Genomic DNA, 230,686 nt, shown 5'->3' on the forward strand with positions numbered 1-230,686 from the left:
AAATGCATATCCATCCATAGCAGACTGACGAAACGGGGGCATATCTATTGGCGAAATTACTTTCTTTGCCAAAACATACCCTAAGGACTTACTTACCGAAATTACCTTTGTGGGCATTTTTTTGCTATTCGCCTCAATAATTGCTATTGCATCTTCTACTTTAATCATTCTTGTTATTTTTACAAGCAAGAAATACTTATTACAAATATAAGTATTTTTACTTAGTTAAATCAATTAAGTATTTATTTTTTTTTAAAATATAAATTTAGCTTAATTCTTTTAAATACAAGGAGAAAAAATCAAATAGCTTTTTAAGGTTGAAGAGTTTGATTTACTTTCTTTTAAAATTTCCTTTTGGAAGATAATACAACCATGCAAAACCAATAAAAAATAGTATTGCAGAAGCTATAAAGGCGGGAATTAATATTTCTTTATTATTATCTAAAGCATTATTTAATGAGGCATACAAAAGCCAGATTTGAATACTTACATTTAAAATTAAAATAAAAATAAGTGTCGAAAGTATATTATTCAGCTTGTTAGGATTAGCGCGATTCTGGCTTCGTCTAAAAGTACTCATATCTATAAATTTAAATTATACAATCTAGCTGTCTTTTTTTTCGATTAATGCTTTAACAAAAACAGCATTTTCTTTAAACACAACCTCTAACTGCGGTAAAGCTCTTGGCGGAGGGCCAGCAAGTACATCGCCTGTCATGGCATCAAATGAACCTTCGTGGCAAGGACAATGTATGATTCCGGTTCCGGGTTTGTAAAATACGGAACAGGAAAGATGCGTGCATTTTTGTTCGTAAGCTCTAAACTCGCCACTTTCTAAGTGAATTAAAATATAAGGAATTGTACTTCCTTCTAAAACAAAACCTCTAGTTCCTCCCACAGGAACATCTTCTTTATTGCAGATAAAATGTTCACCTTGCACATCTTCTTTTGGTAATAAAAAGGCTTTTGCGGTTACAAATCCGCTTCCTACCATTAATCCGCCGGAAACAAAAGTCAGGAATTTAGCAAAATCGCGTCGGCTGACCTGAGTTGATTCCTGTTTTTTTATGGGGAAATCTTTTTTCCAGTTTTTATTTAAATTATCTTCTTTTGACATGGATTTAGATTTAATATATTCTTAATTCATTACTTCCTTTTGGCATCATAATATTGACCTTTGTTTTTACTTTTTCTTTGCCAAAGATGAAATTATTAATTGGCGTACTATTTGGTCTTATTTCTTCAATTTGTTCTCTTGTGCCATAAAATAAAGCGCCACTAGGGCAAACTGTTGCGCACATTGGTTTTTTGCCAACGCTCGTCCTATCGTAACACATGGTGCATTTCATCATGAGATCGTATTCTTCTACTTTTTTTGGTACGCCAAAAGGACAAGCCATCACGCAGTTTGAACACCCTATGCATCTTTCTGTGCTTGCGGTATGTACAACACCAAATTCATCTTGCGAAATTGCATCTGCTGGACATACATTTGCGCATACAGGATCTTCGCAATGCATACAAACCTGAACAGTAGTTTGTATTGTCGATGAACGGTCTACATAATTTACGCTTATTAAAGTTTGCTGTCCATTGGTTTCACATTCAGCGCAGGCCATTTCACAAGCTTTACAGCCAATGCAGCGTTGCATATCTACAAAAAACTCTTCATTTGCATTAAAATTAGTCAAATTCATAACTTCACTTTTTTATAGATTAAATACTTGCATAAGCGTCAGATTCTTTAGCAGGTGGCGCTATTTTTCCCTGCGGTTCTAATAAACAAGCACAAACTTTAAACTCTGGTATTTTAGAAATTGGATCTAAAGTTCCAGGTGTCAATTGATTGGCAGATTTCTTTCCCGGCCAGTGATAAGGAATAAAAACAGTATCTTTTCGAATCGTTTCTACAATATTGGCAGGAAAAATTCCTTCTCCTCTTCTTGTTGCTACTCGAACTAATTCTCTTTGTTTGATTCCGTATTTCGAAGCTAATTCCGGATGAATTTCTACCATTGGTTCCGGAAACTGATCTACCAGTTTTCCAATTCTACGGGTTTGCGTTCCGCTTAAATATTGCGAAACCACACGGCCTGTTGTTAATGTTATTGGATATTCTTCATCGGTAACTTCACCCGGAAGTTTATAGGGCGCGGGATTAAAATGCGCTTTTCCGTCTGGGGTTTTAAACTTTTTATCTTCCCAAAGTCTTGGCGTTCCCGGGTGATCTTCTGTTGGACAAGGCCAGAAAACCCCCATATTATCTTCTACTTTTTTATACGTAATTCCGAAATAATCTGCTGTTCCGCCTTTTGAAGCGACGCGCAATTCGTTGAAGATTTCTTCGCTATTATCGTAAGTGAATTTATCTTCTTCACCTAGTCTTTTCGCAATTTCTAATAAAATTGAAGTATCTGTTCTGGCTTCTCCCGGAGGCGTAACCGCTTGTCTGATTCTAATTACTCTTCCTTCTGCAGATGTTGTTGTTCCTTCTTCTTCTTCCTGTAAAGATCCTGCCAAAACAATATCGGCATGACGGGCCGTTTCATTCAAGAAGAAATCGATACAAACGTAAAATTCTAATTTTTCTAATGCCGAACGTACATAATTATTATTTGGAAGCGAAACCAGCGGATTGAAACAAATCGAAATCAATCCTTTGATCTCTCCGCTATGAATGGCTTCTATAATTTCATAAGCAGTAAGTCCTTTTCCAGGTAAATCTTTTTCGTCGATTCCCCAAACTTCTGATATGTATTTTCTGTGTTCTGGATTTTCAATATCTCTGTTTCCCGGCAATTGATCGCATTTATGACCGTGCTCCCTTCCACCCTGACCATTTCCTTGTCCAGTAATGGTTCCGTAACCGCAATAAGGTTTTCCAATTCTTCCTGTTGCTAAAACAAGATTAATACATCCTACTACATTATCAACACCTTTTGAATGATGTTCAATTCCTCTGGCGTGCAATAAAAAGCTTGTTTTCGCTTTTCCCCACAACTCGGCAGCCGCTTTTATTTTTTCTTTGTCAATTCCTGTAATTTCTTCTGCCCATTCTAAAGTATAATCTTTAACGGCATCAATTGTTTCCTGAAATCCTGATGTATAATTATCGATAAAATCATGATCAAGCATATCATGATCTACCAGATATTTGAGCATTGCACCGTATAAAGCAGAATCTGTTCCGGGTTTTACATCGAGATGAATATCGGCAGTTCTAGCCAGCGGAATCATTCTTGGATCAATAACAATCAATTTTGCACCACGGTCTCTAGCTTTCCAAATCCAATGTGTCAGGGTTGGAAATGTTTCACTGATGTTGGCTCCTGTTACGATAATAACTTCAGCATATTCTAAATCAGAATAATTGTTTGAAGCACGATCTAAACCAAATGCCTTTTTATTTCCAGCTCCGGCGCTAACCATACAAAGTCTTCCGTTGTAATCGAGGTTTCTTGTTTTTAAAGCAACACGGGCAAATTTTCCAACTAAATAACTTTTTTCATTGGTTAAAGAAACTCCAGATAACATCGAAAAAGCATGCTTCCCGTACTTTTCCTGAATTCTTTTTATTTCAGAAATGGTTTTATCCATCGCATCATCCCATGAAACTTTTTCAAAACCTTTTCCTTCCACTCTTTGAATCGGATGCAAAAGTCGGTCTGGATGATTATTCTGCAAATATCTTTGAACTCCTTTTGGGCACAAACGACCTTCGTTAAACGGAAATTCCATCCAAGGTTCAAAACCTACGACTTTATTTTCTTTCACTAATAACTGAATCCCGCATTGCATTCCGCAAAAACAGCAATGTGTTTTTACAACGTTATCTGGTTCGTCTCGTCCAGCATAACCATCTAACGGCGCGTAATTTAAATGCGGTCCAAAATCATCTATTATTTTCTCTATTGCTACTGGTAGTTTTGCCATGCTTTTGTGTTTTTTTGTTTCAGGTTTTAAGTTTCAAGTTCTGTGCGGAACTTGAAAACTCAAATTTGAAACTTTTATAAATTTTGTCTTCAGGTTTTACGTTCAGTCTGGAACTTGAAACTTTAAACCTGAAACTTTTTAAATTATCCAAATAAATTTCCGCCTTCCAATCTGGCTTTTAAATGTGCTTGCGCTAAACGTGATCTTTTACCTTCTGGACTTAAATCTAAGTGAGAAGTTCCGTCTTCGTGAGTAAAATCAAAACCCAACTCTTTGGTTACGATTTTTAAATCGTTGATATGAAGCTTAGTTGCAAATTCTTCTCCTGTGTGCGGACAGACTGCCATTCCTTGCTTGATGCCTTCTTTTTTATAAATATGCGCCCCAATTTGCGCCGGACGCTGAATAATATGAAAGAATTTTCCAAATGGAATCCAAATCAAAAACATGATTACAGTTACGGCGTGAATTACGGCCAAGAAATCATATGCAAAACCTTTCATGAATTGATAGGAATAGGTCAAACATAATCCTGTTACAGAAATTGCGATTAATAAAATCAAAGGCAATAAATCACCTTCAAAAGTCTGCGTAGCAATTAACCCAGGATTGGTTAATCTTCTTCTCAAATAATAAACCGATCCAATAATTACAAGCCATGAAGACCAGTTTAAGGCATGAAATATTAAGAATGCAAGAAACGATCCTATTTCAAAATCCATCATTTTAAATCCGAAAAAATGTGCTTCGTAAATCGAAATAGAATTAGGAGCCAATGTAAAATGTATCCATCCAAATGTAAGCGGAATTGTTATGGCAAAAGCTGATATACATCCTAGGGCAATACAAAAATGGGCAAACCAGCGCCATTTACTTCTAGGATAAATAAACTTCTGAACGACAATATTCTGTACTGATTCTTTTCCCAGAAACCACAAATGAGAAATTATTTTTCCTGTAAAAAGAAATTTTAAACTTCTTTTAAAGTACATCCAAGTTGGCGGTCTTTGCAGCCAAATGGTATAACGATACACTATTCCAAAAAAGGCAAAAACGGTTCCGAATAAATAAGTAACCAATGCAGCGTCAAAGTTTTGTAATTGCCTTGAACCATAAAACACAAGTATAATTGTAAGTATAGATACTAGTGTTGCAACAAGTAAGGCTTTGCTATTATACGTTTTATTTTTCATTCTTCATTTTTAATTTAATAATAACTCCTTTAACTCGGTTTTTCGCAATTCTTACGATTGTAGAACCACCAATTAATACCTGTAGCGATTATAGTAAAGACAGTAAGACCAATAAAAAAATTATTTACAGTGCCATTAGCCGAAATATTGTTACCTATTAATTTTGAAAAGATAAATGGTCCAAATGCAGCAATTGCAGCGGTCCACCCAATTACACCAGCTGCCTGACGCTGATTTTCGGCAAAAATAATTGGGTATTGTCGAAATGTACCTGCGTTTCCAATTCCTGTAAAAAAGAACATCCCTAGAATTACGGCAACAAAAAGAGGAAATTGATCTAAGCTTGTTGGTGCCACTAATCCCTGCGTCACTAAAATTACCGAACCAGCTAAAATTCCTAAACCTGTTATGGTTGTTAGTATTGCTCCTCCAACTTTATCTGCCACAAAACCAAAAGCAACCCTACTGGCTGAACCAATTAAAGGTCCGTAAAAAGCATAAACCAAAGGATCTGGCGCATTTGGAAAATCTCCGTATAAAAACTTAATCATTAAAGGAAAAGTAGCAGATAATCCTGCAAAAGTTCCAAAAGTCATTAGATATGTAATAGTGCAATACCATGTATGTTTATTCGAAAATATATCCATCTGCTCTTTTATTGATGCTTTCATTGGTATGCTTCGCAAATAAAACCAACTTATAATAGCTAAAAGAATCAAAAAAGGAGCAAACCAAAATGCAGCAGACTGTAAGTAGATTGGTGTATTTTTAACCGCTGTATTTTCTGGACTAATTTTATTCAGTATTTTTTCTGCCAGTTTTGGATTTGCATTGGCAATTGCTTTTGCTTTTGCTTTTACGGGCAGCGAAACAAAAACTATTGTTTTATCTGTAGATTTAACTGCTGTACTTACAGAATCAACTACGTTTTGTTTTACGTTAGAAAGTATTTTTTTTTGTATTTCTCCATCAAGTGATGCAAAAACTTCTTTTTGTTTTTCTATGGCAACGTTTTGAAAAACTGTTACGGCTTCTTTAGAATCAATACTTGTAAATACTGCGGCCGTACCATAAATTCCGACACTTATAATAAGCGGCGTTACAAACTGTGCTATTGAAACTCCAAAATTTCCTATTCCGGCCTGAATTCCAAGTGCGGTTCCTTTTAATCTTTTTGGAAAAAACAGGTTTGTGCTTGGCATGTAAGATGAAAAATCGCCTCCTCCAAAACCTGTTGCAAATGCAAGTAAAGCAAAAACCCAAAAAGGTGTATTTACATTCATAATAGCAAAACCAATTCCAATTACGGGAATTAATTTAATTGCGGTTGCCACTGAAATCACATGACGTGTTCCATATATTGGTAATATAAAAGTATGTACGATTCTTAAAATACCAGCAGCCAAACCCGGAATTGCTGTTAGCCAAAAAAGCTGATCTTTAGAGAAACTAAATCCTAATCCTAGCAATTTAACCGCTATAACGCTCATCATAAACCAAGAGGCAAATGATAAGATCAATGTTAATGTTGTTATTATTAATGTTCTCCATGCTATTTTACTTCCGCCAGAGTTCCAAAACACTTCATCTTCCGGTTCCCATTTGTCTAACCAAGTTTTCATAATTTATTTTATTTAATTTATTTCTTCTATTTCTCTTGTAAAGTCAGGTGATTTGCTTCGCATTGCGCTTATTATTGTTCTGTGCATCCAAAGAAGGCATAACACCGAAACTATAAAAATGAAGATCCAAGAACTTGTCCACAACCCCGTATAATCGAGTAGGTAACCAAAAATGATCGGTCCGAAGAATCCTCCCAAACCACCAATTAAACCAACCATTCCACCCACAACTCCAACTTCATTTGGGAAGTATTCAGGAATATGTTTATAAACTGCGGCTTTTCCAATTCCCCATGAAATCCCTATCAGAATTACTAAAACCAAATAAACCCAGATATTGGCGCTAAATTTTATTTGTGTAACTCCCTGCGCCAGCAATTCTTTCTTTTTAACTTCCTGATTTTGTTTTACAATAATTTCCTGCCATGAATTTTTTTCTGGAAAAATAGAATTGTCATGATCCTGTATTATTTCTTTCTTATGGACAAGATGAGTTTTTCCATTTATCACAATTTTATCAGCCGAAACCTCTGTTACAATACCATTATTGTTTGCCATTACGCCAGGACCAGCTGTGAAAATTTCCATTTTTGGAAACATTAATAAAAAGCTTATTACTATTGAAGATCCTAAAACCCAATACATAACTTTACGGGCTCCAAATTTATCCGAGAGATAGCCACCAAAAGCTCTGATTACACCAGATGGCAGACTAAACATAGTTGCAAACATTCCGCCCATGACTAATGTTGTGCTGTAAACATTCATAAAATTGGGAAGCAGCCATTGTGAGTACGCCACAAAAAAACCGAAGACTAAAAAGTAGTAAGCACCAAAACGCCAAACTCTTACATTTTTAAGCGGAGACATTAATTCTGGAATTGTTTTTGAAACTCCGGGGTTGGTTTTATTTTTTGCAAAAACAATAAAAAGGATTCCTATTATTACCAACGTAAAGGCATAAATTACAGGAAGCATTTTCCAGCCATTTACTGGATCTTTTGCAGATAAAGCATTTAATAAAGTTGGCGCGAGAAAAGTGGTAATGGCTGCACCAGCGTTTCCCATTCCGAAAATCCCTAAAGCTCTTCCCTGCCATTCTTTTGGATACCAAATTGAGGTATATCCAATTCCAACAGCAAAACTGGTTCCGACTAAGCCAAAGAGAAAACTTAAAACTGCAAAACTCCAAAATGAATTTGCAAAAGGCAGTAAAAAAAGCGGAACTGAACATAATAAAAGCAAGGCTGAAAAAATAATTTTACCACCGTATTTATCTGTCAAAATTCCAATTGGCAATCTGAATATTGAACCTGAAAGAATTGGAATTCCTAAAAGCCAGCCCGTTTCGATAACTGTAAAATTAAAAATCCCTTTATCTACTAAAAAAGTCACCAAAACTCCGTTTAATGTCCAACAGGCAAAACACATTGTAAAAGCAAGTGTATTAAGGAATAAAATTTTGTGAGATTGGGATAAATTACTCATAAACCTTTTTATTGATTACTAATTAAGCATAGAGACCTTTAATCTATTATTATGAGCAAAATTACCTCCTCCTTTTCTCAGTAAAAATGATATATATCATATTAAAGACATTTTTATCTTATTTAAAAAAAGCATCCTAAATAGCAATATTTGAAGCTTTATGAGTGAAGAAGTTTGGGGCTACTTGTACATGCCAATTACAGCACAAGCACACCTACATTTTTAAAAAATGCGGCTCATTTTTACATTTTCAATTATGCAATAAATTGACCTTCAAAAAGCTTATCATTTTTACAATAAAATTTTAAACGAAATCTAAAAACAGCTGTTTTTGATATATCTTCTATCACAATTCTAATTAGTTAAGAATTTAAAAAGCAAAAAACATAAGTATAAATACTACAATTTCAGCGTTTTCATGAAATTTATTTTAACATTTTCACGAATGTTAAATATCTGGGAAATCCCATTAAAATAAGGCACTAACAAAAAATTATTATCTCCTAAAGCTCTTCTTGAAGGATATTTTTCAAAAAAAACTCCACAAACTTTTGGTTTTTATTATATAAAATTTAACTTTGTCTATAGGATTAGTAGAGTTTAAAATAATATTTCAAACCTTAAAAACTATTATTGTGAAAACAACAGAGAGCATATCGCGTTACAATCTTCGTAAAAATTACACTTATAGCACTATTTGTTATATGTGTATCTGTTGTTAATTACCTACTTATTTTGTTTGCCTTTAGATTTCATATCGAAGCAAATCTTTTAAAATCACCACCAAAAATATTTACTGAATTTAACCAAAGATCTCTTCCGATGCATTATTTGCATTGGGGTCAGATTCTTGAAACTGTTTCTATTATTCAAATAATTAAATAAATAACTAACAATTAAAAAACTAAAATGAAAACAATGCAAAGCTGTTGCTGTAAATAAAAAAAGCCATTTCTGCGGCAACAGAAATGGCACGGCTTAAAGAACATTTATCACTAAATCAAGAACACTTTTTAGAGTGCTGTATTAACAGTGCTCAGGGCGTCTTGTTAATTACTTAAAACCAACACAAAGAAATGAAAAAAAAGTTAAACATACACATACTGCTGTTTCTACTCTTCATAACGGCAGGAATACAAGCCCAGAATACCACCCCGCTCATTCAATCTAAACTAGACGGAACCGTTGTAGATGATATTACAAATCAGCCCATTATAGGTGCTTCTGTAACCATTAAAGGAACAACTCATGGTGTTGTTACGGATGCAGAAGGAAAATTTTACTTTCAAACGGGGCAGAAATTTCCCTACACATTGATCGTAAGTTACATTGGATATAAAAAACTGGAAATCATTGTTGAGAAAAATCCAGTTATTATTAATCTTAAAGAAGAGCGCCAAGAACTAGACGAATTGGTAGTTGTGGGTTATGGAACTCAAAAGAGAAAAGATATTACAGGATCTGTAGCTTCGGTTCCAAAAGCCAATTTATCTCAAGTAACTTCTTCGGCAGATAATCTTTTAAGAGGCGCTGTAGCGGGAGTTGTAGTTACACAAAGTTCAGGTCGTCCGGGTGCTTCTTCAAGTGTTCGCATTCGTGGAGGAAACTCTATTACTGCTGGTAACGAACCGCTTTATGTTGTTGACGGAATTTTAATTTACAACGATAATAGCAATAGTGGCGCTGGAGTAACTTATGCTGGGGCAACCGTAAACGTTCTTTCAACCATTAATCCTGCTGATATAGAATCTATTGAAGTTCTAAAAGATGCTTCGGCAACAGCGATTTATGGCTCTCGAGGTGCAAATGGGGTTGTAATTATTACGACTAAAAAAGGAACAAAAGGTCAAGATAATATCTCGTACCAAGGTTATTTTGGATTCCAGAATATTTCAAAGAAATTGAGATTAATGAATGCCAGCGAATGGGCAAGTTTAAGAAATGATGTTCAGGCAAGTATTGGCCAAGCTCCTTCTTTCTCTCCTGAACAAATTGAAGCTTTAAAAACTTCTGGAAATTATGATTGGCAATCGGCAGCATTTGTAACTGCAGCACCTGTTCAAAACCATAATTTATCTTTTTCAGGCGGTGACGAAAAATCAAGATATGCAGTTTCTGCAGGATATTTTGACCAAGATGGTATTGTTTTAGGATCTGATTTTAAACGTATTTCTCTTCGAGCCAACTATGAAAGAAACTATTCTCAGAAATTCAAATTTGGGGTAAATGCCAATTATACCAACTCGATTGCAAATGGTGTGGGCACAAATGGCGGCGCGGGAGCTGGAAGGAACCCAAATCCATTGGTTAGCGTTGTTTTAACTGCTCCAGTTGTTCCAATCAAAAATGCAGATGGCAGTTACAATGTAACAAATAATCCATATGCAACTTCTGTAAATGGTTATGTTCCGAATCCCATTAACGATTTGGATAACACAACCAACGAAACCAAATTAAATAGAATTCTAACTAGTTTATTTGGCGAGTATAAATTCAATAAAGAATTGACCGCAAAAGTAGCTGTAAGCGGTGATGTTTTAAATACAAAACAAAATTATTACGCGCCTTCAAACACTACTACAGGTGCGGGAACAAAAGGTTTGGCTTCTATTGGAGAAAGATTGGTAAGTTCTGTTCTGAATGAAAATACGCTGAATTATAATACTCATTTTGGCGAAGATCATAAGTTTTCTGCTTTAGGAGGTTACACCCTTCAATATACAAAAGGCGAAGTTGTAAATGCTGGAGCGCAGACTTTTGTTAATGATGCCAATACGTACAATGCCATTCAAGATGGTGTTCCTGTAAAACCATATAGTGACGCTTATGAAAGTGTTCTGAAATCTTGGCTTGCGAGAATAAATTATTCTTATAAAGGAAAATACAACTTTACACTTTCTGGACGTGCAGACGGTTCTTCAAGATTTGGTTCAGAATCGCTTTGGGGTTATTTTCCTTCTGCAGGATTTTCTTGGAATATTACTGATGAAGAATTCGCAAATAATATTAAAGGTGTGACAGAAGCTAAACTGAGAATTACAGCAGGAACCACAGGAAATCAAGAAATTGGGAATTATCTTCCGTTAGCTTCAATGGGATCTGTAAACTATTCTTTTGGAGGAACATTATACACAGGTTTAGCTCCTACCCGATTGGCAAATCCAGATTTGAAATGGGAAAAAACAAATCAGTATAACGTAGGATTGGATTTATCATTATTAGACCGAAAAATCAATTTTGTTTTTGATGTTTATTACAAAAAGACCAAAGATTTATTAATCAACGTTCCTGTACCATTGAGCTCGGGTTATGCAACAGTTCTTCAAAACATTGGTGGAGTTGAAAATAAAGGTTTTGAAGTTGGTTTAACAACTGAAAACATAAAAACAAAAAACTTTGCATGGAATTCGAACATCGTATTTTCTTTAAACAGAAATAAAGTTACCGAAATCGGAAATGGTGTAAACGAGTTTTTTCCTGTAGTGCCAAACGGATCTTTACTACAGCAACAACCCGTAATTGTAAAAGTAGGATTGCCTTTAGGGACTTTTTGGGGATATAGAACCAACGGAATTTTCCAAACTCAGGAAGAAGTTAATACTCAGCCAAAAATTAACAGTTTGGCCAACACAAAAGTTGGAGACAGAAAATATGTCGACACAAACGGAGATGGCGTAATTACAGCTCTTGACAAAGGAAATCTAGGCACTTCTCAGCCAAAATTTGTTGGAAGTTTCAGTAACACGATTTCATACAATGATTTTGATTTGAATTTCTCTTTTCAAGGAGCATACGGCGGAAAAATCTTTAATGCTTTAAACCAGCAGTTAGAAATTTCTACACTTGGAACCAATGCGGCTGCAACTTTAAATGACCGCTGGACACCGACAAATCCGAGTAACGAAATTCCGAGAGCTTCTAGTTCACCACTAGGAATTGTTTCTGAACGCTATGTAGAAGATGCTTCTTTCCTCAGATTAAAATTAATCACATTAGGATACACTTTACCTAAAAGCGTTTCTAAAAAACTGGGAACAAAAAGCGTAAAAGTCTATATCTCAGCAGAAAACTTAATTACATGGACAAAATACACTGGCTACGATCCAGAGGTAAGTTCATACGAACAAAACAACTTATATCCGGGAATTGATTTTGGCTCTTATCCAAACTCCAAAACATTCATCTCGGGCTTGAACGTAACTTTCTAAGTAAAAAAATATCAAAATGAAAAAGATCATTATAACATTCCTTTTAAGTGCCGGCCTATTGGCATCGTGCGCTGATCTAGAGGTAACACCTACCTCTTTTGTAACCGAAGACAATTATTTTGTCACTCAAGATGATGCTACTGCAAGTGTAACTGCTGTTTATGCTTCCTTAAGTCTTGATCCAGGCGAGCAGAGTTTGTTTGGAAGAAACCTTTATTTCTTAACCGATATGGCTTCAGATTATGCGGCGGCAGGAGTTTCGGCAACCAATCCGCAAGTTAGAGCTTTGAGCAGTTTAACGCATGATGCTACGTCAGATCGTGTTCAAGTGGCTTGGAGACAAATCTATAACGGAATCAATAGAGCCAATGTTTCTATTGATAATATTCCGAAAGTATCAGGTTCAGATATTATTAAAACTAGACTAATTAATGAAGCTAAATTTATTAGAGGCTTATTATACTTTCAGGCAGTTCGTCTTTGGGGCGGAGTTCCGATTGTTTTGCACGAAGCGACTTCAATCAATTTGGGAGATTTAAAAACAAATCGTTCTACAGTTGACGAAGTTTACAATCAAATCATAAAAGATTTGACAGATGCTGAAGCCCTTCCTAAAACATATACAGCAACTGATGCTGGACGCGCTACATCGGGAGCTGCAAAAGCGATTTTAGCAAAAGTATATCTAACTAGAAAAGACTGGCCAAATGCTATCGCAAAATCGAGAGAAGTAATTAATGGCGGTTACGGATATGCTTTGTTTGAAGATTTTCAAGATATTTTCACTAAAACAAAAAAGAACGGAAAAGAGCATATTTTCTCGGTTCAATTTGAACCAAATCAAGCAGGAAACGGTTCTAGCGGAAGTACTTTTCAAGCCACTTCTTTTACTGGATTCACCGCAACAGAACCAGCAGATATTATCTCAGACGTTGCTTTGTTTTACGATATCTATGCTGCAGGAGATAAAAGAAGAGATGTTAGTTATGCCAAACAATTGCTTAATCCAGCAACAGGAACTCTATATACTTTTCCGAAACCAATTTTCAAAAAATATCTGGATTTATCCAATTTGGCTACTCCTGGAAACGTAGCGATCAACTTTCCTGTAATTCGTTATGCGGACATTCTTTTGTCTTTAGCGGAAGCGATAAATGAACAAGGCGGTCCAACTCCCGAAGCATACGAATTGATTAATCAAGTGAGAAGAAGAGCTTTTGGAAAAGCGATTACAACTCCAGACGCAACGGTTGATTTAGTCGGATTAAATCAGACCTCTTTTAGAGCGGCAATTCAGGAAGAGCGTAAAAAAGAATTTGTTCAGGAAGGGCAAAGATGGTTTGACTTAGTAAGATGGGGAACATTGGTTACCGAAGTGAAAAAAGTAACGGCTAAAAACTCGGTTTCAGAACGAAATAATCTTTATCCGATTCCGCAAAGCGAAAGAAATATCAATCCTGATGGTTTGCCGCAAAATCCTGGGTATTAATACCGACTGATATTTAAACACATAGAAACATAGATTTTAAATTATTAATAAAGAATGCAAAAGAGAAACTCCTTTCTCTACACATAGTTGCTATGTGAATTGAAATAAGTGAAACGCCTCTTATCGGCTCTAAAAGCTATGATTCTATGTGTTGAAAAAATAGATCATTAAAGAACCTTTTAACTAAAAAAACTATAAAACAATGAAAAATTTTAAAAATAGCATCGCTGTCAAAAGTCCAAAGAAAGGACTTTTGATTACAGCTTTCCTAATTGCACAATTGGGAATAGCACAGGAAAAAACTGAATTTAAAGGAGTAATCGGAAAAACTTTGGCTGATTCTAAAGAATATTGGCCAGATCCTGTAACTGCACCAAAAGGCGCTCCAAATATTGTTTGGATTCTTTTAGATGACGTTGGATTTGGGGCTACTAGTACTTTTGGAGGTTTAATCAATACGCCAACTTTTGATAATCTAGCCAATAACGGTTTACGTTATACCAACTTCCATACAACAGCAATTTGTGCTCCTACTCGCGCCGCTTTATTGACTGGAAGAAATTCAGGAAGAGTTCACGTAAGCGGATTTTCGCACACTATTTTATCTGCTGGTTTTCCGGGTTGGGACGGAAGAATTCCTTCTGATAAAGGAACAATTGCAGAGATTTTACGTGACAATGGCTACAACACTTTTGCAGTTGGAAAATATGGTGTTACACCAGATGAAGAAGCCTCAGATGCTGGTCCATTTGACAGATGGCCAACTGGAAAAGGTTTCGATCATTTCTACGGATTCTTAGGTTCGCAAACCGATCAATACAATCCTGATTTGGTAGAAGATCAAGTTCACATTAAACCTGACGGACGCCATTTGAATGAATTGATTACAGATAAAGCGATCGGTTATATTCAGAAACAGCAAAAAGCAGCACCTGGAAAACCATTCTTCTTGTACTATGCACCAGGCGCGGTTCATGCACCTCATCAAGTGGCTGAAAAATGGGTTGAACCATACAAAGGGAAATTTGATGAAGGTTGGGATGTTTACCGTGAAAAAGTATTGGCTAACCAAAAGAAATTAGGAATCTTTCCTCAAAATGCTGGACTACCAGATCGTAACGCTTTAATTACGGAATGGAAAAAATTAACTCCAGACCAAAAGAAAGTATACGCTAGATTCATGGAAGTTTACGCAGGATTCCTAACATATACCGATTACGAAATTGGAAGAGTTGTTGATTATTTAAAACAAAGCGGACAATTGGATAATACTTTAATCTTTGTTGCAATTGGTGACAACGGAGCCAGTAAAGAAGGAACACTGCAAGGAACAATCAATCAAAGTTTATTTGCTCAAGGAAAAACAGACGAAGAAAATTTCCAAAGCAATTTGAATAATATTGGTGAAATCGGAACGGCAAAAGGTTTAAATACCAATTATCCTTTAGGATGGGCACAAGCAACCAATGCACCTTTCAAAAATTGGAAACAAGACGCACAATCTGAAGGCGGAACTCGCAATCCGTTGATTGTTTTTTATCCAAACGGAATTAAAGATAAAGGCGGCATCAGAAACCAATACAGCCACGTAACTGATTTGCTTCCTACAACTTTGGCTATTGCAGGAATTAAAGCTCCAGAATACATCAAAGGAATAAAACAAGATATTATTCAAGGTTCTTCGTTCCAAGCTTCTCTAGATAATCCGAAAGCAGAATCATTGCACAAAGTGCAGTATTACTACATCTTCGGGAACAGAGCAATCTATAAAGACGGATGGAAAGCTTCTGCAGCGCATTTGCCAGATTCTTTCGCTGTGAAAAAATCTTTAGGAAGCAACGAAAAACCAGCTCCAAGCAATTTTGATACAGATGTTTGGGAGTTATACAATCTAAACGAAGATTTTAACGAACGTAATAATCTGGCGAAAAAATATCCTGAAAAACTAGCTGAACTTCAAAAATTATTTGACGAACAGGCCAAAGAAAACAATCTATATCCGTTGATTGACTGGCAGGATGTTTACAACAGAAGAATCCATAATACAGGTGCTGACAAAGGAAAAACAGTTTCCGACTTGATTAAACAGGCAACTAAACCTGGAGGAACCAACAATTAATATTACAGAACCTGCAAGGTTTTGAAAACCTTGTAGGTTTCTACTAAAAAACAAATACCTACAAGGTTTTCAAAACCTTGCAGGACATAAAACGAATAATTATGAAACGAGTAGATTATGAAATTATAGGAAAAAAGATTGTCGTGGGGATAATCTTGTTTTTAGTTCCGCTGGCGATTCTGGCTGGCGGATTAGCAGTAGTAAATCAATTTTTAAAATAAGAAATCATGGCAATAGTTCAAAAAGAAAAATTAACGAGAGACTTAACAATAAGTTTCTTCATTTATTCATTGCCGGTAGTGGCAATTTATCTGTATTTTAAACTAACCGGAGGAGCTATAAGTGAATCGCATATTACACTGCCTTCATTTTTAGAGTTTGCACAACCCGTTTTTGCTAATATCAGAACTTGGGGATTAACGGTATTTATGATCGTTTTAGGAATTATAGAATTTGCAGCAGGACTGTATGATGACGAATGGACAGGCGAAGAACGCAAAATTGACATTGTTTGTTTCTTAGCTCCAAAATTGCTTTTACCTCCTGTAATTGCTTTTTTTAGTTTAACAGCGTTGCCTTATTTATTGCCAAATCTGGCCAATTCATTATCATGGGTTCCGTTTTGGGGAGGATTTTTCTTAATCGCCATTGCCGACGATTTAACGCAGTATTGGTATCACAGACTGCATCATCAAGTTCCATTTTTATGGCGTTTTCATAGAACACATCATTCAGCTCCGTATATGGGAATGGCGATGGCTTCTAGACAAAACTTTATTTATACGGTTTTCTTCTCTCAGATTTATTTGACAGCGACTTTAACGTATTTAGGTTTAGGACTTCCTGCTTTGTTCGTTTTAGTAATCAAAAGTTTCATCACTTTGGGAGCACATTCAAGTATTCCGTGGGACAAACCTTTTTACAAATACAGAGTATTGCATCCAATAGCGTGGGTTTTAGAAAGACTGATTTCTACTCCTGCAACACATCAAGCGCATCATGCAGATACAAGTGGAGACGGTGTTGGACATTTTAAAGGAAACTTTGGAAATATGTTTTTTATCTGGGATATCATTTTCGGAACCGGATTAATAACACGTAAATATCCTAAAACATTCGGAACAAAATCATACAAACAAGAAGAATGGTACGCCCAGTTTCTTTGGCCAATTTTTAAATCTAAAAAAGAAGGGAGTTCTCTTGCTGAAGGAGTATTATCGCTTCCGTCAAAACCTAAGGCAGCTTTAGAAGAAACTCCGACTCCAGTTTTAGAACAAGTTTAATACTTCTTAAGATGAAAAATCAAATCTTAAAAACCAGTATAACAGCAATTGCCTTCTTTTGGGCAGTTGCTGCTTTTTCGCAAAATGAAAACCACAGTTCTTTATCCTTAGATTCATTTTATTCGAAAATAAAAAGTCAAAAGAATCCACAGATCGTTGATGCTAGAACTTCAGAAGAATTTGCTCTAAATCATATTGAAGGCGCTGTAAACTTTAATCTTCAATCTGAAAACTATATCCAATCTGTCGCTAAATTGGATAAGTCCAAACCTGTTTTTATCTATTCGATCGGAGCTGGAAGAAGTGTTGCTTTAGAAAAAGAGTTATTAAAAAATGGCTTTTCAGAAGCCTATAGTTTAGAAGGCGGAATTGCAAATTGGATTGGAAACGGAAAACCTTTTTATTCTAATCTAAAAAGCAAATTATCATTAGCCGAATTCAATAAAACTATTGCTGAAAATAAAACAGTTTTGGTTGATATCGGCTCAAAATACTGTGCCCCTTGCAAAAAGGTTAAACCGATTCTGGAAACCATCAGATCTGAATACGGTTCTAATTTAAAAATCATAGAAATTGAGCTAGAAGACAGTCCGCAGGTTATTGCCGATTTAAAAACAGTAAAAGTTTTTCCGACTTTAATCTTGTATGAAAACGGGAAAATTATTTTTAAAAAAGAAGGCATAACCGATTTGAAAAATGAAGTAGATGTTGCTTTAGCTAAATAATCAATAAACCCCAAAAATCATGGCAAACTTCAAATTCAATAAAAAGTTTTTAATTCCTATTCTCCTGATTTTTCTGATTGCAGCTTTTTTATTCTGGCCAATTAATACCTATGGAACCTTAATCAAAGAAGATCCAAAATTGACAGAAGGAAAAAAAGAATTTTTAGCTTCAAAACCTAAAGATTCTATTTCTGGTAAAAAGACCAATATCATTATACTTCTGGCAGATGATTTAGGAAAATATGACATTTCGCTTTACGGCGGAAAATCGATTCCAACTCCACAGATCGATTCGTTGGCAGCATCAGGTGCAACATTTACAGATGGTTACGCTTCGGCATCAATTTGTTCGCCATCAAGAGCGGGATTAATTACGGGAAGATATCAGGAACGTTTTGGGCATGAATACCAGCCAGGCGATCGGTATCCTAAAAACAATTTAGAATATTATGCTTTTAATTATCTAATTGAAACGGACAATTGGAAATTGAACGACAAAATCGATTATCCAACTGATGCTTCTATTGCAACGCAAGGACTTCCAAAATCGGAAATCACTTTTGCAGATTTGGCAAAAAGACAAGGCTACAGCACAGGAATAATTGGAAAATGGCATTTGGGCCACAACAAAGGCTTTTTTCCTTTAGATCGCGGTTTCGATTATCATTACGGATTTTATCAGGCTTTCTCGCTTTATGCTCCAGAAGATGATAATCCAGATATTATTAATCATCATCATAAAGATTTTACCGACAAAACCATTTGGGGTAAAGGTCGAGTTGGAATTGGACAGATTCGTCGAGATACCACAATTATTGATGAAAAAGCCTATCTAACCGAAAAATTTGCTGATGAAGCGAAGGCTTTTATTGATAAAAATAAAAACAAACCTTTTTTGCTTTATATTCCGTTCAATGCGCCCCACACGCCGTTTCAGGTTCGTAAAAAATACTACGATCGTTTCCCTAATGTAAAAGATGAAAACAAACGTGTTTATTTTGCTATGATTAGCGCTTTGGATGATGCCATTGGAAGAATTCGCGAAAAAGTCAAAAAAGAAGGATTAGAAGACAATACTTTAATCATTTTTGCAAGTGACAATGGCGGTGCCGATTATACTTTTGCTACAACAAATGCTCCACTTAAAGGCGGAAAATTTTCTCATTTCGAAGGTGGAATTAATGTTCCTTTTGCACTTTCATGGAAAGGAAAAATTAAGCCTCATACAGTTTATAAACAGCCTGTAAGCACTTTAGATTTTTTCACAACCATTGCTGCGGCGATCGGTTCAGATTTACCAAAAGATAGAATTTATGATGGTGTTGATTTGGTTAAAACAGTAAATGAAAATAAAGTAGCACACAAAGATTTATACTGGCGTTCTGGCGATGCAAAAGCTGTTCGAAGCGGCGATTGGAAATTAATCATTAGCGGAAAAACGCATGAAAAATGGCTTTATAATCTTGCAAAAGATAAATCGGAAACTAAAGACCTCTCACAACTAAATCCTGAAAAAGTAAAAGAATTAGAAACAGCTTTACAAACTTGGGAAAAAGGCTTAATCAAACCGCTTTGGCCTAATTTAACCTATTATGAATTCGACTTTGGAAAACAAAAGTACTTTGTTGATTTGTAATATCTAAATACAAATACTCAACTCCTGCAAGGTTTCCAAAACCTTGTAGGTTTGTTTTAACTACTCGAATAATTACTTAATACCTACAAGGTTTTGGAAACCTTGCAGGAAAACAAACATACAATGTCAACCTCAGCAAAATTTACTATTCACGAAGATTGGACCGTAGTAATTCTAGGCTTTCTTATTATTGGAATTTCGCTTTTTATATTTCTCCCAGAAATACCCGTTTTCAATTGGTCAAATACTTCCGATTTATTCAAAAATATATTTGATTTCACAAACCTAAAAGTCCTTTTTATACAATTTTTATATCTAATTGCTATTGGGGCTTTTGGTGTTTTTTTAATTGGAAAATCAGTCAAATCTTTTTTATTTACGTTTCCAATTGTTTATTTTTTAACATTGATTGCACTTATTCTGGCAGGAAATTCGGCAATAAAATCCATCAATTTAGAAGCTGTGATTTTCAGTTTGATAATTGGTTTAGCAATTGGCAATTTCTTCAAACTTCCAGAATGGTTTCGTGCTGCTTTATCAACCGAACTTTTTGTCAAAATCGGATTGGTTTTATTGGGAACGAGTGTTATTTTTTCTGATATTTTAAAAGCAGGTTCACTAGGTTTAATTCAGGCTTTAATAGTGGTTTTGTCGGTTTGGTATTTTGCCTTCTGGCTTTGCAAGAAATTAAAAGTCGATGACGAATTAACCATGATGATTTCAAGTGCTGTTTCTATCTGTGGCGTTTCGGCTGCGATTGCAACTTCTGGTGCGATCAAAGGGGACTCAAAAAAATTATCCTATGTAATTTCGATCGTTTTGGTGACTGCAATTCCAATGATGATTTTCATGCCTATTATTGCTAAATATTTTAATTTTCCTGAAGAAGTAACTGGTGCTTGGCTCGGAGGAAGCATTGATACTTCTGGTGCAGTTGTAGCTTCAGTAACTTTGGTTGGAGAAACAGCGTTAAAAATTAGTACAATTGTAAAATTTTCGCAAAATGTACTATTAGGATTAGCCGCTTTTGTTATTTCAATTTATTGGACGTACACCCATAACAATTCCTCTGAAGCGATATCTAAACCGACTTTAAAAGTCATTTGGGAACGTTTCCCTAAATTTGTTATCGGTTTTATCTTAGCCTCTATCCTATTTTCTTTTTTTATAAGCCCAGAAGTTCGAGATACTGTCAAGGACAATCTGAAAAACCTACAAGGAGTTTGGTTTGCATTGGCTTTTACAAGTATAGGCTTAGAAACCAATTTTAAAGATTTACTTCAAAACAATAGCAGGAAACCTTTATTTGCCTTCTTAATTGCACAATTATTCAACATTATTATTACCCTTTTCATTGCTTTTTTACTTTTCAATAAATAAAAAACCAATGAAAATTAACAACAAAACAATACCATGAATACCAAACTAAAAAACATTTTACTGTCTTTTCTTGCGTCTGGAACGGTTGTTTTTTACCAATCGAATGCACAGAATAATTCATCAAAACCAAATATTATTTTAATTATGGTAGATGATATGGGATATTCAGATTTAGGAAATTACGGTTCCGAAATTAGCACTCCAAATCTAGATCGATTGGCAAAAGAAGGAACACGCCTTCGCGAATTTTACAATAATTCCATCTGTGCGCCCACAAGAGCTTCTTTATTAACTGGACAATATCAGCATAAAGCTGGTGTTGGCTTTTTTGATGTCAATCTGGGTTTGCCAGCTTATCAAGGTTATTTAAACAAAGAATCTCTGACTTTAGGTGAAGTTTTTCGTTCGGGCGGCTATAGCACACTTTTATCAGGAAAATGGCATGTTGGTTCTGAAGATCAAGCACAATGGCCTAACCAAAGAGGTTTTGATAAATTTTATGGTATCTTAAAAGGAGCTTCTAATTACTTTGACACCAAACCTTTGCCTTTTGGAAAAACGCCTTATCCAGTAAAATTAATTCGCAATAATGAAGAGCTCCACCCAAAAGATGATTCTTATTATTTTACAGATGAAATTGGCAATAATGCGGTCACTTTCTTAGACGAACAAAACAAAGAAAATAAACCTTTCTTTTTATATCTAGCTTTTACAGCTCCACATTGGCCATTACAGGCAAAACCAGTTGATATTGCAAAATATAGAGGCAAATTTGATCAAGGTTGGGATGTTTTAAGAGAAAAACGAATTGAGAAATTAAAAGCTAATGGCATCCTGCCCGCAAATCAAACTGTTTCGCCAAGAGATCCTGAAGTTCCAGAATGGAGCAAACTGACTTATGACGAAAAACAATTCTGGAAAGCCAAAATGGAAGTCTATGCTGCAATGGTTGACAATATGGATCAGAACGTAGGCAAAGTTTTGAATAAGCTAAAAGAACTGAAAAAAGACAAAAACACACTAATTATTTTTATTTCTGATAATGGTGCTCAAGGCGGATTTAATACTTACAATCCGCTAGGGAGAGGTTTAGTTCGAAATGACGGACCTGTAGGTTCTTCTGGTTCTTTTGATTATCAGGAACAAAACTGGGCCTATTTATCAAATACTCCGTTACAGAATTATAAAAACAATATGCACGAAGGTGGTTTCAGCTCGCCATTTATCGCTTGGTTTCCATCCAAAATTAAAGCGGGAAGAATCGATAAAGGAACTGGGCATATTATAGACCTTGCTCCTACTTTTTACGAATTGGCCGGAATTGAATATCCTAAAACTTTAAATGGTGTAAATTCTAATCCGCTTGCTGGTAAAAGTTTGTTGCCCGTATTATTCGACAATGCTTCCGAAGTAAACCGTGGGGTGCCTTTATTTTGGGAAAGAGCTGGAAACAGAGCCGTTCGTGAAGGAAAATGGAAGCTGGTTTCTATTTATCCTTCTTATGAATGGGAACTTTACAATCTTGAAATAGACCGAGGGGAAACTACAAATGTGGCAGCTCAAAATCCTGGAATTGTAAATGAGCTTTCTGCGAAATATTTTGATTGGGCAGATAAAACAGGGGTTGTCGAATATAGCAAATTCAAACAAAAAGGAGAATTGATTCCGGGCGCTGCTGCTAAGAAATAATTTAAGCTTTTAAGAAATTCAACTTTTTTCGAATTAGGGAAAGCACTAAAAGACCTAAAAAGTAAGCCTAACATCTTTTTGTTACTTATTTATTAGGTCTTTTTATTTCAAAACAAATCTAAAATGCCATAATTCTAACTTTTATTTGCAACTTAACAGAAAGATATTTCTCTGTATATGAGCTGTTTGAATTAAATTTATGAATAACTTTAAGGAATCAAAAAATATTTTATAAACCTATTAAAACTAAAAAAATGGCCGAAACAAAACCACAACAGACCGCATTAGGCGATGTTGCAGCAAGACAGCTCGCAATAGCAACTCGTACCGTTCCGCAAATTGGAACCGTAACACCAAGATGGCTAACCCATTTATTGCATTGGACTCCAGTAGAATCGGGCGTATTTCGTTTAAACAAAGTTAAAAATGCCAATCATATCGAAGTAGATTGCTCTGCTCGTGACGAAAGAGTTTTACCCAACACTTTTGTTGATTATATTGATAATCCGAGAGAATACAATCTTGCTGCCGTACAAACCATTGTCGATGTCCATACCCGTGTTTCTGACTTATACAGCAAACCATACAACCAAATTTCAGAGCAATTACGTCTGGCTATCGAAACGATTAAAGAACGCCAAGAAAGCGAATTAATAAACAATAAAGATTATGGATTATTAAGCAATGTGGTGCCTTCTCAAATTATTAAAACAAGAACTGGAGCGCCAACTCCCGATGATTTGGATGAATTGCTTACTAAAGTCTGGAAAGAACCTGGATTCTTTTTACTTCATCCGCTAGCCATTGCAGCTTTTGGCCGTGAATGTACTCGTCGTGGGGTTCCTCCTCCTACTACCTCTTTATTTGGATCTCAATTTTTAACTTGGCGAGGAATTCCGCTTATTCCTTCAGACAAACTGCCAATTAAAAACGGAAAATCTAAAATCATTTTACTGCGTACAGGCGAAAGCCGTCAAGGCGTAATCGGGTTAATTCAGCCGGGGTTGCAAGGCGAACAATCTCCTGGATTATCGGTTCGTTTTATGGGAATCAACGAAAAAGCAATTGCTTCTTATCTAGTTTCACTTTACTGCTCTTTGGCTATTTTGGTTGACGATGCCATAGCTGTATTAGAAGATGTAGAAATAGGAAAGTATCATGAGTACAAATATTAACAACAACGGTTTACCAAACATCGACGATTTGCAGCATTTGGCAAATGAGCTGTTCAAAGCCCTACCCAATGAGTTTCCAAAAGAAATTTCGTTGAGTCCAGACAAAGCTGAACATCCTCGTGCAACAAAGGTTGCTGAAACAATCTTGCAAACAGGAAATATTGCTTCATTAGATCAAATTCCTTTGGCAGTTCCGTCGAATGTGCAACCTACTCAGCATTCCTTTAGTGGGTTTGGCGCTTCTCCTTCCGCATCCACTTACCAAAACACAGGAGCTTTCGCTTTACCGCCAAATGCTGGGGCAGGATTTGACCCAAAAGGCGAAAAGAGTTCTTCAGGCGTTCAGGAAAACCACGATTTAAATATGGATGATCCACATACCGGTTTTCATGATATTAATTTGAATAATGGAAATCCGCAGCTGAATGAAGAATCTGCTTTTTCGCCATTGTCTCTCAACAATCAATACCTGCCTTTTCAAACAGAAAATTCTTCATTTGAAATTGAATTGCAGGCTGCATTAGCTTTTGTTGATACGCAATTTAAAAAACGAGAAGATTTTCCGTTCAACGAAAATGAAACGGCAACATCGTATTATTTTTTAGAGCAGAATCCTTTTGCATTTGATAGAAAAAGTAACAATGTCATCGTCGGAAATTCTTTTCATCCTAAAGAAACTAACCTTTTCAAAGGACATCATTTTAATGCCGAATTAGTAAAAAAGGATTTTCCGATTCTGAGAGAAACTGTAAACGGAAAGCCCCTAGTTTGGTTTGATAATGCGGCGACAACGCAGAAACCGCAATCAGTTATTGACAGAATTGCGTATTTCTACGAACACGAAAATTCGAATATTCATCGTGCCGCACACGAATTAGCAGCTCGCGCGTCTGATGCGTATGAAGCCGCCCGTGAAAAAGTAAAAACCTTTTTGAATGCCAGTTCGGCAAACGAAATTGTTTTTGTACGTGGCGCCACAGAAGGAATTAATCTGGTTGCTTCAACTTGGGGAGATCAGAATTTAAATTCTGGTGATGAAATCATTGTGAGCAATTTAGAGCACCACGCGAATATTGTTCCGTGGAAACGTCTGGCTGACAGAAAAGGATTGAAACTAAGAGTTATTCCTGTTGATGATGACGGTCAGATTTTATTGGATGAATATGCAAAACTACTAAATCCGAGAACTCGATTAGTTGCTTTTACTCAAGTTTCGAATGCACTAGGAACTGTAACTCCTGCCAAAAAAATAGTTGAAATGGCACACGCTGCCGGAGCAAAAGTTTTGATTGATGGTGCACAGTCTGTTTCGCATATGAAAGTAGATGTTCAGCATTTAAATCCAGATTGGCTGGTTTTCTCTGGACACAAATTATTTGGTCCAACAGGAATCGGCGCTTTATACGGAAAAGAGGATTTACTAAACGAAATGCAGCCGTATCAATCTGGCGGAAACATGATTCAGGATGTAACTTTTGAGGAAATTAAATACCACAAAGCTCCGAATCGTTTTGAAGCTGGAACAGGAAATATTGCCGATGCCATTGGTCTTGGTGCCGCTATTGATTATGTAACAAAACTGGGAATTGAAGCAATCGGTCAGTACGAGCATTATTTATTGGAATATGCTACAAACCTTTTAAAACAAATTCCAGGTGTTAGATTAATAGGAACTGCCAAAGATAAAGCCAGCGTTTTGTCCTTTAACCTTCAAGGCTACTCAAACGATCAGGTCGGACAGGCCTTGAACAAAGAAGGAGTTGCAGTAAGAACTGGACATCATTGTGCACAGCCTATTTTACGCAGAATGGGAGTCGAAACTACGGTTCGACCTTCATTGGCATTTTACAACACAACTCAGGATGTAGATACTTTTATTAAAACCTTATGGGAATTGAAAAAAGTTAAATTCTAAAAAAAATGAGTCAATGCTATTAAAACACTGACTCATAAGAAATAGTTACTTTTTTTGATATTTTAAGTAATTATAACCAAAAGGCGATTGTTTAAAAACAATCGCCTTTTTTTAAGTTACAAAAAAATCTTCTACAAATAAAGGTCGCTCTATAAATTGCAGATAGACTATTTTTATGTTTTTTATATTTAAAAGTTACCGCTCCAGCAGAGCGACATAATCTATACTCTATAAACATTTTTTATATTTCGCCTCACCGAGGCTCTTGTTTTGAAGGTAATAACATTTAATCTATAAATATTTCGTCCCTTCCGGGACTTACCCTCTCAAAAAAACAACTTCTTAATTTTTAAACTCATTCAAAGATTTCTCGATAATCTCAAGACATTCTTTAATCTGCTCTTCGGTCATTACCAAAGGCGGAGCCAGCCTGATTTTATTTCCGTGGGTTGGTTTAGCCAATAATCCGTTGTCTCTAAATTTCAAGCAGATTTCCCAAGCCAGATCAGATTCTTCATCAGTGTTGATTACAATTGCGTTCAAAAGTCCTTTTCCTCGAACCAGCGTAATTAAATTATTCTTTTCAGCAATTTTATTTAATCCTTCTCTTAAAATAACCCCTAAACGTTCTGCATTCTCAGCCAGTTTTTCGTCTTTAATAACCTCAAGAGCCGCAATAGCAACAGCTGCTGCAACAGGATTTCCTCCAAAAGTAGATCCGTGTTGTCCCGGTTTAATCACATTCATGATTTCGTCATTACACAAAACAGCCGAAACTGGATAAACGCCACCAGAAATTGCTTTTCCTAAAATCAAAACATCTGGCTGCACATTTTCATGATGAACGGCTAATAGTTTTCCCGTACGCGCAATTCCCGTCTGAACCTCATCGGCAATAAAAAGTACGTTGTGTTTTTCGCAAAGTGCTTTTGCTTTCGCTAAATAACCTTCAGAAGGAACATAAACTCCTGCTTCACCTTGAATTGGCTCAACTAAGAATCCTGCAATATTTTTAGATGAATTTAAAGCATTTTCAAGAGCTTCTAAATTATCATATTCGATTTTGATGAAACCATCAGTAAAAGGTCCGAAATTTTTGCGTGCTGTTTCATCATTAGAAAATGAAATGATAGTTGTAGTTCTTCCGTGAAAGTTATTTTCGCACACAATAATCTGTGCCTGATTTTCTGGAATTCCTTTTACTTCATACGCCCATTTTCTTGAAATTTTCAAGGCTGTTTCAACTGCTTCGGCACCCGTATTCATTGGAAGAACTTTATCGAAACCAAAATAGTTCGTTACATATTCTTCGTAGTTTCCTAATTTATCATTGTAAAAAGCACGCGAAGTCAAAGTCAGTTTTTGCGCCTGCTCAACCATTGCGTTCACAATTTTAGGATGGCAATGGCCTTGATTTACCGCAGAATAAGCAGATAAAAAATCATAATACTTCTTCCCGTCAACATCCCATACATATACGCCTTCTCCACGCTCTAAAACTACAGGAAGCGGGTGATAATTATGAGCTCCATATTTGTTTTCTTTTTCGATCAAAACTTCTGATTTTGACGAAAGTGTTTTTTCTGTACTTATCATAATATGCTTTTTATTTCCGCAAAAATATTAAAATTAAACAAATAACAATTCGAAAAACAAAGTTTTGACTTAAATATAACAAAATAAAAGTCAAAACTTAAAAATTACCATCTATAAAAAGGCATATTTATTTTTTCGAGAAGTTTGATTAGATGACAGTTTATTAAAAAAAAGAATTACTTTTATGAATCGCAAAAGACTCAATTTAAAAACGATTTTTACTGAATGGAATTATTAGACGAATTTGATATTAGTATCCTAAAAGAATTAGAAAAAGACGGAAGAATGGCCTTTTCTGCTATCGCTACTAATCTTAAAATATCAAATACAATGGTGCATCAGCGTATTAACAGAATGATTGAACAAGGTGTAATTGGTGGCATCAAACCCATTATTCAAGAAAAGAAGATAGGCTACGACTGGGCTTCTTTTACTGGGCTTACACTAAACAAAGATTCTGATTCTGAAAGAATTATTGAAGCCCTGAAAGAAATTCCTGAAATTACCGAATGTTATTATGTAACAGGTTCTTTTACGCTCTACATAAAAATCATAGCAAAAAATCATGAACATATGCGCCGCATTCTTTATGAAAAAATCGACGGAATACCTGGTATTGACAAGACCGATTCTATTGTAGAATTGGGCTGTGCTTTTAAACGAAACATATCATTATAAGAGAAAAATATTCTTTTAAAATATAGGCTACAAACCTCACAAGAATTTACTTGTGAGGTTTTTTTGTAACATAATATTTCTGATATTTGTTAAAAATTGAAGAAATCATGAAAAACTCCATAATCATTTTATTCAGTGCAATCTTATTTTCTAATCTTATGAATGCGCAATTAAAACCAGTAAAATACACAGAAGGAAGCCAGCAGCTAAATGGCTTATTTATAAAATCTGCTAAAAAAAGCAGTAACAATCCAGGAATCTTACTTTTACCAGCATGGCTAGGAATTGATAATGCTTCTAAAGGAATCGCAGAAGAATTATCTAAACTGGGCTATCACGTTTTTATCGCTGATATTTATGGCGAAGGAAATTATCCTAAAAATACTGGGGAAGCAGGAAAACAGGCTGGTTTTTATAAAACTAATTTCGAAGCTTATCAAAAACGTATTGACGCTGCTTTGAAAGAATTAGTCAAATCTGGTGCAAATGCTGACAATATTGTTGCTATTGGATATTGCTTTGGCGGAAGCGGTGTTCTTGAAGCTGCTCGCGGACATTTGAATGTAAAAGGCATTGCTTCGTTTCACGGTGGTTTAGGAAAAGATGCGAGTAGAAAAAATGAACCAATTTCTACAAAAGTTCTTATTTGCCATGGAGCTGATGATCCGTTTGTTTCAAAAGACGAAATCGCAGCTTTTCAGCAGGAAATGCGTGATGGAAAAGCAGACTGGGAAATGATTTATTATGCAAATGCGGTTCACTCTTTTACAAACCCGGAAGCCGGAAATGATAATTCTAAAGGCGCAGCATATAATGCTGTTGCAGCAAAAAGATCTTTTGACCATTTACAGCTTTTCTTAAACGAAGTCCTGAAAAAATAATTAAAAAACTACCAGAACAAATCAATTAACATAAACCAATGTCACATAATAAAATTAGAGAAGACAAAACTTGTCTAAACTGCAGGCATGTTGTTGAACAAAAATACTGCCCAAACTGCGGACAAGAAAACAGCGATAGCCGAAAAACTTTTCATCATTTATTTGTTCATTTCTTTGAAGATTTGACGCACTACGAAAATGCTTTTTGGAAAACAATAAAAAATCTGCTGTTCAAACCGTCTACACTTACAAAAGAATATCTTTCAGGAAAACGTTTGTCTTATCTTGCACCGGTTCGGCTTTACATTTTTATAAGTTTTATTACATTTTTGTTAATTGCAATGTTTCCAAACAATGTAGGTGAAAAAATTGATAAAAGTGAAGAAGCGCTTAACAAAGAACTCTCTAAGGCTACTGACAGTCTAAATATAAGCAGAAAGGACGACAAAAGATATTTCCATTTTAAAACGATGAAAGAACTTGATTCGATTCAGAAATATGGAAAAGAAAGCGAGAAGCTAAATGCTTCCTCTTATTGGTTTTCTGAAAAAGCAATACACGTAACGGAAAAATATACTAAAAAAGAGATTTATGAAAAATTCGTTGAATCGTTCTTTCATAATCTTCCTAAAATCCTCTTTATAATAATGCCGTTTTTTGCTTTTTTCTTGTGGCTTTTCCATAATAAAAAAAGATGGTATTATTTTGATCATGGAATTTTCACACTCCACTATTTTTCTTTCCTATTACTAATTTTTCTCATCATGTTTATCATCGATAGAGTAATTGGTCTTTTTGGAGAAGATAGTCCGCTGTCTTTTATATCATCAATTACAACATTTGCAGGAACCGTTTGGATGTGCTATTATTTTTACCCTGCACACCACCGTTTTTATGGCGAGTCGAGAATAGTGTCTTTTATAAAAAGCTTTTTATTGTTTATAATAAATTCTCTTTTTATCCTATTTTTACTCACTTTATACGTTCTTTATACCTTTATTAATTTACACTAACTATAAGAAATGAAAAAATTACTCATTTTATTTTTAATTGTTACTGCGTATTCTTGCAAAACGACGCAGTCGACAGCATCCAAAGACAATTCGGATCCATCAAAATATATTAAGGCGATTAGCGAAAAAGATCTTAAAACAATGCTTTATACCATTGCTTCAGATGAAATGGAAGGACGCGAAACTGGTTCTAAAGGACAGAAAAAAGCAGGTCTTTATATGATCGAGCAATACAAAAAAAGCGGGATCTCTTTTCCAAAAGGAGCTAAAGATTTCTACCAGCCTGTTCCTGCAACATTTATGAATGCAAGACGCAATCAAAACCTTCCTGATTCAGAAAATATCTGGGCTTATATTGAAGGTTCGGAAAAACCAAATGAAGTTTTGGTAATTTCTGCGCATTATGATCACGTTGGCATTAAAGATGGCGAAGTTTACAACGGAGCTGATGATGACGGTTCTGGAACTGTAGCAGTTATAGAAATGGCGAAAGCTTTTGCTAAAGCTAAAAAACAAGGTCACGGTCCAAAACGTTCTATCTTATTTCTGCATGTAACTGGCGAAGAACATGGCTTACACGGATCACGTTATTATTCTGAAAATCCATTATTCCCAATCGAAAATACAATTGCCGATATCAACATCGATATGATCGGACGCCGTGATGTTGAGCATTCAAATACAAACAACTACGTTTATGTAATTGGTGCTGACAGATTATCATCTGATTTACACAATGCTGTTGTCTCTGAAAATAATAAATACATCAAAATGGACTTAGATTTTAAATTTAATGATCCAAAAGACCCAAACCATTTCTATGAGCGTTCTGACCATTACAACTTTGCAAAACACGGTATTCCAGCTGTTTTCTTCTTCAATGGTGTTCATGAAGATTACCACGGAAAAGGTGACGAGCCTCAAAAAATTGAATATGACGCTTTAACCAAAAGAACAAAACTAGCTTTTGTCGTAGCTTGGGATTTGGCTAATAGAGAAAATAGACCGGTAGTTGATAAAAAATAGGCACAAAGGTTCAGAGGTTCAGAGGTTCAGAGGATTATTTGACAAGAACCTACTTTAAAAATTTAAAAAAAAAGGATGAATTTTAAAATTCATCCCTTTTTTTTATTTATAGATTCCAAAAGAAAACCTCAGAACCTTTGTAACTTTGAACCTTTGCCTCTTAAATTAGTCATTCATCGAAATCAAAAACTCCTCATTATTTTTCGTTTTCTTGAAACGGTCGTTTACAAAATCCATAGATTCTACAGGATTCATATCTGAAAGATATTTACGCATAATCCACATTCTTTGCAATGTTTTTTCGTCTAATAATAAGTCATCGCGACGTGTACTAGATGATGTAAGGTCAATTGCTGGGAAAATACGTTTATTGGCTATCTTACGATCTAACTGAAGCTCCATATTACCTGTTCCTTTAAACTCTTCGAAGATAACTTCATCCATTTTAGAACCAGTTTCTGTTAATGCAGTTGCGATGATACTTAAAGATCCTCCGTTTTCTACATTTCTTGCCGCTCCAAAGAAACGTTTTGGTTTTTGTAATGCGTTGGCATCAACACCCCCGCTTAATACTTTTCCAGATGCTGGCTGTACTGTATTATAAGCTCTTGCCAAACGTGTAATCGAATCTAATAAAATCACAACATCGTGACCGCATTCTACTAAACGTTTTGCTTTTTCAAGAACGATATTTGCGATTTTAACGTGCTCTTGCGGTTCTCTATCAAAAGTTGAAGCAATAACCTCACCACGAACACTTCTCTGCATATCTGTAACCTCCTCTGGACGCTCATCAATAAGAAGAACAATCAAATAAACTTCAGGATGGTTGGCAGCAATTGCGTTTGCAATATCTTTAAGAAGCATTGTTTTACCGGTTTTAGGCTGTGCAACGATCATACCACGCTGACCTTTACCTATTGGTGAAAACAAATCTATAATTCTAGTTGAAATAGAACTGCCTTTTTCGGCTAGTTTGAATTTTTCTGAAGGGAAAACTGGTGTTAAGTGCTCGAAAGAAACTCTATCGCGAACAACTTGCGGATCGTGCCCGTTAATTTTTAATACACGAACCAAAGGAAAAAACTTCTCTCCTTCTTTTGGAGGACGAACCACTCCTTTTACAGTATCTCCAGTTTTTAAACCAAACAATCTGATTTGTGAAGTTGATAAATAAATATCGTCTGGAGAAGCTAAATAATTATAATCTGATGAACGTAAAAATCCGTAACCGTCTGGCATCATTTCTAAAACACCTTCACTTTCAATAATCCCGTCAAATTCAAAGTCTGAATCTCTAAAGTTATTATTGTTCTTTTTATTCTTGTGATTTGGGTTTTGGTTGTTGTGATTTCCGTTTCCATTGCCATTCCCGCTCTGATTTTGATTCTGATTCGGGTTTTGATTTTGGTTCTGGTTTTTATTCTGATTCGGATTGATCTTTTTTGCAGGAGCAGTTTGTGGGCTTTTTTCAGCTGTTTCGGCTGTTGGCTCAGAAATAATTGTTTCAGATGGAGCTGATTCTATAGTCTCCTCAGTAGCAACTACTTCTTTTACTGCTTCTTTTTCTTTTTTTAACGCTACTTTTTTCTCGTATGCCTGTTTGTTGAATTTTCCACCTTTAGGCTCCTTTTTTATTGCTGGTGTTTTATTTTCCTCAACTACTTCAGCTGCCATTTCTGCAATTGGCTGAACTGTTTCAGCAGTATCGTTTTTTTGAACAGTTTCCTCTACTTTATCAAATTCTAAAACGGGAGCATTTTTGGTATTTGCTGCTTTTGTTTTTACTGGCGTAATTCTAGCGCGTTTTGGTTTTTCTTCCTTAGCTTCAGCAACAACCTTTGTTTGAGGAGCTTCAGCAGACTCAAGAGTATTTTCCTGATGTGCTAAAATCTGACTAATTAAAGTCTCTTTTTTGACACCGGTAATCTTTATTGTTTTAGCTAACTTAGCTATTTCTTGAAGCTCAGAAAGCTTCATTTCTTTTAATGCAGAAATATCAAACATGAATGTTCTATGAATTTAATTATTTTAAGGAATACTGTAAAAAGAATAGGTAGATAATTAATTTGAATTGACCGCAGTATGAAGTGCTTACGGTATTATGATGCAATAATACGAATAAAATTTTATCATACAATAGTATTTTAAAAAAAGAAAATATATTTTTGTAAAACATTTTTTAGACCATGATACAAAGAATTCAGACTGTATATTTATTTCTAGCTTTTGCTGCAACTGGCATTTTAATGCTTTTTGTTCCGCTTTGGACAACTAGTGCAGGAAAGCCATTCTTTTTTATGCAGGACCAGCTTTATACTGTTTTATTAGGCTTAACTACTATGCTTAGTATTATCAGTATCATTTCATTCAAAAAAAGACAAAATCAGTTTGTGTTAAACAGACTTAATATAATATTAAATTTAATTTTATTAGGATTATTTGTATATCGATCACTAAATTTATCTGGAGGGACTGAGGTCTCTGAGAAAGGTATTGGGATGTTCATGCCGATTGTCGCTATCGTGTTATTAGTTTTAGCTAATAAGGCCATCAAAAAGGACGAAGATCTTGTAAAATCTGTTGATCGTTTGAGGTAAACCTATAAACTTAGTTTATTTTGTGCGAAGAAGAACCCGAATTTTTATTCGGGTTTTTTTTACCCTATTATATTATAAATCAAGCCTGAAGAGCACATTAAGAATGTAATTTACGTGATAAATTTGTATTTTCAATTCAAATAATCATGACGCCAAAAATAAGGATTCATCTTGCAGATGATCATCAGGTCTTAATTGATGGACTATCCAACTTACTTCAAACCGTTTCAAACTTTGAAGTAGCAGGAACTTCACTAGATGGCACCACTGTCTATAATGATGTTGTGAGAGACGAAGCCGATGTTTTAATTTTAGATATCAGCATGCCAAAAAAAGACGGCATTGAAACACTGAAAGAATTTAATGAAAAACAACTACCGTGCAAAGTCATTATTTTATCCAGCTATGATGATCTAAAAATCATTAAAGAAGTAATGAAATTAGGTGCAAAAGGTTATTTGACAAAAAACTGCGCTGGCGAAAATATTATCGAAGCTGTTGAAGCCGTGTATCAAGGACAAGAATACTTTAGTGACGGCGTGAGAGAAAAAATCTTCAATACTTTTAGAGACAACCCAAAACTAAATTCAACTATAGTCATAGAAAATCCGGTTCTAAGTCGGCGAGAGATTGAAATTATTATTTTAATTGCTTTAGAATATAGCGGAAAAGAAATCAGTGAAAAGCTTTTTATCAGCTCGCATACTGTCGAAACGCATCGCAAAAATATCATGAAAAAGCTTAATGTAAAAAGCACAATAGGTTTAGTGAAATATGCACTTAAAAACAATTTGATTAATCCTTAAAATTGCTTTTATGTTTAGTTTTCGTCTTTTTTTCTCTTTAGTTTTATTTTTGGCTGTTCACGGAACTAGTATTGCGATACCAAAAGATACCACAAACGTAAAGGCGCCGCAAACTCAAGTTGATAATAAAACCGCACTTAAACCTAATAGCAAATCAGAACAGTTACGAAACAAAAAAATCGTCAGCTTATCCATTATACTTACTATTATCATTTTTCTTTTATTTTACTTTTTATACCAGAATAATAAGCTAAAACAAAAGATAAAACGAAAAGATACCAAACAGAAAATCCTTCTTGATATTATTAATTCTGGCATTGATTCTCAAGAAATAGAACGCAAAAAAATTGCTTCTTTTCTGCACGATAACATCAATTCTCTTTTGTCTTCTGTAGGATTACATTTAAATACTTTTACAGCGCAACACAATATTAAATCAGATGAAATACAAAAAGCAAAGACTATTCTCTCAGAAGCACATGAACTCTTACGAGATATGTCTTACGATCTTGTCCCCTCGCTTTTGGTTCGTTTTGGATTAATTTATGCTTTAGAAGATTTATGCGAAAAGAATTCCAATTCTGCTATTGAATTTGAATTTTCAAGCTCCATTCCGACAAGCAGAAGATATGTCGAGAAATTTGAAATGAAGATTTATTTTATTGTTACCGAACTATTCAGCAATATTACCAAACATAGCGATGCCCAAAAGGCAAAACTTTCTTTGAACGAAAAAGAAAATCAATTAATCCTTCGTATTCACGATGACGGAATTGGATTTAAAACCCAAAAGCTAAAAGATGCTGAAGGTTTTGGTTTAAACAGAATTAGAGCTCGAATTAAAAAATACAAAGGTTCTTTGTCTATTGTTTCAAAAGAAAATAAGGGAACTAAAATAAAAATCGAGATTCCGCTGCCGCATTAATTACTTCGCTCCTATTTCGACAATTTCCAAATCTTTGATTTTATCATCGTCAATTACAAATCGAAGCATGGTTCTTACTTTATGAAAACCGCTTTTTCCAGCCGCGCCAGGATTCATGTGCAGTAAATTGTTCTTTTTATCAAACATAACTTTCAAAATATGCGAATGCCCGCAGATAAATAATTTCGGCGGATTCAAAGCCAATTCTTCCCTGACATTTTGATTATACTTCCCAGGATATCCTCCAATATGCGTAATCCAAACCGAAACATTTTCGCATGAAAAACGGTTATTTAGCGGAAACTCTAATCTTGCCTTTGCATCATCAATATTTCCATAAACCGCTCTCAATGGCTTTAGTTTTTTAATAGCATCTGTAACGCTTAAATCTCCAATATCTCCTGCGTGCCATACTTCGTCTGCCTGAGCAACATATTTTAAAATAGTTTCATCTATGTGGCTGTGGGTATCTGAGAGAAGTAGGATTTTGGTCATTTCTTTAAGGCGCTAAGGTTCTGAGGTGCTAAGATACTAAGGTTTTTTCTTTTTTAGACGTTAAGGTTCTAAGATGCTAAGGTTCTAAATTTATTTGACGTGATTACTCTGTAGAGATGCATTGCAGTGCGTCTCTACAGACATACGCAAAGAAAAAAACTTAGAACCTTAGCATCTTAGCATCTTAGCATCTTTTTTTCATACCTTTGCCACTCAGAACCTCTGTCCCTTAAAATGAGATATTTTATTCAATTCGCTTATAACGGAACACATTATCATGGCTGGCAGATACAGCCAAATGCTTCTTCAGTTCAGGAAACTTTAAATAAGGCTTTTTCGGTTTTATTAAATGAAACTATCAGCATTATGGGTGCTGGAAGAACGGATACTGGTGTGCACGCGAGTGAAATGTATGGTCATTTTGATACAGAAAAAACTTTGGATATTCCGGTTTTGGTTTATAAATTAAATTCATATTTGCCAAAAGACATTGCGATTTTTGATATTAAATTAGTTCACGACGATGCACATTGCCGATTTGATGCAACAAAACGAACTTACGAATATCATATCAATACGGTTAAAAACCCGTTTTTACAGGAGTTGAGCTGGTATGTGACGCAAAAGCTAGATTTGGATTTGATGAATGAAGCGGCGCAATTATTATTGAAACATACCGATTTTCAGTGTTTTTCAAAAGTTAATACTGATGTAAACACATTTGATTGCACGATTTTTGAGGCGTTCTGGAAACAAGAAAACGGAAAATTGATTTTTACCATTTCGGCAAATCGGTTTTTAAGAAATATGGTTCGCTCAATTGTAGGAACTTTAATTAATATAGGATTGCACAAAATCACACTGGAAGATTTTGAAAATATTATTGCCAGCAAAAACAGAGAAAAAGCGGGGTTTTCTGTCCCAGCACATGGTTTGTATTTAACCAATATTTATTACGATTATTTATAAGCTTTAGGCTTTAGGCAATAAGCTTTAAGCTTATTTCTAACTGCTTACAGCTAATAGCTTACGGCCTAAAGCCTAAAGCTTAAAGCATCAAAAAAATAAATGAAAGCAAAAGCATTCGACACAGGATTATTCAAACGAATTTTAAAATATACCCGCCCTTATAAATGGCGTTACTACGGCGTTATTATATTCGCCATTTCGCTGTCTATTTTTGCCGCACTTCGCCCTTACCTACTTAAAGAAACAGTAGACGGTTACATCAAAACTCATGATAAAATGGGATTGCTGATGTACATCATTTTGATGGGAGTGGTTTTGCTTATGGAGGTTTTTTCTCAATTTTACTTTGTGTATTGGGCCAACTGGCTTGGTCAGGACATTGTAAAAGACATTCGAACCAAACTTTTTCAGCATATTCTGAGTTTTAGAATGAAGTATTTTGATTTGGTTCCAGTTGGACAGCTTGTTACACGTGCCGTTTCAGATATTGAATCTATTGCTCGTATTTTCAGTCAAGGTTTGTTTATGATTATAAGTGACTTGATGAAAATGGTTGTGGTTTTGATTTTTATGTTTTACATGAACTGGAAACTGACTTGGATTGTGGTAATTGCTATGCCAATTTTGGTTTATGTGACGAGAATTTTCCAACGCAAAATGCAGGTGGCTTTTGAAGAAGTAAGAACTCAGATTGCCAACATGAACTCATTTGTTCAGGAGCGTGTAACGGGGATGAAAATCGTACAACTTTTTAACCGTGAAAAAATCGAAGCTGAAAATTTTAAAGAAATCAACAACAAACATAGAGTGGCTTGGATTAAGACAATTCTGTACAACTCGATCTTCTTCCCTATTGCCGATATTATTTCGTCTATTACTTTAGGTTTAGTTGTGGTTTATGGTGGTTTTAGAATTTTGAACGGAGATCATTTTACGACTTTTGGAGATTTATTCTCTTATACCATGTTTATAGGAATGCTTTTTAATCCGTTGAGGCAAATTGCAGATAAATTTAACGAGATGCAATTAGGAATGATTGCTGCCAATCGTGTTTTTGACATTATCGACACACAAGATCACATTCAAGATACGGGAACAATTGAAGCGCCAGTTTTTAATGGAAGAATTGACTTTAAAGATGTTCGTTTCAGTTATATTCCAGAAGAAGAAGTTATAAAAGGAATTGATTTATCGGTTACGGCTGGACAGACTGTTGCTATTGTAGGTTCTACGGGCGCAGGAAAATCTACTATCATTAATTTATTGAATCGTTTTTACGAAATCAACAGCGGAACGATCTGCATTGACGGAGAAAACATCGAAAACTATACTTTGGCTTCTCTTAGAAAACAAATTGCAGTAGTTTTGCAGGATGTCTTTTTGTTTGCCGATACGATTTACAACAATATTACTTTGCACAATCCGGCAATTACTAGAGATAAAGTAATTGATGCCGCAAAGAAAATTGGTGTTCATGATTTTATTATGAACCTTCCAGATAATTATGATTTTGATGTAAAAGAGCGAGGCGTTATGCTTTCTTCTGGACAGCGTCAGCTTATTGCTTTTTTACGTTCTTATGTGAGTAATCCGAGTATTTTGATTTTGGATGAAGCCACTTCTTCGATCGATACCTATTCTGAAGAAATGATTCAGCGTGCAACAGAAACGATTACAAAAGGAAGAACTTCTATTATTATTGCACATAGATTAGCAACAATTGTAAATGCAGATAAGATTGTGGTGATGGATAAGGGATTGATTGTTGAACAAGGTACGCATCAGGAATTATTGCAAAAAACTGATGGGTATTATAAAAATTTATATGACTCGCAATTCGCAGTAGCGAACTAAGTCATACTGTTACTTTTTGAAATTTAGATTAAAAAATATTACTTCTAGGCGTGCTTTTTTAATATACGTTATTGTTTCGATTCTTATTACGGTTTCGGCAGTTTACATTCTGAGTAATCTGATTACCGATTTGACTGAAAAATCGAATGATGATATAGCGACGCGCAATTTTTTCAAAAAGCAGGAATTCATGTCCGAAGAGCTTTCGAAGTTTTTGGAGCAGGAAAAAAAAATTGAACATGTTTTAAAAATTAGCAGTCCGCAAAACCTAGACAACAACCTCCAGCTTTTATCTTCACTTCAAACGTACAATAAACTGATTGTAAACAATTGGTTTCAGATTAATGAAAATGCCATTCAATATGGGAATCCTTCTATTTCAAGCGAAATTAAAAATGACGTAAAAACATTTCTTCTTCAAAATAAAAACAGCGATCATCTCAGCGTAATTCTTCCACAAGGAAACGAATGGGTTTGGCGCATTTATTTTAAATTAGTTTCAGAAAACAAAACCGTAGTAAAATATGGTTATGACATCAATCTGAGATTGCTTCATAGTTACATTTCTAAAATAGACAAAACAAAAACAGCTACTAACTACGCTTTTGTTTTTGATAAAAACGGAACCTGCATTTACCATCCAGAAATTGCTTTTCTTGGAAAGAATATTTTTAAAATTTCTTCTTTCAAACCCTCTGACACTATTTATAGTAAAAAACAAGATTTTGCCAAAAGCACAACATTGTCAGAATACTTGCAATTGGATGTCATTCGTTTTACCAAAAAACTGGACATTAAAAACTCTAACTGGTTTGTCTGTGTTAACGTTCCGAAAATGGTCGCTGACGAAAATGTAGCTTTGGTTAAAAAGTATTCAACTTCGATTTATTCGATCACAACAGTAATGCTGCTTTTGATTTTTTATCTTTTCTCTTATGCCAACAGACGTGCTTACAGAGAAAAGGGAATTGTCATAAAAGAGAAAAATAAACTCTTGGTTGAGAATGAAAAAATCATCAAAGAAAAAGCTTTGATTCAGCTGCAGCAATTAAAAGAGCAGATTAATCCGCACTTTTTGTTTAATTCACTCAATTCGCTTTATATGCTGATTGGAAGTGATATTAAAGTTGCGCAGAAATTTACTTTAAACCTATCCCGTATTTATCGTTATTTAATTGATCCGCCAGAAAAGAACATTGTTTCTTTAAAGGACGAATTATTATTTATCGAAAAATATATCTTTTTGCAGCAAACCCGTTTCAAGGAAGAATTATTCTTTTCTATCGAAATTGAAAACCAAGCTGCCTTAAACAAACACATCCCCTATCTTGCTTTTCAGATTGTGGTCGAAAATGCTATTAAGCATAATAGAGCCACACAGGAAAGTCCACTTACTACAAAAATCCTGATAAAAGAAAATCAGGTAATTATCAGCAACAATCTTCAAAAGAAATTGACTGCAGAACCGAGTACTAAATTTGGGTTAAATTACCTAAAGAGTATTTACAATTATTATTCAAAAACAGAATTTAAGACATCAGAAAAAGATGGCTATTTTGTTTGTATTCTTCCATTAATATCCATTCACTCCTAAAAAAAAGCCACTCACTCCTTTTTGTTTTTTTTCCGAACTAAAATAAAATAGTTTCGGATCGAAAATTAACCTAAACTTAACATCTGATGAAGGAAAAATCATTCCTGCATAATTTGATAATATTTTGCATATCCTTATTACTATTATCGTCACTTACTGTTCATTCTCAAAAGAAGAAAAAAGACAAAAAAGAGGACAAAACTGAAATTAAAAAAGATTCTACCGATTCTAAAAAAGGTAAAAAATACGACGACCTTGTAAAAAAGGGTTCTATCAAAAAAGGACTCTTCAATGTCATTCAGGTAAAAACTGATGTTTATTTTGAAATTCAAGACAGTTTATTCCAAAGAGAGTTTTTAGTTGTAAACAAATTATCTCAAGTTCCTTTTCAGGTAAATGAGGCCGGCTTAAACAAAGGAATGAATTATGAAAACAAAGTCATTAGTTTTTATAAAGATACAATTGCAAAGAAGGTTTGGGTAAAATCGTATGTTCCTAAGGTTTCTTCACCAAAAGAAGATGCGATTACACAATCGGTTCAAAATAATTTTGCCGAATCTATTATTGAAGTTTTTGATATTGAAACCAAAAACAACGATTCGACTTCTGTTGTTATTAAAGTAAATAAGATTTTTGACGGAAAACAAAAAAGCTTCAATGATGTTTTGAGCAACACTGGCATTGGAGGTTCTGTAAAATCTGATTTATCATATATAGAAGGTTTAAAAACTTTCCCAAAAAATATTGTAGTAAAATCGCAGCTGACAACTTCATACAGCGATGGCGCATCGTCATTACCAATTACGCTTGGTGTGACAAGTAATATTATTTTATTGGACAAAACGCCAATGAAACCACGTTTTTCTGACAAACGAATTGGTTTCTTTTCTGAAAAACATTGGTATTTTACCGATGCACAGCAAGCAATGGTTGAAAAAGAGCTTATTACACGCTGGAGATTAGAACCTAAAAAGGAAGACGAAGAAAAATATTTGAAAGGTGAATTAGTAGAGCCGAAAAAACCAATCGTTTATTACATCGATCCATCGACTCCAAAACAATGGAGAAAATACATTATTGATGGAGTACACGATTGGCAGGCAGCTTTTGAAAAGGCGGGTTTCAAAAACGCCATTATAGCAAAAGAACCTACTGATAAAGATTTGGATTTTGATATTGATGACGTACGCTATTCTGTAATTACGTATGCTGCATCTCCAAAATCAAATGCAATGGGACCATCTGTGGTTGACCCAAGAAGCGGTGAAATTATCGAAGCCGATATTATCTGGTGGCATAATGTAATGACTTCGCTTCAAAGCTGGATGCGCATCCAAACAGGACCAATTGATCCAAAAGCTAGAGGAAATAAATTTAGCGATGAACATATGGGAGAGGCAATTCGTTTTGTTTCGTCTCATGAAGTGGGTCATACTTTTGGTCTAAAACATAATATGGGTTCTTCTTTTGCTTACGATGTAGAATCATTACGTTCTAAAGAATTTACAGCAAAAATGGGAGGAACAGCTCCATCAATTATGGATTATGCGCGTTACAACTATGTAGCTCAGCCAGAAGACAATGTTACAGTAATTACTCCAAAAATTGGAGAATATGATAAATATGCTATTGAATGGGGTTACAGATGGTACTCGCCTAACGACAACGAAACAACAAAACTAAACGCCTTAATTGCAAAACATCAAGATGACCCCATTTATTTTTATGGCGAGCAGCAGGGAAATGTAATTGATCCACGTTCTCAGTCTGAAGACTTAGGGAATGATGCTATGAAAGCAAGCGAATACGGTTTGAAAAACTTAAAGCGTGTTGTAGATAATATTTTAAGCTGGACATACGATAAAGATCAGTCGTACTACGAAACAGGCAAACTGTATATTGGAGCTATTGGCCAATGGCAAACATACACTGACCATGTATTGGCTAATATTGGTGGTGTTTATTTAAATACAACGGTTCACGGCGATAACAAACAAAGTTATGTTCCGGTTCCAGCTGCAATGCAGAAAAGAGCAGCTGATTATTTGGTAAAAAATGTACTTACAATTCCGCAGTGGTTGTTTTTCAATGATATTTTAGAAAAAACAAATCCGCTAAAAGATTCTCCTTTTGGACCTTATGAGTACACACCATATACAATGGCACGAGGATTACAATACGACGCTATGTATAGCTTATTCAAAGATGATCGTTTACTTCGAATGACAGAAAATGAATTATATCAGCGAAATAAAACTAAAGATCCTGTTTTTACTGTAAATGATTTGTTTAAAAAAATGCATCAAAACGTTTTTGCTGGAACAATTGCGAATAAATCGCTATCAATTCTAGAGCGCATGACTCAAAAGAATTATGTAGATGTTTTAATTATTTCAACAAATAAATTATTTGAAAAAACAGAAGCGAAGAAATCAATCGAAATTCAGCAGACTTTAAGCATGCCGCATTTATGCAATTATTTAGATGATGCACATACGGCAAGAAATATTAATAATGCTTTTTTAAGTAGAGTTGCAGAAGTAACCTCAGATAAAAAGGGAGAATTAATAAAAGTCCTTCAATTATTAAAAACTAAAAAAAATACAGGAGACCAATCTACCCAAAACCATTACCGCGATTTGATCCAACGAATCGAAAAAGCATTGAATAATACAACCTTTTAATACAACCCAAAAACATGACAAAAATTTTACAAACCTTACTCTTGTTCCTGGCAATCGCAGGATACTCGCAGGAAACCCGAACCATCACGGGGATCATTCAAGATGCAGCAGATTCATCGCCAATTCCTGGCGCATCGATCTTCGTTGAGAATAATTCGATATCAAACAAAACCGCTATGGCAGGTATTATCCATAGTGAAGCAATTGGAACTACCTCAGATTTTGACGGTAAATTCAGCTTGAAAATCGCAAAAAACGTTACTACTTTGAGAGTTACTTTCATGGGATATAAATCGTATACTCTTGAATTATCTGCTCAAAAAGATTATACTATTGCCTTAAACTCTGAAACAGCAAAACTTCAAGAGGTTCTTATAACAGGTTATCAGAAAATTGAAAAAAGAAAGCTGACATCTGCTATTACAAAAGTAGATATGACTTCAATTCAGCAGACGGGTGTTGCAAGCATTGACCAATTATTAATTGGACAAGTTGCCGGAGTTGCTGTTACTACTCCATCAGGAGCGCCAGGAGCTGCAGCCAAAATCAGAATTAGAGGTACTGCTTCTTTAAATGGAACACAAGATCCTTTATGGGTTTTAGACGGACTTCCGTTGGAAAACAATGATGTTCCAAAAAATTACGATAAAGAGAATATCGATTTATTAAGCAACTACTCTATTGCTGGTTTAAATCCAGATGACATTAAAGATATTACCATTTTAAAAGATGCTGCGGCTACAGCTATTTATGGTGCACGCGCTGCAAACGGAGTAATCGTTGTTACGACTAAAAAAGGGAGAAGCGGTAAAATGACCGTTAGCTTCAACACCAATACTTTTATTACTCAAAGACCAGAATTTTCAAAATTAAACTTAATGAACTCTAATCAGAAAGTTGATCTTGAACTTAATATGGCGAGCCGTGCAGATTTGACTTACAGAGACACCGGTGGTGATGTTGCTCGTATCCTAAATGGAGCGAATGAATTAGATGCATACAGAGCCGGTGGATTCTCTTCTTTGAGTCCGCAAACACAACAGTCAATCAATAACCTAAGAGGCATCAATACAAATTGGGGTAATTTATTATACCAAAATGCAATCAACACACAACACGGATTAAGTTTGTCTGGAGGTGGTGAAAGATCTGACTACTATTTCTCTTTAGGATATTATGACGAAAAAGGAACAACAATTGGAACAGGTCTTAAACGTTACAATTTAACTTTAAAAAACAGCTATGATATTACTGATAAATTTAAAGTGGGTGTAGGTATTTTTGGTTCAGACACTAAAACTACTTCTTACGTAACAGATACTGATGGTTTTACAAATCCTGCAAACTATTCAAGAAACGTAAACCCATATCTTACTCCTTACAATGAAGATGGAAGTTATAAATACGATCCAGACATTGCTTCTTATTCTGATATTAAATTGCCTTTTAATTTCTTAGAAGAAAGAAACAATACTTCTTATGATTTAAAAACAAGAGCTATAAAAGCATTGCTTGACGCTGAGTATAAAATCACAAAAGATTTGAAAGTATCAAGTCAATTAGGTTTGCAGCTGGATAATTCTTCTAGCGAAAAATTTGCTGGCAAGGAAACTTTTTACACTAGAAAACAAAAAGAAAAAACAAGTTATTATTCTGGAGGAGTTCAAAAGTATTTCCTTCCTGAAGGTGGTATTATCCAAAATACAAACACAGACTTTTTTCAGTACAACTTAAAAACAATGGTGAACTATTCTAAAACTTTAGGAGAGAAACACGAAATTGAAATAATGGTTGGTAATGAATTAAGAAGAAATAAAAACACTACTATCTTGACAAGAGGTTTTGGTTATGACGAAAAGAATTTGACAACACAGCAAATTATTTTTCCTAACTCGAATTCTGTTAATGACGCTATTTACAAAACATTCATAAAAACAGAAAAAGAAAATGCTTTTGCATCATTCTTTGCAACAGCGGCATACACTTATAATAGAAAATATAGCTTCTACGGAAGTGTGCGTTATGATGGTTCTGACTTATTTGGTGTAGACCCAAAATACAAATACTTGCCACTTTGGTCAACATCTGGATCTTGGTTGGTATCTCAAGAAAATTTCTTAAAAGACAGCAAAACAATTTCTAACTTAAGACTTCGTGCTTCTTACGGTTTACAAGGTAATATTGATAAAAACACTTCACCTTATGTAGTTGGAGAAAATAAAACTACTACTATTTTACCAGGACAGACAGAACCTATAATTGAAGTAATGACTCCTCCAAACAGCAAATTGCGTTGGGAAAAAACAGAAAATACCAACTTAGGTTTTGATCTTGGTGTATTTAATAATCGTATTACCATTGTAACTGATTTCTACGGAAGAAAAAGCACTGATTTAATTGGTATGAAAGCACTTCCTTTAGAAAATGGTTTTGAATTTACCAATATGAACTGGGCGCAAGTAAGTAATAAAGGTTATGAAATTGCCTTGGCAACAAAAAACATCGACCGTCCTAATTTTAAATGGAATACTACAATTAATTTTGCTCATAACAAAAGTAACATTGACCGTTTAGAAATAAGAGACAACAGTTATTTGCCAAACCAAGAAGGTCATGCTGTAAACGCTGTTTTTGGATTTAAAACAAACGGAATCGACGAAAACGGTTATCCATTATTTGTAAACAAAAAAGGAGAAACTGTAAATGCACAGACTTTCTTTGGTCTATTTGACCCTTATGCTGAATTCTTGCCTGGAGAAATTACTCAGTCAAGTTTAACGCCAGCAGAATTTAGAGATCTATTTGTTTACCTAGGAGACAAAGATCCTAAATTTACAGGAGGTCTTACAAACACATTTAAGGTTCGTAATTTTGATCTTACGATTGCAGCGTCATTCAATATCAAACAAACAGTTACTAAAACGCCTCCTTACAACGGAACAATAGTAGACAGAGGACAGAATTATACAACTGATATTTTAAACGCTTGGTCACCAACCAATACTTCATCTAATTTACCAGGTATTACGAGTAAAGATTCTGGTACAGGCGATTCATGGATGGCGTACAGCTGGTTTTCTGGTGCAAATCAAATCAATACTTATAACTACTTAGATACTTGGGTTAGCGAAATGAGTTATATGAGATTAAGCAGTGTTCGTTTTGGTTATACATTCCCAAAAACATTCACAGATTACATCAATATTCAAAGTATTCGTTTAAATCTTGAAGCAAGAAACTTATTTGTGATAAGCTCAGATTACAAAGGTTATTTTGATCCTGAAACTTACGGAAACATTTATGCGCAGCCAGTTCCTAGATCATTTACTTTAGGACTTAATGTTACTTTCTAAAAACTAAAAAGATGAAAAAATTCTCAAAATATATAACACTATTCGTTGCTGCTATTGCCCTTAGCAGCTGCGATGACTATCTGGACATTACTCCAGTAGGAAAAGTAATTCCAGAATCGCTAGAAGAATTTCGTGCAGTTCTAACCAAAGGCTATGCTTCATATCCAGAACACAAATCATTATCAACAGTTCGTACAGACGAATTAATAATGAATGAAGACAACAGTGAAGTTTCTATTTATAAAGATATTTATTTATGGAAAGATGCAAATCCTGATAAAAGCACATTAGAATTTCACTATCAAGATTTATACAATGTCATTTTTTACACCAATGTAGTTATAAATGAAGCTTCAAAAAAAGTAGAAGCATCTGAGGAAAAAGATCAACTGTTAGGCGAAGCTTATGCTTTGAGAGCAATGGCAAACTTTGATTTGGTTAACCTTTTCGGAAAGCCTTATAATGCTACAACTGCAGGCACAGACAAAGGAGTTCCATTAGCTCTAGAAATAGATTTGGAACAAGTTTTTGTGCCTCAGAGTGTAGAAGCTATTTACAATCAAATTATTTCTGACACGAAAGAAGCAGAGAAATTAATCAACATAAGCAAGCAGACAACAGGATTAAACTATCGTTTCTCAAAAGTAGCTTTATACAGTTTAGAAAGCCGTGTGTATTTGTATCAGCAGCAATGGCAAAAATCATTAGATGCTGCCAACAAAGCTTTAGAAATCAACAATACTTTAATTGATTTAAAAGCAACTCCTGTTCTGGCTACAAAATTTGACGGAAAAGAATCGATTTTAGCCCTTGAAGATGGATATATAGTAGGTATTCAAAGAGCTTCATTTGCTTCTGCCGATTTAATTGCTGCGTATAACAAAACAACAGATTTACGTTTCCCGCTTTATTTTTCAGCTAGCGGAAGCCGTTTCAAAATCCTAAAAGGAGGAAATGACAATCAAAAATCATCTTTCAGGACTTCAGAGTTATATTTAACAAAAGCTGAAACTTTATTGAAATTAGATAATATTAATGATGCAAAAGCAACAGTTTTAAATTTCATTAAAAACAGATATTCAGCTACTGGATACACACAGCTAGAAGGTGAAGTTAATGCTATGAATGCAGTAGATTTAACAAACTTCATTTACGAAGAAAGACATAGAGAATTTGCTGTCGAAGGTCACCGTTGGTTTGACTTAAGAAGAACAACTCAAAAACAAATCGTTCATAAATTCTTGAGCACCGAAAGCACTTTAATACAAAATGATCCGCGTTATACTATTATCTATCCAGCAAACGCGAGATTAAACAATCCCAATCTATAATTTTACCTAATTGTTTTTTTTTAAAGAGGTCTAGTTTTTACAACTAGGCCTTTTTTTATAAAATCAATGCAACAAAATGCGCTCTTTATTGCGTATAAGAATTCCTGAATTTATCTTTGCATTATAAATATCTGCAAAATGAAAATTGCTATTGTCGAAGACGAACATCTTGCTTCCAGCTATCTAAAATCTATTTTAGAGCAGCAGGACATTTTATCGATTGATGCAATCAGCGTTTTAAAATCGGTAAAAGAAGCTGTAGCATTTTTTAGCGAAAACAAAGTAGACCTCGCTTTTATGGACATTCATTTGGGCGACGGAAAAAGTCTCGAAATCTTCGAAAAAGCAGATATCTCCTGCCCCGTTATTTTTGTAACCGCTTACGATTCTTATGCCATTTCGGTTTTCAAACATTTTACAATAGATTATCTTTTAAAACCATTTGAAGAAGAAGAATTATTGGAAGCACTTCAGAAATTCAAAAAAATAAAAGACCGTTTTAACAGCAATTCTACGCTTCAATCTTTAGTCGCAATAGAAAATCCCGAAAGCAATAAAATACAGCGCCATTTCTTAGTAAATCACGGTTATAAAATGATTTCTATTAATGAAAACGAAATCACCTATTTTTCTGCCACCGGAAAGCATCTTTTTATTCATATAAAATCTGGAAACAGCTATTTGTACAATAATACTTTGACAGAAATTATAAACAGTCTTGATCCGTTTCGTTTTTTCAAAATAAACAGAAAATATATCGTTAGCCGAGACAGCATTAAAGAAGTTATAAAACATTCCAATCAGAAAGTTGAATTGGTTTTGACGGTTCCTGCAGCTGAATCTGACGCTATTTTCATTAGTAAAAAGGAAATCAACAACTTCAAAAACTGGCTAGATCAATAATTTAATAATTATTTAGCTATAAAATCACATTAATTTAAAAAATAGAAAAACTGCATTTTTGATAAATTGTGATTTAAAATCCGACTAAAAACTATCAAAAACGTTTTAAAACGTTAAATTAGCGTTATAGAAATCATAAAATTGCCCTTTCACAATCAGTAAGATAGCTGAAATTTTTGGTTTATTATTTATCTTTGAGAATATAGAAATCAAATGTAAAAGACAATGCCACAAAATAGATTTTATCCTGATGAAAAATTCAAAGAAATAGAAATAAATGCCTCATTACAATTAAGATACGCCATTTCGAATAGAGGTCGATTAATAAGCTTTACCGATGAAATTGAAAATGGCCGCATTCTTAAAGGAGGTTTAAGCGACGGATATCCAACTTTTCGCTTTAAGGTTAAAAAAGACGATAAAATCGTAAATAAATATCTCTTCTTATACAAACTAGTTGCCCAATATTTCATTCCAAAGGAATCGGAAGAGCAAACCTATGTGCTGCACTTAGATTACAACAGGGCTAATGATGATGAACGCAATCTTCGCTGGGCAACCAAACAGGAAATGATGGCGCACAGCCGTAAAAGTCCACGCGTTATTCAGGCAAAAAAGAACTTAATTGAACACAATCTAAAAGCAGACGGACGAAAATTAACCACAACAAAAGTGATGTTAATCAAGAAAATCCTAGCAAGACCTGAACAAAAAACACGTCTTAAAATGATTGCCAAACAATTTGGCGTAAGCGAAATGCAAATCAGAAGAATTGCCAGCGGAGAAAACTGGGGACACGTTAAGATTTAATGGTGAATGGTGAATTGTGAATGGTAAATTATTAATTCAAAATTCATAACTCATAACTCATAATTATATAAGCCACAGATTATACAGATTAACACAGATTTGAAAAAATCCTTTTAATCCTATATAATCTGTGGCTTATTTTATTCCAAAAGATTCAGCGACTGTCAGGCTGAGCGAAGTCGAAGCCCATACACAAAGCTCTTCGACTTCGCTCAGAGTGGCACTCAATAATCACCTAAATTTTTCAGATTTATCGTTAAAACCACAAAAATCAATTCATAATTCATAATTTACAATTCACAATTACTTTGGTTTCTGTGAAAAGACCAAAATCTGTGTCTTTAAAAACAAAATTTCAGGTGTTCGTATAAAATAAATCCTTAAATTCGCAATCACAAATAACAAAAGAAGAAATCGAAAGATGAGTTTCGGAAATATAAACTTCATTTTCGATAGTTAATACTAAAAGCAAAAAAAATGAAATACGACGTTATTGTTTTAGGAAGTGGTCCTGGAGGATATGTAACAGCGATTAGAGCTTCACAATTAGGCTTTAAAACTGCTGTAGTAGAAAAAGAAAATCTAGGTGGAGTTTGCCTTAACTGGGGATGTATCCCAACAAAAGCGCTTTTAAAATCTGCTCAGGTTTTTGATTACCTTAAACACGCTTCTGACTACGGATTGAAAGTTTCTGAATTTGATAAAGATTTCCCTGCAGTTATTCAACGCAGCCGTGGTGTTGCTGAAGGAATGAGCAAAGGTGTTCAATTCTTAATGAAAAAAAACAAAATTGACGTTATTGAAGGTTTTGGAAAACTAAAACCAGGAAAAAAACTTGACGTTACTGATAAAGACAATAAAGTTACAGAATATAGCGCTGATCACATTATCATCGCAACTGGAGCTCGTTCTCGCGAGTTGCCAAACTTACCTCAAGATGGTGTAAAAGTAATTGGATACCGTCAAGCAATGACATTGCCAACGCAACCAAAATCTATGATCATTGTTGGTTCTGGAGCAATCGGAGTTGAGTTCGCTCACTTCTACAACTCAATGGGAACAGATGTTACTATCGTAGAATTTATGCCAAACGTAGTTCCTGTAGAAGACGAAGATATCTCAAAACAATTTGAGCGTTCTTTGAAAAAATCAGGAATTAAAGTAATGACTAACTCTTCTGTTGAGCGTATTGACACTACAGGAGCTGGAGTTAAAGCTTTCGTTAAAACTGCAAAAGGAGAAGAAGCTCTTGAAGCTGACATCGTACTTTCGGCAGTTGGAATCAAAACAAACATTGAAAATATCGGATTAGAAGAAGTTGGAATCGCGGTTGACAGAGATAAAATCTTAGTAAACGCTTACAACGAAACTAACATTCCAGGATACTACGCAATTGGAGACGTTACTCCAGGTCAAGCTTTAGCTCACGTTGCTTCAGCTGAAGGAATTAACTGTGTGGAGAAAATCAAAGGTTTACACGTAGACCCAATCGATTACGGAAACGTTCCTGGCTGTACTTACGCAACTCCAGAAATCGCTTCTGTAGGTTTAACAGAAAAACAAGCAAAAGAAAAAGGTTACGAATTAAAAATTGGTAAATTCCCATTCTCAGCTTCTGGAAAAGCAAAAGCTGCTGGAAACGCTGACGGATTCGTAAAAGTAATCTTCGATGCTAAATACGGAGAATGGTTAGGATGCCACATGATTGGTGCTGGTGTTACAGATATGATTGCTGAGGCAGTTGTTGCTCGTAAACTAGAAACTACAGGTCACGAAATCCTTAAATCTATCCACCCTCACCCAACAATGAGCGAGGCTGTTATGGAAGCTGTAGCTGATGCTTACGGCGAAGTAATTCACTTGTAAAAATATACCGTTTTACGGTTATATATAATTTTTCAATTTATAAAATCCGATTTGTGAAAGCAAGTCGGATTTTTTTGTGCCTATAGTTTTGTCATTTCGACTGAAAGGAGAAATCACAAAACTTTATCTGATACAACCTTGCTTTTAAAATTAATAATTCTAAAAAACAACTAAATATCATTTCTTTCAAAGTACTAAAAAGCTTACTTTTATAAATCAATATAAATAAGCATTGTTATGGAAGAAACAAAAATATTCTACGCCGACGGAGAAAATCCAAAAATGATTGAGGCTTACAAAAAAGCTCAAGAAACCTTTAAATATTTCTGGAGAGAATTATCTTGGGAATACAGACGAATAGTTCCAGGATTGGATGTTGCTTGCGTAAAACTGGCTTTTACTCAAGAAATAGACGGAGAAACCATCGTAGAATATATGTGGATTAACGATGTAAACTTTGATGGTGAAACTATATACGGGGTTTTAGTAAACGATCCTAACGAGCTTACCAATGTAAATAACGGAGACGAAATTGCAATTCCCATAAATCAGATTAGTGACTGGCTGTTTGCTATTAATGGTCAAACTTATGGCGCATTTACAATTCAAGCGATGCGTTCTGAAATGAGCGAAGACGAAAGAGAATCGCATGATGAAGCATGGGGATTAGATTTTGGAGATTTCAATGATATTTTGGTTGTAAATGAACAAAAAGAAAAACCCGAAAATCTAATTGAGCATCCAATGAGTAAAAACATGAAGGAAAGTCTTATTGATTTTGTAAAAAACAATCCAGATGAATTAACGCATCAAGATGAATTGGGATACACATTTTTACATCGTGAAACCATTGCTGGAAATCAGACTTCCGTTGAAGTTTTATTGGAATCTGGCGCAGATAGAAACACAAAAACTGAAAACGGCAAAACGGCATTAGATTTTGCCAAAGAATTAAAATGGAATCATTTATTGCCTTTATTACAATAGAAAACTTTAAAATCCGATTTGTGAAAAACAGATCGGATTTTTATTTTTATAAAACTCTCATTTTTTTCAAATCCAAATCAAAACTATTCTATTTTTCATCTGTTTAAAATTAAAGAATATGCTACTTTTGCTGCACCAAATCTAATATGCCACAGAATGAAAAAATTATTCTTTACGCTAGCACTGTTAACCTCAGTTCTTTTATCTGCCCAAACAAAAAACGACACCGATTTTTCTGCTCAACTAAAAAGCTCTTTTTCAGGATCAACAGACTGTGTCAACGACTTCGAAAAAATATTAACACCAGTCGAGCTTAAATCTTTGAATACCACATTAAACGGTTTCGAAAAAAAATACCTTTATAAAATTGTTGTCATCACAACTCCTTCTTATTCTCCATTCAACTCATTGGAAGAATATACATTGGAACTCGATAAATTTCTATCAAAAGACCCGCGATTAGACCCTACTCTTTTAATAATCGTAAGTAAAAAATTAAGACAAATTCAGGTTATAAGTGTCGATTTTATAAGATACAAATTAAGTACTGAAGACACACAAAACATAATTGCCACTTATTCTGTTCCAGAACTTAAAAAAGGAAATTATTATAAAGCATTAGAACTGGCTTCAAACGAGTTCATGAAAAAATTGCAACAATAAAATCAATAAATGTAGCAAAATCCGATTTGTAGTAGCAGATCGGATTTTTTATTTATCTTGTCAACTTCATAACAGGATTTATAATGATCAATTACAACAACAAAATTTTCAAGCCTATCTCCAACAGCGAAAACGGAGAAACTTCTAATGAAACCGCTTTTCTTTATAAACAAGAAGAAAATATTTTAAGCGCAGAATATTCAGGTGGAAAAATCATAAAAGGTCATTTAATTGGCTTGGTAGATAACAACGGAAATATTGATATGAGATATCATCAGGTAAATGAAAAAGGCGAATTAATGACTGGAATTTGCCATTCTAAACCTGAAATTTTAGAAAATGGAAAAATCAGACTTCATGAAACTTGGCAGTGGACATCTGGTGACCAATCAAAAGGAAATTCTGTAATTGAAGAACAATAAAAATAATCCTGAGATCTTTTATAACTTTATCAAAAATCAGTACCTAATTAAAAATCAATTATTATGAAATCGGAAATTCAGACTTATAATAATTCACAGATAGCTGAAGATAAAGAAATCTGCGATCTTCTTTGTAACATAATAGACAAGAACTTAACTGAAGCCGAAAATAAAATCTGGCATGCGCATCCTGTTTGGTTTCTAGACGGAAATCCGATTGTAGGCTACAGTAAACTAAAAGGTTCTGTTAGATTGCTTTTCTGGAGCGGACAATCTTTTGAAGAAGAAAAACTACAAAATGAAGGTTCGTTTAAAGCAGCCGAAATGCGTTATACAAATGCAAATCAAATTAACGCAGAAGACTTGAAACGCTGGCTCCAAAAAAGCATAGAAATTCAATGGGATTATAAAAACATTGTCAAACGAAAAGGAGTTCTTCTTCGACTAAAATAACCAATTAACCAAAAAGCAATAAAACCAAAAATGAAATTTTTTCCCTTAATCGCCTTTATTTTTTTTACCTCTACAACCTTTTCACAAACAAAAATGAAACCAGTAAACGAACTTATCGATCAGACAGATTCTGGATGGAAATTAGTAAAAGAATGGACAAATACAGCCAAAAACAAAGTAGAAATTCTTCCGGCAGATCCTCAAAAAGCCAAAGACGCTTTGTATCACACCCAAGTTACTACCAGTTCGCCAATGGGCGCCATTGTATATAAAACCGGCGGAATTTTAATAGACAACGGATGGATCAGAATTCTAGGTTCTGGAAGTGCCAAACTTAACCGAAGTCTTCCTGATTGGAACAAAGGAAAATCTTTTAAAGAGTTTGGAGAAACTCCTTCCTTCTTTTTAATTGCCGACGATGCTTTGGGCGGTTTTTACATTTTGAATGGTGGAGCATTTGGATCCGATCTTGGAAAAGTATATTATTTTGCGCCAGATAATCTAGAATACGAACAGCTTGATATTACCTATTCTGAGTTTTTAGAATTTTGTTTTAATAACGATTTAGATAAATATTATTCTGGAAGCCGTTGGGAAAACTGGAAAAAAGACCTTACTGCCTTACATGGCGATCAGGTTTTCAATTTTTATCCGTTTCTATGGACTGAAGAAGGAAACGATATCAACAAAGTTCAACGAAAAATGATTTCTGCCGAAGAACAATACAGCCTTAATTTAGATTTAAGAAAACAGCTTGGACATTAATCCAATCACATAATATTTTAAATTCCAGATTTTTAGTTTTAATTTTATTACTGACAAACTGTTGTCACAAACTCCTTTTACTTTTATAAAATAAAACTAAAAAGATGGAAACTAAAGACGGAAAATTAGCCGTTTATGCCCAAACAAGACAAGATTGGCGCAATTGGCTGCATGAAAATAGTCAGACCGAAAAATCGGTTTGGCTTATTTTATATCATAAAAAAAGTAAAACACAAAGCGTTAATTTAGTCGAAGCAACTGAAGAAGCGCTTTGTTTTGGCTGGATCGACAGTCTCTGCAAAAAGCGCGATGCAGAAAGCTATTACCTTACCTTCTCACATCGAAACCCGAAAACCAGCAAATGGAGCAAACCTAATATTGAAAGGGCCGAACGCATGATCCAGCAAAATTTAATGACAGAACACGGTCAGAAATTAATTGATATTGCAAAAGAAAAAGGAAAATGGATTATTGAATAATCTGCAAAGTAAGGTTTAATTTATATTGCTTGTCCCTCCGGATCAGGCTGTCTGCTGTATCTTTTATGGTGAACCCATTATAAAAAGATGCCGCTCCCATTCTTCACGCATCTATATTTATAAGAAGATTTTGTGTTAAAATAATTTGTATTTTTAGTTAGACCAAAAAATCAACCTAAAACCTTACCAATCATGCTAAAACAACTAATCTTTCTGCTCCTCTTTTGTTTCGGAATCCAATCACATTCGCAAGAAACTGGTTTTACAACTCCAGATTATAAAGCCATCGAAAAAGAAATCAACGATAAAAATTCGAAATTCTTTTATCCAAAATTAATGGAAAGACTGGTAAAAAATGATACTCTTTTAACGCATGATGAATACCGTCACTTGTATTTAGGCTATGTTTTTCAACCCAAATACAATGCATTTTGGACTTCGTCAGAAGATGAAAAACTTCGCACGTATTATGCAAAAGAAAAACTCGAAGCTTCCGATTATGACGAAATTATAAAACTAGCCAGTAATTCTTTAAATGAATTCCCTTTTGACCTACGACAGCTCAACTATCTTGCTTATGTTTACCATTTAAAAGGAGATGAAACTGCAGCAAAAATTACTTCTTTTAGATTTCATAGCATTATGAATGTCATTCTCTCTTCGGGTGACGGAAAAAAGTGCGAAACTGGTTTTCATGTCTTAATGGTTGATCACGAATACATACTGCTCAATCTTTTTGAAATTGAATCGAAAGGACAATCACTTGTTGATAATTGTGATTATCTAAGTTTCGAAAAAGGCGTTTACAATGTAGACGGCATTTATTTTAATATTGAAAAAATGCTCGAAAACGAAAAGAAAGTACTTCGATAACACGATTTATAACATAAAAAAAATGCTTCAACAATTAAATGTTGAAGCATTTTTTTTGATTAAACCTATTTATTTATTGTTTATCAATAAATTTTTATTATTTTAGCAGCACAACTTCTAATCTTTTATAGTATGGAAATCAAAATTGGAACACCGCAGATTCTAAAAATCCTAAATATTGTATCATGGATTATTTTTATTGGATTATGTGTAGAAGCTGGCATGTATCTTTTTAACGGAATTTATACAATGACTATAAATTCATACAATGCACGTTTTCTTAATCTGTTAGATTTATACAATTACAGTACTAGTTTTTACATTCAAGAAATATGTTTTATAAGCATTGTGGCAATCTTAAAAGCAATCATGTTTTATCTGATTGTAAAAATGCTGCACGAAAAAAAATTAAATATAGAACAGCCTTTTACTGCAGAAATGGGACGTTTTATATCCTATCTTTCGTATTTAGCGTTCGGAATCGGATTGTTTTCTTTTTGGGCATTCAAATTCAATAATTGGTTGGCATCAAATGGCGTAAAACTCCCAACTTTAGAATCTCTGAATCTTGAAGGTCATAGCATCTGGATTTTTATGGCAATTGTGATGTTTGTAATAGGACAGATTTTTAAAAGAGGAATCGAAATTCAATCTGAAATTGACTTAACCATTTAAACGAAAAATTATGCCCATTATAGTAAATTTGGATGTCATGATGGCAAAGAGAAAAATGTCATTAAATGAACTTTCAGAAAAAGTAGATTTAACTTTATCAAATCTTTCCATTCTAAAAACAGGAAAAGCAAAAGCCATTCGTTTCAGCACGCTTGAAGCAATCTGCAAAGTTTTGGATTGCCAGCCTGGTGATATTTTAGAATTTTCAGAAGAATAATTTCATCTCGATTTAATTTGTATTTTCGTACAAAAATAATTTAAACTTTGAAACGATTATAAATCTAAAAAGTCTAAAAATGAACATTTTAATTGTTTACTCTCATCCCAGCAAAAAATCGTACACTTTTCAGGTTTTGGAAAGATTAAAATCTGTTTTGGCTAAGGAAAATTGGAATATCGAAATCTCAGATCTATACGCTTCCAATTTCGAAAGTGATCTTTCTGAAGCAGAATATGAACGTGAAGGTTTTGCAAAAACTCAGCTTCCGATTCCGCAAGATGTTTTAAACGAACAAGAAAAAATAGAAAAAGCAGACTGTATTATTTTCCTTTATCCCGTTTGGTGGAGCGATTGTCCTGCAAAACTAAAAGGCTGGTTCGATCGTGTTTATTCGGTTGGATATGCTTACGGACAAAATGAGACTTCGAGAAAAATGAAAACCATTCCGTATGGTCTTGTAATTTGTACAGCTGGTCATCCAAATGATTTTCTTAACGAAATTGAAATTGCCCAAAGCATGGAAAAAATAATGCTCGAAGACCGACTTGGAAAACGTTTTACCAAAAAAGAAATGATTATTCTGGGCGGAACTTTAGAACTCGAAAATGTAATGGCAAAACATTTTGAACTAATTAGTCAAATTCCTGAAAAAATTAAGGTCATAAAATAATCCCTAAAAATAAACTAACCTCAAATGATACAAGACGATACAATAGAAAAATCGGTTTTTGAAGAAATTCCAACAGAAAAAATATATTCAGAAAAAGCTATAAGAATAGGAACATTTTTTGCCGGTCCTTTGGTTGCGGGTTATTGCATTGCAGAAAATTTTAAAGCGTTTAATGACTTTGAAAAAGCAAAAAATACATGGATTATTACAACTCTATCAATGATTGCAATTATTGGGCTTATTTTTATCATTCCCGATAACTTTCCGAGTATTATCTTCCCAGTGCTTTATTCGGTTGTGGCCTCTTATTTCTTGAAAAAATTTCAAGAACAGAACATTCAAAATCATATTCAAAATGGCGGTCAAACTTTCGGCGGATGGAGAGTTACATTAATAGGTCTACTAAGCATTACTGTTTTTTTCGGAATCATAATAAGTATTGTTTTATTAACCGAAAATGTCTAAAATTTTTTCTGTCCGAAATACCCCTTAAATTTGTCTCTAGAACACCTTAATCAATTGATTTTTAGATTGTAACTTTACTTTACTAATTTAAAAATCAATTCATTATGAACACTCACGATTTTACCACAACAATAATTGTCAACCAATCACCAGAAGAAGTTTTTAAAGCCATACAAAATGTTCGCGGCTGGTGGTCTGAAGAAATTGAAGGAAAAACAGCAAACGAAGGTGACGAATTTAAATACCATTATGAAGACGTTCACCGCTGCAAAATAAAATTGATTGAAGTCATTCCGAATCAGAAAATTGTCTGGCTGATTGAAGAAAATTATTTCAGTTTTACCAAAGACGATACGGAATGGACTAATACAACAGCAATTTTTGATATTTCGAAAGAAGATAATAAAACCAAACTCATTTTTACGCACGTTGGTTTGGTGCCAGAATACGAATGTTTTGACGTTTGCAAAGCTGGCTGGAGCAATTATATCGAGAACAGTTTGAAAAAACTAATCGAAACTGGAAAAGGGCAGCCTAATGCAACTGGAAAACCTCAAATAGAAACAGAAAGAGCATTATCATCAAAAGAATAATTTTCTTACTTTCGTTATAGTAATAAAAAACGAAAGCTATGAATCCATTTTTAAGAAATACTTTGGCCGTAATTGCAGGTCTTGTTATCGGAAGCATTGTCAATATGAGTATCATTTTAATTAGTGGCTCTATAATTCCGGCACCAAATGGTGCAGACGTTACTACTACTGAAGGCTTAAAAGCAACAATGCATTTATTTGAGCCAAAGCATTTTCTTTTTCCATTTTTAGCCCACGCTTTAGGAACTTTTGCTGGCGCATTGACTACAGCTCTAACTGCAATTCATCATAAAACAAAATTGGCTTTTGGAATTGGAGCTTTCTTTTTATTTGGCGGTATTGTAACCATGTTTACACTTCCTTCGCCAATTTGGTTTGGTTTCGTCGATTTAATTTTCGCTTACATTCCGATGGCTTATTTGGCTTCTAGAATTGCCATAAAAAAGGAAACAAATGAACGATAAAGCCACAATAAAACCAGCCAAAAAATGCTATGCGCATATTGGAGGTAAATTGGGTGAACTTCTTCTTGAAACTTTTGCCGACAAAAAATGGATTGCCAAAAATAATCCCGCAGAAAAGCATTTTTATATTACTGAATTAGGCGAAAAAGAGTTTACCAAACTTGGCGTAGATATTAGCAAAATAAAATCGGAAGCCATTTAATTTTATAAAATTGCAATCCTTTTCTGCAAAATTTGTAGCACTTAATTTCATAACTTAGTTTGTTTTTAAATCTTGAATCATGACTAAGAAAGAAATCGCTAAAAACTTCTTGAAATTGGCAGCAAAAGGGCATCCTCACGAAGGTTTTCGATTGTATGTCGGAAAAAATTTCAAACATCACAATGCTTATTTCAAAGGTGATGCAGACACTTTAATGCTTGCCATGGAAGAATCTGCCAGAACAAATCCGAATAAAGCTTTTAAAATACATCATGCTTTAGAAGACGGAAACTTGGTTGCTGTACATTCTCATCTTAAACAAACGCCTTCGGACATTGGTTTTGCAGTAGTGCATATTCTCAAATTCAAAGAAGACAAAATTGTAGAACTCTGGGATTTAGGCCAACCCGTTCCAAAAGACTCTATCAATGAAAACGGAATGTTTTAATTTAATTGTGAATTGTTAATTGCAAATTATTAATTCAAAAACTAAATCTATAAATAACCGCTAAACGCATTCACAACATTTCATAATTTATAATTAACAATTCACCATTAAAAACAAATGAACTTCATCAATAAAATCTCTTTACTATTAGTTTTAATCTTTGCTTCTTGCAATTCATCGGCTCAGAAAAAAGAAGATTACAAAAAAAGTATTGATAGTATAATACAAAACTCAAACCCAAAATTTACTGGCGTAGTTTTAATTTCTAAAAATGGGAAAGCGCTTTATTCTAAAGCTGTTGGTTTTTCGAACTACGAAACTAGAACACCTTTAAAAATGGATACCCAATTTGAAATCATGTCCAACAGTAAATTAATTGCTGCTGTTTTACTTTTATTGGAAGTCGAAAAAGGAAAAGTAGATTTGAATGCACCAATCAAAAAATACCTTCCTGAATTAACTCAAACTTGGGCAGATTCTGTAACGGTTCATCAACTTTTAAACCATTCTCACGGAATTATAGATTTACAAAAACCGTTAGTTTTTAAACCTGGAACCGATTTTAAATACGGAAATCTAAGTTTTAATCTAATTGCAAAAATTGTCGAATTCAGCTCTAAAAAAAGTTATACGCAGGTTGCTGAATCACTTTTTAAGAAATTAAAAATGAATCATACTTTTTGTTATTCAAAAGATAAAGAACAAAATCTAGCAACAGGTTACTATAATGTAAAAAATCAGTTGGAACCCGATACCTCAAGACAAATCACGAATGAAACTTTAGGCGCAGACGGCATTATTTCAACCGTTTCTGATCTTGCTATTTGGAACAATAATCTTCACAAAGGAAAAATATTAAAACCAGAATCGTATCAATTATTAACTAAAAACACCATTTTATCGCAGCATAATTTCTTCGGAAAAGAAAAACAGCCTTATGGATACGGAATTCGAATTGTAGAAGAAGAATCAGTTAAATATCTTGGACATACAGGATTAGGAGATGGTTTTTCTGGCGTAAATTTGTATTTCCCAAAAAGTGATGTAAGTTTGATTGTATTGGAAAATCAGATGCCAGAAGATGCTAATTTGTTTTATGCGACTGAATTTAAAATCAAAAACATTCTTTTAAAAAGCAATTTATTAAAGAAAAAGTAAACTAAAATGGCAAAAAATAAAACCACAGAAACTCAAAATAGCGTTACTGATTTTATTAACGCTGTTGATAATGAAGTTAAAAGAAACGATGCTTTTGAGCTTCTTAAAATAATACAAGAAATAACAGGTTTTGAGCCCAAAATGTGGGGGCCAAGCATTATTGGTTTTGGAAGTTATCATTATAAATATGACAGCGGACATGAAGGCGATGCTCCATTAGCTGGATTTTCGCCAAGAAAAACTGCAATGACCGTTTACTTTTATTTGCCAGAAGAAAAAAGAGAAGCTCTTTTATCCAAATTAGGAAAACATACTTCTTCTAAAGCTTGCATTTACATTAAAAAACTCGCAGATATTGATATTGAAATCTTAAAAAAGATAATTTTACTTTCAATCGAATATACCCAAAATTTATATCCTCAAAATAAATGATTACATTCCTAATTCTATTATTTCTGATTGCTTTTGCAATTTACATGTTTCTACAGCATCCAAAATTCGGAAAAGCTCCTTCTGGCGAAAGATTAACTTTGATTCAAAATTCGCTTCAATATAAAAACGGAAAATTCGAAAATCAATCTTTTACACCCGACCTTGCCGAAGGAGAAACTATGGCCGGAGTTCTATTTGAGTTTTTCTTCAAAAAAGTAGATCGAAAAATTCCAACCGATTTGATTCCATCTGTAAAAACCAATTTAAAGGAACTGGCCTTAGACCAAGATATTTTAGTTTGGTTTGGGCATTCGTCTTATTTTATTCAGCTGGAAGGAAAACGATTTTTAATTGACCCTGTTTTCAGCGGTAACGCCTCCCCTATTCCTGGCACAACAAAATCGTTTAAAGGATCGGATATTTACACGGTTGAAGATCTTCCAGAAATTGACTATTTATTGATTACGCACGATCATTACGATCATTTGGATTACGAAACAGTTTTAAAATTAAAACCTAAAACTAAAAAAATAATCACGGCTCTTGGCGTGGGTTCGCACTTGGAATTCTGGGGATTTCCATCTGAAAAGATTATCGAAAAAGATTGGTATTCTAAAATTGAATTAGATGAAAATCTAACGATTCATACAGCTCCTTCTCGTCATTTTTCTGGCAGAGGTTTTAAAAGATGCAATACGCTTTGGACCTCTTTTATTCTAGAAACTAAAGATTTTAAAATGTATTTGGGCGGAGACAGCGGTTATGATTCGCACTTTGCCGCAATTGGCGAAAAATATGGCCCATTTGATATTGCTTTGCTCGATAATGGCCAATACAATGAGAAATGGAAATACATTCACAATATGCCCGAAGATGTCATAAAAGCCATGAAAGACTTAAAAGCAAAAAGAGTATTTCCAGTGCATTCTTCCAAATTCTCTTTATCGCTTCATGCTTGGGACGAACCTTTGAAAAAAGTAACCGAATTGAATAGTTTGTCTGAAAACCCGATTTCTTTAATTACTCCAATGATCGGCGAAGTTGTTGAATTGAAAAATGATAAACAAAAATTTAAACAATGGTGGCGCAATATTCGCTAATTATTAATAATTAATTGCTAATTGCAATGTCACCCTGAGCGAAGTCGAAGGGCGTTCCAATTGGCACTTGAGCTTCGACTTCGCTCAGCGTGACAATGAGCACAACACTTGAAACGTGAAACCTGAAACCAAAAAATGAAACAAAAAATATACTATTTTGCAATTGCATTTCTATTAACGATAAACCTATCTTCTCAAAACACCTATGTCTTTTTAGGATCTTACAATCGTGATAAAACGGCAGAAGCTATTCAGGTTTATCAATTGGATACCTTGAGCGGGAAGTTGACCAAATTTACTTCGGTTAAGAATATTGTGAATCCGTCGTATTTAACGATTTCTCCAAACGGAAAATATGTTTATGCCTGCACAGACACCAAAACTCCAAATGCAGGAAGCGTGAGCAGTTTCGAATTTAATACATCGGCAAAAACATTAACTTTTTTAAATAGTCAGCGAAGCGGTGGCGAAAATCCAGTTTATGTTTCTGTTCATAAAAACGGGAAATGGCTTGCCAATGCCAATTATACGGAAGGCAGTGTTTCGGTTTATCCAATTCTAGAAAATGGTAGGATTGATTCTATTGCGCAGAATTTTCAATATACAGATGGAAGCGTAAATAAAGAAAGACAAACCAAATCTCATGTACATTCGGCGGTATTTTCTCCTCAGTACGATTATTTGTTTTTACCTGATTTGGGTGCCGATAAAATACGCTGTTATGCATTTGATGAAAATCTGAAAAAGCCTCTAGTGGAAACAAAAAATCCATTTACAAAAACAGATTTAGAAGCCGGACCAAGACATTTTACTTTTCACCCAAATCAAAAATGGGGATATTGCATTGAAGAAATGGCAGGACAAATAAGCGTTTACAATTTTGAAAATGGTGTTTTGAATAAAATTCAGCGCATTGCAACGCATCCAGATAAAATAATAGAAGGTTTTGAAAGTTCTGACATTCATATTTCTCCTGACGGAAAATTCCTGTACGCCACCAATCGAGGAAAGGAAAATAATATCGCTATTTTCTCTATTGCCGAAAACGGGTTTCTGCAAAATATTGGTTACCAATCTACTTTAGGAAAACATCCGCGAATTTTTGCCATAGATGAAAGCGGAAAATTTTTAGTTGCATCGAATGTGCAAACTGGAAATGTTGTAGTTTTTAAAAGAGATTTTAAAACTGGATTACTTAAAAAAATAGGAAAACAGATTAAAATGGAAAATGTTTCCTGCGTGCAGATTAAACAGATATAATTTTTTGTTTCACGCAGATTTTGCAGATTAAAACAGATTTTATTTTGTCTTCCTGAGCGAAGTCGAAGGATCGCTAGTGAATCGACAAAGATTAAAAATGAGAAGCTGAATGGAATAAAAACTAACCACAAAAAAAACATAAAAATGCAAACATCAAATTTCAATTTACAGCCAGATTTCTTAGAAAACGAAATCTCAAAGTTAATTCCCCTAGAAGAAAAACATTTTGATGCACTGTTTGAAGCTGCTTCCGACCCTTTGATTTGGGAACAGAATCCTGCAAAAGACCGATATACAAAAGAAGGTTTTAAAACTTTTTTTGACATTATAATTACAAAAAGTCCGTTCTTAATTCTTGACAAACAAACCAATGAAGTAATGGGAACAACAAGTTTTTATGACTACAATCCCGAAAAATCAAGTGTTGGAATTGGATACACTTTTATTACAAGAAAATATTGGGGAGGGCCATATAATAAGTCAAACAAAAAATTAATGATGGATTATGCTTTCCAACATGTTGACTCTGTACTTTTTCATATTGGCGCAGAAAATTTCCGTTCTCAAAAAGCCGTTTTGAAATTAGGAGCAGAAAAAATCAACGAACTGACATTTACCGTTAATGGTGCAGAAGTGCCTTATTTTGAATATGAGTTGAAGAAAAAAGAATAAATAAAAGAAGAAAGAGGCAAGAAGAAAGAGGCTGGAAAAATTCTCTTGTCTCTTTCTTCTTGAAACTTTTCCTTCTCAAAATAAAAAAAAGAAAAATGAAAAGAATAACTGTTTTCTGTGCCTCTAGTTTTGGCACTGAAAAGATTTACGAAGAACAAGCAACAGCTTTAGGCAGAACTTTAGCCGAACAAAATATAGAATTAGTTTATGGAGGCGCAAATGTAGGTTTGATGGGTGCAGTTGCAGACGGAGCTTTAAATGCTGGCGGAAAAGTAATTGGAGTGCTTCCGAATTTTTTACGATCTAAAGAAATTGCTCATTTAGGTTTAACCGAATTAATTTTGGTAGAAAGCATGCACGAGAGAAAAACCAAAATGAACGATTTATGCGATGGTGTAATTGCACTTCCTGGAGGTTTTGGAACTCTCGAAGAACTCTTTGAAATGCTGACTTGGGCTCAACTAGGATTACATAAGAAGCCAATAGCTGTTTTGAACGTAAATGGCTATTATGATGCTTTAATAACTTTACTGCAAACCATGACAGAAAAAGGATTACTGAAAGAAGTTAATCGAGAAATGCTCTTAGTTAGCGATCATATAGATGATTTGCTCGATAAGATGAAAAATTACGTTGCTCCAACCGTTGGAAAATGGATTGATAAAAAGAAGGTTTAATTACAATAGTAAAAGCTAATTACATATATTCGCCCTTCAAAATTAACTAGCCAATTACTAAATGAGAAAAATTACTCTACTCCTTTTTACAATTACTTTAATCACATTCAAAACAACTGCACAAGAATCAAAATTTAAATTTGGAGTGCAAGCAGGTTTAACTTACTCAAGTTTTAGAGGCTACGAATCTTTTATAGATGAAGACCCTGGCTTTTCTTATTTATTTGGAGTTTCATTACTATACAAACTGAATGAAAGTCTATCCTTAAAAGCAGATTTGGATTACGACAGAAAAACACAAGTTTCAAAAGGAGAAGTTAATTATATTTCCGATATATCATATAACCGTTATAGTATTAAAACAACTAACTATTTGAATTATATCACGCTTCCGATCATGTTAAAATTCAGTTTTACCCATAATAAGAGCTTTTATATTAATGGAGGACCTTATTTAGGTTATTTGCTTAAGTCTGGTTGGAAATATGAAACTTCTGGCATGCAAAATTCAGATGAGAATTTAGAAGATACAAAATACAGAAAATCAATGGATTTTGGACTTTCAGCTGGATTCGGAAAAGAATTTAAACTAAATGACAATCATAATATTTATATTGAATTACGAGAAAATTTAGGTTTAACAGACATTTCTAAAGCTACTATGCCAACTGATCAATCAATAAAAACAAATTCTGTTAATTTAATCGCCGGATTTATATTTTAATTAAATTTTAGCACATATTAATATCTGAATTCCTAAATTAGAAGTTCAAAAGTAAATCGACTTAAAATTTACTTTTAGACTTCTAACAAACTACATCTAACCTAAAAAAAAATGAAAACAGAAAACAACAAATATGCAAAGGCTGAAATGCTGATTCGGAAACCTGTTTCAGAAGTTTTTCAGGCTTTTATTGATCCGCAGCTTACCAGTAAATTTTGGTTTACAAAAGGATCGGGAAAATTAGAAGAAAACCAAAAGACCGAATGGACTTGGGAAATGTATGGTTTCTCTCTTTCTGTTACCGCACTTGTTATTCAAGAAAATAAAAAGATTGTCATAGAATGGGGAAATCCTGACGAAATTACTCTGGTAGAATGGATTTTTAGTCCGTTAAACGAAAATGAAACTTTTGTGAGCATTACCAATTCTGGTTTTCATGGTGACACAGATAAAATAATAGATCAGGTTCGAAATTCAACTGAAGGTTTTACTTTGGTTTTGGCTGGAGCAAAAGCTTATTTGGAGCATAATTTACGATTGAATTTGGTTCTGGATCGTTTTCCAAAGGGATTAGCTTAAGTGTGATTTAACTGCAAAGTGTGGGTATTTATTTTTACCGCAAAGAGCGCAATCCCGATAGTTATCGGGAACGCAAAGAACACAAAGTTTTTTTTGAGAATCATTAAAATGAAAAGTTCGCCAAGCATTATATAGATAAAGCTCTGCGAACTTAATATATAGATTCAGCTTAAGCTTCTAATTAAAATATCTTAGCGAACTCTGCGTAAAAAATTTAACCGCAAAGAAAGTCAACTCGAAACGTTAAACTTGAAACAAAAAAAACAACATGGAAACGAAAAAACCGGAGAATATAGACCAATACATTGGTGCATTTCCTAATGATGTTCAGGAGATTTTGGAAAAAGTTAGAATGACAATTCAGAAAGCAGCGCCAGATGCTAAAGAAAAAATAAGTTATTCGATGCCGGCTTTTGAGCAAAATGGGATTGTGGTTTATTTTGCGGCGTTTAAAAACCATATTGGACTTTATGCTTTACCAAGCGGACACGAGACTTTTGCAGCAAAACTTTCTAAATATAAATCAGGAAAAGGCTCTGTACAGTTTCCTTTAAAAGATCCAATGCCTTATGATTTAATTACTGAAATTGTCAAATTTAGAGTGAAAGAGAATCTTGAAAAAGTGAAAAAGAAATAATTTCAATTCCTAATTTTCTTATCAATTACAAAGTCTTATATAATGAAAAAAATAAATATTCTTTTTTTACTTTTTACCTTTTTTATAAGTCATTGGACTTTTGCTCAAGAGGAAGCTGCAATTGACAAAGAAATTTTAGAACTTCACAAACCCACAAAAAAAGTTCGCGATTCAATCATAAAACTGCAAAAGGAAGTATATTCAAAAATTGAAATTGAAAAAGACTCCATTATCAAAAATCGACTAAACCTTCGTTTAGATGAATTAGAAAATGCGAAAGATCAAAATGATATTGAAGAATTAAAACTTGATTTTGTTTTTGCTAAAAACCACCCTAATTCCTACCGTGCTTTACAACTGATACGAGTTCATGTTAGCCGTTTTATTGGAATGAATTTTTACGACACTTTCGTAGAAGTTTTTGAAAATTTTACGCTAGAAATAAGGAATTCTGAAAAAGGACAAGAAATGTCTGAGAAACTAAAGTACTTTAAACAAAGTAAAGTTGGAAGTCCTGCCCCCTACTTTAATCTGAAAGACATTGATAACAAAGACGTTTCGCTTGCCGATTTTAAAAACAAACAATATGTTTTAATTGACTTCTGGGCTAGCTGGTGTGCTCCTTGCCGTGAAGAGTTACCTTACATTAGAGAGTTATACAAAAATTATAAATCACTAGGCTTTGAAATTATAAGCGTTACAAAAGATGAAAAATCAGATGCTTGGAAAAAGGCCATTGAAAAAGACAAAATCGAATCTTGGAAACACATTTCAATTTTAGAAAATAACAGTTCTATAGATAAAGATTATTTCGTTAGCGGAATCCCTCACAAAGTTCTTATTGATAAAAACGGCATTATTATTGGGAAATGGAAAGGTGGCGGAGAAAACAATAAACATGATTTGCAAAAGCTTTTAAAATCTATTTTTGAAGCAGAATAACGTATAGAAATGAATTTAACCGAACATTACAACCAACTTTACAAAACATCTTCTGAAGCAATTTCGGCAGGAAAATACGCTATCGATTCTGAGCTTAAAAATGAATCCGATTCCCGTTTTGGAATCACGCTGCTTATTCGTCCAAATGATGAAATTAAAGCTAATATTCAGTCATTTATCAATGAATTGAAAAAAGCAGAACCAGAGCAGTATTTTTATCCCGATTCAGATATTCATATTACAGTAATGTCGATTATTTCTTGTTCGGATAAATTTACTTTAAATCAGATTTCTCCAAACGAATATATTGAGGTAATCTGCAGAAGTATGGTTGATGTAGAGAAAATAAAAATTCATTACAAAGGCATAACTGCTTCTCCTTCGGCAATTATGATTCAGGGGTTTCCAAGTGACGAAACGTTGAATAATTTGCGAAATAGACTTAGAGAGAATTTTAAAAATTCGGGATTACAGCAATCTATAGACAGCCGATACGAAATTTCAACAGCGCATTCTACCATAATGCGTTTTCAGGAAAAACTTCAAAATCCGAAAAAAATAATAGAAATTGCAGAAAAATTCCGTGATTATGATTTTGGAGAATTTGAAGTCAAAAATCTAGAACTGGTTTATAATGACTGGTATCAGCGAAAAAACACTACTCGTATTTTAGGAGATTTTGGATTGAGATGATTTTTTTGCTTGCCGCGAATTTCACTAATTTCCATTAATTTTTATTAAAAATAAGTTCGTAGAAAAAAAGAATGCTGTTTATTTAAATTTCCCAAAATGCCATAAAACTCCTGAAGGATCATGCAGAAAACATTCGCTTCCCCAATCTAGATATTTTATTGGGGTCAATTTTACTCCTTCATATTTTTGGGAAAGATTTAAAGCTGAAAGCTCACTATAATATCGTTCGACATCATCAACTTCGACAAAAATCATGGTATTTTCGATCCAGTTTTTATCATAATAATCTTGAAGATAAAAAGCGATTTCTCCCGTTTTAAAAACTGAAAAATTAGATTCTAAAACCGTTTCTTCAAATCCTAAATCACGATAGAAGCTTCTTGAAGTTTCAAAATTTTTAGCTCCAATAAAAGGTCTGATTGATTTGATTTTGTGATTCATTTTACTATAAATTTATGTCGTTATAATAAATTAAAACCCATTTATTTTTGATCAGTTTAAATTGTCTTTCCACTTCAAAACCGCTGTTATCAATCCAAAATTTCTCGGTAATTAAAGTATCCGTTTTTACCAATGAATGCTGATATTCTCCAATTTCAGTTTTTTCTGCAACCGGAATTGCTTGAAACTGCCAGTTCTTGCGTGTCCAATTGTATTGCTCAAAACCAGCGACATGCTTTCCTTCAATAGGAAAATCAACTCTAGAAACCTGAAAAAGCGAATCTGAATGAAACTTTTTATTGAATTCTTCAAAACTTTCAGGCTGTTCTTCTTTTACAAATTTTGCAACGCTATCATTCTTATGATAATTTAAGTCTGATTCTTGTTTTACTTTACTTGTACAGCTCAAAAAAACAGAAACGAAAGCAAAAAATAATATCGTGCCCGAAACTTTCATAAAAATGAAATTTAATTTTTCTTCAAAATACTTCCAATACCTCGTCCGATCTGTTCTATGGCTTCGATTCCTTTTGCTAAAGGCGATGATGTAAAATCTTCATACGCATCCATTGAACTTTCTTTTCTATCGTCTTGCGGATAAACCAAAATCACATTGTTATCGTTGAAATATTTTTCAAACTTTTGTGGCAGTTTATCAAAAATGGATTGATAGGAAACAGAACCTTTTCTTGAAAGGTTAAAAACTACCAAATCGGTTGTTTTTATTTCGTCTGAAATACTTTCAAAATCTTCCCAATCAGAAACATTTTTAAATCCTAGTTTAGCGTTCAATTTCAAATTATTGGCAATTTGCTGAATAGTTTCATGAGTTTTATATTCAGCATAAACCACAATCGGAATACTTAATTCCTGTGATAAACGGCATATTTTCTGAAGCAATAAATGAAATCCTACTCCTCTTTCAGAAAATGGAGGACAGATAAAAACCAGTCTTTTTTCTTCGATAAAATTCTTTTGGAATCTGCAGATAAACAAACTCTTATCAACATTATTGATGATTGAATCCACATTTTCTCCGAAAATTTTATCAATAAAACCTGTTTTTCTAGGCCATCCGACAATCACAATATCAGACATGATTTCTTTGGATGTTCTCGCAATTCCACTAGCAGGATTATGGTCAATTCTGGCAATGGTATTGATTTTAACTTCTGAAGCTGACCCCTGAATAACAAATTTATCAGCCGCTTTTCTGTATTTCAAAATATTTTTTTCTGCCTGATTATTATTCGGAACAATCGTCAATAAAGTAATCGGGTTAGATGATTTTTTATCTTTTATCAAAAGTGCAAAATCTAACAGACTCGCTGCCGCAGAAGTTTTAGCCAACGGAATCAAAATATGTTCATCTAAAATTTGATCTCTTCCTGTATCTTCATGAGAAAACTCTTCTTCGCAGATTGCGATTTTCTTTGCCGCTTTTTCGGTTGCAAATGAAGCCACTATACACGTAATCAGAATTAGGATAATAGTTCCGTTCAAGATATTTTCGTCTAAAATTTTTGCTTTATAACCAACCAGAATTACCGCCAAAGTTGCCGCCGCGTGCGCACTGCTCAACCCGAAAATAAGCTGTCTTTCTGTTCTGGTGTATTTAAAAACAATTTGAGTAAAAAAGGCTGCAATCCATTTTCCAAATATGGCAACAACACTCAAAGTTCCTGCTACAATTAAAGCCGTTGGACCGCTCAAAATAACGCTTACATCAACTAACATTCCCACAGAAATCAAGAAAAATGGAATAAATAATGAATTTCCGATAAACTCAATTCTATTCATCAAAGCTGAAGAATGCGGAATTAAAGGATTTAATGCCAGACCCGCTACGAAAGCCCCAATAATAGGCTCTACTCCTGCTACTTCGGCCAAAAAGGCTGCAAAGAAAACCACTGAAAGCACAAAAATATAATGGGCATGTTTTTCACTTTCCAGTTTCTTAAAAAACCATTTTGCAATACGTGGAATAATCATAAACATTATGGCAGAAAAAATAGCTAAAGAAACTATCAGTTTAACCCAAAATGCCTGATTTAAATTTCCCTGACTACTTCCCATAATTACTGCAAGAATAATCAAAACTGCTGTATCGGTCAAAATAGTTCCGCCAACAGTAATAGCAACTGCCTGATTTTTGGCAATTCCTAATTTGCTCACAATCGGATAAGCCACCAAAGTATGTGTTGCAAACATGCTTGCCGTTAAGAAACTGGCATTAAAATCGTATTGAAGCAAATAAAAGCAAACTGGAAATCCGATGGAAAGCGGTAAAATAAAAGTAAAAAGACCAAAGAGCAAACTCTTATTTCTATTGGCTTTAAACTCATTCATATCCAATTCTAGTCCTGCAATAAACATGATATACAAAAGCCCAATTGTCGAAAAGAGATCTACGGCAGAGTTTTTTGCCAAAATATTTAATCCATGCGGGCCAATAATAACACCCGAAATAATAAGTCCGATAATTCCTGGAATATTAATCTTTTTAAGCAAAATCGGCGAAAGCAGAATTATAAAAAGTATTAACGAAAAAATCAATACGGGGTTGCTTAAAGGTAATTCGAATTCTTGTAATAGATGTCTGAAAAATTCTATCATATAGTAACTTTATCTTCTTGTGGCATTGTAATTTGTAAAAAGACATTTTTCAGAATTAAAACAAAATCCATGAAGTATTAATAAAAGAGAATCTAGCAATGTTGCTCGTTCTTCTACAAAAATACCGAAAAAAGACGAACTTTTTACGGAAACCGCATATTAAGGTTTTAAATTTATTTCGTTGCCGAATTATTAAATTTTAATATTTTTTTTAACAAATACGCAAGATTAACATTAAAAAATAAATCATCGTTGCATTATTCGATTATCTTTGTCTTAACAAAAACTAAACAATGGAAGAATGTATCTCTGTTTTTGATATGCTTAAAATTGGCGTTGGCCCTTCAAGCTCACATACTTTAGGTCCTTGGCGCGCTGCCGAACGTTTTCTTGAAGAGCTCAAAGACGAAGCAATTTTAGACGACATTACAAGAGTAAAAGTCGACTTATATGGCTCACTTTCTTTAACTGGAAAAGGCCACGCAACAGATCTTGCCGTAATGCTCGGATTGAGCGGACAAGATCCTGAATATATTCCTGTGGATGATATTGCGGGAATTGTTAAAAAGATAGAAACAACAAACGAGATCAATTTGGGGAACCAAAAAGTGATTCCTTTCTTTTTTCTTCAAGACATTGTTTTCAACAAAGATTTTCTTCCGTTCCATGCCAATGGATTAAAATTTACAGCATACAAATCTGATGATTCAGAATACGAATCTACTTTTTATTCTATCGGAGGCGGATTTGTTGTAAAAGAAGAGCGTACCAATGCTAAAGAAAAAAAAGCAATAAAATGTGCGTTTCCTTTCCCAATTCAAAACGCAGCCGAATTATTGAATTATACGATTACTGAAAATAAATCAATTTCTGAAATTGTATATCAAAATGAAATTTCAATGCGCCCAGAAGCCGAAGTACATTCTGAACTAATGCGTATTTGGAATACAATGCTAGAATGCATGTACATAGGCTGTCACTCTGAAGGAATTCTTCCTGGCGGGCTACATGTTCGTAGAAGAGCTTTTGATATGCACCAAAACCTAATTGGATTGTCTAATTATACCGATCCGCAGAGCTGGCTGGAAGAAATCAGAAAAACTGAAGTTAAATTCCGCCAGATTCTAAAATGGGTTAGCTGTTTTGCCCTTGCCGTAAATGAAGTAAATGCGTCTTTAGGACGTGTGGTTACTGCTCCTACTAACGGAAGTTCTGGAGTAATTCCGGCCGTTTTAATGTATTATATGGTGATTGAAAATCATAGTGCAGGCGAAAAAGAAATCAAACAATTTTTGATGGTTGCTGGCGAAATTGGAAGTATCTTTAAAAAAGGGTCTACTATTTCTGCAGCAATGGGCGGATGTCAGGCTGAAATTGGCGTTTCTTCTGCAATGGCAGCAGGAGCTTTATGCGAATTGATGGGCGGAACTCCTGCTCAGGTTCTTATGGCTGCTGAAATCGCAATGGAACATCATTTAGGTTTAACCTGCGATCCTATTGGAGGTTTGGTTCAAATTCCATGCATAGAAAGAAATACAATGGGTGCCATCAAAGCAATAAACGCTGCTGAATTGGCCTTAGAAACAGATTCTAAAAATGCTAAAGTTCCTTTAGACAAAGTGATTAACACAATGTGGGAAACAGCAAAAGATATGAATTCAAAATACAAAGAAACTTCTGAAGGAGGTCTTGCAGTTGCCGTAAATATGGCTGATTGTTAAAATTTAAAGTTTGCCACGAATTCCTCGAATTAGCACTAATTTAAATACAAAAGTAATTCGTGAAAATTGGAGAAATTCGTGGCAAAAAATATTAAAATCACTACACAATTACTCTATTGTAATAGGAAACAATCCATTTCTATTAGGATTTAAAGACCGAAAACCATTTTCTCTCGAAATATTCTATAATTGCTAATTCCCTTTTTACAATTATTCAATACTTTTACATTATCAAAAAAACAATAAAATGTCAGTAGCAAAAAAAGATTATAAAAGAATCACAACAAAGTCATTAATTGAAATGAAAAGCAATGGAGAAAAAATCTCTATGCTGACGGCGTACGATTATACAATGGCTAAAATTGTTGATACCGCTGGTATTGATGTAATTTTAGTTGGTGATTCGGCATCAAACGTAATGGCTGGTCACGAAACTACCCTGCCTATTACTTTAGATCAGATGATTTATCATGCTTCTTCTGTAGTTCGTGCTGTAGATAGAGGTTTGGTTGTAGTTGACTTGCCTTTCGGAAGTTATCAATCAGATTCAAAAGAAGCTTTGCGTTCTTCTATCAGAATCATGAAAGAAAGTGGTGCGCATGCTGTAAAACTGGAAGGTGGAAAAGAAATTAAAGAGTCTATCAAAAAAATATTAAATGCTGGAATCCCAGTTATGGGACATTTAGGACTAACTCCTCAATCTATCTATAAATTCGGAACTTATACTGTTCGCGCTAAAGAAGAAGAAGAAGCTGAGAAGTTAATCGAAGATGCTCAAATGCTTGAAAAGGTAGGATGTTTTGCAGTTGTTTTGGAAAAAATTCCAGCAGCTCTTGCTAAAAAAGTAGCCGAAAGTATTTCGATTCCAGTTATCGGAATTGGTGCCGGAGGTGGTGTTGACGGTCAAGTTTTAGTAATTCACGATATGTTGGGAATGAACAACGAATTCAGTCCGCGCTTTTTACGTCGCTACTTAAATCTTTACGAAGAAATGACAAAAGCAATTGGGCAGTATGCTGCAGATGTTAAGTCTAGTGATTTCCCGAACGAAAAGGAACAATATTAATTTTTTTAGATACTAAAGTTCTGAGTTGCTAAGATTCTAAGGTTTTAGGTTCAAAGAGGCAAAGTAACAAAGGTTCAAAGGTTTTATAAATTGCCTCCAGCTTTAGCTGGAGGTATCTTTTTTTGGATCTCTAAAAGGCTTTAGCCAAATCTTTCCATATAATTCGAAATTCTCAAAATGAAAATTGTTTCAGATAAAAATAATCTCCAAATTTTACACGAAGACAATCACATTATCGTGGTCAATAAACGTGTAGGAGATATTGTGCAGGGAGATAAAACAGGCGACAAACCTTTGTCTGATGTTGTAAAAGAATATATTAAAGCAAAATACAATAAACCTGGAGATGTTTTTTTGGGTGTGATACATCGTTTGGATCGTCCTACAACCGGAATTGTGGTTTTTGCAAGGACTAGTAAAGCGTTGTCGAGAATGAATGAATTGTTCAGCAATCGTGAAACTAAAAAAACATATTGGGCTGTTGTAAAAAATAAACCAAAAGAAGCAAAAGCTAAGTTGGTTCATTATTTAAAAAGAAACGAAAAAAACAATACTTCAAAAGCACATTTAAAAGAAGTACCTGACAGTAAACTAGCTAGTTTGGATTATACCATAATCAAAGAACTTCAAAATTATACGGCTCTGGAGATCAATTTGCATACAGGGCGTCATCATCAAATTCGTGCTCAGTTAAGCGCAATTGGATCGCCAATTAAAGGAGATTTAAAATACGGCGCCGACCGAAGCAATCCTGATGGCGGAATTCATCTTCACGCCAGAAAACTAACTTTTATACACCCTGTTTCAAAAGAGAATATCACAATCATTGCTCCTACTCCAGATGATCCGATTTGGAATGCTGTATGATTTTTATGATTTAATTGTTAAATTTTTAAATTTTATCGATTAACTTGCAGGGAGAAAAAAACAAGCTAATCGAAAAATGGACTTTAAAAGCGACATCGGATATCGAAAAGAAACTCTAAAAAAGTTATTGTATAATATTCAGAAAAGTGAAGATTTAATCGTAAAAGCTTTGTATGATGACTTTAAAAAACCAGAGTTCGAAGCTGTTTTGACCGAGACCAACTATGTCATTTCTGAACTTAAAGATGTTATAAAAAACATTAGCAAATGGTCCAAGCCTGAACGCGTTTTTCCGTCACTGCTTAACTTCCCTTCGAGCGATTATATTTATAAAGAGCCTTATGGAGATGTCTTGATTATTGCTCCATGGAACTATCCTTTTCAGCTTGCTTTATGCCCTCTTGTTGCTGCAGTTGCTGCAGGTAACAGAGTGGTTTTAAAACCATCTGAACTTACACCTCATACATCGGCCGTAATTGCTAAAATTATAGAAAAAACATTTCATATCAATCATGTTGAAGTTTATGAAGGCGGTGTTGAAGTTTCGAATAAATTGCTGGCACAGCGCTGGGATTATATCTTTTTTACCGGAAGCGTCGCTGTGGGCAAAATTGTTGCAAAAGCGGCCGCAGAAAATTTAACTCCTGTGACTCTCGAATTGGGCGGAAAAAATCCATGTATAATTGATGAAACTGCCAATCTAAAACTCGCTGCCAAAAGAATAGTCTGGGGAAAATTTATCAATGCTGGCCAAACTTGCATTGCGCCCGACTATATTCTGATTCAGAAAAATATGAAGGTTAATTTTATTTCTTATCTAATTGAAGAAATCATTAAAGCTTACGGCAAAAAAATTGACAAATCTCCTGATTTTGCTAGAATAATAAATACCAAAAATTGGTACCGCCTAACCAATATGATTCAAAACGAACATGTTTTATTTGGAGGAGAAAGCGATGCCAACAATCTTTACATTGCGCCAACACTTCTTGAAGAGCCAGATTTGGACAGCCCCGTGATGAAAGAAGAAATCTTTGGTCCTATTCTTCCAATTCTAATTTACGAAAATGAAAATGATATCGAGAAGGTCGTTAGCCGCTATGAGAAACCTCTTTCATTTTATATTTTTAGCGAAAATAATTCCTTCATACAGCAATTGCTTTCAAAATATTCTTTTGGAGGCGGTTGCATCAACGATACGGTAATTCATTTTTCTAATAACAGATTGCCTTTTGGCGGTGTCGGCCATAGCGGAATTGGGGCTTACCACGGCAAACGAAGCTTCGATACATTTTCTCATCACAAAGCAATTGTAAAAAAAGGAAACTGGCTTGATTTGCCTATGCGCTATGCACCCTACAAAGATAAACTGGCTTCCATAAAACGAATTTTAGACTGGCTATAAATTAGTCAAAAACATTTCGGAATGTTTTGTAGATTTTCATAAGGAATTGATTAAAAATATTATATTTACGTCAAGATACCTTTCAAATATTACAAGTCTATAAAACAATCTTACATAAAAATGAAATCTACACTTGACCAAATTGAGGACATCAAAAAAAATGGCTATTCCCTTGATTTTGCTACGGTTTTTAATCACGCTTTCGAAAACTATAAAAAAATAGCTCTTTACTCGGGACTTATCATCTTAGTCTTTTCCATTATTGCTGCTGTAGCTTTTATGGGTATAATGATTGCCTATTTTGGAGCCGAGGCACTGACGAAAGATTTCATTCAAGACATAGAAAACCAACAATTCACTGCTGTTCAGCTTGTAATACAAACTGTTGCCCTTTCTGTAGTTGCAGGAATTACAGCTCCTTTTGGTGCTGGTTTTCTTAAAATGGCCGATTCTGCAGACAAAGATGTAGAATTTAATGTTTCAACTATTTTCAGCTATTACAAAGCTCCATACTTTGGACAAATTTTCGTTGCCGCTTTTCTTCCTGCTTTATTAGGTACAGCTCTTGCTACTTTAGTAGAAAGCTCGGGAATTTTATTTGTCGGAAACCTTATTTCATTCAGCGTTTCTTTCTTCATGTATCTATCAATCCCATTAATTGTCTTTGGAAACATTAATGCAATTGACGCCATAAAATCAAGTTTTATTATCGTTACTAAAAATCCGCTTAACATATTTGCCTTTTTTGTCATAGGTTTTCTCGGTTCAATGGTTGGTTTTATTGGCTGTTGCGTTGGAATCATATTTACAGTTGTTTTTAACAGCTCTATGATTTATGCAACTTATTTTGCCATTTTTGGAACACAATCTGAAGAAGAAGATTCAATTGATTCAATCGGAAAATACAATGTAGATTAAAATCGAAAATTCTTATTTACGGGGAACTTAACCACTTCTCTTTAAGCATTTTCAAAAAGCTATTTACTTAACCAACATACCCCAAATTCTATGGTCGCAAACTGTAGTTTTTTCAATTCGGTTATTTCAGGAATTTCCGCTAGCGGAAGTGCCTTTGAAACAATTATGACCGGATGGTATGTGTTTAATCCTGATATCATTTTCTACAACAATCATAAACTTATTGTTTTAGGATTATCGCTCTTTGCCTTTCTGTCGCTTTTGGTTTATCAATTTTTCAAAATCAAAGCCAAAATTGGATACTTCATAGAAAAAAAGAAAGAACAAGATACCATTAGCAGAGAATACCAGCTTTATATTTTATTTTTTGGTATTGCGGTAATTGTAATCGAAATTATAAATGAAATCTTCAAAATTAGACCCAAAAGTCTACTGGTAGTCAATGTTCTCATTGGCGTTTTTGTTCTTTTTATTTACACTGTAACAAATAGAATCAAATGGGTAAGAGACCAAATCCAGCAGATTTTTATTTCTTGTTTCTTTATTTATATCAGTTATGTCGCTTACAACATTGTTACTTTAAGAAATGATGTTGTACCGATTATTGTTTTCCTTATTTCTTTTTTCTTTTCGTACAACATCCTCAAGCCTATAAAAATTTACTGGACTTTTGTTGCTTTAACGTTTGTCTTTCTAATTACAACGTTGTCATTTCAACTTATTCCTATAAAATCCTCTATCTTACTGCTTAATTTCTGCATTCTAATTTTCATTATAAACCAAGTAAAATATGCAGTTTTATTAAACAACCGTGATAATTTTAGATTTGCAAATGAGATTGTTCACAAAGGAAATTCGCTTACAATAGCCTCCAACCAAAAAGGAGAAATACTCTTTTGCAGCGAAACTATAACTCCTATTCTAGGATATCTGCCTGATGAAGTTATGGGTTTAAAGTTTTGGGAACTACCACAAGATTCAGAATCAGAAGAAAAATTGAATTCTGTTAGAAATCAAGAAAACAAACTTTACATTAGAAAGCTAAAAACCCAAAACGGCGAATACAAATACATTCAATGGAAAGATAAAAACTTCTCAGATGATTTGATTATCAGCATTGGGCAAGATGTTACAGAACAGGTTATTGTTCAGGATCAATATAAAAATCTAATCCAGACAGCAACTGATATAATTTTTGAAATTGATGCTGAAGGTTATTTCACTTTTATAAATGAATTTGGAATTTCAACCCTAGGTTACGCTGAAAATGAAATAATAAAAAAACACTACTCCAATTTCATCCATGAAAATTACATTAATAGTGCTGTAGATTTTTACGAAAATTTAGTGCTTAACGAAAGTAATTATCCAATTATTGAAATCCCTATTTTAAAGAAAAATGGAGAAGAAATATGGATGTCACAAAAAATTATTGTTCGTAAGAATGATTTAGGATTAACAACCGGATTTTCTGGAATTGCGAGAGATGTCACGGAGAAAAAAAATATCGAAAACGAGAAAAAAAGACGTCTTAAAAAAATTGAGGCCTATAACAATTCGACCAAAAAACTATCCACTACAGACTTTAGCAAATACAATGAATTAGATACTGTTATCAATTTAATATTAAAGGAAGCTGCTTCGATAAGCAATGCCAATCGCGTAAGTTTCTGGAAGTATGACAATGATTTGATAACTTGTAAAAATCTTTTCAGTCTTGACAATCAGAGTTTAAATGACAAAAATATTCTAAATAAAGAATCGTATCCTATCTATTTTGAAACGCTAAACAATAAAGCAATTATTAATGCGCCAGATGTATTCAATAAATTGGAAACATCTGAATTTCAAAAGCTTTACTTTACAACAAACAACATTAAGTCAATGCTTGATGTGCCAATTTTCCTAACGGGCCAATTAGCTGGTGTTGCTTGTTTTGAAAGCACTGAACATAAACGAGAATGGGATAATGAGGACATCAATTATGCGAAAACCATATCAGATGTTATTTCGCTTGCCATTTCCTCTCAAATGCGTTTAGAAGCAGAAAGAAAATTAGAGCTAAAAAGCCAGCTTTTATCTGCGCTTTCATTATGTACTGAAAAGTTCCTGCTGAGCAAAACCACTCACCAAATGTTTCAGGAAACATACAACATTATTGGAAAAGCGGCCAAGGTAGATCATATGTATTACTACGAAAAAGATCCAATCTATAATACTGTTAGCCAAAAATACAAATGGTCGCGTGAAGGTGTTACGCATCAAATTACGCCGCTACGATCTATGACCGAAGAAAATCTGCGAGAAATTTATGACGTGGCATCGCAGAGAAAAATCCTAAACACATTAACTCAAAATCTTAATGACGGTTTCTTCAAAAAACTTCTGATTGACAATGAAATTAAATCCATCCTAATTTTACCCATCTATATTAATGATATTTTTACTGGTTTTATAGGTTTTGACGATTGCACAGCTGAAAGAAAATGGTCTGAAGATGAAATTAATATCTTTCAGGTATTGGCAAATAACATTTCTTCAGCATTAGAAAGAAACCGAAACGAAACTAAAATTATCGAAAGCGAGGAAAAATTCAAATTGATCGCAAACAATATTCCTGGAACAGTTTACTTATCAAAATTTGATGCTTTTTCGACCAAAATATTCTTAAACGATGAAGTCTTAAATCTTACAGGCTATTCAAAATCCGAATTTATTGAAAATAATTTATCCTTTCTGTCGTTAATTCATCCTGACGATAAAGATGAAGTAATCAACAATCAAATCGATAATCTGCAAAACGGAAAACCTTTGCATAATGTATATCGCATTCAACGCAAGAGTGGTGAGTTTATTTGGATAGAAGAATTTGGAGATGTAATTAAACGTGATGATGAAATTGAATTTGTTGGCGGTATTTATTTTGACATTACAAGCAAAAAAGAAATTGAAGACGCTATAAAAGCGAAACAATTGGCCGAAGCCGCGAGCAAATCTAAATCTGACTTTTTAGCCAATATGTCTCACGAAATCAGAACTCCATTAAACGGAATTATTGGTTTTACACACTTATTAATGAAAACAGAATTGGAGGAAATTCAAGAAAAATACATGACTACAATTAACCAGTCGGCCCATTCTCTTCTTGAAATTATTAATGATATTTTGGATTTTTCAAAAATTGAAGCTGGAAAACTGGAACTTTTTATTGACTTATATGATATTAAAAAAATACTAGGACAAGTTTTTGATTTAATTATTTATGAATCTAATAAAAAGAATCTGAAACTTGAATTGAACATTGATCCTGATGTACCTAAATATATCTGGACAGATATTGTTCGAATCAAACAAATTTTGATCAACCTGCTCTCGAATGCGGTAAAATTTACAACTGAAGGCTCTATTAAATTAAACGTTTCGGTTTTAGAAAAGAATCATAACAACAATTGTGTTATCCGCTTTGCAGTAATTGACACCGGAATTGGTATTCTCGAAAAAAATCAGAAGAAAATTTTTAAAGCTTTTTTACAAGAAGACAGCTCTACAACCAGAAAATTTGGAGGAACCGGATTGGGTTTAACTATATCCAACCAATTGCTCGCATTAATGGAAAGCCGCTTACAGCTAGAAAGCAAAATTGATGAAGGAAGCACTTTTTTCTTTGATTTAGCTCTAAAAACAAGCAATCAAAGCATTAATGACAAATACAATGCTGAACTCAAAAGTTTAAATATTGACCTAGATTCGGATGAAACTGAAACAAACGGCAATAATATTACTTTTTTAATTGTAGAAGATAACAAAGTAAATATGCTTCTTCTAAAAACAATTATAAAAAATCTGTACAACAACGCTTTTATTTTTGAATGCGAAAATGGATATGAAGCCATTCAGCAATTTGAAAAAATCAATCCGACCATTATTTTTATGGATATCCAGATGCCTATAATGAACGGTTATGAGACTGCCAAAGCAATAAGAAACACTAAAAAAGGTCGTGATGTCCCTATAATTGCCGTTACAGCTGGCGCCGAAAAAGAAGAACGCAATAAATGTATTTCTGCCGGAATGGACGATTATATTTCTAAACCAATTATGAAAGGAAGTGTTGAAGAAGCATTAATTAAATGGCTGGGATAATTTTTTAGTTTTAAGTCGCAGTCGCAGTTTTCAGTTTCAGATTGTTTACTGGCACTGAAAAGTGTGACCAAAAACTAAACATAAGCGTTTCAATTGTAAAATTTATCATAAAAAATCTATAAATTCGTACAACGTTTCAAACACAAAATAAAAAAAACAATTCAATATGAAATGGCAAGGCAGAAGACAAAGTGATAATGTCGAAGATAGAAGATCAATTTCCGGCGGAGGTAAAGCAATAATTGGCGGAGGAGTTATTGGGATCATTGTTTTGCTTCTGAATGTTTTTGGCGGTGAAACTGGCCAACAAATCGCACCAATTCTAGAACAAATGCAAGGAGGCCAAAGCCAACAGACAGAAGCTGCAGCTCCCCTAAGCAAGGAAGATGAAGAAATGGGGAATTTTGTGAGAGTTATTCTGGCAGATAACGAAGACATATGGAGTAAAGTTTTTGCCGAAAATGGCATGACCTACGAAAAACCAAAATTAGTGCTTTTTAAAGGCTCTGTACAAACTGCCTGCGGAGGCGCATCATCGGCCTCTGGCCCTTTTTATTGTCCGGGAGACAGAAAAGTATATATGGATTTAGGTTTCTTTGAGGAGCTCAAAAGTAAATTTGGCGCAAAAGGTGGCGATTTTGCCATTGCCTACGTTATTGCTCATGAAATTGGCCATCATATACAAACTTTGCTAGGCACGTCTGCAAAAATGCGTCAGGATCAGCAAGGAAAAAGCGAAGCAGAAGCTAATAAACTATCTGTTGCTTTAGAACTACAAGCTGACTTCTACGCTGGTGTTTGGGCACATTACAATCAGCAAAATTTAGATGCTGGCGACATCGAAGAAGCTTTAAGCGCAGCAAATGCAGTTGGAGACGATGCTATTCAAAGTAAAATGCAAGGACACGTTGTTCCTGATTCTTTTACGCACGGAACTTCAGAACAAAGAATGTATTGGTTTAAAAAAGGGTATAAAACCGGCGATATCAAACAAGGCACTACATTTGAAGAAATTAGATAATACATAAACCAAATATAATAACCACCAGAAAAGCACAACTTAAGCAGTTGTGCTTTTTTTATGAAATTCCAATAAAAAAAAATCCAAATTCCAAGTTGATATACTTTGGAATTTGGAATTTCAAAAAATTGGAATTTCACTTTTTTTGTTTTCTCAGAAAACAAAAAAAGCCTTGAATTTCTTCAAGGCTTTAAATCTGGGTGGCTGACCGGGTTCGAACCGGCGACCCGCGGCACCACAAACCGCTACTCTAACCAGCTGAGCTACAACCACCATTTTTCTGCTTAGCGAGTGCAAATATAGAACAAAGGTTGAGTTCTACAAAGAAAAAAATGAAAAATTTTCATAAAAATTATATCAAATTTTCTAAACTATTGACAGCCAAACACCTTTCAACTGTAAAACCTTCAGCAAAATCTTTACCAACAAGTCTTCCTAAGTCTTTTGCACGATAATTTAAGCTTTCAAAGAAGTTTTTGCTTGTAATTGGCGTTGTAGGTTCATTTGAATTTGGGTCATAAAATTGAGTTTTATAAGCCATAATCGCTTCTACCTTTTTTTCTTCGAATCCTGTAATGTCCACAACGAAATCTGGAGCAATATTTTTCCATTGAATATAATGGTAAACTACTTTTGGTCTCCAAGCTTCTTGCTTTTCTCCATCAACAGTAGTTTCAATTTTCATTAGACCAGATAAAAAGCAAGCATCAGAAACCAATTTACTTCCTTTTCCGTGATCAATGTGGCGATCGTCGATTGCATTACACAACACAATTTCTGGCTTGTATTTACGGATCATTTTAATGACTTCCAATTGATGTTTTTCATCATTAACAAAAAATCCATCACGCATGGCTAAATTCTCGCGTACTAAAACACCTAAAATCTTCGCTGCATCTTTTGCTTCTTGATCTCTAATCTCTGCAGTACCGCGCGTTCCTAATTCTCCACGGGTTAAATCTACAATACCTACTTTTTTACCAAGTGATACTTCTTTTAAAATGGTTCCCGCACATCCCAATTCTACATCGTCTGGATGTGCACCAAAGGCTAATATGTCTAGTTTCATTATTTTTTTGTTTGTTTTGTTTCAGGTTTCAGGTTTAGTCACGGTCACAGTATTCAGTCTCAGTAACTGCAAACTGCGACTGCGACTGAAAACTCATAACTCATAACTCATAACTCTTAAGACTCTTTTCATCGTCATTGATTTATTCACGCTTTCTTCCCATTCTTTTTCGGGAATGCTTTCTTTTGTGATTCCGCAGCCCATGTACAAAATGGCTTTATTTTCCTGAATCTGCATGCATCGTAAATTTACAAATAAATCAGAACTTGCATTATTTCCTGCAAAAGTGCTGTTTAATTCGCCTAGAAAACCAGTATAGAAAGTTCTGTCGTAATTTTCATTTTCCAAAATAAAAGCTTTCGATTTCTTTTTCGGAAGTCCGCAAACGGCAGGCGTTGGATGCAAAGTATCAACCACTTCTGCCAAAGTTGAATTGTCTTTTAAAACACCAGAAATATCCGTTTTAATATGCCAAATCGATCCTGCTTTTAAACTGTAAGGTTCAGAAACTACAACCGAAGCCGTAAATTCACGAAGCCTTTTCACAATAAAATCAGTTACAAATTGCTGTTCGTCTTTTTCTTTTTGCTGCCAAACAATTTCTGCTTCCTGATTATCTTTTTGCGTTCCCGCCAAAGCCATGGTTTCAAAAACATTTCCGTTTGCCTTTAAAAGTTTTTCAGGCGTTGCTCCCATCCAAAGTCCGATTTTAGGATGAAAGAAACAATAACAGAAAGTTGCTGGATATAATTGAACCAAATGCTGAAAGGTTTCGATAAAATCAAATTCAGCTAAAGGCACTTCTTCACTTCGTGATAAAACCACTTTTTTGAATTCTTCATTTTTGATGGCCTGAATTCCATTAGCTACTAAATGTTCATATTGAAGTTTAGCTTCTTGATCAAAACTCAAATCATCAATTTCGATTGCTTCAAATGAAGTCACTTCTTTTTCAACAGAAATAATTTCAGATTCGTTTTCAGGAATCAGGATTAATTGTTTTTCATCAAAAGAAGCAAAAACAAATCCTTTTTCGCTGTAATCAGAAACGGTATTTAAATTATTGTTCTGTTGTAAAATCCCAACAAAATTTGTTGAGTTAGGTTTTGAATAAAGTACAAAAGGCAAATTCTGTTCTTTATGATTTTTAATTTTTAAGAAAAATGGATTCATAATTTACTCACTTTTCTTTCTATCCAAAACCATATTCGTCAATTTACAAAGCGAAACCAAGTTTCCTTCTTCATCGGTAATTTTAATTTCCCAAAGATGAAGACTTCTTCCTTTGTGAATGATTCTGGCTGTTCCAAAAACATAACCTTCACGAATACTCTTTAGATGATTTGCCGAGATTTCGATACCTCTTACCTCCTGCTCTTTCGGATTAATAAAAAAGAAAGAAGCCGCACTTCCAACACTTTCTGCTAAAGCTACAGAAGCACCTCCATGAAGCAACCCCATCGGTTGATGAACACTAGGATTTACAGGCATTTTTGCAGTTAAAAAATCTTCTCCGGCGTCGATATATTCAATTTTCAGCGTTTCCATCAATGTGTTTTTAGAAAACTCATTACAGCGCGCCAAAATCTGTTCTTTTGTATAATTCATTAAAATAAACTTTAAAAACGTAAAATTAAAGAAAGATAAGACATAAATCTAAAATCCGATCCTAAATTTAAAATTCAACTTCAAACGTGTAGGTTTTTTGTTATTTTTACAAAAACAATCAAAATTAATCTTTGGCTGAGATTTTTTTTTCGCCACAGATTACACCGATTAAAAGGATTTCAATAATATAGCCACTAATTACACAAATTTCCGCGAATTTTGCTTCAATATAATTCGTGAAAACTGGTGGAATTCGTGGCAAAAAAATCATTTCAATCTCTTCAATCTGTGGCTAAAAACTATTTAAATGCGTCAATACTTTTCAATCTTCGTTCTGGGTTTAATTTTAGCGTTCAGCTCTTGCCGAACTGATTTTGATACTGTTGCCAGTTCTGGAGATTTAAAGTTTTCAAAAGACACGGTTTATTTGGATACTGTTTTTAAAAACATAGGCTCAAGCACTTATCAATTGAAAGTTTATAACCGAAGTAAAAATGATATTTCGATTCCGACTGTGCAATTTAAAAAAGGCTTAAATTCCAAATACAGAATGACAGTTGATGGAATGAGTGGCAACAATGGAAAGATTTTTAAAGATGTTACGCTTTTAGCAAAAGACAGTTTATACATTTTTATAGAAACTACAGCAGATATTACAGATGCCAATCCAACAGATTTTTTATATACTGATGAAATTCAGTTCGACAGCGGTGCTAATTTGCAAGAGGTAGCTTTGGTAACCTTAATTCAAGATGCTGTATTTTTATATCCAAACCAAAATCCTGACGGAACCAAAGAAAAAATTAAAATTGACGGCAAAGAGGTTGACGGATTTTATTTGAGCGAAGATGATTCAACAAACGGAAACGAACTTCTTTTTACAAATGACAAACCTTATGTAATTTATGGTTACGCAGGAGTTCCCGAAAACAAAACCGTAACTTTTGAAGCTGGCGCAAGAATCCATTTTCACGCCAATTCTGGTTTATATGTCGGAAATAATGCTTCACTCCAAATCAATGGAACAACTTCAACAACAGACGAACTAGAAAACGAAGTTGTTTTTGAAGGTGATCGTTTAGAATCGCTTTATTCTGATATTCCTGGACAATGGAAATCGGTTATTTTTGAGAAAGGAAGCGCCAATCATTCCATTAATCATTTAACTTTAAAAAATGCGATTATTGGTTTAGATTTTAGAAGCCCTTCTAATACCGTTGAAATTAAAAATTCGCAGATTTATAATTGTGTTGAGTACGGAATTTTAGCTCAAAACACTCAAATTATTGGAGAAAATCTAGTGATTAATTATGCAGGACTATCGAGTTTGTCTTGTGTTTACGGCGGAAATTACAAGTTTACACATTGCACTTTCAATAATAATTGGTCAGGGTCATCTCAATTTGCTGTCAGTTTAAGCAATTCTTTAGCGGGAGCAACTCCAGAAACCAATCCGCTGACACAGGCTACTTTTAACAACTGTATCATTTACGGTTCAAATACTAACGAATTTAATTTGAGCAAAAATGCTAATGCGCCATTTGTTTATCAGCTAAACAATTGTCTTTTAAAATTCAGCAGTTCAACAACAAATTCTGATTATCAATTCAAAACCGATACTGAACATTATAACAACATTATTCTGAATGAAAATCCGAAGTTTTATAACGTTTCGCAGAATAAATTTAATATCGATAAAACTTCTGCCGCTTTCGCGAAAGGGAATCAAGCGTATATAATTCCGACAGACATTTTAGGAATTACAAGAACTTCTCCGCCAGATTTGGGTGCTTATCAAAGTCAAGATTTTCCGAAATAGTGGTTTTGCCACGAAGGCGCTAAGGCACAAAGGTTTCTTTTTATACAAATTATATCGTAGAGACGCACTGCAGTGCGTCTACGCAACGAATATCCACAATACGTTAGACGCACTGCAGTGCGTCTCTACAGAATACTGGAACGAAAATCTAATCTGCCAAAATAACTTTGCGCCTTAGCGCCTTCGTGGCAAATAAAAAAACATCGTAAGAAAATATATCCAAAATTAAACATCACTTAACGTATTAGTTTCATAAAAGTAGTAGATTTGTTATAACACATTTTTAAAAACTTAATAATCAGGTTTTTAAAATAGTTTTCTCAACCAAATCTTAAAACTATTAATTATGAAAAAAAACTACTTTTTACTGTTATTGATGTTTACTGCAATTGGTTTTGCTCAAATTCCATCTGGTTATTACAGCACTGCAACTGGAACGGGCTATACTTTAAAAACACAATTGTATAATATTATTAAAGGTCATACCGACAATGGATATGCTGGTTTGTACACTACCTACCAAACTTCAGACGTTGATAATTTCTACGAGAATGACGGAACTGTTTTAGATATGTATTCTGAAAATCCTTCTGGAACCGATCCGTACACTTACACAACAGGAACTACTCAAAGATGCGGCAGTTATTCTGTTGAAGGCGATTGCTACAATAGAGAACATATTATTCCGCAGTCGATTTTTAATGAGCAGTCGCCAATGGTTTCCGATGCGCATTTTATTACGCCAACTGATGGTAAAGTAAACGGAATACGTTCCAACTATCCTCACGGAAATGTAAATTCCGTAACATACACTTCTCAAAACGGCAGCAAATTAGGATCAAGCGCAGTTTCTGGATATTCAGGAACGGTTTTCGAGCCCATCAATGATTTTAAAGGCGATATTGCGAGAATGTATTTCTATTTTGCAACACGATACGAAAACACTATAGCAGGATATTCTTATGCTATGTTTAATGGTTCAAGCAACCAAGTTTTCACAACAGCTTTTTTGAATATGCTTTTGGCTTGGCACGCGCAAGATCCTGTAAGTGCAAGAGAAATTGCTAGAAACAATGCGATTTACACACGTCAGAATAATAGAAATCCATTTATCGATCATCCAGAATATGTGAATCAAATTTGGGGAGGAGCGCCTTCTGGAGACACTCAAGCACCGACTGCACCAACAAGTTTAGCTTCAACTTCAAAAACAGCAACTTCAATTTCACTTTCTTGGACAGCTTCTACAGATAATGTAGCGGTTACAGGATATGACATTTACGCAAATAGTATTCTAAAAACGACTGTTTCTGGTACAACTGCAACGATTACAGGTTTGACAGCTTCTACGGCTTATTCCATTTATGTAAAAGCAAAAGATGCAGCTGGAAATGCTTCTGCTTCAAGCAATACAATTTCAGTTACAACCAATAGCAGCGGAACAGGAACTGCAACCGATCTTCTTTTCTCTGAATACATTGAAGGTTCAGGAAATAACAAAGCTTTAGAAATTGCAAACAATACTGGAGCTTCTGTTAATTTATCGGCTTACACTATCAAAAAACAAACAAATGGTGCTGGCTCTTGGAGCACAGGCTTAGCATTAAGCGGAACTTTAGCAACAGGAAGCAAATTTGTAATTGTAAACAGTTCGATGTCATCAAGCTGTTTTTCTACAAGCTCGGCCAACATTTCGACCACAGCAACCGAACTGACTTTTAACGGAAATGATGCTGTAGGTTTATTTAAAAATGGGGTTTTAATTGACATCATTGGAACTTTCAACGGCGGAACAGCCAATTTTGCCATCGATGTTACTTTAAGAAGAAAATCGACCGTGACATCTCCAAGCACAACATTCAACTTAAGCGCACAATGGGATTCGTATTCCCAAGATACTTGCAACAACTTAGCTAGCAAAATGGTTCAGACTGCTGAAATCGAAGAAAAAGTTGCTACAGATGAAATTGCAATTTACCCAAATCCGTCTAATGGAAATTTCAATATTCAGCCAGGCAATGTAAATAATCCTTATTCAGTTGAAATTTTCTCATTTTCTGGACAGAAAGTTTTCGAACAGCAAAACACAACTTCTCCAGAAGTTTCTGTACATAATCTTCCAACGGGAATCTATATTATTAAAATTATAAAAGGAGAAAAAACAGCTTTTAAAAAGGTTATTATTAATTAAAAATTAGATTTTCATCAACCAAAAAAGCGGCAATTTGCCGCTTTTTTCATTATCTGTGAAAGATTTTTCTTTAGAAACGTATTTTTTATCACTTTCTGCGTTTCGTAAATTTTGCAAATCCGCCCATGTATAAACGCCAAAATTGTGTCATTTCAATTTTGACATTTTCCTTTCTAAAAGTTTAATATTACAGAACATATCAAAAAAGAAATTTTACTAAAACATTAAATTTCACAAAAGACCGAAACCTCTTGATATTGCGTCTTTTTGGTAGAAAAAATGCAAGAAAAAAGCAATTTCATTTTTTTTGAAAAGAGATCGTTTTCAAATTTGCGCTTACTATTTATTTACATTAAATTTGCAGCTCAATACAACAAACTACACAAATGATCCATTTCTTTGAAAACCAAAGCAAAACTGTTTTTGCCGTACAAACGCAAAACGAAATTTCAGCTCAAGACATTTCAAAATTAAACTGGCTTTTTGCCGACGCAAGTAAGATCGAAAAATCTGCATTGACAGGTTTCTTTGTTGGTCCTCGCGCTACTATGATTACACCTTGGAGTACAAATGCTGTAGAAATTACTCAAAATATGGGTATTTCTGGTATTATCAGAATTGAAGAATTTCATCCTGCAACGGAAGATTTTACTGATTTTGACCCAATGCTTTCTCAAAAATTCAACGAATTAGATCAAGAAATCTTCACTATCAACATTCAGCCAGAACCAATTCTGGAAATTGATGATATTGCTGCTTATAACAAAGTAGAAGGTTTAGCTTTAAGCGAAGAAGAAGTTGAATACTTAAACAATCTTTCGACTAAACTTGGAAGAAAATTAACGGATTCTGAAATTTTTGCTTTCTCTCAAGCAAACTCAGAACACTGCCGTCACAAAATTTTCAATGGAACATTTGTGATTGATGGTGAAGAAAAAGAAACTTCTCTTTTTAAATTAATCAAAAAAACATCTCAGGAAAATCCTAACGATATTGTTTCTGCTTACAAAGACAACGTAGCTTTTGTAAAAGGACCAAAAGTGCAGCAGTTTGCACCAAAATCAGCAGACAAACCTGATTTTTACGAAATAAAAGAATTTGATTCTGTAATCTCATTAAAAGCAGAAACACACAATTTCCCAACAACTGTTGAGCCTTTCAACGGAGCTGCAACAGGTTCTGGAGGAGAAATTCGTGACCGTTTAGCTGGAGGGCAAGGATCATTGCCATTAGCAGGAACTGCGGTTTACATGACTTCATATTCTCGTTTGAAATCCTTCGACTCCGCTCTGGATGACAGAAAATGGGAAAATGCTGTTGAAGAAAGAAAATGGTTGTACCAAACTCCAATGGATATCTTGATCAAAGCTTCAAATGGAGCTTCTGATTTCGGAAATAAATTTGGTCAGCCGCTTATTACAGGATCTGTTTTAACTTTCGAACATTCAGAAAACGACCGTAAAATTGGTTACGATAAAGTAATCATGCAAGCGGGTGGAATTGGTTACGGAAAACTGGATCAATCAATTAAAAAGAAACCACAAGAAGGCGATAAAATCGTAATTCTTGGTGGAGAAAATTATAGAATCGGAATGGGTGGTGCTGCGGTTTCTTCTGCAGATACTGGCGCTTTCGGTTCAGGAATCGAATTAAATGCGATTCAGCGTTCCAATCCAGAAATGCAAAAACGTGCTGCTAACGCGATTCGTGGTTTAGTAGAAAGCGACAATAATCCAATTGTTTCTATTCACGATCACGGAGCTGGAGGACACTTAAACTGTCTTTCAGAATTGGTTGAAGAAACTGGAGGTTTAATCGATTTAGACAAATTACCAGTTGGAGACCCTACTCTTTCTGCAAAAGAAATTATCGGTAACGAATCTCAGGAAAGAATGGGATTGGTTATTGGTCAAAAAGATATTGATACCTTACAAAGAATCGCCGATAGAGAGCGTTCGCCAATGTATCAAGTTGGAGATGTAACTGGAGATCACCGTTTTACATTCGAATCAAAATCAAATGGCTCAAAACCGATGGATTATGCTTTAGAAGATTTCTTCGGAAGTTCTCCAAAAACGGTTATGACAGATAAAACGGTTGACAGAAAATATGCTGATGTTGGGTACAACGTTGCAGATTTCGAAACCTACTTAAAAGACGTTTTACGTTTAGAGGCTGTTGCTTCAAAAGACTGGTTGACGAATAAAGTTGACCGATGTGTTGGAGGAAAAGTAGCTAAACAACAAAATGCTGGACCTTTACAATTGCCTTTGAATAATGTTGGGGTTATGGCTCTGGATTATTTAGGTAAAGAAGGTATTGCAACTTCTATTGGACACGCTCCTATCGCAGCTTTGATTGATCCAGTTGCAGGATCTAGAAATGCTATTGCAGAATCATTATCAAACATTATCTGGGCTCCAATTAAAGATCAGTTAAAAGGAATTTCATTATCTGCAAACTGGATGTGGGCTTGTAAAAACGAAGGTGAAGACGCTCGTTTATACGCTGCTGTTGAAGGCTGTTCAGAATTTGCAATTGAATTGGGAATCAATATTCCGACAGGAAAAGATTCACTTTCAATGAAGCAAAAATATCCAAATGATGAAGTAATTGCTCCAGGAACGGTTATTATTTCGGCAGCTGGAAACTGTACAGATATTAGAAAAGTGGTTGAGCCTGTTTTACAGAAAAACGGAGATTCTATTTACTATATCAATTTGTCTCAAGATGATTTCAAATTGGGAGGTTCATCTTTTGCACAAATCAGAAATACAATCGGAAACGAAACTTCTACTATTAAAGATGCTTCTTTCTTCAAAAATGCATTTAATACCATTCAAGATTTAATCGGCGAAAACCAAATTTTAGCAGGTCACGATATCGGAAGCGGTGGTTTAATCACTACTTTATTAGAATTGTGTTTTGCAGATGTTAATCTTGGAGCTAAAATTGATTTCAGCGCTTTCGCAGAAAAAGACTTGTTGAAAATCCTTTTCGCTGAAAACATCGGAATTGTTTTCCAAGCAAAATCTGACGCAGCTGTTGAAGCTAAATTAAATGCAAACAAAATCGAATTCTTCAAAATTGGTTCTGTAACTTCTACAGCTACTTTGGAAGTTGGAAATTGGAAATTAGATATTCCAACTTACAGAGATACTTGGTTTGAAACTTCTTATTTATTAGATCAAAAACAATCTAAAAACGGAAGAGCTCAAGCACGTTTTGAAAACTATAAAAATCAAGTTTTAAATTATACTTTCCCAACACACTTTACAGGAAAAAAACCAGAAATTGACAATTCTAAACCAAGACCAAAAGCGGCTATTATTCGTGAAAAAGGAAGTAATTCTGAGCGTGAAATGGCAAACGCAATGTACTTAGCAGGTTTTGACGTAAAAGACGTTCACATGACGGATTTAATTTCTGGTCGTGAAACGCTTGAAGATATTCAGTTTATTGGTGCAGTTGGTGGATTCTCTAATTCTGACGTTTTAGGTTCTGCTAAAGGTTGGGCTGGAGCTTTCAAATACAACGAAAAAGCAAATACAGCATTGAAAAACTTCTTTAAAAGAGAAGATACTTTATCTGTTGGAATTTGCAACGGTTGCCAATTGTTTATGGAATTAGAAGTTATTAATCCAGAGCACGAAGTTCATGGAAAAATGCACCATAACGAAAGTAACAAACACGAAAGCATCTTTACTTCTGTAAAAGTTCAGGAAAACAATTCGGTTATGTTATCTACTTTGGCAGGAAGCACTTTAGGAGTTTGGGTTTCTCATGGAGAAGGTAAATTCAAATTGCCTTATGCAGAAGACCAATACAATATTGTATCTAAATATGCTTACGAAGGTTATCCTGCAAATCCAAACGGTTCTGATTACAACACAGCAATGATGTGTGACAAAACGGGAAGACATTTGGTTATGATGCCTCACATTGAGCGTTCGACTTTCCAATGGAACTGGGCTCATTATCCAAAAGACAGAAATGACGAGGTTTCGCCTTGGCATGAAGCTTTTGTTAATGCAAGAAAATGGATTGAGAATAATAAATAATCAAACAAAAAATGAACAAACTACCATTATTGCTTATAATCTTAATGTCGTTATTTTTATTTTCTTGTGAAAGCAACGACAAAACACCAGAAATTGAAAAAATTAATGACGATTACAAACTTCTTTCAGTTACTTCTGAAGGAAAAATTTTTGAAATAGGCAATAACAGTGGAAAAACAATTAATATTGGACAAATCAAAAATTCAGCAAATTTGATTATGCTTCCAACTATTTGTAATGTAGGTTCAAAAATCTATGCATTTGAAGCCACGTATCTCCCTAAGCCAAATATTTTAATTATTTATGATAAATTAACTGGAACAACTACAACGAAACAGATTGTTTTTCCAGCATCTCTTAGAGAAACCATGTATGATCCTTTAATCTCAAATTTAGAGTATAATGGTTCTGAACTTGTTGCGATAGTTAGTGAAACTAACGCTAATGAATATCAACCAAATAAAATTATATCGATAAACATTGAAAATTATCAAACAACTGATTTAGGCATTAGTTTTACTCAGAGTTCACTAACTAGCACAGAACTTATCAATAATAAATTATATATTTCAACTAGAGTTGATGGGCTTTTAGAAATAGATCTTATTCACAAAACAATCAAAGAGTTACAAGCAAACGGTTCTAAAATAAGTGCAACAAGATTGGCTAAAATTAACAATACAAAACTAGGTCTAATGCAGCTAGGAGTACCAAAAGTCGTAAATGGAGTAAAACCTTTTGAATTTAGTCTAAGCAACAATTTATTATCTGATAAATCTTCAGACAATATATATACATTAGGAAATACTACAGGAGGAACAATATCCTACAATAATGAGTATCTCGATTTAGTGTATCGTATGGCAGACTCAAAATTTGGAATTTTAAAAATTAATTACGAAAATAATTCAACAAAATTTGTAGACCTTGATAGAACTATTTTAGGAGGAAATGCAATAATTGTAGATGTTATTAAATAAAAAAGCGCTCGATAATTCGAGCGAATTATAAAAAAATGCCCCGACGCTATCCTTGTCGGGGCATTTTTTTTAATTTCTAAAGGTTGAAACAATTCCAGTTACAACATTTGAAGCACCAAAAGCAAACAGCCCAGAGGCAACTGCATTTTGACCTGCAAAAAATTGATTTTCCAAAATAGCATTACTAAAGAATAATCCGCCTGCAGCTCCAGCTACAAGACCAATTCCGATTAATGCAATTGTCCACCATGGTTCTGGATCTGGCGGTGGTGGCGGGTTTTTCCAAAAACGTTTCCACCAACCTGGATATTTGGTTCCGCACCATCCCATCGCTAAAAATAAAGCAGTTTCCATAATTTTAAAGATTTAAATTGTGCCTACTCTTCTGCTTTTCGGCTTTCGCATTACAGAGGTAAAATTATCGGTCGTCTCAATCAAATCTATTCTGCTTTTACCCGTTTTTTAAAGGGGAAAAACACCTTTTTTTCTTCGTTCTAATTCCCTTTCTTAAACTAATTAATTTACCCTAAGTTTAATTTAATACTATCTTAAGGCGCTTTATTATTCATTCTTTGATTGGATAAATAACTTTGCCACATGGAAAAATGGAAACAAAATTTACTTGTTGCAATTATCTTATTCGTTATAAGCCAATATTCTTTTAGCCAAAAAACAAATTCAATTAACGGAACTGTATCAGATGGAAAAAATCCAATCGAGTTTGTTGATGTGATTTTAAAACCTGTCACCGATACAACCAAAACTGTTGCATATGCTACTACCGATTCTTCTGGAAAATTTATTCTTGAAAATATAAATCCAGCAGAATACATTTTAAAATTTCATCTAATTGGTTTTAAAACTTACAATCAGAAAGTAAAATATACAGGCTCTCCTATTTCACTTAATAATATTGTGTTGCAAGAAGATGCGAATCTTTTAAATACAGTGGTCGTAAAATCTGAGAAAAAGCAGATTCAGAAAACCAATGAAGGATTTGTTTTTAATGCCGTTTCCAACATTTCGCAATCTGGAGGAACCGCAATTGATGTACTCAAAAACATTCCAACAGTTTCGGTTGATGCAGACGATGCCATTTCGCTGAGAGGCAAAACACCTCTGATTTTAATTAACGGAAAAAACTCTGCTATTACTAATATGAATCAGATTCCGGCAAGCAGTATTGAGAGCATTGAAATTATTACAAGCCCAACTGCAAAATATGATGCCAATGCAGAAAGCGGGATCATCAATATTAAACTCAAAAAGAATAATCTTAACGGAATAAATGGAGCAGCAGTTCTTGGCGCTGGTTTTGGAGCAAAAGGAAGAATGAGCAGTTCTGTTCAATTAAATCAAAAAACAGACAAATGGAATATTGGAATTGCTTATGACAATCGTTTTGCGGGAAGAACAAAAAGCATCAAAGGCGAAAGAACCAATTATTTTATCGAAGATGAGCATTATATTCATCAAACAAGGCATGATGAACGTACAGAAGGTTTGCAGAATTTAAAATTTAACCTTGATTTTTCGCCAAATGAAAGAAATACTTTTTCATTTGAAGCCTTGGGAAATCTTGAAAATAAAGATAATGATGAAACTCTAAATACGACTATTTTCAACAGTTCAAATCAATTTTTCTCGGCCAATCAGCGTCATTCAATGGAAATACAAAAAGCCAAAGCTGCAGAAATGGCTTTCAATTATGATCGAAAATTTTCGGATGCACGAAAAAGCTTAAATGCCAATATTACAACTTCTTTTAATTTTGATAGGGAGAATACTGATATTGACACCAATTATTATAACGAAAATGGAATCCCTATTGGTGATACTTTCTGGCAGAAAACCCATAATTATGAGAAAGAGAATATCTCAAATGCTATATTGAATTACTCTTTTCCTATTTCACAAAAAACAACATTTGAAACGGGTTACAAAGGAACATTTAGATTCTTTAACTCCGATTTTCAAAGCGCTGATATGATTAATGGAGAATATGTAATTAATCCGCTTACGAGTAATATTTTTGATTTTAACGAACAAATCAATGCTTTTTATGCTCTATTGAATTCATACTCGGGTTCCAAAGAAAATCAGAAATGGAAATATAATCTTGGACTTCGTGCCGAACAAGTTTCGAACAGCGGAAAAACAGAAAACGGAAGCGATAATTTTTCCAATAGCTATATAAAATTTTTCCCCTCTGCATCTATTCAATTGAATCTGCATTCAGATGAATTTTTAAAATTTGGCTACAGCAAACGCATTAATCGTCCAGATTTAGATGATTTAAATCCGTTTGTTGATATCACTGATGCTTTAAATCCGCATGGAGGAAATCCTTATTTGAAACCAGAAATCATTCATATTGTAGAATTAAACTATAATAAAGATTGGGCTAAATATTCACTTTCAGGAAATGCTTTTTATAGAAATGCCAACAATACCATCAGACAATATTCTATTCTTCAGGATGACGGATCTGTATTGCAGCAACCTCAAAACATTGGAAATATGGTTACATACGGCCTTGAAACTATTTTCAGCTTAAAACCATTTTCTTTCTATGATGCCAATATCAGTTTGACTGCCTTTCAGCAAAACATTAGCGGAAGCAATTTACCAGAAGCAGAAGAAGTGGTCAATAGTGCGTTTAGCTGGTACGGAAAAGTAATCAATAACTTTGTTCCCTGGAAAGGCGGAAAACTTCAATTAATTGGCAATTACAATTCGGCGGTTGCCACCCCACAAGGAAAAAGAATTCCGATTTATAATGTTGATATGGGATTCCAACAAAAACTAGGAAAAGGAAATGCGCGATTAGGTTTGGTCGTAACCGATATTTTCAACACTTTGGAGAGTGGTTATAAAAACAATACATTATTATTTAAAAACAGCAGAACTTCAAAATCTGACACTCGAGCTTTAATGCTAACTTTTGCCTATAGTTTCAGATCTGAATTTAAAGAAAAATTACTCGAAAATCAATTTTCTACGGAGTAAAAACTTACCTAAAATAAATAAAACACAAAAATTTCATTCTTGCATTTTTAAGCTTCCATTCTATAAAAAAAATGGATTATATTCACCCCGCAAAAAAATCGGCCACTTGATTTTTTTCGGCCCAAAAACACTTAAACCTACATAGAATGAAATTTTTAAAATTACTTTTTATTTTCAGCTTATTCTTAGCTGTTACACCATCGCATGCACAAGTTCACGTAGACCAAATCACCCACAATTCTAAAGAACGTTATATTACCACTACAATCGGTTATCCAGTTCCAGGAACTTATGCTCCGCTAAACCAAAAACAGCCTATTACCGCGTTAAATCCAGACGGAACAGGCTTTATTCAAGCCGAAGATTTGAGCAAGCAAAAAATTAATTGGGGAATAGAATGTACAGAAGAAGGCGTTCCTGTTTTCAAAGAAGGATTCAACAGTGCCTCTTATACTTTTTGGTATAGACCAAATGATAGCGAAGAATGGTATTATTCTCAATTTTCTATTCATTTTGCCAAGAAAAAAATGTTCTTAATGGGCGAGAGAGTAAAAGAATACGAAGATTACAACGTACAATAGGCATCAAAAAAAGACTCAAAATTAAATTTTTCTTGATTTTTAGGAAATTTCACCGCAAAAAAGAAAACGTTTTCGTTGATTTTTAATAGTCTCTATAAATTTTCCCATAAAATTTCATTAAATAAAAAATCATACCTAATTTTTATTTAATTTGCAGTAAAATTCAATATATTAAACATGGTTTCAATCACACGCCTTTTTGATTTTCCCTATTATCAACAAGAAACTTACAACCTTCCAGTTGCTCTTGCAACCAAAAAAAATGGAGTCTGGGAAAAAACATCCAGTGAAGAATATATTGCAAAAGCAAATGCTATTTCGAGAGCATTATTGCGTATGGGCGTTCAGAAAGATGATAAAATTGCTTTAATAAGCTCAAATAACCGTACCGAATGGAATGTAATGGACATTGGTATTTTACAGACCGGTGCACAAAACGTTCCTATTTATCCAACGATTGCCGAAGAAGATTACGAATATATTTTAAACCACAGTGGCAGTATTTACTGCTTTGTTTCTGATGAAGAAGTTTTACAGAAAGTAAATGCTATTAAAGCCAATGTGCCTTCTCTAAAAGAGGTGTATTCTTTTAATGAAATTTCAGGATGCAAGCATTGGTCAGATTTATTGGTTTTAGGCGAAGATAATAGCAATCAAAGCGAAGTTGAAGCTAGAAAAGACAGCATTCATACAGACGATTTAGCTACAATCATTTATACTTCTGGAACAACAGGAAGACCAAAAGGCGTAATGCTTTCGCACAAAAATATTGTATCCAATGTTTTAGACAGTTCACCAAGAATTCCGTTTGATCCAGGAAAAAGCACGGCATTAAGCTTCTTGCCTATCTGCCACATTTTTGAAAGAATGATCTTGTACATCTATCAATATTATGGTGTATCGGTTTATTTTGGAGAATCTATTGATAAGATCAGTGATAACCTAAAAGAAGTTCGTCCAACTGTAATTACAGCTGTACCAAGACTTCTAGAAAAAGTTTACGATAAAATTTATGCTAAAGGAGCTGAATTGACAGGCATTAAGAAAAAACTGTTTTTCTGGGCTATCGATTTAGGTTTAAGATATGAACCATACGGAGCAAATGGTGCTTGGTATGAATTTCAGCTAAAAATTGCTCGTAAGCTTATTTTCAGCAAATGGAAAGAAGGTTTGGGCGGAAATTTAGATTTGATGGTTTCTGGAAGTGCCGCTTTACAGCCACGTTTGACAAGAGTTTTTGCTGCTGCAGAAATTCCGGTTATGGAAGGTTACGGCTTAACGGAAACTTCTCCAGTAATTGCTGTAAATGACCAGAGAAATAAAGGATTTAAAATTGGAACTGTTGGAAAACCAATCCGTAATGTAGAAGTTAAGATTGCCGAAGACGGAGAAATTTTATTAAAAGGTCCGAACGTAATGTTAGGCTATTATAAAGATCCAGAAAAAACTGCTGAAGCTATAATTGATGGTTATTTCCATACGGGAGATATCGGAGAAATTGACAGTGAAGGTTTCTTAAAAATTACAGATCGTAAAAAAGAAATGTTCAAAACTTCTGGCGGTAAATATATTGCTCCTCAAATGATCGAAAATGCCATGAAACAATCTCGTTTTATTGAGCAAATTATGGTTATTGGTGAAGGAGAAAAAATGCCGGGTGCTTTTATTCAGCCAAACTTTGAATTCGTAAAAGAATGGGCAAAAATCCATAAAATTACTCTAGGAAGTTCTGATGCAGAAATCAGTGCTAATCCAGATGTAATTAAACGCATTGACGAAGAAGTGGAAGGCATCAACAAAAAATTCGGACACTGGGAGCAAGTAAAACGTTTTGAACTTACGCCAGATGTTTGGTCTATTGATGGCGGACAGCTTACTCCGACTTTAAAATTGAAACGTAAAATCATTAAAGAGATTTATAAAGATCTTTACGGAAAAATCTACGGGAACAATTAATAAATCAGAATAATATAAACCCAAAAGAAAAGCTGTCTTAAAATTTAAGACAGCTTTTCTTAGTTTAAAAAACAGGTATTTTTGCTTTGAACAGTAAACCATAAATCGTTTATTTTAGCTTTTCTCTAAAACTGAAATCTATGCCTTGGAATGTCCTAGAACAATTATGGAAACGTACCGCAAATAGTAAAAACTCCAATTCAGATAATGCCAACTGGGATCACGAGATTAAAACTCTGTATCAGTTGGGCATTGGTATGGAAGATGTTTTACAGTTTTTGTATTTCGAAAAACCCGATTTTGAAACTTTTAAAATATGGATTAATAGCCGAAAACAGGATCCTCTTTCTGAAATCGAAGATTTAACCGAAAATGTCCTGTCTGAACAAGATTTAGAATTCTGGAACCAAAACGGCTATATCGTAGTCAAAAATGCCATTTCGAAAGAAAGCTGCGAGGAAACTCAAAAAGCCATTTGGGAATATCTAAAAATGGATCCAGATAAAAAGGAAAGTTGGTACGAAGGTCATGAAGATCTAAAAGGTCTTATGCTCAATTTTTCTGATCATGAAACTTTAAACCGTAATCGTTTCTCTCCAAAAGTTAAAAAAGCGTATGAACAGCTTTATAAAACTACTAAAATTTACAAAACGATTGATAAGGTAAGTTTTAATCCGCCCGAAACAGAGAATTTTAGTTTTCTGGGAAGTGCGCTTCATTGGGATATGAGCCTAAAAAAGCCCTTGAGTTTTGGACTTCAAGGTTTGCTTTATTTAACCGATTGCGGACCAAATGATGGTGCTTTTCATTGCGTTCCGGGTTTTCATAATCAAATTGATCAATGGCTCGAAGAAATTGAACCTCATGAAAATCCGAGAGAGAAAGCTTTACAAATGCTAGAAGCGAAACCAATTTTGGGCAATGCTGGAGATTTTATCATCTGGCACCAAGCGCTTCCGCACTGTGCAACGCCAAATAGAGGAGAAAAACCAAGAATGGTTCAATATCTCACTTATCTTCCAGATGATTATAATGCAGCTGGAGAGTGGATTTAAACCATTCTAGTTTTTCAGACACCAATGCAAAATCTTAGCGATGTTTTTAGCATCGTCAATGCCGCGGTGATGTGTTCCTTCTAACGGAATATTTAATAATTGTAGAGCGCCATTCATTCCTGTTGATCTTTTTAAACCAAACTTTTCAGCAAAATGTTCTTTTACATTGATATGCTCCTCTCCCATCGGATACGGAATACCAAACGATTTACATTGTTTTGTCAGCATGTTCAAATCGTATTGACCATAACTTGCCCAAGTATACAAATCTGGATTGTATTCGTCGATTAGCAAATCAACAGCTTCTTCAAAAGAAACTCCATTTTTATCTAGCAAATCTTGTGTAATAGTCGTCAGTTCAGTACAAAACGGACTGACGATAGAACGCTGTGGTTTGATTAAAATTCCCTTGTTCTTCGAAATCTCGCCTGTCCCAGTGTCTAAGACCGCCAATCCGATTTCAATAATTTCATTTTGCTGCCCGCTCGGGACTGCGCCTTGCCAACATGTGGCTTCTAAATCGATAATAATTATTTTATCTGTTTTCATTTTTTTTAAATTTTAAATAATTGTTTTTTTAACTGCAAAGAGTGCTAAGATTTGTTTCACGCAGATCTAACAGATTGGAACAGATTTTTTTAATAATCTTTTTAATCCTTATAATCTGTGGCTAAAAAAACCTTGCGTCTTTGCAAGATTTTTTAACCGCAAGGAGCACTAAGGTTTACGCAAAGCAACGCTAAGATTTGTTTCTCGCAGATTCAACAGATTTAAGCAGATTTTTTTAATATTCTTTTTAATCCTTTAATCTGTGGCTAAAAAAAACTTTGTGTCTTAGCGTCTTTGTGGCAAACCATTAGAAGAACATGCTTTTAAAATCCAGAAAGAAACTTCTTTTCTTAGACTTTTTTTCATGCTTTTCCTTTTTAGCAGATTTCTTTTTTTCAAAAACTGCTTTAGCTTTCTCAATCCGTTTAACTGGTTTTATTTCTTCAGTTTTAGACATTTCGTAGAACTTTTTGAAAGGACGTGGTTCAAAATCTACCAAAATAGCTGCCATGTTTATAGCATCAATGTTTGACGGATCTGTTTCTCCCTTGAAGAAAGTTTCGATAGGTCTGAACTTATCTTTTTTCTCCTTAAACTTATTCTTTTTACTATGATCGAAATCTAAGCCCAATAGGTTGCTGAAAACGTTCAAATCTTCCTTTGTTGGGTTGTTTTCGAAAATTAGCCAGCACAAATCACGAAGTTTTCCACGAGAAGGCTTGTACAAATAATCAAAGTATTTACCTTCTTTTTCGGTCTCGTATTTTTTTCTAATTGCTTTTTTATATTGTTGTAATGTATTGTTTTGCATGGTATTTTGATTTTGTAATTCTTGGGAATCTCAGGAAATCGAAGGCTTTTCTAAGAAATCCAATATCACATAAGTTCAAAAGCACCATTGCTTTACCAGAGAAAAATCTCTAAATGATATATATAATTTCCTTAAAACGCACCTTTTCTTTCCATAGGTTAATCAGTTCCAAATCTTTCTTTTTAATTGAGGCAAATGACGGTTCACTTGACTCCAGTTTGTCTGTTTGACCACTATGGCCCGACGCAAATCCTATTTCTTGATTCATCCTTAAATTTTTATTGTTAAACATTTTTTTTCTGCCGCTAAGGCGCTAAGACACTAAGTTTTCTTTTTTATCTTTTCTTAAAAATCTTTGCGCCTTTGTGCCTTTGCGGCTAACAAATAAGCACAAAAAAAGCACCCGATTAAAGGTGCTTCATAACAAATACGATATAACTATCCTATTGCCTATATTGATGCACCGACATGTAAAAGCATTCACGATCCGAAGTCGCGGCTACTAATCCTAGGTTGTGTATGTATAATTTAAAACTCATTTTATTTATTTTTTATATTGTTATTGCAATTGTAATTGCTATTTGTTATTGTTTTCTGAAACGCTTTGTTTCAAATTTGTTTGGCAAAGATATGATGGAAAAAATCATATTTCCAAATATTTTTTAAGAATAATTTTCTGATTATCAATTAGTTAATCCAAAAATATAAGCAAAGAAATTCCTGTCCGCAAACTAGTGCAGATCTTCATTTTGTATCAAATGACTGTTACTCATTAGATTACTTCCCAAGACTATATCTTTCTATTTTTATTAATCATTAAACATTTTGGCTAAATATTTTTTTAGTTTTTTTTAGTTCTGGTTTGTTTTTCTATCATTTTCTTGTCATGTTGAGCGAAGTCGAAACATCTTTTTAATATCATCAGCAAATTCAAATTACTCTAAAAGCAAAAAAAGCGTCCTCAAATGAGGACGCTTTTCTATTTTATGATGAGTTTGACTCTAATTTTTACATTACAATTTCATAAAAATATATACGCATCCTGAGCTTTCAGCTGAAGAATCTCCGGCTAAAGGTTCAAAAAATGTGCTTATTAAAAGTTTCATATATATTTTTCTATTATTAATTACAGATACAAATGTAGTACATTTTAGATTAATTTAACAAAATATACTTAAAATATAATTTTTATAACAAAGGCGTTTCTCGCAAATTGCCTTTTGCAAAGACCAAACCTGAGAGGTTTTAAAAAACTCTCAGGTTTAAAAATATCTAATTACGCATACATCTTATCAATCTGGCTCAAAATTGTTGGGTCCTGAATTTCATTATCTTTAGCAAACAATAAAACTTTCGACATAACCTCAGCCGATTTCGGATCGTCGTCTGCAAATGGAAGGAATAAACGTCCTCTGTGTTGCGAGTGAATTGGCAGTATCGATAAATATTTACCTGGCATCTGATGCACAACCGCACTTCCTAAATGAACGCTGTATTCTGCCAATTGTCCTTTTATGATGGCATGGTTTCCTGTAATTTCTACATTCTTCACTTTGAACAAACGCAACGTTTCTCTTAACAATACTGCTCTCATCTCGATAGAAGAATGACTCGCTTCTGGATCTACACCACCAACGTGGGCAACGCTTACTACTAAATCAATATCACGCATTACTTCTGAGAAAATCCTCGGATTAATATCTTCAAAAGCAATGTTTTTATAATCTTTTAAAGAATGGAATTCGATAGTTTCTAAAGTCGGACTCTCAACATCTGCTGGCGAAAACCAATCTGCCATTGCATACATTTTTACCTGATAGCCTTCTTTATGGAAAACTTTCTGCAATCCTTCTTCGTAATCTACTTTCCAGCCTCTTGTTTTCAATAAAGCCAAAGTTTGATTCGGTTGAACTTGATGCCCTGCATAACGTCTTGAAACCGATTTCTCTTTCAATTCATCCGGCGTTGGAACATACAATTCTCTAAAAATCTGTTTAAAAGGTTGCTGTAATTTATTATCAAAACAATATTTCTGATAATCTACCCAAACATTATTTTTATGCAAATCGAAACAGTGTGCAATTCTAAAAGTCTGTTTTTCGTTTAACGAAATCATTTCTCCTAAACCAGTTACTAAACTTCCATCGACATAAAAACCAATCTGATTGTCATTAGAAATAAAAACCAATTTTTCTAGATGTTTTGAAATAATTGGATGCTCGAAAAGGTTTTGCATTTCTGCGAATAAAAACTCGTCGCCGCGAATCATACTTTCTTCCAAACCTTTTCTCGAACGTGTCCATTGCTCGCGCATGGTTTTTCGGTAATTCGTCAATTCTAGAATTCCTTTGTCTTTTTTGTATTTCGGCGGAATCGATTTTAATTCTTTTCCTGCTTTATACGTAACCAAATCAGCTTTTCCTTCATTATTGATCACCAAACTTATCGTTACATCATCTAAAACCACTTCGGTTTCTTTTGATAAAATATTCTGAACTTGTTTGGTTTCCATTGCCCAAGTCAAACGAACTGGATCTGGATAACCCGCATTTCTTGCTAAGTTTTCTAAAGCCACACGAATCGCCAAAGCTTCGCTCGCCTGTTTCATCGAACCAAATTCTTTACTTTCTTTCTTAAATTGCTGTAAATACTCATAACGTGCCAAAATATCTTTTTCTGGACTTGCTTTACTTAAAGGCACCAAGCCGTAAACTCTTAAATAATCTTGATCACGTTTGTCTTTTACTTTTGCCGTAACTTCTCTAATTTTTAAATCTCCTGTAATCGTATCAGCGTATAATCTCGCACGTCTGTGACCATTCCCGTCTGTTACATATTTGGCAGATTCATATAAAAGCTCCCATTTTGCTTTTCCTAATTTTTTGTAAGCCGATGTAAACCAATCTTTATCTACAGCTCCATCTTTAAAATCTTGCAAATCTAAAGTCGAAAATCTCGCAGCTTCACTTTCTAATTCTGAATTTGTAGCGCTGTAAGATGCTGTTTTAGTATGCGCATGAAACCACCAGATTCCTTCGTCCAGACCATTCCAATCCAAATAACTGCTGATAAACTTTTGCCATTGTGGGGCATAAATTGCAGTCTGAATCAGTCTCTCTTCAGAGATTTTCACTTTTTTAATTAAAGCATTAAAACTTTCCTGCGTATCAGTTTCTAACGGATAACATCTTTTCAACAAGAAACTAAATAATTTCTGTTTCGTTAAATCGGTATAGCTCCATGAATAAATATAACCTTTGTACAAACTTGCTTTTCCAAGCGCAGTAATCAATTCGACTAAGCGGTTTGCTCCAAAAATCTTCTGGAAACTCTGAACCAAATGCGTTACCGAAGTATTAGAATCTCCCCTTTTGACCTCAACATCCAAAAAAGTCTCTCTGATTTTATCAATCATCGGAACTAAGAATGGAAACTTTTTAATTAAATCTTCGCTTCCAAAATGTCTATAATGCTTCTTCTCGCTGGTTAAAACAGAAATTCTTTCTGGTTCTAAAATTCCCTCGTACAATTCGCCTTCGGTAATTATTTTTTGCTCAAACGCAACGCAATACAAATGAATTGGCGGTTTGGCAAAAGATCTGTTTTTTTCTAAACCGTTTAATTGTCTCCATCTATATAGATTCCAGACTTTAGTATTTTGTTCTTCTGTTAAATCAAGTAAACCAATTTTGTTCAGATAAATATCAAAAAAGCCTTGACTCTGCCAGCCATTTCCGTTGTTGTTATTGTAATAATACTCATCTTTAGCAGGCTTATACTCAAACTCTATTACAGATTCTGGAAGATCGGCATACAATGCGCTGCAGGCGTCGATTAAGAAATCAGCCTTTTCATTAAAAACATATTTAATCTGCAATGCATTCAGAATATTCAAAATTGCATTGTCCCAATCGTAACCTCTTTTATTTTGGTGAGGCAGTAATTCTTTATAATAAAAAACATGTTTTTCGAGAAAATCACGCCAAATTTTACGGTCGCAATTGCTTACAAATGTCAACAAAAACAAATCTCGTCTTATTAACCCTGATTTTTCAAACCATTCTTCCCAAACTTCATACAACGGATAATTGGTTGCTGCCAATTCTGAATTCTTTTCGTCTTTTAGATTTTTTAATGGTCTAAAAGAATTCCCCAATAAAACAGTCGATTTGCTATTATCGTAGTTTTCAATTTCGTATTCGTAATTTCTGTTTTCTTCAAACAATTTATAAAGCTTCGCAATTTCGTCTTTAATATGCGACATCGATTTGGAGAAACCGTACTGATGTTCTTTTACTGCTTTTGCATACAAAGAATCTGCTCCTACTTTAGGAAGTTCATAAGCCGAAATTTCGTTTGGCGTAAAAAATCCGTAACCGTTTTCTGCGCTTAAAAGATCTTGTTTTTTTGAAGGTTCTAACTGCTCAATAAATTTGGTTTCTTTCTCGGTAATTTTTGGTCTTTGCAGATAATCTTTTACCCAATCGTTAACCTTATCCGTCAGTTTATTGTTTTTCTGAAGCTGAAGCATTACGTCTAGCATAGACATACGTTGTTCTAAATCTCCTTTTTCTACAGTCTGATCTACAAAATTGATTACTTTCTGATCTTCTTGTTTGATTAGAATCGCTGTTAGGTTTTTCTTTAAATTAGAATTTTTACGTTTAAATAATTCCTGAAAAATAGCTAATTCATCTTCGGTCAAACTCACATTATTCAGAACACATATCGCAGAAGCTACAAGAGATTCTCCCCTGTCTTTTAAAATTCGTAAAGCAAAATTCCTTTGAAAATCTGTTGGAGCTTTCGTTTCTTTCACTTTATTATTCTGGAAACTATAAAAAGAATAATTGTAAAAACTTCCCAATAAATTTCTCGTCAGCTTCTCTCTTAAGTTGATTGAGAAACCTTCAAAATGTTGTAAAACCGCTTCTAATCTTTCGTTGTTATCGCCAACCAAATTAATCGCTGCGGCATAAAGCGTATCTCTTTCAAACTTTGCATTTAGCCACGAAAATACTTTTCCTTCAAAAGTTTTTTCTTTTTCGGTAATGCTTTGTGCAAGATTGTAAACTTTATCAAAGAAGTTCGGATAATCTGCATTTTCGATATAGAATTTCGATTTTGTATTGGCTTCCAACAAAGCATTCATTCTCGGAACCGCAAAGGCTAAAACCTGCAGATTCTCATCTTCTAACGCTTTAAAATAAAGAGGCATTTCGATATAAGGATCGTTGGTTTCTCCTGCAAATTTTAATGCCAGCGATTTCTTTTCGACCGAACCTTTTTCTAATAATTCATGCAGATACGGAACTGTTTTCTCGACATCCAAAACGCCTTGAACCCAAAGCGCCATATAGACTTCGTTGTTATTTTTGCTTTTTACACCAGTCACAATCGTTTCTGGTTTTGAAAAATAACCCGAAGCCAACTCGATAATATTACGAACTGTTGTTTCTTTTTCAGAATCCCAACCCAAACCTGTCCACGTATCGATGGCTCTTACAACCGATGAAAAACGTGTTAGTTTGTTATCAATAAGCACTTTGATCATGTATTGCAAAGCGCCAACGCTTGTTTCGTCTAAAGCTTCCAGAATCGTCTGGCGCAAACCTTCCTGACGCTGAGCCGCAAGAAGCAGTTTTTCTACCAACTCCCAGTTCTGCTGTTTTTCGCTATTTAAAAGGGCTTTGATGATATTTCTAGACACTTTTGCATGTGTATCTTTATTGAAAATAATGTCTTCAAATAATTGAAAAAGTCCTTCTTTGCCAGCATCCAATGCTGCAGACCATACCATAAATTTGTTGATAGAATTTGAAATCTCGGTATCGTAACGAATTTCATCTTCAATACTTAAATTATAATAAAAAGTACTGCTGTCTTGATAATTGTATTTGTAAGGTCCGTTTAGCAAAGAACGCAGAAAATTGATCTGATTGACCAACAGATAACTTTTATGATTTGGTGCTCTAAAAGCTCTTCGCGTATACCCGTTCTGATACATTTTTTGAGGCAATCTGTTCCAAGCTTCTTTTACGTATACAGCGTTTTCTTCACCAAAAAAGTAAAGCAATAAGTCGTAATAGTTTTTATCTTCCCAGATATTCTCTTTTACCAAAGCGGCAAACTTTTCGGCTTCTTTAGAACCAAGCGAAATATAATTGTTGTAATAATTGTCCTGAAGTTTCAAGAGTTCCAGACCAAACTCCGCCACTTCTTTTTTCAGTTTTTTTCCAGAAAGTAATTTAGAAAGCAGATTACTGTTTACAATTTCTTCCAATTCTTTTTTAAATCTCTTAATTGGATTTTCAATTACTTTACTTTTTAATAAATCTTCAATTGTCATGTTTTTATATTTTAGATTGTTGATTTTAGATTTTAGATTGCTTCACATTGTCCTCCTGAGCGAAGTCGAAGGATCTCCCAACTGATTTTGGAATTTGGGTTTTATTTTTTGAAATTTAATCCTTGTTTGCCCTCCTGAGCGAAGTCGAAGGATTTCACCTAAAGATTTGGAATTTGGAATTTAATTTTTGGAATTTAATCACCAGTAGCTTCCCGCCAAGAAAGTCAGCCTGATAAAAGTGAGGTTTTTATTTTGAGATAAATCGACTTGTTCGGTTAGCGTTTCCAGCTGATCGTCTCCGTAGAAAACAGCGTACATTCCGTCTTCGAAAGCTACAATGGCATTTTCCTGCGCTTTGGCCAAATCTACTTGATTGTGATTGTACAGCGCGCCAAAACCTACTTTTCCGGTATCGGTAAGAATGGGCAAATAATTTTCTTTGGGAAGATGGATTTTGTCTTCGTCTTCAAACTCAAAAGATGAAGAACGGAACAATTGTACCTGATGATCAACAATCGATTCTATGAGTTTTTGTGTAGTAATGACAGGATTTTCTATATCCAGAGGGATACTTTTTTCCTGAAGTAGCGGATGTTTTTTTCCTAATTGTTTAACTGAGATGCTTATATTCATCTTTATCGGCTTTTAATTTGAAGCCGTAATGTAAGATTTTTAAAGCGATTTTTGCTTAAAATAATGTCTTTTTAATGTTAAAAAAAATATTTGAAAAAACTCTTTAGCATAACTATTTTTAGTCTAGTTTGTCATTTCGAGGAACGAGAAATCACACTAGAAACTCCACAAAGTAAAACCCAATCTGTGTCGAATCCCGCGTGCGATTTCTCGTTCCTCGAAATGACAAGATTGTGCAAACTATTATTATGTGCAGAAATTTATTTCTTATAAAATTACAAACCGATCACCAAAAAAAATCCCGACAAATAGACATTGTCGGGATTTGAGTTTTTATTGAGATAATTTACGATTGCTACTACAAGCCTTATAAATCTGCTTCTCTGAAAATGGCGATAAGGCTTCTGCCAGATTTCGGCTGGTTCTTAAACAGCTCAGTATTTTTTGCCTTAAATTGATATCGTCGCCAAACTCTGTATGCATTAAAAGCTCGAAGATTTCCTGCAAATACAGGGGCTGTTCTTTGTAATCTCCCTCAAACAATTCGTCTGAAAGGAAATTAATTACGGATGGCACTACATCACGATGTGTTGGTTTTTGATTTTCTTTTGACATTTTCGAAAATATTTAAACGCACGAAGCCCTCATCTTCGGTTGTGTCAAAACACTACAAGGAGTGGAATTAGGGCTATCACTAGCTCCAGCAACGTGAATGAGGGCTCGTTATGTTAACTTAAAATTTAAGTTTCGGATTTCTCCTTGTATAGTATTTTGACTTTACAAAGATATACTTTTATTTAAAAAGAAAGAAAAAACTTATAATTTTATTATTTTTACTATATCACTTGTCCAAAGATAAAAATTACAATCCATAGTATAATTTCTTGCTCAAAGCAAAACTAGCTTTTAATTCATCATAGCTTCATAATGAGGCTCTGCTATTTCTCTAAAAATCATTTCGAATGCATTGAATAAGTTTTCAGGAACTTCGTTTATAATTCTTTGATAAAACATTTCATCTAACGGAGAAACTTTATGACTTCCATCATTTATCTCAGAAATTAAGGCACTACAAATATAATACCTCGGGTCAGTAATAGAAATGTTAGATAATGTTCCCCAAGAATCTTTTCCTAACCTCGTAAAATTAGCATAACTCTCTAAAATCCTCCTCATTATATTACAAAGAGAAACATTTAGTTCACTATCATTTTTTTCCTTGAATGTCTTTAAGGAATTCCATAGTAATGTATAATCATTTAAAATTTCGTTTTTATCACCTGTACAAATTATGCTACTTTCGTTCTTCGTTTTAGTTATTTGAAAAAAGGTTTTATCATAACAAATAGGTCTAAAGTCAGACGAAACCTCTTTAAAAAAATAAAGATTATGAGACATTATAAAAACTTGTTGAATATTTGAGTTTCTTAAAATTTTATGATCAGGCTTATTCCCCTTTTTGGCAATTAACTGGTGAATTAACGTTGTAACAATAAATAAAACTTGACTATCAAGACTTGATACAGGATCATCAATTACAATAATCTTCTTTTTTGAACTTCTATCAATGTTATCTGTTCCTAAACATAACTGATAAAAATATAAAAATGATATAAAGTTTTTTTCACCTTCACTCAACGTTTTAAATACATTATTTGAGTTTTCATCATCAATTCTTTTCAAATAGTACTGAGAAATGTTATTTACCTTCTCTTTTTCATCAATTAAAAAACCATCAAAACCGCTATTGACTAAAATTGTATTTATATTAGATATTGCTTCTTGAGTAGTTACTGTTTCAGTTTTCCATTGTTCAATTTTTTCTTTTGATTCTGAAATTAAAGAATTAATATAATTTTCGGCATTAAGTTCAAAAAAATAATCAATTGCACAATTATACTTTTCTATATGGTATTGATTTATTTTTTCTCTGCTTTCTCGTGCAAGATAACACCACAAATCTATCTCAAATTGCTTTCTATTTGAATCTATGTTATTAAAATCGTCGTTATGCTTTTTAATTATTTTTTTGATATTAGAAATCTCAATTTTAAAATTAACTAATGATTTTATTTCTTTTCTAACATTAGAATCCTTAATCTTTAAATCTATTTGTTCTATATTTTCATCAAAAAAGGTTTTTATTGAATCATACAAATTAGACACAATATTTTTTTCATTAAATTCACCTAAAATGCTTTTTAATTCCTGCAAAAAAAGTGATGTATTTGAAATATAATCTGTCTTTAACTTTTCTAATTCGGATATTTTATTTTTATAATTCTCATCAAAATAATTTTCAAACTTATCAATTAATTCTGCGTCAACAGTTTCCTTCTGACAAAAAGGGCAAATTTGTAAATCTTCATCTTGCTTCAAAAATGAAATTCCTGTCGAAACCCAATTTCGAATTCCCAAATCATTAATCATTTTTGCAATATCTACATCATTATTACCAATAATCACTTCATTTAAGAGTTTATTCAACTCTACTTCTTGCTTTCGGATTTTAGAATATAATTCTCTAGATATATTTGAATTTATTTTTACAAATTCATTGTCAAAATATCTTTTATAAGCATCTATTAAATCTTCGAAAGTAATATTATCATTGCTCAAAGGATTCGATAAAACATTTAAGATTTTATCAAAATTATTCTGTATTTGCTTATAAGGAAATGAATCCTTTATTTTTAAAAAAAATTGAAGTGCATTCTTTCTATCTTCGAAACATTCTTTTTTTAATTTATCAAAATTGACTTTATCATCTTGAGTAATTTTATCTTTTTTTGGTTGTAAAATATCTTTAAGATAATCTATATTTTGTTGCAAAAAGATATTTTCATTTTCAATTAATGTATCAATTGTCTCATTACCTTGATTAAGAGAAAAAATTCCATTTTGAATATCTTTTTTAATGAAATTTTTCTCTGTAAACTTTTCATCAAAAACTAATATATCATAATTGTCATCTAAATATCCTGTTTGACTACAATTATTAAAATCAGTAGATCTTAAAATCTCTTCTAAAGATAAATTATATAAAAACTTAGCAATTGTCGATTTTCCCGAGCCATTTTTACCAAAAAAGAAATTAACCTTTTTCAAATCATCAATCATGACTTCATTCTTATAACTTGATATTCCTTTAAGCTTAATATTTGTAATCATAGCAAATCAATTTATTTCATTTTTTCTTTAAAAAATATTTTATTATTTAATCTTATCGGCTTTCCATTATGTTCTTAGTTTAAATACTATTTCAAAGATTAATAATATTTTTTTAGACTTCTTACGTTTTTCCGTAATCGCTATAGTTTTATAGAGTATTAACATCTCCAAATATATATAAACAAAAAGCCCTCAAAACAAGTACAAACCCCTGATTTAAAAGCCAACGAATAATCTTTATAATACTATTTAAATCCCAAAAAAGCTCTTAGAATTCCGAGTCGTTTCCTCCGCTACTTTAGCTAAAGTAATTCCTTTAAACTGTGCAATTGTTCCAGCAACGAAAGGCAGAAAAGCAGGTTCGCAACGGCGTTCGTGGTATTTCTTTAAAATGCTGTTCGGTACATTTTTAGGAAGCATAAACGGCGCATCGGTTTCAATCATCATTCGGTCGAGCGGTACGTACTGAATGACTTCTTTTAAAGGACTGAAACGTTTGGCATCTGAAATCGCTCCCGTAAAACCCAGATAAAATCCGTTATCAAGATAGGTTTTGGCTTCTTGCAACGTTCCCGTAAAACAATGCACAACAGCTTTGGGCAATTGCGGTAAATAGTCTTTGGTAATATTCATAAAAGAACTAAAAGCGCTTCTTTCGTGCAAAAACAAAGGTTTCTGTACTTCAATCGCCAATTCTAATTGAGCTTTATAACATTCTTCCTGTTTGTTTCGGGGCGAAAAGTCACGATCAAAATCGAGTCCGCATTCGCCAACCGAAACTACGTGTTTCAGTTCTAATAATTTCCTGAGTTTCGAAATACTCTGCGCATCAAAACTCTTAGCATCATGCGGGTGTATTCCCGCCGTAGCGTACAACACGCCCGGATACTGCCTCGCAATCTTTGCAGATTCTTCACTATTTCGTACGCATGTGCCCGTGAGTATCATTTGCGATACATCGGCATCGAGCGCGTCTTGTACGACATCGTCTATGTCGTTTTGGAATTGTTTGTTGGTCAAATTAATTCCGATATCTATGTAAGTCATATTTTTTGTTTTTTTGCCACGAAGGCACTAAGACACAAAGTTTTTTTTATTCTTTGTGTTGGTTATTATTTTATTAATCTCGCAGAGTCGCTAAGTTTTTTTGTTTCACGCAGATTTTGCAGATTATGGCAGATTTAAAATGATTTTTATAAATAATCTCCGAGCATCTGCTTAAATCTTTTTAAATCTGCGTGAAAAAATCTTTACCCTCAAAGTTTTTCATTTCGACTAAAGAAAGAAATCTCAAAAATCTTGCCTCTTGCCTCTTGCTTCTTCTCAATCCTCCCTGCTCCCGTCATCCGCCATTCTCACTAATTAAAGAAATCTCAAAAATCTTCCTTCTTGCCTCTTGCTTCTTCTCAATCCTCACGGCTTCCGTCATCCGCCATTCTCACCAATTTTGGAGTAAACTTCGCTACAACATCCACTAAATCTTTCTGCGCTTCCATCACCTGATTGATATCTTTATATGCCATTGGGGCTTCGTCTAGACCTGCTCCGATAAGCGTAACGCCATGATCTCTCAGGATCAATTTCATTTCGGTTTGCGTAATGTTTTTTATGGCTTGGGTTCTGCTCATTTGTCTTCCTGCTCCATGCGAAGCCGAATTGATGGCGTTCTCCTCGCCTTTTCCTCTCACCAAAAATCCCGGTGCGGTCATACTTCCCGGAATGATTCCCATAACGCCTTTTCCGGCTGGGGTTGCTCCTTTTCTATGTACAATCACTTCTTCGCCGTTCCAGATTTCTTTCCAGGCAAAATTATGGTGGTTTTCGACTTTGGCTAAAATTGTTGCACCTAGAGCGCGTTCCATTTTGTTATGGATAATCTCGTGACAAGCCGACGCGTAATCTCCCGCCAAATTCATCGCCAACCAATATTCTTGTCCTAATTGTGAGTTCATATCCAAATACGCTAAGTTTTTGGCTACTTCTGGAAGTCTGCACTCGTATTTGGCTATTTTAGTATAATGTCCAGCAATGGTTGCTCCCATTCCACGTGAACCGGAATGCGTTAACAATGCGACGTATTTTCCTTTTGGGATATTTAGAACCGCATCGTCTTGCGCAAATTCCATGATTCCGAATTCCACAAAGTGATTTCCACCACCCGAAGATCCTAATTGCGACCAAGCTTTATCTTTCAAGTTCTTCACAAATGGATTCATATTAAAAGTCTCGTTCTCCAAAACCGCATGATCTGATTTGTACTGACCGTGAAATCCGTGACCTGCTCCAAAAATAGAATTGGCAATTAATTCTTTTTTGAATTTAGCTTCGTTTTCAAAGTAAAAATCTTCTGGAATATCATAAACCGACAACGCCATTCTACACCCAATATCAACTCCAACACCATACGGAATAATGGCATTTTTTGTAGCTAGAACTCCGCCAATCGGTAATCCGTAACCTTGGTGCGCGTCTGGCATTAAAGCTCCAGCAACCGTAACAGGCAATTTCATGGCAACTTCCATTTGTTTTCTGGCTCCGTCTTCGATATGATCTAATCCGTAAGCCGAATATGCATTCGGATTCTGATTTAAAGCGATGAAATCTTCTGGTTTTTCATTCGATTTTTCGATTAAAGCCACAGCCAGTTTGCTGAAGATTTTATCGTCGATATAATTCTCTGGAGTTTCTAAGACGTTTTTGAAATTTGCAATCATTTCATCTCTTGTGAATCCGTTTCTTTTGCTGTTTATTTTTAATGCGATTCCGATTATTTTTCCTTCTGGGAATCCTAATTCTAATATATCTGTTCCGTTTATTTGTGTTTTCATTTGTTTTGTTTTTTTTTTAAAAGAGTATAGAAAAAAGATCATAGAAAATAGACTTTTCCAAAGTCTCAAAATCTATACTCTATTCTCTTTATTCTATTTTCTTTTTTTAATTCATAATTTTTAAAAGAGGTAACACTTAGGAATGGTCTAATTTTCTTGGAACGAAGTAACCATTTCCTGACGACACTCTTTTTTAAGAGCAATATTCTATAAGCGACTTTTAGGATTCGAACCTAATATTATCATGCCGCGAAGTAGCGCTTTATAGACGGCATCTTATTTTTTGAAAAAGTAATAATTTATAAGAGTTAATATTCAACCTAAACGAAGTAGCTCTCATACACGACATTTTTCAGTTTTAAAAAGAAGTAAAAAGCAATAAGAGAAACGGGGCTTGTCTTGCCAGAGTCGAACTGGATAACCTTGCTGATTTTACAACTTCGCTATTCCTCCCCAAATTTGAGACGAAGTAACTCTTATTTACGACATTCTTTTTTATTTTTAAAACAAGGCAACAAACGATTAGTGAAATTTACGTGCTCTACCACTGAGCTACACTTCCTTTTATATTTTTTTCTTGCGGAAGTGGCAGGGCTCGAACCCGCGACAACGTCGTTAACAACGAAGTAACACTTATCTACGACACTTGCTTTTTATTCTTATTTTCAATGAACTTATTTCTTTTACAAATATTCAAATCATACTGCGCAATTATTTTGCGCAGTAGATTGAAAGTTTACAATTCTATTCGATTAATGTAATTCAAAGCGCTGTTTTTATCCTCTAAAGCATTCAAAACATCAAACACTTTATCTGACCAGCCGGCTATTAAATATACATCGTTTTTTTCTATGTTTATTGGCGACTGACCGTAACCAGCCAAATCAAACAAATACAATTTTGCATTTGGTGCGATACTTTTATATCGATTCCATGAATTTGCAAATGAGTCTTTTGTGTACGCGTTATTCCACATTTGAACGTCTGTAAACAACATTACTTTGTCTACAATTTCTTTTCGGGCGATTAAATCTTCCAAAACCAAATGACCATTTGTAGCGTAACCCACTTCACCTTCACGTTTGTAATATTCGTTGACGTTGGCCAATATGCTTCGTTTTGGCATATTGATTATTTTCCAACGATCACCAAACATACCGCTTACCACATTTTTACAACGGCTTTGCATTAACATACCCAACATCAAACCGATATCATAAAGCAATACTTTACTTTTTGGTGAAATTGGCTGTTGCATTGAACCCGAAACGTCACAAGCAATTACGACCGATGTGTTTACATCAAAACCTTTTATGTTTTGTGAACTCGCCATAACAGCATCTTCCAAGGCATCTAAAACCATTGAAGTGTATTTGAAATTCAAATCTTTCACTTCACGATAAGCGGCTAAAAATCGGAAAGGCAATTGTTTTGAGTTTGCGACTGCTTTTTCGTTAGAAAGATAATCGCATACTTTTTGGATATGAAAACCAGAAACATTCGCTTCTAAGATATTTCGTAAGTTACGCAACAAAGCCATGTAACCTATTTTACCGCTATCAATCAATTCTTCCCATTTTTGAGTAAATGCTTTTTGTTTTTCAAATTCGTTATAAAACTTTATCTGACCTAATTGCGACAACTCAGTTTCCCAAGTATATGGCGTTTGCAAAGTGTTACTCACAACTTTATTAAAAATGATTTGTTGCGCTTCGTCTTTTGCTTTCGGATGAACCAAAAACAAAGCATCTTTTAATTTAACCACGCCATCACGATTGTATTTTGCGAATTGGTATTCGTCAAATTTATTGAATGAAACCGCTAAACCTTTTTGGATTTGTTTTGATAAACGGTTTAATTTCTTAACGCCATTTCGTTCGTTTGCCATTTGATAATAAGCCAATAATTCTGTGATTTCATCTGCACGCTGAATTACATTGATTATCATTTTACTGATTAATGAATCGCCAGAATAAATTTTAGCCAATTCTACAACCAAAACTAATGGCACTGAACGCATATGCATTTCGTTGCGGGCATAAACTGCCAATTTTGCAACAAATACTGGATTACATTTTTTAATCAAGTTTTTGATTCGCTCTAAACGAGTTGTATCTTTTTCATAAAATGAAGCACTTAAGCTTGTTGTTACAACTGCTGCGTATAATTCGTATTCTGATGTTAAAGAAAAAGCCGGTGCATTTTCGTGATTAACTATATTGTTTTTCTCTTTTGCTAAAAAATTGAATTTCATAATTTCTGGTTTTTAAAATTAGACAATGGTTATTGTTTTATTTCTTGAGCAAAGATTTCAAAACCACTACGCAATTATTTTGCGCAGTAAAAAAAGAATTTTAAATTTGAGTAAATATTAATTTGAAAAAAGCGCATAAATCCCAGAGGGATGGCATATTTATAGATATTTCTAGATTAGAAAAAAAGAGTCCCAGAGAGACAAAATCTTTATAACTATTTTTCAGGATCCATTTCAAAAGCTCCAGCGGGGTGACATATGTATTGATGAAATATAAAATTTGAAGGTGTCGCTCCGCTGGAGCTTTATGGTTGGGTCTTATAAATTAGCTATAAATATTTCGCTCCTCTGGAGCTTTTAATAGATAAAACAAAAACACAAGATGAATTTAAAGGAAATATATTCTGAATTACTCTCTAATATTGGCTTTTCAGCAAATGACATTCAGCAAAACTGGTTGGATCTAGAAAAGGCATATTCCAAAAAATCAAGACATTACCATAATCTCACGCACTTAAAAGAAATGATTGCCCTTTTTGAAATTTATCGTGATAAACTTGAAAACCCGAATGAAATATTATTTTCTATTTTCTATCATGATTTTGTGTATTCGGCTTCTAAAAAAGATAACGAACTCAAAAGCGCCGAGTTTGCTGTATCTATTTTTACAGATGTTAAACCCGACAGGTTTAAAAAACCAATCGGGTTTGCGGAATTTGATCATTACTTGGTTTTTGACGCGATCTGCGCAACGCAACAACATCAGCAAAATGCAATTGAAGATATAAATTGGTTAATCGATTTTGATTTGAAAATCCTTGCTAAAGATTGGGATGATTATAAAATCTATTTTGAACAAATTAGAAAAGAATACCGCATTTATCCTGATTTTTTATATAAACCTGGGCGTGCAAAAGCGTTGAAGCATTTTCTGGAGAATGAGTTTATTTTTCAGACTGATGAATTTAGAGGTTTGTATGAAGAAAAAGCTCGAGCTAATATTGAGAAAGAAATAAAGTTATTAAGCTAAAAATTGAATCTCGCAAAGACGCGAAGACGCAAGGTTTTTTGTTTCACGCAGATTTTACAGATTTGAGCAGATCTAAAAAGATTTTATTTTTAAAATAATCTGCTGAATCTGCCTAAATCATTTTTAATCTGCGTGAAACAAATCTTAATAATCATTAAATTAAAAAACTTTGCGTCTTCGTGACTTTGCGAGCAAAAAACACACAAAGCAATGTCACAAAACAAAAACGCCTTAATCCGATACAAAACAATTGATAAATGTCTGCAAAATAAATACAGACAATGGACATTAGAAGATCTTATCGAAGAATGTTCTGAGGCTTTATCTGAATATGAAGGACGACAAAACCCAATCAGCAAGCGAACTATTCAAATGGATATTCAGCTGATGCGCAGTGAGAAACTCGGTTATAATGCGCCAATCGTGGTTTACGATAAAAAGTATTATAAATATGAAGACGAAGATTTTTCTATAACCGATATTCCGTTGACGGAGACGGATATGAATGTTTTGACAGAAACGGTTTCGATGTTGAAACAATTTAAAGATTTCTCTTTATTTAATGATGTGTCGGATATTCTACAGCGATTGGAAGATAAAATCTACGCCGAAAAATCGCATACCAAACCCGTAATTTATTTGGATAAAAATGAAAAATTAAAGGGGTTGCATTATCTGGACGAAATCTATCAGGCGATTATCAAGAAAATGGTGCTGATAATTACTTATAAATCTTTTAAATCTGCTGAAGAAACTAAATTCCATTTTCATCCTTTTATATTAAAGGAATTTAATAATCGTTGGTTTTTAGTCGGAAAGAAAAAAGCCTCACAACCGATTACCAATTTGGCTTTGGACAGAATCATTTCGATTGATTATGATTTTAATCATCCATACTTAGAAGAAGATTTTGATGCCGACATTTATTATAAAGATGTAATAGGCGTTACGGTAAATTCAGGATTGAATGCAAGACGAATTGAATTATGGGTTGATGCTTCGAATGCGCCTTATATACTCACAAAACCTTTGCATACTTCTCAGCGATTAATTAAGGAAAATGAAGACGGAAGTGTTATTATACATATATATGTAATACCCAACTACGAAATGGAAAGGCTTTTATTAGGTTTTGGAAGCTGTCTGGAAATTTTAAGGCCAGAAGGTCTGAGAAATCGTATGAAAAAGATACTTCAGGATGCTATTTCGCGCTACGATTCTGAAAAATCAACTGAAATAAATGCATAATTTTTTACAGAATACAGAATTAAATGCGTTTTAAAAACTAAAAAAGGATTTTTACAGCATTAAAAATGTTAAAATCTAAAAAAAGAATAGTATATTACACTTAAAATAAACAACCAAAACCCTCTAAATCAGGGATATTTTATAACTAACCAAAAAATTATTAAAAAATTATATGCATGCATAGTATTTTTTAATTATATTTGAAATCGATATAGTTACCTATGAAAGACAAAACGATAGATTATATTTTAAGAGCGACTTGGCAAGCTGTTTCAAGAATGTATAATGAAGAAGCTGCTAAATACGACGCAACAATGGCGACAGGATTTGCTCTTTTAAGTATGGACAAGGAAGAAGGAACTCCGTCAACGGCTCTTGGCCCAAGAATGGGTATGGAAGCCACCAGCTTAACAAGAACCTTAAAATCTATGGAAGAAAAAGGTCTAATTGTTCGCAAAAAAAATCCAAGTGACGGTAGAGGTGTTTTGATTTACCTTACCGATTTTGGAAAAGAAAAAAGAGATTTATCTAAAAATACAGTTCTAAAGTTTAATGAAACCGTTAGAAAACATGTTTCAGAAGAAAAACTGAATCATTTTATCGAAGTTTCTGAAATTATCAATGAACTGATTCATGATAAAAACATATTTAATCAAACAGAAAACACAGAAGATAAATAGTTTTTAAAGGCATTTATTTTCTCCTAATAAAACAAATAGTAACAAATATGAAACGCACAATTAAAAAAGTTGCTGTAATTGGATCCGGAATTATGGGTTCAGGTATAGCTTGTCATTTTGCTAACATTGGTGTCGAAGTTTTACTTCTGGACATTGTACCGCGTGAACTGACCGAAGCTGAAGCTAAAAAAGGATTAACACTTGAAAGTAAAGCCGTTCGCAACCGTGTGGTAAACGAACATTTGGCGAATTCATTAAAATCAAAACCATCTCCTATTTACAGTCAGAAATTCGCAAACCGAATTACAACTGGAAATACGACTGATGATATGGCAAAAATTGCCAATGTTGATTGGATTATTGAGGTTGTTGTAGAGCGTTTGGATATCAAAAAATTGGTTTTTGAACAAATCGAGAAATTCCGTAAACCGGGAACTTTAGTTACTTCAAACACTTCTGGTATTCCAATTCACTTTATGAGTGAAGGAAGAAGCGAAGATTTCCAACAGCACTTCTGCGGAACTCACTTTTTTAACCCTGCGCGTTACTTAAAATTATTTGAAATTATTCCTGGCCCGAAAACTTCTACTGAAGTATTGGATTTCTTAAACGAATACGGTTCTAAATTCTTAGGAAAAACTTCGGTTGTTGCTAAAGATACTCCGGCGTTTATTGGAAACAGAATTGGGATTTACGGAATCCAAAGTTTATTCCACTTGGTAAAAGAAATGGGATTAACAATTGAAGAAGTTGATAAATTGACTGGACCAGTAATTGGTCGTCCAAAATCGGCTACTTTCCGTACGGTTGACGTTGTTGGATTGGATACTTTGGTACACGTTGCTAATGGTATTTACGAAAACTGTCCGAACGACGAACAACACGAATTGTTCAAACTTCCTGATTTCATCAACAAAATGATGGAAAATAACTGGTTAGGAAGCAAAACTGGACAAGGTTTTTATAAAAAAGTAGATAAAGATATTCTTTCTTTAGACTTAAATACATTAGAATATCGCACTGCGAAAAAAGCAAATTTTGCTACGCTTGAACTAACAAAAACTATTGATAAACCAATCAATCGTTTTAAAGTTTTAGTGAAAGGAACAGACAAAGCGGGAGAATTCTACCGTAAGAGTTTCGCTGGAATGTTTGCTTATGTGTCAAACAGAGTTCCTGAAATCTCAGACGAATTATACAAAATTGATGACGCCATGAAAGCTGGTTTTGGATGGGAAAATGGTCCATTCGAAATTTGGGACGCAATTGGTGTTGCCAAAGGAATTGAAATCATGAAAGCCGAAGGTTTAGCCCCTGCTGCATGGGTTACTGAAATGCTGGCTTCTGGAAGCGACAGTTTCTATACTGTAAAAGAAGGAGCAACTTATTTCTATAACATTCCAACAAAATCACAAGTTAAAGTTCCTGGACAAGATTCATTCATTATTCTAAACAACATTCGCGAAAGCAAAAAAGTTTGGAGCAATAGCGGTGCAATCATTCAGGATTTAGGAGATGGAATTTTGAACTTAGAATTCCAGTCTAAAATGAATACAATTGGTGGTGACGTTCTACAAGCTATCAATAAAGCAATCGACTTATCTGAAAAAGAATATCAAGGTTTAGTTATTGGTAACCAAGCAGCAAATTTCTCTGTTGGAGCTAATATCGGAATGATTTTCATGATGGCGGTTGAGCAGGAATACGACGAATTGAACATGGCAATCAAATTGTTCCAAGACACAATGATGCGTGTTCGTTACTCTTCTATTCCAGTTGTTGTAGCGCCTCACGGAATGACTTTTGGAGGTGGATGTGAAATGAGCTTACACGCTGATAAAGTGGTTGCTGCTGCAGAAACTTACATGGGATTAGTTGAGTTTGGTGTTGGAGTTATCCCTGGTGGTGGTGGTTCTAAAGAAATGACTTTAAGAGCTTCAGATTTATTCCGCAAAAACGATGTGGAATTGAATGTTCTTCAAGAGTATTTCTTAACAATCGCTATGGCTAAAGTTTCGACTTCTGGTTACGAAGCTTTTGATACTGGACTTCTTCAACATGGAAAAGACATTATCGTAGTAAACAAAGATCGTCAGATTGCTGAAGCTAAAAAACATGCATTGTTAATGGCAGAAGCTGGTTATACACAGCCTATCAGAAGAAATGATATTAAAGTTCTAGGAAAACAAGCTTTGGGTATGTTTTTAGTTGGAACAGATCAAATGCAGGCTGGAAAATACATTTCTGAGCACGACAAGAAAATCGCTAACAAACTGGCTTACGTAATGGCGGGTGGTGATTTATCTGAAGCTACTTTAGTATCTGAACAATATTTATTAGATATCGAACGTGAAGCTTTCTTGAGTTTATGTACTGAGCGTAAGACTTTAGAGAGAATTCAATACATGTTGACTAAAGGAAAACCACTTCGTAATTAGAAAAGTAGATGAAAGATACAAGAAGCAAGATTTCAAAATAAAGTTTTGTCTTTTCTCTTGGCTCTTGCTTCTATAAATCTTTAAAAAAACAAAAACAAATGAAAACAGCATATATAGTAAAAGCATATAGAACAGCAGTTGGAAAAGCTCCAAAAGGTGTTTTTAGATTTAAAAGACCTGATGAATTAGCTGCAGAAACCATTCAGTTTATGATGGACGAACTGCCTAATTTCGATAAAAAACGTATCGACGACGTTATGGTTGGAAATGCCATGCCGGAAGCAGAACAAGGTTTAAACGTTGGACGTTTGATCTCTCTAATGGGATTAAAAGTTGAAGATGTTCCTGGTGTAACAGTAAACCGTTATTGCGCTTCTGGATTAGAAACTATCGGAATGGCGACAGCTAAAATCCAATCAGGAATGGCAGATTGTATCATCGCTGGTGGTGCAGAAAGCATGAGTTATATTCCGATGGGAGGTTACAAACCAACTCCAGATTATAAAGTTGCTGCTGCAGGTCACGAAGATTACTACTGGGGAATGGGTTTAACTGCTGAAGCGGTGGCTAACCAATATAAAATCTCTAGAGAAGACCAAGATGAATTTGCTTACAACTCTCACATGAAAGCATTAAAAGCGCAAGCAGAAGGAAAATTTGACAAACAAATTGTTCCAATTACTGTTGAGCAGACTTTCATCAATGAAAATGGTAAAAAAGAAACAAAATCATACGTTGTAAATAAAGACGAAGGACCAAGAGCTGGAACTTCTAAAGAAGCTTTAGCAGGTTTAAAACCGGTTTTTGCTGCTGACGGAAGTGTAACTGCTGGTAACTCTTCTCAAATGAGTGACGGTGCTGCATTCGTTTTAATCATGAGCGAAGAAATGGTAAAAGAATTAAATCTTGAGCCAATTGCACGTTTGGTAAACTTTGCTTCTTCTGGTGTTGAACCAAGAATTATGGGTATTGGTCCTGTAAAAGCAATTCCGAAAGCATTAAAACAAGCTGGTTTAACATTAAACGATATCGAGTTAATTGAATTAAACGAGGCTTTTGCTTCTCAAGCTTTAGCAGTTACTCGTGAGTTGAACATTAACCCAGAAATCGTAAACGTAAACGGTGGAGCAATTGCTTTAGGTCACCCACTAGGATGTACTGGAGCTAAACTTTCTGTTCAGTTATTCGATGAAATGAAACGCAGAGGTAACAAATACGGAATCGTTTCAATGTGTGTGGGGACTGGGCAAGGTTCTGCGGGGGTTTACGAGGTGTTGTAGTTTTTTGAGAGGAAAGAAGCAAGAAGCAAGACTTAATTTTGAAATGAAAATGTTCTGAAAGCATATTCTTTTAAAAGTAGTAAAAAACTTACTTTTAATTTTTCTTCTTATCTTGCCTCAAAAAAACATGAGACACAATTTTAAGAATTTGAAAATTTGGATTTTAGCTATGGAGATCACTAATGACATCTATAAACTAACTTCCACTTTTCCAAAATTAGAAACATATAGTTTAGCAAATCAGATGAACAGATGTTCTGTATCAATGCCTTCGAATATTGCCGAAGGATCGAATAGAGGAAACAAACATTTTCAGCATTATCTGAATATTAGTTTAGGCTCGTCATTTGAATTACAAACACAATTGTTAATAGCTTGTCAAAACGACTATCTAACAAAAGAAAAAACAGAAAAATTAGAAAACAAAATAATTGAATTTCAAAAGATGACTACAGGCTTCATCAATAAGTTAGGTTAAAATCTTTCTTCTTGCTTCTTGCCTCTTTTTCATCCTATCAATCTAAAAAACAAAAAGTCATGAGCGACAAAACAAGAGGAGGTCAATTCCTAGTTAAAGAAACAAAATGCGAAGATATCTTCACACCAGAAGATTTCTCTGAAGAGCAGTTAATGATGCGTGACTCTGTAAAAGAGTTCGTAGACAAAGAATTATGGGCGCATAAAGATCGTTTTGAGAAAAAAGATTACGCTTATACAGAATCATCTATGCGTAAAGCCGGTGAACTAGGACTTCTTGGAGTTGCGGTTCCAGAAGAATACGGCGGATTAGGAATGGGATTTGTTTCTACAATGTTAGTTTGCGACTACATTTCTGGAGCAACTGGTTCTTTCTCAACTGCTTTTGGTGCACACACAGGAATTGGAACCATGCCAATTACACTTTACGGTACTGAAGAACAAAAGAAAAAATACGTTCCGAAATTAGCTTCTGGAGAATGGTTTGGAGCTTATTGCTTGACTGAGCCAGGTGCAGGATCTGATGCTAACTCAGGAAAAACAAAAGCTGTTTTATCTGAAGACGGAAAATATTACTCTATTACTGGTCAAAAAATGTGGATTTCGAATGCAGGTTTCTGCAGCGTTTTCATCGTTTTTGCTCGTATTGGAGATGATAAAAATATTACAGGTTTCATCGTAGAAAATGATCCTTCAAACGGAATTTCTATGAATGAGGAAGAGCATAAATTAGGAATCCGTGCTTCTTCTACTCGTCAGGTTTTCTTCAACGAAACAAAAGTTCCGGTTGAAAACATGTTATCTGAAAGAGGAAACGGTTTCAAAATCGCTATGAATGCTCTTAACGTTGGACGTATTAAATTGGCTGCTGCTTGTTTAGATGCGCAAAGAAGAGTTACTTCTGGAGCTGTAAAATATGCTAACGAAAGAATTCAGTTCAATACTTCTATTTCATCTTTTGGAGCTATCCGCTCTAAATTAGCTGAAATGGCAACTAACGCTTACGCTGGAGAAAGTGCTTCTTACCGTGCTGCAAAAGATATCGAAGACAGAATCGCTGCTCGCGAAGCAGAAGGAACTTCTCACCAAGAAGCAGAATTAAAAGGTGTTGAAGAATATGCTATCGAGTGTTCTATCTTGAAAGTAGCGGTTTCTGAAGACGTTCAATCTTGTTCTGACGAAGGAATTCAGATTTTTGGTGGAATGGGATTCTCTGAAGATACTCCAATGGAAAGTGCTTGGAGAGATGCTCGTATCGCTCGTATCTACGAAGGAACAAACGAAATCAACAGAATGCTTTCTGTAGGTATGTTGATCAAAAAAGCAATGAAAGGACACGTTGATTTACTTGGACCAGCAATGAAAGTTCAAGAAGAATTAATGGGAATTCCATCTTTTGATACTCCAGATTTCTCTGAATTATTCTCTGAAGAAAAAGGAATTATTGCTAACCTTAAAAAAGTTTTCTTAATGGTTGCTGGAAGTGCTGTTCAAAAATATGGTCCTGAATTAGATGCACACCAACAATTATTGATGGCAGCTTCTGATATCTTGATCGAAATTTACATGGCTGAAAGTACTATTCTTAGAACTGAAAAATTAGCAAAAGCTCAAGGCGAAGATAAAGTTCAAGAGCAAATTGCTATGGCAAAATTATACTTGTACAAAGCTGTAGATATCGTAAACTTAAGAGGAAAAGAAGGAATTGCTTCTTTCGCTGAAGGTGACGAGCAACGCATGATGTTAATGGGACTTAAACGTTTCACTAAATATACTAACCTGCCAAATGTTGTGGCACTTAGAGAAAAAATTGCAGCAAAATTAGTAGCAGAAAACACTTACTGCTACTAATTTCAAAATAGTTTTTAGCTTTTAATTTGTTATAAACCCGCGCAAGTCCGAAACTGCGCGGGTTTATTTTTTGCTATATTTCCAGTGAAAGACATTTCTTATATGATGCAATATTTTTGCGTAAATTTGCAAAATATTTGTTAAAATTAGCTTTTAGGCTCCTATAGAATAGTTAAACATCAAATGGATTACAGTATATTTAACGTTCTAAAAACTATAAAAAACAAAATAATGAAACAAATTAACCTAATTACATCATTTTTATTGTGCTTTTGCTTCAGTGTTGCCTTCGCACAGAAAAATAAGAAAATGGACATTATTGCCTATTATACTGGCGATTCTCAACTTATTGACAAATACGAAGTTGAAAAACTAAACCAGATTATTTTCAGTTTCTGCCATTTAAAAGATGGTAAATTAAGTGTTGATTCTACCAAAGATTCTCTTACTATCAAACATTTAGTTTCGCTTAAAGCAAAAAATCCACAGCTTAAAATTATTGTATCTCTTGGAGGATGGGGAGGTTGTGAGCCTTGTTCTCAAGTGTTCTCAACTGCTGAAGGACGCTTAAAATTTGCAAAATCGGTAAAAGAAGTAAGCGATTATTTTAAAGTGGATGGTTTAGATTTAGACTGGGAATATCCATCTATTGAAGGACTTCCAGGTCATTTATACCAACCTGCTGACAAACCTAATTTCACTGAATTGATTAAAATATTACGTTCAACTTTAGGCAAAAAATATGAATTGAGTTTTGCCGCAGGAGGTTTCCAAAAATGTTTAGATGAATCTATAGACTGGAAAGCTGTTGCTCCATTTGTAAATCGTATTAATATTATGAGTTACGATTTAGTAAACGGATATTCAAAAGTTACAGGACATCACACTCCATTATACAGTACAAATCCAAAAGAAGAATCTACCGATAGAGCTGTTGAATTTTTATTAAAAGCAGGTGTCCCTGCTGAAAAACTAGTTATTGGAGGTGCATTCTACACTAGACAATGGAAGAACGTAGAAAACATTAATAACGGATTATATCAAGCTGGTGAACACTTTCAAGGTGTTGACTATAAAAACTACGCTACAACCTACACAGAAGCTAACGGCTGGAAATATTTTTATGATGAAAAAGCTCAAGCACCATATTGGTACAACGCTTCAACTAAAACTTTTGCAACATCAGATGATTTAAAATCTATAAAAGCAAAAGCGGAATACGCAAAAGCTAAAAAGCTTGGCGGAATTATGTTCTGGGAACTTACTCTAGATAGTTTCCGTGACGGAATGGTAAATGAAATTTACAAAGTTAAAACTGAGAAATAAAAAAAACGGGAATCAAATTGATTCCCGTTTTTTTATAGACGAATATTTTACATCATTTTAGTCTTATTTTTATCCATTTCACCAATAAATGGAATAGCTTCTAGAATTTCGCTTCTAATTATCGTTTGCAAATAAACTTCAAGCTGAATAAACTTCGCTGCATTTATTGACCCAATTGCTTTTTTGGCCTGATTATAAGTTTTAGAGTAAAGCTTCTCATAATCAACATGGTTTTTCAAAGTAGCTTTTGCCAATTCATCTGCTTTAGCATCAGTTAAAGTTTCATAATTCGCAGCATAATCATTTAGCAGCTGAAATTTTGTCTGCCCTAATGCTTTTCGAGAGGTTTCATAATCGTCGTACACTTTAGTAAAAGCCGTGGCTTGCGCATCAGATAAATTCATATACTGTTTTACCAGGTCAGCTTTAGATTTTCCATAAACACTTTGTACTACTTCTAAATCTTCTTTATAAGAAGACTGCGCATAAGATGAAAACGAGGCTGCCGCCATGATAAGAATAAGTCCTAATTTTTTCATAGTTTTAATTTTAAATTTGTTTTTAAAAATGTATGCATACTCAAATATACTGATTTTAAACACGTTAAATCCAAATCATCTTTTAAAAGAAAGAATATTGGTAAACTGCTGATAAGGCATAATAATTTAACCCATTGTTAGTATATGCTCCAACATGATATTGAAATCTAATAGACTGCCCTTTTGCAATTGGAGTAGAAAAAGTTCCTCCTACCCTCCAGTTATCAATCTGGCTATCATCTGAAACTCCATCTGTAATAGTTCTACCTCCAAAAAACCAAGTTGTATTGAAACCAACCCACATTTGGTTCTTAAAATAATAGCTTGCATGAGCTTGAAGGCTATAGGTTGGTTTTTGCTCCAATTTTTTTCCTAGATAATCATTATTATCCGTATAAAACCATACACCGCCATAAGCCTCGGCATAAACATGCGCAAACCGTTTCGACACCCCTATTTCAGGCTTAAAAGCCCACCGGTTTGTTCCAATGTTTACTTGTTTATCGCCATAATATCTTCCTGTTGGGATTGAAGTAACCAAACTGACTCCAAGAATTGTTTTTTGCTCAAAACTTCTGAATTCAGATTTATCAAGTGCAGGAGAACCTAGCAAATTAATTCCAAAACGCACTTTCATATCTGCAAAACCAGTTCTTGAGCCAGTAACCAGCTGATCGCTTATTACAGCAGATCCATCCATAAAAGTAAAAGGCAGCGCTACCTGTATACGAGCCAGTTTATCTGCCATCCCAAAAGTTCTGATATAATTTACAGCCATATTGTGGCTTTGAAGTGTAAAATCTTTTATGGGCAGAGAAGGATCTGTCAGCACATTTCCATTCATAAAAACATAACCTGCAGCAATTACATTTAAGCCTTTAGGAACATTTGCATACACTCTGGGTTCCAAATCCTGGCCAAATACGCTGAACGCACCAAAAAAGAAAAACAAAACCGAAAACCGCCACTTTAATAACCAAAAAAAGATTCTTACCATATAATATTCAGACGAATTTGTGACAAGTTTAGTATTGAATTATATCATTATTTCTCTTCTGTTTTTGGAGCATATATCACTCCATCATAACTAATTGGGCCTCTATTATTGCTACTTACAGAAAGTGTTGTGCTTCCATTATAAAAGATAGAAAACGTTAAATCGTACACATCACTAGCTCCCCTTACTGTTGCTTTTAGAATGGTATTATTCTTTTTGCTTTCGACTCTAACATTCTGAGGTTTTCCTTCAAATTTTATTCCGCCATCAGTACCGTACCCAACATTATAACCACGCCCAAAAAAAGGAAGATCGCAGGTTGTGTTATCCGTATTAAACTTTAAAAAATAAGTATTGTAGTCTAGCTGAATTAATCTCCCTCCTTGAGGTGTTGCCTTTTGAGCTTCAAAAACAAAATTCTGAGAATCGATAAGTGCTTTTATCTCATTTTGCTTCTTCAGTTCTCTTTCTTGCTTGAGTTCTTTTTTTGTTTTTTCCTGTCCAGAAACCGAAAAATTAACAACACTTAGCAAGAACAGCAAAACAGACATCTTAGTTTTCATAACATTATTTTTTAGTAAAACGCATCATGGCAATATCCCCAGAAATAAAGTTTAAAGTCTTACCATCATCTGTTACATCGTAAGAAGTTATTTTTTGAAGCGTACTCAAATAAGTTTGTTCGCCTTGCAATCCATCCAAACACATCATTTTCGTTACTGCCATAGGCTGAGTAAAATCAATTTTGTTTCCATCAACAACCAATTTCCCTGAGTATGTATTGCAGCTTGCGTTACCAGAAACCTGATTTGCTTTGGTATCAAATTTTATGGTTGGCTTTTTATTTGGATATAATCCATCAAAAGTAATTCGTGGGCCAGAAATATAATTCAGTTCCCAAGTTCCGTCAAGTTTAGAAAGTGCATCCGTTTTTGCGCATTTGCAAGAAATTAAAAACGAACTAAAAAAAACGAGAGTAAAAATCTTTTTCATCATAACATTAAGGATTAAATGTGAGCGAATTAGACAAAAGGTTTTCAGAAATTATTCGTTAAATACCTACACGAATTTAAACAATATTTTCGGTTTTTAACCCAATCAATATCAAATTATAACGTATAGTTTGACTTTTTTTTAACTTTTAGAGTTAATCAATTCCGTTATTTTATGTTAAATTTACTTAATCTTTAATTAAAAATGCCCGTAGATATGAAAAAACTAATTGTTTCTTTCGCTATAATTTCAGCCTTAATCATTGGCTGTAAAACAAATACAAAATCAAACGATGCTAAAACTCTAACTGTTGCACTAGAGCCAAAAAGCAACAGCAAAGTGGCCGGAACTGCTACTTTTGTTGAGAAAAATGGCAAAGTAACTTTTACAGCAAAAATTACTGGATTAGAACCTGGAGTACATGCTATTCATATTCATGAAAAAGCAGATTGCAGCTCTGCAGATGGAAGCTCTGCTGGAGGGCACTGGAATCCAAAGTTCAAAAAACACGGAAAATGGGGACTTGGAGAATACCATGCAGGTGATATCGGAAACTTTACCGCTGACGCAAAAGGTAACGGGTCTATCACTTTGACTACCGACGAATGGTGCGTTGGATGTGGAGATTCTAACAAAGATGTTCTTGGAAAAGGCTTAATCGTACATGCTGGAACAGATGATTTTACCACTCAGCCAACAGGAAATGCCGGAGGAAGAGTTGCTTGCGCAGGAATCATTAAATAAGAAAAATTTGAATAACCGCTATTTTTAACAAAATCTAGCGGTTATTTCATTTTAAAATGAATTCTAAAACAAGAAAAAGGCATAGCTTTGCATCAGCAAAATAAAGTCCATGATTAATCCATCAGCACCAGGCTGGATCGATAAGTTTTTTAGTGAACAGAAGTTTTCAGAAGCTATTCCTTTTGAAACTGTAGATTCGTTTTACTATAAAGTGAGAGAAACGGGATTTATTTACGGACATATTATTGCTATTGATTCTCAAATTCCAATTCCAATTAAGGGTTGGTTTAAAACCGAAATTTCAAAAGTAGCTTTACTGAATACGCTCTATCATGTTTTTTGTTTAGAGAAAAGAAATTCGGAACCTAAAAATTTTATTTCTGAAGTTTTAAAGTTTTACAAACAGATGAATCCAGAAGGATTTAATTTGTTTAAAATTTTATTGCCAAAAGACACTCCTTCTCTATCTCTAGAAAATATTATTGATCAGAGAGTTCAAACCAATGACAGTATCATCAGTAAAAACTTTTCGCATTTGGTAACGAATGCTCTTTTGTTTATTGATGTTTTAGCTTTCAGACAATATTTGGAACATGGAGAAATTCCTGAAAAATATTTAAAAAGAATTGAAGAAACGGTTCTCGGAATTGTTGGTTTGGCTTTAAAAACCAAAACTGTAAAATCGCAACACGACGATCTTTTAATTAAACTTTTTGAAGCTTCTATACGCTATTCCAAATTTTCTAAAGTTACAGTTGAGACTTTAGAAACTTTACAGCTTGATTATTTTAAAAATGAATTGGAACACTATTATTTAATTGACATGGCCGGAATGGCTTTGTGGAGTGATGGTGTTGTAGAAAACGAAGAATCGTATTTTCTATATGCTTTAGGATCAACAATGGGCGTTTCTGATGATTTTGTAACCAAAAGTATGGATACAACCAACGCTTTTATCACTACCCATAAAAAGAAGATTCCGTATTTTAATTATTCGAATCCTGTTAAGCATTTTTATGATCAAATGACGCATAGTGTAGTCAAATTAATCATACGAAATAAAAACAGGCTGATTAAAGAAATTGTCCAGAGCAAAGAACTAATGGTTCTACTCGCCTATTCTACAACAAGAGATTTGGATGCGAAAGAAAAGAAGAAAGTCAAAAAACAGCTTTTGGATATTTGTAAAACCATTCCGTCACTGACCATATTTTTACTTCCGGGAGGAAGTTTATTACTGCCGATATTGATTAAGTTTATCCCCACAATGCTGCCATCGGCATTTAATGAGAATCTAGACGAAAACGAATAAAAAAAATCGCCCTTTTTACAGGGCGATTTCTATTTCTATCTATTAAAGATCCAATTGATAAACTGAATCCAATTCATCGTTTGAACTGATGGTTACATTCAAATCGGTTACAAAACCAGAATTTAATCCGTAAACCCATCCGTGAAGCATTAAGTCTTGTCCATTTTTCCAGGCATTCTGTACAATAGATGTTTTCGCCAAGTTATAAACTTGCTCCTTAGTATTGATTTCAACAAAAGCATTAAAACGCTCTTCTTCGTTCTCAATAGAATTCAAGTATTTATCGTGAAGACGGTATTCATCTTTAATATGACGCAACCAGTTATCAATAATTCCAACAGACTGATTTCCCATTGCTGCTTTAACACCACCGCATCCATAGTGTCCGCACACAATAATATGCTTTATTTTCAAAACATTTACAGCATAATCCAGAACACTTAGCATATTCATATCAGAATGCACAACCATATTAGCAATGTTTCTGTGTACAAAAACTTCACCTGGTTTTGCTCCAACAATTTCGTTTGCAGGAACACGGCTATCAGAACATCCAATCCATAACAATGGCGGCTGCTGTCCTTTTGCCAAATCAGCAAAATAATTAGGGTCTTTTGCTAATGAAGTTTCTACCCACTTTTTATTGTTCTCTAATAACTGCTCATAAAATTTTCTCATTTCTTTTATTTTTTTGTGTGGTAATTTCTAAGTTAAAATAGTCTCAAAAAATGAACTTGATGTAAAGTTACCTAAATTTTGACATTTCTTTGGCCTTAAAAACTCCATATTTTTATTATTCGCTTTTAACAACTTCTTTTTTAACCAGTTCTCTTTTTGCCACATCATAATAATGCTCAATCGTAACGTGATTGTTATTATCAGGTGTATTTTCTAATTCGTAAGCATCTTTAAACCCTTTAAGCTTCACCTTGATGTTTTCATCAACAGCTCTAGTTTCTTTAAATTCACGAATCAAATCCAAAACGTCATGTGCAATATACTCGGTATCATGAGCATTGATAATTACTTTTGAATTTTCAGGAATTTCATTTAGAGTTTGCTTGATCGCTGCTTTATTTAAAAACGAAACTTCCTGCGCTAAATCGATATGAATGATATCGCCATCTTCGTACTCTTCTTTTTTAAAGATATAAGCTCTTTTTAAGTTTCCTCTCAGAACAAAAATGATACTAATGATAATTCCCAACGCAACCCCTTTTAGCAAATCTGTTGCAACAACAAAGACCAAAGTTGCAATGAAAGGTACAAACTGGTATTTCCCCTTTTCCCAGAAATGCATAAAGGTTGCTGGTTTTGCTAATTTATATCCTACCAAAATTAAAACAGTAGCCAATGTTGCCAAAGGAATTTTGTTTAGAATTGCTGGTACAGACAATACACTTATTAATAAAAGCACCCCATGAATAATGGCAGACATTTTAGACTTTGCACCTGCATTATTATTAGCAGATGATCTAACCACTACAGAAGTCATTGGCAAACCTCCTAAAAGAGAACTTATCATATTACCTACACCTTGCGCTCTAAGCTCAACATTGGTATTGGTGTAACGTTTTTGCACATCCATTCTATCAGAAGCCTCGATACATAAAAGAGTTTCAATAGAAGCGACAATGGCAATTGTAATAGCAACTACCCAAACTTGCGGATTTGTAACAGCGGTGAAGTCTGGCGTAATTATAATTGATTTAAAGTCTTCAAAAGATTTTGGAACTGGCAAAGAAACCAAATGTTCTTTCGCAATTGCCAAAGTGCTTCCTGTAGATAAAAATATTTCGTTTAAAACTACTCCTGCAATAACAGCAACCAAAGCCCCTGGAACCAATTTTATTCTTTTTAAGAAAGGAACTTTTTCCCAAGCTAATAAAATTACCAATGAAACTGCTGAAACTGCCACAGCTCCTAAGTGAATATGATTTAGAACATCAAACAAAAATGAAAATGAATTACTTCCATCATTTTGAACAAAAGCCTGATCTCCTTCGAAATCAGCATCATAACCAAAAGCGTGCGGTATTTGTTTTAAGATGATAATAATTCCGATACCCGCCAACATTCCTTCGATTACGTTTGTCGGAAAATAGTTCGATATACTTCCCGCTTTTAAAAATCCTAATGCTAATTGAATTAATCCAGCAATAAAAACAGACATTAAAAATACATCGAAAGCTCCTAAATCGGTAATGGCGGTTAAAATAATAGCTGTTAACCCAGCAGCTGGACCTGATACACTAATATGTGACTGGCTCAAATATCCTACAACGATACCACCCACAACACCAGCAATAATTCCAGAAAACAACGGTGCCCCCGAAGCCATTGCAATACCTAAACACAACGGAAGAGCCACCAAGAAAACCACTAAACCTGAAGCAAAATCAGATTTAAGGTTGGCAAAAAGATTGATTTTTTTTGTCATAATATAATACTAAAAAAATTATTCATTAAAGATTTACCCCATCTCAAAAGAAATGCGGCTAAAGATCAAAATAATCGGAAGTATTATGCTACGTTAGGTGGTGGAGCAAAAATGCTCGGAGAGATATTGTCTAGTTTGACAATGTTTTCAGAAATGATTGTTTTTTTCTCGATATAAACCGAAATCAAAACTTCATGCTCAAGAATAGTAGGATGAACAACATTTTTAAGTTCTTTATGCACTTCTTCTTCAGCAATACTAAAAGATATAGTCGCACTATTCCCTTTCTTAATCGCCTGAACAATTGTCGGGGTCGATAAGAAGGCAATAAATATGAATAATAATATGCGAGCTATAAATTTCATTGAAGCAAAAATAGCGTTAAACAAATAAAATCAAAGAGATTTTTATAGAAATTTAACATAAACAAAAAAGCAGAATGCAATTTTCATTCCATTCTGCTTCTATTTTACTAAAAACCAATATTTTATAACGATCCTTCTAACCAAGCATTCATCATCCAAATTGTTTTTTCCTGCTCAGCAATGAAGTCACTCATCATAGAATTGGTACCTTCATCATTAATTTCGCCAGATTTGTTCAATATTTCTCTTTCGATTTTTAATAAATCTGATAACGAGTGAACAATCAATTGAACTGCCTTTTCATCGTTAGAAATATTTTTTCCAACAGTCAATTTATTGTTTTTAATATAATCTTCAAAAGTATGCAGAGGCGTTCCTCCTATTGTCAATACTCTTTCGGCGATCATATCTATTTTTAATTGTGCATCTGTATATAATTCTTCAAATTTTACATGTAAATCAAAGAAACGTTTTCCACGAATATTCCAGTGAATTCCTCTCAAGTTTTGATAATACACTTGAAAATTTGACAATAATACATTCAATTCTTTTACTAATAATTCTGATTCTTTTACTGGTAACCCTAAAATATTTGTCTTCATAATCTTATTTTTTACACTAATTTACTACAAATTTAGAGTAACTTTATTAAAATAAATATAAATAAAAATTATATTTTCTTATTTTTGCATCACAAATTACTATCAACATGACTATAACTCAATTGCAATATGTGTTAGCGGTTGCTGAGCATAAAAATTTCACTCTTGCTGCTGAAAAATGCTTTGTAACACAGCCTACTTTAAGCATGCAAATACAAAAAATTGAAGAAGAACTTAATATTTTAATTTTCGACAGAAGCAAAAAACCGATTCAGCTTACTGATATAGGACAAAAAATTGTAAATCAGGCAAAAAACATCGTAAACGAGGCTGATCGTATAAAAGATATTGTAGAACAGCAGAAAGGTTTTATTGGCGGAGAATTTCGTTTAGGAATAATTCCAACCATTATGCCTACACTTCTGCCAATGTTTTTGAATAATTTCATTAAGAAATATCCAAAAGTAAAACTCCTAATAGAAGAGTTAAACACAGAGGAAATTATTCTAAAATTAAAAAACGGACATTTGGATGCTGCTATTGCCGCAACACCACTGGAAGATGAAAAAATCAAGGAGATTGTTTTATACTTTGAGCCTTTTGTAGCTTACATTCCTGAGCATCACGCTAGTTTCCAGAAAGAAGAAATTGAAGTAGCAGACTTAAACCTGAATGAAATCCTGCTTTTACAAGACGGCCATTGCTTTAGAGATGGCATTTTGAATTTGTGCAAAAATATCTCAGACGCCGACCAGACTAATTTCCAGATTCAAAGCGGAAGTTTTGAAACTTTAATTAAATTGGCAGACGAAGGCCTTGGTACAACGTTACTTCCGTACTTGCACACCTTAGACTTAAAAGAATCCGATAAACTGAAACTCCGTAACTTTAAGGAACCAAAACCGGCTCGAGAGGTAAGTTTGATTTACCCAAAGAGCGAATTAAAGATGCAAATCATTGATGCACTCAGATCTACAATTGCAGGCGTTGTAAAAGGCGCAATTGTTTTTCAGAATGTTCAAATCATCAGTCCATTACAAAAGAAAGCGCAATAAAAAAGGAGCCAATTTGGCTCCTTTCTTTTTATACTTTAATTAGTTGTAGACTTTGTTTTAATTCTGGTTTTCCGACAACGAAATTCAGTAACCACTCTTGCAATTGTTCCATTTCGTAAGGTAACAGTGTTTTGATAGCTTTTTCTAGCTCTTTGCAGAAAAGTACCGGATCGAAACTAACTCTTTCAAGTATTGATTTCGTGTAATCAAACATCATTTTTGACATAATAAAATAAGATTTTCGGGGGTTATCTATTTTTTTAAACTCGAACCAAATTTAAACAAATAACTAACATAAATATTACTTTTAACTTATTTTTTTAAAAACTTTAGCAACGAATACGTTTTCTTAAAACAAATAAATCAATATAGAATCATTCTAAACTATTCATTTAAACCCTTTTAAAAGCTCGAAACATTTCTCTTTTCCCTGGAGGTCCTGTTAATTTTTCTACCGTAAATCCGACTTCGATCATACTTCTTTTAACAACTCCTCGAGCTGCGTATGTAACTAGAACGCCATTTGGTTTTAAACTATTGTACATTTTCTGAAAAATTTCAGTACTCCAAAGCTCCGGCTGCACTCTATATCCGAAGGCATCAAAGTAAATCAAATCAAAAATTTCAAAATCGTTTATTTCGTGAAAAAATTGTTTCCTTTTGGTTAACGAGAACAGGTCACAAATTTCTATTTTTTCGTCCCAGTCTGATTTATGCATTTTCTCAAAAATGTTATAAGATTCCAATGCGTCAAGTTCTCCAGCATAGTTCATTTCCAAAATCTCATCTGCATCAACCGGATATGCTTCTACTCCAACATAATCAATTTTCTGATTTTTTCTAATGGCTTCCAAATATGTGATAAAAGCATTTAAACCAGTTCCAAAACCCATTTCTAATATACTTATAGGATTATCGAATAATGACAATCCGTTTTTAATAAAAACATGCTTTGCTTCCTGAATTGCACCGTGTTTAGAATGATAACATTCGTCCCATTCTGGCAAACGAATTGTAGTTGAGCCATCTAGCGTTTTAATTATTTCTCTTTTCACCCTTTTAAGAATTTAACAATAGCTTTTTATTGATTTTCAAGCTATTTCAATATTCAAATTTAGTCAAAACAAATGCGTAAAGCCTTAAAAAACGACACTTTTTTCATAAATTCTTTATAAAAACCAATTAAATATTTGAGTTTATTATAGGATAAATAAATCTCAGTCAAAACCCATAAATAATGAATTTTCGCTAAGCGTTTTACAGATTTTTACGTAATTTTGCATTCGATAAATTCCATTTTACACGATATCATCACTTTAGATTTCTGATAGTGAAGAATATCTCACAAAAAACTTACATAACTATGAGTACAACTCAAACGAGCAAAATTGAAATCATTAAAGCTACTTCTACAAAAATAAACGAAGTAGATTTTGACAACTTAAGTTTTGGTGCTGTATTTACAGACCATTTATTCGAATGCGATTTTAAAAACGGGCAATGGCAAAACCCTGTCATTAAGCCTTATGCTCCTATTTTAATGGATCCATCTTCAAAAGTCTTCCATTATGGACAAGCAATTTTCGAGGGAATGAAAGCTTATAAAGATGACAATAATGATGTTTGGTTGTTTAGACCAGATGAAAATTTTAACCGTTTCAACAAATCGGCTGTAAGGATGGCAATGCCAGAAGTTCCTGAAGCTATTTTTATGGATGGTTTAAACGAATTATTGAAATTAGACAAAGACTGGATTCAGAGAGGAAATGGAGCTAGTATGTACATTCGTCCATTTATGATTGCTACAGGTCCTGGAGTTATCGCAAATCCTTCTGACGAATATAAATTTATGATTTTACTTTCTCCTGCAAAAGCATATTATGGAGGTGAAGTAAAAGTTATCATTGCAGAGCATTTCAGTAGAGCTGCAAATGGTGGTATCGGTGCTGCAAAAGCTGCTGGAAACTATGCTGCTCAATTTTACCCAACTAACTTGGCTAACAAAGATGGTTTCCAACAAGTTATCTGGACTGATGATGCAACACACACAAAACTAGAGGAAGCTGGAACAATGAACGTTTTCTTCAGAATCAACGATACTTTATTAACAGCTCCAACAAGCGAAAGAATTTTAGATGGTGTTACTAGAAAAAGTTTGATCGCAATGGCTGAAAAAGAAGGATTAAAAGTTGAAGTTCGTCCTGTAATAGTTTCAGAATTGGTTGAAGCTGCTAAAAACGGATCTTTGAAAGAAATCTTTGGAGCAGGAACTGCTGCTGTAATTAGCGTTATCAAAGGATTCTCTTATAAAGATGAGTATTTTGAAATGGCTCCAATTGAAAATTCTTATGCTTCTTTCTTAAAAGAGAAATTAACAAATCTTCAAAACAAACTTTCTGAAGATACCTTTGGATGGACAGTTAAAGTTCAATAATCCCAAAACCATATAAAAAAAGGAAACCCGATAAATTTAGTTTTATCGGGTTTTTTATTTTTTCACTTTTCCATAAAATAAATTAAACACATAGAATCATAGAATTATAATGAAGCAAAAAGAATAATTAAAAAGAAACACGTTTCTTAACACATAGCTATGTGTATTGATGCAATTGAAACGCCTTTCTGTCGCAATCTAAAAACTATGTTTCTATCTGTTTAAATATTACTTTTTTTTATAATAATTTAGAAAAATCAGGTTTAAAATAATTTGGCCCTTTCATTACTTTTCCGTCTTCGCGGTAAATTGGCTTTCCATCTTCACCCAATTTACTCATATTACTGCGCTGAATTTCATCAAAAACAGCTTCAATTTTATCTTGTAATCCATGCTCGATAATTGTTCCGCACAAAATATACATCATATCTCCAAGTGCATCTGCAATTTCAACCAAATCATTATTTTGAACCGCTTCGTAATATTCTTCATTTTCTTCCTTCATTAAATTATAACGAAGTAATTTTTTCTCTGCTCCTACATCGGCAATTGGAGTTGCACTATGGCCAATTTTAAAAGCAGTGTGAAATTCGGTTACGGCGTCAAGTTGTTTTTTCATATAGTAGTTTTCTTTTTTTTGCTAATTTAAGTCACTTTCTAATAAATCTAAAAAATTATTGAATGAAATGAAAAGGCAATTTAGCAGCAAATCGTTTACAAATCTTTAAATTTGCCAAAAAATTTTTATAACTATGTTTAGTCAAGGACAAATACTATTTGGAGTATGTTTTTTTATCGCATTTGTAATCATTATGATATTTGCTTATCGAAAAGATTTAAAATTACACAAAGTTTTCTACAAAGGAAATTACAAAGTACTCCTTGCCTTTCTGCTTTTCATTGTCCTTTTATTCGTAATTAAACTCTTTCTAAAAAGATAAATTATTCTGGTCGCAATAAAATAAAACCTAATAATTATGGGTTATTAGTAAGACTCATTATAAAATTTATAACTTTACCGAAACCAATTAATCTGCCATGAAAATTCTAAAGTATTTATTTCTTTTTGCACTTTTAAGCTTTGTTGCTCTTACTGTTTTTGTTGCTACTCAGAAAGGAGAATTTTCTGTAGAAAGAAGCAAAGTAATCAATTCGCCTCGTGCAACGGTTTATAACTACTTGAACGACTTTAGAAATTACGAAGATTTTGAATCATGGTCGATTGAAGATCCTTCTATCAAAATGACTTATACTAATAAAACCAGCGGAAATGGCGCTACGTTTTATTGGGATGGTGCCGACGGAAAAGGAAATTCTATTATCCTTAAAACGAAAGATGGTGAAAGCATTGACCAGAAAATGCAATTTGATGGTACAGAAGCTGATGTAAATTGGACTTTAAAAGACACTTTGAACGGAAAAACAAAAGTTACTTGGAAAGGAAAAGGAACAATGAGTTTTCTATTTAAAATATACACTGCTCTTCATGGAGGTTCAGATAGAGTTATTGGAACTATCTACGAAAAAAGTTTGGCTAATATTGACAAAAACTTAGATTACGAAACCAAAACTTTTGCTGTTGCAGTAGACGGAGTGGTAAAGAAAACTGAAACACCTTATATCAAACAGACTTTTACCAGCGAAATTGCCAAAATAAGCAAAAATGCGAGAATTGTAATTCCGAAGCTTATACACTTTAGTGAAACAAATGGTTTATCTGCAATGGGAAAACCGTTTATTATTTATCACACTTATGACACTAAAACCGGTTTAGCAAAGATTTCTATCTGTTTACCTATCAATAAAGAAATTTCAACTGCTTCTGGAAGTGATATTTTAGCAGGAAAACTAAATGGTTTTGATGCCGTAAAAACAACGCTTAACGGGGATTACTCTCATAGAAATGAAGCAATTGCAAAAACAACAGCATATATCAACAATCAAAAGATTATTCCAGATTTAAGCTGGTCGCATCTTGAAATTTTGACATTAAGCAAATTGGATGTAAAAGCTTCATCTAAATTGGTAACTGAGATATATTTCCCAATAAAACCTAAAGTAGTTCCAGCTGCTGTTGTGACCGATCCTGTTTATGCTCCAGAAAGCACTGGTGGAGAAACTTCAAGCGAACCACGCACTGAACAGCCACGTACAGAACCTGTAAAACGCAAACCAGCCGCGCCAGCTCCTGCTCCAACGCAAACACCTGCACAAGAAGAAGACTCAGAATTTTAAATAATTTCAAAGGACTATTAAACCTTTTGCCTTAAATTCTGTCTAACTTCTATTAAAAAAGTTTACAAAACAAAAAGTTTGATAGACGAGAAAGAATTTATAAAACAATTATTAACCCCTGAAACGCAAAATGTTGCGTTTCAAAAACTCTTGTCTGATTATCAGCGGCCTTTGTATTCTCATATTCGAAACATTGTTTTGAATCATGATGATGCCGATGATGTTTTACAGAACACTTTTGTAAAAGTCTTTCAAAATCTTAAAAACTTTAAAGGAGAAAGTAAACTTTTTTCCTGGATGTATCGTATTGCCACAAACGAAGCCTTGACTTTTTTATCGCAAAAAGCAAAATTGAGCGGCATTTCATCTGAAGATCTGCAAAACAAAACTATTGATGGCTTAAAAGCCGATCTTTATTTTGACGGTGATGAAATTCAAATCAAACTTCAAAAAGCAATTGTAACACTTCCGGAGAAACAGCAATTAGTTTTCAAAATGAAATATTTTGAAGAATTAAAATATGAGGAAATTGCAGATATTTTAGGAACATCTGTTGGAGCTCTTAAAGCATCTTATCATCATGCAGTAAAAAAAATTGAATTATATGTTACATCAAATTAAACCTTTTGTAGCTAAAACTATCTTATAAGTATTATGAAAACATTTAAATTAGAAAACGAACCCAAAATAAAATCTGGCTTTAAAACTCCAGAAAACTATTTTGATGATTTTTCAGAAAAGGTTTTACAGCAATTAAACGAAAAAGAAGTTAAAGTAATTCCTTTTTACAAACGTAAAAAAACACTTTGGATGGCTGCCGCTGCCGTAGTGGGCTTTGCATTGTTAATTCCTATTATAAATAATTATAGAGCAAATTCAACCGAGCTTGACAAGGCTACTTTAGAAAATTATTTATCCTATCATTCTAATATAAGCCAATACGATCTGATTCAAAAATTAGATGACAGTGATATAGAAAAATTAGGCAACGATGTTACTTTGGAAGATGAAACTCTAGAAGATATTTTGGCAACAAGCCCGAACATTGAACACTTAATTTCAGAACAAAATTAAATTAAACTTAACTCAACAACCTAGCTTAACAATGAAAATAAAAAACATTTTACCGCTACTGCTATTTCTGACAAGTTTTTCAATTTTTGCCCAAAATGGAAAAATTGATGAAAAGCGAGAAAAAATTAAAGCTTTTAAAGTGTCATTTTTAACTACAGAATTAGAATTAACTTCAACCGAAGCCGAAAAATTCTGGCCTATTTATAATGCTTATGATGATAAGCAATATGAATTAAAGTATTTAAAAATGAAAACGTATCTGAGACAGCTAAAAGATGATAATCTTAAAAATCTTTCAGATAAAGAAGCAACAACTTTATTATCTCAAATTGAAAGCACCGATAAAGAAATATATCAACTTCGTGAAAAATACATGACCAATTTGAAGAAAGTTCTTCCTGCAAAAAAGATACTATTGCTTAAAAAATCTGAAGACGATTTTAATCGAAAATTATTGCAACAATATCGAGATAAAGGCAATAAAGATTAAACTTAAAAATACAACAGCGATAAGAACCCTATATAATAATACTTACTTTATTATTTAGGGTTCTTATTTTTTTTTATTTAAAGTTAAGTCGAACTACTTTATTATGTCCGGCTGCGATTGCAGTATTTCTGTTCACAAATCGAATGGTGAAAAATCTGTTATCTGTAGAAAGCTGCATCCAGTTTTCTCCTCCATTTTGAGAATATTGTATTCCTTCAGAGCCTACACAAACAATTTCTCTTCCATTTCCTCCAGGAACATATTGTATGCATGACGCATAGCCAAATCCCATATTTTGGCCAATTAATTGCCAAGTTTTACCACCATCTTTTGTAAAAGCTTTATTATTGGCTTTATTATTAGGAAGATCATAATCTCCTCCTGCAATGAAACCTTGTTTAGAATCGTAAAAATCGGCAGTAAAAATTCCTGTCATTTGTTTTCCTTGCACAATAGGAGTTTCGACAACTTTCCATGTTTTTGCCCTATCTGGAGAATAAAAAACACGTGCTTTTTTTCCGCCCGATACTAGCCATGTATCATTTCCTTTTATAACGATATTGGTATTGCTGGCAGCAAAAGCCGCTTCTCCCGTGCTATTTGTTGGCAATTTATCAGACAGTAATTTTGTCCAAGTTTCCCCACCATCGCGAGTAACAATAATTGAAAAAGTATCTTCTGTTGGATCTCCAATTGCAATTCCTTCCCTATCGTTCCAAAACTGCATGCTATCGTAAAAAACTTTCGGATTAATTTCTTTGTAAACCAATTTAACTTTGCGGTCTTTTTTTGAAACTGAATAAAGAAGCGCTGGATTTGCCACACTCAGCAAAAAAATATCTTTTGAAGTTTGCGCTATACTTCTAAATTCTAATTTTAGCGTATCACGATAAATATGTTCTTCAAATTTTTCTTTTTTATCCAAATCATAATATCCAAAACGAGAATTATCTGCCCCGTACCAAACTTTATTTTTATCAATTAGAATTGCTCTAATACTAATTCTGTCTTTAAATAATGTATCTACTGTCATTGATGTAAAGCCATTATTGTAAACAGCATCAGTTTTATAATTAAATGTCCTAAAAGACATCAGCAAAATAAAAATAACACAAAATAAAGCGAGTTTTTTCATAGGAAATTTAAAATTTGGTTAATGCTAAAATACAATTAATTCCCACATAGAAAATTAATTTTCGTTTTTTTTTCGACAAGTCTATTTACTATTTCATTTACAGAACTTTATATAAAAAATTCATGAATTCATTCTTTCAAAATTTTAAAACATTAAAAATCAACAACATAAAACTTATACTCCAGCAAATAAATTTTGTGGCACAGTAATTGGATATCCCATAACACAAAATAATTTAATACAAATTAGCCATGAAAGCGAATTTACTTTTAATAGCGATATCAGCCTTAGTTTTTAGTTCTTGTGCTGTACAAGGCCAGACTACTGTATATGCAAAAAACTCAGATATAAGCGATAACTTAGATTTAAGAGCTGTTGCTTCGATGTTTGGAGAATCTGCAAATCTTCAGGATTTTGAAAGACGTTTAAATGATCCTAAATATCAAATATCAAATCTTGACCTTAACGGTGATGATGAAGTGGATTATCTTCGTGTAATCGAAAGTGTTGAGAACAGAACTCACGTTGTTATTATCCAAGCGGTTCTAGATCGTGATGTTTACCAAGACGTTGCGACTATTGATGTAGAAAGAGATAATTACAACAAAGTAAGCGTTCAAATTGTTGGAAACTCTTATTTATACGGAGCAAATTATATCTATGAACCTGTTTATAGTGTGGTTCCTGTTATTTACACCTCATTTTGGGTAACAAATTACAGACCTTATTATTCAACTTGGTATTGGGGTTATTATCCAACATATTATAGCGCTTGGAGACCTTACCCTGTTTATAGATACAGAAACAACATCAATGTTTGCATCAATGTACACAACACATACAATTATGTAAATACGAGAAGAAGCTACAGAGCTCCCGCAATCTATGAAACAAGACGTACTTACGGTTACGAAAGAATGCGTCCAAACTACAGCTTTGCTGAAAGACATGCCAACACATCAAACAGATATGAATTGGATCAAAGACGTGTAGCGAATAGAGAAACTAACAGAAATACTTACAATACAAACAGAAACTATACAGGAAGAACGACATCTGACAATAGTACTTCTAACAGAACATATGCTGAAAACAGAAGTGCATCAAACAGATCATCTGTAGACAGAAGCAGCAATAGCAATAGAGGTTATAACGCTACAGGCAGAAGTTCTGAAAACGTAAGCACAGAAAGAAACAATAATCGTGGTGGCTATTCAAACAACAATGGAAACAACTCTCAAAGAGCCGAAAACAGCACAAGAGTACAAAATACTCAGAGAGTAGATTACGGAAATAGTAATAATTCTAGCGCATCAAGAGGAAATTCTAATCGAGAGACATCTGCTCCAAGAGCTGAAAGAAGTTCAAGAAGTTATTCTGAAAACCAGTCTAGCAACTCAAACAGAGATTATTCTGCTAGACCGCAGCAAAGCCAGCGTTCAGAATCTCCAAGAATGAGCCAAGAATCTTCTAGAGGAAACCAAGAATCTAGAGGCGGACAGAGCCAAAGAGATAACGGCTCAAGTTCTAGAGGGAACGGAAGACGAGGTTAATTCTTTAAATAAATAATATTCAAAAAGAGAAGCACAATTTTACGATTGTGCTTTTTTTTATCTTTTTAATTTTAATTGTCGCTAATTTGTTTTAAAACAGTAAATTTGCAACCGTCTTTTATAAAATTATACATGAGCGCATCGCATAAAAACTTACATAGTAAGTTGTCTATTGGGGGTTTATTGATTACTTTAGGGATTATTTATGGAGATATTGGAACCTCTCCATTGTACGTAATGAAGGCAATTTTGGGCGATCACACGATTAATGCCGATATTGTTTTAGGAGGTATTTCTTGTGTGTTCTGGACCTTAACATTACAAACTACAATTAAATATGTGCTTATTACTTTAAGTGCAGACAACCACGGTGAAGGAGGAATTTTTGCCTTATATGCGTTAGTCAAGAAAACAAAAATTCAATGGCTCATTGTTCCCGCCATAATTGGAGGTAGCGCCCTGCTCGCCGACGGAATTATAACCCCGCCAATTTCGATTTCTTCTGCTGTAGAAGGAATTAGAGCATTCTACCCTACAATGCAGACACAAACCATTGTGTATATTGTAATTACAATTTTATTCATTTTATTTACAATTCAGCAGTTCGGAACTAAATTGGTTGGTAAATTCTTTGCCCCAATGATGTTAATCTGGTTTGCTATGTTGGGAACTTTAGGGACAATTCAAGTAATTAATTATCCTGAAGTAATTAAAGCGATTAATCCTTACTACGCTTATCATTTGTTATCGATACACCCTGATGGTTTCTTCGTTCTTGGTTTCGTATTTTTATGTACAACCGGAGCAGAAGCTTTATATTCTGACATGGGACACTGTGGTAGAAAAAACATCAGAATCAGTTGGATGTTTGTAAAAGCGACATTAGTTTTAAACTATTTCGGTCAAGCAGCTTATTTAATTCACCACGAAGGAAGCACATTACAGCAATTAGGTGGAGAAAATGGAAATCCGTTTTACTTAATTATGCCACATTGGTTTTTACCATTCGGAATTGTAGTTGCAACTCTTGCCGCAGTAATTGCGTCTCAGGCACTTATTTCTGGTTCGTTTACATTAATTAACGAAGCAATGCGTCTGAATTTCTGGCCAAAAGTAAAAATCAAATATCCAACAGAAGTAAAAGGTCAATTATATATTCCATCAATCAACTGGCTTTTGTTTTTTGGTTGTGTTGGAATCGTTTTACATTTCGAAAAATCAGGAAACATGGAGCATGCGTATGGTCTTGCCATTATTCTATGTATGATCATGACGACTATTTTGCTGAACTACTACTTAATCATGAAACGTGTAAAACTGTACTTCATGGTACCGTTGATTACTATTTATTTATTGATTGAGTTCAGTTTTCTTTTTGCTAATATTACCAAATTTGCAGAAGGAGGTTATGTAACCTTAATCATCGCGAGTTTACTGATTTCTGTAATGACAATCTGGTATTTAGCTAAGAAAATCAACAAAAACTACACGAAAGTGGTTAAGGTTGACGATTACAAACAAGTTCTTGTAGAGTTAAGCCAAGATTTATCTATTCCGAAATACGCTACGCATTTAGTTTATATGACCAATGCAAATCGTGTGGATGAACTGGAAGAAAAAATCATTTACTCTATCCTTCAAAAACGTCCGAAAAGAGCAGATATCTATTGGTTTGTTCACGTAAACATTTTAACTGAACCTTACAAAACGCAATATAAAGTAACGGAAATTGCTAAAGACGATATTTATAGAATTGATTTCAACTTAGGTTTTAGAGAGCCAACCAAAATCAATTTGATGTTTAGAGAAGTTATCAAGGATATGGTAAAACGTGGCGAAGTAGATATTACCAGCCGTTACGAATCTTTGAACAAAAACAATATTATCGGAGACTTTAAATTTGTATTGTCTGAAAAATTCTTATCAAATGACAACGATTTAAGATGGCATGAAAACATTATCATGAATTCTTATTTCTTCATCAAAAAACTGAGTTTGTCTGAAGAAAGAGCTTTTGGTCTAGACAGCAGCTCTGTTAAAATAGAGAAATTCCCGATGGTGCTTCACGCTCCAGAAAATATTGGATTAACACGTATTATTTCGAAAGAATAAAAAGCTTAACAATAATTTCAAAAAACACTCTAAATTAGAGTGTTTTTTTCATTTAGTGAAAGTCTAAAGTAAGATTCACTATTAAAAATTTAACTTTCAATCAATTAATAGTACCTTTGCAACTCAAAATATAGAAATGAGATTACACAGAAATTTAGTTTATACTACCATTGACTCTTTAAATGCAATTTTCAACGAAGGAGAATATGCCGACAAAGTGGTAGCTAGAGCATTAAAAAAAGACAAACGTTGGGGAAGTTCTGACAGGAAGTTTGTTGCTGAAACCATATACGAAATTGTTCGCTGGAAACGATTATACGCTGAAATTGCCGAAGTAAAAGAACCTTACGACAGAGACAATCTATGGAGAATGTTTGCAGTTTGGGCTGTTTTACGCGGTTATCCAATTCCAGATTGGAGACAATTGGAAGGAACTCCTGAAAGAAAAATAAAAGGTCGTTTTGACGAATTATCTAAGACTAGAGCCATCAAAGAATCTATTCCCGATTGGATGGATGAATTGGGTGTGAAAGAACTTGGAGAAAAAGTTTGGGCAAAAGAAATTTCGGCACAAAATCAGCCTGCAAAAGTGATCCTTAGAACCAACACTTTAAAAGGTACTAAAGAAAGCTTAAGAAATACATTGATGGATTTAAATATTGAAACAGAATATTTAAAAGACCAGCCAGAAGCTCTTGTTTTAAAAGAGAGAGCCAATGTATTTTTGACAGATGCTTTTAAACAAGGACTTTTTGAAGTTCAAGATGCCAACTCTCAACTTGTAGCAGGATTCTTGGATGTAAAACCAGGAATGCGTGTTGTAGATACTTGCGCTGGAGCAGGAGGAAAAACATTGCATATGGCTTCTTTAATGGAAAATAAAGGGCAATTGATTGCAATGGACTTGTACGAAAGTAAATTGAAGCAGTTGAAATTAAGAGCAAAAAGAAATGGCGCTTTTAATATTGAATACCGCATTATCGACAGCACAAAAGTGATCAAAAAATTACACGAAAAAGCGGATCGTGTTTTAATTGATGCCCCATGTAGCGGATTAGGAGTTCTGAAAAGAAACCCTGATTCTAAATGGAAATTACAGCCTGAGTTTATCGACAACATTCGCAAAGTTCAAAGTGAAGTTTTAGAAAGCTATTCTAAAATTGTAAAACCAGGCGGAAAATTAGTTTATGCAACTTGTTCGGTTTTACCATCAGAAAATCAAGAGCAAGTAGAAAAGTTCTTAAAAACAGAAATCGGGCAACAATTTACTTTTATTGAAGATCGTAAAATGTTAGCTTCAGAATCTGGTTTTGACGGATTTTATATGGCATTACTAGAACGTAAAAAATAGGAAATTCAAATATTTAAATTCCAATTTATTTTGGAATAACTCAATACTAAAAATTCCAAATTCCAACTTTTACAATTGGAATTTGGAATTTTTTTATTTTGGAATTTCTTTTGAAGCATTGGAATTTGGAACTTCAAAAATTGGATTTTTACTCTTGTAAGGTTGGTTTACGTAGCAACTTTCCATTTTCGTTTTCTTTAAATTTTGAAACAAAAACGATCTCTTTTGGCTTTTCATACTTTCCTAAAACATCAAAGAAATCAGGTTCAAATTCTTGTTTTTCTCCTTCAATAACCAAAACCAATTTTTCTCCTAAAGTAGTATCCGGAAGTCCTGTTACAAAAAATCTATTGGCAATTTTTCCAATCAATTTAGCTTCGATTTGTTCTGGAATCAGCTTCACTCCTCCACTATTGATTACATTATCAATTCGCCCTAAAAATTTAAATTGCTGCTCGTTCAACAATTCAACCAAATCATTGGTAACAATTGGTTCATCAGAAATAGTAGCAACATTAATCACCAGACACTGACGATCGTCTTGAGAAATTTTCACATTTGGAAGAATCGAAAAAACAGAATCTCCCAAACGTTTTGCAGCAATATGCGTGATCGTTTCGGTCATTCCATATGTTTCGTAAATTTCTGTCTTAAGAGGCAGTAATTTTTCTTCAAGAGCCGAATCTAATTTTGCACCTCCAATAATTAACTTGCGTACTTTTGAAAGTCCAGCAATAGAATTCTGAACCTGAAGCGGCACCATTGCCACAAAATCGTAAGTCGTTGTATTTAATTCCAACGGATGAAGACTTGGCGAAACTACATCCAATTCTAAACCTAAAATTAAACTTCTTACCAGCATCATCTTCCCAGCAATAAACTGAGTTGGAAGACACAATAAAGCTTTATCTCCTGGTTTTAAATCGAAGAAATCTCCCGTTGCTAGCGCCGACTGTATCATGGCTTGTTTTTTCAGCCTAACTAATTTTGGCAGGCCTGTTGTTCCAGAAGTGGTCATTTCGATATAGTCTTTTTTATCAAACCAGTCTAAAAAAAACTCTCCAATAGATTGTTCGTAGCTATCTCCTTCTTTGATAAAACTATAAGCGACACGGCACAAATCTTTTGCATTTAAATGGTATCCATTTAATTTGAAATAATTGTGAACGTTATTATGAGTTAAGTTTTGCATATTCTTAAGCGTTTAATTCAACATTACTAATTTTTCCTGTTAGTTTTTCTTTCCAGTTGGTCCATCCGTATTTTTTACTAAAAATAAATAGTACAATAGGATAAATAACAACAACTGGCAGAAGCACGTCTATTCCTACTGACGGTTCTGAAAGATCTTTAAATATTGCATGAGTTTGAAATGCAGACCAGTCGGAGGTCACTAGTAATGCTCCCACAAGATTATTAGCAGCGTGAAAACCAAGCGCCAATTCCATTCCTTCATCCATTAAAGTAATTATTCCCAAAAATAGACCTGTACCCATATAATAAATCATCACTACATCACCCATTTTAGATATCTCAGGATTACCCCAGTGCAAAGACCCAAAAATAACAGAAGTCATAACAAGCGGAAACCACCTATTGTGCGCTAAATTGGCAAACCCCTGCATTAAATACCCCCTAAAAACATATTCTTCTGTGCTGGTTTGTATGGGAATTAAAATAGTTCCTATAGCGACCAAAATAAGAAAAGGTCCTAATTTAAAATTTAAAACAAAATTCTCTGGAGAAATGAAATAAATAATAAAAAAACTTAAAACAGAAATCGAACTCCATAAAAAGAAAGAAAAAAGAATTCGATTCCAATCTACTTTTGGTCTTGAAGTGGTAACTGATAAAAAAGTTTGATTATGCTTGTATTTTACCACCAAATAAATTCCAGCAATAGCAAAAACAAAAGAAATCATTGCTAAGAAAAGCGTAATATTGGGTTCAAATATTTTCATGTAATTTCCACTAGCAGTCGAAAAATTTTTACCCTCTAAATCTGCTTTAAATTCTATGGCAGCTATTAATGGAATTTGGCCTACAAAAGACGCTGAAATAATAAAGACTGATCCTAGAAGATATTTCCAAAATTTATTTTCGGGTTTAATCCCTTGTTCTAAAAACATAAATTTAAAATTTTAAAAAAATGAGAATTCAAATTCGATAAGTTAATCTTACTTTTGGTATTGCTAAAATACCTCTTTTTTATTGTAAGAATATTTGAAACGATTAAATATAACAAAATGATACAAATTTACCATAATCCGAGATGCGGAAAATCGAGAAACTGCCTTGCTTTTATTGAACAATCGAAACAAGAATTCGAAATTATACCTTACTTAAGCGAAATCCCATCTTTTGATCAATTAAAAACATTATTGGGACAATTAAATCTTGAACCAATCCAACTCGTTAGAACAAAAGAAAAAATCTGGATCGAAAATTTTAAAGGCAAAACCTTAAGCAATGATGAAATTATTACTGCTATGGTAGAAAACCCAATTTTAATTGAACGTCCTATTGTTGTAAAAGACGGAAAAGCCATAATTGGCCGAGACCCAGAACTTGTTGCTTCTTTTTTAGATTGATTCTAAAATACCCTATTAACATTTTTTTGTGATTTTTCCCTTTAAACCAAAAACTACATTTGCCGTCTAAAGAGAAAAAGAAAACCAGAAAATGAAAAAAATCAAATTTGCTGTATTGCTTGTATTCTTGTTTACAAGTTTTTACAATTACTCTCAACAAGGAAGCCCAGGCGGCAAAAACAAAGTAAAAGTCACTGGAAAAGTTTTTGAGAAAGTAAGCAAACAACCTTTAGAATATGCTACAATTTCGCTAACTGCTCCAAATGACACAAAAGTTGTTGCCGGAGGAATCACAAACCCGAAAGGAGAATTTGAAGTTGCGGTCGCACCCGGAACTTACGATATAAAAGTGGAGTTTATTTCTTTTAAATCAACTGAAATTAAACAAAAAAGCATCCAAGATGACACCAATTTAGGTGTCGTAAACCTATCTGAAGATGCGGCTCAATTAAATGAAGTCGTAGTTCGTGCTGAAAAATCTACAGTAGAAATTAAACTGGACAAAAAAGTTTACAATGTTGGTCAAGACATGATTGTAAAAGGCGGAAGCGTTAGCGATGTTTTAGACAACGTACCATCTGTTTCTGTTGATACTGAAGGAAATGTAAGTTTAAGAGGAAGTGATAATATCCGCATTTTAATTGACGGAAGACCTTCGCAAGCAATCAACGTAGCAGAAGCTTTAAGACAACTTCCTGCTGATGCCATTGACAAAGTAGAAGTAATCACAAATCCATCTGCGCGTTATGATGCAGAAGGTGGTTCTGGAATTATCAATATTGTTCTTAAAAAAGGAAAAAACCAAGGTTTCAACGGAACTTTTATTGCTTCAACGGGTTTACCTGAAACGTATGGCGCAAGTGCCAATTTGAATTATAAAACTGAAAAGTTAAACTATTTTACAACAGCTGGCTACAACTACAGAACTACAGAAGGCGCTGGCCAGACAAATTCTGAATATTTAAATCCAAATGGTACAACAAAAAGTTTCTTAGATGAAGACCGTGACACAAAACGTATTAGAAAAGGTTTTAACGGAAGAGCTGGTGTTGAATGGACCATAACGCCATCTACGTTTTGGACAAATGCTATCAATTACCAGAAAAATACTGGTGATGATCGAGATTTGATCAACTATTATAACTACGATGCAGCCCATAATTACACGGGAACAACGTATCGTTTAAACGATGCTGATACAGGAAGTGAGAATTTTGAGTACACTTCAAACTTGATTAAAAATTTCAACGATAAAGGACACAAACTTACCGCAGATCTTTCTATATCAAGAAATACAGATGACAGCTATAGCCAAATTACGGCTTCACCAAATTTTAATAATACATTAAACGATCAGATACAAAAACAAGTATTATTTCAAGCAGATTATGTTCTTCCTCTAGGAAAAGGAAGTCAGTTTGAGGCAGGTTATAAAGGAAGTTTTGGTGATCTAAACAACGAATACTACGTAACTGAAAATGGCGGAGCAAAAGATCCTAACCTATCTAATACTTTAGAATACAAAGAAAACATCAATGCACTTTACACACAGTATGGTTTCAAAGCAAATAAATTCTCTTATTTATTTGGCTTAAGATGGGAAGACACAGATATTCATGTTAACTTACTAGATAACAGCGATTTCAATACTAAAAAATACAACAACTTATTTCCAAGCGCTTTCATTAGTTATGAAATCTCAGATCAAAGCAATTTATCTGCAAGCTATAGCAAACGTTTATCAAGACCAAGAGGGCGTTTCATGAACCCTGCCGTAAACTACGCTAGTAACGTTAACATCTTTCAAGGAAACCCTGATTTAGATCCGTCTTTAACAGACAAATATGATATTGGGTATATCAAAAAATGGGATAAAGTAACCTTCAATACATCGGCATATTTTGAAGACACAAAAGATGTTTTCAGCTTTGTGCGATCTCCTACAGGAGACGAGGTTAACGGAATTCCAGTAATCAAAAGTCAGCCTATTAATTTAGGAAAAGAGCAAAAATTTGGTTTCGAATTTACATTCAATTACACTCCATACAAATGGTGGAAACTAAACAGCAACTTTAACTTCTTTAATGTAAAAACAACTGGAAGCCATAGTTATTATGACACAAAAAACGAACTTATCGTTCAGGATTTAGATAATCAAGCTAACTCTTGGTTCGCAAGAGTAAACTCTAAGGTTACATTACCATACAAAATTGACTGGCAGTTAACTGCAATGTACAACGGAGAACAAAAAACGGCTCAAGGTAAAAACTTAGGTCAATTCGGAATGAATACTGCTTTCAGCAAAGATGTAATGAAAGACAAAGGAACCATTGCTTTCAACATTAGTGACGTATTCAATTCAAGAAAAATGAGATCTTACACGTATCTAGACGATGTAAATTCATATAGCGAATTTCAGTTCCGTAAGCGTCAATTCAATTTATCATTCACTTATCGTTTCAACAAACCAAAAGGAGAAAGAGATAAAAATGCACAGCCAAGAAACGATGGCGGTGGTGAAGGTGGCGGAGATTTTCCAGGATAACATAAGTTAAATTCCAATATTAGAAATTCCAAATTCCAAACTGGATAAAAAATATCAATAAAAAAATTCCAAATTCCAACTTTTACGATTGGGATTTGGAATTTTTCTTTTTAGCCAATTTATTTAATCATCTAACTTAGTCAAAGTTTAAAACTTTAACTAAGTTCTAAATACAAAGTTTGGAAATTTGAAATTTGGATTTTTCTATTTCTAACGAAATCCGACAGGTTTTAAACATGCTTCAATTTGGAATTTGAAATTTCTAATATTAAAATTTCATTTTTTGTGAAACAAAAAAAAAGAACCCTATTGGGTTCTTTTCTTATGACATCAATCTATTATAATTTAACAGATTGTTCTTCTTGTCTTTTTCTGGCTCTTTTTTCTTTAATCATTTCCCAGCTAGCACCCGTAACCCAGTAAGATACGAAACCAACTAAGAAAAACATTAACCAAAACCCTATAGTTAGAATGGTTAAGAAAAGTAAAAAGCCTAAGTACTGTGAAAATTCAAACATGTTTTCCGGAATTTTTGAATGTTACGACAAATGTAGGGTATATATTTTTTCTCAGCAATAAAATCTAAATCAATTTTCGTTAAATAACATTTATCCGTATATTTATACTCATTTTAAATAAGGACTTTTTCCCGAATATTATTCAACTGCCTAAATTAGAAGAATATGAGTGTTTTAAGGAGCTATTTCCCGCTATCCGCTACAAACGAAGTTCACTTAACTCCGATTAAAATAAATGTTTAGTGAAGTAATCTTTTATGTTTTTAAAGAAAAAACATAAAAGGATTTCCACTCCTATCGGGGCTAAAATTCATATTGAAAAGAAATTTTACAAAACACCAAAATAAAAAATCCGTTTTAATCCGCGTTTTTACGAAGTAAATCAGCATTATCCGTGTTCCATTTACCCAAACAGAATACATTTTTACAAACAACATATTTACAACATAATGAAATACAGAATAGAAAAAGACACCATGGGAGAAGTTCAAGTCCCAGCCGATAAATATTGGGGTGCACAAACAGAACGCTCGAGAAATAATTTCAAAATTGGACCTTCAGGCTCTATGCCAAAAGAAATCATAGAAGGCTTTGCTTATCTCAAAAAGGCTGCGGCATACGCCAATTACGATTTAGGAGTTTTACCAATCGAAAAGAGAGACGCGATTGCAGCAGTTTGCGACGAAATCCTTGAAGGCAAACTAGACGATCAGTTTCCTCTTGTGATCTGGCAGACGGGTTCTGGAACGCAAAGCAACATGAATGTAAACGAAGTAATTGCCAACCGCGCTCAAGTTCTTAAAGGTTTTGAAATTGGCGAAGGCGAACAATTCATAAAAGCTAATGACGATGTGAACAAATCACAATCGTCAAACGACACTTTCCCAACCGGAATGCACATCGCTGCTTACAAAATGGTTGTAGAAACTACTATTCCTGGCGTAGAAAAACTTCATGCCACTTTAGCAAAAAAAGCAACCGAATACAAAGACGTTGTCAAAATCGGAAGAACACATTTAATGGATGCTACACCATTAACACTTGGACAAGAAATTTCAGGCTACGCTGCCCAATTAGCCTTCGGATTAAAAGCTTTAAAAAATACTTTAGCCCACTTATCTGAAATCGCTCTTGGAGGAACTGCTGTCGGAACTGGATTAAACACACCAAAAGGCTACGATGTAAAAGTCGCAGAATATATTGCCAAATTTACCAACCATCCTTTTGTAACAGCAGAAAACAAATTTGAAGCGCTTGCCGCACACGATGCCATTGTAGAAACACACGGAGCTTTAAAGCAATTGGCTGTTTCCTTAAATAAAATTGCTAATGATATCAGAATGTTAGCTTCTGGCCCACGTTCTGGAATTGGCGAAATTCATATTCCTGAAAACGAACCAGGATCTTCTATTATGCCTGGAAAAGTAAACCCAACGCAATGCGAAGCTTTAACCATGGTTTGCGCACAAGTTATTGGAAACGATATGGCAATTGCTGTTGGAGGAATGCAAGGACATTACGAATTGAACGTTTTTAAACCTGTAATGGCTGCCAACTTTTTACAATCGGCACAATTGCTAGGTGACGCTTGCGTTTCTTTTGACGAACATTGCGCTCAAGGAATCGAACCAAATCATAAACGCATCAAAGAATTAGTAGACAATTCGCTTATGTTGGTTACCGCATTAAACACCAAAATCGGATATTATAAAGCGGCAGAAATTGCTCAAACCGCTCACAAAAACGGAACAACTCTAAAAGATGAAGCTGTTCGTTTAGGCTACGTAACTCCTGAAGACTTTGATGCTTGGGTGAAACCTGAAGATATGGTTTAAGATTAATTGTTAATGGTTAATTGTTAATGGTTAATTGTTAATTGTTAATTGTTAATTGTTAATTGTTAATGGTAAATTATTAATTCTCATCGATACTAATAAAAAAAGAGCTTTCTAAAATTTAGAAAGCTCTTTTTCATTAACCATTTATAATTAATAATTAACCATTATTCACGTAATCTTGCAAATAACTAAATCTTTCCGTCAATTTTCCATTTTCAGTGATTTTGGCACGTTTTAAAATTCCGTCTTTATCACCGTTGAAGAAAGCTGGAATTACATGTTCCATAAATTGCTCTCCGAAACCTTCACTAGCATCTTTTGGGATTTCGCAAGGCAAATTATCTACAGCCATTACCGCAACTGCCGCTGGGTGAAAGAAGTCTACCTCACGATCTTCTAAAGGAAAATATCCATACAAAGGTTCTTCAATTGTTGACGAACGTATTGTACAGGCAATTGGCCCATTAACATCACAAGAAATATCAGCCACAACCTTCAATTTACAATCGCTTGCATTTAGCATTTCTTTTGTCAAAATCATTGGAGCATTATTGGCGTGAAAATGTCCAGCAAAATAAATATCTGAAACCTTCGTGAATCTTTCAAAATCAGATTCATATTCTTCAGGATGATTTACAAAATCTACAAAATCTAAAACCTGACCGTCTTTTCTTTTGTTATATTCCAAAACATCCAATTGCACATAAACTGCCTGAGCGTATTTTTTAGTCAAATAATTATCAATCGTAATTTCTTTTACTTTTATCACATCCAAAATTTCTTTGGCTCCACTCCCAACCTTTCCAGTTCCTGTAACAACAAATTTTAGGGCTGGCATTGTAATGCGTTTCAAATGCTTAATCAAATCTTCTTTTCCTGAAAGCGATTCTGCTTTTGGAAGTTTGAACAATTCGAATTTAATTCCAAATGCACGAATTCCGTTATAAACACCAACCATTCCGGCATATTTTCCGAAACCAATTAAACGATGGTCGTGTTCGTTTACAATCGTTTCATGATCGTACAAATCAATATTTTTTTCTAAAATAGCCTGAAGTAATTTTCTATTATGAGGCTGTTCTTTAATCGTATGAGAAAAAAAGAAATAAGCTTTGTTTGGAATCAAATCGTCTACAGGAACTTCTTTTACACCAAATAAAACATCGCAGTCAGATACATCATCAGCAACGGTAATTCCCATATTTTTATAATCATCATCAGAAAATATTCTGATATCAGAACTTTCAACCTTTACAGAGGCATCGTGATAAAGCTGTTTTAACCTTGTCAATTCATTTGGAGAAAATACGACTCTTCTATCTGGCGGGTTTTTTCTCTCTTTTATGATTCCAAATTTCATTTAATGTGGTTTTTTAGTATTTAATAATATAACTTTTTAAAACATATTTGTTTCAAATATAACAAATTTAGTTAAAATTTTGTTTCAAAAATTCTATTTAGAATGTTTTAAAACCGTTATAAGCTGAAAAACAATCGACTAAAATTTGCTTTTCTTAAAAAAATGTTAAAAAACACAAAATAAAGCCTCAGAACCAAGAATACAACAAAATTGAATTCGATATATTTGTTTTTAAAGAACGATGAAAATGATTTTCCTTAAAAAGACAAAGATACCACAATTACTTTTTTCAATACTTGTTTTAAGCTCATGCGGCCAAAACAAAACAACAGCAACAGATACAACTCAGACAGTCGAAGATACCTTACCTAAAATGAAGCCGTTAGGAGCTGAACCGAAAGTTTCACAGGCTTATAAAAACTCGGTTGTTGGCAGAATAAATCACTTTTACAACAAAAATTGGCCAAATAATACCATGAATGGAAGCTTCTTAGTAGCCAAAAATGGACAGATTTTATTTGAAAAATATAATGGTTATGCCAATAAAAATGAGGGAACTGAAATTACTCCTGACACACCTGTACAAATTGCTTCTGTGAGCAAAGTGTTAACGGCTACAGCAGTTTTAAAATTGGTAAATGCTGGCAAAATTGACTTAGACCAAAAAGTAAATACTATTTTAAAGACTTTCCCTTACGAAGAATGCACCATTAGAATGTTATTGGATCACCGTACAGGAATGCGTAATTACGCTTACTTTACTGACCGCGATAAATCAATCTGGGACAGACATAACCAATTGACCAATAAAGATATTTTAGACATTCTGGCTACAAAAGATATTGGTTTGGAAGCTAAAACCGGAACACGTTTCAGCTACTGCAACACCAATTATGCAATGCTGGCCCTTATCATTGAAAAAATTACTGGTTTAAGCTACAAAGAAGCAATGTCAGAAATGATTTTCAAGCCGATTGGAATGAAAAATACCTACGTTTTTGATGATGATAAGGACAGAAAGAAAATTGTCCCATCTTATAAAGGTAATGGCGTAGAAATTGGTTTTGATTATCTAGACAATGTTTACGGAGATAAAAACATTTTCTCCACTGCTAGAGATCTTTTAAAATTTGATCGTGCCAGACAATCACCGGATTTCTTGAAACCTGAATTGTTAAAACAAGTCTACACTGGCTACAGCAACGAACGTAAAGGGACCAAAAATTATGGTCTTGGAATTAGAATGATTAATTGGGAAACAGGACAGAATTTCTATTTCCATAATGGCTGGTGGCACGGAAATACCTCATCTTACATTACTTTGATGAAAGAAAGAGTAACGATTATTGCATTATCTAATAAAATGACCAGAAATACTTATGCGGTTCGTAAACTAGCCCCGATTTTTGGAGATTATCCTTTTAATTTTAAAGACGAAGAGTAAAATTATAGTCGTAAAGCCGAAAGTCAAAAGTCGTAAAGTCTTAAAAACATTTGCCAATGCTGACTTTGGACTTTCGACTTTATGACTTTTTTTAATTTTTTTAGTAGAAAATAATTTCAAATAGTATAAATTTGCAAACTTATTTTTGGGGTCGACTGGTTTTGACAGCAAGTCGAATTGAACAGTAAGCACGTCGAGCATTGAGACCTTGCTCGTAAATATAAGATCTCGAACTTTTACACGGCGAAAATAATTACGCTTTAGCTGCATAATCCGAATCATAGTACGATTGCGCCACGTCTCTACAAGGTAGAGAAGCTGGATTCTCCTGGAAAGCCTTGGTTTGTGGCGTTCCGATCAGGGGAACCGTAAAAATAAACCTAGATTTCCATGAGCTTCGGGTGGATTTCGAAAATTAAGAAGATAAGTGTTGGGTGGTTGTTTCTGGCCTAGCTCAACATCGAAAATTCAATCAGGAAATAAGCGTGTAGAAAGCTCTTTAGTTGCTTGTTTGGACCCGGGTTCGATTCCCGGCGACTCCACAAAAAAAGCCTGTAAACTCTTTGTTTACAGGCTTTTTGTTTTTTGGCTGACAGTTTAAGTGTTAATGAATTTAAATTTGTCATACTGTAAACAAACTTTTGATCATTTCTTTTAAGCTAGAATGATAATCAGATTTAGAGCGAACTAAACTCTTTACATTGGAATTGACAGTCTCAATATCACCCTGTTTTACAGTAAAATAATAGTAGTCTATTTGAGGTTCTGTGATAAGGGATGACTTGTGATACGACAACTATTCCCCTAATTCTAACTGATTTTTCACGAGTTCATAGTATTTTCCTTTTTGAGTGATTAGTTGCTCATGTGTGCCAGTCTCTTCTATTTCCCCTCTATCAAGTACAATTATTTGATCAGCATTTTTCACAGTAGAAAGACGATGTGCTATAATGATCACCGTTTTTCCTTTGAAATGGTCAAGAATATTCTTCATTAATATTTTTTCATTTTTTGCATCAAGAGAACTTGTAGCTTCGTCAAAAAATATGTAGTCTGGATTTTTATAAATAGCACGAGCAACTAATATTCGTTGTTTTTGACCTGTGCTTAATTCAATCCCAGAATCTCCAATTTTAGTACGCTCCATTAATGGCAAATTCTGAACAAATTCATTAGCTAATGATAAATTTAATGCTGAATTTAGTTTATCTCTATCAACATTAGTGTCGGACATTGTTACATTATTGATTACCGTATCTGAAAAAATAAAACCACCCTGGAGCACTACCCCACAATGTTGTCTCCATATATCAGGATTTAACAATGATATATCATTACAACCAATACAAATAGAACCAGAGTTTGGATCGTATATTTTGAGTAATAGCTTGAGTAATGTTGATTTGCCACTACCACTTGCCCCAACGATCGCTGTAGTTTTCCCAAATTCTAACTTTGTTGATATATTTTGTAATACTCGTGTTTTTGTGTTTCCAAAATAAGAAAATGCAACGTTAGTAAGAATAATATCTCCTCTAAATTTATCTACTGTATTTTTATTGCCAAAGTTATTTTTATTAAAAATTTCTATTTCTGTATTAGTTGTATTTGAATCATTTAATCTTTCAAGGCTCAACTTCGCTTCTTGTGAGGACAGTAAGAAATCCAAAAGATTTTCAATTGGCGAATTCATTTGAGTTATTATAAAAATGATGCTCATTAGTCCTCCAATACTCAATTCTCCTTTTACTACTGCATATCCTCCTAAAAGTGAAATTAAAATATTTTTTGTTTGAGAAAAAAATAGACTTCCCATTAATTGCAATTGAGATGTTTTTAGGATTTCAATATTAGTTCTATATAATTTTTCTTGCAGTAAATTCCATTTATTAATTCGAAAAACATTACTATCAAATACTTTGATATCTAATACTCCTCCGATTGATTCGATGAGTGATGTTTGGCTTTCAGCTAATAATTCAAATCTAATATAGTCAAGATTTTTTTTTCGTTTTAAAAATGAAATGATCCAAATAATAGCAATTATTGAGCCGATACTAAATACTCCTAGAATGGGTAAATGTAGATGACCTAATATAAATATATATATTATTAATGAAAGAGCTGAAAGCAAAGAAGAAAAATAACCTGATGTAAGAAATGATTCTATTTTATCATGATCTGCTATTCTCTGAGTGATATCCCCTACTTTTCGAGAATCAAAAAATGATGCAGGTAATTTCATCAATCGTGAAATATATTCAGACAATAAACTCCGTATTATTTTGGAATTTAAAAATAGTAGTTGCCACCCTCGAAGAATTTTTGCAAATAAACTTAAAAGAATTATTCCAAATTGTGAAAGGATAACCAGATTGATTATATCCATATTTTTAGGAATTATTCCTGTATCAAATAATCTCTGGGTCAAAAAAGGAAAAATTAAGGCAACTATAGCCTCAAGTATTACACAAACAACAATAATGCTAATTTTTACTTTTTCTTCTTTGATGTATTTGTATAAGTTTATTAAACTACTATTGGTTGCTTGTATTTTTTGTGTTTGCCTGCAAAAATTCGAATATGGCTGTAGAATTAGTCCATAGCCTTTCTGCTCAGTATTATTTGTCCAATTTAATACAAACTTTGAATAGGATATGTTTACTAATCCTTTGGCTGGATCGGCAATTTTTACTCCTTTCACTGCTATATTTGTTAATTTTTGCGGAGGAATTACAACAAAATGATTCTGATTCCAATGTAATATGCAAGGCAAAGGAATTATTCCATCTTGAAGTTGTGCTAATTCCATTTTTACAACTTTAGAATTAAGACATAAGGTTTGCGCAATTTTTTTTAAGGATAAGAGATTTACCCCTAATTTATCTTTATTTGCAATTTGCTGCAACTGGTTTAATGAAATAAACCTACCATAATACTTACTAATCATTTGTAAACATGCTAACCCACAATCACTTGAATCTAACTGCCTAAATACTTTAAATTTATTTTTAAAATTTAAAAATGGGGTGCTCATATTTAGATATTTAAAAAAAAACATTAATATAAAAACAACTGATCAAAGTCTATTTAATTCATCTGTATTACTCCCTTTTTTATTTTTCCCACTCTCCACAGTAGTTTTTCCAAATTTATATAACATAGAAAGGCGAATTGTTCTAAGGTCAAAATTTTGAATAAAATTAGTGTTCATGTTTTCAAAATCGGTTTGAGTCTTATATATTTTACCATTTGTAATATCAAGAAAATTTAAACTTAAGGAAACTCTATTTTTTAATACTAACTGAGATAATGAGACATCAATATTATATGTTCTATCTAAGTTATAAAGCCCTTTAAACGTGGATGAAAGATAATTTAAAGAAATCTCACAACTTAGATTATTTAATTTTTGAATTTTAAAGGAATTTACTAATTGGATTTGGTAAGAAGTTAATTGTTTTTTTAATCGTGTGTTATAAACATTACTGTTGATTGAATGATTGAAAATACTGTTAGATGTAGCAATATTCCAAAACTTAGTTATTCCCTTATTGTAATAAAAGGATAAACCTAAAATGTTGTCGTTATCCATATTAAGTTTATTGTAAATAAAAGTTTGATTAGTATCATCCAGTTTTGGAATTTGAATAAATAAATCTGACGTGAATACACCAAATAACATTACTGAAAATGCTCTTTTTATGCTGGTGCTGATTTCCAAATTATGAGAAAATGAAGGCATTAACAACGGATTACCTTCTGCATAAATATATGGATTGGTATAGAATCTAAATGGATTTAAATCAGAAAAAGTAGGTCTATTAATTCTATAACTATATGAAGCTTTATATACAAAGTCATTTTGGGGAATTGAAAAAGAAAATGATGGAAAAATTTTAAAATATTGGTTCTCGATTCTCAAATTTTTCTCTTCTCCTTTATATCTAAAAGATTCACTTCGCAGTCCTACTTGAAACTCAATACCAGAACTATAAGCACGCCAATAATTCGAATAGACAGCGACGTTAGATTCTTTATAGCTAAAAATATTACTTCTTATGGTATCTACTATTCCAATTGAAGCTACTTTTTCATAATTTATATAACGTACATCATTATTCGTTTCGATTGTGCTTAACTTGCTTCCGAACGAAAATGAGGATTGGGTTGACAGCTTCATAACATAATCTAACTTACCAGAAATTATATTAATTTTTCTTGGTGTGAAACTTGCAAAATCATTGCTATCATATATCATAAAACTGTGCCCATCTATAAAGTCTGTTTTCGTTCTTGTGTCTTGTCGTTCTTGAAAATATGTATAGTCAATATCAAAAGAAAGTTCATCATTGCGTTTCCCAATTAGTTTTTTTGCAAAAGCATTTGTACTATGTGTTTGGTTAGTTGTTAAAACTTGATTGGTCGTATGCATAGAGGAGTCAATAGAATTGTTGCATTTTGAAATATCCGAGTGGCTAGTAAGCAACATGTCATCGTAAAAAAAACTGCCTGTAACTGATATTCCTACACTAAACTTTGGTATAAATGAGTATTCATAAACTACGCTGTAATTATTGTCACTTTTCAATCTAGTTCTGTCCATTTTTTGTTTCCAAAATATGTTGTTATCTGAGAGTCGATAATTATTCTCTAATAACTCGCCTCTATAATATTTTCCAGTAGAGCTATTTAGGTTAACCTGTAAATATGAAGCTTTGCTTCGATATGTTATATCTCCAAAAAAACCGAATTTTGATAAGCGTGTTTGGTCGAAGTTAACTTTCAATGTATATATAGTGCCTAAAGATTTTTCTTTTTTTAAATTAATATTTATGATACCTGCATTACCCTCGGCATCAAATTTGGAAGATGGTGTTGTTATGACTTCAACGTCTTCAATATTACTTACTGGAATTGATTTTAAATAAGAGATTAATTGTTCGCTACTCAGCTTATAAGGTTTTCCATTGATTTGGATTTGAGCTCCGGAAATTCCTCTTATGCTAATTTCTCCTAATGCATTCATGACAGTAAATGGTATTCTATTTAATAGTTCATCGGCTGTTAAGCTTTGTAAGTTAGAATTTCCTTGTGGGTTAAATATGATTCTATCTGATTTTCTTTTTATTAGTGATCGTTCTCCAATTACAGTAACACTATTAAGTTCTTCAGTTTTAATCAAAGCTTTACTACTTCCAATATTCAAACAACCATTATTATCTACTTTAATCAGTTTAGGAAAATCAAAAACGTTGGTTTGTGTTTCTGCAAGTATTTTATACACCCCTTGTGTTGTTATTTTAATAGAAAAGTTGCCAACAGAATCGGAAATACCATAATATTTAATAGAAGTATCATATGTATTGCTCGCGACAACTGTAACCCCATATATCATTGTGCTTTCAGATTTCAATTGTCCAGTTATTTGAAAATCTAGTTTGCCTTGGCAATATGAAATATTGATATTTACTATTAGTGATATTAGGAAATACAAAATACCTCTTTTCATATCTTCTTATGTTATAAATAGTCTTTGCTTAACAAAGTCTGTTTTTAAATTGTTTTTTTTTGGGGTCGATTGACACCAATAAACTGCCAAAAATTATGCTTACTCGAAAAACTATTTAAATAAAAAGTAAATCTATGATAGTGTTACACTTAAGGCTAGAATGTACTATTGTAATATTAATGCCCTCAAAAGAAAAACGGAAAGGTTTTATAATATAATAAATTGTTGTTTCCGCGATAATTTTGATCATAAGTACTTTTTTCTTTTTTGATTTTATCCACTATTCTGTAGAGAAAACAATAAGATATAATTAATTAACTTACTTTATGAAACGTACTATAGATAAAGTGCTATTTATTTAATAACTAATTCTAGAGAAATTGGCAATTGAAAACAAACTTCATTATAGTTTGTTTTTAGTTTATAAGAATATATATTTCCTACATTTTCATCCTCTATTTTTTTTTCATCAACTATTCTCCACCAATTTGATTTAAACTGCTCCGAAGTGAATGGCAATTCGGACATTGCATAATTTATCTTTTTATATAAGGATTCAAGATTTATAGGTAAATGGTGCATTTTGATACCAGTAGTATTACCTTCAATATGACTTATGGGAATTTCATCTACAGAATTATAACGAGAGCAATATAAGAGCGCGAGTTCTCTTAGAGCTGGGTTATATTTACCTATAGAAAGTACATCAACTCCAATATCCTGTATCTCTTGAGCAAAAGCTGGCGTTTCTTCCATCGTTAAGCCCTCTTTAACATCAAATTCATAGTATATTGCTAAATCTTCAGCATGCTTGACTTTTGGTAACACTTCCATTTTGTCCCAAGCTGCATCTTTTACCAACATAAAGTTTGATACTGCAATTGCAGTCCCAACATTTTGTAATGAAGGTTTATTCTTTTGGAGAAAATCAATAATATTCAGGGCTTCTTCTTTTGTTTCGGTAGGATAACCAACCATAAAATTCAACGAATTTGTGATACCATAATTCGATGACCATTGTAGTAAATCTTCAGCATACTTTAAGTCTGTGAACTTATTCATCTTACCTTGAATCCTATCTGTAACACTATCTAGCCCCCATATAAGCCTTTTACAACCTCCATCTTTTAATTTTTTAAAAGTTTCTTTTTTCCATGCTTTGTGTAATCTTCCAAAAATCATCCAATAAATTTCTACTTTCATCTCTTTCAAACAAACAGATAATTCTTCCCCAAATTTTGGAACAAGATCCTCATCAACGAAGTAGAAATGTTTTGCATTGTACTTTTCTGACAAAACTTTTAAATGATTGGCAGCAGATGAAGCATCTCCATATCTATAATCTCCATATGTTTTATAGTGATTGCAGTAGAAACATTTTGCATAACTACAACCAATAGTTAATTCAAATGGCAATAATCTTACAGGTGCTAAATAATCATCAAGAGGAAGATCTGAAAAGTCAGGACATAAATCTGAAAATTTATCTGGAGCTCTATATGTTCTTTTTTCTTTAACATCAAGAAGGTCACAGAATTTTGAAGCATTAGCATATGGGTAATACGCATCAAATATTTGAGAAAGTATAGCATGCTTAGGCAGTTCATTTTTCAAACGTGTTATCATTCCTCCTCCAGCAACCATTAACCCTCCCCATTTTTTTCTTAAATATTTTGCTAAAGTAAATCCTGGAATCAATTGCTCATCCATAGAAAAAGTAATTGCAATTGCATCAGGTTTGAATACTTCCAATTCAGATTGCAACCAGCTAGGAAATAATTTTATAAATGGATTCTCATTTTCATCTTCGCAAGCATGCAAAAGTTCATTGCTATTGCTAACTCCATATCTCATTCTAAATCTTGACACTCCTATATCGGTAAAACCGTAATTACTTGAAAAAAGTTCCAAGGCTTCTTCAAAAATTTTTAAAGCAAATTTATAATTTCCAAAATCGTAGAATTTTTGCCCGTTAAATATTTCTAATGCAAGATCGACGTTATCAATTATATATTGTGAACGAATCAAAGCAGAAGATTTTCGCGCAAATAATACAAGTTCCTCTTGGGAAAAATCGGATTTTTGTTTAAAAAGCTCTATGTCCTTTTCGATTTTTTTTTGTGAATCAGTCAGCGTTGCTTTGTTTAATACATGTAAATAAAACTTCAAATTCAAATCAATAATTTTACAATTATGTCCACGTCTAACGAGTTCTTGCTTTACTAATGGTAGAGCAAGGTGTGGCATGAACGAACGAACTTGTGGCGGGTAGATTAGTAATATGTTCATAAAATTTCATTTTTAAATAGATTAAAAAGCCAACTGTCTCCAAATAATTCATCGTAAACAGTTTTATCTGCCTTGTGCAGTTTTTCTAATTCTGATTTGTATTTATCAATAAAGTCAATTGCGCTTATATTGTTATCTTGCGTAGATTCTAGATAATTCAACCAAGACAAAATATAAAGTTCGGCTTTACATAATGTCTTTTCAATGATATCACTTGTAATTTCAAATGATAAACGAGTGCCTATAAAATTTTCCGTATTATCATCTCTATATATTGGCTTTTCTTTTATTAAGTCATTGTCTTGAATATCATTAAATAGATTTTCAGGTAATTGATTTGGTGTTTTATATCCAAGGATGACGCTAAAAGTTTTTGCATCTAGTTTCAAATTCAAATTCATGGAAAGGACTGGAATGTTTTTCTTTTTTGGAAATGCCAAACATGCAACTATATTTGAAGCATATTTAAAAGAACCTTGAAGAACGAACCAATTAAAATTGGCTTTATGAGATTCCCATTTGTAAAAATTGTAGGCTACTGGAAAATATTTATTCTCAGAATTGACCAATTTTCCGTCATTTAGATAACGTTTTTGAGTAAACTCCAATTCTTTTAATCTTTTTGTTAGCTTTTGTTCATACAATGAAATAGAACTTTTAATGAAACTATCAGCTAATTTTTGTGTCATTTCTATATTTTCTTTTGCATCCATACCATACTAATCTCCTGTCCTTTAATTATGCCAATGTTTTGAAAAAAACCACACTCAACAAACCCTTTTTTTTTATGAAATTCAATGCTTGGTTTATTTAAAGAAGAGATATTAACTATTATTTCTTTAAATCCTTTTTCTTTTAATTCTACAAAAAGGTGATTTAAAATTTTAGTTCCCATTCCTTTTCTTAAATAAGCAGGATTTAAAAAATATGTCAATTTTATTGACTTATTAAAAATCTTTTCTTCGCGAAAAGGATATGCGATACCAAAACCTATAACTACCTGATCTTTCAATGCTACATATCCTGCATATTTGATTCCCTGATTTGTTAATTGAATGGCTTCACTATCTTTCATTAACTCATCAGAGAATGTAAAGAGCGTTTTTTGTACATAAACGTTATATATTCTCAGTATGTCTTTGTAATCCGAAGATTTTATTTTTACAATTTTCATGAAAAACTACCTCAATTAAAAAAACTATTTATCCATATCTCCAGGTTGTTGACCTAAAAATCCCCTATTATCAATCGTTGTTGAAGAAACCTTGGTCGTTCCACTACCTCCAATTAATAATTCTGCTTCCGCTTCTTCGATTTCTGAAAAGCTAAAAAATCCAGAATCTGTATTTATTCCGTTTGGTTCCAATATACCAACATGAGAAGTTCCATTTTTTATTGACAATTCTGCTTCTTTGTTGAATATTGCACTTGTATGAATTCCTAAATCAGGAACACTAATTTTGCCATTACTAATCTTGGCGTTGAATGTTGCTTTATCCATTTTCCTAATATTTTAATTGATTTAAAAATGTTTATTTTTTTGTTATATTAATTTGAGGTAGTTTCTATTTTAAATTTATGTTGTAAAATGACAACAAATACTCATTAGTTTATCTCTTTGTTAATGTAGCATTAGTTTTCCATACAACATAAAAATAAGATAAATCTTACACAAACTTAAAGAGTTAAAGAGAAAAAAAATTACCTTTTTGCGACAGTTTTGTTGACAATTTCCGACAGTTGTTACAAAATAATGTGATTGTACTGCTGTCTAATAGCCGTAGGGGTATTTTGTAGTATCGTTTTTATATATCTGTTAAACGTACTTACTTCTTCAAATCCTAATTCCTCTGCTATTTGATGAAAAGGAGTTAACTTTTTACTTATAATGACAAAAACAACTTTTAATAGTAAATGGTAGCGAACAATAGTAATAGGGCTGGCTGAATAAACCGTATTGCAGACCCTTTGTAGTGTTTTATCTGTTATGCTAAGTTCCTTAAGCAGGCTTTGTAACGTTAGTTTATGAGTAATTGTAGTTTTGTTTAGTATTTGTAAAAACTCTTCGGCAATTTTAATGTATTGTAATGACGGATAGCTTTCATTATTTATAAGAAACACCAATTCGGAAACAAATCTATTTGATTCAATTTTTGATTTTAGCTCTATAAATGACAAATTGAATTTTATTGATTTATCCTTTTTATAATATAAGCTGAAAAGAATCGATTTTTCAATGTCGTTAATTTGACAAATTGGTATTATAATACAATAGAATTGCTTTATTGTGTTTGGTAAATAAAGTAAATGTTTTACTGGTATATAATACAATTTGTTAGTTGTTACCTCGTAAGTTGTAAAGTCTATATATATAGATTCGCTTAGGTTACTATCAAAAAACAATAATCTATGGTCATTCGTTACAGAGCCCCCGATATAATTTGCAGGATTAGATAAGAGGGTGGTTACCGCTACTTCTTGGTGGCTATGCTTACTTAGTTTTTGGAATAGTTCAATCATATATTTTTGTTTATACAGTTAATTATACTACGCTTTTTTGCGGTTTTTGGTTGAGTAGCGAAAAACATCGAAAATTATTTCTCTCAGAAAAAGAATAGATAATTATTTCTTTCTCCTTATTCTGAAAAAATATTCTATGCTTATTCAGATTTTAATGATATACTATTACTATCGCTATCATCAATCCATCAGAATATTTTACCAATAACGTAGATTTAACTTGTAAACAAAGTCTTTGAGATAGAGTTGCAATTTTCACATTTATCTTATGATAATTCGGAGGTTTCCCTAAAGATTGCTGTTCCCAATAATTATATAGTTATATGAATCCTTTTTTAAAGTCCGCTTGTGGTTTGTTTAGTAAACTTTTAGGTTATTAGGGTCTCTATTAATTGTTACATATTATCATACTAGGCACTTTGTTAATCTCTAAAAACAATACTGGATTGAGAAATTAATTCTTTTTCTGCTTCCTTAATTTCTTGCGATGTATGATATCATGAAAAAATTTGCTTTAAAATAGCGGAAAAATTTTGAATTTTGTCCTGTTTGGAAATCTTCTAGAGGTGCCTATTCTGTCATTCCTATTTTTCTTGTTTTATATAGAATAGAAGCGATGATTAAAAATGTCTAGCCATCTCAATCATATTTGCAAAACAATCAAATATAAGAAATTACATCTAAATAAAATATTTTTTATAAAAATTTAACATTTTTTTTCCTTCAAATACAATTAATTAACTCAAGTATCATGATGAATAATTTTACCCATCGTCCAAAACATAAACGTTTTAAAAAGCCCAACTTTCTAGAATAAGAATTCTTATCATTTCAGATTAACCATATAATAAGATGTAAATTCTCTAATGGAAAACTTCATTAATCTTACTAAAAGTCAAATTTGAACCTTCTAACTTTCAAAATTTTCTAGAATATTCCTGATATTTTTATAGAATCAATGTTTCCTTATCGCTTTTAGGTTCATTAAGGTTAAAAGTGTATTTCATTCAGTTGACAATAATGTTATAATTAGTTATAATTAGTTATAATTAGTTATAATTAGTTATAATTAGTTATAATTAGTTATAATTAGTTATAATTAGTTATAAAAACTCAATATTAACAAATATAACAATTCCCATAAAACAGGGCGTTTTTACTGAAAATCACTTATCAACAACCAAATGAAATACAACTAGCTCAATACCCAGCGACTCCACAAAAAGGCGGAAAAACAATATGTTTTTCCGCCTTTTTTTATAACTTACTATCGTGTTAGATGAAAATTTGACAAAACTCTAAAAAAATTATATAAAACAGCAAGTGCCCCAAGGCTGTAATTTTAGAATAATCTAATTGAAGAATTAGATATGATTATTCATTTTTTAAAACTGATTAACATGAGATCTGAAAATTACACATCTGAAGAATCTGCAATTGAAGCAAATTCTTATGAGCAACAGCTACTTCTAAACTATGACGATTATCTAGCAGGTGACTATACTGATAAGCTCACAGCTTCTAATCACTACAATCTAGAGCTTGGAGAATTGGAAGAAAATCTTGAATACGATTTTGAATCGGAGTATGATGAAAATGACTGGGAAGAAGAAGACTTAAATGAAAAACCTGAAGGGGAATATGATGAGAATGAAGAAAAACCAGGAAGTTTTGAAATGTTAAGCTAAAAAAAATTGCCATGAAAAATTTGTCTGTACTTCTAATTTCAATTTTCTTTTTTTCATGCCAGCAAAAGGAAAACAATAAAACTGCTCCTGACTCGCTGGCGCCTGTTGTTCAAAAAGAAAGAAAGCAAGAGAATACACAAGCAGGCGACACTATTGTTATGAATTTTAAAAATAAAGAAAATGTGTTTTTAGCTGAGAGCCATTTAGATTCTCTAAATTCAAAAGTTTATGTTCAATTCAAAAATGAAGATTTAGGTAAACTAAATGCTCAAATAATTCTAGATGCAGGAAAAGGAAACATCCGTTTTAATCAAATTATTTTTCCTGATAAAACTGCAGACGGCCCTTTCGGAATGGATTTGAAAATTCCGCTTCAACAAAAAGGAACTCACGTTTTAATAATTGGACATTCTTTAATGGCCGATAATCCTTATTACGGCAATTTTAAAGTACAGTTAGATATTAAAAAAGAATAAAGCGCCAGAAAATTACGCTTTAATTCTCTTTTTATTTCTTGCCCAATACGTAAGATATGCAATCCCTAGAATTAACACCAGTATATCGAACCTAATAATTTGCGGTATACGGTCAATTTGATCGTTATAGTAAGTTCCTCCTAAAAGAGCGCCTAAACCGATTCCCAGTTCCATCGAAATATACATAGTGGCCACAGCTTTTCCTCTATGTTCAGGATTGCTCATATCTATGGTCCATGCGCTAATTGCTGGCGATAAAATACCCGTACCGATTCCGTAAATTCCAGCTCCGATTAACAACATCTGAATGTCTCTTCCTGCACTTATTACAAAAAGAGCAATCGACGTTATGATTAATCCCGCCATGATAACTTTTGGTCTTCCATGTCTATCAGAAACTTTTCCTGCACCAAAACGTACCATAACCGAAGCCACCGTGAAAGCTGTAAAAAATAATCCTTTATTTGTTGCGCCTAAATGTTCGCTCCAATCTGGAATTAAAGTTAAAATAAGTCCAAATGCGGTGTACGAAAGAAAAGTGATAATTCCTGCTGGAAACACATTTCTATCTACAATATCATTTTTTCCTATAATGAACATTGTCCAGTTCAATTTTTCTTTTGCAGCGAGAGTTTCCTTCATATTCATTACAATAATAATTGAAAAGAAGGCTAAAAATGACGAAGTGTAAAACATCACATTGATTCCGTACGAATTCACAATCATACTTCCTAGCGCTGGTCCTAATGCTCCACCAATGCTAAAACATAATCCGTGCATTCCGAGCGCTTCTCCCCATCTGTGCTGCGGAATAATATCTGCCACATAAGCCGAAGTTGATGTAGGTTTAAATCCTGTTGAAAAACCGTGAACCAAACGCAGCAATAAAAATCCTGAAACAGAACTCAAAATTGGATACAAAAAACCGCATACCACACAAACCGAAGAACCTATTGCCATAACAGGAACGCGTCCCCATTTATCGGTAAGCTTACCGCTAAACGGGCGCGAAATTGCAGCCGTCAATGTAAATAATGAAATGATAAGCCCTTTGTATTCTGCTCCTCCTAGACTGCTTAAGTAATTTGGAAGTTCAGGTATCATCATATTAAAACTTGATGAAAATAATAAGGAACTTAAACAAAGTAAAATGAATTGTAAAGTATAAATTGATTTTTCGTTTTGTGACATTATTGGATTTTTATATAACTAAAGGCTGATAGAAAATTATGATTCTTTAAAATAATTCCAGCTGATTGTTTGGGTTTATAGGTTTCTTTTTAGGAGGTTTTGCATCTCCAAAAACGGTTCTTCCGCCATACTTGTGGGATTCTTCTCTTTCTCTTTGAATTAAAGCATCAAAATTAGAATTTGGAATAAAACTTTCTTCTGCTTTTCTTGAAATTTCAGATAGTTTTTGAATGGCGCTTAGTTTATCGCTATTCCCGATTTTAGCACGATTAATAGCTCTTTGCAGCGTATCGATAGTTTCATCGTAGATTTTAACGGGAACGGGAAACGGATGTCCATCTTTTCCGCCATGAGCAAATGAAAAACGGGCTGGATCTTCAAAACGTGTTGGAGTTCCATAAATAATTTCGCTTACCAAAGCTAAAGACTGCAAAGCTCTTGGCCCCATTCCTTTTAAAAGCAATAATTCTTCAAAATCTTCTGGTTTATTTTCGTGAGTAGCCCAAAGCATTGCTCCCAATCTTTTCATATTTACATCTTCCATTCTCACATCATGATGCGCGGGCATAGAAAGATGTTGCATTTCTTTTATAATTTTTACTGGCGATTCTTTTACCAATTCTAAAATACCTTCTCGAGATTTTGTTGCGGCATTGGCTGTAAGATTTAAAATCGAACCCTGATTTTCGCCATAAATAAAAGTGTGCGGTTCATTTATAAATGACTTTAAATCTTGCGAATGCCAATGATATCTTCTGGCTGTCCGCGAATTCGGATTCATTCCCTGCTGGATAACGGCCCATTGTCCTTTATTGTCGACAATAAAATTATGCTGATACAATTGAAATCCGTCTTGAATGGCGGTATTGTCAACTTTTGCGGTAAGTCGGCTGCAGCTGGCAAGATTAATTCCGTCAAGCCCTGTTTTTTCGCCAACGAATAAAAGTTCCTTCGGCGTTGCCATAGAATGTTTGCCTTTTCCTCCGCAGATATAAATTCCGAGTTCTTTTGAATGCGGATTAACCGATTTTTTTAATGCTCCAAGCACCGAAGTTGTAATTCCAGACGAGTGCCAATCCATTCCCATAACAGCACCAAAACTCTGAAACCAAAACGGATTGCTTAATTTACTTATAACCTCAGCAGTCGAAAATTCCATTGCAATCGTTTCTACAATGGCAAGACCAAGTTTAGACATTCGCTCAGCAAGCCATAATGGAACATGTCCATAATGTAAAGGAAGATCTGCTGTACCGGAACGTTTCATTTGCTGGAATTAGAATCCTGCAAAAATACTTCTTTTAATTGTGAATTATAAATTGTGAATTGTTAATTCAAGTGTAAAAAAATTAGGGTGTGAAATGTAAGATGTCAAAAGCAAAAAGCCACTTGCATAACACAATTAACAATTCATAATTTACAATTTACAATTTAAACCCTCTCAATATCTTCTTCTGGTTCTGCAACAGGTTCCGCATTATCATCCAACCATGCTACAAACAATTTATATCCTATTGAAAATACAATAGGCCCAACAAATAACCCGATGAAACCTGACATAATGAAACCGCCAATCACACCTAAAAAAATCACAAGCATAGGTACAAGAGCTCCTTTTCCTAATAGAAGCGGTTTTAAGACATTATCTGACAATCCGCTGATGATAAAAAATATCGTCCAAAAAACGGCGTGACCAGAATCTCCAGTTGAGAAAAGATAAATGATCACTCCAATATTAATTATAATTGGTCCAATCTGTAAAATAGAAAATATCAAACAAATCAAAGTCAATATTCCTGCGTACGGAATATCAGCCCAAAACAAGCCGATAGCTTGAATAATGGTCTGAATAACCGCAACTCCCAAAATCCCTTTCACCACTTGGTAAATAGTAGAAACCGAAATCGTCATAATTTCTTCAGCTTCATTTCCTGCAATTTTTTTCAGGAATTTCATAAAGAAAGCTTTACCTCCTGGCGATACTAATAAAACACCAGCAATAATAACCGAAAGTATAAATTGCAAAAATGCAGCGCCAGAACTCAAAATGCTAGCCATAATTTTAGAAGACAATTCTTTTATCTGATCTTGATATTTAACAACGCCTTGTTCTAAATCTGTTGACATTGAAAGTAAAAACTCATAGAGCGGTTTACCTATTATGGGCCATTCTTTTATAGAAGCACCTGGCGGACTAATTTTAAGTGTTCCTGCTTCAAAACTATTTTTCAGTTCTAAAAAATTTCCCGTTGCCGCTTTCAGAAAATAAATTAAAGGCAGCACCATAATGGCAATAATCAATATAGTAATAACAACCGATGCTAATGCTTTTCTTCCTTTTAATATTTTCTGTAATGAATTAAATATCGGATAAAATACAACAGATAATATTACAGCCCACAAAATAGGCATAAAAAAAGGCAACAGTAATTTAAGGCAAAATCCCACAAGCAGGAAAATGAAAAATAATTGCAAAATAGTATCGAAAAGTTCTTTCTTTTTATTCGAATTGATTGTTTTCATGGTTATTGTTTTTAATGGTGAATGGTAATTTTGAGTTGTGAATTGTTAATGGTAAATGATTTCTTTAAATCCTTACTCTGCTTCTCTAATCTTGCTTCTTCTCAGTCTTACTAATAGAAAAATTGGCATCTGAAACCAGCCTTCCAATCAAGATTATCGGATATAAAACTCCTGTAAGCACCTCAATCTGAACCAGAGAGCGAGCCAAAGGATGAAGAGGCGCTATTTCGCCAAAACCTGTTGATGTGATACAGATATAGCTGAAATACATAAAACTAGCCAGATCGCTATTGCTTGTAAACTTTGATTCTGTTATTTGAAAAGAACCATCAATATGCTGAAAAAGAAATAAATAAAGCGTAGACCAAAAATGAACCAAAAGCATATACACGACAATCGAGCCCACAATGCGATAAGTAGTAACAGGACCAGGCTCTAAAACTTTTATTAAGACCAAAGTAATGAGAAGCAGCATAATGGCAACCGAAAGAATTAAATCGGCAAATAGGATAAAAATATTATGTTCAAAATAATTAATCCATTGTGTTATAATAAATAAAAAAGGAATTATGGAAATAAGAAAAGCTTGTTTTTTATGTTTTGATAAAGCTATAATTCCAGCAAAAAGAAACAGAATCCAAAATATATTAACCGCTGTCATAAAACGCACATAACTGCCAAAAAACGGAATGACAATAAAATGCATGATAAACAAGAGTATCAGCATGCCACTGAGTCCTTTCTCTTGAGTCCAAAAACGATATAAAAAACGGTCTTTTTGTGCTATCATAATATAAATTCCAAATATTAAATTCCAAATTCCAATCCCGAAGCCTAAGAACAAATTCCAAAAAACTAAATTCCAAATTCCAATCCTGAAGCCTAAAAACAAATTCCAAAAATTAAATTCCAAATTCCAATCCTGAAGGCTACAGATAAATTCCAAAACCTAAATTCCAAATTCCAAAACCTCGGAAAAAAATCTATATTCTATATTCTATATTCTTGCTTCTTTAATCTTGCTTCTTTAATCTCCACCCTCAAATCGGAATCGGCTCTACTTCTACTCTTCCAATTGGTCTGCGCCAAAGTTTGAAAAGAAGAATAATGAAAATGGGCAGAAAACAAACTGCCGACATGACGAGATAAATATCTTTATAGGCCAATAACATAGAAGTCTGAGAGGTCTGATTAGAAAGGCTCTTTTCAGCTTTTTTCTGCGATTCGGCATCTGATAATCCCATATATAAAAATTGCCTTTTCGAATTTTCCAGCTGCTGTTCGGCTTGTTTGTTTATTGGGCTCAACTGCTGGCTTAAACCTGTTTTATGCTGTAAATTCATATTCGAAATAAAAGTTCCTAAAACAGCGCCTCCGAGTAAAGAAGCAAAAACAGCCTGAGCAATAATTCCCGTCATCATGCGCGATGTGCTCAAAAACGGTGGAATTCCTTCTGAAATATATAAGAGCGAAACTGGAAAAAGAAACCCCATTCCTAACCCTTTAAAAATTAATGGCAGATAGAAATCAGATGCATCGATTCCTGGATAAAATCTGAAAAAGAGTATAATATGATACATTCCGTAGCAAGCGAAACCAATTACCCAAATCGTAGCCAGATAAATGCGTTTGTATAAAAGATAAGTCGAAAGCGGAATCGAGATGCATAATCCAATTAAAAGCGAAAGATGCGTTACCGCTCCCAAAACAGGATCAAAACCCAAAATATTGGTCATATAGCTTGTTACGACACTTCCAGTTCCGTTCATTATTCCGATATAAAACATCAAAAATGCCCCCGGAATGACATTCTTAAATTTGTAAACATCTGGATTAATTAAAGGTTCTGCGGTAAAACGAACATGAAGCAGATAGATTCCTGCTACTATAAATAAAACTGCAAAAGCCAGCGTTATTTTAGGATCGCTAAACCAATTTCTAGTTTGTCCTTCGGCACATAAAAAGAGAATAATGGTAAAAAACAAAATCAGGATAATCCAGCCTCGCCAATCAAATTGAAATTTGGTTTTTAGAGGCGCCACATCAGCTTTATAAAAATACCAAGCCAGAATAATACAGATTAAAAAATTGACATTCAGGAAATAAATTCCAAACGTCCAGTTATGAAAACTCACAAAATGTGCTCCTAAATATTGATACAAATGCTGACTCCCTTTTTGTATAAACTGAAAAATTCCGTACATCAAAGCCATATTAAGAGCAGGATTGTACTTTAATAAAATAGGCACCATCGAAGCAAATATTCCGATAATAGAAACTATTGCCAAAAGAGAACGGCATAAAACAAACCAAGCGATCGTTGGCGCAAACAATGAAGCCGTATTGAAAAGCAGAGACAAAAATGAAACGGATAAAATCATGGTACGAACCTTAATCTGTTTTCCCAGTTTTAATCCTAGAGGCAAAAAAGCAAGCATTGCAAAAATGGGAATATAAACCGCATAACTAAAAGCAGTTGTAGAAGGCCCGAAATGGCCTAATATCTGCGAATTATCATAAGTCGTAACATTGAGTCCGTTAAAAAAAGGAATCGTCAGGATATATAATCCTGTCAGTGTAAAAAGGCTCCTTTTTTTTCCTGCAAACATCTCTTATTTTTTTACTTCAACAGTTACATTCATTCCTGGTCTTACTTCCTGAAGCTCTTTAGACGGAGTTTCAAATTCAATTTTAACTGGAATACGCTGGGTGATTTTCACAAAATTTCCAGTTGAATTATCGGGTTCGACCATTGAGAATTTGGCTCCAGTCGCAGGAGAAAAACCAGCCACTTTTCCTTTAAATTCTTTTCCGTCCAAAGCATCAATCGTAATGGTCACTTCTTGTCCGTGTTTTATTTTCTCGATTTGAGTTTCTTTGAAATTGGCCGAAATCCATAATTTTTCAGTCAGAACCATTGTAGCAATAGTTTGATTAGCATTAATTAACTCGCCAATAGACAAATTTCTTTCACCCACAAAACCATCAGCTGGCGCCATTATAGCCGTGTAAGACAACTGTAATTTTGCCGCGTCAAGATCTGCTTTTTTTCTGGCAACGGTTGCAGTGGCTGCTTCGAGATTAATCGAACTTTGTTTGGTAATTGAACTGCTAGCATCTAGACCTTTTCTGCCTGCCTTAACGTATGCTTCTTCCGATTTTAATTTAGAAATAACCTGATCATATTGGTTTCGCGTCACTGCCGAATCTGCATACATATTCTTGAAACGCTGATAATCTTTTTGAGCTTTTTCTAAACTTGCCAAATCTCCTGCCAATTTTTCTTTTCCCGAAGCCTGATTAGAAACTGAAGTCGTTATATTTTGTTGCAGCGAATGCAGATTTCCTTCGGCTATAGCCAAATCTGCTTCGGCCTGTTTGACTTTAATAATGTATTCTTCGTCGTCTAAAACAACCAATGTATCTCCCTTTTTCACCTGCTGATTGGATTCAAATTTTATTTCTTTAATATGGCCAGTCGCACGCGCCGCAATATTATTTATGTAAGCTTCAACTTGTGCATTATTGGTAGTTTCATAGGAACTGAAATCAAAGAACAAACTTAAAATCCACAATCCTCCTGCAATTAAAAAAACAAAAGACAATACCGTAAGAATCCTATTTCTTCTTTTTTCATTTTTCTGAACCGCTCCATTTTGTGTATCTGCTTCGCTCATAACAAAAAGTATTAAAGTTTGCCCATTGCATATTGAAGGGAGTAATATTGAATGATTAAATCTAAATTGGCGTTTACAAGTGAAATTCTAGAATTATTTAATTGCAATTCAGCATCGACAATCTCGCTGATTAAAGCAAAATCGTTATCATATCGACTTTTTACAATTTTATAATTGCTCATTGACAGCTCTACATCTTTTTTATAGGTTTTAATATTTTCTTTGCTTTCTACATATCTCACGTACGCATTTTTAACTTCGGTAGTAATCTGATCTTTGGTCACTTCTAGAGCTATATTGCTTTTATCAATTTCCAATTTATCGCTGCCTATGCGGTGTTTCAGGTTATAAAAACTCGAAAGATCCCAATTCAAAGAAAGTCCCGCTGCCCAATAATTGAGGATATTAACATAATTGGGCCACTGCGCCGGATATTCGGTATTCAAAATTAAGTTTGCATTTAAGCTCGGTTTAAATCCGCTTTTGGTGAGACTTAATGAAGATTCTGATAACTTAATTCTTATATCTGCCCGTTTCATCTCTTCCCTATTCAGAAATGCTTCTTCTAAACTTTCCTGCAGATTCATATTTTCTGTCGGAATCATACTTTCTGCCACTTCAGGTTTCAGAATTGTATTGGTCGGAAATCCGATTAATATATCCAAATAATTGCTGATGAGCTGAATCGTATTGGTGCTTCTAAAAACAGAAACCTTAAAATTAGACTGCTGTAACTCGGTTCTTAAAAGATCACTCGTAAGATTCTGACCATTTTTTACACGTGATTTTAGCTGATTTATTCGGATATCGGTATTGATAATATTCTGTTTCGTAACCTCAATCTGACGGTATAATTTCTCAAGCGTAAAATATTGTTCTGTGATGGCATTTTTGACGTCGGCTTCGGTCATTTTTACAGCCGATTCCTGCATCTCACTAATTAATTCCTGCTGATTGATTCTAGTATTAATGGCATTTCCGGCATAAATTGGGAGCGAAGAAATAATATTGGCAAAGGCCTGATGATCGTAATAATCTACGGTAACATTTCTAGCATAAAATCCTTCGTAAAGTTTAGGATCTCCGATATAATTGTAACCGCCGTTTAAACTTATTCTTGGCATTTTTGCAATTCTAGCCTGACTGACATTTTCGTTGGCAATTGCCAAATCGGCATTTGCCAGTTTCAATTGCCGGTTATTTTTAATGCCTAATAAAATTGCTTCATCGAGTCTTATCTTTTTTGCAGATGCCAGACTACTGGTATCTTGCTGCGCAAAACTTAAATTACAGCAGTACAATAAGACAAAAGTCAAATATTTTAAATTTAAAACTCTAAATTGCCAATAATACATCCGATTATATTGATTTAATTTTTCATTTTTGGGAATCTGTAATCAATATTCTTCAACAACCTTTCGGTAAAACTTGAAATCTTTCTTAGAAAAAAGCCACGGCGTAAACTCTGAAATTGTTTTTTGCAATTATTATTCTGACAATAAATTTAAACAATTATTATTCAACACTTTATAGTACAAACACTTAAAATTGTTCCAATTTATAAATTGAAACAATTTTAAGCGCTTTCAAGACCAATTTTAAGCAAAAAAAATTGCGACAATCAGATGGATCATTGCAATTTTAGAAATAAATCAAAATGTAGTTATCGGCTTATAATTTTTATTTTTCAGGTTTCTCAGCATCGAGTAAAATAGCCAATTGAATGCATGGCGAGTCTGATTTATTACTCCACGCATGATTAGTTCCGCGCTGAATTACAATATCTCCAGCTTTTAACAAAGTTTCTTCTTCGTCTACAATCAGGTAAATTTCACCAGAAATGATGATGATATAATCTAACGTGTCTGTCTGATGCATTAAAGGATGCGGTTCTCCTTCTGTGACTATCACACCCAAATCTTTATCAGGCGGGATCTGCACATAACGGAAATAACTTCCGTTTTTTGGCGTATTGGGAAAAGCGGTATTCTCAATAACTTTTTCCTCAAATTTTGCGGGTGTAGAATCTGTAGACCAGATATCAGAAATAATTAATCCTGGAAAATGCTCCGATACATTCGAAACAATTTCATCTTGTTCTATAATTGATTTTCCGTTTCGTAAACCTGTTACAATTCTCCTTGGTATTGTTCTCATTCTTTATATTTATTTTGGTAAAAACAGTTCATTCCGTTAGGAATGTTTGCTTGGTAGAATCAAATTTCAAAGCCCATTTATACGTTCCGTAGGAACGTCTGATAAACGAGGCAAATCGTATCCTGAAACAGGTGTCCCTACAGGACACAACGTAAAACGATATCATTTTTTTCTACCGATGAGATATTCCTACGGAATATTATCCCATTAAAAACCTAACAGGTTTTGAAAACCTGTTAGGTTTAATACTAACTAATCTAACTCAAACCATTCATTTACTTCTCTTGCAATGGTATCTTTAATTTCCGGATTCTCAAATTCATTTGAAACCGGATTATATTCATAATCTTTTTTCCATTTTTTATAATTTGAAGCTACTTTTTCAATCGCATCGCAGATATAAAAAAGCTCTTCATTACTCATAATTGGATGAAGTGACAAGCGCACCCAACCTGGTTTATTGGTCTGATTTCGCTGTAATAATTCATTTGTAATTTCAGCCGATTTCTTTTCGCTGATATTAAACAGATAATGAGCATACGTACTTGCACACGACCAGCCCCCGCGAACCTGAATCCCGAAACGATCATTTAAAAGTCTAACGATCAAATTGTAATGAATATCTTCGATTATAAACGAAACACAGCCAATTCGCTCAGTGGTTAAATCGCCTAAAATGGATAACCCTTTTATTTTTTGAAGCCTCGAAAAACAAAGATCAAGCAATTCTTTTTCTCTTTTTTTGATATTCTCAACTCCCATTTGTTCTTTTAATTCTAGAGCCAATGCAGTTCTAATAACTTGCAAAAAACCAGGAGTTCCGCCATCTTCTCTAACTTCTATTACATCGCTGTAACAATATTTCCCTAAAGGATTAGTCCATTTTACATTTCCTCCACCTGGATTATCTGGAAAATCAGATTGGTATAATTTTTCATTAAAAACCAAAACACCGCAAGTTCCAGGTCCGCCTAAAAATTTATGCGGAGAAAAGAAAATCGCATCCAATTGTTCTTCTGGATTTTCAGGATGTATATCTATTTTTACATACGGTGCCGAAGCTGCAAAATCTACAAAACAAAGTCCGCCGTTTCGGTGCATGATTTTGGCTAATTCGTGATAAGGCGTAATAATTCCCGTGACATTCGAACAAGCTGTAAACGAACCGATTTTTAAGCTTCTGTCTGCATATTTTTTGATTGCCGATGAAAGAGCTTTTGGGTCGACTAAATTGTTCTCATCAGGTGGCAGAATAACCACTTCGGCATTTGTTTCATACCACGAAACCTGATTGGAATGATGCTCCATGTGCGTAATAAAAACCACAGGTCTATCTTCTTCCGATTTGGTTCGAAGCGCCATAATACGCTGCAGTTTCGATAAAGCTGCCGTCATACCGCTTCCTGTAGTTACCAGAACATCAGATTCGTTAGCATTAACCGATTTTTTAATAATATCTCTCGCATGCTGATACGCATAAGTAGATGTTTTTCCTGTCTGACTTGAAAGCGAATGCGTATTGGCAATCATAGGACCAATTTTATTGAGCATTATATCTTCGATCGGAGCATATAATCTTCCGCTGGCAACCCAGTCTGCGTAAACTAAATTTTGTTCTCCGTAAACCGATTCGAAAGTATGGTCAATTCCTACTGTATTTTCTCTAAATTTAGAAAAGTAACATTCAGGTTCTGTTGGTTTTGTTGTTGGCTCAATAGCATTCATATCCTTGTCATTTTAATTAATTAAATTTATTATTGATTGAATCTTTTTAAACACATAGAAACATAGATTATATTCTAAATAATAGGTATTTGAAAAAATCTAGATTTTCACACATAGTTATGTTTGTTAAAACAAATGAAATGCCTTGTTAGATAAAGAAAAACTATGTTACTATGTGTTTAAATAAATTAATTTGCCTGCCCTAAAAGTCTTTTTAATGTAGCTTGCAATTCTTCTCCGTGCAGGTTTTTGGCAACAATTATTCCTTTAGAATCTACCAAATAATTCCCCGGAATAGCTCTCACACCATATAATTTAGCAACGGCACTGTTCCAGAAAAGTAAGTCAGAAACGTGTGTCCAAGTTAGATTATCATCCTTGATTCCTTTAATCCAGTTTTCTTTCTTTTTATCTAAAGAAATCCCAACGATATTAAATCCTTTATCATGAAATTCTTTGTAAGCGGCTACAATATTCGGATTCTCTCTTCGGCATGGACCGCACCATGAAGCCCAAAAATCGACTAAAGTGTACCCTTTCAAATTATCATAAAGGCGAACTGGCTTTCCATCAGGATCATTGGCTGTAAAATCAGGGGCTTTTTTACCTACTGCTAATCCGTCTAAAACAATAGCCAGTTCTTTTAATTCTTTCACGTAAGTGGTATTATGAAGGCTTTTATCCAGCAAAGCAATATTTTGCGTTATCTGTTCTGGCGTTAATCTGTACGACCAATTTCTGTACAATACATAAGCCGAAACAATAGATTTTGGATGCTCTGTTATGAATTTGCTTATTTCTACATCTTTGCTCTTTTTATAGGTTTCGAACAAATCTTGAGAAGACGAACCTTCAACCACAGAAGCGGTATAATATTTCTTTGGACTCAGTTTTACGGTAATCGGGTCTTTTTCAAGGAAAACATACAAAGGCGAACTTTCTGTATTGACGCTTAATCCGTATAAATCTGGCGTTTTCACTTTTGTTTTAAAACTAAAGTTTCCGTCTTTTACTTTTGCCGAATCAATTGTAGTAAACATTTTATTGTGAAACTTCTGCAAATAAACGTATTGCGCCACAGTGTCGACAACAGTTCCTTTTAATTGTAAATTATTTTCTTGAGCTTGAGTTTGAGCAGCTCCAAAAAGCAAAGCAAAACCTAATAGTATTTTTTTCATTTTATTTTTGATTTTAGATTAGACAAAAGAATTTCAGGCCAATGCCAAAAGCCATTAGCGTAAATGTTATTTTATAAAAGGAGTCTGGGAGAAACTATCGCTTTCGCATTCAGAAAAAGGCAAAACTGCTTTCTTCAAAAATCGAATTCAAAAGTTCATAACTGGCGTACAAAATTAATTCTGCTTTCATAATAAAGATTTTAATTGGATGATCTTAAACAGATTTACGGAGAAATCTTTCTTATCTGCCCGCACACAGCGGAAGGATTTAGCACCTTATTCGGCAACAGGTTGCTAAGACTTCAATGGGCCTACTCCCTCAGTCTTTCTGGATAAGTATCATTATATAAATTTTCTGCGACACAAATATATAGTAATTCTACCGAATTAGTCAAGTTTGAATTATATTTTTTTCAAGTTTTTATTTAGAACCACATTTTAAACAAATCCAAACAGATAAAAATCAACAAATTAACACAAAAAAAATATTTTCAAGATGTACTTTTTTTATAAAAGAAATTCACACATTTTACTTTTAAAAAAGAAAAACACAATTCAACTCTCAAATAAAAGCATGCAAATACTTTTTTTTAGATTCGAAAAAGCTTCTTTTAATCCGTTTTCAAAAAATAGCAAACCGCTCCGAGATTGGCTGCAGTATTCATATAATGCTTCGCAGTACATTTCGCATCATCTGCTATAAAATCGCCTTTTCTTGCATTATTAAATATCTTTTGCTTTTTGCTCAAACGGCAATGTTATAATAAAAATAGCTCCTTTATTAGAAATTCCTGTTGCAGTAATACTACCTCCGTGACGTTCAGCTATTTTTTTACAAAGTGACAACCCTAAGCCAGTTCCTTCATAACGATCCTTAGAATTTAATCGGGTAAAAGTTTCAAAAATGCGTCCTGTTTGATCAAGATCAAAACCAATTCCGTTGTCTTCTACGGTAATTATCGCAATTTTGTTACCCTCTTCAATTTGTTCAGTTGCAGTAATATTAATTTCTGGTGGCGTTTCTTCTCTAGCAAACTTAATCGAATTATTAATCAGATTATAAAAAAGCTGATACAGCAAGACAGAAGCTCCGTCTATAATTGGAAGTTTTTCAAAATAAATTTTACCATTTGATTCTTGAAGAGCAATTTCGAGATCGGTTTCTATATTTTTAATAACTTCATTTAAATCGACAATTGTTGTTTTTTGCGAATCGGCATTCATTTTAGAATACGCGAGTACGCCATCAATCATATTAAACATACGATCTGCAGCGACATGGATTCGTTCAATATATTTTGATGAAGATTCGTCAAACTGCCCAGCCATGTGATCTTCCAGACGGCTTAAAAAAGTTTTTATTTTTCGCACTGGCTCTTTTAAATCATGCGAGGCAACATGCGCAAACTGCTGTAAATCTTCGTTAGAGCGCTGCAATTCTTTGGTGCGATCTGCCACTAAAATTTCCAACTTTTCGGTAGTAGACTTTTGCTCATGAATATCGGTGCAAGTACCAAACCAATTGGTAATTATGCCCTCTTTGTCTCTAATAGGGAGCGCTTTGCTTAAAAACCAACGGTATTCTCCTGTATTAGCATTTTTTAAACGAAATTCAAGCTGATATGGAAGTCCCGCATTAACACTCTCGTACCAAGTCTTTGATACTAAATAAACATCATCTGCATGTAATTTTGAAATCCAGCTTGGATCTCCAAATTCATGTTCTTCAAAGCCCGTATATTCGTACCAACGGCTATTGTAATAATCAACAAAACCTTCTGAATTGGCTGTCCAGATAATTTGTGGCACCAAATCTGCGAGCTGTCTAAATCGTTCTCCACTTTCTGCTATAACATTTTGAAGTTCTTTTTGCGAAGTAATATCACTTGATGCTCCAAACCATTCTATAATTTTTTCTTGATCATCTAAAATTGGCACTACTCTAGAAAAAAACCAGCTGACAGAATCGTCTTGATTAATGACTCTATGCTCCATTTCGAAAATAGATTTTTCTACTATTGATTTCGAAATAAGATGAACGGCCATTTGCAAATCGCTAGCATGAATAAATTTATCCAGCCAATTCACGCCTCGTTCTCTTTGATTAGTCAAGATTCCATCTCCTTCTAGGTTTTGCATAATCATCCAATCCGCATCCATGCGATAAACCAAATCTGATGATGCGTTGACTAGAGCTCGAAAACGGCTTTCGCTTTCTTCCATTTTTTGTCGGGCTACAACTTGCTGTGTAACCTCAACCGCCACTTGTATCATTCCTGTTATCTGTCCGTCTTCAATTAACGGACGATAAGCCAAATTATAATAATAGTTTTTTAATTCTCCTGTTCGGTTGTGCGGAACCAAAACTTCACTTTGATCAAAAGGAATTCCTTCATTGTAAACTTTTAAAACTTGTTCCCAAACATATTGTCCTTCTAGTTCTGGCAAAACATCAATCATTCGCATGCCTACAATTTCTTCTCCGCGTCCAATCATTTGAAGCATATGTTTGTTTATCTGCTCAATAACAAGATCGTCTCCTCTAAGTACCAAAGTTGGCGCTGGAGTCTGATGAATCATTTTACGGAAACGGCTCTCATTTTGCTGCAACTTTTCTTCTGCCAATTTACTTTCGGTTATATCTCTTGTTGTTCCTGCAACTCCTTCTACTTCGCCTTTTTCATTAAAAACGGGAACAAAAATATAGTCGTAAATTCTTCTTCCAAATTCTGCATGCGGAAAAGAAACCGTTCCTCTAATTGGCTTTTTATTAGCTACAACAGCATCAATTTCGCTTTCATGCATTTCGGCATGCCAATCTTCATAACCATTTTCTCTTAATCCGCGGCCAATAGAATCTTGTTCTGTTTTGCCCCACATGGTTAATAAAGCTTTGTTTGCGTAAATGAACTTATAATCAAGATCAAAAACATAAACCAAATCGGGAGTGCTGTTTATTACAGAATTGTAAAGTCTTTTTTGTTTTTCTGCATCAATCAATGCTTCATTCAATGCAGTTTCTGCTTGTTTTTTCTCGGTGATATCTTCCATTGTTACCACCAGCAATTGGTCTTGAGTCACAGCAGTAAATCGGAACCACTGTTTTACGGTTTCAGTACCGTACCATTGTTCAAAATTAGCTGGAATAGTGGTTTCTAAAGTTTCAATAAACTTCTCACGAGCTTCTGTTCCATTTGCGTTAGAAAAAACCTCACTATATCTTTTATCTTTATAATCTGAATTACCAATCCAGTTTATTAGATAAGCATTACATAATAATATCGAAAAATCTTCCGCTTTGCCCTTTTTATCATACAAAGGTTTCAAGACTGCAATACCATTTGGTGCAGAATTAAAAACGGTTTGAAAAAGGTCTAGATTATGTATTAGCTCCATTAAAATATTTTATGAAAATAATTTCTAATGCTGTTTTTTGCTGCCAATGAAACTTAAAATTGTTAAATTCTTTCTCAAATATAAATAAAAACACGATTGTCTGTTTAAAAAATTAAAAAAGCCAAATCGTTTAAGATTCAGCTTTTTTTGATTTGATTATGATAACGGTTGCTATTGTTTAATATGCAAAAGAGCGGAGAATTATTCCGCTCTTTTTAAAATTAATCTGTTTTTGTTTCTTCATTTCCAAAAGTACGAATATTCATATTGGAATTGGAATTACTTTTATGTCTCAGTTCTTCATAGTCACTATCATCTCCCCAATCTCCCGTATTGGTATGCTGATTAGGATTCTCACTCTCATTTAAATGCTCCTCTATATTTTCGTCATTTGGAAAATACATATGGTATCCTAAAATAGGATCCCAGTTTGATTCCTGAGTACGATCAATACCATCTTGGAATAAATCGTTTTGTTCATTTCTTGTTTCCATTTTCTACAATTTTACACCCTCAAAAATTGAAAGCCCGATTATTATTTCATTCGTAAGTTAGTAAAATTCAACAAATTAAATCACAACCCATTATATCATTTAACGAAAAATTTACATGATTTCCTATTGGCAAATAAATGTTCTGCTGCGTTTTGATTTAGCATTTATTAGTATCCTAAAACTAAAAAAGCCTGTAAAAACAAAGTTTACAGGCTTTTTGAAATTATCTTATTTATTTAAAATTAACTCTTAAAAAGTTACCAGTTTTACCCCCAAAGTAAACCAGCGAGATGGCAATGGCACTGCCCCTACTTCATAATATGTTGCATTAAAAATATTCTGTCCATCTAAGAAAATGGTGAACTTATTAATCGCCTGACTTACTCTAAAGTCATTTACCCAGTAAGATGGCCCTGTAATTCTTTCGTTAAAACGAGTTGCAAACATTACAGATAAGTTTTTAAACTGATAATCTATTGTATTGGTAATTTGATGTTTTAATGACGAAATTGCATATTTTGAATACGTTTCTGTACGCGTACTTTTAAATTCAGAATCTAAATATGTGTAAGCCAAAAGAATACTTAATCGAGAATCTTTAGAAAAATCGAATCTGTAATTTCCACGTAAATTAATTCCGTTTGTGTTCAAATCTCCTTTGTTCTGACTCTGCCAAGGCACATTTGTAGCATTACGCATCCAATCGATGTAATTGTCTATTTTTCTGTAGAAATAATTCGCATTTAAGCTCAAAGCTCTTTTGTTGTATTTGAAACCAACTTCACTTTGAAAAGCATTTTCTGAATCTAGGTCAGGGTTTCCGATATTTCCAGTCTGTTTCAGATATAAATCTGTAAACGATGGAATTCTCTGGCTTGTTCCCACATTACCAATAATTTTAAAGGCATCGGTAATGGCATAACTAGCATCAATTCCCGGATAAATCTGCCATTTATAGTCTGAATTGTAATTTAAATACGTTCCGATATTTACGTCTAACTTTTCAGTAAAACTTCTTCTGTATTCAGCATAAAGTCCCACATTTTCGCGATCGTGGTCTCCAATGTTCGAAGAGTGGATATTTTCGTTTCTAAATTCGGCTCCAAAACCAATTTCTCCTTTAGATAATTTAACTGTAGAGTTCAATTCTCCTGCAATAGAATTCGTATAATGCTGACTTCTTCCAACAGCCAGATTCGAATTTCCTAAATAACGGTAATCGTCATAATTGTAGCGATACGTTATTCTAGGCATAATTTTCCAGCTTTCTGTAATTTGATGATTGGACTGAAGATTGGCAAATGTAGTCTGAACAATTTCTGTTGAGTTTTTATCTCCAGGCGCAGCGTAAAAACCGTTTGCTCCAAATCCGTTGTTAATGTAGCCTGCAGAACCTAAAATTTCATTTTTATCATTGATCTGAACATTTCCCTGATAGAAAATTTTATTATTTTCGAATGCTGTGTTATAACGGTATCCGTTGCTTTTATCGTGCGAAGCAAAAAGGATATGCTGCTGTTTTTCTTTACCTAAAACAGCTCCTGCCTGAACTCCTGCTCCATAAAAAGTATCTCCTGTATCCTGAGTATCTTTTTCGAAATTTGATCCTGCGTAAGTGCTAACCATAAATCCAGAATCAGTTGGCTTTTTGGTAATGATATTAATTGCTCCCGTTAAACTGTTGATTCCGTAAATTCTCGCTGCTGGTCCGCGAACAACCTCGATTCTTTCAATTGCTTCAACTGGAAGAGGCAGGTTCAACATATTATGGGCAGTTTGCGAATCGATTACTTTTGCTCCGTTCAGCAAAACAACAGTCTGCTCAAAACTTCCACCATCAACACTAATGTCGGCTTGAGTTCCAAAAGGCCCTCTTTGTCTAATATCTACTCCGTTGGCATATTGCAATACTTCTTGCAATGTTCTTCCTGGCAGTTTTTTAATGGTTTCGCTCGAAATAACATATACATTTCTATTTTGTTTAGAAATTGGTGTATTAAAACGGCCTTCATTAATAATGACTTCATCCATTTGGTTGATGGAATCTTTTTTTGTCTGTGCGTAAAAATTGGTACAAATTACTGCAAAGGCAGCAAAATAGATCTTTTTCATTTTGGTTTTTATTTTTTTTGGCAAAAGTAATTGCTTACCGTACCAACAAAGCATACCAGTTTTATAATTACAACTAGTCCGGATGAATTAATGATCTATTTTGCCAAAAATCAAGCAAAAGTGAGAGATATTACTTATAAATCAAATATTTAGCGCACATTTTTTTAATGCAACGAAACTTTCTTTACAACTGTTTCTGATTTCTTCTTCTGAAATTCCAGCCTCAATCTGATTATGATTAATTTTTTTAATCATGTTTATTTTTTTGCCACAAATTAAAATGATTAAAAAAGATTTTTTTATTTGGTTGCGCTTAGTTTTTTTTCACGCAGATTTTGCAGATTTAAGCAAATCAATATAGATTATAAAATTTAAATAAATCTGCTTAAATCTGCAAAATCTGCGTGAAACAAGAAATCATTTTAATCATTTTAATCTGTGGCTAAATTTTTCTCACAGATTGAAAAATTAATTCGTGAAAATTCGTGTAATTCGTGGCAAACTTTTATTTATTAATTTGCCTCCAGATTTTAGCACTAAAATCGTCTTTGTACATTAATCGGTTTGTTCTAGTTGGGTTAACTCGATTGGTCAGAATGATTAAAAATCGATTTGTATTTCTATTCATAAAGAAAAAAGTTCCTGTAAAACCCGTATGTCCAAAATCGTCTTTTGTAAAGAACTCATCTGGTTTTCTTTTATCGAAACCTAAACCACGATAAATTCCTTCTTTAGCAAGCGGAGAGTCAGTAAACTCTTTTACGACTTTGGCTTTTAGAATATGTTTTCCTTTATAATTTCCGTTATTCATTAGCATTTTGCAGATTACGGCAATTGATTCTGCGTTGGCAAATAAACCGGCATTTCCGGAAACACCGCCAAAAATAGCAGCAGCCTCATCGTGCACATAACCTTTTACGGTATCTTTTCTGAAAAAATTATCTACTTCAGTTGGCATTACATTATCTATTGAAGTCCATTTTAGCGGATTATATCCAATTTTTGAAATGCCTAATTCTTTATAAATTTCATTGGTAAACTGATCGAGTTTTTTTCCTGTTTTGGTTTCAATCATTTGCTTCACCAAAAGCAAGTTTAAATCGCTATACAAATATTTCCCTCTCGGATTTGTATTTGCCTTTGCAATTCTCTCATAAACCGATGGATAAAACTCTGGATTGAGCCACATGTTTTTATAAATCTGAACCCAATTTTCTTTTGGTTCAAAAACCAGATATTTAGAATCGTAAACAATATTTTTGTTCACAAACATATTATCAAAAGGCTCAACATATAGTTCCGATTTTTGATTGCTCAAAAAAGGCGAATTATCTGGTGTAGAAAGCAATGCTTGATAAAAAGTAATACTTGGCGTTAATCCGGAAGTATGCGTTAAGAGCTCAAAAAGCGTTAAATCTGAAATAGCTGTGTTTTTATACATCGGAACAATTTCGCCGACTTGATCTGTCAATTTAATTTTTCCATCTCCAACCAAACGCATTGTTACAAGAGTCGCTCCTAAAACTTTAGACATTGAAGCTAGATCAAAAACATCATCTGATTTTACTAACTGTTTTTTGGTGTAATCATGATGACCGTAATTTTTGGTTATCAGATTAAAATCTCCTGTTCCTACAATAATTTGTGCTCCCGGAAAAAAGCCTTTTTCCAGCGCATTTGTCATCATCGAATCAATGTAAACTTTATTTCGTTCTAAACCATCTAGTTGTTTTGAGTTTTCCTGAGAATAACCTTTTGCTCCCAGAAAAATCAAGAAAACCATTAAAATTTTGATGCCAATATTTTTCATAGTATTATGGATTAATTTTTAAGTCCTGACTTGCCATCAAAGGCTCATTATTGGTTCCGGTAATTTGTATTCTAACCGCTTTTACAGACTGTTTCGGATAAATTGATGCGTTTCCGTAATCGAAATTATCTCCTTTTATAAAATCAATTCCATTGTATGAATACTCCACAAAACCATTATTAATGATAAATCTCGGGTGATGCGGAATTCCAGTTAAAACATCAATTTTAGAAGACGTTACAGGATTGGTAAAAGTATACAAAATCCAATCGCCATCTTTGCAAGCAACATCGGTACGCAAATACGATTCTTCATTATAATCTTGCAGATTCGAAATTGGAAACTTCGGATTTTCCGCCATCGACGAAGTCACTTTCACTTCTGGTTCCTGATAAGGCGAACAATTGAATTTTACATTTGCTGCAGATTTTTTCTCTTCTTTATTTTCGACTGTAAAATCTAATCTATACGTATTTTTTTCGTTGTAATTATCAATCAAAAATCTCAAACGAGGTTTTGATTTTAATGCTTTTTCGTCTACATAAGTCTGAATCAATTTATCGTTTTCAAAAAGCGAAACATTTTTGATTGTTCCGTTTGTTCCGTCATCTGTTGGATTAAAACTTAAATACCAAATGCCTTTTTTATCTACATGATCTGAGATGTTTTCAGAAATCGTTAAAACTTCTGCTTTTGATGTATTCCACTTGGCAACAGGGAGTTTTTCAGCTTTTACTGCTGGACTTGCTGAATATTCATTAAAAAAAACTCTGAACATATATTGCTCGTAATTTTTCGCTTGAATTGGTCCAGTATATAAAGGCGATTGTCTTGTTGGCTCATTTCCGTCTTTATCAAATCGTACAACCGCACCTTCATACGGTGGAGTTACTGTAATCGTTCCGTTTTTATAAATAGCTGTTGGAGGAAAATCTCTGAAAGCAATTCCCATATCTGCCAATCTTTTCAAATGGCTGTTAGTTAATCTTCCATAAAAATCATCCCAGTTTTTATCTTCTTTTTTAGACCAACCAATCTCAGACAACGCACTGATTCTCGGATAACTTTGGTATTCCATAATTCTTGCAGGACGATCTAAATATTCACTCCACAAAGCACCTTGAACTCCAATTATATTTTTCTGTTCTTCGGGAGTTAAATCGGCATCTGGAATTGGTTCAAACGAATAGGCTCTTTTGGTATCTGTGATTGCTGCCCAACGATGGCCGCGTTCTGTTTCAGATTGTGCCATGTCATAATACGTAAATTGTCCTGGCATCATGATGGTTTTATACCCTTTTTTTGCCGATTCAATTCCGTAACTAATTCCTTGCCAAGCAGAAATAAGCGTATTTGGATTAATTTCTCCACCTTTCAGGATTTCATTCCAGCCGTCCGTTTTTTTATGGTATTTATCTACAATTTTTTGAACTCTTTTAAAGAAATAATTCTGAAGCTGAAAACTGTCTGTAAATCCTTCTTTTGCCATTAAAGCCTGACATTTTGGACAATGTTCCCAATTGGCACGATTCACTTCGTCTCCCGCAACATGAATATATTCGAAAGGAAATAATCCTGAAACTTCACGAATAATTGAATCCAGAAGATCATAATTTTCTTCACGCCCAACACACCAAACATTTTTTACTTCGCCTTGAACGCTTTTAAGTTCCTGCGTTATCTCGCAACCCACTTCTGGATACGAAGCCGTTACCGCACGCGAATGCCCTGGAATTTCGATTTCTGGCATAACTGAAATACCACGATCTGCAGCATAAGCTACCACTTCTTTAATATCTTCTTGCGTATAAAAACCTCCGTAACGTTTGTCTCCCGAACCATAAGACGGCAATAAAACTTCGCCTGGACCTCTCCAAGCGCCTTTTAAAGTTAAATCTGGCAATGATTTTATTTCAATTCTCCAGCCGTTATCATCTGTTAAATGCCAATGAAAAACATTCATTTTATGGGCAACCAACCAATCGATGTAATTTTTTACGGTTTGTTTATCGAAAAATTGTCTTGAACAGTCAAGCATCATTCCACGCCAGTCAAAACGAGGATAATCTTCAATTTTAACAAACGGAAGGGTTCCTTTTTTAACTTCTTTCGCAGAACAAATCTGTAGCAAAGTCTGGAATCCGTTTAAAACGCCTTTATCTGTTTTTCCTTTTACGAAAATTCCTTTTTCATTTATTTCTAATTGATAACCTTCGTTTGGAAGATCTAATTTCTTGTCTACCAGAAATGAAATAGTATTCTTTCCGTGTTTTTTTCCAATCGAAACAATTGAGCTAATTCCTGTATTTTTTGAAATACTTGCCGAGATATAATCGGCACTATTTTTAAGTTTTTTATCTACAACAATTTTTAATGGCGAAGGAAAAACAAACTGTCCCGCACTTTGCTGAACTGATACAGGTTTGGGAATTAAATCTAATTTTTGGGCTTGTACAAAACTAAGCGAACTTAGAAATAGGGCTAATAGAAAAATATTTTTTCTCATTTCTTTTTATATTTTATTTTATTGAAAATTCAATCGGACTGCTTTCCGTTTGGGTCTGACTCAAAGCAGTGAGCGCATAAACGTAGTTTTCCAAATCGGCATTTGGCACTTCTAGTTTTAGAGCCGTTGTCACATAATAAATAGTCGAAGGATTTGAGAAATCGGTTATTTTTCCTTTTGGAAATCTGTAAATCACATATTTTTTATCGTTTAAAGCTGCTTTCCAAGTTAAAACCGCTTTGTCGCCTTTTTTCGTAATTACTGCATTTGTTGGTGGTTCTGGTTTTAATCTGGTAATTCTGTTTGCTTCAGGTGTTAATGCAATGTACTTGTATGGCTTTTGTACGAGAACATTTCTTAATGTATCTCCTTTTTTAAAAAATGAGTTTGCTGTAAAATGCATCGAACCGTCGATTTGAGGCATTGTTCGAATCATTTCTATCTGTTTTACAATTTGATCCGGACTTCTCCATTCTGGTTCTTTTGCCGAAGTTGAAATTTTATAATCGCCATGGCCAACGTAAACATTTGCACCATATTTGTGTTCTGCCCACCATTTTGCCAAAACTTCAAAATTGGCTCTGTCAAAACCAATATGCCAGTATATTTGAGGCGTAACATAATCGATCCAGTTTTCTTTTTGCCATTTTAAGATATTAGCATACAAATCATCATAATTTGTTGCTCCTGCTCTTGTATTAGAACCTTGTGAATCTTTGGCAATATTTCTCCATACTCCAAAAGGTGAAATTCCGAATTCGACTTCTGGTTTATTGGCAATAATCGTATCTCTGATTTGTTTGATAATTAAATCAACATTGTCTCTTCTCCAATCGTCTTTGTCTTTAAACTGGCGTGGTTCTTTAGCGAAAGCTTTATCATCAGGAAACTCTTGTCCTTCAATTTTATACGGATAAAAATAATCATCCATATGAACAGCCTGAATATCATAATTTCGAACTATTTCCCCCACTACAGACGAAACGAAATCTCTTGTTTCTTTGTAACCCGGATTAAAATATCTTGATTTTCCGTATGTTAAAAATAATTCTGGTTTCTTAAAAAATAAATGTGTTTTAGTCAATACATCTTTTAAAGTATCTTTTTGTACGCGATATGGATTTAGCCAAACATGAACATTCATTCCTCTTTTTCCTGCTTCATCGATCATCATTTGCAACGGATCAAAACCTGGTGCAACGCCTTGAGTTCCGGTTATCCAATGCGATGCTGGTTCTTTTGTGGATTTATAATACGCATCGGCAGTTGGGCGAATTTGAAAAATTACGGTGTTTAAATTATTCGATCTTAGATTATCTAAAATCATAATCATTTCAGATTTCATCTGCTTGTCTGATAATCCCGGTTTTGATGGCCAGTCGATATTATCTACAGTCGAAATCCACGCTGCGCGCATTTCTCTTTTTGGAGATTGCTGACTGAAAATTTTGGTCTGAATCAGTAGTATTAGGATTAGTAATTTTAGACTTTTCATAAGGTTGTATTTTTGGTTAGCTAATTGTTGTTGAATATTTTAACCGCAAAGTTCGCTAAGATTTACGCAAGGTTCGCAAAGTTTTATTTTAATCTCGCAAAGGCTCGAAGTCGCAAAGTTTTTTTTTAAAGCCTTAATAATACTTTGCGACTTCGCGACTTTGCGAGCAAATTTTTATGTTAGAGAAAAAAAACTTAAAAAATTATTCCAGCAAAAATATCCCTCCTTCAATAAGTGATGCCCAAGCTTGTCCTTTGTCATCAAGTGTAAAGCCATTTATACTTGAACTTCCCAAATTAATTTGTTTAATGATTTCAAATTTTGTGGCATCAACAATTACAACTTCGCCTTTTCGGCTTCCTACGTATATTTTATTGTTTTTTTCTAATATTCCTGCAGGATTATGTTCATAACCCCATTTTAAATCCAGGACTTTGCTTTGGTTCACAAAACTTTCTTCGGTCAATTCAATATCATCATTAAGAGGAACTCTTACCAGTTCTCCCTCCATTGTTTTGCCATAAAACCATTTTCCGTCTTGGCTTTTCCCCATTGATTCTCTAATTTTCCATTTCTGAGTTCTTAAAAGGGTTTTACCTGTTTCAATATCCAAAACGGTTAAGAAACGCTGAGGCGTAACAAAATAAAGTCTGTTTTTTGATGCAACCATATTGACATTTCCAGCAGAATATAAAATTTGCTTATCATTGCCATTATTCCATTTCCAGATCAGTTTTCCTGTATTTTTATCCAAACAATACACATACGAATCCCAAACTCCAAAAATTATTTTATCTCCTTGTATCAATGGAATTCCTTGCGAATACGACATTGGTAAATTATTCTGCCAGATTACTTTTCCAGTTACAGCATCTGCACAAATAAACGCTGTAGAACTCGCGGTATACACTTTATTGTTTTCTGCAATTGGCGAACCTACTAAAACCCCGCCAACGGGAATAGTCCATTTTTGTTTTCCTGATTGTGTATCAAAACCTAATAAATTTCCTTCTATAGTACCAATAACTAAATTATTTTTTACAATTATTGGCGAAAAATAAATTGAATTGCCTGTTTCCGTTTTCCAATTTTGAGCTTTATTTTTAAGATTTATAGATTTTATCTCACCAATTGAATTCGTAAAATAAAGATTCTTTTTATCGAATGCAGGAAGCGAGTAAATAGAAGCAATATCTTTTATAAAAGGAGTTTGGAATGCAACACTATCTTTCGGAATTGTAATTTTTGATGGTTTTGATGGCACTGAAAATTTAAAAACTCCAGGTTTATCGATTTCTTTTTGATAGATACTGATGCTGTCTTTGCTGATAATTACTTGATTATAACTTTTTATTTTTCCGTCTAATGAAGTAATTGAAGTTCCCATTATGCCGCTCAAACCAGAGAAATTATATTTTCTTAAAGTATGCCCGTGGCCGCAAAAAGTAGCAACTGTTGGATATTTTTCTAAAACAGAAAGCACTTCTTTGTAATTGCTCACGCTGTTATCTAACGGATAATGAGCAAAATTCAGCACTTTTTTATTATTATTTTTAAGGTTTTCTTTTAAGGTTTTATCCAGCCAAAGTACATCTTCGTGTTTCACAAAGCCATCTCCCATTTTCATATAAGGTCCACACGGAAAGCCAATAAAAACATAATCACCTTTTGAAAACACAAACCGATCTTCGCCAAAAATCTTTTTATAAGTCAAACCGGCACTTTCGCTCCAGTTGGTTTCATGATTCCCGGAAATTACATAATATGGAATCTTTAATTGAGAAAGAATAGAATTCACTTGTTTTAGCTCATCATCAGCGCCACGATTGGTCAAATCTCCAGTTACAATTGCAAATTCAAAATCTGAATTATTGATTTCTTTTACGATATTCTGCAATAAAAAATCATTGTCGTTTCCCACTGAAACGTGCAAATCTGTTAGTTGTACAAATTTGATATTTTCTGATTTTCCTGTATTTTGAGAAAAACCAGATGCAATTATAAAAAGCAATAGTATTCTTGAAAAGATATGTTTCATAGCAATTTTATTATATTATATATTATTGTATACTTTATGTTAGACGCACTGCAGTGCGTCTCCACGATGCATCTTTGTAATTTTTTCTCATAGAGATTATTTCGGAGCAATTCGCATAATTTGTGACGAAAAAATCTTTTTAATCCTTTAATCTGTGGCTAAAAAAATACCTAACAGGTTTAGAAAACCTGTTAGGATAACCAACCAAAATTTATGTCTTGCCATAATCAACAAAATGGCAATACACTTAACCTTTACTGTGTTTTTTCGGCATCATTAAAATAATTGTAGAAAAACAGCAGTTGATATTTTAGGGAATTCTCCCAATATTTTAAATTATGCTCGCCTGGGCGTTCTATATAATCGTGATTTATTTTCAGATCCAGCATTTTTGCATGAAGCTCTCTATTTACTGTCATAAAGAAATCATCGACTCCGCAGTCAATAATCAGTTTTAATTTATTGTCTTTTACCAAGTCTAACATATTGGTAACGGTATTCTTATTCCAGTTTTTTGGGAATTCTGTAATTGAACCTAATCGTTTTTTAATATCCCAATTTTCAGGAAACGGACGAAAATCTACTCCTCCGCTCATGCTTCCTGCCGCGCCAAAGACATCTTGATGTTTGAATGACAGATACAAAGCACCATGTCCGCCCATGCTCAAACCCGAAATAGCTCTTGCTTTACGATCTGCAATTGTTTTGTACTGTTTGTCAATAAATGGAACCAATTCTTTTACAACATAAGTTTCATATTTAAAACTCGGATCTATCGGACTATCAAAATACCAGCTTGAATAATTCCCGTCTACACCAACCACAATAAAACCATATTGATCAACTTGTTTTCCTAGTTCTTTAAAATCTTTTGCCCAAGATCTATAATTTCCGCTGTAACCGTGAAGCAAATAAACAACTGGAAATGCTTTCTTGCTCTTTTTATAACTGTCTGGAACTACCACACAAGTTTTAATATTCTTCTGCATCGAAGGGCTAAAAACCTGCAAAGTGTCAACCTTAGCCGCTTTGGCTGCAAAAACAAAAAGCAGTAATAAGATTGAATAAATCGTTTTTTTCATAATTGATGTTTTTTAAAAAATAGTATTTCCGAAAAGTACAAGGAAAACACAAAAAATTATTTCAGACAATCTTTCAAAATAGTAACTGGATGCAAGGCTTTTCTACTAGTTCCATCAAAAATCTGATGGCGGCAACTGGTTCCTGCAGCTGCAATTTCGGTTGATGATTCTGTTGCTCTAATTTTCGGAAACAAAGTATCTTCTCCCATTTTCATACTGATTTCGTAATGTTCTTTTTCGTACCCAAATGAACCCGCCATTCCGCAACAACCCGAATTGTAAATCGTAACGGTATTATTTTTTGGAAGATTAAGCATCGCAAAAGAAGCTTCTACGCTACTCAATGATTTTTGATGGCAATGTCCATGAATTTTGATATTTTTTTCTTTTTCAGAAAATTGATCTGCGTGAATTTTTCCGTTTGCAATTTCTCTTTTGAAAAATTCTTCAACCGTAAAAGTATTTTTAGCTAATTTCTCCGCGCTTTCTTTATCTGAAACCAATCGGATATATTCGTCTCTGAAAGTCAATATTGCCGAAGGCTCAATTCCGATTAAAGGTGTGTTTTCAGAAATTATATTTTTAAAGGTATTGACATTTTTATTCGCAATTTCCTGCGCTTCTTCCAGAAAACCTTTTGAAATAAAAGCTCTTCCGCTTTCTTCATGATCGATTACAATTACTCTGTAACCTAATTCTGTTAAAAGTTCGTACGCATCAATTCCGACTGAAACATCATAATAATTGGTAAATTCATCGCAGAAGAGATAAACGCTGCCATTCTCAAAAGAGCTGTTTATGTTACGTTTTTTATTCTTTTCGTACCATTTTCTAAATGTCTTTGGAGCCAATAATGGCACTTGTCTTTCTGGCGCAATTCCCATTCTCTTTTTAACGAAAGAAAGATTGGATGCCCAATTGGTGATAGATGGCGCAATACTTCCCAATTCATTCAATTTCGAATTGAAAGCAAATATTTTATTTCGGAAAGAAAATCCGTTTGCTTTTTGGTATTGGTATAAAAATTCTGCTTTTAAGGTTGCCACATCCACATTACTCGGACATTCGCTCGCACAGGCTTTACAGCTTACGCATAATTCAAAAACCTTATATAATTCTTCGTGATCAAATTTATTTTCTTTTTCAGAATTCGTCAGATATTCTCTTAAAGCGTTGGCGCGAGCACGTGTGGTATCTTTTTCGTTTCTTGTCGCACGATAACTCGGACATAAAGTTCCACCCGCTGATGGCATTTTACGACAATCTCCCGAGCCGTTGCATTTTTCGGCAGCGCGCAAAACCCCTAAACTATCCGAGAAATCTTGAATCGTTTTTATTTCAGGCTCTATTCGTCCTGCTTCGAAACGAAGGTTTTCATCCATTTTCGAAGCATTTACGATTTTTCCAACGTTCAAAATCGTGTTCGGATCAAATGCTTTTTTTACTCTTTTCAGCAGTTCGTAGTTTTTATCGCCAATCATAAACGGCAAAAACTCTCCGCGCAGAATTCCATCGCCATGTTCACCGCTTAACGAACCTCTATATTTTTTCACCAAATGCGCTACTTCAGTAGATAAATTTCTAAACTGATGCAATCCTTCTTTTGTCTTCAAATTTATCTTGGGACGCAAATGCAGCTCTCCCGCTCCAGCATGCGCGTAATAAATCGCACTTTGCCCGTGTCTTTCCATCATCGCCGCAAAATCGGCAATGTAATTAGGAAGATCGCTCAACTCAACCGCAGTATCTTCAATAGAATCGGCTGCTTTATCGTCGCCCACAATACTTCCTAAAAGCCCAAGACCTGCTTTTCTTACTTCGTTTACTTTGTCGATATCGGTTCCGTAGATTTTTGGCAATGCATATCCGAAACCATTAATTTGAAGATCTTTAATCAAAGCATCGGCTTGAATTTCGACATCTTCCATACTAATGTGCGATCCAACTTCAAGCATAATAACTGCTTTTGGTTCGCCCACAATAAAAAATCGGTTTTTAGCCTGCTCTCTATTGGTTTTGGTACAGTCTAAAATTGTATCGTCCATCATTTCGCAGGTGTACAAATGATGTTTCATTGCAGTGACAACGGCTTCTAAACTTTCCTGAATGGTATGAAAATGCGCCACAACCATAATATTGTTTACTGGCGGCAAATCGTCTACTTTCAAAGTGATTTCTGTCGTAAATGCCAAAGTCCCTTCACTTCCGCAAAGGAGTTTTCCTAAATTGATAGTATCTTCAGTTCCCGAAAAAAGTTTTGATTTCAGAAGAATATCAATTGCATAACCTGTATTTCGCCTATGAATTTCTGGTTTTGGAAATTCTTTTAAGATTTCTTCCTGATTTTCTTTGTTCGAAAGTTCTTCGTAAATAGTCTTATAGATTTTGTTTTCTAAAGAATCCCCTTTTGTTTTCTCGATAAATTCTTCAGAAGTTAAATCTTTAAATACTGCGGTCGTTCCGTCACTCAAAACGGCTTTTATTTCTACAATTTTATCTCGAGTAACACCGTAACGAATTGAAGTTGTTCCCGATGAATTATTTCCGACCATTCCGCCAATCATGCATCTATTGGTTGTTGATGTAGTTGGTGCAAAAAAGAGTCCGTGCGGTTTTAAATATAAATTCAGTTCATCACGAATTACTCCAGGCTGAACGGTTATGGTTTTCTGTTTAGGATCAAAAGAAACAATTTTATTAAAATGTTTAGAAACATCGACAATGATTCCGCTTCCTATGGTCTGGCCTGCTAAAGATGTTCCTGCTGTTCGTGGTGTTATTGAAATTTTATTTTTTGAGGCAAAACGAATAATATTTACAATATCATTTTCTGATTTTGGAATCGCCACGGCAAGAGGCATAATTCTATAAGCAGAGGCATCTGTGGCGTATATTTTTTTATGAAGGTCATCATAAAAAAGAGTTCCTTCTAAGGAAGTTTCTAATTCTTGTAATTGGAGAGAATCGGACATTTAATTGGTTCTATTGCTTTTGGTTCTTTAATACATGTTTTATTTCTGCACTTCGCGAAAAGCTAATCAGTAAAAACAAAACATTCTAAATTTTATTAGAATTCAATATTTATTAAAGTTCCTTTTAAAAGCTTTGAACTTTTTTTCAAATGCAGACACAGAAATGCTAAGCAAATGAAAGAATGATTTTCATAAATATATCTGACTAATAAAATTAGTTTTAACAAATATAGATACAAAAAGCATACAAATACATTATTTTGCGTTTTTTAACATAACAAAATTACAATAACGCAACAAAACGCAAAAATTACATTGGATAAGTTTAAAATTATAAGATAAAGACTCCAGATTTCCTATATTCATCTAGTTTTTCATCTTCTGGATCTAATTCCGTTACAATCGTATCCAGTTGCGTAAGATCACATACACCATGAGGCATTTTGGTGTTTAATTTATTTGAAGCAAACATAGAAACCACTCTATCAGAAGCTTCTATCATTGCTTTTTTGACAATTGAAATTTCATAGCCTACTTCTGTAAGTCCTTGTTTTATATTAATGCTGCTGGCACCAATGAAACAAATATCGGCTTTAATTTTAGAAACTACCTGAATTACATCCATACCTATTGTTACCATTGCGTTTTTCTGCATTTTTCCGCCAATAAAAATCAAATCGATATTTGGATGCTGAGACAACTGCATGGCTATCGGTAAACTATACGTATATATTGTAGCTTTTAAATCGGCCGGAATTAACTTTGCAAAAACCAGATTAGTGCTTCCACCGCTCATTATAATAACCTGATCGTCATGAAGAAGAGACAATGCTTTTGTTACGATTTGCTTCTTCTGTTCTTCTGCAGCTATTGCAATATCAAAGACATTTGCAGACTTTTCTTTAACCTGCACCGCGCCGCCGTATACTTTCTCTAACAGCTTTTTGCTGTCCAATTCATTCAAATCTCTTCTTATGGTATCTTCAGACAAATCGAGAGCCAAAGCTAAATCTGTTGTAACAACTTTCTGGTCTTCAATAAGTTTAGTCATTATATATTTCTGTCTTTCAGCCTTCAGCATTTTTTTATAAAAGTTAAAATTCATCACAAATATATCAAATATTTCATTCCATATCAGAAAAGAGCTTAAAAACTGCAAAATAATGCACATGAAAGATTTTTTGAATAATTCAGATTCTAATTTTTTATTAAAACTTGCATTATTTTGCGGTTTTTAAATTATTTTTCGAAAAAAAACAATAAATAATGCATTTATATGCAATAAATAGATATATTTGCTCACAACAACCATAAAAAACCAGATTAATCATGAAAAAATTACTCTTTATTTCGGTGTTGTTTTTGTGCATTCAAGCAGCATTTGGACAAGCAAAAACGGTTACTGGAACTGTAAAAAACAAGAAGGATGGCTTTCCTCTTCCTGGAGTTAGTGTCCTTATTCAAGGAACATCAAATGGCACAACTACAGATTTTGATGGAAACTACAGCATTAGTGTTGCTCCTGGACGAAGCCTTAGCTTTAGCTACATGGGCTTTGAAACTGCAGTAGTGAAAGTTGAGGGACAACATAAAATCAACATTGATATGACAGAAAGCGCTGCAAAGTTAGATGAAGTAGTTGTAGTGGGATTCTCTTCGCAAAAGAAAGCTAATCTTACTGGTGCAGTTGCTAAAGTTGATGTTAAAAAAGCTTTAGGAAGCATTCCTGTTACAGATATTACAAAAGGTTTACAGGGAACTACTCCTGGACTTAATATTACTTACAATTCAGGTAGTATCGGTAAACAATCAAAAATTAATATTCGTGGAGCAGGAACTATTGTAAACGGAGAGGTTTCAGGATCGCCACTTATTTTAGTTGATGGTGTTCCAGGTGACCTTTCTTTATTAAATGCAGAAGATGTAGAATCGATGTCTGTTCTTAAAGATGCGGCCTCTGCTTCTATTTATGGTGCACGTGCTGCATTTGGAGTTATATTAGTTACCACTAAAAGCGGTAAAAATGCAAAAGGTAAAGTACGATTTGCTTATAGCGTAAATACTGGTATTAGCAACCCAATTTCTTTGGTTCAATTTAATGATCCTACAGTTGAGCTTCCTGCAATGATCGAGGCACAAGCTAGAGCGGGTAATGCCAATCCAGAGTCTTTTGGTATGAACTACAAAACATTATTGCCAGGTATTATTAACTGGAAAGAAAAATATGCTGCAACAAGAGATCCTAATAATAAAAACATGATTTTAGGAGAGGATTTTGACGTGATTGGCGGCAGAGAATATTTTTATAGAATCTGGAATCCGCATGACGAAATGCTAAAAAAGAATTCTATACAAACGCTTCATAATTTATCAGCTCAAGGTTCTTTGGGAGAAAAAAGTTCGTTTATTGTTTCGTTAGGTCTTGCTAATCAAGATGGTGTAATGAAAATTAATACAGAAACCAATCAAAGATTCAGTCTTAATATGGGTATGACTACTCAATTAACAAACTGGCTTACTGGAGATTTTAAAGTATTGGGAACTTTCCAAGAATATAATTCTCCTTTTAACTATTATAACAATGGTGTTGATACGGCTGGAAATGGATATTTTGGATACTACATGCGTTGGGGTTCTTATTTCCCTTACGGTACTTACAATGGCACCTATTTCAGACATGCGCCAGGTTATATGGCAAACGCATCTCAAAATGAGAATAAGTCAAATGATATGAGGATAAGCGGAAAACTTACTGCTCAAATTACAAAAGACTTTAATCTTATTGGAGAATACAGTATCAATACTAATTTTTCAAGCCTTAAAATGAATGGTGGTCAAGTGCCACTTTGGGACTGGTGGACAAGTGCTGCTGACTTAGTTGCGGGCAAACCGACATCTATGGAAACTGCAAACGATTTTGTTGCACAAGCCAAAACATCTTACACTAGAAATGTAGCCAATGTTTATGCAAATTATACTAAAACATTGGGTGAAAACCATAACTTTAAAGCATTAGGAGGTTTAAACACGGAGTGGTACGATCAAGAAAGAACTTATGCTCGTAGAAATACACTTTTAGACAAAAGCAAACCAGAGTTTAATCTAGCTATTGGTGATCAATTTACCGCGCCTCTTGTGGCTAATGATATCTTAAATCCAGGTTTATCAAGATATGCCATTGCTGGATTCTTTGCACGTGTAAATTATGACTACAAAGGAAAATATCTTTTGGAAGTAAACGGACGTTATGACGGTTCGTCAAAATTCCCTACAGATGAGCAATGGGGATTCTTCCCTTCTGCTTCTGTTGGATACAGAATTTCGGAAGAAGCTTTCATGGAAGGTACAAAAAGCTGGTTAAATGATTTGAAAATTAGAGGATCTGTTGGTTCAATTGGAAATCAGAATATTGCTAACAATGCCTTTTTACCTGTTATGACTAATGTTACTACTAATCCTAACCCTTATTGGATAGGAAGTGGCACAACCATTCCTCCTACTGTGAATCAGCCATCAAATGTTGATCCTAATTTAACTTGGGAAAAAGTAACTACTCAAGATATTGGTATCGATATTCGTATCTTTAATATGCTTGGATTAACTTTTGACTATTATCAAAGAGACACCAAAGGAATGTTGGCTCCAGGTAAAACACTTCCAGGCTCATTTGGTCAGGCTGCAGCTAATACAAACTCAGGAAATTTAAGAACAAAAGGTTGGGAGCTTGCGCTTAACTTTAACAAACAAATAAACCAAAACATTAGTGTTTATGCAGATCTTACCCTTTCAGACAATACTACTGAAGTAACAGAATGGAACAACTCTGCTAAACTGATCTCAACTTCATCTTTTTACGCAGGTCAAAAATTGGGTGAAATCTGGGGATTAGAAACAGACCGTTTGATTCAAACTACAGATCAAATTGATGCAACTGGATTAATCGTAAATGGTGTTGATTATAAAAATATTAGAACAGGTGCTTTTAAATTTGGCGCTGGAGATGTAATGTATAAAGATTTAGATGGCGATGGCGTAATCTCAAGAGGTGATGGAACAGCTCTTAAACCGGGAGATTTAAAAGTTATTGGTAATACAACTCCTCGTTACCAATATGGAATTCGTTTAGGAAGTGCTTTATACGGATTTGACATTGATGCCTTCTTTCAAGGAGTTGGTAAACGTGAATACTGGGCGACTTCTGATTTAGTATTACCATTCTACAATAGAACAGATGCTATGTATGTAAACCAGAATGATTACTGGACATCAGAAAACACAGATGCTTATTTCCCTAATCCGTACCCTAACCATGCTGGAAACGCTTTTGGAACTTATGCGCCTGGATCTAACAACTTTGTGGCACAGTCACGTTATTTATTAGACATGTCTTATTTACGTTTAAAGTCAGTAACGATTGGATATACTTTTCCTAAAAGCATTACTGAAAAAATCGGAATCGATAAAATTAGACCGTACGTTTCTGGCTTAAACTTAGCGACTTGGAAAAGCAGTAAATTGCCAGTAGATCCTGAGATTAATGAAACTGAAGCGGCATGGGGAAGAACTTTCCCTTATTCTAAAACGATATCATTTGGTATTCAACTTGCTTTCTAAAAAAGGTATTTAAAAATTAAAAAATTAATCAAAATGAGAAAATATATAACAAACTCTAGGATAAAACTAACAGTTGCCTTGTTTGCTATTGCAAGTGTAACAGTTAGCTGTTCAGATTTTTTGGACACACCACCTGAAGATGTTTTTACAGATGACAATTTTTGGACTTCAGAAAATAACGTAAAAACATTCTCTTGGTTGAACTACAATACCTTTAATGGTTATGGAAATAATGCAGGTACTACAGCTGACTTCTACTTCCATGCAGGAACAGGGTTAATAGATGACAACCTAGCTAATAACGTTTTTACAAACTTTCCAACGGCTCCAAATGCAACTAATGCAAACTGGAACGAATACTACACTTTGGTTCGTCGTTGCAATCTTATGCTAGTAAGAGTACCTAATGTACCAATGGATCAGACAAAGAAAAATCATTACATAGGTGTTGCTAAATTCTTTAGAGCGCATACTTATTTCCGTTTAGCACAGCAGTTTGGCGATGTTCCTTATACAAATGAATATTTAGCTCAAAGTGATGCTAACGTATATAAGCCAGCTTTATCAAGAGCAGAAGTTGTTGATAATGTAATTAAAGATTTGGAAGAAGCAATTCCGATGTTATTAAACGTTGACGACAGCAATGTCACTGTAAATAAATATACTGCTTATGCATTATTAAGCCGCGTTTGTTTAAGTGAAGGAACTTACAGAAAATACAATGGAGAGCAAAATGGAAATGCTTATCTTCAGAAAGCAAAAGAAGCTTCTTTAGCAGTAATGAACAATAGTTTGTACAAATTAAACGCAGACTGGAAATCACTTTATAATTCTGTCGAATTATTAGGAAATGCTGAAGTAATCTTGACAAAGAGATATATCAAAGGTGTTTTAGGAAATTCTGTACAAGCCTATACAAATACCTCTACTGTTCAAAACGGATTGACAAAATTTGCTGCACAAAGTTATGTAACTACCAATGGACTGCCAATCAAACAAGCTGGCAATACTCAATATTTAGGAGATAACACTATTGCAAATACCTTTGCCAACAGAGATCCTCGATTTGCTAAAGCATTTAGCAATGTAGATTATGCTTATTCTGATAAACCTTATACTGGTTTGACATCTATTACTGGTTATGTGTTCCAGTTATATAACAATCCTGCTACAACAGGTACAGAGGTTTCAACAATTGGCCAAAATCAAATTGACGCCCCAGTTTTCACACTAAGTGAAGTTTATTTAAACTATGCTGAAGCTTGTGCAGAATTAGGAGCTATCACTACTGCAGATCTTAATTTATCTATTAATAAAGTTCGTACACGTGCAGGAATTGCTACTTTGACGACAGATGGCACAAATGCTAGTGTTGGAGGAGTACAAATAGATGATCCACAAAGAACAGCAGCATTAGAACAAATTTCAGGAATTGTTAATCCAATTATATGGGAGATTCGTCGTGAGCGCAGAATCGAGTTCATGAGCTGGACTACCATGAGAAAAGAAGATCTGATGCGTTGGAAAAAAGGAGATTACCTAGACACAAATGCTAATCCTGATGTTGCTTTAGGAGCTAAAATAGTAGCTCTAATAGGAACTAATTCTAAAACAAAAGTAAACGCAGAAGGATACGTAATTCCTTATGCTGCTGGTGTGTCAAGATTATTTGTATCTCCAAAAAATTACTTGAGTGCAATTCCAACAAATGACATCAATTTATACGCTGCAGAAGGTGTAGAATTAAAACAAAATCCAGGCTGGTAATTCGGTAAAAACTGAAAAACCGCATCTAATACAACTGCCTCCGACGTGAGACTTTTCGGAGGCAGTATTTTAAAATACTCTTTTTTAGACACATTGTGACCGATAAAAGGTCAAATAGAAAAATTAATCCTGATTCATGCAGGTTATATCTTGTTAGTTTTTAGATTCCCCAAATCTGCCTAAAACATTCATATACTCCGATAAAATCTTAATTTTATTAGTCCATTTTGTCTCTAACTAATAACTGTATTAAAATGATAAAATTTATAGCAAAAAGTGCTTTTGTTACAGCATTTCTGTTTCATGCTACGTCACATTCAGCAGCCATTCAGCCAAATAAAACTATTATTTCGGCAGAAATCAATAATGCTGCTATAAAAACGGGAGCTGACAATTACGAAAAATATCTTCCCCTATTAAAAGATAAAAAAGTCGGAATTGTAACCAACCAGACTGGAATTTTATCCAACAAAACCCATGTGGTTGATTTTCTATTGGAGAAAAAAATTACTGTTCAGACTATTTTTGCTCCCGAGCACGGATTTAGAGGAACAGCCGATGCCGGTGAACATATCGTTGACGGAAAAGATCCGAAAACAGGCTTGCCGATTATTTCGCTTTATGGCGATAACAAAAAACCAAAACCAGCGCAGTTATCTGGAATTGATGTCATGATTTTTGACCTACAAGATGTAGGAGCACGATTCTATACCTACATTTCTTCTTTACATTATGTAATGGAAGCTTGTGCAGAAAATAACGTTCCGCTTATTGTTTTGGATCGTCCGAATCCGAATGGCTCTATTGTTGACGGGCCACTTTTAGAAAAAGAATTTACCAGTTTTGTCGGCATGCACCCAATTCCGCTCCTACACGGAATGACAATTGGGGAATATGCTCAAATGGTAAACGGAGAAAAATGGCTAAAAGATGGCGCTCAATGTAAACTAAGCGTAATTCCTTGTGTAGATTATAAAAGAACAATGCCATACAGTTTATTGGTAAAGCCATCTCCAAATTTACCAAATGACCAGTCTATAAATTTATACGCAAGTCTATGTCTTTTTGAAGGAACAAATGTGAGTATGGGACGCGGAACTGAAAAACAATTTCAAATCTACGGTTCTCCATATTTAACCAAAACTAATTTCAGTTTTACTCCGAAACCAAATTTTGGCGCAAAAGATCCTTTATACAATGGAAAAGAATGTTTTGGTGAAGATTTGACCGCTTACCCTAAATTGAAACAATTAGAATTGAAATGGCTTATTAAAGCTTATCAGAATACGAGCGATAAAACAAAATTCTTCAATGCATTTTTTACCAAATTGGCTGGAACAAAAAAATTACAGCAACAAATTGAAAATGGTGTTTCTGAAAGTGAGATCAGAAAAACATGGCAGAAAGATCTAGAAGCTTTCAAAAAAATGCGAACAAAATATCTGATTTATAAATAAAATTTCTAATTCAGTTCTCTTAGACTTAATTTTTTAAACACTAGAAACATAGACTTTGATAGACTTACAAAAAGCGTTTCATTAGCATAAACACACACATATATATTGCTATGTGCAGAAATGTATTTCTCTTTGGTTGAATTTTTAAAGATTGGTTACCTTTTTAAACAAAATCAAAACCTGTGTTTCTATGTTTTAAAATTAAATTCCATTCTAGATAAAAATATCAAACTATTAATGTAAAGTAGTGAAACCTGAAATTCGAAGAATTGCGGTTTCGAAAATCAAAAAAAAAGAAAAATGAAAAATAAAAATCCTGAAACTGAACAAGAATCTTTGTACAAAGACTTGGATCAAATGAGCGTGAAAGAACTTCTTACAAACATTAATACAGAAGACAAAAAAGTTCCGCATATTATTGAAGAGCAAATTCCTAAAATAGAAAAACTGGTTAAAGCCATTGTAAAAAAAATGCAGCTGGGCGGAAGATTATTTTATATAGGAGCTGGAACTTCTGGCAGAATCGGAATTTTAGATGCATCAGAATGCCCACCAACTTTCGGTGTTCCGCATGATATGATTATCGGAATTATTGCAGGTGGAGATACAGCCATTAGAAAAGCAGTTGAAAATGCAGAAGATGATACAGAACAAGCATGGAAAGATTTGGCTAAGTTTGAAATTTCTAGTTTAGATATGATTATCGGAATTGCAGCTTCTGGAAATACACCTTACGTTTTAGGAGCGCTTAAAAAAGCCAAAGAACATAACATCAAAACAGGAAGTATTTCTTGCATCAGCAATGGGCTTATTGCTCAAGAAGCCGATTATCCGATTGAATTAATTGTAGGTCCTGAGTTCTTAACAGGAAGCACGAGAATGAAAGCAGGAACAGCTCAAAAACTTACTTTAAATATGATTTCTACTTCGGTAATGATCAAACTAGGAAAAGTAAAAGGCAACAAAATGGTCGACATGCAGCTGTCTAACGAAAAACTGGTAAAACGTGCTATCAAAATGATAATGGAAGAACTTGATTTAGAATATGAGGCAGCCGACGAATTATTGCAAAAACATAAAAGTGTACGAGCTGTTTTATTGGCGCACACCAAAAATCAGGAAAACTAAAAACCTCACTATCAAAATCTTTTTATAGATTTATACAAATTCAAAAACTGGATAAATTCATTTTTTGGAATTTTTAACACCGACCTGACAGGTTTGTTAAACCTGTTAGGTCTAATTAAGAAACAGCTTCTCATTTATATTTAACACATAGAAACATAAATTTTTGTGTCAAAAAAAGAAAATAAAAGAAACTAGTTTCCACACATAGTGCAACCTATGTTAACTTAAATTAGTGAAACGCCTTTTTAAAAATTTTGAAAAAAAACTATGTTTCTATGTGTTAAAATAATTGCAGCCAATAGCTTTAAATAATTAATAAAAACCAAAAATCACCAAAACTATAAAATGACACCAAGTACCATCCTTCTCCTTATTATCATTTATTTCGGAACATTATTCTATATATCGCACAGAGTCAGCAGAAAAGACAGCGGAAATGAGGCTTTTTTTACTGCCAATAAAAATTCAAAATGGTATTTAGTAGCTTTCGGAATGATTGGAACGGCTCTTTCTGGAGTAACCTTTATTTCTGTTCCCGGAGAAGTTGGCGCACCAAGTGGTGAACAATTTAAATATTTTCAATTTGTTTTAGGAAATGCCCTTGGATTTATCGTCATTACAAAGCTTTTACTGCCTTTATATTATCGAATGAATTTGACTTCGATTTATGGATATATCGAGCAAAGAATGGGCTTTTTCAGTTATAAAACAGCGGCTTCAATTTTCTTAATTAGCCGAACTATCAGCTCAGCGTTCAGATTGTATTTGGTGGTAATCGTTTTACAGCGTTTTGTCTTCGATTTTTATCATATTCCTTTTGCATTTACCGTTCTAATTTCGTTGCTCCTTATCTTCTCTTACACGTACAGAGGCGGATTAAAAACGATTATTATTACAGATACTTTGCAGACATTCTTTTTGGTAACTTCTGTTTTCCTTACGATTTATTTTATTTGCGACCGAATGGATTTAAGTGCAATAACCGCATTTGAAGAAGTAAAAAACAGCAACTACTCTAAGATTTTTTTCTTTGATGATTTTATGGGAAGCAAGTTCCATTTTGTAAAACAAATTCTGGGCGGAATGTTCGTAACCATTGCCATGACAGGTTTGGATCAAGATTTAATGCAAAAGAACTTGAGTTGTAAAAACATTGGCGAAGCACAAAAAAACATGTTCACTTTTACAGGAATATTTGTTGTAATCAATATATTCTTTTTGAGTGTTGGAGCGCTTTTATACATCTATGCAAATAAAAACGGAATTGCTGTTCCTACTGATTTAATTACAGGAAAACCAAGAACCGATTTACTTTTCCCTGAAATTGCTTTAAATCACTTAGCGCTAATTCCTGCAATTGTATTCTTATTGGGAATTATTGCTGCCACTTTTGCAACCACAGATTCTGCCCTAACAGCCTTAACAACTTCTTTCTGTGTTGACTTTTTAGGTATGGACAAAGCAGAAAACAGCCATAAAAAAAACACCGTAAAAATTAGACATTTAGTACATATCAGTTTCTCTATTTTAATCTTTTTCATCATCCTTATTTTCAATTCAATCAATGACAGTTCGGTAGTTGGAATGATCTTTAAGGTTGCTTCGTACACTTACGGTCCATTATTAGGATTATACGCTTTTGGTTTATTCCAAAAATCACGACATGTAAACGACAAACTGGTTCCGTTTATCTGTTTGCTTTCTCCATTATTCACGTATTTCATCAATGAATATTCTAAAGTTTTATTTGCAGGATATGTTTTTGATAATGAATTAATTATACTAAACGGATTAATTACTTATTTAGGATTATTTATTACCAGTTCACGCAGTGAAAAAGAAATAAGTTTCTAATTCAGCTTAATACTATTGATGAGTCAATTTGAATCTAATGCTCTTAAACTCAAATTGATTTTTAAAAAAAATTATATGAAAAATTCATTCATAAAAATCAGTTTATACGCCGCTTTTATATTTTTAATTACCAATTGCGCATCCAAAAAAAATAATGGTGCAGCAGATGCTAAAAAGGATATCCCTTTAAAAGACACTGTTGTTTACGTACCAAAAAACACTTCAGATAAAAAAACTTTTTTTAAAGATTCTGATCAAGAAACAGCTTGGGTTGACAGCATTTACAATAAAATGACCGTACAGGAAAAAATCGGGCAATTGTTTATGGTTTCTGCCTATTCCAATAAAGATTCTGTACACGTTAATCAGATCAGTAAATTGATTGAAGATTATAAAATAGGAAACGTTATTTTCTTTCAGGGCGGACCAGTTCGTCAGGCGAAATTAACCAACTTATATCAGTCAAAAGCAAAAGTTCCTTTGATGATCGGAATCGATGCTGAATGGGGATTAGCTATGCGATTGGACTCAACTTATCGTTATCCTTGGAATATGACCTTGGGCGCCATTAAAGATTTAAGTTTAATTGAAAATGTGGGGAAAAATATGGCAGCCGAAAACAAACGAATCGGCGTTCATTTCAACTTCGCTCCTGTTTTGGATATTAACACCAATCCGAAAAATCCAATTATCGGAAACCGTTCTTTTGGCGAAGATAAAGTCAATGTAACCGAAAAAGCCCTTGCTTTAATGAAAGGAATACAAGGAAATGGCGTTTTCTGTACCGGAAAACACTTTCCTGGACATGGCGATACTTCAACCGATTCGCATCATGCCTTGCCTACCGTTAATTTTTCTAAAGAACGTATGGAATTAGTCGAACTATATCCGTACAAAAAATTATTCGACGAAGGTTTGGCTTCTGTAATGGTGGCGCACCTTAATATCCCAAGTTTAGAATCACAGCCAAACTGTCCATCTTCGGCTTCTTATAATGTGGTTACCAATCTGCTTCAAAAAGAATTAGGTTTCAACGGATTGATTTTTACAGATGGTTTGGCGATGAAAGGCGCGGCCAATTTTAAAGGCCCTGGAGATTTGGAAATCGCAGTTCTTTTAGCAGGAAATGATATTTTATTGTGTCCTGAAAATGTTCCAGTTGCTTTTCAGAAATTAGAAGAGGCTTACAATACGCAAGTAATTACGGAAGAACGATTGGCACATTCTGTTAAAAAAATTCTTCATTTTAAATACAAAGCAGGATTAAATAAATACAAGCCGATTGATTTAAATAATTTATATAATGATTTAAATCCGTCGCAAAATGATGCTTTGCATTATAAACTGTATGAAAATGCCATTACGGTTTTAAAAAACGAAAAAGAAATTCTTCCAATAAAAGATTTAAGCGAAAAAATTGCCTACATAAAACTGGGTGAAGATATCAACAGCTCTTTTATTTCTACGCTGAAAAAATATACCGAAATCACAGAAGTTAAAGACACTAATCTTGACAGTCTGAATAAAGAATTGAGAAAATTTGACAAGGTTATTATCAGTTACCACAAAGTAAATAAAGCTTGGGAAAAACAAGAATTTACCCTGCAAGAAATGCTTTGGTTGAAAGAAATTGCAAAACACAACAATGTAATTTTAGACATTTTTGCAAAACCATATTCTTTATTATCAGTAAACAATTTTGATGATATTGAAGGATTGGTAGTTTCCTATCAAAACTCAGATATCAGTCAGGTTGTTTCGGCAGGATTGCTTTTTGGTGCTGTTGAAGCCAAAGGAAAATTGCCTGTTTCTATAAATGATGCTTTCCATGTGAATGATGGTTTGACTACCGAAAAACTAAATCGTCTGGCTTTTACAGCTCCAGAAAATGTAAATATGAATCCAGCGATTTTATCTAAAATAGATGCTGTAGCACAAAAAGCAATTGACGGAAAAATGGCTCCAGGAATGCAGGTTTTGGTGGCTAGAAAAGGAAATGTTATTTTTCAGAAATCGTATGGAGCGCAAACTTACGATAACGGAAAAAAAGTCGCAGATACCGATTTATACGATGTGGCTTCAATTTCAAAAATGATTTCGACATTGCCAAATGTGATGCAATTGTACGATAAAAATAAAATAGAGCTAGATACTAAACTGAAAGACATGCTGCCGTTTTTTGCTAAAACCAACAAAGAAAACATCACTTTCAAAGATCTATTAAATCATTACGCAGGACTTCAGGCATGGATTCCGTTTTACAAAGCAACTTTAGACAGCAATAATCAGCCTTCTGAAAAATATTATCGTAAAGTAGCTGAAACTGGTTTTACAACAAAAGTTGCTGAGAACCTTTACATTCGAAACGATTATCATGATACCATTATGAAAATCATTGCCGAAAGTCCTGTAGCACTAAAAAAAGAATACAAATACAGCGACTTTACTTTTATCATTTTAAAAGAATATTTAGAAAGAAAAACACATAAAAAACTAGAAGATCTAAGCAAAGAAAATTTCTACAGCACATTAGGAATGACTAATACGCTTTACAATCCTTTAGATAAATTCGACAAAAGCAATATCGCTCCAACCGAAATTGATAATTATTTCAGACATCAGATAATTCAAGGTTATGTGCACGATATGGCCGCAGCAATGGAAGGCGGAGTTGCAGGTCATGCAGGAATTTTTTCTAATGCAATGGATGTAGCCAAAATGATGCAGCTTTATCTGCAAAAAGGAAATTACGGTGGCATTCAATATTTTTCTCCACAAACTTTCGATGCTTTTAATACTTGTTATTACAAAAATCAAGGTGTCCTGAGAGGTTTAGGATTTGATAAAAGAGTACACAAAGGCGGACCAACCTGCGATTGTGTTTCTGAAGCAAGTTTTGGTCACACAGGTTTTACAGGCAACATGGCGTGGGCAGATCCAGAAACCGAAATTGTGTATGTGTTCCTATCCAACAGAACCTATCCAGAAGTAGTGAATGACGAAAACAAATTAGCCAAAGGAAAAATCAGAGAAGAAATTCAACAAATAATTCAAGATGCAATTATCAAATAAATTCCAAATTCCAAACTAAAAGAGCATAAAAAATCTTTCCTCTTGCTTCTTTCTTCTTTAAAAAAAAATCTAACTATCTAAAATATAAACCCAATGACAAAAGAACGTTTAACTTCACTCGATGTCTTTAGAGGATTTACCATCCTTTTAATGACGATTGTCAATAATCCGGGAAGCTGGTCATCTATTTATCCGCCCCTAGAACACGCCGAATGGCATGGTTGTACGCCTACTGATCTAGTTTTCCCGTTTTTTGTTTTTATAATGGGAACTGCAATTCCGTTTGCAATGCCTGTAAAACATTTTGACGGAAGTGTTTTCAATAAAATCTTAGTTCGCTCGCTTCGAATTTTCTGTTTAGGATTATTTTTAAGCGTTTTCAGCAGAATCCATTTATTTGGCTTGGAAGGAATTCCGTTATTAGGATTAAGATTGATAATTGCTTTTGCAGTTGCTTACGCGCTTTTAGGAAACTTCTCAATGAAAGTCAAAACCATTCTTGCCGTTGGTGTATTTCTAATTCTTATTTCTCTATCATTTAGCAGACTTGAACATTTTGAAGACACGAGAATCCCAGGCGTTTTGCAGCGAATTGCGATTGTGTATTTCTTTACTTCAATATTGTATTTAAAGACTAATTTAAAAACACAACTTTTAGTTTTAGCCACTCTTTTAATTGGATATTGGCTTGTAATGGCTTTTGTTCCCGTTCCTGGATTTGGTCCTGCCAATTTCGACAAAGGAACCAATCTTGCCGCTTGGATAGACGATACACTTCTAAACGGACATTTATGGGCATCGTCTAAAACTTGGGATCCAGAAGGAATCTTAAGTACTTTGCCAGCCATTGGAACCGGAATTTTAGGAATGTACATTGGTCAGTTATTAAATTTATCGGTTGATAAAATGGAAATCGTAAAAAAGACCGCCATTGCGGGAACTGCTTTAGTAATTGGAGGTTTAATTTGGAACATCTTCTTCCCTATTAACAAATCGCTTTGGACAAGTTCTTATGTTTTATACACAGCCGGAATTGCAACAATATGTCTAACGCTTTTGTATTATATAATTGATATTAAAGGGCATAAAAAATGGACAAAATTATTCCTGATTTGGGGTGTAAACCCAATGATTGTATTTTTCTTTTCTGGAATAATTCCGAGGGTTTTAAGCGGTATAAAAGTAGCCGATCCTGAAAAAGCTGGAGAAGAAATTGGACTTCAAGCATATATTTATAACCACGGAATTGTTCCTTGTTTTGAAAACCCACTAAATGCATCACTCGCTTATGCTTTATCTTATGCTGTTTTCTGGTCGTTTATCTTATGGATTTTCTACAAAAAGAAACTGATTTTTAAAGTGTAAGTCAGTTAGATAATATTTCATCCGGACTTAATAGTTTGATTTGGTCATCGTTCTAGCACTTCTGTAAAGATCACTTTTCTTTTTTCTAAAAATTTTAAGAAAAGCAGTATCTTGCCGTACTAATAAAAAGTGTTAGTTTATAAATTATGGATAGTCCGGTTGAAATTCCTTTTAAAAGCTTTATTCAGCTTAAACCAGAAGAAAGCACTGCTATTTATCTGCAGCTCGTTTTTGAATTTATCAAAGCCATACAAACAGGTTTTCTTCCCGAAGGCACCAAACTTCCCGGTACCAGAATTTTATGTAAAGTACTTTCTGTTAACCGAAACACTTTAATCAAAGCCTTTCAGGATTTAGAATCACAAGGCTGGATTGAAACACTTCCGAACAAAGGAACTTTTATTTTATCTCAGCAAAAACAAAAAAACAAAGCTGAATTTACCGTCTCTAAAGAGCAAAATGTATCTCAAGATAATATTGGTTTTGGTTTTCAGCGTTCAACTATTCTTGAAAGTCCAATTGAAGTCAGTAACCTTCCGTATCAGTTTAATGACGGAATGCCGGATTTACGATTGGTTCAAACCGATGTTTTGGCCAGATTATATGTTTCGAAATTAAAAAGAAGAAAAACATCTAAAACCTACGAACAGATAGAACTGCGTTCGCATTCGAATTTTAAAACTCATTTTTCTAATTATCTGAATCTTACGCGAGGAATTCGTATTTCAACTTCAAATCTTCTTACGGCAAGCAGTCACGAAATTGCTTTGTATCTGGTTACAAAGGTACTTATTACTCCAGGCGATAAAGTCATCGTAGCTTCGCCGGGATATTATATGTCAAACATGACATTGACTAATACGGGAGCGCAGATTATTTCTATTCCCGTAAATGAAGACGGAATTGATACTAAACGCTTAAAAGAAATCTGCGAAACAACCAAAATCAGGGTTTTATACTTAACATCCAATTATCATTATCCGACCACTATTTCGCTTAGCGCTAAAAAAAGAATTGAAGTTCTGGAATTGGCCAATCAATACGGATTTGTGATTCTAGAAGACGATTACGATTTTGAGTTTCATTACGATAATAATCCTGTTTTGCCTTTGGCTGCTTTTGATTCCAACCAAAAAGTGGTTTATATCGGTTCTTTCGGAAGATCATTACCATCTGGATTCAGTTATGGTTTTGTGGCCGCTCCTGCCGAATTTATCAAAGAACTAGAAAAGCATCAAAACATTCTTGAACCTAGAATTGACGTTATAAAAGAACAAGTTTTAACCGAATGGATTACCGAAGGCGAAGTGCATCGTCTTTCTAAAAAAAATAAAAAAATCTATAAAGAACGACGCGATCATTTTGTTGCGATTCTTAATGAAAAACTAAAAGGCAAAATCAAATTTAAGATTCCGCCAAGAGGATTGGCAATTTGGGTCGAATGGCTGGATCATTTTAATCTGGTGCAATTTCAAAAAGAATGTTCCAAACAGGGTTTATTTCTGCCAAAGACCATTTTATACCAAACCAAAAACCTCACCGCTACACGTTTAGGATTCGGAAATTTGGAAAAAGAAGAAATGGAAAAAGCGATTGCTATTTTGAGTGAATGTCTTGCCATTATCACACAATAATAAACACTTTAAATTACTGACAATTATATAAATTGTAAATTTAATCCTATAACAGAAAAAAGGGCTGTTGAAAGTAACTTTGAAATAGAGTTTTTATTCAAAAAAGACTTATTGAATTTTTATGTGATTACTGATCTTCTATTGTTATGGAACATCAAAATAGTATGGGTAAAGAAGCTACCAATTTCGCCACTCAGTACACTTATTTCAGGGGTTATCAGTGGTGTAATTGGCATATTCAGCTGGATTATTCGATTTAAAAGCAGCCAAGTATCAACCCCCAATTGACTTTAACGGTTGCGATATTCAGCTGTTCTTTACCCATATTTTTTGCAAAAAAAAAGACCTCAACAAATGAGATCTTTTAATTGGAAATACTATTTTCTTACCAGCCTTTTACCGCTCCGCCTTTAAATTCCTGCTCGGCTGCTTTCTCCACTTCTGGAGATTGAAAAGCTTGTAAAAACTGTTTCACTTTTTCTTCGTTTTTATTGTCTTCACGGCTTACCACCAAATTTACGTAAGGCGAGTCTTTATCTTCAATAAACAAAGCATCACGAGAAGGAACCAATCCAGCTGCAGAAGCAAAAGTATTGTTGATAATAGCGATAGAAACATTCTCATCGTCTAAAGCTCTTGGCAATTGAGGCGCTTCCAATTCTAAGATTTTTAAGTTTTTAGGATTGCCAACAATGTCTGTTACTTTTGGCAATAAACCAACGCCATCTTTCAACTTCAATAATCCGTTTTTCTGTAAAAGCAATAAAGAACGTCCTCCGTTTGTTGGATCATTTGGAATAATAATCGTGCTTTCATTTTTTAATTCAGAAAGGCTTTTTATTTTTTTAGAATAACCAGCAATAGGATACACAAATGTATTCCCGATAATGGCCAATTTGTAGCCTCTTTGTTTCGATTGTTCATCCAAGTATGGCTTGTGCTGAAAAGCATTCGCATCAATATCTCCTTGGCTTAAAGCTTCGTTTGGAATAACATAATCGTTGAAAGAAACCAATTCAACTTCCAATCCGAATTTTTCTTTGGCTACTTTTTTAGCCGCTTCTGCCACTTTCAATTCTGGTCCTGATGCCACTCCCACTTTTATAAAATGAGGATCGTTATTTTTACTTTTTCCGCAATTGGATAAAACAAGCACCAAAGCCAAAACCCCAGCTATTTTTAAAATATTTCTTTTCATAATAATTATATCTTTTTTAAATTTTAAACTTCAAACATTTGACTTTTGACTTTCGACTAACTTTTATCTATGATCGAATCGTTTTGATAATCTGTCTCCAGCAAACTGAATTACGAATACCAGAATAACCAATAAAGCCAAAACTGAATTCATTGTTACAGCATCATAACCAATATAACCGTACTGGTATCCAACTTGTCCTAAACCGCCTGCACCGACAGCTCCGCCCATTGCAGAATATCCGACAAGGGTAATTAAAGTAATTGAAGCTGCATTGATTAAAGAAGGCAATGCTTCTGGCAATAATACTTTGTACACAATTTGCAAAGGAGTTGCCCCCAAAGCTCTTGCTGCTTCAATTAATCCTGAAGGAAGGCTTAACAAACTATTTTCTACCAATCGGGCAATAAATGGCGCTGCACCAATGCTCAAAGGAACCAAAGCGGCACTCACACCAATAGATGTTCCAACAATGGCACGTGTAAACGGAATCATCCAAACAATCAGAATAATGAATGGAATAGAACGAAAAACGTTTACCACTACCGATAATGTTCTGTTTAAAACTGGCTGTTCTAGAATTTGATTTTTACGAGTTAAGAACAATAAAATTCCTGTTGGAAGTCCTAACAAAAAACCGAAAAAGCCCGATACAAAGGTCATAACAATGGTTTCCCATGTTCCTTTTAACAATAAATCTATAAGTGAATCAGACATAACCTAAAATTTCTGTTTTAATGTGTTTTGAATTAAAATATTGAATGGCGGCATCGTAATTTTCGCGTTTCCCTGAAAGCTCAATCAGCATAACGCCAAAATTCACTTCGCCTGCCTGATCCATTTGTGCGCTGACGATTTTGAAATCAGTATCAAAAAGTCTTGAAACTTCTGAGATAACAGGCTCGTTAACCGATTTTCCTGTCATTTCCAGTTTCAATAACGGATTCAGATTTCCGCTGTCTTCTTTTTGCAATTTTTCTTGATACACAGACGGAACTTCGATATGAAGAGAAGAAGAAATAAATTCTCTTGTCAATTCATGTTTTGGGTCTGCAAAGATTTCGCCAACACTTCCCTGCTCGATTAATTTTCCATGACTGATAACCGCAACTTCATCACAAATAGATTTTACAACTTCCATTTGGTGTGTGATCAGTAACACCGTAATATTCAAACGTTTGTTAATGTCTTTCAGTAAATTTAAAATCGATCTTGTTGTTGCAGGATCAAGCGCGCTTGTCGCTTCATCGCACAATAAAACTTTCGGATTATTGGCTAAAGTTCTTGCAATGGCAACTCTTTGTTTCTGTCCGCCCGAAAGGCTTGCCGGATAATCGTTGGCTTTTTCTGCCAATCCAACCAATTGCAATAATTCTAAAACACGTGTTTTGATTTCACTTTTTGACGTTCCAGCCAATTCTAGCGGAAAAGCCACATTTTCGAAAACCGTTCTCGAAGAAAGTAAATTGAAATGCTGAAAAATCATTCCGATTTGTCTTCTTTCAATCGCCAGTTCTGCGTTTGATAACTGCATCAAAGCTTTTCCGTCAACGATAATTTCGCCAGAAGTTGGTCTTTCCAACAAATTTACGCAACGAATCAGCGTACTTTTTCCTGCTCCGGAAGTTCCAATTACACCAAAAATTTTCCCTTCAGGCACCTTTAGAGAGACATCAGACAGAGCAGCAACAATTCTGTCTTTCTGATGAAAAGTTTTGGTTACATTTTTTAATTCAATCATTCTTTACAGTTTAAAAACAAAAAAGCCTTCCATTAATTAGTTGAAAGGCTTATTCGAAATAAATTTTATCATTTTATATATTAAGCCAGATCAATAAATACCATTGCAACAGCATAGCACATCATGTTGCAACGATAATAATTATTCATTTTCTGGTTATCTTTCTTCATAGCGAGTGCAAATTTAAATAGTTATTTTCAATTTTTAGCTATAAATCATTAAAACTTTTATTAACCTATCAATGTAGTAGGTTATTTTTAAATTCCAATCACTAAATTCCAAATTCCAATCTTAGTTTAAATTCCAATTTTAGAAATTCCAAATTCCAATCTAAGTTTTAAGTTCCAATATTGAAACTCCAAATTCCAATCTTGAGAATCGAAATTCCAAAATCTAAATCTCAAAATCCAAATTTTATTTCAATTCAAAAAAAAATCCAAATTCCAATTTGTCCGAAGCTTCGGAATTGGAATTTGGAATTTCAAAAATTTGGAATTTAAAAAAAACTAGTTGTTCTGTTCTGCAATTACAGACTTATTCAATTTTATTACTCTGATTTTTTTATTGGTGTTATCCGACAAGAAAATACGATCCTCAAGCTGAGCTGTACTCACAATAGTCCCAAACGGATTTTGTCCTAAAATATCAGAAACGCTTAAAACCGCTTTGTAATTCATTTTATTGAATTCCGATTTTGGATATAATTTTAAATAAGATGCACTTCCTACATTTTCTGAAGTAACTGCCCACTCTTTACTGAACGATACTGCAATAGGCTTGATATCTACAAATTGTACTTTTTGCGGCTCAATAGGAGTTGTTAACGAAGCGGCAGCATTAGCCTTAATGTTGGCAATGTTATAATACAAATAACTCTTTGCATCTCTTCCTGCTACAACTAGATTTCCGTCAAAAATATCCATTGAATACACTTCTGTATATCCGTTTAAAGTATTCAATTTGGCAATAGGTTTTAAATTCCAATCGCTTGTTTCTGTAATTTGCGTAGCATCAAGAACCTTTATGCTCTTTTCTTTTTCTTTTACAAATACCAATCCGTCTTTTGCTACCACACCAAAAACGTGAACAAACGTTTGCCACCACTGACCGTTTCCAACCGTGCTGATTCCAGCATTTGTGATTTCATCAAAAACAAATAATCTCGATTCTGTACTACCTACATAAATACGTCCATTATCAATAGAAACTGAAGTCAAACTTGTTAAAGGAATTGTTGTTGTTCCTTTTGTGTATTCTTTTATTGTTTTAATGTGAGCCAATGTCAAAGCATTAAAAATCTCTAGCACATTTCCGTTAATCACATACAATTTCTCGTTTGCAATAGCGATTCCTTTTGGATCAAAAGCTTCTGTACTTCCTGGAATATTTTCGTTAGTAATAGAAGCTTCATCTGTTGGATAATAGTATGTATAATCTTTAGATGCTGCGTCGTCTTTACTGCAATTTGTAAACAAACAAAGTGCTAGAATTAGGGGCAGAATATGTTTCATGTGTAGTTTATATTTTAGTTCCATTTTCCTTCACCTTTATATTTAAGTAAAAATGGATTTTTAGGATTAATGGTAAATACTGGTTTTTTGTAAGTTCCTTTTACGTAAGCCGTTTTTGTATACGTTTTTAAAACGTCTGGATCTGTAAATGGAAGGTCATTTAAATGAATCAAGTATTTATAAAAATCTGTCAGCATTTCCTGCTGGCCTCCGCCTTCTCCGCTATTTGCTAAATTACTGCTATGGCTAAAGCCAATATGATGCGAGTATTCGTGTGACCAAACAGACATTTCTCCAACCCAATGTCCAGTTACATAGCCCGATTCCCATTGCGATGCAAGATTTCCTCCGCCCCAAGCAGAATCTCCTCCAACCATTGCCATCCAAACGGTTCTTTTATCTAGATAATTCCAGTATATTTTTTCGATTTCTTCTTTAGAATAATAATCGTAAACACCGTCTTTATCTTCGGCATTTCCGTGCCAGTTTAATGCGCCGTTTATACCTGTTCCAGCCGTTGCAGCCTGTTCCTGTTTGTATTTGTCAAAATTGGTAAAAGTGCTATAATACAAAGGATGACTCAACGCATAAGAGTAGTTGATAATCATGGTGATTGCTTCTTTTGCTAAAGCTGGATTCATTGGAAGGAATTTCCCTAGTTCATTAATATGGTAGCCATCATGAAATTGAACCAAATGCGTCGATTTTATCTTTTTGAATTTCTTAAATAAAGGATCTTCTGATTCTATAGAAAATTCAATTGCTCCAGATGAAAATCCTTCAATTTTATCGATGGTTACAGTATTTCCTGTTTCCGATAAATAATCGTTTTTCTGTTCCGTTAAAGGAATTTTATGAAATGAACGGTGAAAAGCAGGAACTTTTGAAAAACTAAAAAGCAAAAATTTCTTATCGTAATTCGGCAGTTTTGCATATACTTTTACATCTGTCAGCCCAACTGGAGAATAAAGTGAAACTTGTACAGAATCTTTTCCTTTTTGAATAACTTGAAACGGCTCATTAACTCTAAACCAGCGATCTGCTTTATTGTACATAATTGAAGGATCTTCGTTATCCTCAAACATGGTCATTGGTTTATTTTCTGCAGGTAAAGCTGTGGCATCAATACTTGGCAGATAATTTGGCTTGTACGAATCTCCATCGTCGCTACAGCCCAAAATAATACTTGCCAATAGGGCAAGCACAAAAAAGTGAGTGTTTTTTCTCATCAGTATGTCAGTAGGTTTGGGGTTAAATATCCATGCAAAACTATAAACATACTTTGTATATACAAGCAAATTGAAAGAAAAATACCAATCAAAAGTTTACTGAAAATATTTTTTCAATAAACTCCCACTATACTTAAAGATCAGGTTTTAAAGTTTCTATTCCCTAAAATCTAAAGTTTTGATTGTAGTTAAATCCGAATCAAACTCTACAAAACTTGCAGGAAAACCTAAACTGATTTTTCCTACTTTATTTTGCATACCAATTGCCGCTGCAACTCTTGTAGTTGCCATTTTTATTGCTTCGTCTGCAGAAACATGCAAATGGTTATAAGCATTTTGCACTGCTTCTGTCATTGAAATTGAAGCTCCTGCAAGATTTCCGTCATCATTTCTGTAAAAACCGTCTACTAAGTGCGCATCAAAATTATCCCATTTAAAATTGGCAACTTTTCGTCCTAAAAATGTAGCATCGCTAATTAAGAAGAATTTATCCTGTTTTAGTTTGTATGCTATTTTTGCAGCAGCATAATCGCAATGCACGCCGTCTAAAATTACTGGAGCATAAACTTCTTCATTTTCAAAAACTGCTCCCACCAAACCTGGCTCACGATGCCCGAACTGTGTCATGGCATTGAATAAATGTGTTACAAGATTTATTCCTTTTGCGAAATAAGGTTGCACTTCTTTATGTGATATTGTCGAATGCCCAATTGAAATTGTAATACCGCTTTCAATCAGCATATTTAATTGTTTTTCTGTAAAACATTCAGGAGCTATCGTTATCACTTTGATAACATCTTTTCCTTTACTGATGATTTCTTGAAGTTCTTCATCAGTCGGTTTTCGTACCTGATCAATGCTATGTGCACCACGTCTCTGCGGATTTAAAAATGGCCCTTCTAAATGCATTCCGATTACGCCATTCTGATGTTTTTTCATGTAATTGCGAACCGCTTTAATTCCATCTAAAATAGTTTCTCTTGATGAAGATATCAAACAAGGTAAAACATGCGTTGTGCCGTATTTCATACTGGCATCATAAATATCCTGAATGGTTTCTTCGTTTGGAGTCTGACTGAAATAATACTTTTCTCCACCATTAATCTGGATATCTATAAATCCTGCTGAAAGATGATTTCCGCCCAAATCTATTGTCTTGATATCGTTTGGAATTTCTTTCTGCACCGAAATAATAGTTCCGTTTTCTACAACTACAACTCCATTCTCTATTATTTCTTCTCCTGTGTGTACAACAGCATTTATAATCGCTTGTTTCATTTTTGGTTCATTTCTTATAACGTTCCAAAGTTAAATATTATAAGTTTTAAGCAAAACAAACTGTTTTAAAATCGTCAGAAATAATTTGGCTAATCCGCGCCTCCGTCAACACTATCAAAAGTTTCACGTTCTTTAGGTCTTACACTGTATTTTAATGAAACCATTGGTCCGTAGTAAACGTCAAACTGGGTTCCGTTGGTTCGCAACTGCATCTGACCGATTACCCCTGCCAAGAAATGAATATTCGGCGTAATTCCAGCAGTATAATAAACCGATAATCTGAAAATATCGAAATTTTCGTCGGCATAATCTTTAGAAGCAAATTTCAGCATCAATTCGGTATAATACCCGATATTGGGCGCTAGAAAAATTGGTTTTTCTTTGCTTTGTCTTAAATAATGATTGACCCCAAAACGGGCTCTTATTCTGGGTATCGTCTGGTGATTGCCGTTTCTGTCATCAAAAAACTTGGTTTCAAATCGCACTTGTTCAAAAAGAGATCCTTTGGGCATTTCCTGTGTATAGGTTCCCATAACAATAAGCCTATTTTCTAAAGTTTTGTAATTACCAGCTTCTTCTATTGCATATTTCTGATTGTGTGCATATCCTAACCAAAGCTTCATGTTTTTAAAACCAGAATAAACAATCCAAGGTCTTATTACTTTACGCTGTGTATATTCAAAAGGGTTTCCGTTTGTGTAAGCGCCTTGAGTAACGAGTTGCATATCGGCCTGACCGCTCAAATGCCATTTTTCTATCAGAGGAAATGCAACGTCAACTTCGCTTATAGATGCTGGAATAAATCCCATTGTATAAGGAGCGTCTTGGGCTTTTAAAACTTGAGAAAAGATGATGCAACAGAATACAAGAAAACTCTTTTTTAATAAACTCATAATTCATCAATATTAAATTACACGGCTTCGAAATAAGAAAGTCTATCAAATTTAAATAAAGAAGTTTTTTACTTTTAAAAAAAGCGGTTTCATGTTATAATATGAAACCGCTTTTTAAACATTTTTTCAAAACAAAAAAGCTTTAGAAAAATATCTAAAGCTTTTTTAAACTCAAATTCTGAAAATTATTATAATGCAGACAGGTACAAAGCTGACTGTTATTTTTGTGTACACCTGACATTTCGCCCCTCTGGGGCTATTTTATAGATCAAACATACATTTCTATAAATATTTCGTCCCGCTGGGACTACTACCGATACATAGTCCCGCCGGCACTTTTTATAGCTGCAACAAGAGTAAAATATTTCAATCTTACGTTTTTCAAAAATCAAAAAATTATTGCGACAAATATTTCTTCCCGCTGGGACTTTTTAAAGCTCTGGAAGAGCGAAATATTTATAGCTAAAAATCTATGCTCCCTCATTCAGAAGCTCCAGAGGAGCGACATATTAGATTCCTATAAATTTCAACTATCAAAATTTATTAATCTGGATTTGCCAATATTTTGTACAATTCGGCATTCGACAGATAAAACTGATTCTCTAAACTTATTTGCGACAATTTTGCGCTAACCAAATTGTTTTCTCGTGAATTGATCAAGAAAATTGAACTTTCGCCAAACGAGAATAATTTTTCTTCTGAGTTCAGCATTGTCATATAATCTTTTACTAGATTGTCAATTACGACTTTCTGTTTTCTTAAAGAAGCAATTTCGGTTTGTTGCGCTTTAATTTTATTTTTTAATTCTAATCGCTGCTGTCCGATATCAAACTGCATATCCTGAATTTTCAGTTTTGCCATTTTCAAGCTTCCGCGTTCTTTTCTTAAGAAAATCGGGAAACTGAAATCGATATTAAACTTATAATCATCGGCATTGAAATTATTCCAATAATTGGGTTCTGAAATGTAGTTGTACCCCACATTTATTTTCGGCAGCAACGAATTGGCTTTCAACTGGCGGTTGACTTCTAGAATATCCATTTTAGTTTCCAGAGACTGAATTTTTGGATGCGAATCCAACGATTCAACATCGACCATCATGGCATCTGTTTTTAAAGTCTCTTCTATAGTCTGAATTAAATTTTGCTCTGGTTTCACCAAATCTCCCAATTCAACTGGAACATTTTCTATCCATAAAAAATTAGCCAGTTTCAGTTTTGCTTTTGCTAATTTTAAATTTCCGTTTTCAACATTCAATTCTCTGTTTCGAACTGTGATTTTAGCTTCAACACTATCAATTGCCGGTGCATCGCCTGCCGAAATTAACTTTTTAACACCTTCAAAACGAGTGCTGGCAAAACCTAGATAATTTTTATACAATTCGGCTTCATTGTAGCTTTTTCTCCATTCAAAATAAGCTTCACTTGCCTGATACAATACTTCGATCGCTCTAAGTTTTCTTTGAGCATCACTTAGTTTTACATTAAGTTTTCCTTCTCTAACATCGGCCATTCTTTGGTTAATAAACATTCCTTGACCAAGAGCCACACTAACTCCCAAAGAAGTCAAACCTGCTTCTGGAGTTTTGTTTTGCGGATTGTAATATTGCCCTTCTGTATCGTCAAAACCTGCTTTTACTTCAATTCCGTACCAAGTCGGAATTTTGAAACTGCTGTTTAATAACGAATAATATTCTGTGCCTTTAAATTCTTTCTTATTGTAATCTACTTCAATTTTCGGATCAAATCCGCCACGAGCCAGCATCAATTTTGCCTGAGCATTTGTAACTTCAAGATTGGCTTGTTTTACCAAAGGATGGTATTTTTTTACATATCCCAAATACTCGATAAAAGTAAGTTCCTCTTGATTAAAATTCTGGCTCTGCAGTGTAGAAAAACTCAATAGAAATAAGAAAGAAAACAATTTTACAAGATTTCTCATTTTACTTTTTCTCCTTTCCTTTTTCTTCTTTTTCTCCCGAATTATAATAGTTTGGCGGAAAACCATTTAAGTTTCGCCAAATCTCATACCAAACCGAAACGGTTTCTAACAATGCAATACTTTGTGCTCCAGCACCAATACTCAATTCTTTTGGCCAATGGCGATCTTCTCCATCTGGCGAAACCAAAATTCTGTATTTTCCGTTCGGGCTAATGAAGTTTTCTATCGCTACCACTTTACCTCCGTAAGTTCCGTAAGACAATCCAGGCCATCCAGAAAATACGATTCTAGGCCAACCATCAAACCAAACGCGAACTTTTGCTCCGCGGTGTACCAAAGGCAAATCAATTGGATCTACATAAGTTTCTACTGCAATATCGTATTTAGATGGCATTATGCTTACAACAGGAGTTCCTTCTTTTATTGTTTCCCCAAGACCAGCCAGTAAAGCGCGGTTTACATAACCGCTTTGTGGCGCTGTAATGTAATACAAACCATTTCTAAGTCTGTAATTGGTATATTGGTTCTCCAGTTTGTTCACCTGAGCTTCTGTATCGTATTGCGTACTTAAAGCTGTAAACTTATCACTTCTCGATTTTGATATTTTTTCGGCATATTCGGCCGTAATTCTACTGATTTCAACTTTTGCGTTTATCAATTCGTTTTTGCTGCTCAGCAATTTATTCTCTTGCGTAATTACATACGCTTCAGATTCTTGCAGTTTTAATCTTTTCTGCTCGACATCTGTCATTGGTTTTAAACCTTCTTTATTCAAAGCAGTCGAACGGTCAAATTGCGTTTTTGCAATTCGAAGCTGTGTTTTTACCGCAACCAAATCCATACTGTCACTTTTTATTTTTAGCTGTGACTGACGAATTTTGTTTTGTGCCTGCTGCAGTTTCAATTGTCTTTCTGTGTTTAAAGACTGAGCCTGAACATCAAGAGAGTTTACTTTATCGCCATACGATTCTACAGCCATTTTTTTGGCATCTACTTGTTGTTTAGTATTGTCAACCAGATTAGGATCCAGATAATCTTCTTTGATCTCTGAAATATAAAGTATTGTATCTCCTTTTTTTACATAATCACCTTCTTTCACAAACCATTTTTCAATACGTCCAGCAATGGCATTATGAACCGTTTGCGGTCTTTGATCTGGCTTTAAAGTGGTAACAGAACCTGTCCCCGAAATATTCTGTGTCCAAGGCAGAAAAAGACAGGCAACACCAAAAATCAAAAATCCGATTATGACTTTGTTTAAAATTTCGTAATGAGGTCTTCGGGCAACGCTTGTAATCGATTTGTATTTGCCCGGCGTTATAAGTACGTTGTTATCTTTAGATAGGTTGAGCATGATTAAAGCTTTATGTCGTTAATAATTTTTCCGTCATCAATCGTAATCATACGACTGCATTTGCTTTTCCAAACATCATTTTTAGAAGTTACAATAACTGTCCAGTCGTTTTCGTCAGAAAGTAAAAAATCAACAATT

General features: G+C 33.9%; 180 protein-coding genes, 1 tRNA gene, 1 other RNA gene and 1 riboswitch (2 of these 183 only partly in view). Of the genes, 101 read left to right on the forward strand and 81 right to left on the reverse strand.

Translation table 11 applies throughout. The features are described 5' to 3' along the window. The 8 genes from glp to RB618_RS11990 all read right to left on the reverse strand — a co-directional run. Positions 1-168 carry the start of a gephyrin-like molybdotransferase Glp gene (gene glp, locus RB618_RS11955; RefSeq protein ID WP_308068924.1) on the reverse strand. Its footprint begins 1,005 nt before the window's first position, so the window shows 168 of its 1,173 coding nt (coding positions 1-168); it begins with the start codon at positions 166-168; its stop codon lies beyond the left edge, outside the window. Between the two features lie 163 nt (positions 169-331). Continuing rightward, a complete protein-coding gene (locus tag RB618_RS11960; protein WP_308068925.1) occupies positions 332-580 on the reverse strand; it encodes a DUF6755 family protein in 249 nt (82 codons plus the stop codon). Between the two features lie 24 nt (positions 581-604). Beyond that, positions 605-1,117, reverse strand: coding sequence for a Rieske (2Fe-2S) protein (locus RB618_RS11965; RefSeq protein ID WP_308068926.1), 513 nt, complete (start codon positions 1,115-1,117; stop codon positions 605-607). Between the two features lie 10 nt (positions 1,118-1,127). Then, entirely contained in the window at positions 1,128-1,697 is a 570-nt protein-coding gene (locus RB618_RS11970; RefSeq protein ID WP_308068927.1) for a 4Fe-4S dicluster domain-containing protein, read from the reverse strand. A gap of 19 nt (positions 1,698-1,716) precedes the next feature. After that, entirely contained in the window at positions 1,717-3,933 is a 2,217-nt protein-coding gene (locus RB618_RS11975) for a molybdopterin oxidoreductase family protein (RefSeq protein ID WP_308068928.1), read from the reverse strand. A gap of 143 nt (positions 3,934-4,076) precedes the next feature. Next, the gene (locus RB618_RS11980; protein ID WP_308068929.1) at positions 4,077-5,126 is read right to left on the reverse strand and encodes an MFS transporter; all 1,050 of its coding nucleotides are present in this window, start codon (positions 5,124-5,126) and stop codon (positions 4,077-4,079) included. Positions 5,127-5,155: 29 nt separating this feature from the next. Next, positions 5,156-6,748: a magnesium transporter MgtE N-terminal domain-containing protein gene (locus RB618_RS11985; protein WP_308068930.1), complete on the reverse strand. Its 1,593-nt coding sequence runs from the start codon at positions 6,746-6,748 to the stop codon at positions 5,156-5,158. Between the two features lie 12 nt (positions 6,749-6,760). After that, entirely contained in the window at positions 6,761-8,236 is a 1,476-nt protein-coding gene (locus RB618_RS11990; RefSeq protein WP_308068931.1) for an MFS transporter, read from the reverse strand. Positions 8,237-9,312: 1,076 nt separating this feature from the next. Here RB618_RS11990 and RB618_RS11995 point away from each other — a divergent pair. The 10 genes from RB618_RS11995 (at position 9,313) to RB618_RS12040 (ending at position 25,855) form a co-directional block, all read left to right on the forward strand. Continuing rightward, entirely contained in the window at positions 9,313-12,444 is a 3,132-nt protein-coding gene (locus RB618_RS11995; protein ID WP_308068932.1) for a TonB-dependent receptor, read from the forward strand. A gap of 16 nt (positions 12,445-12,460) precedes the next feature. Beyond that, complete coding sequence (locus RB618_RS12000; RefSeq protein WP_308068933.1) at positions 12,461-13,933, forward strand: RagB/SusD family nutrient uptake outer membrane protein; 1,473 nt, start codon at positions 12,461-12,463, stop codon at positions 13,931-13,933. A 202-nt stretch (positions 13,934-14,135) separates the two neighbouring features. Continuing rightward, positions 14,136-16,052 (forward strand): arylsulfatase, encoded by a 1,917-nt coding sequence (locus RB618_RS12005; RefSeq protein ID WP_308068934.1) that lies wholly within the window; start codon positions 14,136-14,138, stop codon positions 16,050-16,052. 227 nt (positions 16,053-16,279) lie between these two features. Then, the gene (locus tag RB618_RS12010) at positions 16,280-17,335 is read left to right on the forward strand and encodes a sterol desaturase family protein (RefSeq protein WP_308068935.1); all 1,056 of its coding nucleotides are present in this window, start codon (positions 16,280-16,282) and stop codon (positions 17,333-17,335) included. 11 nt (positions 17,336-17,346) lie between these two features. Continuing rightward, positions 17,347-18,060, forward strand: coding sequence for a thioredoxin domain-containing protein (locus tag RB618_RS12015; protein ID WP_308068936.1), 714 nt, complete (start codon positions 17,347-17,349; stop codon positions 18,058-18,060). Positions 18,061-18,079: 19 nt separating this feature from the next. Continuing rightward, on the forward strand, positions 18,080-19,696 hold the full coding sequence (locus tag RB618_RS12020; protein WP_308068937.1) for a sulfatase-like hydrolase/transferase: 1,617 nt from the start codon (positions 18,080-18,082) through the stop codon (positions 19,694-19,696). Between the two features lie 123 nt (positions 19,697-19,819). Further along, positions 19,820-21,076, forward strand: coding sequence for a putative sulfate exporter family transporter (locus RB618_RS12025; protein ID WP_308068938.1), 1,257 nt, complete (start codon positions 19,820-19,822; stop codon positions 21,074-21,076). Between the two features lie 33 nt (positions 21,077-21,109). Further along, positions 21,110-22,765 carry an arylsulfatase gene (locus RB618_RS12030; RefSeq protein ID WP_308068939.1) on the forward strand — a complete coding sequence of 552 codons (1,656 nt, stop codon included), beginning with the start codon at positions 21,110-21,112 and terminating at the stop codon, positions 22,763-22,765. A gap of 254 nt (positions 22,766-23,019) precedes the next feature. Next, complete coding sequence (locus RB618_RS12035; protein WP_111285461.1) at positions 23,020-23,940, forward strand: family 2A encapsulin nanocompartment shell protein; 921 nt, start codon at positions 23,020-23,022, stop codon at positions 23,938-23,940. Beyond that, on the forward strand, positions 23,924-25,855 hold the full coding sequence (locus RB618_RS12040; RefSeq protein WP_308068940.1) for a family 2A encapsulin nanocompartment cargo protein cysteine desulfurase: 1,932 nt from the start codon (positions 23,924-23,926) through the stop codon (positions 25,853-25,855). The genes RB618_RS12035 and RB618_RS12040 overlap by 17 nt, the downstream gene beginning before the upstream one ends. A gap of 342 nt (positions 25,856-26,197) precedes the next feature. Here RB618_RS12040 and rocD read toward each other — a convergent pair whose 3' ends face one another. Then, positions 26,198-27,451, reverse strand: coding sequence for an ornithine--oxo-acid transaminase (gene rocD, locus RB618_RS12045; protein ID WP_308068941.1), 1,254 nt, complete (start codon positions 27,449-27,451; stop codon positions 26,198-26,200). 225 nt (positions 27,452-27,676) lie between these two features. On the opposite strand from rocD, the gene RB618_RS12050 reads away from it, so the two are divergent. The 4 genes from RB618_RS12050 to RB618_RS12065 all read left to right on the forward strand — a co-directional run bounded on the left by RB618_RS12050 (position 27,677) and on the right by RB618_RS12065 (position 31,049). Next, complete coding sequence (locus RB618_RS12050; RefSeq protein WP_129745654.1) at positions 27,677-28,129, forward strand: Lrp/AsnC family transcriptional regulator; 453 nt, start codon at positions 27,677-27,679, stop codon at positions 28,127-28,129. A gap of 107 nt (positions 28,130-28,236) precedes the next feature. Continuing rightward, entirely contained in the window at positions 28,237-29,010 is a 774-nt protein-coding gene (locus tag RB618_RS12055) for a dienelactone hydrolase family protein (RefSeq protein WP_308068942.1), read from the forward strand. 38 nt (positions 29,011-29,048) lie between these two features. Then, positions 29,049-30,023 (forward strand): DUF3667 domain-containing protein, encoded by a 975-nt coding sequence (locus RB618_RS12060; protein ID WP_308068943.1) that lies wholly within the window; start codon positions 29,049-29,051, stop codon positions 30,021-30,023. A 9-nt stretch (positions 30,024-30,032) separates the two neighbouring features. Next, positions 30,033-31,049, forward strand: coding sequence for a M28 family peptidase (locus tag RB618_RS12065; protein ID WP_308068944.1), 1,017 nt, complete (start codon positions 30,033-30,035; stop codon positions 31,047-31,049). Positions 31,050-31,214: 165 nt separating this feature from the next. Here the strand turns inward: RB618_RS12065 and rho are convergent, their stop codons facing one another. Further along, positions 31,215-33,056, reverse strand: a complete 1,842-nt coding sequence (gene rho / locus RB618_RS12070; RefSeq protein WP_308068945.1) for a transcription termination factor Rho — start codon at positions 33,054-33,056, stop codon at positions 31,215-31,217. A 182-nt stretch (positions 33,057-33,238) separates the two neighbouring features. Between rho and RB618_RS12075 the strand changes: the two genes are divergently transcribed. The 3 genes from RB618_RS12075 (at position 33,239) to RB618_RS12085 (ending at position 35,380) form a co-directional block, all read left to right on the forward strand. Next, positions 33,239-33,649, forward strand: a complete 411-nt coding sequence (locus tag RB618_RS12075) for a DUF4293 domain-containing protein (protein WP_008468670.1) — start codon at positions 33,239-33,241, stop codon at positions 33,647-33,649. A gap of 146 nt (positions 33,650-33,795) precedes the next feature. After that, positions 33,796-34,455, forward strand: coding sequence for a response regulator transcription factor (locus tag RB618_RS12080; RefSeq protein WP_308068946.1), 660 nt, complete (start codon positions 33,796-33,798; stop codon positions 34,453-34,455). A gap of 10 nt (positions 34,456-34,465) precedes the next feature. Then, positions 34,466-35,380, forward strand: a complete 915-nt coding sequence (locus tag RB618_RS12085) for an ATP-binding protein (RefSeq protein WP_308068947.1) — start codon at positions 34,466-34,468, stop codon at positions 35,378-35,380. Here RB618_RS12085 and RB618_RS12090 read toward each other — a convergent pair whose 3' ends face one another. Continuing rightward, a complete protein-coding gene (locus tag RB618_RS12090; RefSeq protein WP_308068948.1) occupies positions 35,381-35,875 on the reverse strand; it encodes a metallophosphoesterase family protein in 495 nt (164 codons plus the stop codon). Between the two features lie 234 nt (positions 35,876-36,109). Between RB618_RS12090 and truA the strand changes: the two genes are divergently transcribed. From truA to RB618_RS12265, 35 genes are all read left to right on the forward strand, one after another. Further along, a complete protein-coding gene (truA, locus tag RB618_RS12095) occupies positions 36,110-36,844 on the forward strand; it encodes a tRNA pseudouridine(38-40) synthase TruA (RefSeq protein WP_308068949.1) in 735 nt (244 codons plus the stop codon). A gap of 99 nt (positions 36,845-36,943) precedes the next feature. After that, a complete protein-coding gene (locus tag RB618_RS12100) occupies positions 36,944-38,698 on the forward strand; it encodes an ABC transporter ATP-binding protein (protein ID WP_308068950.1) in 1,755 nt (584 codons plus the stop codon). 16 nt (positions 38,699-38,714) lie between these two features. Next, positions 38,715-40,292: a histidine kinase gene (locus RB618_RS12105; protein WP_308068951.1), complete on the forward strand. Its 1,578-nt coding sequence runs from the start codon at positions 38,715-38,717 to the stop codon at positions 40,290-40,292. An 86-nt stretch (positions 40,293-40,378) separates the two neighbouring features. Then, entirely contained in the window at positions 40,379-42,976 is a 2,598-nt protein-coding gene (locus tag RB618_RS12110) for a zinc-dependent metalloprotease (protein WP_308068952.1), read from the forward strand. A 14-nt stretch (positions 42,977-42,990) separates the two neighbouring features. Next, entirely contained in the window at positions 42,991-46,329 is a 3,339-nt protein-coding gene (locus tag RB618_RS12115; RefSeq protein ID WP_308068953.1) for a SusC/RagA family TonB-linked outer membrane protein, read from the forward strand. An 11-nt stretch (positions 46,330-46,340) separates the two neighbouring features. Beyond that, positions 46,341-47,660 carry a RagB/SusD family nutrient uptake outer membrane protein gene (locus RB618_RS12120; RefSeq protein WP_308068954.1) on the forward strand — a complete coding sequence of 440 codons (1,320 nt, stop codon included), beginning with the start codon at positions 46,341-46,343 and terminating at the stop codon, positions 47,658-47,660. 138 nt (positions 47,661-47,798) lie between these two features. Then, positions 47,799-48,563, forward strand: coding sequence for a LytTR family DNA-binding domain-containing protein (locus RB618_RS12125; protein WP_308068955.1), 765 nt, complete (start codon positions 47,799-47,801; stop codon positions 48,561-48,563). 225 nt (positions 48,564-48,788) lie between these two features. Next, positions 48,789-49,373, forward strand: coding sequence for an NUMOD4 domain-containing protein (locus RB618_RS12130; RefSeq protein WP_308068956.1), 585 nt, complete (start codon positions 48,789-48,791; stop codon positions 49,371-49,373). Positions 49,374-49,850: 477 nt separating this feature from the next. Next, a complete protein-coding gene (gene lpdA, locus RB618_RS12135; protein ID WP_308068957.1) occupies positions 49,851-51,239 on the forward strand; it encodes a dihydrolipoyl dehydrogenase in 1,389 nt (462 codons plus the stop codon). Between the two features lie 237 nt (positions 51,240-51,476). Beyond that, on the forward strand, positions 51,477-52,226 hold the full coding sequence (locus RB618_RS12140; RefSeq protein ID WP_308068958.1) for a DUF2314 domain-containing protein: 750 nt from the start codon (positions 51,477-51,479) through the stop codon (positions 52,224-52,226). A gap of 156 nt (positions 52,227-52,382) precedes the next feature. Next, positions 52,383-52,889: a TPM domain-containing protein gene (locus RB618_RS12145; protein ID WP_308068959.1), complete on the forward strand. Its 507-nt coding sequence runs from the start codon at positions 52,383-52,385 to the stop codon at positions 52,887-52,889. A gap of 83 nt (positions 52,890-52,972) precedes the next feature. Next, the gene (locus RB618_RS12150) at positions 52,973-53,311 is read left to right on the forward strand and encodes a n-acetylglutamate synthase (RefSeq protein WP_308068960.1); all 339 of its coding nucleotides are present in this window, start codon (positions 52,973-52,975) and stop codon (positions 53,309-53,311) included. Positions 53,312-53,374: 63 nt separating this feature from the next. Further along, on the forward strand, positions 53,375-53,764 hold the full coding sequence (locus tag RB618_RS12155; protein ID WP_308068961.1) for a DUF1801 domain-containing protein: 390 nt from the start codon (positions 53,375-53,377) through the stop codon (positions 53,762-53,764). A 93-nt stretch (positions 53,765-53,857) separates the two neighbouring features. Then, on the forward strand, positions 53,858-54,529 hold the full coding sequence (locus RB618_RS12160; RefSeq protein ID WP_308068962.1) for a DUF2625 domain-containing protein: 672 nt from the start codon (positions 53,858-53,860) through the stop codon (positions 54,527-54,529). Between the two features lie 104 nt (positions 54,530-54,633). Further along, positions 54,634-55,008, forward strand: coding sequence for a hypothetical protein (locus RB618_RS12165; RefSeq protein ID WP_308068963.1), 375 nt, complete (start codon positions 54,634-54,636; stop codon positions 55,006-55,008). A 192-nt stretch (positions 55,009-55,200) separates the two neighbouring features. After that, positions 55,201-55,881 carry a DUF4919 domain-containing protein gene (locus RB618_RS12170; protein ID WP_308068964.1) on the forward strand — a complete coding sequence of 227 codons (681 nt, stop codon included), beginning with the start codon at positions 55,201-55,203 and terminating at the stop codon, positions 55,879-55,881. A gap of 132 nt (positions 55,882-56,013) precedes the next feature. After that, on the forward strand, positions 56,014-56,556 hold the full coding sequence (locus tag RB618_RS12175) for a DUF2975 domain-containing protein (protein ID WP_308068965.1): 543 nt from the start codon (positions 56,014-56,016) through the stop codon (positions 56,554-56,556). A 10-nt stretch (positions 56,557-56,566) separates the two neighbouring features. Then, positions 56,567-56,773: a helix-turn-helix transcriptional regulator gene (locus RB618_RS12180; RefSeq protein WP_057116634.1), complete on the forward strand. Its 207-nt coding sequence runs from the start codon at positions 56,567-56,569 to the stop codon at positions 56,771-56,773. Positions 56,774-56,852: 79 nt separating this feature from the next. After that, a complete protein-coding gene (locus RB618_RS12185) occupies positions 56,853-57,446 on the forward strand; it encodes an NAD(P)H-dependent oxidoreductase (RefSeq protein WP_308068966.1) in 594 nt (197 codons plus the stop codon). 24 nt (positions 57,447-57,470) lie between these two features. After that, positions 57,471-57,911, forward strand: coding sequence for a hypothetical protein (locus RB618_RS12190; protein WP_308068967.1), 441 nt, complete (start codon positions 57,471-57,473; stop codon positions 57,909-57,911). Positions 57,912-58,015: 104 nt separating this feature from the next. Next, positions 58,016-58,504: an SRPBCC domain-containing protein gene (locus tag RB618_RS12195; RefSeq protein ID WP_308068968.1), complete on the forward strand. Its 489-nt coding sequence runs from the start codon at positions 58,016-58,018 to the stop codon at positions 58,502-58,504. A 38-nt stretch (positions 58,505-58,542) separates the two neighbouring features. After that, on the forward strand, positions 58,543-58,968 hold the full coding sequence (locus RB618_RS12200; RefSeq protein WP_308068969.1) for a hypothetical protein: 426 nt from the start codon (positions 58,543-58,545) through the stop codon (positions 58,966-58,968). Continuing rightward, the gene (locus tag RB618_RS12205) at positions 58,958-59,170 is read left to right on the forward strand and encodes an ArsR family transcriptional regulator (RefSeq protein WP_308068970.1); all 213 of its coding nucleotides are present in this window, start codon (positions 58,958-58,960) and stop codon (positions 59,168-59,170) included. Before RB618_RS12200 ends, RB618_RS12205 begins: the two co-directional genes overlap by 11 nt. Before the next feature lie 79 nt (positions 59,171-59,249). After that, complete coding sequence (locus tag RB618_RS12210; protein WP_308068971.1) at positions 59,250-59,618, forward strand: nuclear transport factor 2 family protein; 369 nt, start codon at positions 59,250-59,252, stop codon at positions 59,616-59,618. 117 nt (positions 59,619-59,735) lie between these two features. Next, complete coding sequence (locus RB618_RS12215; RefSeq protein ID WP_308068972.1) at positions 59,736-60,776, forward strand: serine hydrolase domain-containing protein; 1,041 nt, start codon at positions 59,736-59,738, stop codon at positions 60,774-60,776. Between the two features lie 6 nt (positions 60,777-60,782). Then, a complete protein-coding gene (locus RB618_RS12220; protein ID WP_308068973.1) occupies positions 60,783-61,208 on the forward strand; it encodes a DUF1801 domain-containing protein in 426 nt (141 codons plus the stop codon). After that, complete coding sequence (locus tag RB618_RS12225) at positions 61,205-62,308, forward strand: MBL fold metallo-hydrolase (protein ID WP_308068974.1); 1,104 nt, start codon at positions 61,205-61,207, stop codon at positions 62,306-62,308. Before RB618_RS12220 ends, RB618_RS12225 begins: the two co-directional genes overlap by 4 nt. Before the next feature lie 135 nt (positions 62,309-62,443). Next, positions 62,444-63,568 carry a lactonase family protein gene (locus RB618_RS12230; RefSeq protein WP_308068975.1) on the forward strand — a complete coding sequence of 375 codons (1,125 nt, stop codon included), beginning with the start codon at positions 62,444-62,446 and terminating at the stop codon, positions 63,566-63,568. 144 nt (positions 63,569-63,712) lie between these two features. After that, the gene (locus tag RB618_RS12235) at positions 63,713-64,240 is read left to right on the forward strand and encodes a GNAT family N-acetyltransferase (protein ID WP_308068976.1); all 528 of its coding nucleotides are present in this window, start codon (positions 63,713-63,715) and stop codon (positions 64,238-64,240) included. 95 nt (positions 64,241-64,335) lie between these two features. Beyond that, the gene (locus tag RB618_RS12240; protein ID WP_308068977.1) at positions 64,336-64,917 is read left to right on the forward strand and encodes a TIGR00730 family Rossman fold protein; all 582 of its coding nucleotides are present in this window, start codon (positions 64,336-64,338) and stop codon (positions 64,915-64,917) included. Between the two features lie 61 nt (positions 64,918-64,978). Then, positions 64,979-65,641, forward strand: coding sequence for a porin family protein (locus RB618_RS12245; RefSeq protein ID WP_308068978.1), 663 nt, complete (start codon positions 64,979-64,981; stop codon positions 65,639-65,641). Between the two features lie 111 nt (positions 65,642-65,752). Then, a complete protein-coding gene (locus tag RB618_RS12250) occupies positions 65,753-66,220 on the forward strand; it encodes an SRPBCC family protein (protein ID WP_308068979.1) in 468 nt (155 codons plus the stop codon). A gap of 268 nt (positions 66,221-66,488) precedes the next feature. Next, positions 66,489-66,857 (forward strand): DUF1801 domain-containing protein, encoded by a 369-nt coding sequence (locus tag RB618_RS12255; RefSeq protein WP_308068980.1) that lies wholly within the window; start codon positions 66,489-66,491, stop codon positions 66,855-66,857. A gap of 42 nt (positions 66,858-66,899) precedes the next feature. Continuing rightward, positions 66,900-67,799 (forward strand): TlpA disulfide reductase family protein, encoded by a 900-nt coding sequence (locus RB618_RS12260; protein ID WP_308068981.1) that lies wholly within the window; start codon positions 66,900-66,902, stop codon positions 67,797-67,799. Between the two features lie 9 nt (positions 67,800-67,808). Next, complete coding sequence (locus RB618_RS12265; protein WP_308068982.1) at positions 67,809-68,492, forward strand: 2'-5' RNA ligase family protein; 684 nt, start codon at positions 67,809-67,811, stop codon at positions 68,490-68,492. 78 nt (positions 68,493-68,570) lie between these two features. Here RB618_RS12265 and RB618_RS12270 read toward each other — a convergent pair whose 3' ends face one another. The 3 genes from RB618_RS12270 to RB618_RS12280 are packed head-to-tail and all read right to left on the reverse strand — an operon-like array spanning position 68,571 to position 71,549. Further along, positions 68,571-68,933: a VOC family protein gene (locus RB618_RS12270; protein ID WP_308068983.1), complete on the reverse strand. Its 363-nt coding sequence runs from the start codon at positions 68,931-68,933 to the stop codon at positions 68,571-68,573. Positions 68,934-68,937: 4 nt separating this feature from the next. After that, positions 68,938-69,390, reverse strand: a complete 453-nt coding sequence (locus RB618_RS12275) for a hypothetical protein (RefSeq protein ID WP_308068984.1) — start codon at positions 69,388-69,390, stop codon at positions 68,938-68,940. An 11-nt stretch (positions 69,391-69,401) separates the two neighbouring features. Next, positions 69,402-71,549 carry a cation:proton antiporter gene (locus RB618_RS12280; RefSeq protein WP_308068985.1) on the reverse strand — a complete coding sequence of 716 codons (2,148 nt, stop codon included), beginning with the start codon at positions 71,547-71,549 and terminating at the stop codon, positions 69,402-69,404. A gap of 293 nt (positions 71,550-71,842) precedes the next feature. Between RB618_RS12280 and RB618_RS12285 the strand changes: the two genes are divergently transcribed. The 7 genes from RB618_RS12285 to RB618_RS12315 all read left to right on the forward strand — a co-directional run bounded on the left by RB618_RS12285 (position 71,843) and on the right by RB618_RS12315 (position 82,690). Further along, on the forward strand, positions 71,843-73,270 hold the full coding sequence (locus tag RB618_RS12285) for an L-serine ammonia-lyase (RefSeq protein WP_308068986.1): 1,428 nt from the start codon (positions 71,843-71,845) through the stop codon (positions 73,268-73,270). A 247-nt stretch (positions 73,271-73,517) separates the two neighbouring features. Then, positions 73,518-74,336, forward strand: coding sequence for a 3-methyl-2-oxobutanoate hydroxymethyltransferase (gene panB / locus RB618_RS12290; RefSeq protein WP_308068987.1), 819 nt, complete (start codon positions 73,518-73,520; stop codon positions 74,334-74,336). A 177-nt stretch (positions 74,337-74,513) separates the two neighbouring features. Further along, complete coding sequence (locus RB618_RS12295; protein WP_308068988.1) at positions 74,514-75,203, forward strand: RNA pseudouridine synthase; 690 nt, start codon at positions 74,514-74,516, stop codon at positions 75,201-75,203. A gap of 76 nt (positions 75,204-75,279) precedes the next feature. Next, positions 75,280-76,608: an aldehyde dehydrogenase gene (locus RB618_RS12300; protein ID WP_308068989.1), complete on the forward strand. Its 1,329-nt coding sequence runs from the start codon at positions 75,280-75,282 to the stop codon at positions 76,606-76,608. 120 nt (positions 76,609-76,728) lie between these two features. Further along, on the forward strand, positions 76,729-77,526 hold the full coding sequence (locus RB618_RS12305) for a hypothetical protein (RefSeq protein ID WP_308068990.1): 798 nt from the start codon (positions 76,729-76,731) through the stop codon (positions 77,524-77,526). Between the two features lie 90 nt (positions 77,527-77,616). Continuing rightward, positions 77,617-81,669 (forward strand): PAS domain S-box protein, encoded by a 4,053-nt coding sequence (locus tag RB618_RS12310; RefSeq protein ID WP_308068991.1) that lies wholly within the window; start codon positions 77,617-77,619, stop codon positions 81,667-81,669. 166 nt (positions 81,670-81,835) lie between these two features. Then, positions 81,836-82,690: a neutral zinc metallopeptidase gene (locus RB618_RS12315; protein WP_308068992.1), complete on the forward strand. Its 855-nt coding sequence runs from the start codon at positions 81,836-81,838 to the stop codon at positions 82,688-82,690. Between the two features lie 199 nt (positions 82,691-82,889). Here the strand turns inward: RB618_RS12315 and RB618_RS12320 are convergent. From RB618_RS12320 to RB618_RS12335, 4 genes are all read right to left on the reverse strand, one after another. Next, positions 82,890-82,963 (reverse strand) — tRNA-His (locus RB618_RS12320). A gap of 79 nt (positions 82,964-83,042) precedes the next feature. Then, entirely contained in the window at positions 83,043-83,759 is a 717-nt protein-coding gene (bshB1, locus tag RB618_RS12325) for a bacillithiol biosynthesis deacetylase BshB1 (protein ID WP_308068993.1), read from the reverse strand. A 93-nt stretch (positions 83,760-83,852) separates the two neighbouring features. Next, positions 83,853-84,932 carry a chorismate-binding protein gene (locus RB618_RS12330; protein WP_308068994.1) on the reverse strand — a complete coding sequence of 360 codons (1,080 nt, stop codon included), beginning with the start codon at positions 84,930-84,932 and terminating at the stop codon, positions 83,853-83,855. 3 nt (positions 84,933-84,935) lie between these two features. Continuing rightward, positions 84,936-85,367, reverse strand: coding sequence for a PaaI family thioesterase (locus RB618_RS12335; RefSeq protein WP_012026684.1), 432 nt, complete (start codon positions 85,365-85,367; stop codon positions 84,936-84,938). A gap of 307 nt (positions 85,368-85,674) precedes the next feature. Here RB618_RS12335 and RB618_RS12340 point away from each other — a divergent pair, with 307 nt between their 5' ends. From RB618_RS12340 to RB618_RS12355, 4 genes are all read left to right on the forward strand, one after another. Then, on the forward strand, positions 85,675-87,186 hold the full coding sequence (locus RB618_RS12340) for a hypothetical protein (protein ID WP_308068995.1): 1,512 nt from the start codon (positions 85,675-85,677) through the stop codon (positions 87,184-87,186). Positions 87,187-87,532: 346 nt separating this feature from the next. Further along, positions 87,533-89,377, forward strand: a complete 1,845-nt coding sequence (locus RB618_RS12345) for an endonuclease (RefSeq protein ID WP_308068996.1) — start codon at positions 87,533-87,535, stop codon at positions 89,375-89,377. 386 nt (positions 89,378-89,763) lie between these two features. After that, on the forward strand, positions 89,764-93,438 hold the full coding sequence (purL, locus tag RB618_RS12350) for a phosphoribosylformylglycinamidine synthase (RefSeq protein ID WP_308068997.1): 3,675 nt from the start codon (positions 89,764-89,766) through the stop codon (positions 93,436-93,438). An 11-nt stretch (positions 93,439-93,449) separates the two neighbouring features. Further along, positions 93,450-94,418 (forward strand): hypothetical protein, encoded by a 969-nt coding sequence (locus RB618_RS12355; RefSeq protein WP_308068998.1) that lies wholly within the window; start codon positions 93,450-93,452, stop codon positions 94,416-94,418. Between the two features lie 69 nt (positions 94,419-94,487). On the opposite strand, the gene RB618_RS12360 is transcribed toward RB618_RS12355, so the two are convergent. Continuing rightward, positions 94,488-94,772, reverse strand: a complete 285-nt coding sequence (locus RB618_RS12360) for a hypothetical protein (protein ID WP_308068999.1) — start codon at positions 94,770-94,772, stop codon at positions 94,488-94,490. 243 nt (positions 94,773-95,015) lie between these two features. Here RB618_RS12360 and RB618_RS12365 point away from each other — a divergent pair, with 243 nt between their 5' ends. The 4 genes from RB618_RS12365 (at position 95,016) to RB618_RS12380 (ending at position 101,019) form a co-directional block, all read left to right on the forward strand. Then, entirely contained in the window at positions 95,016-97,427 is a 2,412-nt protein-coding gene (locus tag RB618_RS12365; protein WP_308069000.1) for a TonB-dependent receptor domain-containing protein, read from the forward strand. Positions 97,428-97,573: 146 nt separating this feature from the next. Further along, positions 97,574-98,008 carry a hypothetical protein gene (locus tag RB618_RS12370; protein WP_308069001.1) on the forward strand — a complete coding sequence of 145 codons (435 nt, stop codon included), beginning with the start codon at positions 97,574-97,576 and terminating at the stop codon, positions 98,006-98,008. Positions 98,009-98,185: 177 nt separating this feature from the next. After that, entirely contained in the window at positions 98,186-99,964 is a 1,779-nt protein-coding gene (locus RB618_RS12375; protein ID WP_308069002.1) for an AMP-dependent synthetase/ligase, read from the forward strand. A 140-nt stretch (positions 99,965-100,104) separates the two neighbouring features. Next, a complete protein-coding gene (locus RB618_RS12380) occupies positions 100,105-101,019 on the forward strand; it encodes a phytanoyl-CoA dioxygenase family protein (protein WP_308069003.1) in 915 nt (304 codons plus the stop codon). A gap of 6 nt (positions 101,020-101,025) precedes the next feature. Here the strand turns inward: RB618_RS12380 and RB618_RS12385 are convergent, their stop codons facing one another. The 9 genes from RB618_RS12385 to RB618_RS12425 all read right to left on the reverse strand — a co-directional run bounded on the left by RB618_RS12385 (position 101,026) and on the right by RB618_RS12425 (position 117,614). Beyond that, positions 101,026-101,568: a 3'-5' exonuclease gene (locus RB618_RS12385; protein ID WP_308069004.1), complete on the reverse strand. Its 543-nt coding sequence runs from the start codon at positions 101,566-101,568 to the stop codon at positions 101,026-101,028. Between the two features lie 307 nt (positions 101,569-101,875). Next, positions 101,876-102,379: a hypothetical protein gene (locus RB618_RS12390; protein ID WP_308069005.1), complete on the reverse strand. Its 504-nt coding sequence runs from the start codon at positions 102,377-102,379 to the stop codon at positions 101,876-101,878. A gap of 1,276 nt (positions 102,380-103,655) precedes the next feature. Next, entirely contained in the window at positions 103,656-108,728 is a 5,073-nt protein-coding gene (locus RB618_RS12395; protein WP_308069006.1) for a DUF4132 domain-containing protein, read from the reverse strand. A 198-nt stretch (positions 108,729-108,926) separates the two neighbouring features. Further along, positions 108,927-109,361, reverse strand: a complete 435-nt coding sequence (locus RB618_RS12400; RefSeq protein WP_308069007.1) for a hypothetical protein — start codon at positions 109,359-109,361, stop codon at positions 108,927-108,929. A gap of 333 nt (positions 109,362-109,694) precedes the next feature. Beyond that, the gene (locus RB618_RS12405; protein ID WP_308069008.1) at positions 109,695-109,976 is read right to left on the reverse strand and encodes a hypothetical protein; all 282 of its coding nucleotides are present in this window, start codon (positions 109,974-109,976) and stop codon (positions 109,695-109,697) included. A gap of 291 nt (positions 109,977-110,267) precedes the next feature. Beyond that, complete coding sequence (locus tag RB618_RS12410) at positions 110,268-112,532, reverse strand: AAA family ATPase (protein ID WP_308069009.1); 2,265 nt, start codon at positions 112,530-112,532, stop codon at positions 110,268-110,270. Positions 112,533-112,781: 249 nt separating this feature from the next. After that, the gene (locus tag RB618_RS12415; RefSeq protein ID WP_308069010.1) at positions 112,782-113,579 is read right to left on the reverse strand and encodes a TatD family hydrolase; all 798 of its coding nucleotides are present in this window, start codon (positions 113,577-113,579) and stop codon (positions 112,782-112,784) included. A gap of 359 nt (positions 113,580-113,938) precedes the next feature. Further along, positions 113,939-115,360 (reverse strand): RtcB family protein, encoded by a 1,422-nt coding sequence (locus tag RB618_RS12420; RefSeq protein ID WP_308069011.1) that lies wholly within the window; start codon positions 115,358-115,360, stop codon positions 113,939-113,941. Positions 115,361-116,096: 736 nt separating this feature from the next. Further along, positions 116,097-117,614 carry a TROVE domain-containing protein gene (locus RB618_RS12425; protein ID WP_308069012.1) on the reverse strand — a complete coding sequence of 506 codons (1,518 nt, stop codon included), beginning with the start codon at positions 117,612-117,614 and terminating at the stop codon, positions 116,097-116,099. Positions 117,615-117,996: 382 nt separating this feature from the next. On the opposite strand from RB618_RS12425, the gene RB618_RS12430 reads away from it, so the two are divergent. The 8 genes from RB618_RS12430 to RB618_RS12465 all read left to right on the forward strand — a co-directional run bounded on the left by RB618_RS12430 (position 117,997) and on the right by RB618_RS12465 (position 127,944). Beyond that, on the forward strand, positions 117,997-118,644 hold the full coding sequence (locus RB618_RS12430) for a hypothetical protein (protein ID WP_308069013.1): 648 nt from the start codon (positions 117,997-117,999) through the stop codon (positions 118,642-118,644). Between the two features lie 210 nt (positions 118,645-118,854). Then, positions 118,855-119,892, forward strand: a complete 1,038-nt coding sequence (locus RB618_RS12435; protein WP_308069014.1) for a WYL domain-containing protein — start codon at positions 118,855-118,857, stop codon at positions 119,890-119,892. 221 nt (positions 119,893-120,113) lie between these two features. Further along, positions 120,114-120,572, forward strand: coding sequence for a MarR family transcriptional regulator (locus RB618_RS12440; RefSeq protein ID WP_308069015.1), 459 nt, complete (start codon positions 120,114-120,116; stop codon positions 120,570-120,572). Between the two features lie 47 nt (positions 120,573-120,619). Further along, entirely contained in the window at positions 120,620-123,010 is a 2,391-nt protein-coding gene (locus RB618_RS12445) for a 3-hydroxyacyl-CoA dehydrogenase/enoyl-CoA hydratase family protein (protein ID WP_308069016.1), read from the forward strand. Positions 123,011-123,108: 98 nt separating this feature from the next. Next, entirely contained in the window at positions 123,109-124,290 is a 1,182-nt protein-coding gene (locus tag RB618_RS12450) for an acetyl-CoA C-acyltransferase (RefSeq protein ID WP_198856475.1), read from the forward strand. 127 nt (positions 124,291-124,417) lie between these two features. Then, the gene (locus RB618_RS12455; protein ID WP_308069017.1) at positions 124,418-124,768 is read left to right on the forward strand and encodes a four helix bundle protein; all 351 of its coding nucleotides are present in this window, start codon (positions 124,418-124,420) and stop codon (positions 124,766-124,768) included. A 59-nt stretch (positions 124,769-124,827) separates the two neighbouring features. Further along, positions 124,828-126,618 carry an acyl-CoA dehydrogenase family protein gene (locus tag RB618_RS12460; RefSeq protein ID WP_308069018.1) on the forward strand — a complete coding sequence of 597 codons (1,791 nt, stop codon included), beginning with the start codon at positions 124,828-124,830 and terminating at the stop codon, positions 126,616-126,618. Between the two features lie 309 nt (positions 126,619-126,927). Then, on the forward strand, positions 126,928-127,944 hold the full coding sequence (locus RB618_RS12465; RefSeq protein WP_308069019.1) for a glycoside hydrolase family 18 protein: 1,017 nt from the start codon (positions 126,928-126,930) through the stop codon (positions 127,942-127,944). 47 nt (positions 127,945-127,991) lie between these two features. Here the strand turns inward: RB618_RS12465 and RB618_RS12470 are convergent, their stop codons facing one another. The 4 genes from RB618_RS12470 to RB618_RS12485 all read right to left on the reverse strand — a co-directional run bounded on the left by RB618_RS12470 (position 127,992) and on the right by RB618_RS12485 (position 130,476). Continuing rightward, positions 127,992-128,483 carry a hypothetical protein gene (locus tag RB618_RS12470; protein WP_308069020.1) on the reverse strand — a complete coding sequence of 164 codons (492 nt, stop codon included), beginning with the start codon at positions 128,481-128,483 and terminating at the stop codon, positions 127,992-127,994. A gap of 82 nt (positions 128,484-128,565) precedes the next feature. Beyond that, on the reverse strand, positions 128,566-129,393 hold the full coding sequence (locus RB618_RS12475) for a transporter (protein WP_308069021.1): 828 nt from the start codon (positions 129,391-129,393) through the stop codon (positions 128,566-128,568). A 134-nt stretch (positions 129,394-129,527) separates the two neighbouring features. Continuing rightward, positions 129,528-130,043 carry a DUF4251 domain-containing protein gene (locus tag RB618_RS12480; protein ID WP_308069022.1) on the reverse strand — a complete coding sequence of 172 codons (516 nt, stop codon included), beginning with the start codon at positions 130,041-130,043 and terminating at the stop codon, positions 129,528-129,530. Between the two features lie 4 nt (positions 130,044-130,047). Continuing rightward, positions 130,048-130,476, reverse strand: coding sequence for an META domain-containing protein (locus RB618_RS12485; protein WP_308069023.1), 429 nt, complete (start codon positions 130,474-130,476; stop codon positions 130,048-130,050). Between the two features lie 213 nt (positions 130,477-130,689). On the opposite strand from RB618_RS12485, the gene RB618_RS12490 reads away from it, so the two are divergent. Continuing rightward, positions 130,690-131,217, forward strand: coding sequence for a superoxide dismutase family protein (locus tag RB618_RS12490; protein WP_308069024.1), 528 nt, complete (start codon positions 130,690-130,692; stop codon positions 131,215-131,217). 109 nt (positions 131,218-131,326) lie between these two features. After that, the gene (locus RB618_RS12495; RefSeq protein WP_308069025.1) at positions 131,327-132,529 is read left to right on the forward strand and encodes an LETM1-related biofilm-associated protein; all 1,203 of its coding nucleotides are present in this window, start codon (positions 131,327-131,329) and stop codon (positions 132,527-132,529) included. A gap of 42 nt (positions 132,530-132,571) precedes the next feature. Here RB618_RS12495 and can read toward each other — a convergent pair whose 3' ends face one another. The 4 genes from can to RB618_RS12515 all read right to left on the reverse strand — a co-directional run bounded on the left by can (position 132,572) and on the right by RB618_RS12515 (position 135,936). Then, complete coding sequence (gene can, locus RB618_RS12500; RefSeq protein WP_308069026.1) at positions 132,572-133,207, reverse strand: carbonate dehydratase; 636 nt, start codon at positions 133,205-133,207, stop codon at positions 132,572-132,574. Positions 133,208-133,322: 115 nt separating this feature from the next. After that, the gene (locus RB618_RS12505; protein ID WP_308069027.1) at positions 133,323-134,969 is read right to left on the reverse strand and encodes a SulP family inorganic anion transporter; all 1,647 of its coding nucleotides are present in this window, start codon (positions 134,967-134,969) and stop codon (positions 133,323-133,325) included. Positions 134,970-135,052: 83 nt separating this feature from the next. Further along, entirely contained in the window at positions 135,053-135,334 is a 282-nt protein-coding gene (locus tag RB618_RS12510; RefSeq protein WP_308069028.1) for a hypothetical protein, read from the reverse strand. A 122-nt stretch (positions 135,335-135,456) separates the two neighbouring features. Further along, a complete protein-coding gene (locus RB618_RS12515) occupies positions 135,457-135,936 on the reverse strand; it encodes a Dps family protein (RefSeq protein WP_308069029.1) in 480 nt (159 codons plus the stop codon). Positions 135,937-136,043: 107 nt separating this feature from the next. On the opposite strand from RB618_RS12515, the gene RB618_RS12520 reads away from it, so the two are divergent. Continuing rightward, positions 136,044-136,991, forward strand: coding sequence for a LysR substrate-binding domain-containing protein (locus tag RB618_RS12520; protein ID WP_308069030.1), 948 nt, complete (start codon positions 136,044-136,046; stop codon positions 136,989-136,991). Between the two features lie 28 nt (positions 136,992-137,019). Here the strand turns inward: RB618_RS12520 and RB618_RS12525 are convergent, their stop codons facing one another. Together RB618_RS12525 and mnmD are read right to left on the reverse strand one after the other, a co-directional pair. Beyond that, the gene (locus tag RB618_RS12525) at positions 137,020-137,217 is read right to left on the reverse strand and encodes a hypothetical protein (RefSeq protein ID WP_008468486.1); all 198 of its coding nucleotides are present in this window, start codon (positions 137,215-137,217) and stop codon (positions 137,020-137,022) included. Positions 137,218-137,383: 166 nt separating this feature from the next. Beyond that, the gene (gene mnmD / locus RB618_RS12530; RefSeq protein WP_308069031.1) at positions 137,384-138,046 is read right to left on the reverse strand and encodes a tRNA (5-methylaminomethyl-2-thiouridine)(34)-methyltransferase MnmD; all 663 of its coding nucleotides are present in this window, start codon (positions 138,044-138,046) and stop codon (positions 137,384-137,386) included. Positions 138,047-138,354: 308 nt separating this feature from the next. Here mnmD and RB618_RS12535 point away from each other — a divergent pair, with 308 nt between their 5' ends. Then, complete coding sequence (locus tag RB618_RS12535) at positions 138,355-139,425, forward strand: branched-chain amino acid aminotransferase (RefSeq protein WP_111379020.1); 1,071 nt, start codon at positions 138,355-138,357, stop codon at positions 139,423-139,425. A gap of 238 nt (positions 139,426-139,663) precedes the next feature. Here RB618_RS12535 and RB618_RS12540 read toward each other — a convergent pair whose 3' ends face one another. Next, complete coding sequence (locus tag RB618_RS12540) at positions 139,664-140,044, reverse strand: nucleoside triphosphate pyrophosphohydrolase family protein (RefSeq protein WP_057116704.1); 381 nt, start codon at positions 140,042-140,044, stop codon at positions 139,664-139,666. 419 nt (positions 140,045-140,463) lie between these two features. On the opposite strand from RB618_RS12540, the gene RB618_RS12550 reads away from it, so the two are divergent. The 4 genes from RB618_RS12550 (at position 140,464) to RB618_RS12565 (ending at position 143,224) form a co-directional block, all read left to right on the forward strand. Then, complete coding sequence (locus RB618_RS12550) at positions 140,464-141,660, forward strand: transcriptional regulator (RefSeq protein ID WP_308069033.1); 1,197 nt, start codon at positions 140,464-140,466, stop codon at positions 141,658-141,660. 78 nt (positions 141,661-141,738) lie between these two features. After that, positions 141,739-142,281 (forward strand): RNA polymerase sigma factor, encoded by a 543-nt coding sequence (locus tag RB618_RS12555; RefSeq protein ID WP_111379018.1) that lies wholly within the window; start codon positions 141,739-141,741, stop codon positions 142,279-142,281. Positions 142,282-142,314: 33 nt separating this feature from the next. After that, positions 142,315-142,734 carry a hypothetical protein gene (locus tag RB618_RS12560; RefSeq protein WP_308069034.1) on the forward strand — a complete coding sequence of 140 codons (420 nt, stop codon included), beginning with the start codon at positions 142,315-142,317 and terminating at the stop codon, positions 142,732-142,734. Positions 142,735-142,765: 31 nt separating this feature from the next. Continuing rightward, positions 142,766-143,224 (forward strand): sensor of ECF-type sigma factor, encoded by a 459-nt coding sequence (locus RB618_RS12565; protein WP_308069035.1) that lies wholly within the window; start codon positions 142,766-142,768, stop codon positions 143,222-143,224. 73 nt (positions 143,225-143,297) lie between these two features. On the opposite strand, the gene RB618_RS12570 is transcribed toward RB618_RS12565, so the two are convergent. After that, the gene (locus RB618_RS12570; RefSeq protein ID WP_308069036.1) at positions 143,298-144,359 is read right to left on the reverse strand and encodes an oxidoreductase; all 1,062 of its coding nucleotides are present in this window, start codon (positions 144,357-144,359) and stop codon (positions 143,298-143,300) included. Positions 144,360-144,610: 251 nt separating this feature from the next. Between RB618_RS12570 and RB618_RS12575 the strand changes: the two genes are divergently transcribed. The 3 genes from RB618_RS12575 (at position 144,611) to RB618_RS12585 (ending at position 149,375) form a co-directional block, all read left to right on the forward strand. Then, a complete protein-coding gene (locus RB618_RS12575; protein WP_308069037.1) occupies positions 144,611-145,912 on the forward strand; it encodes a hypothetical protein in 1,302 nt (433 codons plus the stop codon). Positions 145,913-146,044: 132 nt separating this feature from the next. Further along, on the forward strand, positions 146,045-148,024 hold the full coding sequence (locus RB618_RS12580; RefSeq protein ID WP_274253841.1) for a KUP/HAK/KT family potassium transporter: 1,980 nt from the start codon (positions 146,045-146,047) through the stop codon (positions 148,022-148,024). Positions 148,025-148,160: 136 nt separating this feature from the next. Beyond that, positions 148,161-149,375 carry a methyltransferase domain-containing protein gene (locus RB618_RS12585; protein WP_308069038.1) on the forward strand — a complete coding sequence of 405 codons (1,215 nt, stop codon included), beginning with the start codon at positions 148,161-148,163 and terminating at the stop codon, positions 149,373-149,375. A 148-nt stretch (positions 149,376-149,523) separates the two neighbouring features. Here the strand turns inward: RB618_RS12585 and RB618_RS12590 are convergent, their stop codons facing one another. Both RB618_RS12590 and RB618_RS12595 read right to left on the reverse strand, forming a co-directional pair. Next, positions 149,524-150,567 (reverse strand): AMP-binding protein, encoded by a 1,044-nt coding sequence (locus tag RB618_RS12590; RefSeq protein ID WP_308069039.1) that lies wholly within the window; start codon positions 150,565-150,567, stop codon positions 149,524-149,526. 4 nt (positions 150,568-150,571) lie between these two features. Next, entirely contained in the window at positions 150,572-151,504 is a 933-nt protein-coding gene (locus RB618_RS12595; RefSeq protein ID WP_308069040.1) for a CPBP family intramembrane glutamic endopeptidase, read from the reverse strand. Positions 151,505-151,621: 117 nt separating this feature from the next. Between RB618_RS12595 and RB618_RS12600 the strand changes: the two genes are divergently transcribed. Together RB618_RS12600 and RB618_RS12605 are read left to right on the forward strand one after the other, a co-directional pair. Then, the gene (locus RB618_RS12600) at positions 151,622-151,966 is read left to right on the forward strand and encodes an arsenate reductase family protein (RefSeq protein WP_308069041.1); all 345 of its coding nucleotides are present in this window, start codon (positions 151,622-151,624) and stop codon (positions 151,964-151,966) included. Between the two features lie 91 nt (positions 151,967-152,057). Beyond that, positions 152,058-154,511, forward strand: a complete 2,454-nt coding sequence (locus tag RB618_RS12605; protein ID WP_308069042.1) for an outer membrane beta-barrel family protein — start codon at positions 152,058-152,060, stop codon at positions 154,509-154,511. A gap of 338 nt (positions 154,512-154,849) precedes the next feature. Here RB618_RS12605 and RB618_RS12610 read toward each other — a convergent pair whose 3' ends face one another. Beyond that, positions 154,850-155,029, reverse strand: coding sequence for a hypothetical protein (locus tag RB618_RS12610; RefSeq protein ID WP_308069043.1), 180 nt, complete (start codon positions 155,027-155,029; stop codon positions 154,850-154,852). A gap of 449 nt (positions 155,030-155,478) precedes the next feature. Here RB618_RS12610 and fumC point away from each other — a divergent pair, with 449 nt between their 5' ends. Then, on the forward strand, positions 155,479-156,864 hold the full coding sequence (gene fumC / locus RB618_RS12615) for a class II fumarate hydratase (RefSeq protein ID WP_308069044.1): 1,386 nt from the start codon (positions 155,479-155,481) through the stop codon (positions 156,862-156,864). Positions 156,865-157,024: 160 nt separating this feature from the next. Here the strand turns inward: fumC and RB618_RS12620 are convergent, their stop codons facing one another. Next, entirely contained in the window at positions 157,025-158,227 is a 1,203-nt protein-coding gene (locus tag RB618_RS12620; RefSeq protein WP_308069045.1) for an NAD(P)-dependent oxidoreductase, read from the reverse strand. A gap of 241 nt (positions 158,228-158,468) precedes the next feature. On the opposite strand from RB618_RS12620, the gene RB618_RS12625 reads away from it, so the two are divergent. Further along, the gene (locus tag RB618_RS12625; protein ID WP_308069046.1) at positions 158,469-159,671 is read left to right on the forward strand and encodes a serine hydrolase domain-containing protein; all 1,203 of its coding nucleotides are present in this window, start codon (positions 158,469-158,471) and stop codon (positions 159,669-159,671) included. 147 nt (positions 159,672-159,818) lie between these two features. After that, positions 159,819-160,216: a transfer-messenger RNA gene (ssrA, locus tag RB618_RS12630) on the forward strand. 251 nt (positions 160,217-160,467) lie between these two features. Here the strand turns inward: ssrA and RB618_RS12635 are convergent. The 7 genes from RB618_RS12635 to RB618_RS12665 form a co-directional block, all read right to left on the reverse strand. Then, positions 160,468-162,708: a peptidase domain-containing ABC transporter gene (locus RB618_RS12635; protein WP_308069047.1), complete on the reverse strand. Its 2,241-nt coding sequence runs from the start codon at positions 162,706-162,708 to the stop codon at positions 160,468-160,470. Between the two features lie 42 nt (positions 162,709-162,750). Continuing rightward, positions 162,751-165,183, reverse strand: a complete 2,433-nt coding sequence (locus RB618_RS12640) for an outer membrane beta-barrel family protein (protein ID WP_308069048.1) — start codon at positions 165,181-165,183, stop codon at positions 162,751-162,753. A 354-nt stretch (positions 165,184-165,537) separates the two neighbouring features. Then, a complete protein-coding gene (locus RB618_RS12645; protein WP_308069049.1) occupies positions 165,538-167,472 on the reverse strand; it encodes a radical SAM protein in 1,935 nt (644 codons plus the stop codon). Next, positions 167,469-168,185: a hypothetical protein gene (locus tag RB618_RS12650; protein ID WP_308069050.1), complete on the reverse strand. Its 717-nt coding sequence runs from the start codon at positions 168,183-168,185 to the stop codon at positions 167,469-167,471. Before RB618_RS12650 ends, RB618_RS12645 begins: the two co-directional genes overlap by 4 nt. After that, positions 168,164-168,646, reverse strand: a complete 483-nt coding sequence (locus tag RB618_RS12655) for an N-acetyltransferase family protein (protein ID WP_308069051.1) — start codon at positions 168,644-168,646, stop codon at positions 168,164-168,166. The genes RB618_RS12650 and RB618_RS12655 overlap by 22 nt, the downstream gene beginning before the upstream one ends. Before the next feature lie 24 nt (positions 168,647-168,670). Further along, entirely contained in the window at positions 168,671-168,973 is a 303-nt protein-coding gene (locus RB618_RS12660; RefSeq protein ID WP_308069052.1) for a hypothetical protein, read from the reverse strand. A 242-nt stretch (positions 168,974-169,215) separates the two neighbouring features. Beyond that, on the reverse strand, positions 169,216-169,992 hold the full coding sequence (locus RB618_RS12665; RefSeq protein ID WP_308069053.1) for a helix-turn-helix domain-containing protein: 777 nt from the start codon (positions 169,990-169,992) through the stop codon (positions 169,216-169,218). Between the two features lie 1,400 nt (positions 169,993-171,392). On the opposite strand from RB618_RS12665, the gene RB618_RS12670 reads away from it, so the two are divergent. Both RB618_RS12670 and RB618_RS12675 read left to right on the forward strand, forming a co-directional pair. Then, complete coding sequence (locus tag RB618_RS12670) at positions 171,393-171,680, forward strand: hypothetical protein (protein ID WP_308069054.1); 288 nt, start codon at positions 171,393-171,395, stop codon at positions 171,678-171,680. Positions 171,681-171,691: 11 nt separating this feature from the next. Continuing rightward, positions 171,692-172,156 (forward strand): hypothetical protein, encoded by a 465-nt coding sequence (locus RB618_RS12675; protein WP_308069055.1) that lies wholly within the window; start codon positions 171,692-171,694, stop codon positions 172,154-172,156. Between the two features lie 12 nt (positions 172,157-172,168). On the opposite strand, the gene RB618_RS12680 is transcribed toward RB618_RS12675, so the two are convergent. From RB618_RS12680 to RB618_RS12775, 20 genes are all read right to left on the reverse strand, one after another. Next, complete coding sequence (locus RB618_RS12680) at positions 172,169-173,347, reverse strand: MFS transporter (RefSeq protein WP_308069056.1); 1,179 nt, start codon at positions 173,345-173,347, stop codon at positions 172,169-172,171. Positions 173,348-173,393: 46 nt separating this feature from the next. Beyond that, positions 173,394-174,614, reverse strand: a complete 1,221-nt coding sequence (locus tag RB618_RS12685; protein WP_308069057.1) for a DUF763 domain-containing protein — start codon at positions 174,612-174,614, stop codon at positions 173,394-173,396. A 164-nt stretch (positions 174,615-174,778) separates the two neighbouring features. After that, on the reverse strand, positions 174,779-175,870 hold the full coding sequence (locus tag RB618_RS12690) for an AI-2E family transporter (protein WP_274253855.1): 1,092 nt from the start codon (positions 175,868-175,870) through the stop codon (positions 174,779-174,781). An 85-nt stretch (positions 175,871-175,955) separates the two neighbouring features. Further along, positions 175,956-176,660 carry an ion channel gene (locus tag RB618_RS12695; RefSeq protein ID WP_308069058.1) on the reverse strand — a complete coding sequence of 235 codons (705 nt, stop codon included), beginning with the start codon at positions 176,658-176,660 and terminating at the stop codon, positions 175,956-175,958. Positions 176,661-176,910: 250 nt separating this feature from the next. Further along, positions 176,911-178,479 (reverse strand): MFS transporter, encoded by a 1,569-nt coding sequence (locus RB618_RS12700; RefSeq protein WP_308069059.1) that lies wholly within the window; start codon positions 178,477-178,479, stop codon positions 176,911-176,913. A 3-nt stretch (positions 178,480-178,482) separates the two neighbouring features. Next, positions 178,483-179,547, reverse strand: coding sequence for an HlyD family secretion protein (locus RB618_RS12705; RefSeq protein WP_308069060.1), 1,065 nt, complete (start codon positions 179,545-179,547; stop codon positions 178,483-178,485). Between the two features lie 11 nt (positions 179,548-179,558). Beyond that, positions 179,559-180,863, reverse strand: coding sequence for a TolC family protein (locus RB618_RS12710; RefSeq protein WP_308069061.1), 1,305 nt, complete (start codon positions 180,861-180,863; stop codon positions 179,559-179,561). Between the two features lie 364 nt (positions 180,864-181,227). Further along, positions 181,228-181,704, reverse strand: coding sequence for a cupin domain-containing protein (locus RB618_RS12715; RefSeq protein ID WP_308069062.1), 477 nt, complete (start codon positions 181,702-181,704; stop codon positions 181,228-181,230). Between the two features lie 252 nt (positions 181,705-181,956). Beyond that, positions 181,957-183,429, reverse strand: a complete 1,473-nt coding sequence (locus RB618_RS12720; RefSeq protein WP_308069063.1) for an aminotransferase class V-fold PLP-dependent enzyme — start codon at positions 183,427-183,429, stop codon at positions 181,957-181,959. 188 nt (positions 183,430-183,617) lie between these two features. Continuing rightward, positions 183,618-184,607: a TlpA disulfide reductase family protein gene (locus RB618_RS12725; RefSeq protein WP_308069064.1), complete on the reverse strand. Its 990-nt coding sequence runs from the start codon at positions 184,605-184,607 to the stop codon at positions 183,618-183,620. A gap of 238 nt (positions 184,608-184,845) precedes the next feature. Beyond that, a riboswitch (SAM riboswitch) is annotated at positions 184,846-184,946 on the reverse strand. A gap of 384 nt (positions 184,947-185,330) precedes the next feature. After that, on the reverse strand, positions 185,331-188,003 hold the full coding sequence (locus RB618_RS12730; RefSeq protein WP_308069065.1) for a PAS domain S-box protein: 2,673 nt from the start codon (positions 188,001-188,003) through the stop codon (positions 185,331-185,333). Positions 188,004-188,224: 221 nt separating this feature from the next. After that, positions 188,225-188,497, reverse strand: a complete 273-nt coding sequence (locus RB618_RS12735; protein ID WP_308069066.1) for a hypothetical protein — start codon at positions 188,495-188,497, stop codon at positions 188,225-188,227. A gap of 249 nt (positions 188,498-188,746) precedes the next feature. Beyond that, positions 188,747-190,609, reverse strand: a complete 1,863-nt coding sequence (locus tag RB618_RS12740) for a TonB-dependent receptor (protein ID WP_308069067.1) — start codon at positions 190,607-190,609, stop codon at positions 188,747-188,749. 505 nt (positions 190,610-191,114) lie between these two features. Beyond that, complete coding sequence (locus tag RB618_RS12745; protein WP_308069068.1) at positions 191,115-192,419, reverse strand: serine hydrolase; 1,305 nt, start codon at positions 192,417-192,419, stop codon at positions 191,115-191,117. A 4-nt stretch (positions 192,420-192,423) separates the two neighbouring features. Then, a complete protein-coding gene (locus RB618_RS12750; RefSeq protein WP_308069069.1) occupies positions 192,424-194,925 on the reverse strand; it encodes a family 20 glycosylhydrolase in 2,502 nt (833 codons plus the stop codon). Positions 194,926-194,938: 13 nt separating this feature from the next. Continuing rightward, the gene (locus tag RB618_RS12755) at positions 194,939-196,420 is read right to left on the reverse strand and encodes a family 10 glycosylhydrolase (RefSeq protein WP_308069070.1); all 1,482 of its coding nucleotides are present in this window, start codon (positions 196,418-196,420) and stop codon (positions 194,939-194,941) included. Between the two features lie 202 nt (positions 196,421-196,622). Continuing rightward, positions 196,623-198,458: a PQQ-binding-like beta-propeller repeat protein gene (locus tag RB618_RS12760; RefSeq protein ID WP_308069071.1), complete on the reverse strand. Its 1,836-nt coding sequence runs from the start codon at positions 198,456-198,458 to the stop codon at positions 196,623-196,625. 254 nt (positions 198,459-198,712) lie between these two features. Next, on the reverse strand, positions 198,713-199,540 hold the full coding sequence (locus RB618_RS12765; RefSeq protein WP_308069072.1) for an alpha/beta hydrolase family protein: 828 nt from the start codon (positions 199,538-199,540) through the stop codon (positions 198,713-198,715). Positions 199,541-199,596: 56 nt separating this feature from the next. Further along, positions 199,597-202,512, reverse strand: coding sequence for an FAD-linked oxidase C-terminal domain-containing protein (locus RB618_RS12770; protein ID WP_308069073.1), 2,916 nt, complete (start codon positions 202,510-202,512; stop codon positions 199,597-199,599). Between the two features lie 331 nt (positions 202,513-202,843). Beyond that, positions 202,844-203,617 carry a DeoR/GlpR family DNA-binding transcription regulator gene (locus tag RB618_RS12775; RefSeq protein ID WP_308069074.1) on the reverse strand — a complete coding sequence of 258 codons (774 nt, stop codon included), beginning with the start codon at positions 203,615-203,617 and terminating at the stop codon, positions 202,844-202,846. 224 nt (positions 203,618-203,841) lie between these two features. Between RB618_RS12775 and RB618_RS12780 the strand changes: the two genes are divergently transcribed. From RB618_RS12780 to RB618_RS12815, 8 genes are all read left to right on the forward strand, one after another. Then, positions 203,842-207,126 carry a TonB-dependent receptor gene (locus RB618_RS12780; RefSeq protein ID WP_308069075.1) on the forward strand — a complete coding sequence of 1,095 codons (3,285 nt, stop codon included), beginning with the start codon at positions 203,842-203,844 and terminating at the stop codon, positions 207,124-207,126. 33 nt (positions 207,127-207,159) lie between these two features. Further along, on the forward strand, positions 207,160-208,893 hold the full coding sequence (locus RB618_RS12785) for a RagB/SusD family nutrient uptake outer membrane protein (protein WP_308069076.1): 1,734 nt from the start codon (positions 207,160-207,162) through the stop codon (positions 208,891-208,893). A 254-nt stretch (positions 208,894-209,147) separates the two neighbouring features. After that, positions 209,148-210,350 (forward strand): DUF1343 domain-containing protein, encoded by a 1,203-nt coding sequence (locus RB618_RS12790; protein WP_308069077.1) that lies wholly within the window; start codon positions 209,148-209,150, stop codon positions 210,348-210,350. Positions 210,351-210,650: 300 nt separating this feature from the next. Continuing rightward, the gene (gene murQ / locus RB618_RS12795) at positions 210,651-211,478 is read left to right on the forward strand and encodes an N-acetylmuramic acid 6-phosphate etherase (protein ID WP_281633445.1); all 828 of its coding nucleotides are present in this window, start codon (positions 210,651-210,653) and stop codon (positions 211,476-211,478) included. Positions 211,479-211,823: 345 nt separating this feature from the next. Further along, positions 211,824-213,332: a sodium:solute symporter gene (locus tag RB618_RS12800; RefSeq protein ID WP_308069078.1), complete on the forward strand. Its 1,509-nt coding sequence runs from the start codon at positions 211,824-211,826 to the stop codon at positions 213,330-213,332. 75 nt (positions 213,333-213,407) lie between these two features. Beyond that, complete coding sequence (locus RB618_RS12805; RefSeq protein ID WP_308069079.1) at positions 213,408-216,404, forward strand: glycoside hydrolase family 3 N-terminal domain-containing protein; 2,997 nt, start codon at positions 213,408-213,410, stop codon at positions 216,402-216,404. Between the two features lie 93 nt (positions 216,405-216,497). After that, positions 216,498-217,769, forward strand: a complete 1,272-nt coding sequence (locus tag RB618_RS12810) for a DUF5009 domain-containing protein (RefSeq protein WP_308069080.1) — start codon at positions 216,498-216,500, stop codon at positions 217,767-217,769. Positions 217,770-217,915: 146 nt separating this feature from the next. Beyond that, positions 217,916-219,403, forward strand: coding sequence for a PLP-dependent aminotransferase family protein (locus tag RB618_RS12815; protein ID WP_308069081.1), 1,488 nt, complete (start codon positions 217,916-217,918; stop codon positions 219,401-219,403). Positions 219,404-219,788: 385 nt separating this feature from the next. Here the strand turns inward: RB618_RS12815 and metQ are convergent, their stop codons facing one another. The 10 genes from metQ to RB618_RS12865 form a co-directional block, all read right to left on the reverse strand. Then, a complete protein-coding gene (gene metQ / locus RB618_RS12820) occupies positions 219,789-220,601 on the reverse strand; it encodes a methionine ABC transporter substrate-binding lipoprotein MetQ (protein ID WP_308069082.1) in 813 nt (270 codons plus the stop codon). 63 nt (positions 220,602-220,664) lie between these two features. Next, positions 220,665-221,318 (reverse strand): methionine ABC transporter permease MetI, encoded by a 654-nt coding sequence (locus RB618_RS12825; protein WP_248727742.1) that lies wholly within the window; start codon positions 221,316-221,318, stop codon positions 220,665-220,667. Next, entirely contained in the window at positions 221,311-222,342 is a 1,032-nt protein-coding gene (gene metN, locus RB618_RS12830; RefSeq protein ID WP_308069083.1) for a methionine ABC transporter ATP-binding protein MetN, read from the reverse strand. The genes RB618_RS12825 and metN overlap by 8 nt, the downstream gene beginning before the upstream one ends. A 506-nt stretch (positions 222,343-222,848) precedes the next feature. Further along, entirely contained in the window at positions 222,849-223,877 is a 1,029-nt protein-coding gene (locus RB618_RS12835; RefSeq protein ID WP_308069084.1) for a hypothetical protein, read from the reverse strand. Further along, complete coding sequence (locus RB618_RS12840) at positions 223,868-225,082, reverse strand: hypothetical protein (RefSeq protein ID WP_308069085.1); 1,215 nt, start codon at positions 225,080-225,082, stop codon at positions 223,868-223,870. Before RB618_RS12840 ends, RB618_RS12835 begins: the two co-directional genes overlap by 10 nt. Positions 225,083-225,238: 156 nt before the next feature. After that, positions 225,239-226,360 (reverse strand): N-acetylglucosamine-6-phosphate deacetylase, encoded by a 1,122-nt coding sequence (gene nagA, locus RB618_RS12845; RefSeq protein ID WP_308069086.1) that lies wholly within the window; start codon positions 226,358-226,360, stop codon positions 225,239-225,241. An 89-nt stretch (positions 226,361-226,449) separates the two neighbouring features. Further along, complete coding sequence (locus tag RB618_RS12850) at positions 226,450-227,253, reverse strand: DUF2490 domain-containing protein (RefSeq protein ID WP_308069087.1); 804 nt, start codon at positions 227,251-227,253, stop codon at positions 226,450-226,452. Positions 227,254-227,796: 543 nt separating this feature from the next. Next, complete coding sequence (locus RB618_RS12855; RefSeq protein WP_308069088.1) at positions 227,797-229,194, reverse strand: TolC family protein; 1,398 nt, start codon at positions 229,192-229,194, stop codon at positions 227,797-227,799. 1 nt (position 229,195) lies between these two features. Further along, positions 229,196-230,548, reverse strand: coding sequence for a biotin/lipoyl-binding protein (locus RB618_RS12860; protein ID WP_308069089.1), 1,353 nt, complete (start codon positions 230,546-230,548; stop codon positions 229,196-229,198). A gap of 2 nt (positions 230,549-230,550) precedes the next feature. After that, on the reverse strand, positions 230,551-230,686 hold the end of the coding sequence (locus RB618_RS12865) for an ATP-binding cassette domain-containing protein (protein ID WP_308069090.1). The gene runs 1,520 nt beyond the window's last position; the window shows 136 of its 1,656 coding nt (coding positions 1,521-1,656); its start codon lies beyond the right edge, outside the window; the stop codon is at positions 230,551-230,553.

Source organism: Flavobacterium sp. LHD-85 (assembly GCF_030929595.1).
GTDB lineage: Bacteria > Bacteroidota > Bacteroidia > Flavobacteriales > Flavobacteriaceae > Flavobacterium.

Coding starts and splice junctions, on each gene's coding strand:
- RB618_RS11960 (WP_308068925.1), bottom strand. CDS start 580: ATGAGTACTTTTAGACGAAGCCAGAATCGCGCTAATCCTAACAAGCTG.
- RB618_RS11965 (WP_308068926.1), bottom strand. CDS start 1,117: ATGTCAAAAGAAGATAATTTAAATAAAAACTGGAAAAAAGATTTCCCC.
- RB618_RS11970 (WP_308068927.1), bottom strand. CDS start 1,697: ATGAATTTGACTAATTTTAATGCAAATGAAGAGTTTTTTGTAGATATG.
- RB618_RS11975 (WP_308068928.1), bottom strand. CDS start 3,933: ATGGCAAAACTACCAGTAGCAATAGAGAAAATAATAGATGATTTTGGA.
- RB618_RS11980 (WP_308068929.1), bottom strand. CDS start 5,126: ATGAAAAATAAAACGTATAATAGCAAAGCCTTACTTGTTGCAACACTA.
- RB618_RS11985 (WP_308068930.1), bottom strand. CDS start 6,748: ATGAAAACTTGGTTAGACAAATGGGAACCGGAAGATGAAGTGTTTTGG.
- RB618_RS11990 (WP_308068931.1), bottom strand. CDS start 8,236: ATGAGTAATTTATCCCAATCTCACAAAATTTTATTCCTTAATACACTT.
- RB618_RS11995 (WP_308068932.1), top strand. CDS start 9,313: ATGAAAAAAAAGTTAAACATACACATACTGCTGTTTCTACTCTTCATA.
- RB618_RS12000 (WP_308068933.1), top strand. CDS start 12,461: ATGAAAAAGATCATTATAACATTCCTTTTAAGTGCCGGCCTATTGGCA.
- RB618_RS12005 (WP_308068934.1), top strand. CDS start 14,136: ATGAAAAATTTTAAAAATAGCATCGCTGTCAAAAGTCCAAAGAAAGGA.
- RB618_RS12010 (WP_308068935.1), top strand. CDS start 16,280: ATGGCAATAGTTCAAAAAGAAAAATTAACGAGAGACTTAACAATAAGT.
- RB618_RS12015 (WP_308068936.1), top strand. CDS start 17,347: ATGAAAAATCAAATCTTAAAAACCAGTATAACAGCAATTGCCTTCTTT.
- RB618_RS12020 (WP_308068937.1), top strand. CDS start 18,080: ATGGCAAACTTCAAATTCAATAAAAAGTTTTTAATTCCTATTCTCCTG.
- RB618_RS12025 (WP_308068938.1), top strand. CDS start 19,820: ATGTCAACCTCAGCAAAATTTACTATTCACGAAGATTGGACCGTAGTA.
- RB618_RS12030 (WP_308068939.1), top strand. CDS start 21,110: ATGAATACCAAACTAAAAAACATTTTACTGTCTTTTCTTGCGTCTGGA.
- RB618_RS12035 (WP_111285461.1), top strand. CDS start 23,020: ATGGCCGAAACAAAACCACAACAGACCGCATTAGGCGATGTTGCAGCA.
- RB618_RS12040 (WP_308068940.1), top strand. CDS start 23,924: ATGAGTACAAATATTAACAACAACGGTTTACCAAACATCGACGATTTG.
- rocD (WP_308068941.1), bottom strand. CDS start 27,451: ATGATAAGTACAGAAAAAACACTTTCGTCAAAATCAGAAGTTTTGATC.
- RB618_RS12050 (WP_129745654.1), top strand. CDS start 27,677: ATGGAATTATTAGACGAATTTGATATTAGTATCCTAAAAGAATTAGAA.
- RB618_RS12055 (WP_308068942.1), top strand. CDS start 28,237: ATGAAAAACTCCATAATCATTTTATTCAGTGCAATCTTATTTTCTAAT.
- RB618_RS12060 (WP_308068943.1), top strand. CDS start 29,049: ATGTCACATAATAAAATTAGAGAAGACAAAACTTGTCTAAACTGCAGG.
- RB618_RS12065 (WP_308068944.1), top strand. CDS start 30,033: ATGAAAAAATTACTCATTTTATTTTTAATTGTTACTGCGTATTCTTGC.
- rho (WP_308068945.1), bottom strand. CDS start 33,056: ATGTTTGATATTTCTGCATTAAAAGAAATGAAGCTTTCTGAGCTTCAA.
- RB618_RS12075 (WP_008468670.1), top strand. CDS start 33,239: ATGATACAAAGAATTCAGACTGTATATTTATTTCTAGCTTTTGCTGCA.
- RB618_RS12080 (WP_308068946.1), top strand. CDS start 33,796: ATGACGCCAAAAATAAGGATTCATCTTGCAGATGATCATCAGGTCTTA.
- RB618_RS12085 (WP_308068947.1), top strand. CDS start 34,466: ATGTTTAGTTTTCGTCTTTTTTTCTCTTTAGTTTTATTTTTGGCTGTT.
- RB618_RS12090 (WP_308068948.1), bottom strand. CDS start 35,875: ATGACCAAAATCCTACTTCTCTCAGATACCCACAGCCACATAGATGAA.
- truA (WP_308068949.1), top strand. CDS start 36,110: ATGAGATATTTTATTCAATTCGCTTATAACGGAACACATTATCATGGC.
- RB618_RS12100 (WP_308068950.1), top strand. CDS start 36,944: ATGAAAGCAAAAGCATTCGACACAGGATTATTCAAACGAATTTTAAAA.
- RB618_RS12110 (WP_308068952.1), top strand. CDS start 40,379: ATGAAGGAAAAATCATTCCTGCATAATTTGATAATATTTTGCATATCC.
- RB618_RS12115 (WP_308068953.1), top strand. CDS start 42,991: ATGACAAAAATTTTACAAACCTTACTCTTGTTCCTGGCAATCGCAGGA.
- RB618_RS12120 (WP_308068954.1), top strand. CDS start 46,341: ATGAAAAAATTCTCAAAATATATAACACTATTCGTTGCTGCTATTGCC.
- RB618_RS12125 (WP_308068955.1), top strand. CDS start 47,799: ATGAAAATTGCTATTGTCGAAGACGAACATCTTGCTTCCAGCTATCTA.
- RB618_RS12130 (WP_308068956.1), top strand. CDS start 48,789: ATGCCACAAAATAGATTTTATCCTGATGAAAAATTCAAAGAAATAGAA.
- lpdA (WP_308068957.1), top strand. CDS start 49,851: ATGAAATACGACGTTATTGTTTTAGGAAGTGGTCCTGGAGGATATGTA.
- RB618_RS12140 (WP_308068958.1), top strand. CDS start 51,477: ATGGAAGAAACAAAAATATTCTACGCCGACGGAGAAAATCCAAAAATG.
- RB618_RS12145 (WP_308068959.1), top strand. CDS start 52,383: ATGAAAAAATTATTCTTTACGCTAGCACTGTTAACCTCAGTTCTTTTA.
- RB618_RS12150 (WP_308068960.1), top strand. CDS start 52,973: ATGATCAATTACAACAACAAAATTTTCAAGCCTATCTCCAACAGCGAA.
- RB618_RS12155 (WP_308068961.1), top strand. CDS start 53,375: ATGAAATCGGAAATTCAGACTTATAATAATTCACAGATAGCTGAAGAT.
- RB618_RS12160 (WP_308068962.1), top strand. CDS start 53,858: ATGAAACCAGTAAACGAACTTATCGATCAGACAGATTCTGGATGGAAA.
- RB618_RS12165 (WP_308068963.1), top strand. CDS start 54,634: ATGGAAACTAAAGACGGAAAATTAGCCGTTTATGCCCAAACAAGACAA.
- RB618_RS12170 (WP_308068964.1), top strand. CDS start 55,201: ATGCTAAAACAACTAATCTTTCTGCTCCTCTTTTGTTTCGGAATCCAA.
- RB618_RS12175 (WP_308068965.1), top strand. CDS start 56,014: ATGGAAATCAAAATTGGAACACCGCAGATTCTAAAAATCCTAAATATT.
- RB618_RS12180 (WP_057116634.1), top strand. CDS start 56,567: ATGCCCATTATAGTAAATTTGGATGTCATGATGGCAAAGAGAAAAATG.
- RB618_RS12185 (WP_308068966.1), top strand. CDS start 56,853: ATGAACATTTTAATTGTTTACTCTCATCCCAGCAAAAAATCGTACACT.
- RB618_RS12190 (WP_308068967.1), top strand. CDS start 57,471: ATGATACAAGACGATACAATAGAAAAATCGGTTTTTGAAGAAATTCCA.
- RB618_RS12195 (WP_308068968.1), top strand. CDS start 58,016: ATGAACACTCACGATTTTACCACAACAATAATTGTCAACCAATCACCA.
- RB618_RS12200 (WP_308068969.1), top strand. CDS start 58,543: ATGAATCCATTTTTAAGAAATACTTTGGCCGTAATTGCAGGTCTTGTT.
- RB618_RS12205 (WP_308068970.1), top strand. CDS start 58,958: ATGAACGATAAAGCCACAATAAAACCAGCCAAAAAATGCTATGCGCAT.
- RB618_RS12210 (WP_308068971.1), top strand. CDS start 59,250: ATGACTAAGAAAGAAATCGCTAAAAACTTCTTGAAATTGGCAGCAAAA.
- RB618_RS12215 (WP_308068972.1), top strand. CDS start 59,736: ATGAACTTCATCAATAAAATCTCTTTACTATTAGTTTTAATCTTTGCT.
- RB618_RS12220 (WP_308068973.1), top strand. CDS start 60,783: ATGGCAAAAAATAAAACCACAGAAACTCAAAATAGCGTTACTGATTTT.
- RB618_RS12225 (WP_308068974.1), top strand. CDS start 61,205: ATGATTACATTCCTAATTCTATTATTTCTGATTGCTTTTGCAATTTAC.
- RB618_RS12230 (WP_308068975.1), top strand. CDS start 62,444: ATGAAACAAAAAATATACTATTTTGCAATTGCATTTCTATTAACGATA.
- RB618_RS12235 (WP_308068976.1), top strand. CDS start 63,713: ATGCAAACATCAAATTTCAATTTACAGCCAGATTTCTTAGAAAACGAA.
- RB618_RS12240 (WP_308068977.1), top strand. CDS start 64,336: ATGAAAAGAATAACTGTTTTCTGTGCCTCTAGTTTTGGCACTGAAAAG.
- RB618_RS12245 (WP_308068978.1), top strand. CDS start 64,979: ATGAGAAAAATTACTCTACTCCTTTTTACAATTACTTTAATCACATTC.
- RB618_RS12250 (WP_308068979.1), top strand. CDS start 65,753: ATGAAAACAGAAAACAACAAATATGCAAAGGCTGAAATGCTGATTCGG.
- RB618_RS12255 (WP_308068980.1), top strand. CDS start 66,489: ATGGAAACGAAAAAACCGGAGAATATAGACCAATACATTGGTGCATTT.
- RB618_RS12260 (WP_308068981.1), top strand. CDS start 66,900: ATGAAAAAAATAAATATTCTTTTTTTACTTTTTACCTTTTTTATAAGT.
- RB618_RS12265 (WP_308068982.1), top strand. CDS start 67,809: ATGAATTTAACCGAACATTACAACCAACTTTACAAAACATCTTCTGAA.
- RB618_RS12270 (WP_308068983.1), bottom strand. CDS start 68,933: ATGAATCACAAAATCAAATCAATCAGACCTTTTATTGGAGCTAAAAAT.
- RB618_RS12275 (WP_308068984.1), bottom strand. CDS start 69,390: ATGAAAGTTTCGGGCACGATATTATTTTTTGCTTTCGTTTCTGTTTTT.
- RB618_RS12280 (WP_308068985.1), bottom strand. CDS start 71,549: ATGATAGAATTTTTCAGACATCTATTACAAGAATTCGAATTACCTTTA.
- RB618_RS12285 (WP_308068986.1), top strand. CDS start 71,843: ATGGAAGAATGTATCTCTGTTTTTGATATGCTTAAAATTGGCGTTGGC.
- panB (WP_308068987.1), top strand. CDS start 73,518: ATGTCAGTAGCAAAAAAAGATTATAAAAGAATCACAACAAAGTCATTA.
- RB618_RS12295 (WP_308068988.1), top strand. CDS start 74,514: ATGAAAATTGTTTCAGATAAAAATAATCTCCAAATTTTACACGAAGAC.
- RB618_RS12300 (WP_308068989.1), top strand. CDS start 75,280: ATGGACTTTAAAAGCGACATCGGATATCGAAAAGAAACTCTAAAAAAG.
- RB618_RS12305 (WP_308068990.1), top strand. CDS start 76,729: ATGAAATCTACACTTGACCAAATTGAGGACATCAAAAAAAATGGCTAT.
- RB618_RS12310 (WP_308068991.1), top strand. CDS start 77,617: ATGGTCGCAAACTGTAGTTTTTTCAATTCGGTTATTTCAGGAATTTCC.
- RB618_RS12315 (WP_308068992.1), top strand. CDS start 81,836: ATGAAATGGCAAGGCAGAAGACAAAGTGATAATGTCGAAGATAGAAGA.
- bshB1 (WP_308068993.1), bottom strand. CDS start 83,759: ATGAAACTAGACATATTAGCCTTTGGTGCACATCCAGACGATGTAGAA.
- RB618_RS12330 (WP_308068994.1), bottom strand. CDS start 84,932: ATGAATCCATTTTTCTTAAAAATTAAAAATCATAAAGAACAGAATTTG.
- RB618_RS12335 (WP_012026684.1), bottom strand. CDS start 85,367: ATGAATTATACAAAAGAACAGATTTTGGCGCGCTGTAATGAGTTTTCT.
- RB618_RS12340 (WP_308068995.1), top strand. CDS start 85,675: ATGCGTCAATACTTTTCAATCTTCGTTCTGGGTTTAATTTTAGCGTTC.
- RB618_RS12345 (WP_308068996.1), top strand. CDS start 87,533: ATGAAAAAAAACTACTTTTTACTGTTATTGATGTTTACTGCAATTGGT.
- purL (WP_308068997.1), top strand. CDS start 89,764: ATGATCCATTTCTTTGAAAACCAAAGCAAAACTGTTTTTGCCGTACAA.
- RB618_RS12355 (WP_308068998.1), top strand. CDS start 93,450: ATGAACAAACTACCATTATTGCTTATAATCTTAATGTCGTTATTTTTA.
- RB618_RS12360 (WP_308068999.1), bottom strand. CDS start 94,772: ATGGAAACTGCTTTATTTTTAGCGATGGGATGGTGCGGAACCAAATAT.
- RB618_RS12365 (WP_308069000.1), top strand. CDS start 95,016: ATGGAAAAATGGAAACAAAATTTACTTGTTGCAATTATCTTATTCGTT.
- RB618_RS12370 (WP_308069001.1), top strand. CDS start 97,574: ATGAAATTTTTAAAATTACTTTTTATTTTCAGCTTATTCTTAGCTGTT.
- RB618_RS12375 (WP_308069002.1), top strand. CDS start 98,186: ATGGTTTCAATCACACGCCTTTTTGATTTTCCCTATTATCAACAAGAA.
- RB618_RS12380 (WP_308069003.1), top strand. CDS start 100,105: ATGCCTTGGAATGTCCTAGAACAATTATGGAAACGTACCGCAAATAGT.
- RB618_RS12385 (WP_308069004.1), bottom strand. CDS start 101,568: ATGAAAACAGATAAAATAATTATTATCGATTTAGAAGCCACATGTTGG.
- RB618_RS12390 (WP_308069005.1), bottom strand. CDS start 102,379: ATGCAAAACAATACATTACAACAATATAAAAAAGCAATTAGAAAAAAA.
- RB618_RS12395 (WP_308069006.1), bottom strand. CDS start 108,728: ATGACAATTGAAGATTTATTAAAAAGTAAAGTAATTGAAAATCCAATT.
- RB618_RS12400 (WP_308069007.1), bottom strand. CDS start 109,361: ATGAATATAAGCATCTCAGTTAAACAATTAGGAAAAAAACATCCGCTA.
- RB618_RS12405 (WP_308069008.1), bottom strand. CDS start 109,976: ATGTCAAAAGAAAATCAAAAACCAACACATCGTGATGTAGTGCCATCC.
- RB618_RS12410 (WP_308069009.1), bottom strand. CDS start 112,532: ATGATTACAAATATTAAGCTTAAAGGAATATCAAGTTATAAGAATGAA.
- RB618_RS12415 (WP_308069010.1), bottom strand. CDS start 113,579: ATGACTTACATAGATATCGGAATTAATTTGACCAACAAACAATTCCAA.
- RB618_RS12420 (WP_308069011.1), bottom strand. CDS start 115,360: ATGAAAACACAAATAAACGGAACAGATATATTAGAATTAGGATTCCCA.
- RB618_RS12425 (WP_308069012.1), bottom strand. CDS start 117,614: ATGAAATTCAATTTTTTAGCAAAAGAGAAAAACAATATAGTTAATCAC.
- RB618_RS12430 (WP_308069013.1), top strand. CDS start 117,997: ATGAATTTAAAGGAAATATATTCTGAATTACTCTCTAATATTGGCTTT.
- RB618_RS12435 (WP_308069014.1), top strand. CDS start 118,855: ATGTCACAAAACAAAAACGCCTTAATCCGATACAAAACAATTGATAAA.
- RB618_RS12440 (WP_308069015.1), top strand. CDS start 120,114: ATGAAAGACAAAACGATAGATTATATTTTAAGAGCGACTTGGCAAGCT.
- RB618_RS12445 (WP_308069016.1), top strand. CDS start 120,620: ATGAAACGCACAATTAAAAAAGTTGCTGTAATTGGATCCGGAATTATG.
- RB618_RS12450 (WP_198856475.1), top strand. CDS start 123,109: ATGAAAACAGCATATATAGTAAAAGCATATAGAACAGCAGTTGGAAAA.
- RB618_RS12455 (WP_308069017.1), top strand. CDS start 124,418: ATGAGACACAATTTTAAGAATTTGAAAATTTGGATTTTAGCTATGGAG.
- RB618_RS12460 (WP_308069018.1), top strand. CDS start 124,828: ATGAGCGACAAAACAAGAGGAGGTCAATTCCTAGTTAAAGAAACAAAA.
- RB618_RS12465 (WP_308069019.1), top strand. CDS start 126,928: ATGGACATTATTGCCTATTATACTGGCGATTCTCAACTTATTGACAAA.
- RB618_RS12470 (WP_308069020.1), bottom strand. CDS start 128,483: ATGAAAAAATTAGGACTTATTCTTATCATGGCGGCAGCCTCGTTTTCA.
- RB618_RS12480 (WP_308069022.1), bottom strand. CDS start 130,043: ATGAAAACTAAGATGTCTGTTTTGCTGTTCTTGCTAAGTGTTGTTAAT.
- RB618_RS12485 (WP_308069023.1), bottom strand. CDS start 130,476: ATGATGAAAAAGATTTTTACTCTCGTTTTTTTTAGTTCGTTTTTAATT.
- RB618_RS12490 (WP_308069024.1), top strand. CDS start 130,690: ATGAAAAAACTAATTGTTTCTTTCGCTATAATTTCAGCCTTAATCATT.
- RB618_RS12495 (WP_308069025.1), top strand. CDS start 131,327: ATGATTAATCCATCAGCACCAGGCTGGATCGATAAGTTTTTTAGTGAA.
- can (WP_308069026.1), bottom strand. CDS start 133,207: ATGAGAAAATTTTATGAGCAGTTATTAGAGAACAATAAAAAGTGGGTA.
- RB618_RS12505 (WP_308069027.1), bottom strand. CDS start 134,969: ATGACAAAAAAAATCAATCTTTTTGCCAACCTTAAATCTGATTTTGCT.
- RB618_RS12510 (WP_308069028.1), bottom strand. CDS start 135,334: ATGAAATTTATAGCTCGCATATTATTATTCATATTTATTGCCTTCTTA.
- RB618_RS12515 (WP_308069029.1), bottom strand. CDS start 135,936: ATGAAGACAAATATTTTAGGGTTACCAGTAAAAGAATCAGAATTATTA.
- RB618_RS12520 (WP_308069030.1), top strand. CDS start 136,044: ATGACTATAACTCAATTGCAATATGTGTTAGCGGTTGCTGAGCATAAA.
- RB618_RS12525 (WP_008468486.1), bottom strand. CDS start 137,217: ATGTCAAAAATGATGTTTGATTACACGAAATCAATACTTGAAAGAGTT.
- RB618_RS12535 (WP_111379020.1), top strand. CDS start 138,355: ATGAGTACAACTCAAACGAGCAAAATTGAAATCATTAAAGCTACTTCT.
- RB618_RS12540 (WP_057116704.1), bottom strand. CDS start 140,044: ATGAAAAAACAACTTGACGCCGTAACCGAATTTCACACTGCTTTTAAA.
- RB618_RS12550 (WP_308069033.1), top strand. CDS start 140,464: ATGAAAATTCTAAAGTATTTATTTCTTTTTGCACTTTTAAGCTTTGTT.
- RB618_RS12560 (WP_308069034.1), top strand. CDS start 142,315: ATGAAAACATTTAAATTAGAAAACGAACCCAAAATAAAATCTGGCTTT.
- RB618_RS12565 (WP_308069035.1), top strand. CDS start 142,766: ATGAAAATAAAAAACATTTTACCGCTACTGCTATTTCTGACAAGTTTT.
- RB618_RS12570 (WP_308069036.1), bottom strand. CDS start 144,359: ATGAAAAAACTCGCTTTATTTTGTGTTATTTTTATTTTGCTGATGTCT.
- RB618_RS12575 (WP_308069037.1), top strand. CDS start 144,611: ATGAAAGCGAATTTACTTTTAATAGCGATATCAGCCTTAGTTTTTAGT.
- RB618_RS12580 (WP_274253841.1), top strand. CDS start 146,045: ATGAGCGCATCGCATAAAAACTTACATAGTAAGTTGTCTATTGGGGGT.
- RB618_RS12585 (WP_308069038.1), top strand. CDS start 148,161: ATGAGATTACACAGAAATTTAGTTTATACTACCATTGACTCTTTAAAT.
- RB618_RS12590 (WP_308069039.1), bottom strand. CDS start 150,567: ATGCAAAACTTAACTCATAATAACGTTCACAATTATTTCAAATTAAAT.
- RB618_RS12595 (WP_308069040.1), bottom strand. CDS start 151,504: ATGTTTTTAGAACAAGGGATTAAACCCGAAAATAAATTTTGGAAATAT.
- RB618_RS12600 (WP_308069041.1), top strand. CDS start 151,622: ATGATACAAATTTACCATAATCCGAGATGCGGAAAATCGAGAAACTGC.
- RB618_RS12605 (WP_308069042.1), top strand. CDS start 152,058: ATGAAAAAAATCAAATTTGCTGTATTGCTTGTATTCTTGTTTACAAGT.
- RB618_RS12610 (WP_308069043.1), bottom strand. CDS start 155,029: ATGTTTGAATTTTCACAGTACTTAGGCTTTTTACTTTTCTTAACCATT.
- fumC (WP_308069044.1), top strand. CDS start 155,479: ATGAAATACAGAATAGAAAAAGACACCATGGGAGAAGTTCAAGTCCCA.
- RB618_RS12620 (WP_308069045.1), bottom strand. CDS start 158,227: ATGAAATTTGGAATCATAAAAGAGAGAAAAAACCCGCCAGATAGAAGA.
- RB618_RS12625 (WP_308069046.1), top strand. CDS start 158,469: ATGAAAATGATTTTCCTTAAAAAGACAAAGATACCACAATTACTTTTT.
- RB618_RS12635 (WP_308069047.1), bottom strand. CDS start 162,708: ATGAGCACCCCATTTTTAAATTTTAAAAATAAATTTAAAGTATTTAGG.
- RB618_RS12640 (WP_308069048.1), bottom strand. CDS start 165,183: ATGAAAAGAGGTATTTTGTATTTCCTAATATCACTAATAGTAAATATC.
- RB618_RS12645 (WP_308069049.1), bottom strand. CDS start 167,472: ATGAACATATTACTAATCTACCCGCCACAAGTTCGTTCGTTCATGCCA.
- RB618_RS12650 (WP_308069050.1), bottom strand. CDS start 168,185: ATGGATGCAAAAGAAAATATAGAAATGACACAAAAATTAGCTGATAGT.
- RB618_RS12655 (WP_308069051.1), bottom strand. CDS start 168,646: ATGAAAATTGTAAAAATAAAATCTTCGGATTACAAAGACATACTGAGA.
- RB618_RS12660 (WP_308069052.1), bottom strand. CDS start 168,973: ATGGATAAAGCAACATTCAACGCCAAGATTAGTAATGGCAAAATTAGT.
- RB618_RS12665 (WP_308069053.1), bottom strand. CDS start 169,992: ATGATTGAACTATTCCAAAAACTAAGTAAGCATAGCCACCAAGAAGTA.
- RB618_RS12670 (WP_308069054.1), top strand. CDS start 171,393: ATGAGATCTGAAAATTACACATCTGAAGAATCTGCAATTGAAGCAAAT.
- RB618_RS12675 (WP_308069055.1), top strand. CDS start 171,692: ATGAAAAATTTGTCTGTACTTCTAATTTCAATTTTCTTTTTTTCATGC.
- RB618_RS12680 (WP_308069056.1), bottom strand. CDS start 173,347: ATGTCACAAAACGAAAAATCAATTTATACTTTACAATTCATTTTACTT.
- RB618_RS12685 (WP_308069057.1), bottom strand. CDS start 174,614: ATGAAACGTTCCGGTACAGCAGATCTTCCTTTACATTATGGACATGTT.
- RB618_RS12690 (WP_274253855.1), bottom strand. CDS start 175,870: ATGAAAACAATCAATTCGAATAAAAAGAAAGAACTTTTCGATACTATT.
- RB618_RS12695 (WP_308069058.1), bottom strand. CDS start 176,660: ATGATAGCACAAAAAGACCGTTTTTTATATCGTTTTTGGACTCAAGAG.
- RB618_RS12700 (WP_308069059.1), bottom strand. CDS start 178,479: ATGTTTGCAGGAAAAAAAAGGAGCCTTTTTACACTGACAGGATTATAT.
- RB618_RS12705 (WP_308069060.1), bottom strand. CDS start 179,547: ATGAGCGAAGCAGATACACAAAATGGAGCGGTTCAGAAAAATGAAAAA.
- RB618_RS12715 (WP_308069062.1), bottom strand. CDS start 181,704: ATGAGAACAATACCAAGGAGAATTGTAACAGGTTTACGAAACGGAAAA.
- RB618_RS12720 (WP_308069063.1), bottom strand. CDS start 183,429: ATGAATGCTATTGAGCCAACAACAAAACCAACAGAACCTGAATGTTAC.
- RB618_RS12725 (WP_308069064.1), bottom strand. CDS start 184,607: ATGAAAAAAATACTATTAGGTTTTGCTTTGCTTTTTGGAGCTGCTCAA.
- RB618_RS12730 (WP_308069065.1), bottom strand. CDS start 188,003: ATGGAGCTAATACATAATCTAGACCTTTTTCAAACCGTTTTTAATTCT.
- RB618_RS12735 (WP_308069066.1), bottom strand. CDS start 188,497: ATGGAAACAAGAAATGAACAAAACGATTTATTCCAAGATGGTATTGAT.
- RB618_RS12740 (WP_308069067.1), bottom strand. CDS start 190,609: ATGAAAAAGATCTATTTTGCTGCCTTTGCAGTAATTTGTACCAATTTT.
- RB618_RS12745 (WP_308069068.1), bottom strand. CDS start 192,419: ATGAAAAATATTGGCATCAAAATTTTAATGGTTTTCTTGATTTTTCTG.
- RB618_RS12750 (WP_308069069.1), bottom strand. CDS start 194,925: ATGAGAAAAAATATTTTTCTATTAGCCCTATTTCTAAGTTCGCTTAGT.
- RB618_RS12755 (WP_308069070.1), bottom strand. CDS start 196,420: ATGAAAAGTCTAAAATTACTAATCCTAATACTACTGATTCAGACCAAA.
- RB618_RS12760 (WP_308069071.1), bottom strand. CDS start 198,458: ATGAAACATATCTTTTCAAGAATACTATTGCTTTTTATAATTGCATCT.
- RB618_RS12765 (WP_308069072.1), bottom strand. CDS start 199,540: ATGAAAAAAACGATTTATTCAATCTTATTACTGCTTTTTGTTTTTGCA.
- RB618_RS12770 (WP_308069073.1), bottom strand. CDS start 202,512: ATGTCCGATTCTCTCCAATTACAAGAATTAGAAACTTCCTTAGAAGGA.
- RB618_RS12775 (WP_308069074.1), bottom strand. CDS start 203,617: ATGAATTTTAACTTTTATAAAAAAATGCTGAAGGCTGAAAGACAGAAA.
- RB618_RS12780 (WP_308069075.1), top strand. CDS start 203,842: ATGAAAAAATTACTCTTTATTTCGGTGTTGTTTTTGTGCATTCAAGCA.
- RB618_RS12785 (WP_308069076.1), top strand. CDS start 207,160: ATGAGAAAATATATAACAAACTCTAGGATAAAACTAACAGTTGCCTTG.
- RB618_RS12790 (WP_308069077.1), top strand. CDS start 209,148: ATGATAAAATTTATAGCAAAAAGTGCTTTTGTTACAGCATTTCTGTTT.
- murQ (WP_281633445.1), top strand. CDS start 210,651: ATGAAAAATAAAAATCCTGAAACTGAACAAGAATCTTTGTACAAAGAC.
- RB618_RS12800 (WP_308069078.1), top strand. CDS start 211,824: ATGACACCAAGTACCATCCTTCTCCTTATTATCATTTATTTCGGAACA.
- RB618_RS12805 (WP_308069079.1), top strand. CDS start 213,408: ATGAAAAATTCATTCATAAAAATCAGTTTATACGCCGCTTTTATATTT.
- RB618_RS12810 (WP_308069080.1), top strand. CDS start 216,498: ATGACAAAAGAACGTTTAACTTCACTCGATGTCTTTAGAGGATTTACC.
- RB618_RS12815 (WP_308069081.1), top strand. CDS start 217,916: ATGGATAGTCCGGTTGAAATTCCTTTTAAAAGCTTTATTCAGCTTAAA.
- metQ (WP_308069082.1), bottom strand. CDS start 220,601: ATGAAAAGAAATATTTTAAAAATAGCTGGGGTTTTGGCTTTGGTGCTT.
- RB618_RS12825 (WP_248727742.1), bottom strand. CDS start 221,318: ATGTCTGATTCACTTATAGATTTATTGTTAAAAGGAACATGGGAAACC.
- metN (WP_308069083.1), bottom strand. CDS start 222,342: ATGATTGAATTAAAAAATGTAACCAAAACTTTTCATCAGAAAGACAGA.
- RB618_RS12835 (WP_308069084.1), bottom strand. CDS start 223,877: ATGGAACTAAAATATAAACTACACATGAAACATATTCTGCCCCTAATT.
- RB618_RS12840 (WP_308069085.1), bottom strand. CDS start 225,082: ATGAGAAAAAACACTCACTTTTTTGTGCTTGCCCTATTGGCAAGTATT.
- nagA (WP_308069086.1), bottom strand. CDS start 226,360: ATGAAACAAGCGATTATAAATGCTGTTGTACACACAGGAGAAGAAATA.
- RB618_RS12850 (WP_308069087.1), bottom strand. CDS start 227,253: ATGAGTTTATTAAAAAAGAGTTTTCTTGTATTCTGTTGCATCATCTTT.
- RB618_RS12855 (WP_308069088.1), bottom strand. CDS start 229,194: ATGAGAAATCTTGTAAAATTGTTTTCTTTCTTATTTCTATTGAGTTTT.
- RB618_RS12860 (WP_308069089.1), bottom strand. CDS start 230,548: ATGCTCAACCTATCTAAAGATAACAACGTACTTATAACGCCGGGCAAA.